Here is a 222507-nt window from a genome sequence, read left to right as displayed (position 1 = left end):
GTCAGCGCCGCACGGGTCCGCGAATTCAGATCCTTCGCCAGATCATTCGTCCCCAGCACAAAGCCCGCCATCCGTGGATGCTTGGCAATGCTTGCAGCATTCAAGACGCCCTCGGGCGTTTCCATCATCGCCCAGATCGTCAGGTCAGGCACCAGCGCCGCCAGCGCGTCGACATCAGCAGGACCGTTCACCTTGGGCAGCAGGATCGCGTCACAATCCATCGCCGCAACCGCAGCAGCATCGGCCGCACCCCATTCCGTATCGAGCCCGTTGATCCGCACGATTTTCAAACGCGGACCATAGCCGCCATCCGCAAGGGCAGCGTAAAGCGTATCCCGCGCCGCGACCTTGGCATCAGGCGAGACCGCGTCTTCCAGATCAAACAGGATCACATCCACCGGCAACCCCCGCGCCTTCTCCAGGGCCCGATCCTTGGATCCGGGGATATAGAGGGCGGAGCGGTAAGGGCGGCTATGCATCGAATCTTCCTCGCAATAATGTTGCGCGGAAAAGGCCAGAAACTAACTAATCATTCAAGTCTAAATTGCCGCAACGCAGCGACCGGCCCCATCGTTACGGTGTGTTAACCAATTCTGCGCATGCTCCCCTGACACTTGGTCCTATGACGGATCACCGTGATCCGCTTTGCACAAGGGGAACCAAATGAAACCGATCTTATTCCTGATGTCCTTCGGGATCGCGGCCATGATGCTGGCGGCACAACAGGCCCATGCCCAAGGCAACTGCGCCGACCATGCCACGGTCGTCGAACGCTTGGGCGAACGCTATGGCGAAAGCCGCCAATCCATCGGGCTCACCAGCGATAATTCCGTGGTGGAAGTCTTTGCATCCATGGACACAGGCTCTTGGACCATCACTATCACCCGCCCAGGCGGGCTGACATGTCTCGCCGCCGCAGGACAGGCCTACCAATACGTGAACGAACCTCTGGCGAATTTCGACAGCCAAAGCTGAGAACCAGTGGTCCGGCTTAGCTCAAAGCAATCCAGATAAGCCGGACACCTGTCAAAAGCAGCAAGACATACGTCAGCCCAAAGAACAAACGCTCCGGTATCCAGTAGTGGGCCTTTACGCCCAGCCACGCACCAATCAGGGCGAATGGTGCCAGCAAAAGGCTTCCCATCATGGTGTCCCAGCTGAAGATGCCCAGAAACGCATAGGGCACCGCCTTCATCCAGTTCACCGCCCAAAAGACAACCACCGTGGTCGCTTGAAACGTGGTCTTGCTCAGGCCCTGTGACAGCAAAAACACCGCAGACGGCGGGCCACCCGCATGGCTGATAAAGCTGGTGAACCCGCTGACCATGCCCGCGATCCATGCAAAAGGCGCAGAAAACGGCATGATCGGGATCTTGAGCCACCCCAAGGCCCGCGCCCATTGAAAGGCAACAAACGCCAGACAGATCGCCCCGATCAACAACCGGAACACATCCGCATCCACCGAGGCATAAAGCCATGCCGCGATGATGCACCCCGGCACCGCCCCGATCATCAATCCCTTGGCGGACGGCCAATGCCACTTGCCCCAATAGGGTTTGAGCGTCGCGGCATCCACGAGCATAAAGAGCGGCAAAACAATCCCCAACGCAGCCCCCGGCGGGACCACGAGCGCCAGAATCGCACCGCCCACAAAGGCCGCACCCGACCCAAAACCGGCCTTGGACATGCCGCCAAAGATGATTGCGGGGATGCCCACCACAAAAAATTGCCATCCGAATTCAATCACGTAAGCAGTCCAAAATATCCATCATTCCAGCATCGTTAGCGCCAACCAAACCGCTTGGCTACTGTGCTGAGGGTGATGCCGCGATGCAGCACTCTTGCGCGCGCGGCTGCAAAGCCTTACCCAAAGCGCCGAAAGCCAAATCACCAAAGGACTTGTTTCAATGGCCAGACCCAAGATTGCCCTCATCGGCGCCGGACAGATCGGCGGCACGCTCGCGCACCTCGCAGCTGTCAAAGAACTCGGCGATGTTGTTCTCTTCGATATCGCAGAGGGCATCCCTCAAGGTAAGGCGCTTGATATCGCCGAGAGCGGCCCTGCCGCGAAATTCGACGGCAGCTTCAAAGGCGCTAACAGCTATGAAGACATCGCAGGCGCAGACGTTTGCATCGTCACCGCAGGTGTCGCCCGCAAGCCAGGCATGTCCCGCGATGACCTGCTGGGCATCAACCTCAAAGTCATGAAATCCGTGGGCGAAGGCATCGCTGCCCACGCGCCGAACGCCTTCGTCATCTGCATCACAAACCCGCTGGACGCGATGGTCTGGGCACTGCGCGAATTCTCCGGCCTGCCCCACCACATGGTCTGCGGCATGGCTGGTGTGCTTGATAGCGCCCGTTTCCGTCACTTCCTTGCCGAGGAATTCAACGTCTCGATGCGCGACGTGACAGCCTTCGTTCTGGGCGGACATGGCGACACGATGGTGCCGCTGACACGCTATTCCACAGTTGCCGGCATCCCTCTGCCCGATCTGGTCGACATGGGCTGGACAACACAAGACAAACTCGACGCGATCGTGCAGCGCACACGCGACGGCGGTGCCGAAATCGTTGGCCTGCTGAAAACCGGCTCTGCCTTCTACGCGCCCGCCACCTCCGCAATCGAAATGGCCGAGGCCTTCCTGAAAGACCAAAAGCGTCTGCTGCCATGTGCCGCCCATGTTGATGGCGCATACGGCCTGAACGGGTTCTACGTTGGTGTCCCCACCATCATCGGTGCAGGCGGCATCGAGCGCGTGGTTGAGATCAAGATGAACAAGGAAGAGCAGGCGATGTTCGACAAATCCGTCGACGCCGTCAAAGGCCTTGTCGAAGCCTGCATCGGGATCGACGACAGCCTCGCATAAGCGCGCTGCACATCAGCAATGCAAAGGGCTGCCCCACGGGGCGGCCCTTTTTATTTCTGCAGATAGTCGGTCACATGGGTCTTGTTGGTCGCCAGCCAGTCATCAATGGCCTGCGGGCTTGCATCTGCCACCTGTCCTGCAAAATACCTTGCCACCACAGGCGCCGGATCAAAGGCGCGGTCGTCCCAAAGCCCGCGCTCGACCAATGCCTTGATGGTTGGTGCATCAACAGATTTCAGACGGTGATAAAGACCGTCTGCCAACTCCGGTGCCGCCATCAACGCCTCTGCCTGCCGCCGCCGGTGAGCTGACGGTGGCATCCCGTCATCTTCGTTCAGCGCCTGTATCATCCGCGACAGTTTGTAGAACCAGTAGTGTGGCGTCAGCCCTTCGAAATGCAAAAGCTCCAGTACCTCGTTAGTCGCGCGCGTACTGACAACCTCTTGGCCTGCCTTGGGCCGTCTTGGACGGTGGATCGACATATGCAGCCCCCGCCCCGTCCGCACAAAAGCCTTGCCCTGCGCATGCCCCGTCAGCCCCCGGTTGGTCATCGTGAAATCCGCACCAAAGATCGCAGCCCCCCGCTTGGCGGGTCCCTGAAACGGACGCCGGAACGCACCATCAAAGATGCCCGCACCGATCTTGCCCATCGGGTGGACACGTTCTGCGACGCCCAGAATGAAACATTCGGTCTCGGCCTCAATTCCGGCCAGGATATCCGCCACAGGCATGGCCGCGCGCAGATACTCATCCGCGTCACAATGCAAAATCCAATCCGCCGCTGTGCGCTGATAGGCATCCTGCGCATTGCGCACCTGCCGGATCTCATGGCGATGCGGGCGCGGCTTTCCAAAGCGCTGCCAATGCGCTGCATCACATGCCACGACCGTCACCTGCGGCAAATGGGTTAAATCAACCGATCCCGCCGCAGACGGGCGGTCAAGATACAAAAACACCTGCGCCGCCCCAAGCGACAGGTGCCAGGCCACAAAGGCCTGCAACAACGCAGGAGGTTCATCAACGGTCGCAACGACGGCCCATGAGGGTGTTTCTGTCAACATCGGCACTTTGCTATCATAGTCACGAATCTTTCAAAACGGATTAAACGGACACAATCTGAGCGTGACTTGCCTTTTGTGATCACAGATTTTTTTACTGTGATCACAAATGTTCGATTTTCCCCTGGTTTCGGATTTTTCGCTTATATAGCGCGGTTTTTCCATGTTTAGGTGCCGCAACCGAAGCCAAATTGGAATTGTCTTATGAACATTCACGAATACCAGGCCAAAGCCTTGCTGCGCAGCTATGGCGCGCCCGTCTCTGATGGCCGCCCCGTCACCCGCGCCGAGGACGCCAAAACCGCAGCAGGCGAACTTGATGGCCCTCTGTGGGTTGTCAAAGCCCAGATCCACGCCGGTGGCCGCGGCAAAGGCAAATTCAAAGAGGCTGATGCCGGCGAGGCCGGCGGCGTGCGTCTGGCCAAATCGGTCGAAGAGGCCGCACAGGAAGCCAAGAAGATGCTGGGCCGCACCTTGGTCACGCACCAGACCGGCCCTGCAGGCAAGCAGGTCAACCGCATCTACATCGAAGACGGCTCCGGCATCGAGACAGAAATGTACCTCGCCCTGCTGGTCGACCGCGCGACAAGCCGCATCGGCTTTGTCGTGTCGACCGAGGGCGGCATGGACATCGAAGAAGTGGCCGAAAACACGCCCGAGAAAATCCTCAACTTCACCGTTGATCCGGCCACCGGCTACCAGCCGTTCCACGGCCGCCGCGTTGCTTTCGCACTGGGGCTGAAAGGCAACCAGATCAAGCAGTGCGTCGCGCTGATGGGCAACCTCTACCGCGCCTTCACCGAAAAAGACATGGAGATGCTGGAAATCAACCCGCTGATCGTCACAGACGGCGGTGATCTCAAGGTGCTCGACGCCAAGGTCGCTTTCGACGGCAACGCCATTTACCGCCACGCCGATATCGCCGCCCTGCGCGACGAAACCGAAGAAGACCCCAAGGAACTGGCAGCCTCGAAATTCGACCTGAACTATATCGCCCTCGACGGCGAAATCGGCTGCATGGTCAACGGTGCAGGTCTTGCCATGGCGACAATGGACATCATCAAACTCTACGGTGCCGAACCTGCCAACTTCCTCGACGTAGGCGGCGGCGCAACGAAAGAGAAGGTGACCGAGGCCTTCAAGATCATCACCTCCGACCCCAACGTCAAAGGGATTCTTGTGAACATCTTCGGCGGCATCATGCGCTGTGATGTCATCGCAGAGGGCGTGATCGCGGCTGTGAAAGAGGTTGGCCTGCAGGTGCCGCTTGTTGTGCGCCTTGAGGGGACGAATGTGGAAAAAGGCAAAGAGATCATCCAGAACTCCGGCCTTGATGTGATCGCAGCAGACGACCTGAAAGATGGCGCGCAGAAGATCGTGAAAGCCGTCAAAGGGTAATCCCGCAGGGTGGGTGCAACCCACGCGATGCAAAGATTTTAAGGAGCCACCAACATGGCCATTCTCGTAAACGAAAACACCAAAGTGATCTGTCAGGGCCTTACCGGTTCACAGGGCACATTCCACTCCGAGCAAGCGATTGCCTACGGCACCAAAATGGTCGGCGGCGTGACCCCCGGCAAAGGCGGTCAGACGCACCTCGACCTGCCGATCTTCAACTCGGTGCACGAAGCCAAACATGTGACCGAGGCCAATGCCTCTGTCATCTACGTGCCGCCGCCTTTCGCAGCGGACTCAATCCTTGAGGCCATCGACGCCGAAATGGAACTGATCATCTGCATCACCGAAGGCATCCCTGTCCTCGACATGATGCGCGTCAAGCGCGCGCTCGAAGGCTCCAAATCCCGCCTGATCGGGCCAAACTGCCCGGGCGTCATCACGCCAGATGCCTGCAAGATCGGCATCATGCCCGGCCACATCCACAAGCGCGGCTCGGTCGGCGTTGTCTCCCGTTCCGGTACCCTGACATATGAGGCTGTGAAACAGACATCCGACAGCGGTCTGGGCCAGTCCACCGCCGTGGGTATCGGCGGCGACCCGATCAAAGGGACCGAGCACATCGACGTGCTGGATATGTTCCTTGATGACGATGAGACACATTCGATCATCATGATCGGCGAAATCGGCGGGTCCGCCGAGGAAGAGGCCGCCGAATTCCTGACCCAGCAGAAGAAAAAGGGCCGCTGGAAGCCAACAGCCGGTTTCATCGCAGGCCGCACCGCCCCTCCGGGCCGCCGCATGGGCCACGCCGGTGCGATTGTCGCAGGCGGCAAAGGTGACGCGGAAAGCAAGATCGAAGCGATGAAGTCCGCAGGTATCATCGTAGCCGACAGCCCAGCGACACTGGGTGAAGCTGTGCTGGAAGCGATCGGCAAATAAAACGCGAGGTCCCGGATCAGGTCCGGGACCTCAGCCCATATCCAACGTAGTCCCGGACCCGATCCGGGACCTCATCATCGGCAACCCACTGAGGTCAACTTATGAACGACCAATCCCCCAACGACGTTTTCCACGCTTCTTCATTCCTGCAAGGCCATAACGCAGAGTATGTCGAACAGCTTTACGCCCGCTACGCCGACAATCCCGGTGCTGTCGATGAAAGCTGGCAGGCGTTCTTCCGGTCCTTGGGTGACACCCCTGCCGATGCCAAAGCAGAGGCGGCAGGCCCCTCTTGGGCGCGTACTGACTGGCCACCTGTGCCTTCCGATGACCTGACCGCAGCCCTCGATGGGCAGTGGCCAGCTGAGCCCGAAGCGGCGGGCAAGAAAATCAAGGAAAAAGCCGCTGAAAAAGGCGTGACGCTGGACGAAAATCAGGTCCGCAACGCGGTGCTTGATAGTATCCGCGCGCTGATGATCATCCGCGCCTACCGAATTCGCGGCCACCTGATTGCAGACCTCGATCCACTGGGCATGCGCGAGAATATTCCGCACCCCGAGCTGGACCCGAAATCCTACGGCTTTACCGCCGCCGACATGGACCGCCCGATCTTTATCGACAACGTGCTTGGCCTCGAAGTCGCGACCATGAATGAGATCATGGCGATCGTGCAGCGCACCTATTGCGGCACATTCGCGCTGCAATACATGCACATCTCCAACCCCGAAGAGGCCGGTTGGCTCAAAGAGCGGATTGAAGGCTACGGCAAGGAAATCGCCTTCACAAAGGAAGGGCGCAAAGCGATCCTGAACAGCCTTGTGCAGGCCGAGGGTTTCGAAAAATTCCTCCACGTCAAATACATGGGCACCAAGCGTTTCGGCCTTGATGGCGGCGAAAGCCTGATCCCTGCGATGGAGCAGATCATCAAACGCGGTGGTCAGTTGGGTCTTGAGGATATCGTCATCGGGATGCCGCACCGTGGCCGTTTGTCGGTGCTCGCCAACGTGATGCAAAAACCCTACCGCGCGATCTTCAACGAATTTCAGGGCGGGTCGTTCAAGCCCGAAGACGTGGACGGCTCGGGCGACGTGAAATACCACCTTGGTGCCTCATCCGACCGCGCCTTTGATGATAACTCAGTCCACCTGTCGCTGACGGCCAACCCCTCGCACCTTGAGGCGGTGAACCCTGTTGTTCTGGGCAAGGTCCGCGCCAAGCAGGATCAGAAAAACGACAAGAACCGTACCAAGGTTATGGCTGTGTTGTTGCACGGCGATGCTGCCTTTGCGGGCCAAGGCGTTGTGGCCGAAGGCTTTGGCCTGTCCGGTCTCAAAGGTCACAGGACCGGCGGCACCATGCATATCGTGGTGAACAACCAGATCGGCTTTACCACAGCACCACATTTCAGCCGCTCCTCCCCTTACCCGACCGATATTGCACTGATGGTTGAGGCGCCTATCTTCCACGTCAACGGCGACGACCCCGAGGCTGTGGTCCACGCAGCCCGCGTCGCGACCGAATTCCGCCAGAAGTTCCACAAGGACGTGGTGCTGGATATTATCTGCTACCGCCGCTTTGGTCACAACGAAGGCGACGAGCCGATGTTCACCAATCCGGTGATGTACAAAAAGATCAAAAAGCAAAAGACCACACTGACGCTCTACACCGAGCGTCTGGTGCGCGACGGGCTAATCCCCGAAGGCGAAATCGAGGATATGAAGGCGGCGTTCCAGGCCTATCTGAACGAGGAATTCGAAGCCGGCAAAACCTACAAACCCAACAAGGCCGACTGGCTGGACGGCAAGTGGTCACATCTGGACCGCAACAAGGACGACTATCAGCGCGGTGCAACCGCCATCGAGGAAAAGACCTTCGCGGATATCGGCAAAGCGCTGACCAAAGCGCCCGCGAATTTCCCGTTGCACAAAACTGTTGCGCGCCTGCTCGAGGCCAAGGCTACCATGTTCGAAACCGGCGAGGGCATCGACTGGGCAACCGGCGAGGCACTGGCTTTTGGGTCGCTCCTGACCGAAGGCTATCCTGTGCGCCTTTCGGGGCAGGACAGTACACGCGGGACATTCAGCCAGCGGCATTCCGGCCTGATCAATCAGGACAACGAAGAGCGCTACTACCCGCTCAACCATATCCGCGAGGGCCAGGCCAATTACGAAGTCATCGATTCGATGCTGTCGGAATATGCGGTTCTGGGTTTCGAGTACGGCTATTCGCTGGCGGAGCCCAATGCGCTGACCTTGTGGGAAGCACAGTTCGGCGATTTCGCCAATGGCGCGCAGATCATGTTCGACCAGTTCATCAGCTCGGGCGAAAGCAAATGGCTGCGCATGTCGGGCCTCGTCTGTCTGCTGCCACACGGGTACGAAGGGCAAGGGCCGGAACACTCCAGCGCGCGTCTGGAACGGTTCCTGACCATGTGTGGCGGCGACAACTGGATCGTGGCCAACTGCACGACACCTGCGAACTACTTCCACCTGCTGCGCCGGCAGTTGCACCGCACCTACCGCAAACCGCTCATTCTGATGACACCCAAGTCGCTTTTGCGGCACAAACTGGCCGTGTCCAAGAAAGAGGAGTTCACGACAGGGTCCAGCTTCCACCGCGTGCTCTGGGATGATGCCCAGCAGGGGAATTCCGACACCAAACTGGTGGCGGATGACAAGATCAAACGGGTCGTGATGTGTTCGGGCAAGGTCTATTACGACCTGCTGGAAGAGCGTGACGCGCGCGGGATCGACGATATTTATATCCTGCGGTTCGAGCAATTCTATCCGTTCCCTGCGCAATCGGCGATGAAGGAACTCGAACGGTTCAAGAATGCCGAAATGGTCTGGTGTCAGGAAGAACCGCGCAATCAGGGCGCATGGGCGTTCATGGAACCCAATATCGAATGGGTGCTGACACGGTCCAAAGCGAAACACACACGGCCTGTCTATGTCGGGCGCGCCGCCGCCGCCTCGCCTGCAACAGGTCTGGCCAGCAAACACAAAGCAGAACAAACAGCGCTCGTGAATGATGCGTTGACCATCGAAGGAACAAAGTAATGAGCACCGAAGTCCGCGTCCCTACCCTTGGCGAATCCGTGACAGAGGCCACCGTCGCCACATGGTTCAAGCAGCCCGGTGATGCCGTGGCCGTTGACGAAATGCTCTGCGAGCTGGAAACCGATAAGGTGACCGTCGAGGTGCCTAGCCCTGTCGCTGGCACCCTGTCCGAGATCGTCGCCGCCGAAGGCGAGACTGTCGGCGTTGACGCGCTGCTGGCGCAGATCAGCGAAGGCGACGCTGCGCCGGCCCCGAAAGCCGCCAAAAGCGAAGAGGCCCCCAAGGCCGAAGAGCAGCCCGCCCCTGCGGCAGCAAAAGACGTTGAGGATGCGCCATCGGCCAAAAAGCTGATGGCCGAGAATAACCTCTCTGACGTGCAAGGCACCGGCAAGGACGGCCGCGTAATGAAAGAGGACGTGCTCAACGCGCTCTCATCCGCCGCGCCCGCGCCGTCTTCGAGCCCGGCGCCGCGCGCGCCTGTCGCTGCCGCACAGGCCGACCGCGAAGAGCGGGTGAAAATGACCCGTCTGCGCCAGACCATCGCCAAGCGTCTGAAAGACAGCCAGAACACCGCTGCCATGCTGACCACCTACAACGAGGTCGACATGACCGAGGTGATGGCGCTCCGGAACGAATACAAAGACCTTTTCCTGAAAAAGCACGGCGTGAAACTGGGCTTCATGTCCTTCTTCACCAAGGCCTGTGTGCACGCTTTGCGCGAAGTGCCCGAAGTGAACGCCGAAATCGACGGCACCGACATCGTCTACAAAAACTACGTCAACATGGGCATCGCCGCGGGCACACCTACGGGCCTTGTCGTGCCGGTGATCAACGACGCCGACCAGATGTCCTTTGCCGCCATCGAGAAAGCGATTGCCGAAATGGGCGCCAAAGCCCGCGACGGCAAGTTGAGCATGGCTGAAATGCAGGGCGGCACCTTCACCATCTCCAACGGCGGCGTCTACGGCTCGCTGATGTCCTCGCCCATCCTGAACCCCCCGCAGTCCGGTATCCTCGGAATGCACAAAATCCAGGACCGCCCGATGGCGATTGGCGGGCAGGTCGTAATCCGTCCGATGATGTATCTGGCATTGTCCTATGACCACCGGATTGTTGACGGCAAAGGCGCTGTGACCTTCCTTGTGCGGGTGAAAGAGGCGCTCGAGGATCCGCGTCGGTTGTTGATGGATTTGTGATGGTTCGCGTGGGTTTCACCCACCCTACGTGGGGTAGGTGAAACCCATGCACCAAAAATGCGAAAGGAAACCCCATGACACCTGAACTGCAATACCTCGTCTACGGCGTCATTCTCCTCGTTGTGCATGTCCTCGTGCAGGCCACGTTCAGCGACCTGAGCAAAGGGATCGGTTGGGCGCTGGGACCGCAGGACGAAAACCGCGACCAGAGTGTTGTGGCCGCCCGCATCCAGCGCGCCTTGCGCAACTATCTGGAAACCTTGCCGGCCTTCATCGCACTGGCACTGACGCTCGCCGTGACCGAGATGGGCACCGCCACCTCCGCCCTTGGTGCCGCAATCTGGTTCTGGGCGCGTGTCGCCTATATTCCTGCATATGCCTCAGGCATTCCGCTGGTGCGTTCGGTCGCCTTTTTTGCATCACTTGCAGGATTGGCCATGATGATCCTGCCGCTGTTCTGACGCAATGAACCGCAGCCAGAGGAACGCAGCCCCGGACCTGATCCGGGGCCTCCCCCGCAAAACAAACCAGAGGTCCCGGGTCACGCCCGGGACGGCGTGACACCATGACCCCCGAACTCACCGTTCTCGCGCTCGCAGCCCTCCTGCAAGGTGTGCAGTTCGCGCTGATGGCGATCCCTGCCAATCTCGAACTTGGCCCCGGCAAAACCATGTCACCACGGGATGCGAGCCGCCTGGGCAAACCCCTGGTCGAACAGGTGAGCGATAAGACCGCACGCCTGTTCCGTGCCCTCAATAACCACTTCGAAGGTCTGATCCTGTTCACGATCGCCGTCGTCGTAATCACCCTTGGCGACAAAGGCACCGGATTTTCCGCCATTTGTGCATGGACCTACCTCGCGGCACGCGTCCTCTATGTCCCCGCCTATTACTTCGGCCTGACACCGTGGCGGTCAATAATTTGGTTTGTGGGGTTCACCTCAACCATGCTGATGATAGTGTCAGCCCTGATATGACAATTTGTATGTACAGGTTGTGTACGCGGTGTGTACGCCCTGTGACACCCTAAAGGAGACCCCATGTCCAGCTATGACGTCATCGTAATCGGCGCCGGTCCCGGCGGCTATGTTTGTGCAATTCGCTGCGCCCAACTGGGTATGAAAGTGGCCTGTGTCGAGGGCCGCGAAACGCTGGGCGGGACTTGCCTGAACGTGGGCTGCATTCCCTCCAAGGCCATGCTGCACGCGACGCATATGCTGCATGAAGCCGAGCATAATTTCGCGACCATGGGCCTGAAAGGCAAAGCGCCTTCGGTCGATTGGAAACAGATGCTGTCCTATAAGGCCGACACGATTGCACAAAACACCGGCGGCATCGAATTTCTGTTCAAAAAGAACAAGGTAGACTGGCTCAAAGGCTGGGGCACAATCCCAGAAGCGGGCAAAGTCAAAGTGGGTGACGAGGTTTACGAGGCCAAACATATTGTCATCGCCTCCGGCTCCGAGGCCGCATCGCTGCCGGGCGTTGAGGTTGATGAAAAGACCGTCGTGACCTCCACCGGTGCGCTGGAACTGGGCAAGATCCCGAAGAAACTGGTCGTGATCGGCGCCGGTGTGATCGGGCTTGAGCTCGGGTCTGTTTATGCCCGTTTGGGCGCCGAGGTCGAGGTGATCGAATTCCTCGATGCCATCACCCCCGGCATGGACAAGGAAATCGCACGCCAGTTCCAGAAAATGCTTACGAAACAGGGGCTTAAATTCACCCTTGGTGCGGCTGTGCAAGGTGTCGAAGTCAAGAACAACAAGGCCACCGTCACCTATAAACTGCGCAAGGACGACAGCGAACACACGCTTTCCGCCGATACGGTGCTGGTCGCCACAGGCCGCAAACCCTACACCAAGGGGCTGGGTCTGGAAGAGCTGGGCGTTGAGATGTCCGAGCGCGGCCAGATCAAGACCGACGGCAAATATGCGACCAATGTCGCGGGCATTTATGCCATCGGCGATACCATCGCAGGGCCGATGCTGGCCCATAAAGCCGAAGACGAAGGCATGGCCGTCGCCGAAGGTATCGCCGGTCAGCATCCGCATGTGAACTACGGCGTGATCCCCGGCGTGATCTACACCCACCCCGAGGTGGCAAATGTGGGCGAGACCGAAGAAACCCTGAAAGAACAAGGGCGTAAATACAAGGTCGGCAAGTTCCCCTTCATGGGCAACGCCCGCGCCAAGGCAAATTTCGCAGGCGACGGTTTTGTCAAAATCCTCGTGGATGCAACGACCGACCGCGTGCTTGGCGCGCATATTATCGGTCCGATGGCGGGTGACCTGATCCACGAAATCTGCGTTGCCATGGAATTCGGTGCCGCCGCCGAGGATCTCGCGCGGACCTGCCATGCCCACCCCACCTACTCCGAGGCCGTCCGCGAAGCCGCCCTCGCATGCGGCGACGGCGCGATACACGCGTAGATTTTTCAGGCTGGACCGGCCATTGTCGCCGGTCCATGCCACGTCTTGTCCGAATTCAGGGCGGTTTTTATACAAGCAATTTCAGCGGCACCAAGGGAACACTTGCTGCAAAAACAGCACATTGGGCGCTCAATTACTTGCTTTCTAGGGTCTTTCAGGCAGATAACCGAGACAACAGCGGCCGCCCTCTGCCTTTATTGCGGCGACGTTTATAGTGAGTCCGAGATATTTGCATGATGCGTTTCATAGTTGCCATCTTCTTGAGTTTGCTGGTCGCTGGGCCAGCGCAGGCTTGGACAGCCAACTCTGGGTTTTTCTCGGGTTTGGAATATGTTGCGGACACGGAGATTGACGCTCCCAATGGCACATCCCTGTCGCTCTGCTATGAAACCAAAGATATCCGGATTTTGGGCTACACGGTTTCCAGCAATATCCTTGGATATGTTCTGTCCAGAGACCGCTGCACAGGACAGATCGAACGGCCCTTCAGCCCGCAGCAAATGGAAACCGCGCAGTCATTGAACCTGATTGACGCCGGCCTGCCTTCTGTGGCGCGCAACAGCCTACAACGGACCATTCAGAACTATGGTCTCTGGGTTGCAATCAGCCTTGCCCTCATTGCTGTCATCTGGCGGCGCATGAAATCACTGCTCGGTCTCGACCCTACCGCACCGATGCGCAAAAAAGCGACACAGCGCATCCTGACGGCAATGTGCTATGTCGGCAAATGCGACGGGATTGTTGCATCGAATGAAATTGCGCTGATCACCAAAGCAGCAAGCCGTCTGACACGGACCAATATTCCGTCCACAGAGGTTATTCGCATCACCGACCATATTGACCTGAACCTCACACCGCAGGACTTCATCGACTTCGGGAAGGGTCTGCGCGATTCAGAGAAAGACGTCATGATGCGCGGTGCGTTCTTTGTGGCGCTTTCAAGCGGGCGGATCATTCCAAGCGAATACGCATTTATCACCAATCTGTCCTATGGGATCGGCATGCCCGGCGAGGATTTCCGGCGGGTGATGAACCTCGCGCTTGAAGATCTCGATATCTACGGGACCTAACCCTTCAGCATCCGCAAACCTTGGGTCGAATCGGCGCGCACAGCCAAGCGCAAACCCGGCTCGTCACCGGCCTTCAGGGCTGCAAGGATCAGTTTGTGATGTGCAGGAGGATCGGTGCGGTTCAGCCGCCCGTAAAGCGACCGCATGGTTGGTCCTAATTGCAGCCAAACAGTCTCTGTCATCGCCAACATCGCAGGCGCCTGGGCGCGCAGATAAAGCGTGCGGTGGAATTCGAGGTTCAGGCGGATATAGCCCGTCGCATCATGGCGTGCGATTATCTGGTGAAAGCCCTGATTGATAGTCTCAAGCCGTTCGATCAGCGCAAAATGCGCCCGCGGCAAAGCGCGCGACGCAAGCTCAGCTTCAAGCAAGGCGCGCAAGGTGGCCAGCTCTTCAATCCGCTCGTTCGAAAGCTCCGGTGTCGAGACACGGCCCGACGACGACAGGAACAACGCACCTTCGGCAACCAAGCGGCGCACGGCCTCGCGCGCAGGTGTCATAGAAACATCATAGCTTTTGCCGATACCCCGCAGCGTCAGGGCCTCACCCGGTGCAATTTCTCCGTGCATGATCCGCGCCCGCAACGCGCGATACACCCGTTCATGTGCGGCGGTTGTATTATCCTGGGGGCGTGGCTGGATCATCATGGGCCTTTTGTGATCACGAAAGGCAGATTGGTCAATCGTCGAAAACAATGCGGTGCAGCTTGTCACCCTCATCACGCAGCCACTGGCGATGTTGAGCATAATCAGGGCAGAGCTGTACGACAACAGACCAGAACGCCGGTTGATGGTTCATTTCAACCAGATGGGCGACCTCATGCGCCACCACATAATCAAGCACAGCAGGCGGCGCCATTATCAGCCGCCACGAATACATCAATGCCCCTGTGCTTGAACAAGACCCCCAGCGTGACCGTGTGTCGCGGATCGACAGCCGCGTATAGGATTTACCCACTTGCTGCGCATAGCGGTCCGAGGCATGCGCAAGCGCATCGCGCGCGGCATGGCGCAACAGGGCCTTGGTCTGCGCCGCAGCAGATGCGCTTGTTGTGACCTCGATGCGATCCTCAAGGATACGCGCGCGCTTGCCGGCACTCACAATAATGGGCATTGCCACCCCGCGGAAAGGCACAGTCTGGCCAACTTGGGCCGCCATCGCGGGGCGCATATCCGCAAGGTGTCCGCGCAGCCAGGGTTCTTTGGCGCGCAAGAAAGCGATTCCCTCACGCTCGGGCGCAAAACGTGGCAACGTCAGCGTCACACGGCCATCCAGACGCGAAACACGCAACGACAGGCGCTTGGCGCGTACAGAACGGCGCAAAACCACCTCGATCGGGGGGTTGCCTTTCAGGGTGTGACGGCCCATATCCACCTTCTTGGTTTTCAAGTGCCAAAGGCTTTGACACAGCCCCTCGCTTATGGCAGTTGGCACCGATCACCCGCAAGGGAAGACAGAGATTTTTGAAGGGATAGCCTATGCCTAAGGAAGAGTGGGGCACAAAGCGCCTTTGCCCCGAAACCGGCAAACGCTTTTACGACCTGAACGCGACGCCAATCATCAGCCCCTATACGGGCAATGAAGTGACGATCGACACGTCCAAGACCCGTACAATGGTCGCGGATGCAGAGGACGCACAAACCGCCAAGATGAAGGACATCGAAGAAGACGATGATCTGGTTCTTGATGACGACGATGATGAAGACGTCGATCTCGGTGACGATGTTCTGGAAGACGATGATGACGACGATACCGTCTCTCTCGACGAACTCGCCGACGTCACAACGAACGACGACGATTAAAATGACTGAACCGGGCGCGATTTTCTCTTGATCTCGCCCGGATCGCTGCATAGACAGCGGCAATCAGCGCAAGCTGATAAGTTGGGGCCTTAGCTCAGTTGGGAGAGCGCTTGCATGGCATGCAAGAGGTCAGGGGTTCGACTCCCCTAGGCTCCACCAAATTTCCTGATATCGCATATTCCGGCGGCGCCAAGCGACGAGCCATCAAGGCGTGCATGCTTAGCAGGAAGCCTAGCGTGGACGTTCGCGATTCCTGCAGCTTGCCTTACGAAGCTGGCTTGGGCTGCGGGGCGTGATCTTGCACGGTTGTGCCGCGCCCTCTGGCTGCACATCTGGGGCGTTCTTGCTGACCACGGCCGCGATGAAAGCCGCTACATCGAATTCGGTTTCCTGTGCCGCGCGTGCGAGCGCCTTTTTCAGAGCGCGATTTGACAATGCAGCCGTCAGTTGCGCTGCCAGCGCCCGTCGCAAGACCTTGTCGCAAGGTGCTTCTGCGTCCTCGACCTGCGGCACTTCGGCATCTGAGAGTTCGAATCCGGCCTCTTCAAGGAAAAGCCGCACAATCGGCGGCGCAGATGTCACAGCATCTGTTGTCGTTGGATCCCGGAAAAAAGCGACGACTTTGTTTGAACGCGCGTGGCCCTGGCTTGTAATGCCTTTTCCGCCGCCTGCCTGCACGGATACACTATCCGCAGAGTACATCTGGAAATCATAACGCAACACGGTTTTCACCAACAACACTTAACAACTCGGGAAAGAGTATCAAATCCAATGTTCTTGGGCAAAGTAATTGTCCGCCTACGACGATTTTCTTGTCTAAAATTGTCGGTATTGCCGTCATTGTTGCGGGATCGCATGACAATTCGGGGCAGCTCGTCAAAATCCAAGCAACAATCTCCGCCTATTGCTTAAAGCGGGCCGAGCGTATCCCGAAAAACCAGCCGGGTCTGAAGCTCAATCGGTGTCAAAGCGATGCCATCCCGCAGGTGGTTTACCAGAACCTCCCCTGCCTTTCGGCCCATTTCACGGTGCGGCACATGCACCGTTGTCAGTGCCGGATAAACCACCTGGGCCAGTTCGATATCATCGAACCCGATGATCGAGACATCACCCGGAACCGCAATCCCGCGCTCTCTTGCCCGTCTGAGCGCACCGACAGCCAAAACATCGTTTCCGCAAAAAACCGCAGTCGGCCTTGGCTCGTGGGCCATAAGCTGATCAAAGGCTGCTGCACCTTCGTTGATCCCATATTTCGTTTCCACGAAACAAAGGGTGTCACTGTCCAGTCCGGCCGCGGTCATCGCCTGTCTGATCCCGTCGCATCGTGCTGCCGCCCTGTCATTCTGCGCCGTTTCTGCCGAAATCAGCGCCAGCCGCCGGTGCCCCATCCCGATCACTTTTTCGGCCATCGCCTGCATTGCCGCGCTGTTGTTAAAGCCCACCGAAGGCCGTGTCGCTTGGGGGTCAAATGCCCATGTCAAAAGGACCGGCACGTCCTGCGCATCCAAAAATTCGTAGATTGCCGGATCTCGGTGATATCCGATCAGCAAGAGCGCATCAGCCCCCCGCGCGACAAGTGACCTGATCTGCTCTTCCTCGGTATCCGGCTGATAGGCCGTGCTGGCAACCAGCATCGTAAATCCGTTGCGACGCAATTCTTCCTGAAAGGCCTGAAGCCCGCGCGCGAAGATCGCGTTTTCCATTGTCGGAATAATGGCACCGATTGTATTGGTGCGCCTTGCTGCCATCGCGCGCGCACCGAAATTGGGTGAATAGCCCAATTCTGCAATTGCGACGTTCACTTTGTCACGCGTTACCTCGGCCACCTGATCGGGGAAATTGATTGCCCGCGAGACTGTGGCAGTCGACACACCCGCACGGCTGGCCACGTCCTGCAAAGTGGGTATTGGTCGTTGGGATGTCATGCGCGCTCCGGTTGGGTCTGGCGTTCAACATAGCGTCAAACCCGGCGCCGACATAGGGGACTTTTGCGAAAAATGTAAGGGCTTGCATTAAGGTGATGTAAGCGCTTACACTAACCCAGAATCAAGTAGCCGTCTTGGGAGGGTACGGCTTTGAAGACTGCAGCGACCGACCGGTGTCCGCGACAGATCACAACACATCTCCCTTCGATCAAGACCACGATGCTTTCTGACAGCATGAAATAAGGTAACGAAACATGGCACGCGAATATCTCAAAAAAGCGACGCTGACCGCGCAGTCCGGCGCGTCTGATGTCCACGACATTGTTCAGGGCATCCTGTCCGACATCGAGACAGGTGGCGACGCCAAGGCGATGGAATACGCGGCAAAATTCGACAAATATGACGGCAACGTCATGATCACCGCAGAAGAGATCGCGGCAGCGACCGCACTGGTACCCGAGAAGCTGAAAGAAGACATCCAGTTCGCCCATGACAACGTCAAACGCTTTGCGGAAGCGCAGAAAGCCACCGTCAGCAACATCGAATACGAGATCGTTCCGGGCCTGATCGCTGGTCAAAAGGCAATCCCGGTTGATGCGGCAGGTTGCTATGTGCCCGGCGGACGCTACAGCCACATCGCCTCTGCGATCATGACTGTGACAACGGCCAAAGTTGCCGGTTGCAACCATATCGCCGTTGCCTCGCCCCCGCGGCCCGGCGTGGGCGTCGCCCCTGCCATCATCTATGCGGCCCACATTTGCGGTGCTGATAAAATCATGGCCATGGGCGGTGTGCAGGGCGTTGCCGCCATGACCTTTGGCCTCTTTGGCCTACCCAAGGCAAACATCCTTGTCGGCCCCGGCAACCAGTTCGTCGCTGAAGCCAAGCGCATTCTTTTCGGCCGTGTCGGAATCGACATGATCGCAGGCCCGACCGATAGCCTGATCCTCGCCGACAAGACCGCCGATCCGCGTATCGTTGCAACCGACCTCGTGAGCCAGGCCGAGCATGGCTACAACTCGCCTGTTTGGCTGGTCACAGATGACCGCGCGCTGGCCGAAGACGTGATGAACCGCGTCCCTGATCTGATCGCCGATCTGCCGGAAGTGAACCGTGACAACGCCGCAGCAGCATGGCGCGACTATGCCGAAGTGATCCTTTGTGCAGACCGCGAAGAAATGGCCGCCTGTTCCGATGATTACGCGCCCGAGCACCTGACCGTGCAGGCCGAAGATCTGGATTGGTGGCTGGATCGTCTTTCCTGCTATGGCTCGCTTTTCCTTGGCGAAGAAACGACCGTGTCCTATGGCGACAAAGCCTCTGGCACGAACCACGTTCTACCGACGTCGGGCGCTGCGTCCTATACCGGTGGTCTGTCGGTCCATAAATACATGAAGATCGTGACATGGCAGAAGGCCACACGCGAAGGGTCCAAGCGCGTGGCCGAAGCGACAGCACGGATTTCCCGCCTTGAAGGGATGGAAGGCCACGCCCGTGCAGCGGACGTACGTCTGGCCAAATACTTCCCCGGCGAAAACTTTGACCTGACGCCAGATGAGTGATCCCCGTGATCTCTTTGACCTGACCGGTCGCGTTGCTTGCGTCACCGGCGCAAGCGCGGGTCTTGGCCAACGCGCCGCGATTGCACTGGCTGCGGCCGGTGCAAAGGTTGTCGGCGTGGCCCGCCGCGCGGATGCGCTGAACGGCTGGGCGGCTGAGACGGGGGCAAATGCCGCAGTCGTAGCCGCCGATCTGTCAAAACGGGACCAGATTGCCGATATCGCAGCGCAGGTCGCTGCACCCTTTGGCGCGCCTGACATCGTTGTCCATGCTGCAGGCATCAACACCCGCGAGGCTGCGGATGATGTGACGGACGCGGGCTGGGACGTGACGATGAACCTCAATCTGGCCGCACCCTTCTTTCTTTCTCAGGCCCTCGTCCCTGCGATGAAGGCCAAAGGCTGGGGCCGGATCGTGAATTTCGCCTCTCTCCAGACAACACGCGCCTTTCCGGGCGGGATTGCCTATGGCGCGTCGAAGGCAGGCATTGGCCAGTTGACCCGCGCGATGGCCGAGGCCTGGTCCAAAGACGGGATCACCGCCAACGCCATCGGGCCGGGTTTCTTTCCAACCGAGTTAACCGGCCCCGTCTTTGCCGACCCCGAACGCGCCGCCCGCAACGCGGCGCAGACATGTGTGGGCCGCAACGGCGCCCTGTCGGACATCGACGGCCCACTTCTTTTTCTTTGCTCGAACGCGTCGTCCTATGTGACGGGGCAGGTCCTGATGGTTGACGGAGGTTTCACAGCGAAATGAAAGCGCTTGTCTATGATGCTGTGGAGACGCTCGTTTACCGCGTGATGCCTGATCCCACGCCCGGTGCAGGCCAAAGCCTGATAAAGGTCGAGGCCTCTGGCATTTGCGGGTCCGACATGCACGCCTTTCTGGGCCATGATGAACGCCGCCCAGCTCCGCTGATCCTTGGCCATGAAGCTGCGGGCGTTGTCATGGGCGGCGCGCTGGATGGCTCACGCGTGACGATCAATCCGCTGGCAACCTGTGGCATCTGCCGTGCCTGCAAGGCAGGCCGCGATAACCTCTGTCCGGACCGCATGATTATTTCGATGCCCCCGCGCGAGGGTGCATTCAGCGACTATGTCGTGATGGCCAATAGAAACCTTGTGACGGTGCCAGATGACGTGCCGCTCACCAAGGCAGCTTTGGCCGAACCACTGGCTTGCGGCTGGCATGCGGTCCGGCTGGGGGCTGCGGCGCTGGACATGCCGCTAGCAGATGCACAATGCGTTGTTGTCGGCGGGGGCGCGATCGGTGTGGGCGCTGCTTTGTGTCTGCGGGCATTCGGGGCGACCGATATCAAAGTCATCGAACCAAACACCCTGCGCCGTGCAACGCTTGACCTGATCGACGGCTTTGAAGCCGTCGCACCCGGTACGATAGAACAGGCTGATCTCGTGATCGACGGGGTAGGCTATGCCGCGACGCGCGCGGATGCCACGGCCATCACACGCCCCGGAGGCGTGATCATGCATATCGGCCTCGGCGAAGCGACGGGCGGTCTTGATATCCGCCGCATGACCTTGCAGGAAATCACCTTCATCGGCACCTACACCTATACCGCCGAAGATTTCCGCCAGACTGCTGCAGCCATCTTTGACGGGCGCCTTGGCCCGCTCGACTGGACAGAAGAACGCCCCCTCGCTGACGGGCAGCAGGCCTTTGCGGATATCCGGGCTGGCGTTGTTGCCGCACCCAAGATCATTTTACGTCCCTGAGACCGAAAAACCGAAGGAGTTTTGGCATGTACAAGAACATTCTGGTCCCAATGGCCCTTGATCACGGCGTTGGCGAAAACAGCGTCGCAATCGCCCGCCGCCTGTTGTCGGAAGGCGGCAAGATCACAGCGCTGCACGTCTATGAAGCGCCGGAAGGCTCGGTCGGGGCCTATATCGACGACAGTGTGGTCCAAAGCGCCTTTGATCGGGCCAAGGCGCGCCTTGAGGAACGTGTCGCGGCGATGCCCGGCGTGTCATCCATGATCGTCAAGGGCCACAGCGGGCGCACCATCATTGATACTGCCACCGAAATGAAAGCGGACTGTATTGTGCTCGGGTCTCACAAACCCGGACTGATTGACTATTTCCTCGGGTCGACCGCGGCGCGCGTCGTGCAACATGCCCCCTGCGCAGTTCACGTGGCACGCGACACCAAATGATCCACCCCCATCACCCAACGCCCCTAATCGGGGCGCAAACAGGAGACGTAAGACCTTGAGTATCAGCAAGAAGATCGTGGATGACTTTGTCGCCAACGATGTATCCTTCATCACCACTGTGCCGTGCAAGCAGTTGGCCGGTGTGATCGACGAAGTCGAAGCACGCCCGGAAATTTTCCACATTCCGTCCAACAAAGAGGACGAAGGCATGGGCCTGTGCGCTGGTGCCTTCATGGGCGGCAAGCGCCCTGCAATCATCATGCAGAACACAGCGATCGGTGTGACCATCAACACGCTGGCGACCCTGATCCAGTATTACCGCATGCCTTTGCCGATGCTGATCAGCTATCGCGGCGAGCTGCGTGAACCGGTGGCCTGTCAGGTGGAAATGGCTGTGCACACCAAGGCACTGCTGAACCAGATGAACATCCCGACATACCACTTCCACAAGGAAAGCGACGCAGACGAACTCGACGCGATCCTGAAATACACCTTCATGTGCAACAAACCTGTGGCGATCCTCACGGATGCGTCCTTCTGGGGAGGCTACGGCGACCAATGATCCGTTCAGAAATCCTGCGCGATATCGCGCCCATCCTTCACGACCAGCTGGTTGTCTGTAACATCGGTCTGCCCAGCCAAGAGCTGCATATGATCGACGACAACGCCAAGAATTTCTACATGCTTGGCACCATGGGCCTGTCTTCTTCTATCGGTCTGGGCCTGGCCCTGGCGCAAGACAAGACCGTGATCGCGATCGACGGTGACGGCTCTGTTCTGACCAACCTCGGGACATTGCCTACAATCGCCAACAACGTGGCCGACAACTTCATTCTGTTGATCATCGACAATGGCTCTTACGGCTCCACCGGCGACCAGCCGACCTATGCGGGTAAGAAGACCAAGCTTGAGAATGTTGCCAAAGCCTGTGGCTGTGAGAACGTGGTCGTGTGTCAGGACGTGGACACCGGCAAGACATTGCAGGCGGCCATCGACAGCAAGAAGATGACCATCATCGTCAGCAAATGTGACAGCGGCAACATCAAGCTGCCTGTCATCACCATGGACCCCGTCGTGATCCGTGACCGCTTCATGAAGGCTGTGGCCAGCTAAATGGCACCAAAGATCCATTCCAGCGAAGACGCCCGCCGCCGTGCGCGCAAGCGGCTTCCCTGGATGGTTTTTGACTATATCGACGGTGCCGCGGGCACCGAGACAGGGGCCGCGCGCAACCGTGCGGCCTTTGACAATCTGGAACTGCGCCCGCGCATCCTGCGCGATGTAAGTGACCGTTCGCTATCAGTGCCTTTGTGGGACAAACCGACCAAAGCCCCCTTCGGTATCAGCCCGATGGGCATGTGCAATCTGTCTGGCCCCGGTGCCGACATGATGCTGGCGCGATTGGCCGCCCGCGAAAACGTGCCTTTGGGGGTGTCGACCGTGGCCTCGACCGCGATGGAGCCCCTGATTGAGGCCGCTGAAGGCAACGCATGGTTCCAGCTTTACTTTAGCGGCGACGGCACAGGCACCTTCAAACTGGTCGAACGGGCCAAGGCTGCGGGCTATGAGACCATCGTGCTCACGGTCGACGTGGCCGAGGTGGGCCGCCGCCCGCGCGAGCTGCGCCATGGCTTTACCATGCCATTCAAGATAGGGCCAAAACAGTTCATCGACTTTGCCCTGCACCCGCGCTGGTCGCTGACCTCGCTTGTCGCAGGCAAGCCGCAGATGGCCAACTTCTTGATGGATGGCTACGACTTCGACCGCACTGAAAGCCGCGCCCGCGCCGATTGGGACACGCTGACCCGTTTGCGGGACATGTGGCCGGGCAAGCTGGTGGTGAAAGGTGTGTTGGATGCAGAGGATGCGATGGCGCTCAAAGCGGCGGGCGTCGATGCGATCCAAGTGTCCAGTCACGGCTCACGCCAGCTCGACAGCGCGCCACCACCGATCCTCGAACTAGCAAAAATCCGCGACGCACTCGGCCCCGATTACCCGCTGTTTTACGACACCGGCCTGCGCAGCGGCGAAGACGTGGTCAAAGCCTACGCCCAAGGTGCAAACTTCACCTTCTTCGGACGCGTCCTGCAATTTGCTATTGCCGCAGGTGGGGAGGACGGCTTGCGTGAACTCTGGAACGTTCTGAAAAACGAAACCAGCATCACACTTGCACAGATCGGCAAGCGGTCCCTGATCGCAGAGACCGCCGCCGAAGGCTGACTAGGCCGCAAGTGCGCCTTCGGTTGCAACCCCGTCAAATGCCACCCATTTGAGATCACCGTCATAGTGCTGCGACATGGCGCCGTTCTGGTCAAGCGTGAACAAATGCAGCCAGCTGTTGTCAAAAAGCGCGCGCACATTGGGGTGCTTCTCCAAAATCGCGGTGATCGCCTCGGCAGGCGCTTCGACGCAGACAGACAACCGCAGTGGATCGTGGGCATAGCCCGCACCGTCATGCACCGACTGCCAAGGCAAGCCGCCGCGCAAGATGCCACCGTTGCCTTCAACCACACCGACGCCGCCGGTGACATTGTGCAATAGCTTGTTGCCCGCCCCAAAGACGTCAGGTGCCACGACGGAGCCGTAATATTGCAGGCTGATCCAGCTTGCGACGACGACGGGGGCGGTCAGGACCAACTCAAGAACACCGAAGCCCTCGTCCTTTTGCCAGTCATAGTCATGCAGGAACGCGCGCCCCGCCAGCCCTTTGCCTTTGGTCCGCGACCGCGGTGCCGCGATGAAGGCCTTGCACCCCGCCAGCGCCCATTCGGGCCGTGTTTCCGACCAGTCACGGCTCCGCTTGGCCACGTCGTCGCCATTGGCGGCACGCGGCAGGCGCAAAGCACGTTCTGTCCGCGCAAGCTTGCCCGCCGAGGCCAGCCAGTCACGGGCCTTTGCAAGGTGGCTCTGGTGCCCGTGCCCCGCAAAATCACCGTCATAGATCGTGACATCATCTGTCGTCGTGTCGTGCAGCCCGCCGACAAAAAGCGTGTCCGCGGGGATCACGATTCCATTCTTGGCCAGCCCTGCCCGCACGTCCTTGTCGTTCAGGATGCCCGCCAAAAGCCGCGCGTTCACTTCACCCGAATACCCGCCACAGGCACCGCAATGCAGCGCGCTGGCATGCGGGTTGTTCACAACATTCGCGCCATGCCCGAAGAGCAAGACAAGCGGCGCAAAGTTGCCTGTCAGGGACATTGCGCCAAGGATCGCTGTGGCTGCCCCGATCCTGTCTTCGAGACCAAAGCTTTCGTCCAGCACGGGGATGTGGCTGTCAGGCCCTTTGGCCGCATCCATGCCCAGCGCGTCCCGCAGCAATTTGCCGACATAGATCGGGCCGGAGGCCTCGACAAATGCAAAGGACGATACCGCCGCCAGCTTGAACCGCCCCCATGCACGTTTGGCGCGGGCGCTGAACCGTGCGGTTTGATCCGCCGTTGCATCCGCGCTGGCATGGCTGGTCACACCGTGGTTCAACAAAACAGGCAGTCGCTGTTCGGCTACATCGGAGGCAAAGCTCTGGTGCGATGCGGTCAGACCAAAGAAACCCGCAAACCCCAGCGTCTGAATTGCGGGATCAACGCTTTCCAACGCCCGCCGGAAGACCTCGGAGCGCACATCGATGCAGAATGCGGCCTGTAGCGCGGGCCGGCCTTCGGCCGTTGGCACAGACGTGCTGGCCAGTGTTTCGGACAGCGCGCGCTGTCCGGCAAACTCTGCTGCCGCCTGCAAGGTTGCATCAATCAGGTGATCGGATGATGGCGTCGCAGGTGTGGCGTGCGCTTTCGCAATCTCCGCCCACTTCTTTTCGATCTCTTTGGCGTATTTCCGATAGAGCGCCTGTTCCCAGATCAGACGGATCGTCAGTAAATCGGTCGTCGTTAGATCGGTTCCGCCTGCAAGCTCTGCCTGCCACAACCGATAGCGCGCCACCTGCGACCAGCCGCCAAGCCCCAGCAGCAACTGGTGAAAATATGTCTCCGTTGCCTCGGCCGACAACCCAAGCACATCAACCGCTGCGACAAGTGCCGTGCGCGTCCGTGCAGGTGTATTCGCAACCAGCTCTCCAAAACCACCAAGACCTGCAATTTCGGGCGTCAGATCACGGCTGGCAAAGTCCCGCCACGCATCAAAGGCACGCCGTCCGGGCTTGTTCTGCCACAGCGCCTGACCTGCATCAAAGTAACCTGCAGCCCAGCTTCCGAAACGGTCATTCACGATGCCGGGCCAGTCGATCCCTGACACCTCAAATGCAAGGTCCGCAATAGTCGGGAGCGCATGGGGTGACGGTGCAGGCTGGCCTGCTGCAGCCTTGAGTGCCGCAATATCCTTGGCTGCCTCCGGGAACTTTGCCAGCGCTGCGGTCAGATCGGCGTCGTTGATTGTCCCGTCTTCGACTTTCGTCCGGTACCAGTCGCGTGGCATAGTCACCGCTGTTCCGGCGACCCTGTCCAACAGCGCCGCGACCTGCGGTAAACTGTTCTCAGTTTGGCCGAGAAACGGGTTCACCGCGACAGAAGATGACAGCGGCCAGAGCGGTGGAATAGCGCGGCCTGCGGCCTCGGCCTTGGCGATCACTTCCAGATGCGCACCGGAATAGCCTGCGTATGTTTCCGCTTTCATTGTTCTGCTCCTTTGCTGGATGGTGTCTGCTTCCAACCGCCGATCATCCGGTCAGAGATTGCGTTGATGTAAAGCCCGTTGGACAAGTGCACCCGAAGGCCCTGCGCGGCGGGATGGTAAGACCACAGCGGCAATGTTGCCTGCGCAAGGGCCACCAGACCAAAGCTGACCATTGCCAGCAGGATCAGCGCCCATTCCAGTGCGCTCGCCGGCGGTGTTGCAGGAAGCGTCCCAGCCGTGAGCCATTCAGAGACGCGCTGCAAGACAAGGTAGCTGACAGTCACAGCCGCCGCATAAACCGCTGTCCGTTGTGTGAGCGCGCGCGGTGCCTCATCCGCAAAACCCTGGGCCAGAAGATAGGCGACACCGAAAATCAGGATCGCACCAAGGGCGATGGCCTGCGGTGACTTCCCGCCAAAGTCAAAGCCCAACCCGAGGATCGCATAGACCACGCCATAAATGGCCAAGGCCACCACGAACGCGCGTGCCACCGCACCAAGATCAGGCACCGCGACGGGCCCCGGCTTGCGGATGGCCGCAACATTCTGCACGGCGTTACCAGCGGACAAAAAGGCATGCGCCTTGTAAAGCGAGTGCGCCACGATGTGCAGCAGGGCCAGCGGGAAGAGCGCCAGACCGCATTGCAGGATCATAAAGCCCATCTGTGCAATCGTAGACCACGCAAGAGAGGTTTTGACGGTCGACTGCGTGAGCATCACCAAGCCGCCAAAGAGCGCTGTAAAACCGCCGATCAATACCAGAATGGCCAGCACCAGAGGTGACAGAAGCATCACATCGGCAAAGCGGATCAGAAGAAAACCACCCGCATTGACCACGCCCGCATGCAGCAAGGCAGAGACAGGCGTCGGTGCCTCCATGACTTCGGTCAACCAGCCATGGGTCGGGAACTGCGCCGATTTCAGGATGGCCGCAAGCCCCAGCAGTGCAGCCGCCGCCAGTGCCAGCCCGCCACCCGTTCCTTCTGCAGCCGCGCTCAGGATCACCGAGATTTGCGTTGTGCCATACGTGCTGACAAGCATGAGCATCGCACCAAGCACCGCAGCATCCCCGATCCGTGCCATAATGTATTTCTTCCGCGCCGCTCTCTGGGCCGCCACGCGCTCTGGATAAAAGAGCAATAGCTTGTGCAGGAATGCGCTCGTTGCGACCCATGCTGCGAAGAACTGGAACAGATTGCCCGCCTGAATGAGAAAGAGAACCGCGGCAAGCGTCGCCAAGAGCCAGAATGTGAAAACATCCTGCCGTGCTTCGCCGTCCAGATAGGTGCGCGCATAGCGCACGACCACCCAGCCGATGAACGTGACCAGCAACAGCATCACGATGCTCACAATGTCCAGCCGGACCGAGAGCCCGATTTCCAAGAAGCCGATCAAGATACTGTCACCGCTGCCATTGCTGGCCAGCACGACCGCCGACAGAACCGCGATCATAATCGCGCCTAGGCTCGCGTATTCTGCGATCCGTGCACCTTTTTGCGCAGATACATCTTTCAGGACGCGCGGCGCAAAGGCAGCCGCGATCAAGATCAGAGGGGCCAGTAACGGTAATGCGCTCAGCAGCATGTCGGTCTCCATCGTGTGAATTGATTTCACGACGGGATAGAGCATCGCATTTCTGATAAAAAATACATTGTTTGCGATTTATCGTTCTATTATATAGAATATATGTCTGACATGAACTATAATCACCTGCGCTACTTCTGGGCGGTCGCCCATGAAGGAAACCTGACGCGAACGGCAGAAAAGCTGAACCTGTCGCAATCCGCGCTCTCGGTGCAGATCCGCAAGCTGGAGGACCGGTTGGGCCACGCGCTGTTCGAGCGGCGCGGGCGGCAGTTGCACCTGACCGAGGCGGGACGGATCACGCTGGATTACGCGGATACGATTTTTGATGCGGGCAAGGACCTTCTGGGAACCCTCAGCCAACAAGGACGGCCACGTCAGGTGCTGCGGGTTGGCGCGCTGGCAACACTGTCACGCAATTTTCAGATTGAATTTCTGCGTCCCTTGCTTGGCCTTGCCGATGTGGAATTGGTGCTGCGCTCGGGCACCTTGGTGGAATTGCTGCAAAGCCTTGAAACGCTGAATCTTGACGTCGTACTGACCAACCGCGCACCGGCGCATGATGCGATGTCGAAATTCACTTCGCAGCCGATTTCGGAGCAATCGGTGAGTTTGATCGGCACGCCGGAACGCCTGCGCGCTGACCTGCCTCTGGCAAACCTTCTGCGCGACAACCCGATCATCGTGCCAACCGAAGAAAGCCCTGTAAGGTCCGGATTTGACCGGCTTTGCGCGCGCGAAGGAATTACCCCGACACTCGCTGCCGAAGTTGATGATATGGCGCTGATGCGCCTGCTCACGCGTGAGGATATCGGGCTTGGGGTGTTGCCGCCGATTGCCGTGCAGAACGAATTGCGCAACGGCATGTTGATTGAGTCCCCCCACCAAATGGGCCTGACCGAGAGTTTCCATGCGGTCACGGTGCCGCGAAAATTCCCGAATCCTTTGCTGGAAACGCTGCTGCACAGCGCAGTTTAGCCCGCCAGATCCTGCCCGATCTGTTGGACGATATTGGCAATCTGTCGCAATTGTCCGGCAAGCGGATTCGTCTTGCGCCAGATCATGCCCACTGTGCGCTTCGGTTCCGGCTCTGCAAAACGGCTGATCACGACAGGGGCCGAACGGGTTTCGACCGGCACCGCCATCTGCGGGATCAGCGTCACCCCGATCCCTGCCCCCACCATTTGCACCAGCGTGGACAGCGAACTGCCGTCCAGACCTTCGCGTGCGGCGGCACTTTGCAGGTTGCAAAACGACAGGGCCTGATCACGAAAACAATGCCCCTCTTCCAGCATCAAAAGACGCATCTGGCGCAGATCCTCGGGGCTGGGGACTGGGCGCTCCGCATCCTTGATCGGGCGCACCAACATCAGGCTTTCGTCAAAGAGCGCCACCTCTTCAAATCCAGGTTCAAAGACTGGCAGCGCGACAATCGCTGTATCAATCTGCCCGTTGGTCAATTCTTCAATCAGGCGCGGCGTGACGGTTTCGCGGATATGCACATCAAGGTCGGCATGCACACCGGCCAGATGTCCGATTAGGCCGGGCAGCAGATACGGGGCAATCGTGGGAATCACCCCGATCCGTAAACGCCCCACCAACCCCGCCTGCGCCGCACGGGCCATGTCGCCCAATTCGTCCACAGCGCGCAAAATATCGCGCACGCGCAGCGCCCACTCCTCTCCAAAGGCGGTCAGGCGCACCTTGCGCGGGCCCCTTTCAAACAGAGGTGTGCCAAGGCTTTGCTCCAGCTCCTTGATTTGCACGGACAAGGCTGGCTGTGAAATAGCACAGACATCGGCCGCACGGCCAAAATGACCATGACGGGAAAGGGCCTCGAAATAACGCAGCTGTTTCAATGTGAGGTTTTTCATAACTTGAAGTTATGAGTGCAATCAAAAATTGCAACTTAAAATAATTCTAAATCACTGATATTCGTCATATTGGGACCGCCGTATCTCTGCTATCTCGGCGGCATTTCGCAACCAACATCGGAGAAAAGACAATGGACGGTAACAACGCCGGAAAATGCCCAGTGATGCACGGGACCGCAATTCAGAGCACCCACAGTGTACGCGGCAACAAGGACTGGTGGCCAAATCAGTTGAACCTGAAAATCCTGCACCAGAACGCCCCTGCCTCCAATCCGATGGGCGCAGATTTCAACTATGCCGAAGAATTCAAGAAACTGGACCTGCAAGCGCTGAAAAAAGACCTGCATGCGTTGATGACCGACAGCCAGGATTGGTGGCCTGCCGATTATGGCCACTACGGTGGTCTGTTCATCCGTCTGGCATGGCACGCGGCAGGCACCTATCGCACCGCCGACGGTCGCGGTGGTGCTGGTGGCGGCCAACAGCGTTTTGCCCCGCTTAACAGCTGGCCCGACAACGGCAACCTTGATAAGGGCCGCCGCCTGCTTTGGCCGATCAAGCAGAAATATGGCAACCAGATTTCCTGGGCCGACCTTTTCGTGCTCTGCGGCAACGTCGCAATGGAATCGATGGGTCTGAAGATGTTCGGCTTTGGCGGCGGTCGTGCCGACACTTGGGAACCCGAGGAAGACGTTTACTGGGGCCGCGAAGACGAATGGCTGGCCACCAGCGACCACGAACTCGCCCGCTATTCTAACGACCGCGATCTGGAAAACCCGCTGGCGGCTGTTCAGATGGGTCTGATCTACGTCAACCCCGAAGGCCCCGATGGCAACCCTGATCCGCTGGCCTCGGCCCGCGATATCCGCGAAACCTTCGCACGGATGGCGATGAACGACTACGAAACTGTCGCCCTGACCGCAGGTGGCCACACCTTCGGCAAGACCCACGGCGCAGGCCCGGTTGAGCACGTCGGCCCCGAGCCGGAAGGCGCACCGATCGAGAACATGGGCTTTGGCTGGATGTCCACCTACAAATCCGGCAAAGGCCGTGATGCGATCACATCCGGCCTTGAAGGCGCATGGACACCCAACCCGACACAATGGGACATGGGCTACTTTGACGTGCTGTTCAAATACGACTGGGAGCTGACAGAAAGCCCCGCCGGTGCAAAGCAGTGGACACCCAAGGACCTTCAGGAAGAGGACATGGCCCCCGATCCCGAGGACCCGTCCAAGAAGGTGCCGATCATCATGTCCACAGCGGATATGGCGATGAAGATGGATCCCGCCTATGCGAAAATCTCCAAGCACTTCCACGAGAACCCCGAAGAGTTCGCCGACGCCTATGCGCGCGCATGGTTCAAACTGACCCACCGCGATATGGGGCCAAAGGTGCTGTATCTGGGTAACGAAGTGCCGGACGAGGATCTGATCTGGCAAGACCCGATCCCTGCCCTCAATCACCCGCTGGTGGATGACGCGGATATCGCGGACCTGAAGGCGAAGATCCTCGCATCCGGTCTGTCGTTGTCCGAACTGGTCGCGACTGCCTGGGCCTCTGCCTCAACCTTCCGTGGTTCGGACAAGCGCGGTGGTGCCAATGGTGCGCGCATCCGTCTTGCCCCGCAAAAGGACTGGGCGGCAAATGATCCTGCGCAATTGTCCAAAGTGCTGACAGCACTGGAAGGCATTCAGGCCGACTTCAACGGCGCGGCATCGGGCGGCAAGAAAGTCTCTCTCGCCGATCTGATCGTGCTGGGTGGCTGTGCAGCGGTGGAAAAGGCCGCCAAGAATGGCGGTCACGACATCGCTGTGCCCTTCACACCGGGCCGCATGGATGCCACGGAAGAGCAGACAGACGCCGCCAGCTTTGAGCCGCTTGAGCCCGAAGCCGACGGTTTCCGCAACTTCCTGAAGGCCGATTATACCGTGCCTGCCGAAGCCATGCTGGTGGACCGCGCACAACTGCTGACCCTCTCTGCGCCGGAAATGACGGTGCTGGTGGGTGGTCTGCGTGTGCTGGGCGCCAACACAGGCGGCAGCAAGCACGGTGTCTTCACCGACAAGACGGATGCGCTGACCAATGACTTCTTTGTCAACATCACCGACATGGCGACGACATGGCAGAAGGGCAGTGATGAGGGCACCTACGAAGGCCTCGACCGCGCCACGGGCGAAGTCAAATGGACCGGCACACGTGTCGATCTGGTCTTCGGGTCGAACTCGCAACTGCGCGCCCTGTCCGAGCTTTACGCCCAAAGCGACGCCGGTGAGAAGTTCGCCAAAGACTTCGTTGCGGCATGGTCCAAGGTCATGGACCTTGACCGCTTCGACGTAAAATAATCCTGATGGGCGCGGCCTTTCATCGGCCGCGCCCACCCTTTATGGCGGACTGAAACCACAGGCAGAGGTCGCCACATGCACACCCCCACATTGATCATCGGCGGCGGGCTTTCGGGTCTGTCACTGGCCTATGCGCTGGAACGCGCAGGCCACGCCTATACGCTGGTTGAGGCCCGCGGGCGCTTAGGTGGGCGCATCAAATCGCTACGGGTCGAAGCGGCATTGTTCGACCTTGGCCCCTCATGGGTCTGGCCCGGACAGACCCGCGTGGCCGCGCTTGCAGGCGAACTCGATCTGCAACTCTTTGAGCAATGGTCCAACGGCGCGCAACTCTTTGAACAAGCCAGCGGCGAGGTGGTGCAGGACATGGGCTTTATGTCGATGGCAGGCAGCTTGCGGATCGCGGGCGGGACCAGTGTACTGACCGATGCACTGGCTGCGCGTCTGAACCCTGCGCATATCTTGCTGGATTGCGCAGTCTCCGCGATTGACGACAGCCCCGCAGCACAGCTCACAGATGGCGAAACCATCACCGCAGACCGGATCGTCCTTTGCATCCCTCCGCGCCTTGCCGCTGAACTGCGCTTTACCCCCGCCCTGCAGGATGGCGCGATGGCCGCCCTGCGCGCGATCCCCACGTGGATGGGCGCACATGCGAAATTCGTAGCGGTTTATCCCACACCCTTCTGGCGCAAAGACGGCCTCTCAGGTGACGCCAGCAGCAGGCGCGGGCCCTTGGCCGAAATCCATGACGCAAGTCCGGCAGACGGCAGCCTTGGCGCGCTCTTCGGGTTTGTGGGCCTGCCCGCCGACATCCGCGCGCAGGCGGGTGACGCGGTGCAAGCGGCCTCGCTTGCGCAGCTGGAAAACCTCTTTGGCGCACAGGCGGGCGCACCGATTGCAGCAACACTGATAGATTGGTCACAAGACCCCTTCACCGCCACAGCAGCCGACGCGACACCGCCGCCGGGCCACCCGCCCTATACAATGCCCGCGCCGCTGCGTTGCATCTGGGACGATAAGCTGATCTTCGCGGTCACCGAAATGGCCCCCGACAATGGCGGGTTAATCGAAGGGGCGCTGGCCGCCGCCGAAGCGGCAGCACGGAAGATCATCGGCTAGTTACTCGGCCGGGGCCAGCGCAGGATCGCGCGTTTCAAACCGTTTCTCGCGACGCTCGCCCAACATCAGCATCGCAGGCGTCAACAACAGCGTCAGGATTGTCGCAAAGACCAACCCACCCGCAATGGCGCTGGACAATTCGGTCCACCACTGTGTGGACGGCGCCCCATAGACGATTTCGCGTGTAAAGAAGTTGATGTTCAACCCGATGACCATCGGCATCAGCCCCAGCGCTGTCGTGGCCGAGGTCAGCACCACAGGGCGCAGACGCTGGGCACCTGTCCGCAAAGCAGCCTCAAGCGAAGAGAACCCTTGGGCTTTCAACTCGTTGAACGTGTCGATCAGAACAATATTGTTGTTCACCACAATCCCCGCCAGCGCGATCACACCGATCCCGCCCATGACAACGCCAAAGGGACGGCCAGTGATCATCAGACCCAACAGCACACCCGCAACCGAGAACACAATTGCAGACATCACGATCCCTGCCTGCCAGAAGCTGTTGAACTGGGTCAGCAGGATCACGAACATCAAGCCGATTGCCGACAAGAACGCCCCGATCAGGAAGGTCATCGATTCCGCCTGATCCTCGGCCTCGCCACCGAATTCCACCCGCACGCCCGCAGGCAGATCAAGAGTTTCAATCGCGGCCTGCAGTGCCACGGTCTGGTCATTGGCCAAGACACCCTCTGCGACATCCGCAGAGATTGTCAGCACCCGCTCCTGATCGATCCGTGTAATCACACCGCTGCGCGGGGCGGGATTGAACGACACGAAATTCGAGATCGGCACGAGGCCCGCATCCGTGGGCACCCGCAGCGCTTCAAGTTCGGCCAGGGTGCGATCACCCGCAGGAAAGCGCACTACGATATCAACCTCGCCGTCGCCATCTTCGGGGCGGTAATCAGCCACCACAATACCACGTGTCAGCAATTGCACCGCCTGACCCAAGACGGCCACATTGGCACCACTGCGCGCGGCCTCTGAGCGGTCCACAGCAATCTGCCATTCCACACCGGGGCTTGGGCGCGAATCGACCACATCAATAAAGCCGCCCATGCGCTCCATCTGTGCAAGAATAGCCTCGACTGCTGCTTCCTGATCAGCCTGCGCATTGCCGATTATCTCTAGATTGATCGGCTTGCCGCCGCCGGGGCCGCCGCTATCGGTCAGAACCTGCACATCAATCCCGGGTATTTCCGCCATATCGACGCGGATATCTTCGGCAATCTGCACAACGGGCCGCCGCGTATCCCATTCGGCCAGTTCCAGCTGCAGCGTGCCGATCATATCACCGCCGTCCGTAGTACCGCCCGAGCGGGAATAGACGCTGGCGATTTCGTCGTAGCCGGCCAAGCGCGCCTCGACCTGACGCACCAGAGCATCCTGTTCGTAAACCGAGAAATTGTCTTTGGCGCGCACTTCGACCTGCGCATAATCCGGCTCGACACTTGGAAAGAAAGTCAGACCGTTGCCAAAGCTGCCGTAAGCCACAAAAGACGCAACCAGCGCGATCATCGCAAAGCTGAGTGTCGTCCATGGCCGCAAGATCGACCATTCCAGAACGCGCACATAACCGCCCATGAAACCCGTCATCTTGCGCGGATCACCGTGTTCGGCGGCATAAAGCTGGGCCTTGGCCTTGGCTGTTTGCGATTGGCGTTTGCCGATCAGCCCCCCCATGACAGGGATAAAGATCAGTGCCATGACCAGCGATGCCGCAAGGGTAAAGATCACTGTGATCGGCAGAAACTTCATGAATTCGCCGACAACACCCGACCAGAACAACAGCGGGAAGAACACACAAAGCGTGGTCGCGGTCGAGGCGATAATCGGCCACGCCATACGCTTGGCGGCACGGGCGTAGGCCTCTTTGGGGGATTGGCCTTCGTGCAGATAGCGGTCCGCCAGTTCAACCGTCACAATGGCCCCGTCCACCAGCATGCCGACCACAAGGATCAGCGAGAAGAGGACCACGATATTCATGGTGAAGCCGATGAAATATAACCCCGCAACGCCCGTCAGAAACGCACCCGGAATGGCGAGACCGACCAGCAACGAGGATCGCAATCCCAGCGCATAGACCACCACGATCATCACAAGGATGATCGCTGCGATCACATTCGCCTCAAGATCAGAAAGCATTGTTTTGACAGTTTCGCTTTCATCCAGCGTATAGCGCACCTGTACGCTGTCGGGCCATTCGGCCTGTGCCGTCTCCACGACGCTGCGGACCTCGGCGACGGTTTCGATGATATTGGCGCCCACCCGTTTCTTGATCTCAAGCGCGAGGGCAGGCTGGCCATCAATGCGTGCAAACCCTGTTGGGTCCTCAAACGTGCGACGCACGGTCGCCACATCGGCGAAGGTCACAACTGTCTGGCCGCGCACAAGGATGGGCAGTTCCATAACATCTTCGATGTCTTCAATCAGTCCCGGCACCTTGAGCACAAGGCGTCCTGCCTCGCTTTCAATCGCACCTGCGGCAATCAACTGGTTGTTGTTGGTGATCGAGCTGATGAGTTCATTGAACGAGATATTATAGGTCTCGAACACCGTCGGGTCGATCAGCACTTCCATCAGTTCGGTCCGCTTCCCACCGAAATCCACCTCAAGCACACCGCTGAGCGCTTCGATGTCGTCTTGCAGATCTTCAGCCAGTGCATTCAGCGTGCGTTCCGGCACTGGACCGGACAGGATGACCGTCAGGATCGGGAACAGCGCGGTGTTGATCTCGGTCACAATCACGGTGGCATCCGAGGGCAGTTCGCTTTCGACGGTATCAGCACCTTCACGCACCTGATCAAGTGCCTCAGCTGCATCAAAGCCCGGCTCAAAATCAAGCTGGACTGCGCCGCGCCCCTCACTGGCCGTCGCGGTCATGGATTTGAGCCCCGTCAGCGAGGCGAACTCGGTTTCCAGAGGCCCGACAAGCACATCTTCGGCGTCTTCCGGCGAGATGCCGTCCACCGAGGCCGACACAAAGATGATCGGGATCGGGATTTCGGGATTACTCTCTTTCGGGATCGCGGTGTACGACAAAGAACCGACAGCCAGCAATAACGCGAGGATCAGCAGGACAACCTTGCTGCGCTTGAAGGCCGCATCAATCAACGTGTTCATTGCGCAATTTCCGCAGTCTGGTCCGCAGCAATCGGGCGCGGATCAACCAGATCACCCGCATTCACAAAGCCCTGCCCCACAGTGATGATCCGGGCATTTTCGGGCAAGCCTGTCACCCATACGCCGTCCGTCTGGGCGCGCGCGATCGCGACAGGCCTGAAGGACACGGTGTTGTCATCTTCGACAATCTTTATGCCCAACTCACCGTTGGTGCCCAATGACAGGATGGCTGGCGAAATGAAGTGTCCACGCGCCTCACCCGTAGGCAGCGCGATCCGCGCACTCAGACCGGCGGGCATCACGCTATCGGGGTTATCAACGGTCACCTCGACGCGGAAAGTCCTGGTCTGCTGGTCGGCGTTGGCGCCGATGAAGCTCACAACACCGGAACGCTGTTCACCCGTGATGAAATCCACAGTTGCTGTTTGACCGGTCTGAATGCGCGACAACGCCTGCTGTGGCACCTGAATGACCACCGTTAACGGGTCATTGTCGATCACCTCTGCCACGAAACTGCCATTGCTGACGAACTCGCCCTCATCGAGGGTCAGATCGTTCAAACGGCCCGCAAAAGGGGCACGAATGATAGTATTCGCCAGCTGCTCTTCGGCGGCAGCAACAGCCGCATCCGCTGCCGCCTTGGCAGCGCGGGCACTGCTGACGCGGTCTTCAGTGGCCACGCCGCGCTCTTGCAAGGCCAGCGCGTTGTTCAAATCGCGTGTTGCCTGCGCTTGCTGGGTCTGTGCCTGCAAAAGCTGTGCTTCGATGGTCGCGGCATCCAGCCTGCCGATTTCCTGACCCGCACCGACCAGATCACCACGCGCGGCAGAGACCGAGATCACTTGTCCTTCGGTTTCGGCCTGAACAGCTGTCGCACGATCAGGTTCCGATTGGCCCTCGGCCGAGAGAACCAACTGCACATCCTGCGCCTGAGAGTCCATCACCGCCACAGTAATCGCACGTTTAGCGGGGGCTGTTGCAGTCTCGTTCTCGGGGCCTTGTGAGGGCAGAACATAGCCACTCCCCATCCAGCCGATCAAAAGCAGGGCCAGAAAAACGGCAACCCACTTGGACCGCCCAGCGCCTTTATCCCCGTCAAATGTCAGTTTTCCGGCCAAATCCGGTTGCATGTCGTGTGCCATAGGGCAGTCCTTAAATGTATTTTCGCACGCGCAGCGGCGCTTGACGCGATATTGGGCCTAAATAGGCCTCTCTTGCCACAGTTACTAGGGATAGCTGACCAAGCCTGATCGTCACGATAGTGTTAGCGCCTATAACACGGGCGGTTTGGGCTTCGTCAAGTGCACGATAGGGACCACAAATGCGCAGAATCGCGCGCAGTTTCACGTCGACTATCGGCAGGTAGGGGCTATGTTTGGCGGGGCACGGTTTTGAAAGGCAAATACATGACACGCACCGTCGATCTCAATTCCGACATGGGCGAAGGCTTTGGCGATTGGCGCATGGGCGATGATGCAGCCCTGCTGGATATCGTGTCATCGGCCAATATCGCCTGCGGGTTTCATGCAGGCGATCCAGACGTGATGGACAGGACCATGCGCCTCGCGGTGGCCAATGGTGTTGGCATCGGCGCCCATCCGGGCTTTGCCGACCTCAAAGGCTTCGGGCGACGCAAACTGCCGCTGCCGCATGGCGAGATTGCAAATGCGGTGGCCTATCAACTGGGTGCGGCCCAAGCCATGGCGCGGCGCGCCGGTGGTAAAGTGCGCCATCTGAAACTGCACGGGGCGCTGTCCAATATGGCCTCTGTTGATCCTGCATTGGCCAAGGCCTGCTACACCGCTGCCCTCGATGTGGACCCCGATATCGTCATCATGGTGCTGGCCGCCACCGCGATGGAGGACGTCGTGCGCGATCTGGGCTGCAACTGGGCCGGTGAAATTTTCGCCGACCGCGCCTATAACGACGACGCGACATTGGTCGACCGCAGCCTGCCCGGTGCTGTCCTGCATGACGCCGCCTCTGCCGCACCGCGTATCCTCAAAATGCTTGAGGCAGGTGCGATCATCGCCGAGAGCGGCAAACACATCCCCTGCCAGATCGACACGATCTGCCTGCACGGTGACACGCCGGGCGCCGTCGAGATGGCACGCGGCATCCGCCAGCACCTGACCGACGCCGGCATCACCATAACCCCATTGTAAGGAACCCCCATGGAACTCAACGCTGATTTCACCAAGCGCGTCTTGCTGCACACCCAGGATATCCCTTGGAAAGCATCCCCCATGCCGGGCGTTGACCGCCGCATGCTTGACCGGATCGGGGATGAGGTCGCGCGCGCGACCTCGATTGTGCGCTATGCACCGCAGAGCAAGTTTTCCGCCCATACCCACACCGGCGGCGAAGAGTTCATCGTGCTGGACGGCGTATTTCAGGACGAACACGGCGATTATCCCGCAGGGACCTACGTGCGCAACCCACCGACGACATCGCACACACCAGGGGCAGAGGAAGGCTGCACGATCTTCGTCAAGCTTTGGCAATTCGACCTCGATGACCGCACCCAGTTCCGCAAGGAAATGGAGGCGGAACTGGCCGATCTGGGCGGCGGCGTAAGTGCGCAGGTCCTTCACGAGGACTCGCAGGAAACCGTCCGTTTCATCACACTGGCCCCGGAAGCGGTCTTTGCAGAAACGCCCGAAGGTGGTGCCGAACTTCTGATGATCGACGGCAACGCGACCGAAGGCTCGGACACCCTCACCAAAGGGGCATGGCTACGCATCCCTGACGGGGAGGCGATGCAGGTCACTGGCGGCAAAGACGGTGCGGAATTCTGGATCAAGACAGGCCATCTGCCCTTCGCCAAAGCGCCCGCTGTCTAGGCACGAAAACCGTCGGGGATCTGGTCATTCCCGTCCAGTATCAGATCGGCCATCACGGCGCCCACCTTGGGGGCCATGCCGAAGCCGATCTTGAAACCGCCGTTGGCGATGAATTCTCCAGTCCGCTCAGGATGCACGCCCAAAACGGGCGCGCGGCTTTTGCTGCGCGGACGCACGCCCGCCCAGCGTACCAGCACCGGTGCACTCTCTAGCACCGGAAAGGCCGCATGGGCGCGCGCCAGCACATCCTCAAGCGCATTATCCGTGCTGTAGGGATCATCGAATTCCCGCTCGGACGTGGAGCCGATCGCCACGGTCCCATCGCCATGCGGGATGATGTGCAGGGCATCGGCAAAAAGCTGCGGCTGGCCTGCCGCGTTGAAATCCAGCAGCGCCGCCTGCCCTTTCACACCGTTACCGCCAATCTCTTGCATGCCATGCCAGCCGGTGGCCCAGACCACCTTGCCCTCAACGCGCCCGTCGGCCAGAACCTCGCCGCCCAGCGCCACCACAGCATCAGCTAAAGCGCGGGTCGCACGGCGCGGATGGATCAGCGCTGATAACGTATCATGCACCACCATGCCGCTTGGTGATGGCGGCATCCACGGCGCATCTGTGACTGGGATCACATCCCAGCGCGCCTTGCCCTGCCAGAGCGTCGCTGCACTTTCCGCACGCTCCTGTGCCAGATCGACCGCACGCGCGTCCGCCAAAGGTTGCAGACGACCCGACCGCGCATAGCCAACGTCCTGGCCTGTCAGCGCCGCAACATCACCCCAAAAGCCTTTGGCCATGATCAGGCTTTCGAACTGAAACGCCTTTTTGGCATTCCAGTTTTCCGGCACATGCGGCGCCAGGGCCCCGACCAATCCGCCACTTGCACCCGCCGCCACGCCATGCGGATCAATCACGCGCACGACCGCGCCGCGCCGCGCGCAGGCATAGGCGACGGACAGTCCGAAAACACCCGCTCCCATAACCGTGATATCAGCCGTTGCCATTCGTTGTCCTTCCGCTCAAAGATGTGTGCAGTGGTAAGGCAAGGGCCGATGACAGACCAGAGAGCACGGATAGAATGGCGGGATGGCGTGCCCATCGCGCAGGCCTTCGATGACCCCTATTATTCCCTCGACAATGGCGTGGCGGAGACCCAGCATGTCTTTCTGGCTGGCAACGACCTGCCCGCGCGTTTCGGTGGAAACTTTCAGATTGCCGAATTGGGGTTTGGCACCGGCCTGAACCTGCTGGTGACGTGGGCGGCATGGGACAAGGCCGGACAACCCGGCACGCTGTCTTTTACGTCGTTCGAGGCCTTTCCCATGGCTGCGGACGATATGGCAGCGGCGCTCGGACATTTCGCGGAACTGGCGCCTTATGCAAAGGCGCTCCTAGCGGCATGGAAACCGCAGAGCGGTGCAATTCAACTGCCCAACGGCCCGATGCTCGAGGTTATCACCGGCGACGCACGCGAAACGCTTCCTGCATGGGACAAACAGGCGAATGCATGGTTTCTTGACGGATTTTCACCTGCCAAGAACCCCGAACTCTGGGAACCCACGTTGCTGGCAGCCGTCGGCACCCACACCAAAAGAGGCGGCACGGCGGCGACCTATTCTGCGGCGGGCGCTGTGCGGCAGGCCTTGTCCGGCGCGGGCTTTGAGGTCACCCGCGTTGCGGGTTTCGGGCGCAAACGGCATATGACCCGCGCAAGGATGCCTGATGCAAAATAACCCCCGCCTTGGCATCATGTTGATGATTGCCACAACCTTTGTCTTTGCCGTGCAGGACGGAATTTCACGGCATCTGGCAGGGGAATACAACGTCATGATGATCGTAATGATCCGTTACTGGTTCTTTGCGGCCTTCGTGATCAGCATCGCAACCAGGCAATCAGGGTCCATCCGTGCGGCCGCTGCAACGAAGCAACCGATCCTGCAAATCACACGCGGCACGTTGCTGGCGCTTGAAATCTGCGTGATGGTCAGCGGCTTTGTTCTGCTCGGCCTTGTCGAAAGCCACGCTGTCTTTGCCTGTTATCCCCTGCTGATCGCAGCCCTTTCAGGTCCGGTACTGGGGGAACAGGTGGGCTGGCGCCGCTGGACCGCCATTGGCATCGGTTTCGTCGGTGTCCTCGTTATCCTCCAACCCGGCTATGCAGTTTTCGCCCCTGCCGCCGTGATCCCGTTGGCGGCGGCTTTCATGTTTGCGCTCTACGGTCTGCTGACCCGCTTTGCGGCCCGCAAAGACACAACGGCCACGTCTTTCTTCTGGACCGGCACCGCCGGTGCCGTGGTCATGACCGTAGCAGGGGTCTGGTTCTGGGAACCCATGAGTGCTGCAGACTGGCGCTGGATGGCAGCGCTTTGTGTTACGGGCGCGGGCGGTCATTGGCTCTTGATCAAAACCTACGAGGTCGCCGAGGCCAGCGAGGTCCAGCCCTTCGCCTATCTGCAACTGGTTTTCGCCAGCGCGATCGGGATCTTCCTTTTGGGCGAAACCCTGCGGCCCAACGTGGCGATCGGTGCGGCGATAGTCGTCGCTGCAGGGCTCTTCACGCTCTGGCGGGCGAAAAAGGTCGCTTAGGGTCGCGCAACAGGGCGGACGGTATCAGAGGCCGCGTCGCTGGCAACAGGTTCTGGCCGCGCGCGCGGGCGCAGGAGCGGCTTTTTCCCGATGAGCAGTTCGGTGAAACGCACGGGGCCGGTCTGACCCGTCAGACGGGCCTGATAGACCGGGATGCTTTCGGTCACGCGCATCACATAGTTGCGGGTTTCCCGAAAAGGAATGTGCTCGATCCAGTCGACGACATCCATCTCAAGCAGACGCGGATCGCCGCGTTCGTCAATCCACTGGCGCGGACGGCTGGGGCCGGCATTATAACCTGCCGCAATCATGACAGGGCTGGGCCCGAACTCTTCTTCCAGATAGGCTAGGTAATGCGTCCCTAAGGTCGCATTATACTGCCAGTCATTCGTGAGCCGCCCGCGCGAATAGGGTATCCCGAGGTTGCCCGACACCTCTTCTGCCGTGGCAGGCATGACCTGCATCAGACCCAAAGCGCCGACGGGACTGCCGATGGTTTCGTTGAACTCGCTCTCGCGCCGCGCGATTGACAAGGCCAAGGCAGGCTCTGCCGGAAGGTCCAGCGCAGCCATGTCATGTATGGGGTAATAGACCGACGGGATCAGAATGCCCCGCTCGACGGCGGCTTTGCCCAGCAGCAGCGTGTAGAAAGGCTCGTCAATCTCGGTCAGATAAGCGCCCAAAGTCGCGATTTCGGACGCGCTGAGCGTCCTGCCAAGCTCGGCAAAAAAGGTGAAAGCCGCGCCACGTTCACCGCCCGCAAGCAGGATCAACGCCGCCTGGACGATGTCATCATCAAAGACAGGCGCATTGCGCCAGTCGACTTGCGCTCCGGCAAGGGACGGATCGAGCGCACGCCCCACCTTTTCAGACGCCAACAAACCATAAAAGCTCGTCTGATGGGCAGCACCCGCGCTATAGGCGTCGGCTGCCAGATCCACATTGCCTTTCACGACATGGGTGCGCCCGATCCAGTAATGCATCCGCCCCAGCGAAATCGGGCTGCTTGAGGCACGCAAGCCGTTCTGGAAATGTGTCAACGCCCGCGCCGGATCGCCCAGATAGGTGAGCGACAGATACCCTGCCAGCCACTCCAGATCGGCGTAGGATTCGCCCTCGGTCAGGTAATGGCGCGAAGCGAGCTGATAGGCCTGTTCGGCACGTCCTTCGCGCATTTCCCAGCGCGCCAGCACACGGCGCCAGCCCGACCAGCGAAACGGCTCGCCCAGGGCGGCGGCACTGGTGGAACGTTCCAACAGCATCTGGACGGCATCGGTCCGTTCACCGCGACCGGCAAGCCAGGAATAGCGGTCGTAAGCAAGGCCCGGATCCTGCCGCAAAGCTGCGGGAACGGCGGCCACACGCGCAGCCAGATCGTCGGCGCGCGTAATATAGCCGATGCGCGCCGCTGCAAGTGCGGCTTGATCTGCAGGCAAAAGTGGCAACATGCGCGTGGCATCCTCGGCACGCGACCGCCACAAAAGGGCATCGACACGGGCCGCATGGAAGGGGCTGAGTTCTTCGGCAAACGCGGCAAGCATGACGGCCTGCCCGTCTTCGGTCAGACGCTGTGTAATCCACGTATCGCGCAGGACATCGCGCGCAGCCTCGGTCTGCCCCAGCGCCAGATGGGCCTGCGCCAGACGCACCGCACCTTCGCCGGTTTGCGGCACCTCTCCTGCGAACCAGGCAATGACCTGTGCAGGCGCAATGCTCTCGTCGATCATCAGCTCTGCTTCGGCGCGCAAACGATCCAGCCCCGGCCAGTCTGCGCGGCGGTTCAAGAAATCCCGGTAGATGGCAAAGGGTGCATCCCCTGTCCGCAGGCGCAGCCACATCAGTGTGTCCTGCGTGACGGGTCCAACGCCTTGCGCGATCTGCGCAGCCACGTCCCAATCGCTTTGCGCGGTATCAATCGCCGCAATGCTTCGGGCATCAATCGACTGCGCCTGCACGGGACCGGAGATAACCGTGCAAACAAGGCCTAGAATGATGAATTTGTGGAAGTTCACTGCGTACCCCTTTTGATGGGAAAGTAGCCTGTGATGCAGCAATAACAACTCACAAACGCGGCAATGGGCGCAAATCCCCACGGGCTATGCGCCGAAACGAAGGGCTTGTAGGATTGTCCTTCTGCGCCTAGTGTCCGCGCGATTTTACCGCAGTCAATGTTGGCTGCCAGCAAGAAGGAAGCGTGCCATGTTCAAGGGATCACTCCCCGCCCTCGTCACGCCGTTTACAAACGGCAAAGTCGACGTGGATACGCTGAAAAAACTTGTGAACTGGCATGTTGATCAGGGCAGCCATGGCTTGGTTCCGGTGGGGACCACAGGCGAGAGCCCGACGCTGACCCATGCAGAACATGATATGGTCGTGGAGATAGTGATTGCCGAGGCCGCCGGACGTATCCCCGTGATCGCCGGCGCAGGGTCAAACAACACGATTGAGACGGTCCGTCTGGTGCAAGCCGCGAAAAAGGCGGGCGCAGATGCGGCGCTTGTTGTGACGCCTTATTACAACAAGCCCACCCAAGCCGGTCTGATCGCACATTTCGAGGCCGCCGCCGACTGCGGTTTGCCGATCGTGATCTACAATATTCCCGGGCGCTCCGTGGTCGATATGACTCCCGCAACGATGGGTGCGCTGGCAAAGCATGAAATGATCATCGGCGTCAAAGACGCAACCGGTGATCTTTCGCGTGTGCCCAAGCAACGGATGACCTGTGGACCGGATTTCGTGCAGCTTTCGGGTGAGGACGCGACAGCGCTCGGGTTCAACGCCCATGGCGGAGTCGGGTGCATTTCGGTGACAGCGAACGTGGCACCTGCGCTCTGTGCAGCGTTTCAGGAAAGCACGCTCGCGGGCGATTATGCCAAGGCGCTGACACAGTTGGACAGACTCATGCCTCTGCACGAAGCCATTTTCACCGAACCGGGTGTGGCGGGTGCAAAATACGGGATGTCCTTACTGGGCATGTGCAGTGACGAGGTGCGTTTGCCGCTGGTTGGGTTGACGGATGCGACCAAGGCGAAAATGCGTGCGGCGATGGAACATGCGGGGTTGCTGTAAGGTGGGTTTTACCCACCCTACTGCGTGCTGGCAGGTGACAGCGGCTTGAACCACGCATTGTTCAACCGCCACAGGCCAAAGGCCAAGGGGATCGCGGCCAGCCCGCCGATCACATAGGCCAATGGTTCGTCATAGAAGCTTTCAAACATCTGCGTATAGGCGTGGATGCCTGCAAAGGTCATGGCTGCGTTGAACATCCCCCGACGGTTGGACATTGCAGCCCAGATAATGAGTGTGCCAAGCAACAGTGCCCAGACGATCGCATAAACGCTTTCACTGATCTCGAACGCCTGCGCAAGGTAGGCATCGCGTGCAGCGTCATAGGCCTGCCAATCGCCAGCAAAGTCACTGTAAACCGGCCCCCAAAGGCTTTCACCCACAACATCGCCCCAGATGCTGCCGACCAGAAAACACAGGTTGGCCACGATGAACGCCATGATCATCAAGACCCCCGCTTGCCGCCCCATCTTTGCATCGCCGCGACTGATGGCCCATAAACAGGTCCCGATCAGCAGGCCCATTTGCAAAATGCTGAGCGTCGTTTCCGGCGAATAAAACACGTAGGCTGCCGTGAAATAGTAGGTTCCGGTGTCCAACATTTGTCCAAAAGGAATGATCGCCAGCGCGGTGATAAAACGTATGTCCAGTGTCAGGCCCAGCGCCGCGATGGCCGCAAAGACGTAAAAATGGATCAGCGGCATCGGCCAGCCTGCAAGATCAAATTGATCTGCTGCACCGTAGACACCGACCAAATGCAATGCGGCGGCCATCACCAGCACGGCGCCATAGGCAAAGCGCAACTGGACCAACCCTGCCCTGAAGCGCCAGAAGAACAGCCCCGCCAGCACGGCCCCGATGAGTGCAAGCAGGATGCCCGCACGGTCCGGTATCTTGTCGAGCAATTCGATGGCGGTACCAGAAATCAACATACCCGCCCCGATGAGCGCACTCGCATTGCCGAACATCCGGTAAAGAGCCGCACCTTTACGCAGGATCAACAAACCGGCGCCCAGAAAGAGACCGCCGCAGACAGCCACGCTCGCAGCACTTGCCAAGAGAAACACCAATCCCAGCGTCGCCGCCAGAATACCCGCGATCAGCAGGCTGTTAACGCAAAGCGCGATCATCGCGGACCGCGCCCGCGATTTGATCTCATCTGCCTGCGCGGGGTTGATGACACCGTCGGCGACCAGTTGGTCTGTTTGGGCAACGTAATACATGACGTCTCCTGACTATGCTTCGCAATCGGGATACACTATTTGTGAACGTTGTTCAATAATCTAATTTGTCCGCATCCAATCCTCTGCAAAGGCAGTATCGTCACAGCCCCCAAAGACCGCAGCACGGTCCAGCTCTTTGCGCAGCGCCGCAATGCGCCCCGCGCCCATACGGACGCCCGGCTCGGGCCAGAACGCCCGGACGGCCAGAACACTGCCTTCCCGTTTCATATCAATGCGGCCAATGATGCGGTCGCCCTCGATTACCGGAAAGACGTAGTAGCCATACTTGCGCTGCGGGGCGGGTACGAAGATCTCGATCCGGTAGAAAAACCCGAAAAGCCGCTCTGCCCTTTTGCGGTCTCGCAGTGCCGGATCGAAGGGTGACAGAACACGCACCCGCGGGACCGGTGCTGACGGCAGGCTTTCCATCACATCGGGCCACGCAAAGGACCGGCGCAATTTGCCATCCACGCTTTCCACATCAATCTCGATCACGCGGCCCTCGGCCAAAGCGGTCGCACACCAAACCTTTGCCTCGCCGGGGCTCACGTGATCCCAGAACGCGGCCAATTCGCCACTGGTGGCAAAACCGAGCCGGTCGAGTGCGCCGGAACAGCACCAGTCGATGGTCTCGTCCGGATGATGGCGGCAGTTGAGGTGTTCGGCCGGAATCACCCGTTCGGTCAGATCATAGACCTTGGTGAACCCGTCGCGGCGCAGCACGGAAATCTGGCCCGAGCGCCACAGATATTCAAGTGCCGTCTTGGAGGGATGCCAGTCCCACCAGCCGCCTGAACCACGGCTTTCGCCCTCGCCCACCTGACCCGAGGTGCAGGCCCCGTGATCGGATATCCGGCGCAGGACCGCGTCGATCTTGCTGTGAAAATCATCGCGGCGCTGGTCTTGCCATCGGCTGGCCAGACGCGCCTCATCACGGGCAAAGCGCAGACGCCAATGGGCAAAGCTTTCAATCGGAATGATGGCGGCATCATGGGTCCAATGCTCGAACATCTGCCTGTCTCGGTGCAGCAGATGTTGCAGCGCGCGGGGACGGTATTGCTGACGGCGCGACCACAGGATGAGGTCATGGGCACGGGCGAATGTGTTGACGCTATCGAGCTGCACAAAGCCAAGGTGGTTGATCACCCCCTTGAGATCGGCCCCTTTCCCCGCACCCGAAGGCCGGCCCTGCAAGCCGTGCCGCGCCAGAAAAAGATGGCGGGCGGCGGGATTGCGCAACACCGGAACCGTCATGTGTCACGATCCTGTATCGCGATTTGTTGCAGGCGCAGCTGGCGCAACGTCTCGACCATCGCCGCAGTCACTAGTCCGATGTTCAGCAGGCCGTTTAACGCAGCCATACCGCCGAGCAAGCGCCATTCAACCGGCAAGAGGATGTCACCGAACCCCAGAGTCGTGAAAGCGACCAGCGCGAAATAGACCGAGGTTTCCAGCGCGTCAAAAACGCCCAAGGCCATGAACGTAAAGGCCCAAGTCCAGACTGCGATCGTCATCTGCAACAGCACCCAGAGCGCCGTCACACACAGAACAAGCATCAGTTTTGGTGCATGGGGTGCCCTGACCAGCCAGGGCCGCAAACGGCCCAGCCGTCTTTCCAGCACCCAAAAAGTGATTGCTGCTGTCATGATCGAAAACACAAGCAGCGTGCTTCCAATGGCGATCTGAACAAACATCTTCACTCTCCTGCGGGGGCAGACCATCGGCACACCTTGTGCCACAGCGCGCTATCGCCTATTTGTGCCCAACTATGGCCAAGAAACCCGAAAACAAAAACTACAAAGTCATCGCCGACAACAGGCGTGCGCGCTATGACTATGCCATCGAGGATGATCTCGAGGTCGGGATTATCCTGACCGGTTCCGAGGTGAAATCCCTGCGCACAGGCCAGTCCAATATCGCCGACAGCTATGCCAGCGTCGATGATGGCGAACTTTGGCTGACCAACGCCTATATTGCCCCCTACGAGCGCGCGATGTTTACCCATGAGGAACGGCGCAAACGCAAGCTATTGGTCAGCAAGCGTGAATTGGCCCGCCTTTGGAACGCGACCAAGCGCGAAGGCATGACGCTTGTGCCGCTGGTGATGTATTTCAACGATCGCGGTCTGGTGAAACTCAAGATCGCAACCGCCAAGGGTAAGAAGAACCACGACAAGCGCCAAACCGAGGCCAAGCGCGACTGGGGCCGTCAGAAGCAGCGGCTGTTGCGCCACGGTGGTTGATTCCCGAGGTGCTGGATTGCACCGGCAGGATGCCTCCGGCGGGGATATTTTCGGGCCAATAATAACATGGGTGGTGCCTATCTGGTGGCTTGTCTTGCGCGGCGCTGCGCGGTAGGCCCTTTATGACTTGTGAATAAGGGGTGCGCGATGACATCGGCCATTACTGACGATCCCAAAACGCTTGTCAGCACCGGATGGCTGGCGGCGCATATCAAGGATCCTGATCTGCGGATTCTTGATGCCTCATGGTATCTGCCCGATGCCGGACGCGACCCAAAGGCCGAGTATGCGGCCGGACATATCCCTGGCGCGCGTTTCTTTGATATTGATGAGATCAGCGACGCCCGCTCGGAGCTGCCACACATGGCCCCGCCTGTCGAGAAGTTCATGTCGCGGATGCGGGCGATGGGCGTGGGTGATGGCCATCAGGTGGTTGTCTATGACGGGATGGGCGTGTTTTCTGCCGCACGCGTCTGGTGGTTGTTCCGCCTGATGGGCCAAAAGAACATTGCCGTTCTGGACGGCGGTTTGCCCAAATGGATTGCGGATGGCCATAGGACCACAACAGCCGCGCCCACGATCCGCGACCGGCATATGACCGTGAAGTACGAAGGGTTCCGCGTCCGCGATGTGACCGAGGTTGCGCGGGCTGCCAAGCTTGGTGATCACAGCATCATCGACGCCCGCCCCCCCGGACGGTTTCAGGGCACACAGCCCGAACCGCGCGAAGGGATGCGCTCGGGGCATATTCCGGGCTCGCAGAATGTCTTTTATCAGGACCTACTTAACGCAGATGGCACGATGAAACCGCCCGCAGCCCTGCGCGCCGTTTTCGAAGCCGCTGGCGTGGACCTGGCCAAACCTGCAATCACGACCTGTGGGTCAGGCGTAACCGCAGCGATCCTTTCACTTGCGCTTGAACGGATCGGCAAAACCGATCATGCGCTTTACGACGGGTCATGGTCCGAATGGGGCATGTACGCCGACCTTCCAATTGCGACCGGAGCAAACTGATGCTGGAAAACCTTTCCGCCCAACCCGCTGACAAAATTCTGGCCCTGATGGCCACCTACAAAGCAGACCCACGCGCCGACAAGGTCGATCTTGGCGTCGGCGTCTACAAGGACGCGACAGGCAACACCCCTGTCATGCGTGCCGTGAAAGAGGCCGAGCGGCGCATTATCGCGGATCAGATCACCAAAGCCTATACGGGGCTCGCCGGCGATCCGGAATTCAGCGCAGTGATGAAGGATCTGGTGCTGGGCGATAGTGTACCGAACGAACGCGTTGCGGCCATTGCAACCCCCGGCGGCACCGGTGCTATTCGTCAGGCGCTTGAACTGATCCGCCTTGCCGCGCCCAAGGCCACGGTCTGGCTGTCCAACCCCACGTGGCCGAACCACCCGTCGATTATCAAATACCTTGGCATGAAAATGGCCGAGTACCGCTATTTCGACAATGACACGCGTGGTGTCGATTTCGACGGCATGATCGCGGACCTTGAGAAGGTGGCAGAAGGTGACGTCGTGCTTTTGCACGGCTGCTGTCACAACCCCACAGGCGCGAACCTCACCTATGGCCAGATGGAGCAAGTCATCGGCCTGATGCGCAAGAAAGGTGCCGTGCCTTTCGTCGACATTGCCTATCAGGGTTTCGGCGACGGGCTTGCCGATGATGCAAAGGCCACGCGCCAGATTGCCAGCAGCTTTGAGAACTGCCTGATTGCGGCAAGTTGTTCAAAGAATTTCGGCATCTACCGCGAAAGGACAGGCATTTTGATGGCGGTCACCAAAGACGCCGATCAGCAGGCCCTGACGCAGCAGAACCTGTCCTTCCTGAACCGCCAGAACTATTCCTTTCCGCCCGATCATGGCGCCCGGGTGGTTACGACGATCCTGAAAGACCCTGCGCTGCGCGCTGAATGGGAAGCTGAACTGGAAGAGACCCGCAACGGGATGCTCGCCCTGCGTCAGCAGTTGGCCGATGAACTCAAGCGCCTGACAAACAGCGACCGTTTTGATTTCCTCGCGCACCACCGCGGCATGTTCAGCCGTCTTGGCACGACACCCGAAGTGGTCGAGAAACTGCGCGCGGATCACGGCATCTACATGGTCAGTGACAGCCGCATGAATATCGCCGGTCTGAACGCTGAGACCGTGCCTGTGCTGGCACGCGCAATTGTGGCGGCTGGCGTCTAGACACTGTTCGGAATTTTGCGAGCGCAGCATCATTTGCTGCGCTTGCAAATTGCCCTTGTGAGCCCATGCGCAATAATATACCGAACGGAGAAACCTTTAGGTAATATTCATTCGCCAAGGAGCCGCCATGTCATTCCGTCTGCAACCCACACCCCCCGCACGTCCGAACCGCTGCCAGTTGTTTGGCCCCGGCTCGAACACCAAGCTTTTCGAAAAGATGGCGGCAAGTGCGGCGGATGTGATCAACCTTGACCTTGAGGACAGCGTGTCGCCCTCGGACAAGGACGCAGCGCGGGCCAATGTGATCAAGGCCATCAACGAGGTCGACTGGAACACAAAATACCTCTCCGTGCGGATCAATGGCCTTGATACGCCTTACTGGTACAAAGACGTCGTCGATGTGCTGGAACAGGCGGGCGACCGGCTTGACCAGATCATGATCCCGAAGGTCGGCTGTGCTGCTGATGTTTACGCTGTCGATGCGCTGGTCAGCGCAATCGAGGCAGCAAAGGGGCGCGCCAAGCGGATCAGCTTTGAGGTGATCATCGAATCTGCCGCAGGCATCGCCCATGTCGAAGAGATTGCCGCCAGTTCCCCGCGCATGGCGGCAATGAGCCTTGGTGCAGCGGACTTTGCGGCCTCCATGGGCATGCAGACAACCGGCATCGGCGGGACGCAGGAAAACTACTACATGCTGCATGGCGACACGCGGCATTATTCCGACCCGTGGCACTGGGCGCAGACGGCCATTGTTGCGGCATGCCGCACACATGGTGTGTTGCCCGTCGATGGACCATTCGGGGATTTCAGCGATGACGAAGGCTACCGCGCGCAGGCGCGGCGGTCGGCAACGCTTGGCATGGTCGGCAAATGGGCGATCCACCCCAAACAGATCGCATTGGCCAATGAGGTGTTTACGCCGTCGGACGAAGCCGTAGCCGAGGCCCGCGAGATCCTTGCCGCGATGGAAGACGCCAAAGCACGCGGTGAAGGCGCGACCGTCTATAAAGGCCGCTTGGTCGATATCGCGTCGATCAAACAGGCCGAGGTGATCGTGCGCCAGTCCGAGATGATCGCGGGCTAGCACGACAACACACCAAGGTCGCCGCCCCCGCACCACTGCCGTTGCACTCGGTCCACCCATGCGCCATATAACTATGACCGCATGCAAAAGGCTTGGATTTCATGACGCAATACCTCGATTTTGAAAAACCCCTCGCAGAGATTGAAGGCAAAGCCGAAGAGCTGCGCGCGATGGCCCGCGAAAATCCCGAGATGGACATTCAGAAAGAGGCCTCTGCGCTTGATAAAAAAGCCAGTGACCTGCTGAAATCCCTGTACGCGGACCTGACACCATGGCGGAAATGTCAGGTCGCGCGTCACCCCGAACGGCCGCATTGCAAAGACTATATCGAGGCGCTTTTCACCGAATACACCCCGCTGGCCGGTGACCGCAATTTTGCCGACGACCTGTCCGTGATGGGCGGTCTGGCGCGTCTCAACGGCATTCCTGTCATGGTGATCGGCCATGAAAAAGGCAACGACACCAAATCACGTATTGAACGCAATTTCGGCATGGCCCGCCCCGAAGGATACCGCAAGGCGATCCGTCTGATGTCCTTGGCAGACCGTTTCGGCCTGCCTGTCATTACACTGGTTGATACCCCCGGCGCCTATCCCGGCAAAGGGGCCGAAGAGCGCGGCCAGTCCGAGGCGATTGCACGCTCAACCGAGAAATGTCTGGAACTGAAAGTTCCGCTGATCAGCGTCGTGATTGGCGAAGGCGGCTCTGGCGGTGCGGTCGCATTTGCCTCGGCCAACCGTGTCGCGATGTTGCAGCATTCGATCTACTCGGTCATCAGCCCCGAAGGCTGTGCGTCAATCCTCTGGAAAGATGCCGAAAAAATGCGTGAAGCGGCCGAGGCGCTGCGCCTGACGTCCGAAGACCTGCACGAGTTGGGCGTCTGCGACCGGATCATCCCCGAACCTTCGGGCGGCGCGCATCGCCACCGTGATGAGGCGATTGCGGCTGTAGGCGAGGCGCTTGTCTCCATGCTCAACGAATTGCGTGGTCTGTCGGGCGATAAACTCCGCGCAGATCGCCGCAACAAATACCTCGCCTTGGGTGCAAAGGGTCTTGCTGCATAAGTGGCTTTGCTGCGCGGACATTGGCAGCTTCTGGCGCTGACCGCTGCGGTCTTTGCGCTGTGGCAAACGCCGGCTGTGGTCCCTCTGAAAGTGCTGATCGTCTTTTTTCACGAGGCATCACACGCGATTGCAACACTCCTGACAGGCGGCGATGTTGTCAGCCTTTCGGTGTCGCCTGACCAGGGCGGTCTGGTAATCAGCAGAGGCGGCAACCGGTTCATCACGTTATCGGCGGGATATCTGGGGTCATTGATCATTGGCGTCGCCCTTTTGCTGGCAGCAACGCGCACAGTGGCGGACCGGAAGGTAATGGCGCTTTGCGGTGTGGTCACGCTGGTCATCGCAGGCCTTTATGTCCGCGACGTGTTCGCGCTGGCGTTCTGTGTCGGTATGGGGGCTGTCATGCTGCTGATGGCGCGGTTTATGGGCCACAACGCCAATGATCTGGCGCTACGTATCATCGGTCTGACCAGCATGATCTACGTGCCCTATGACATTTTCAGCGATACGATTGCCCGCGCAAGCCTGCGCTCTGATGCGCGGATGCTGGCAGAGGAATTCGGCGGCACCACGATGATGTGGGGCGGCCTTTGGTTGATCGTCAGTCTTGCGGTGATCGCCTGGTGCCTGCGCAGAGGCTTGGGCCGCAACAGCAATCTTAGATTGCGCTGACTACCACATGGTATCCGCGGCACGTGCGGACCAGCCGGCATCATAATCCGCACCGTCAAAACCGGCTTCCTGCTCGGCCAGAAGATCGCCGACGCTTGGTAAACCCGCACTCTCATCATCCGCCATCCACAGACGCGCACGCATCAAAGCGCGGGCGCATTGGCTATAGACCTCGGCCACAGTGATCACGATCACACTGCGCGGCTGGCGACCCTTTCCAGCAAACCGGCCGATCAACGCCGGATCAACCGACACGATCGCGGTGCCATTCACGCGGATCACATTGTTTGAACCGGGAACCATGAACAACAGACTGATCCGCCCGTCCGCCACGATATTGCGGAGCGTATCTATCCGGTTGTTGCCGCGCCAGTCGGGCAACAGTAGCGTCCTTGCGTCCAACTCCTGCACGACCGGGCCATCATCGCCACGGGGGCTGCCGTCCGTGCCCTCCGGCCCGACAGTTGAAACAATGCACAAACGCGATGCCATGATCCACTTGCGATAAAGCGGGGTCAGCTTTGGGGCGACCTTGATCAGTGAGGCCTTGCCGGGTGTGCCATAGAGCGCCTCAAGTGCGGCCACATCCGCAACGACATGATCAGCCATCAAATCCGGCTTCTTTATTCAGCCGGTCCGAGGCTGTCTCGATCTCGTCCTCAAGGCGGCGCATGAATTCCGCCACCTCCAACCCCGGCTCAATGCGCGGCAGGAATTCAAAGACCGCCGTCCCCTGTTTGCGCATGACCCCACGCTTGGGCCAGAACACGCCGACGTTGGTCGCGACTGGCACCACTGGTTGGCCCAGTTCACGGTAGAGCGCACCGGTTCCGATTTTATATGGTGCTTTCACCCCCGGGGCGATACGCGTCCCTTGGGGATAGATAATCAACTGACCGGCGCGCGCGCGACCGGCCTGCACGTCGGCGACCATCTGCTTGATCGCCACACCACGTTTGCCGCGGTCAACAGGAATACACCCGATCCGCAGACCGAATTGGCCGATGATCGGCGCATATTTCAGGATGGCCTTGAAGATAAATTTGCCACGCGGCATCGCGCCATAAATCATCAATACATCCAGAAAAGACTGGTGCTTGGGGGCAACCATGACCTCATCGCTCGGCGGCTCACCCCTGATCTCGCATTTCAGGCCGATCATCCAGCCCGCGCTCCAGCGAATATAGCGACAATAGGCATGACAGGCGGCAACGGCCCCGTCCGCTGACATGATGGCGGCAGGCGTATAGATGATCCCAATCACCAGCATGGCAACATACATCTGGATATTGAAGATCAGCGAGCGGACCCATTGGACGGCATTGCTCATGTTTGCTCCCTCAATCTGCGGAACGCCGCTGCACGGGTCGCGAAGAAGGCAACGATTGCGGCCATAACCGGGATCAGCAAGGGCCAAACCCATTCACCACCTTCAAAGCCGACACCCAACAAAAGGCTGCTGGTTGCATCCCCTTGCGGCATCAGGGACACAACGCCCAACCCGATCAGCGTTCCCACCAGCGCGCCCCCGGCGGCCCGTAGCGTGAACCGGCGGACAAAGGCGCGGGCGATATAGGCATCCTTGGCACCCACCAACCGCAAAACCGCGATGATCCGCGCATTGGCTGCCAGTGCGGCTTGCGCAGCCAGCGTAATCATCGCCGCGACAGTCGCCCCGATCAGCACGATCACCGACCAACCGATCAGCCGCACACGCGCTGCCGCATCCAGCAGCGGCGCACGCCAGGCGGTATGGTCATCAAGGATCGCGCCAGGCACCTGTGCGGACAAGCGCGCGCGCAAACCTTCAACATCAAAGTCGTCACCATCAGTCACGATCTCGATCAACTGTGGCACAGGCAGCGCATCAAGCGGCAGATCCGGCCCGAACCAAGGTTCCAGCAGGGCCTGTTGCTCATCTTGCGACAGGGCCCGCACACGGGTAACACCCGGCGTTGTTTCCAGCACATCAAGCGCCGACAGCAAAAGCGCATCTGCTGTGGCGGGGTCAGCGGGCAAACGCAACGTTGCCGACTGGGCCAGATCAGCGGCCCAGAGGCTTGCCACGCGATTGGTGGTCAACGATACAGCAAGCGTGATCACCGCAAGAAAGGCCATCACTGCGGCCACAAAAACGGTCAACCGCACAGTCATGCCGGTTTGCGGCACCGCGCGGTCGGCCTGCGGATCGCCCAACATCAATTCCAGCAGGGCCTTCATAGCTCGGCGCCCGCCTGAACAAGCTGGCCATCCTTCAGACGCAGCACCCGTGCGCTGACATCGGACTTGGTCGCGCGGATCATCGCCAGATCATGGGTCGCAATCAGGATTGTCTTTCCCATCTTGTTCAGCTCGATCAGCAGGCTCAGCAAGCGCTGCGACATCTCCCAATCGACGTTGCCTGTCGGCTCATCCGCGATAATCACATCGGGCGACACAATCACCGCCCGCGCAAGTGCCGCACGCTGGCGTTCTCCGCCCGAGAGCTCGGGTGGCCGCTGGTTGGCCTGCGGCCCCAACCCCACCCAATTCAATAGCTCCGGCAGGTTCTGTGCGGCCTCATGGGCGCGTCCGGAGACAGTCAGCGGTAGTGCGATATTCTCGGCAATGCTCAGATGATCCAGAAACTGGCAGTCCTGATGCACAACGCCGATGCGCCGGCGGGACATTGCCACCTCATCGCGGTTCAGGGCACCGGCATCTTGGCCGAAAATGCGGACTTTGCCTTTGTTCGCTCGCAAATCCGCGTAGCAAAGACGCAGCAAGGTGGTCTTTCCCGCACCAGACGGTCCTGTCAAAAAATGGAATGAACCAGGCGCAAGTGTCAGGGATATATGGGAAAAAAGCGTCTGACCACCATATCCGTATGAGACGTTCTCTAATTCGATCACGGTTCTTCCTCTGGCACCACACCGCTCTTCTGCCCAAATCTGCAACAGGTTTCAATGACTGCGCACACCTGCATGCGCAAAACCTTTGCGTTTGGCGCAGTGGTTGCTAAATTACCGACGGTGACAACAATAAGCTCTTTAAACCACCGGGCAGGCATAAGGAATTTAACATGAGGCTCATTTGCCCCAATTGCGAAGCGCAGTACGAGGTATCGGATGATGCGATTCCTCCGGGCGGGCGCGATGTTCAGTGTTCGAATTGCCAACTGTCCTGGTTCCAGACCGAAAAACCAACGGTGCCGGGGCGCACGCCACTGAGGCTGAGCAACCAGGAAGAGCCTGAGGCCGACGCACCCACATCGATCGCAGAAGAAGCGCCTGAGCGCGAAGCTGCTGCGGAAACGCCTGAAGAATCCGCGCAAAGCTTTGTTACTGAAGTTGCTTCGGAATTCCCGCCGACCGCACAAACGCCAGAGCCCGCCACCAAAACATCGACCGCGCCGCCGGAGCCAATGCGCCGTCAGCTTGATAATGCTGTCGCAAATATCCTGCGCGAAGAGGCGGCCCTTGGAACAGCCGCAGTTGCCGCAGCCGCAAAGCCTCCCAGCCCCGTCGCCAAGCCGCCCGCAACCGAAACGCCAAAACCGGCGGCACCTGTCGCAGCAGACGAGACCCGCCAGCGTATTGCCATGATGACCGCCGAAGAAGGTGGTACCCGCAGCGGAACAAAAACCAGCGCTGCAGCGGCCGACACAGCGAATGCCGACGAGGCGCACCTGCGGACGGTCCCTTCGATCAACGAGATCAACGCCACTCTGCGCGCCCGTGCACAGGCAAATGATGCGTCAGGGCTGACCGAGGCAGAGAAGATCGAAGCCGTAGAGCGTAAAGGCTTCCGGCGCGGGTTCTTCTGGGTGCTGCTCTTGATGATCCTCGCGATCCTGCCTTACGTCTTTGCGGATCAAATCACCGAGAACCTGCCGCAGACAACCGAATTTATGGCATCATATGTGATGACCGTCGACCAACTGCGCCTGTCACTCAGCGAAATGGTGGAAGGGTTTATGGCAGAGTAATCTGCCTCGCCACGCCTTTTATTCAGATGAATGCCGGTCGCTGGTCTAGAACTGATCCAGCAAACGCCGCAGGTAGTCCCGTTCAATTTCGGGTCTGTCCTGTTCGGCCGAGCGGCGACGGATTTCGCCCAGCAACTCTTCGGCGCGGCGATTGATGTCACCGTTACCCAAAAGCTCCTGATCGGTGCCAAGCTGACCGGTGTTGCCCATTTCACGCCCCAAAGGATCGCGCTGTCCCGGCGCCGGACGGCCATTCGCCTCGCCCTGTTCTGCACCCTGCCCGGGCTCGGCATTCTGGTTTTCGGCCATTGCCTGACCCAGTTCACGCATCCCGTTGCGCAATGCATCCATCGCTTCGGCCTGCTGGTCGATGGCCTCTGCCAAATCACCATCGCGCAGAGCCTCTTCGGCGCCTTCCATCGCACCCTCTGCGCGCTCTAGGGACCGGCGGGCCTGCTCTCCCGCGTCACCACCTAGGTTCGGAAGGCCTTCACGCTGGCGCTGTAATTCTTCGCGCAGCGCACGCTGACGCTCGGCAAGGCTACGCTGGTCACCTTCACCACCGGCACCGCTGCCACTTTGTTCGCCGCTTTCACTATTCTCGCCGACGCCCTGACCTTCCCCTTGCTGGCCGCCCTGGCTGGGCTCCGTGCCCTGATCGCCTTGCTGCCCGGGCTGCGCCCCAGGTTCCTGACCGTCCAGGCCCTGCTGGCCCTGTTGGCCTTGCTGCCCCTGTTGACCCTGATCGCCCGGGTTAAACTGGTCCTGCAGATCGCTGAAACTATCATCCGAGAGTTCCTCCTGCTCGCGCAGCGTATCAGACAGGTCTTGCATAGATTGCTCGCCCGGGCTTGGCGGGCCATCGCCACCCTCACCTTGGGTCACACGCATGTTTTCCATCATCTGGTTGAGCTGTTCCATCAGCTCTTGCGCCTCGGCCATGCGTCCCTCTTGCATCAGTTCTTCGATGCGGTCCATCAGGGCCTGCAACTCATCCATGCCCATTTGCTGGCCCTGCTGGCCACTGTCCGCTTGATCAGTGCCATCAGAAGGCTCTGATTCTTCGGCCAGCATGCGCAGATAATCATTCGTTGCCTCGCGCAACTCCTGCATCAGTTCGGCGATTTCCTCGTCCGAGGCACCATTACGCATTGCCTCGGCCAGCCGTTCTTGCGCACGGCGCAGACGTTCGCGGGCATCGGCCAGACGGCCATCCTCCAACTGGATCGCCAGATCCCACAATGCTTCGACAATCTCTGCCTGGCCTTCGTCAGTCAGACCGGTTTCAGCAAAACCATCCAATCTGCGGATGATGGCCCGCAGGCGCAAATAGGTTGTCTCGTTCGAGAAAAGCCCCTCGGGGCGATGCGATACAGCGCGCAAGATCTGGTTCACGCGGCGCGCATTGGCCTTGGACCACATCAGGTCGCGGCGCTGTTCAATCACGGCACGGGCAAAAGGCTGAAAGAACCGCCGCCCGGGCATGATCATGGGTTCCGGCGGGGTTGTTCCGGTCTGTTCTGCGGCGTCGGTCACCTCAAGCGTGAGGGTGACCGGCAGATTTGCCAAAGGATGCTCGCTCAGGTTATCGACCAGAAATTCGTCAAAGTCCGACCGGTCGCCGGTGAAAGGCATCGGCAAGTCCAAAACCAAAGGATCAATGGGGTCAGGATCAATTGTCAGACCGTGCTGGCGCTCGACCGCCGACAGATCCAGAGTGAAGGTGGCTGTGCCAAACTCGACGCCATAGTCATCCACCGCACTGAACGGCTGTGACAGTTCGCCCATCGCATCCACTTCGATCGGTCCTGTCAGATCCACGACCGGCGGTGCATCTTCAATGGCAATAATTTCCCATGTTGTGTCCCTGCCGCCAAGGATCGAAAGCGTGCCGGACTGGGCAACGGTGAACTGCTGCTGCGCCTCAGCCGCCGAGCCAAGGTCATCAACCCGCCCCGAGACCGTCTCGGCAACCGTCAGCGCGCCAACTTCACCGTAAAGCCGCAGCGTGACCTGACTGCCCACTGCCACCCGCAACGGACCGGCAGGCACATCGTTCAGATAGATTGACGGTTTGCCGGTATAGGCGGGCGCTTCGACCCAACCCTCCCAGACCGGACCGGTCGCCAAACTCTGCTCGCCGCGCGTGACCATATCCCCCACCGTACCGACACGGAGGAATGAGCCGAACAGCAAAGCCGCAACAAAGAACAACAGCGCAATGAACCGCAACCCATACGGATCACGATCCGAGATACGCAAATCGGGCTCTACGGCCCGCGCCTCTTTGGTACGCGCGGCCATGCGTGCCATATGTGCACGCCAGACGGCCTCTGATGCAGCATCACCGCTGCCAATCGCCTGTGTATCCGCGATCGCGGCAATCGGCCTGCCGGGCATGGATGCATCGACACGGCGCAGCGCCTCTGCCGCTGATGGCATGCGGAAACGCCAGATGCCCCAAACCAATGTTGCAACAAACGCGATAACGGCAACAACGGCACCGCCCCAGATCACCTCAAGCGGCAGCACATCCTGCCAGCCCATCATCAAGGGCGCGAGAATCAGAAAGACAGCAGTCCAGAACGGCCAGAACGCACGCACAACCTGTTCGGCCACCATACCCAGCCGGGTGGCGGCAACCGGAAAGCGCAGGTGGCGCATCGGGTCGTTGTGATCTTTCAGCGGGCCTCTCCCTTTCTCGTGACGCGCGGCGGGAGGCTCTGATTCATTCAAGCCATGCCGGAACGTTATCGCGTGCAATCATTTCTTCATAGGTAGGGCGCGGACGGATAACTGCAAATTGATCGCCATCCACAAGAACTTCGGGGATCAACGGACGGGAATTGTACTCGGACGCCATTACCGCACCATAAGCGCCGGCCGAGCGGAAAGCGACCAGATCATCGGCTTTTACGGGGGGCATCTCACGGCCTTTTGCAAAGGTATCACCGCTTTCACAGACCGGCCCCACGATATCATATTTTGCAAGGGGTGTGCCCGCAGGTGCTTCATTTACAGGGATAATGTCGTGCCAAGCATCATACATTGCCGGACGGATCAGGTCGTTCATCGCACCGTCAAGGATCAGGAAATCGCGATCCTCACCGGATTTCACATAAATCACCTTGGACACCATCAAGCCTGCGTTGCCCGAAATCAGACGCCCCGGTTCGATCTCGATCTCACAGCCCAGATGGCCGACGGTGCGCTGAATGAGCGCACCATAATCTGTCGGCAAAGGCGGCGCTTCGTTCGACCGCACATAGGGAATGCCGAGGCCACCACCCAGATCAAGGCGGGTGATCTCATGGCCGTCTGCCCGCAGCTGTTCGGTCAGTTCGGCCACTTTGTTATAGGCGGCCTCGAACGGCGCCAGTTCGGTCAGCTGTGATCCGATATGCACGTCGATCCCGATCACCTTCAGGCCCGGCATTTTGGCGGCCATCGCGTAAACCTCGCGGGCGCGGCTGATCGGGATGCCGAATTTGTTCTCTGACTTGCCTGTCGCGATCTTGGCGTGGGTCTTGGCGTCAACATCCGGGTTCACGCGGATCGTGATCGGGGCCACGGCACCCAGCGACTGCGCCACCTGATCCAGCACCACCATCTCGGGCTCGCTTTCGACGTTGAACTGGCGGATGCCCCCCTCGAGCGCAAGGCGCATTTCATCAGCCGTCTTGCCCACACCGGAAAATACGATGCGATCCCCAGGCACACCCGCGGCTTTCGCGCGCAGGTATTCCCCGCCCGACACCACATCCATGCCAGCACCTGCATTGCCCAAAAGCTTGATGACAGCCTGATTGGAAAGCGATTTCATCGCAAAGCAGACGAGGTGGTCACCCCAGGCCAAGGCCTCATCAAAAAGCTGGAAATGCCGTTTCAGCGTGGCTGTTGAATACACGTAGAACGGCGTACCAACAGCCGCCGCGATTTCCGAAACAGGCACATCTTCTGCATAGAGCGTGCCATCACGATAAAGAAAATGATCCAAGCCCGAGATCCTTGTCCAAAACTAGGCTTCGGACATAGCAGATCACAGGCAAAGACCAACCCTGATTTATGCGCCTTAAACGCGAACCTGCTGTCTGTCGCGGCGGTAAACGATCCGGTCCCGCAGATAGAGATAGAGCGGCAAACCACAGCTCACCCCGATGCAATAGGTGGCGGGGATCGCCAGCAGGCTGAGCCAGTTCTTCGTCTTGATCGCCTCGGCGATGATCCAGACCGTCAGCGCAATCGCGGCAATCGTCAAATCCCAGACAAGGCCGCTGGTTGCCGCATTCACATGCCACGCGTCAACCATCGCCATGATACTCCACCCTTCGGCCTGAAACCACGAGATGAAGTAATACATCGGATGGATCGCACCCCAGATCGCAAGCACCAGAAAGACATTCCGCATTAGAAACCAACCCCTACTGAAAACGTGCCGTTTGATGCGCCCACACTTGCACCCGTGCTCACACCATTGCTGCCCACGCTCAGGCCGACATTGGCTGATGGTGTCATCGGTGGCCCATCGGCACCACAGGCCGCCAATGCAACAACGGTCAAAATCAATGCAATACGCTTCATTTCAAAACCTCTTTCCAATACGCCACCTGGGCGCGGACCTGCGAGGGCGCTGTCCCACCAAAACTGGTGCGCGACGCGACCGAGTTTTCAACCCCAAGCACATCAAAGACATCCGCGCGGATACCCGCGTGCACGCCCTGCATGTCAGCCAGCGTCAGATCAGGCAGATCACAGCCTTTTTCTTCCGCCAGCGCCACGAGCGAGCCAGTCACATGATGCGCCTCACGGAAAGGTAACCCAAGTTCGCGCACCAGCCAATCGGCCAGATCGGTCGCGGTCGAAAATCCGCTCGACGCGGCAGCCTTCAAATTGTCCCGTTGCGCGGTCATATCACCAACCATGCCTGTCATCGCGGCCAGCGCCAGCATCAGGTTATCGGCGGCATCAAAGGTCTGTTCCTTGTCTTCCTGCATGTCCTTGGAATAGGCTAGCGGCAGTCCCTTCATCACCGTCATAAGCGCAACATTTGCACCAAAAATCCGGCCAATCTTGGCGCGGATCAGCTCCGCCGCATCAGGGTTGCGCTTTTGTGGCATGATGGATGATCCGGTGGACCATTTGTCCGACATCTTCACAAAACGGAACTGGGCCGAGGACCAGATCACAAGTTCTTCAGCCAGACGGCTCAGGTGCATCGCACAAATGCTAGAGGCTGCAAGAAACTCCAACGCGAAATCACGGTCTGATACCGCATCAAGCGAATTGGCCATGGGGCGATCAAAGCCCAGCGCCTTTGCCGTCATCTCGCGATCAATCGGGAAGGATGTCCCGGCAAGGGCGGCAGCCCCCAAAGGCGAGGTATTCATTCGCTTGCGCGCATCGGCAAAGCGCGACCGATCCCGCGCGAACATTTCCACATAGGCCAGCATATGATGGCCCCATGTGACAGGCTGGGCTGTCTGCAGATGGGTGAAGCCGGGCATGACCCAATCGGCCCCCGCCTCTGCCTGCCCCAAGAGCGCTGCTTGCAATGCGGCTAAAGCCTCATCCACCTGATCGCATTGATCACGGACCCAGAGGCGGAAATCGACGGCCACCTGATCATTGCGCGACCGCGCTGTGTGCAAACGTCCTGCGGCCTCGCCAATGGTATCGCGCAAACGTGCCTCGACATTCATGTGAATGTCTTCCAATGCGGCTGAAAACGGAAAATCACCCGTTTCAATCTCTGACAAAACGGTGAGCAGGCCTTCCCGTATCGCCTCGGCATCGGTATCTGTAATGATGCCTGTGGCGGCCAACATGGCGGCATGGGCGCGTGAACCTGCGATGTCTTGCGGCGCAAGTCGGCGGTCATACCCGATTGAGGCATTGATCGCCTCCATAATCGCGTCTGGTCCGGCGGCGAAACGTCCGCCCCACATTGTGTTTGCAGATTTGGTCATAAAGGAAGTCGCCCGTGCGCAAGTTGATATCAGCCCTGCTTTATACGGCCCTTATGGGTCTTGCAAACACTGGCCACGCCGATGTGGCCACGGCAGAGGCCTTGCGGGAAGGCGATATGCGCAAACTCAACTTTCACAGCACCCCTGTTGCAGCGTCAGATGTGCCGTTTACGGGCGCCAATGGCAGTGAAATGACACTGGCAGATTTCGGCGGCAAATACGTGGTCCTCAACTTCTGGGCCACATGGTGCGCGCCGTGCCGCGTAGAGATGCCCCATCTGTCGGCGCTGCAAACCGCGATGGGCGGTGACCAGATGGAAGTCGTCACCATCGCCACAGGCCGCAATCCGCTGCCTGTCATGCAGCGGTTCTTTGAGGAGATAGAAGTCGACAATCTGCCACTTCATACCGATCCGCGCCAAAGCCTTGCCCGCGGGATGGGCGTTCTGGGGTTGCCCGTCACCGTAATCCTTGATCCTGACGGCTATGAAGTCGCACGGATGCAAGGAGAAGCGGACTGGTCCAGCGAAAACGCAATGGCGATCATGCAGGCCTTGATCGGGCCGGAGAGCTGAACAGAGCTACATCCATCCGGTCGCGCTAGGCCCGTCCGGCTGTCGCGGACAGCAAAAGCGGGTCAATCCCCAAGAGCTTGAGTGCGGCGGACCATTTGCCCGCATTGTCCGCGCCGAACAGGATTTCGTCGTTAGGCGCACAAGTCAGCCAGCCATTCTGGCGGATTTCGTATTCCAACTGCCCCGGTCCCCAACCGGCATAGCCCAGCGCCATCATCGCGACATCGGGGCCCTCACCTTTTGCCAGATCCTCCAGCACCTCAAGGGTCGCTGTCATGCGGTAATTTTCGTCCACATCCAGCGTGCCGTCTTCCGATGCGTAATCGCTGGAATGCAGTACGAACCCGCGCTGATAATCCACAGGCCCGCCATAATGCACCCGCAAATCTCGCGCATTGGGGGACACAGGAATTTCCATCTGCTCAAGGAGTTTGGAGAAACGGATGCCTTTCTCGGGCTTGTTGACGATCAACCCCATGCCGCCCTCGTCGGAATGGGCGCACATATAGACCACAGTCTTTGCAAAGCGCGGGTCCGACATATCGGGCATCGCGATCAAAAGCTTTCCGACAAGTGACGAATCTCGGTGGGTCATGGCCTTAAGATGTGAAACGATACCCTGTGACGCAAGCGCCATCATTGCAAAGCCTGATGCAATCGTGACTTCCCATTGCAGCCGTGATGCATAAATAGGAATGTATGTGCAAAAACCTGCTTACTGCCGTCGTCCTTGCCACCTTGCCGGCCCTCGCGGTCGCCGAGGACTACAGCGATATGGCCAGCATCGAGATCCTGCCGGGCTGGCGTACGGCCTCGGGCGATCATGTTGCAGGTATCAAGATCACGCTTGAACCCGGATGGATCACCTATTGGCGCGCGCCCGGCGAGGCCGGCATTCCACCGTATTTCCGCTTTACCAGCCACAGTACAATCAACAGCATCACACAGCATTGGCCGGTTCCAGAGGTCTTTGATGACGCGGGGCTTTTGTCGATCGGATATCATGACAGTGTGATCTTTCCTCTGACCATCTCCGCCCCACAGGCGGCAGGTGAAATGGCCGTGTCCGGCGAACTGACGATTGGTGTCTGCGAGGAAATCTGCATCCCCGTTACTTTCACATTCGACACGCTCTTGCCTGAAGTCGGCGCCCGTGACGAAAGCATCGTCGCCGCCATGGCCGACGCCCCCCTCAATGCCGAGGCGGCAAATGTCGGGTCTGTGACCTGCACGATTGACCCAATTCCGGACGGTCTGCGCATGACGTCAAAGATCAATGTGGCCCAAGTCAGCGGGTCAGAGTTTGTCGTGGTCGAACCAAGCGATCCGCAAATCTGGGTCTCTCAGGCAGAGGTCAGCCGCACGGGGGATACGCTGAGCGCGACCGTCGAAATGGTTCACCCCAGCGGCCAGCCCTTTGCGTTTGACCGTTCTGCTGTGCGGATCACCATCTTGGGCGACAATGGGCAGGCTATTGATCTGCGTGGCTGCACCGGCGGTTAACGCCGCGCGCTGCGCCATCCCTGACCGAACACTGCGGCGACATAGATCGTCAAGAACAGCACCATCAAACCCACGACATAGAGGCCCATTGCAGCCCCGACACCGCCGTTCAAGATCGGCAGGATTACCGCCATCGCAGGTAAAGGCGCCCCTGTGAGCAGGACGGGTGCCACGATCAACGCAAACAGCCCCACCGCCAAAACGGCCCCCAGACCCGCGGGGACAAGCATTGCCGCCTTCCGCCCGCGCAGGGCGCGTTTCGCAGATTGTATCTGCCGCTGCACATCGGCCTGCATCGCCATCACCGACGGCACAACCAACAGCACAAGCACCATGCCAAAGGCCAAGCCGAAAACGAGCGTCACGACGGTTGGTTTCAGGAACTCGGCCTGATTGGACCCTTCATAAAGAAGCGGGGCGAGACCCAGTACTGTCGTCAAAGTCGTCAACATAACAGGGCGCAAACGGTCCACTGTGCCGTCAATAATTGCCGGCACCAGCCCGCGATCCTGCGCATACTCGTCCACCGTCGTGACCAGAACGATACTGTCGTTGATGATGATCCCCACCATCCCGATCAGGCCCACAACAGTAAACATGCTCATCGGGATATCCCAAACGTGGTGGCCGAAAATCGTCCCCACCAGCGCAAACGGAATGATCGACATCACGACAACAGGCCGCGTCCAACTGCTGAAAATCCACGACAGTGTCAGGTAGATCCCCAGCAAGACCAGAATGAGGCCCGTCCTTGCATCGCTCAGGAAACGGTCTTCCTGCTCGCTCTGCCCCGAAAGCTGTGTCTCGATCCCGAAATCACTCTCGATTCGAGGCAGGATATCCTCGTCGATGATCTGCTGGATTTCGGTCGCCCGCGCCGCGTCCTCGCCATCCAGATCTCCGATTACCGAGATCAACTGGATGCCGTTTTCACGGCGCACAGTGGAAAACCCGGTCCGGCTCTGCACTGTCACAACATCCGCCAGCGGCAGATAGAAGCCCTCCGCAGTCCTGATCTGTGTCCGGTCAAGGAAGTCTGATGATAACTCATTGGGCGGCAATTCCACGCGGATCGTCGCAGACCGCGCCCCGTCAGGAAAACTCGCAGCCTCAATCCCGCCCAGACGGTTGCGCAGCACACGTCCCAGACCATCAATGCTGAGGCCCAGCGCCTCACCCTGCGGGGTCAATTCAAGGATCAGTTCTTCCTTGTCATAGGCCAGTGTATCTTCAAGACCCGAGATTTCGGGAAACCGCGCCAGTTCGGTTTTCAAGGCCTCGGCCGCGGCCTTGAGCGTGTCACTGTCCGCCCCGAACATCTGCACATCCAGACTATCCCCGCCAGGGCCAGAGCCCCACCGGCGGAAGCTGACGGTTTCGGCCATCGGGTGCTGCACGATGGCGTCTTGCAGGGCACTCACAAAGGCAAAGCTGGTATAGGGGCGGCTGTCGGCGTCAATGAGTTCAATGGTGATCGCGCCTAACTGGTCCGCGTCCTTGGTATCCGATCCGGCAATCGCACGGCCCGAATTTCCGCCAATCTCGGCCACCACATAGCTCAGCGGGTTCACGCCATATTCGGCCTCGTATTGCGCACCCAGCGCCTCTGTTGCGCGCTGCATTTCGCGCATCATCTCGAGCGTGTCGTCACGCGTGGCCCCCGGCAACATAGCGAAATTTCCGGTCACCTGGCTTTGCTCTGGCGAGTTGAAGAAACGCCAGCTCACTTCGCCTTTGATGAAAAGCGCAATCTGGCTGGCCAGCAGGACCAGTGCCATCGCAAAGACCGGATAGCGCGCCTTGATTACCAATCCCATGAAAGGCCGGAACAGTGTTTCCTTGAACCAGTCAAAGCCGCGGTTCACCGTGCGTGACGGCCAGTCATACCAATGATCCTTGGCCGAATGCGCAATGGCATGGGACAGGTGGTTCGGCAGGATCAGGAAACATTCCACCAGACTGGCCGCAAGCACAACGATCACCGTGAACGGAATATCCGAGATCAGATCGCCGAAACGCCCGCCGATAATGACCAGCCCGAAGAACGCGATGATCGTCGTCAGCGTTGCCGAAAACACCGGACTGAACATCCGCTTCGCCGCCCGCTCTGCGGCAACTGTGGGGTCCTCGCCCAGATGCCTGACGCGGTAATCGGCATGTTCGCCCACCACAATCGCATCATCCACAACGATCCCGAGCGTGATGATCAGCGCAAAAAGCGAGATCATATTGATGGTGATCCCGACCGCATACATCAGGGCAATCGCGGCCAGCATCGCCACCGGAATGCCGAAAGCGACCCAGAACGCCGTCCGCGCATTCAGGAACAGGAACAACAGTGCAACGACAAGCATGAGCCCCGTCAGACCATTATCAAGCAGGATATCCAAACGGGCCTGGATCAACTCGGCCCGCCCGTTCGTCAGCGAAATCGACACACCTGCGGGCAAAGACGCGGTCAGCTCTTGTGCCACCTCTTCCACTGTTGCCTGCATGCCGATTGCATCACCTGTAGCCGACCGTGCGACACGTACCTTAATCGCCGGATCGTCGCCTACGAAATAGGCGCGTTCACGGTCAGCGCCTTCAACCCGCACCGTCGCCACATCCGCAATCGTCAACTGCGATCCGTCGGGGTTGGAACGCAGGACAATCGCGCCGATTTCTTCGGCGCTGCGTTTGGCCACACCGGTGCGCACCCGCGCATTGGCCGAGACCTCGCCCGCGGGATCAGCGGCAGCTTCTTCGGCGATGCGCGCAGAGATATCGGCAAGGCCGATGTCATACTGCACCAATGAAATCGACGGCACCTCGACAATCGTCGAAGGTGCCGCAACACCTTGCACGGTCACGCTCGTGACACCCTGCGCGAAAAGCCGCGTTGAGAATTCATCCGCAAAGCGGCCCAACTGATCCACGCCCACAGGGCCAGTGATGATCACATCGGTGACACGATCCGACCAGCCGCCACGCCGCACGTTGGGCTCTTCTGCATCCTCGGGCAAGCTGTTGACGCCATCCACGGCCAGTTGCACATCTTCGGTGCCTCGTTCGATATCATAGCCGGGCTCGAATTCGATGCGGATCGAGGCACTTCCCTCACGGGATGTTGAAGACGACGAGGTGACGCCTTCAACCCCGAGTAAAACGGGCTCCAACACCTGCACGATGGCGGCGTCCACATCTTCGGCGCCAGCCCCCTGCCATGCGACAGAGACGGTCAGATCATCGACCACAACATCAGGGAAAAACTGCGCCCGCATATTGGGAAACGCGAGCAGGCCCGCCGTTAGCATCAGCACCAAAAGCAGGTTCGCGGCGGTGCGGTGGCGCGTGAAATAGGACAGGATGCCGCCCGCGCCTGCGTTCAGCCTTTCGCCACCCGTGACCATCAGCTGCCCATCCGTGCTTCAAGCCGTGTCACGGTTTCGGACGATACTTCATCCGCCTCAAGCTGGCTGATAATCCGCGCCTTCACGTCCTCCGGCATTCTGCCTTCGGTGACGAATGCGATCAGTTTCGCGCGGCGGTCCTCATCCAGTGTGATCATCTCCGGCGCTGCGGCCTGTTCAACGCCGCCCGGCATGATCGGGCGCACCTTGATACCGGCACCCAGCAAAGGTGAGCGTTCAGCAACAATCACCGCCCCTACGTTGTCACCCACATCAATAATCACATCATCGCCCTGACGACGCAGCAGGGAAACTTGTGCGACGCGCAAACGCTCTTCTTCACCCACAACCAGTACGGTCTGGTCCGGCGCGACAGCCGTCGCTGGCACCAGTGCCACATTGTTCAACGCTGGTTCATCGATCCGCACAGTCACGAAATCACCGGGGCGAAATCCGGCAGAGGCGTCCAGTTCTGCAAAGAGCAAGCGCCCTGTCTGGCCTGCGCCAACGGCAGCACCTTCACGCATGATCCGGCCCGTCGCGCGCAGGTTCACGCCGGACACGTCCAGCGTCACGGCCAAAGGTGCTTTGATAAGCACACCGTTTTCGTCCAAAAGCCGCGCGTATTGCGAGGTCGAGACACGGAAGGACACCTCTAGCCGGGTCGGATCAATCAGTTGCGCAAAGCGTTCGTTGGCGGTGACACGCCCGCCGGGGGTGATTGTCACTTCCGTCAAAGTGCCGTCAAAAGCGGCCACAACTTCCGTATCGACGACCGCCCGCTGCGCCTCGGCGAGGTTGATCTGCTGGCGCGCCAACCGTGTCGTCGCCTGATCAATCCGTGCCTGCGCCGCGGCCACTGCCTGCCTGCGCGTCAACACTGATGCCTGCGCCGCAGACGCCGCCAGTTCCGCTGTTTCCACCGCTGCGGCCGTGCCCACTCCGCGCGTCGCCAGATCGCGCGCACGCGCAAGTGCCTGATCGCGCAGGGCTTCCTGGGCGCGCGCGGCACTCAACTCATCCTCGGCCAGAACCAGGGCACGTTCCGCGTCGCGCAGTTCTGCCTGCGCATCCTGCAAATCGGCACGCACGCGGGCCAGTGCCGCCTCCGCCTCGACCGGATCAATGCGCAGCAACAGATCGCCTTGCCGGACCGTGCCGCCTTCGACCAAAGCATCGCTGGCGGACAAGACGGTGCCGCCAATCGCACTGCGTAAATCCAGCGTGCGCTGGCTGCGTAATTCGCCAAACACCGTCAGTTCGGGAACAATGGTCTGCGGTTCCAGCGTCAACACATTCACCGCCAAGATGCGTTCACGCTGCGGGAAACTCCGCGGCTCTTCGTTCATGCGCGCAACAACTGCCCCGCGCACCAACTCACCCGCCCACGCGAGGAGCGCCAGCGTCACCGCCAGCAAGAACACACCTGTCAGGCTTCGGCGTAGAAACCGCATATTAGATATCCTCAATCTACCCTAGGAAGGTAGCTGGAAAAGCATCCCTTTCCAGTGAAACGCACAAAGCCGTTACTTCCGTCGCAGATGTTCATCCAGACGCGGCATGATTTCAACAAAATTGCAGGGGCGGTGCCGGTAGTCGAGCTGCTTGAGCAGGATTTCATCCCAGGCGTCCTTGCACGCACCCGGTGATCCGGGCAGCGCAAAGAGATACGTGCCCTGGGCCACACCTGCCGTGGCACGGCTTTGCACCGCACTCGTTCCGATTTTTTGCATGCTAACAATCGTGAAAATAGTGCCGAAGGCATCAATCTCTTTTTCATAGACGTCGCGGTGCGCTTCTACCGTGACATCCCGCCCCGTCAGGCCCGTCCCGCCGGTGGAGATGATGACATCCACCGCCTCGTCTGCGCACCAATCGCGCAACTGTTGCGCAATCTGATCACGTTCATCCGCCACAATTTTCCGATCCGCCAGCACATGCCCCGCCTCGGCAATCCGGTCCACCAAGGTCTGACCGGATTTATCGTCCGCCATCTGGCGCGTATCACTCACGGTCAGCACCGCAATACGGACCGGCACAAAATCCTTGCTCTCATCAATTCGGCTCATGGCTTCTCACTTCTTTGGAATTACCCGCGCAAACGCGCCTTCAGGGATAAAAGATCGGCCCAAGCTTCGCGTTTCGCAATTGGATTGCGCAACAAATAGGCCGGGTGGAACATCGGCAGGCAGGGTTTGCCCAATACGTCCACCCACTCTCCGCGCATGCGGGTGATGCCCGTGCGCCCCAGAAGCGCCTGACAGGGGGTGTTGCCCATCAAAACAACGATTTCCGGATCAGCAAGCGCGATATGGCGTTCCAGAAACGGCAGCATCATCGCGATTTCACTGGCATCAGGCGTGCGGTTCGAGGGCGGGCGCCATGGCAGCACGTTAGTGATATAGACTGCTTGGGCCGCATTGTCGGCAGCGCGGCCCATCTGGATCGCCTCAAGCATCCGGTCCAAAAGCTGGCCCGCGCGGCCCACGAATGGCCGCCCTGCGCGGTCCTCTTCACGGCCTGGTGCTTCACCCACGATCATCACACGGGCGGCAGGGTTGCCATCGCTGAACACAAAACTGCGCGCGCCCTTTTTCAGCTCGCAATGATCAAACGCCTGCATCGCGCCGCTGAGCGCATCAAGATCAGCCGCCGTTTGCGCTGCAGTGCGCGCAAGCGCCGCCGCATCCACGTCTGGCGCTTTCACGACCTCGGGCGCGACGACAGGCTTCTCAGGCGTTGCCGCGTTCGGCGCAGGCTTCACCGTCTCGAGCGCATAGCGGTCAACGGGCGTGTCCAGAATGGCATCTGTCACACCCAATTCCACCTGCCATTCAAGCAACGCGCGGTCGGTCCAATATGTGTTCTGCGAATCCATCAGCCACAGGATATGCCGGATTGCGCGGCTTGCGTAGTGCTTGCGGCATTGATGCGCACGGCAGGGGTGCCTATAAGACGGGGAACCACTGCTAAGAGGGCCTCATGACATTTCGCGCCAAGCATCTTTTGGGCATCGAACCTCTGCATCCCACCGAAATCACCACTTTGCTGGATTTGGCCGATAGCTATGCCGAGCATAACCGGCGCGGTATCGCGCACCGCGACGTGCTCGCGGGGCTGACACAGATCAACATGTTCTTCGAAAACTCGACCCGGACGCAGGCGAGTTTTGAACTGGCCGGCAAGCGGCTGGGTGCCGACGTGATGAACATGGGCATGCAGGCGTCTTCGGTCAAAAAAGGCGAGACCCTGATTGATACGGCCCTGACGCTGAACGCCATGCGCCCCGATCTTCTGGTTGTGCGGCACCCGCATTCCGGCGCGGTCGATCTCTTGGCGCAAAAGGTCAATTGCGCGGTTCTCAACGCGGGCGACGGCAAGCACGAACACCCCACGCAGGCGCTGCTTGATGCGCTGACCATCCGGCGCGCCAAGGGGCGGCTCCACCGCCTGTCCATCGCGATTTGCGGTGATATCGCCCATAGCCGCGTGGCGCGCTCGAACATTATGCTCTTGGGCAAGATGGAAAACCGCATCCGCCTCATCGCACCGCCCACGCTGATGCCGTCGGGTGTTGCGGATTTCGGGGTCGAGGTGTTCGAGAATATGGAAGAGGGCCTCAAAGACGTCGATGTCGTCATGATGCTCCGGCTGCAAAAGGAACGCATGGATGGCGGATTTATCCCGTCAGAGCGCGAGTATTTCCACCGCTACGGGCTGGACGCGGCCAAGCTGGCGCACGCCAAACCCGACGCTATCGTGATGCACCCCGGCCCGATGAACCGCGGCGTGGAGATTGACGGGAACATCGCAGACGACATCAACCGCTCAGTTATTCAGGAACAGGTCGAAATGGGCGTCGCTGTGCGCATGGCCGCGATGGACCTTTTGGCGCAGAACCTGCGCGCGGCCCGTGGCCCGCAAGAGGTCATGGTATGAGCGAGACCTTTCAAGTCAGCGCGACCGAGCACGGTGTCATCCGCGTCTTCATGGTCAACCTGAGCCCAGAAGAGGCCGCCCGCTTTGCCGAAAACCCTGACGGGGCCACCCCCGCGCCGGTCAACCGCGCCTTGGGTGTGGACGAACTTGACCATGCCTTCGTCGAACTCTTTGCGCTGAATAGCCTCGACGGTGTCGGGCTCGCCGGATATCTGGTTGAGGGGTTGGGCGTGGCCGAGGCCGATGTCGCCCCTTACCGGTCACGGCTGAACGGCATGTCGGGCCATGTGTTGATCGTGCTGTCAAAGGCCTTTGGCGGGCGCGCGGCGACAATTACGCCTGTGGCACCGCTCAAATGGATCGGGACCTATACAGAAGAAGGCGCATCGGTAAAATTCGCGCCTCTCCCGTCCAAAGGGGCCGAGGGCAACGTTGTCAGCGCGCCCACCAAAGCACCGAAATCCGACGCCCGCGTCGGCGGTATGATCGCAATGTATGCGCTGATCGCGATGTTCGCCCTGGTGGGCCTGATGATCTGGGTGGCAGGATAGAAATGACAGAGAACACAATGACCGCCACGTTTTTTGCAAACGCCCGCCTGATTGATCCGGTGGCCCTGACCGACACACCTGGCGCGATCCTGGTTGAAGACGGTGTGATCAAGGCGGTCTATGACAGCCCCATCGCCGCGCCCAAATCTGCCAATGTCGTGGATTGCGGCGGCATGTGCCTTGCCCCCGGGATCATTGATATCGGTGTCAAAGTGTCCGAACCCGGTGAACGGCACAAGGAAAGCTTCCGCTCTGCGGGGCGCGCGGCAGCCGCAGGCGGGGTGACCACGATCGTCACACGCCCTGACACCAGCCCCGCGATCGACACGCCGGAAACGCTCGAATTCGTGGAACGGCGCGCACAACAGGACGCGCCTGTGCATGTCCTGCCAATGGCAGCCCTGACCAAAGGCCGCGAAGGGCGCGAGATGACCGAGATCGGCTTTTTGCAGGATGCAGGCGCCGTGGCCTTTACCGATTGCGACCGTGTCGTGACCAGCACCAAGGTTTTCAGCCGCGCACTTACCTATGCACGCTCGCTGGACGCGCTTGTGATCGGGCACATCCAAGACCCCGGATTGTCGGAAGGGGCCGCTGTCACATCCGGTAAATTCGCCTCGCTCCGCGGCTTGCCAGGGGTGAGCCCGATGGCCGAACGCATGGCGCTGGATCGTGACATCAGCCTGCTGGAAATGACCGGCGCGCGCTATCACGTAGACCAGATCACAACCGCTCGCGCCCTGCCCGCGCTGGAACGGGCCAAGCGCAACGGTCTGAAAATCACCGCCGGTATCGGGGTGCATCACCTGACGCTGAACGAACTGGATGTCGCGGACTACCGCACGTTCTTTAAGCTCAAACCGCCGCTGCGCAGTGAAGAAGACCGCATTGCTGTCGTCCAAGCCGTATCAGAGGGGCTGATCGATATCATCTGTTCGATGCACACCCCGCAGGACGAAGAAAGCAAACGTCTGCCCTTTGAAGAGGCCGCAAGCGGTGCCGTGGGCCTCGAGACACTTCTGCCCGCAGCCTTGCGCCTTTATCATGCGGAAATGATCACGCTGCCTAAGCTCTTCCGTGCGATGGCGCTGAACCCCGCCCGCCTTTTGGGACTGCCCGCAGGCAGGCTGATCGCCGATGCCCCTGCCGATCTGATCCTCTTTGATCCGGATGCACCATTCCAGCTTGACCGTGCCACCTTGTTGTCAAAATCCAAGAATACACCCTTTGACGGCGCACGTCTGCAAGGCCGCGTGCTGGGCACATGGGTCAGCGGCCACCGCATCTGGGAGAAATCGTAATGCCAACAATCGAAAGCGCTTATGTCGTTCTCTTGCTCTGGGCTGTCATCGGCTACCTTCTGGGATCAATCCCGGGGGGTATGATCTTTGCCAGGCTGATGAACCTCGGCAACCTGCGCGACATCGGGTCGGGCAATATCGGGGCCACGAATGTGCTGCGCACCGGCAACAAGAAAGCCGCCGCCCTGACATTGATCTTCGACGCCGCCAAGGGCGCGATCGTCGTGCTGGCCGCCCGCCAACTGGCCGGTGAGGACGCGGCCCAGCTTGGCGCGCTGATGGCTTTTCTCGGGCATTGCTTTCCGGTGTGGCTGCGTTTCAAGGGGGGCAAAGGTGTCGCCACCTATTTCGGTATTCTGCTGGCAGTTGACTGGCAGATCGGCCTGATCGCCTGCGTAATCTGGCTCGTTGTGGCGGCCTTGTCGCGCTATTCCTCGCTCGCTGCTTTGGTCACTGCGGGCTGGATCCCGCTTGTTGTCGGTTTCACCACCCCGGGCGAGATGTTCTTTCTCGCAGCGACCTTGTGTTTTCTGATCTACATCCGCCACTGGGGTAACATCCAGCGGCTGCGCAAAGGCACAGAGACAAAGATCGGGAAGAAGGCGCAAGCCTGACTGCCTGCGTGATATGTCACGCGATAATGGTGGTTATGACGTGAGCCTTGGCCGCAAAGGAGACTTTGCGGACAAGCAGGGACAGCGGTGGGCTTGTGGGCATAGCTGGGCATAGCTGCATTCGTTTCACACAAAAGCACCCCCACGGCATAATCGACCGTCAAAACGATCAGACAGCCAGCACTGTCTAATAGCTATACTCGGCGTAAATCCGTTTCAGATCACCGTTCCAATCGCCGTTGTAATGCGCCAAGAGCTCATCGGCGGGTGTCATGCCGCTTTCGACGCTTTCGTGCAGCGCATTCAGGAAATGGGTTTCATCGGCAATAAGGCCACCGGCGCCCGGTTTCGCGCGGGCCTTCAGACCTGCGTGCGAAATCGCAACAACCTCGCGCGCCAGATCATGCATATTGATCCCTTCAACCTGCGCCTGCAAACCGTCGACCGAGGCCGCCACACGCAGCGCTTCGCGTTGTTCGGCGGTCCAGTTCTTGCACAGATCCCACGCCGCATCCAAAGCGGTCTGGTCGTACATCAACCCGGTCCAGAACGCGGGCAAAGCACATAACCGCCGCCAGGGGCCCCCATCCGCGCCCCGCATTTCGATATACTGCTTTACGCGGGCCTCGGGGAACACGGTGGTCAGGTGATCCGCCCAGTCAGACAAGAGCGGCTTTTCACCCGGCAGCGCAGGCAACTCACCTTTCAGGAAATCGCGGAAAGACATGCCCAGCGCGTCGATATATTTGCCATCGCGATAGACAAAATACATCGGCACATCGAGAACCCACTGCACCCAAGCCTCAAAGCCGAAACCCTCTTCGAACACAAATGGCAACATGCCGGTGCGTGCCGCATCCAGATCGCGCCAGATGCGTGAACGCCATGATTTATGGCCATTAACCTTGCCCTCAAAGAACGGGGAGTTGGCAAAAAGGGCGCAGGCCACGGGCTGCAATGCCAAGGCCACGCGCATCTTTTGCACCATGTCGGCCTCGGAGCCGAAATCGAGGTTGACCTGCACGGTGCAGGTCCGACGCATCATCGCCGTCCCCATGGTGCCGACTTTTTCCATGTAATTGTTCATCAGCTTGTAGCGGCCCTTGGGCATCAGCGGCATCTGCTCATGCGTCCATTCAGGGGCGGCCCCAAGGCCGATAAACTTTACGCCAATCTCATCCGAGACGGATTTGACCTCGGCCAGATGGACATTCACCTCATCGCAGGTCTGGTGGATGGTTTCGAGCGGTGCACCGGACAATTCCAAGGCACCACCGGGCTCAAGGCTCACGTTGGCGCCATCTTTGGTCAGGCCGATGATCTTGCCATCTTCCTCGACACGGTCCCAGCCGAAACGGCCCTCAAGCCCCTCAAGCACCGCTTTGATCGACCGCTCACCCTCATAGGGCAGCGGAAGCAATGAATCCTGACAGAAGCCGAATTTCTCGTGCTCGGTGCCGATCCGCCAATCCTCTTTAGGTTTACACCCTTTGGACAGCACTTCGGCCAGTTGATCGTGATTCTCGATGGGGCCGCCGCCGGACTGAGGAATGGACATGAGGCAACGCTCCGCTGTTGATCAAGTGTTATCGGTGACCTGCACCAAGCTCGGTGTCAATGCAAGAGCGGCTTGACACGGCTCCATACCGTCACCCGCGCATCAGGTGTGTGTGAGAGCACATCCAGCACAGTGTTGGTTTTGATGTCGGGCAAGGCGGCAAAGACATCGAACAAACCTTCGGCCCCTGCCGCATTGACGGGAATGGCAAGCACCTGCCCGTCAATGCCCGTCAATATCCAGCTTGGGTCAGGGTGGCTTGTGGGGTCTATCTCGAGCTTGCTCAGATCACCCACATCCATCACGCCGCCATCAAGCGGGCCGAAATAGGCAAGGCGCCGTTCCCTGATCTGCACCACGCCAGCGCCATCCCCGTCCTGGGCAAAGCGCGCCCTTTGCAGGGCCGCGACGGCCCAACCAGCACCAAGAACGATAAAAATGATGCCAAGCCATTGGGTAATCCCGATCCCGGTCAGAGCCCACCAGATACCGAAGACCGCAAAACCAACAGCAAAGAGCACTTCGCGCCAGTGCCGGAAAAAGGCCCGCACTTCAGGGCGAAAGAAATCATCCATAGATCACCTGTGGTTCCTGATAGACCAGAATACGGAAATCGCCGGTGCGGCGAAACCCGATCGCTTCGTAGGCTTTGCATGCCTGCGGTGAGGCGGCAAAAAGACTGGCATTCTTTGTGCCCGAATCCCGCGCCTCGGCCAGATGCAGCGCGACGGCACGGCGCGCATGGCCGCAGGCACGCAGCGCGGGGGGCGTATAGACGCCGCCGATCTGTACCGCCTCGGGCAGGACTGCGTTGAACCCTGCCATCGCGACGGGGGTGTCGCCTTTATACAGCACACGGTGGGTATCCGCTTCGAGATAACCGACAATATCTTTGACGGCGGTCATGGCATTATCCTCACCCGGCATCGGCAGCACCTCTTCCAGATAGGCACGCCGCCAGCCAACCACCAGCGCGCGCGGCGCGTCTTTCAGGGGGACCAGACGAAATCCGGTGACATCGGGGATGACCAGATCATCCAGCGACAAAGCATAGAGCGGCTCAGCCTTATCCAGCCCCGGATCACCCGACAGTCCCAAGACTGTGCGCAGGTCAGCCACCTGTGGCGCGTCACCCAAAATCCCCTTCACACTATGCCCCAGCAAGACCACCTTCACATCCCCCCAAGGGCCGGTAGGGCATTGCGGGAACACCATGCCTTCTTCGGACATGCAGAGCACATCTACCAAAGCACCGGCCTGCCAGCGCAACCAGAACCGCATGGCACGCGGATGGCCGCCTGCCATGCCATAGCGGCGCAGGTTCGACAGCGGAAACATGGATGTCGTGATGTGCCGGGTCAGGAAAGCCTCAATTGCCGGACGGTCCGCGTCAACCGCAGGGATCATTGCCAGTCGCCCAGGGCCTGTTGCCAGACGGTCAACGCCGCCACCGCCGCCGTATCCGCACGCAGAATGCGCGGGCCGAGGCTGACAGGATGCGCAAAGGGCAAGGCACGCAGGCGGTCACGCTCGGCAGGGGAAAACCCGCCTTCGGGTCCGATCAGGATCGCCCAAGGGCCATGCATGTCAGGGAGCGCCACAGGATCGCCGATCAAGACTTCGTCACAAAACATCAACTGCCGCTCTGGCGGCCAGTCTTTGAGAATACGGTCCAGCTTTGCCAGGTCATCCACGGGCGGCACAAAAGTACCGCCACATTGCTCGGCGGCCTCAACGGCATGGGCCTGCAATTTATCCTGCCGGATACGATTGGCGCTTTGGGTGAAATCGGTTTGCACCGGACAAATCCGCGCAGCGCCCATCTCCACGGCTTTCTCAACGATAAAGGCTGTACGTTCCTTGCGGATCGGCGCAAACAGGAACCACAAATCAGGCGGATTTTGCTGTGGCTTCGTCTGGGCCGAACACAGAAGTATCCCACCCTTCTTGCCCGCCTTCACCACCTGCGCATCCCACTCGCCATCGGCCCCGTTGATCAATGACAGCACAGCACCCTCCTCCAGCCGCATCACCCCGAACAGGTAATGCGCCTGCTCGCGCGTCAGCGGAACCGTTTGCTCTTCCCCCAGAGCCTGATCTACATAAAGCCGAACCTTGGATGCCATGAGCGGACCATATGACCGAAAATTCCCAGATGCCAGAGCCGACCGGCATCGTTGCCGACGCCGTCAAAGACAATTGGGTGGACCGCCTAGCACCGCGCTTTAGCCGGCCCTACCTCCGGCTTAGCCGCGCTGACCGCCCGATCGGCACATGGTTGCTTTATCTGCCATGCCTTTGGGGTCTGTCGCTCGCGGTATTGGCGACGGACAGCTATGGCAGCCATGATCTTTGGACAATTGTCGGCTGCGGGATCGGGGCGTTTTTGATGCGCGGCGCGGGCTGCACGTGGAACGACATCACAGACCGCGATATTGACGGATCGGTTGCGCGCACACGGTCGCGGCCTATTCCTTCGGGTCAAGTGACAGTGCGCGGTGCGCTGATGTGGATGGTCGCACAGGCGTTGGTCGCCTTCCTGATCCTGATCACGTTTTACCCGACCGCAATCATTCTCGGCATACTCGCATTGGCACCGGTGGCGATCTATCCTTTCGCAAAGCGTTTCACATGGTGGCCGCAGGTCTTTCTTGGCATCGCGTTCAACTGGGGGGCCTTGCTGGCATGGGCCGCACATACCAATAGCATTGGCCCTGTCCCCATCGTGCTCTACTTCGCAGGTATCGCATGGACGCTGTTTTACGACACCATCTATGCCTTTCAGGACGCCGAAGATGACGCGCTCATCGGGGTGAAATCCACAGCGCGGCTATTCGGTGAAAACGCTCGCAAATGGCTGCGTTTCTTTCTGACCGTCACAATCGTGCTCTTTGGTCTGGCCGTCCTGCTTGCGGCTTCGGAACGGTCGGTCCTGTCGCTTGTTATCGCGATTGGCGGGCCTTGGGCGCTGGGATGGCACCTGACATGGCAACTCAGCCGCTTTGACCCTGATGACAACGACGGACTACTGCGGCTCTTCCGTTCAAACAGGAACGCCGGACTGATCCCTCTGCCGTTTTTCGCCATAGCCCTCCTGGTGTGATTGAACACCGCGGCGGCTGGGCCTATGCAGAGACCAAACGAGTAGTGGACCCAGATGCGCCTATCCGCCATTTTCATACGCCTGATTGTTTTCGCCGCCGCAGCCTTTCTGTCGGTCGCCGCCGCCCGCACAACGGTGTCGGTCGTCGAAGAGCGCTCTGTGCTGGCGGTGCAGGAAACCCTTGTAGATCAGGGCTACGAATGGGCTTCGGTGCTTGGTGACGGGCTACAGGTCATACTCGAGGGCGAGGCGCCGACAGAGGCCGTACGCTTTCGCGCCATCTCGGCGGCCGGCGGCATGGTCGATGCAAGCCGCGTCATCGACAACCTTTCGGTCGCCGATTCGGCGGTCATCCAACCACCGCAATTCGCAATTGAGATCTTGCGCAACAATGCCGGCGTATCACTGATCGGACTGATCCCTGCCACAACCGACCGCGAAGCGCTGGCCGAACGCATCACCGATATCGCCGATGGGCTGCCGGTCACGGATCTTCTTGAGGTCGCCGATTATCCAACGCCGCCGAACTGGCGCGCCGCAGTGAACTATGCCCTGCGGTCGCTCGAGATTCTGAACAAATCAAAGATATCCGTGAACGCGAACCGCGTGATCGTAAATGCGATCTCTGACAGCCCCGAAGAAAAGCGCCGCTTTGAAGTCGCACTGGCGCGCAACATGCCCGACGGGGTCCGCGTCTCGGTCGAGATCAGTGCGCCGCGGCCGGTCATTTCGCCTTTCACAACACGGTTTATCCTTGATGAGGAAGGCGCACGTTTTGATGCCTGTGCCGTTGACACCGAAGAGGCGCTGAGCCAGATCATGACCGCCGCGACCGCGGCCGGTTTTGCCGGGCAAGCGAACTGTGTTTTCGCACTCGGCGCTCCGTCACGCACATGGGGCGAGGCCGTCGCACAGTCTATAACTGCGGTAAAGAACATGGGCGGCGGCACGATCACTGTCTCTGACACGGACGTCACGCTCATCGCACCCGCAGGCACCGGACAAGCCACCTTTGACAATATTGTAGGCCGGCTGGAAAATTCGCTCCCGGATGCATTCGCCTTGACGGCTGAACTGCCTGATCTGCCCAGCGATGCGGTCGAGGAACTGCCCCAGTTCACGGCCACCCTCAGCCCCGAGGGTGAAGTGCAGCTGCGCGGGCGCGTGCCCGATGACATCACCAATACAGTTGTCGAGAATTTCGCCAGCGCCCGCTTTGCCCAGCGCAATATCACGATGGGAACACGGGTAGCCGAGGGCCTGCCTGCCGGCTGGTCGGTCCGCGTTCTTGCAGGGATCGAGGCGCTCTCGGAGCTTTCCAATGGCGCGGTGATCGTGGAGCCGGAAAATTTGACGGTCCGCGGCAATACCGGCAACGAGAATGCCAGCGCCGCAGTGTCGCGGCTGCTCATCGAAAAGCTCGGGCAGACCGCTGATTTCGATATCGACATCACCTATGTCAAAGAGCTTGACCCAATCGCGGGCCTGCCCACACCGGAAGAATGTATCGCGCAGATTATTGCTGTGACGGAGGGGCGCAAAATCACCTTTGACCCCGGTTCAGCCGACCTCACAGCCGATACGCAGCCTGTCGTGGACGATATTGCCGACATCCTGAAGAAATGCGGCGATCTGCGGATCAGGGTGTCCGGCTTTACTGACAGTCAGGGGCGCGAAGTGATGAACCAGCAGTTGTCCCAAGACCGCGCCGATGCGGTCCTGACAGCTTTGCGCGCACGTCGGGTGCCAGTCTCCACTTTCGAATCCATCGGTTTCGGCGAAGAAAACCCGATCGCCGATAACGATACCGAAGAAGGCCGCGAGGCAAACAGGCGTATCGAGTTCAGCCTGATCCTGCCTGAACCCCCCGCCGAAGACGTGTCGGTCCTGGATGAACTCGCAGAGGAATTGACCGGTGATGCCCCCGACGAAGAGGCGGCGACAGATACGGATGACAGCGCAGCAGAAAGCGAATAGACGAAGCCAATGAACAGAACAGAATTCATCATCGCAACGGCCGTCATTCTTTTTGTGGCCTTCGTTCTGGGGTGGTTTGCAAGCTGGCTGGTGAACCGCTTTACGCGCGTGACCAAGGCGGAAATCGGCGAATTGGACAAGATGGCGCAAGCGCTGCACGAAGCCGAGGAAACCCGCGATCAGGCGATCACCTATCTGCAACAGCGCGAAGCCGAGATCACCAACCAGCTCAGCCAGACCGAAGCCGAATTGCGCGCGGCTATGGACGGTTTGCGTGAAGCACGCCAGGAAGCCGAAGAACTGCGCGGCTATATTGAACGCAAAGAAGGCTAAAGACCGCTAGCGCGGGGCAGCGGCGCGTTTCAGGCGATCGTTGATCGCCTGCCCTAACCCATGATCCGGAATAGGTGAGACGGCAATCTTTTCTGCCCCCATTGCATCAAGTTGATGCAGACAGGCAAAAAGGCGCGCCGCCGCCTCGGTCAGATCGCCCGCAGCAGACAGGTTCAGATCCGCATCCACCGGACCAAACCCCAGCAGGACTTCGCCCTCTTCGGCGTAAGGTGCGTTTAAACGCACCTTACCGCGCGGCGCGTAATGTGATTCCAGTTGTCCGGGTGAGGTCGGCATGGCCGGATCAGCCGGACGCGCCAGAGGACGCCCCAAACAGGCCTCGAGCGCCTCGAGCGGAATGCCACCCGCTCGCAACAAAGCAGGTTCACCCACACAATTCACGATGGTTGATTCCACGCCGACCGGACAGGCGCCCCCATCCACGATGGCATCGATCCTGCCCCCCAGGCCAGCCGCAACATGGGCGGCAGTCGTCGGGCTGACACGCCCCGAGGGATTGGCCGATGGTGCGGCCACAGGGCCACCGAAACGCGCCAGCAACCCAAGCGCCACAGGATGGTCCGGAACCCTGACCCCCAAAGTCCCGAGCCCCGCTGTCACCAGTTGCGACACGCCCGCATCGGCGCGCAGTGGCAACACCAGCGTCAGCGCACCGGGCCAGAAGGCCTGTGCGAGCGCATAAGCTGTGTCGTTGAAAACGCAGTATTTCTCTGCGCCGGCAATATCTGCCACATGCACGATCAGCGGGTTAAAGCTCGGGCGGCCTTTGGCGGCAAAGATCTTCGCGACGGCCGTATTATTACGCGCATCGGCACCCAGTCCGTAGACCGTTTCGGTCGGAAAAGATACCAATCCCCCGCCCGCCAGCAGTGCCGCGGCTCTTTCCAATCCGGCAACATCCGGTTGGAGCATCAGGGATTGTTCATCGGTCATGACGTGGCGTTTTGGTTGATGGGTGGCCGCACTGCGATAGGGTAGCCGCATGCTTGATGCTTAGCCTGCACCCCGGCTTTTGCCAAGCGGCTGCATAATTTGGAGATGAAGCAATGCCTTATCGCGCACCTGTCAGCGATTTCCGTTTCTTGATGGATCATGTGGTCGGCTTTGATCAGGTTGCGGCAACAGATCACTTTGCCGAAGCCACCCCTGACATGACCCAAGCGATTCTCACCGAAGCCGCCAAGATGTCCGAAGATATTCTCGCTCCGCTCAACCGCGCAGGCGATCTGCACCCCGCCCGCCTCGAGAACGGTATCGTCCGCACGAGCCCCGGTTTTGCGGAAGGGTACGACGCAATCGCGACCGGTGGCTGGATCGGCATGTCCGCCAGCCAGGAGAATGGCGGCCTTGGCCTGCCCATGACCCTGACGACCACAGTCAATGAAATGCTTGCAGGCGCCTGCCTTGCCCTGCAACTCAGCCCGCTGATGACCCAGGGCCAGATCGAGGCGCTGGAACACCACGCCTCGGATGCGATCAAGGCCCTCTACATCCCCAAGCTGGTCTCGGGCGAATGGAACGGCACGATGAACCTGACGGAACCGCAGGCTGGGTCTGATGTGGGCGCGTTGCGGACCAAGGCCGAACCCAATGGTGACGGGACCTATGCGATCACCGGTCAGAAGATCTACATCAGCTGGGCCGACAATGATTTCACGCAGAACGTCTGCCACCTAGTGCTGGCACGCCTGCCCGATGGTGTGGCGGGCACCAAAGGCATCAGCTTGTTCATGGTTCCGAAACTGATCCCTGATGCAGATGGAAACCCCGGCACACCGAATGATCTGCGCGTGGTCAGCCTTGAACACAAAATGGGCCTGCACGGCTCGCCCACCGCGGTGATGGAATATTCCGGCGCCACGGGCTGGCTAGTGGGCGAAGAACACGGCGGCATGGCCGCGATGTTTACGATGATGAACAATGCGCGGCTGGGCGTCGCAACCCAAGGCGTCGGCATCGCCGAGGCGGCACTGCAACACGCCCTTGCCTATGCCCAAGACCGCAAACAGGGCAAAGCGCCCGGAAGCGGGGCGATCCTTGAGCACGCCGACGTGCGGCGCATGCTGACCACTATGAAGGCCGACACCTACGCCGCCCGCGCGATCACCTTGATGAACGCCGTGGCGATCGATATGGCACATGCCATCGGCAGCGCCGAATGGCAGGCGCGTGCTGCCTTCCTGACACCCATCAGCAAAGCATTCTGCACCGATGTGGGCTGCGAAGTTGCCGCGACCGGTATCCAAGTCCACGGCGGCATGGGCTTTATCGAGGAAACCGGCGCCGCCCAATACGCGCGCGACGTACGCGTTGCCACGATTTACGAGGGCACCAACGGCATTCAGGCCATGGACCTTGTGGCGCGCAAACTGATGGACGGGGGTGAGGCCGCATTCCGTATCCTCGAAGAAATCGAACAGGGGGCCGAAGCTGCCAAAGCGACCCATCCGCAACTGGCCGAAGCGGTCTGGCAAGCAGCAGAGAGCCTGCGAGAAACAACCGAATGGCTGGCCGCACAGGACGATCTGAACGCCCGCTTTGCAGGCGCCGTCCCCTATCTGCGTGCCTTTGCGCGGGTTCTTGGCGGACATGTGCATCTGGCAAGCGCAGTCGAAGGCGACGCCAGCCGCGCCCGCCTTGCAACCTTCTACATTAAACGTATGCTCCCCGAACACACAGGCCTTTTGGCACACACACGTGAAGGGGCAACCGATCTCATGGCCATCACCGCAGACGATCTTGCCGCATAATGCCTGACGACCAACGCGGCATCCGGTATCCCTTTCAGGATCCGCCCGCAGAGGGTGAGGCGATGACAGTCGCACCCGGTGTACTCTGGATGCGCCTGCCCCTGCCCATGAAACTGGATCACGTCAATGTCTACGCGCTGGACGACGGCGATAGCTGGACAGTGATCGACACGGGCTTTGCGTCCAAACGCGGGCGGGCAATCTGGGGCACATTGCTGGAAGGGCCGCTGGCTGGCAAACCTGTGGGACGCGTTGTTGTCACCCACCATCACCCCGATCACGTCGGGCTGGCGGCGTGGTTCATGGACCAAGGTGCAAGTCTCGCCATGCCGCGCACCGGATGGCTGATGGCGCGGATGCTGACGCTGGATGTGCAAGACGTGCCAAACGCGCAAGCGCTGCATTTTTACACCCGTGCAGGCATGGACCCCGCGGTGCTGGAAACCCGCAAAACCGAACGCCCCTTCAATTTTGCCGATTGCGTCGCTCCGCTACCCCTGGGCTACACCCGTCTTGTGGATGGCGACACAATCACAATGGGCGGGCGTACATGGGATATCCGCATGGGCGACGGCCACGCCCCCGAACATGCAACCTTCTGGAGCCGCGACGACAATCTGGTCATTGCAGGCGACCAGCTCCTGCCGTCAATCAGCCCGAACCTTGGTGTCTATCCCACAGAACCCGAGGCCGATCCCGTCACCGACTGGCTGACCTCCTGCGAGAAATTCCAGAGCGTGGCACAGACCGGTCACCTCGTGCTTGGTGGCCATAAACTGCCTTTCACGGGTCTGCCGACGCGGCTGGCGCAACTGATCGACAATCACCACGGCGCGCTAAAACGCCTGATGGAGCACCTGACAGAACCCCATAGCGCTGGCGAGTGTTTCATCCCGCTCTTCAAGCGCAACATCGGCGGGGGCGAATACGGTCTGGCCCTGGTCGAGGCGGTCGCCCACCTCAATCACCTGCACCAGGCGGGCCTTGTTACACGGCAACTGCGCGACGATGGCGCATGGGCATATCAGGCGGCCTAGGCCGCGACCAATCCGTCCAGCGTTTTTACCCCTGCGACCGTCATCGCACAGATCGTGTCGGTCGGAATGGCACTCCACCGTGCAGCAGTGCCACACAACGGCTCGGACGCGAGCGAACGTCCGCCATTATCCAATACACCCGAGGCATAAAGCGACGGTGCGTTGCCCGCAGTCGCATGACGAAACGCAAAAAGCGTTTCACCATCGGAGAAAACACACGTGATCTTGATAGGGCCATCATCACCCGCAGGTCCGATTTGCGCGAGCGTCGCGCGCATCGCTGCAGCCGGATCAGCCTCGAGCCCGTTTGCCAGCAGAGTGAAGAAAATCATCTCGCTGTCAGTTGTACCCTGCATCGCCTCAAACAGATGATCGGGGAGTGCCGCCAGCATTCGGCGCCGGATGGTTCTGAAATGCGGGATCTGGCCGTTGTGGCAGAAGGACCATTTACCGAACTTGAACGGATGGCAGTTCGCACGGCTGGTCTCGCCCACAGTGGACGCACGGATATGCGCGATAAAGAGGCGCGAATGCACCATGCGGCACAGGTTTGTCAGGTTCTCATCCGCCCACGCCGGCAGGACATCACGGTAAAGACCGGGAGCAGTGTCCGCGCCATACCAGCTGATCCCGAAGCCGTCACCGTTCACTGTCAGCTTGGCTTCATTCGCATGCTGGCTTTGCGCCAGCAACGAATGGGCAGGACGCACAATGATGTTTTCAAGCGGAATTTCAGGGCCGGTATAGGCCGCGATACGGCACATATCAGTGGCGGCTTTCAATCCGGGCGTGAAGGCGCTTGAGAATGCGGCTTGCGGTGGTCTCACACAGCGCAGGCACAATCGCATGGACCAAAGCGGCAAGCGCTGCGGTACCCAACCAGAACGCAAAGCCGAAAGCAAAACGCATGTGCTGGAAATAGGTCTCATCCACGGTGGCAGGGTGGTCCAAGAAAAGGGCGGCGAGCGGGTTCTTGCGGGATGTGCTGTGCGATGCGTCAGACATGAGAGCGGGTTCCTTCTTTGCTTTATGGCAAATTATCGAAGTCCTGCTGCACATTGATCCCAAACGTGATTGCCAATTATATCAATATTGGGATAAAATCCCAATTATGGGCCATTCACTAGACACTATAGACCGCGCAATTCTGCGGATCATTCAAACTGATGCAACGTTATCGGTCGATGACGTCAGCGATGCTGTGAACCTGTCGCGCAACGCCTGTTGGCGGCGGATCAAAGCGCTCGAGCAGTCGGGTGTTATCAAAGGCCGTGTTGCATTGGTCAATCCCGCCAGCGTGGGGGTGCCACTCACCGCAATGGTCCTGATCCGCACGAACGCCCATGATGCGGATTGGATGAAGCGCTTTCAAGTGACGCTACATAGCTTTCCGGAAGTCGTCGGCGCCTACCGGATGACGGGCGATCTTGATTATGTCTTGCGTGTCCGCGTCGCCGACGTCCCGGCCTATGACGCCTTCTACAAACGGCTGACCTCGCGGATTTCTGTCTCGGATATCTCGGCCAGTTTCGTTATGGAGGAGATCAAGGAAACAACCGCGGTGCCACTATGACCAAGACTACCATGGAAATTGAAACCTCGGCTGAAATGCTGGAAGATGACATTCTGCCAAAATGCCGCGAAATCCACACCAACCCTGACGCCAGACCAGTGACCGGGGACAACGCGCCCAAAGCACTCAAAACCCCCAATGCCCCCAAAAGCGCGGCACAATGGGCTTATGAGCGCATCATTATGTATATCCAGAACTTTGAAGCGCAACTGGACAACGATCACGAGGTCGGACTGGGCCTTGCGGGCGGCAACACCGGTGTGATCAAGATCGAGGGCTTGGGGTATTATGACCCCGATATCGTGACTTACTACGGCATCGACAACAGTGGCGCACGCACCCAGTTGATCCAACATGTCAGCCAGCTGAATGTGACCTTGGTAGCCAGCCCGAAACACAGTGACCAGCCCGAACCCACACGGATCGGGTTTCAACTGGCCACAGCTTTGGATAACGACGCGGATGTGACGACCTGACCGCGTGACAGCGCGAAATGAATCGGCTATGCGAATGACAAATCAAAGTTTGAAGGAACCGGACCATGGCTGAACACAAGCACGGCGAAATGGATATCACTACTCAGGAAAAAACCTTTGAAGGTTTCATGAGCATGACAACCAAGGCGACGATCGGCATTATCGTTTTCCTGATCTTCCTCGCGCTCATCGCGGTCTAATCTGCCGTGAACCGGCGCGGCTTTCTAATCGGCCTGCCACTGGCGCTTTCAGCCTGCACCGCGCAAGAGGTGTGGGCCCCTGATGATGTTGTGACGCGGGCCATCCACCGCAAGCCCGGCAGTAAATATCTGACCCTTTACACAATGAAGAACGTGGGCTCCGACAACGGCGCCCATAGCGCGTTGCTCATAAACGCAAGCCAGCGCGTGCTCTTCGACCCTGCGGGATCGTTCAAGCAAGACGTGATGCCCGAACGCAATGACGTCCTTTTCGGCGTTACCCCGCGGCTGGAAAAATTCTATGTCAGCTTCCACGCGCGTGAGACTTACTATGTCGTCGGGCAAACGGTGAATGTTGCACCAGAGGTGGCAGAACAGGCCCTGAACCTCGCGCTTGTCTCCGGCCCTGTCCCGCAAGCAAACTGCGCCCGTGTTACCTCGCGGATACTGCGGCAGCTTCCGGGCTTCGAAGGGATCCGCCAGACTTGGGGGCCAAACCGGATCGAGGAAGACTTCGCAAAACTTCCCGGTGTCACCACGCTCGAATATCGCGAAAACGACGCTGACGACAAAACACTTGCTTTGGAAGAGATCACAGCCATCCTCAGAGGACAGCAGTAATCCCCATCGCAGCGTAAAGCGTCAAAGCGCCAGCGAAGATGGCCCATAGCACGTTGCGTGACCAAAGCCCGACCGCAACAGTCGCCATCGCCGCCAGCATCCGCACCGGATCAAATTGCCCGTCAGTCGCCGTCGGCCACAGCACCAAAGGCGCCACCATCGCGGGCAGAACCGCAACAGGCGTATACCGCAGCAGGCGCAGCACAAACTGCGGCATCGGACGGTCACCGATCAGACCCAGGAATGAAAACCGGATCAGAAAGGTGCCGATCCCCATAACCCCGATAATTGTCCAGATTTCAGCCGCTGAATAATTCATTGCGCACGCTTCTCTAGCCAAACTTCGACCAATGCGCCCGTCAGCATCGCCGCCCCCGCCGCGATCAACAGGCCTGTGCCGGAAGGCAACCCCACCAGTAACAACCCCACTGACACCGATACCGCCGCTGCCGCAGCATGCGCCAGCGATTTCACCATGGGTGCAACCAACGCCAAGAACATGATGGGCATAATGAAATCAAGCGCCCAAGCATCCGAGATCGACTTGCCGGCCACAACGCCGACATATGTCATCAAGAACCACAGCGGCGTGATCGGCGTGGCCGCCCCGATAAAATAGGCGAACCGTTCGGGCACAGTCATTGCAGGGCGCGCCTCATAGCGCGAGATCGATAAAAGATAGGGCTGATCGAAGTTCAGATAGGCGACACAGGCCCGCTGCCACAAAGGGGCCGCCCCCAGATGGGGCACCAGTGATGCCGAATACATCGCCATCCGCAGGTTCACCGCCAGCGCCGCCAGCAAAACAAAGGCAATGCTCGCGTTTTCAACCATCATCTGCAGGGCCGCAAACTGCGACGCCCCTGCAATGACCAGCACAGAAAAACCCATGACCTGTGCCAGGGTCAGGCCCGCATCAGTGGCAACAACTCCAAACACCATGGCAAAAGGTGCGGCGACCAGAATGAATGGCGCACCATCGCGCAGCCCGGCCCAATAGGCCGAAGTTGCAGGTGTTTTCATGGTAGAAGTCGTCATGGCTTTGCCCTAGCCTCACGCGGGTTACATCTGCCTTTACCCATGCGCACAGGAAATGACAATTGGCACAGAACCGCGATACCTCTGGCTACCTGATTGCCCCTGATCCGGGTGCTGCGCGCCTGACGCGCGCTGTCACCGGCACGGATCAGACAGGGGCAACCGTTGCACTGAACGTGGTTGAGGAACGCCCGCTGACGATCTTTCTCAATTCCCGGGAAATTGTCACCGCCATGACGATCGGTGACTATCCCGCCTATCTGGCACTTGGTTTTCTACGCAATCAGGGCATGCTGCGCGCGGATGATGTGATTACCGGTGTGGACTACGACGAAGAGCTTGAAACCGTCGTGGTCCGTACCGAGGCGCAAACCAGCTTTGAAGACAAACTCAAGAAAAAGACCCGCACCAGCGGTTGCGCTGTCGGCACGGTCTTCGGTGACATGATGGAAGGGATTGAAGGTGTCACGCTGCCACCTGTCCAGATCCGCACATCCGATCTTTACGCGCTTGCCGCACAGATCAACCGCACCCCCTCACTCTATCTCGAAGCAGGCGCAATCCACGGCACGATCCTGTGTCAGGACAACCGCCCGCTGGTCTATATGGAGGATGTGGGCCGCCACAACGCCGTCGATAAAATCGCAGGCTGGATGCTCTCCGAAGGGGTCAGCGCTGCTGACAAAATCCTCTACACCACAGGCCGGCTGACATCCGAGATGGTGATCAAAACCGCGATGATGGGTATTCCTGTCCTCGCCTCCCGCTCCGGTTTCACCGCGTGGGGGGTTGAGATCGCCAACCAGATCGGCCTGACGCTGATCGGGCGCATGAAAGGGCAACGTTTTGTCTGCCTCTCGGGCGAAGAGCGCCTGATCCGTGACGCAGACCCCGCCCTTATCGCCGACGAACCCCGCAAAATGGGACGCAAGGCAAGCACATGACCCCTGCATCAACTTGCCAAATACACTCCCGCCGGAGGCTTCAACAGACAACCTATACGCAGGTTTCCCGATGAAGCACCCCCTCGGCGTCATTCTCGCAGGCGGCCAGGCCACACGCATGGGTGGGGGCGACAAGGGGCTGCTGCCTTTGGGCAGCGGGACGATCCTGTCGCATGTGATCGACCGACTGGAACCGCAGGTCGCAGGCCTCGCCCTGAACGCCAACGGCGATCCCGCACGCTTTGCCCACCTAAACCTGCCGGTGATCGCTGACAGCATCGACGGGTTCGCAGGCCCCCTCTCGGGAGTGCTCGCGGGGCTGGACTGGGCCGCCGCGCAAGGGGCCAGCCATATCGTGACCGCCGCGGCTGACACACCTTTCTTTCCGTGCGATCTGGTGCCGCGCCTGTTGCAAGCCGCCGAAGATGCAGGCACGCAAATCGCCCTGTCCCGCACGCCGGATGGCCGCCACCCGACCTTCGGGCTCTGGCCCACCGCTCTGCGCGATGACCTGCGCGCGGCCCTCAATGACGGGTTGCGCAAGGTCGTGTTGTGGACAGATCAACACGGCTGCGCGACCGCCGCATTCCCCGACGATGCTGCCTTTTTTAACGTCAATACCCCTCAGGACCTCGTAAAAGCGGAACATATGCTATGAAAATCTACGGCGTCACGGGCTATAAGAACGCAGGAAAAACCGGCCTTATGGAACGACTGGTGACCGAAATCACAAGCCGCGGCTTCACCGTCTCGACCCTGAAACATGCGCACCACAGCTTTGATGTCGATCACCCCGGCAAAGACAGCTTTCGCCACCGCCATGCAGGTGCGCATCAAGTGCTTCTTTCATCAGCAACCCGCTGGGCCCTTATGACGGAATTGCGCGACAATGACGAAGTCCCGCTTGCTGATCTTCTGGCAAAACTCGACCCTGTCGATCTGATTTTGGTCGAAGGTTACAAACGCGACTCCCACCCCAAAATCGAGGCCTACCGCGCCGAGAACAAGCACCCCGTTCTTGCCCAAGATGACCCCACCGTCCGCGCAGTCGCGAGCGATTGCGCACTCGACGTGACGCAACCACGCTTTGATCTGAACGATACCAAAGCCATCGCCGATTTCATCCTCTCCGAGGTCGGCCTGTGATCTTCGACACCTTCCTTATGGTCGACTGGTCTGGCGGCAATGACCGCGGGGCGACCCCGAAGAAAGACGCCATCTGGGTCTGTGCTGCGCGCGACGGCATGGCCGAGCCCCCCCTTTACATGCGCAACCGCCACGTTGCCGAAGAATGGATCACCGATTTTCTGAAAGCTGAAACAAAGGCTGGCCGCCGCGTCTTTGCCGGTTTTGACTTTGCCTTTGGCTATCCTTCAGGTTTCGGCAGAACCCTGATCGGCACCGATGATCCTTTCGCAATTTGGGACTGGTTCGCCGCGCGCGTGCAGGACGACCCCAAATCCAACAACCGCTTTGATCTGGCCGGGGAAATCAACGCGCAATTCCCCGGCACGGGCCCCTTCTGGGGCAATGGGTTGCAACGCGATATTCCGCATCTGCCGCGTAAAGGATTGGCACGCGACAGCCACGGTATGCCTGAGAAACGCAAAGCCGAGGAGCAGGCCAAAGGCGCATTCCCCGTCTGGCAGCTTTCAGGTGCGGGGGCGGTAGGCAGTCAGGTGATCATGGGATTGCCCATGCTCGCCCGCCTGCGCAAAACCTTTGACGATGCGCTCACCACTTGGCCGTTCGAACCGCTCTCGACACCCATCGCGCTGGTCGAAATCTGGCCATCGCTGATCGCAAAAAACATCGCCGCAACCCAGCCCGAGGGCCAGATCAAGGACGCCCGCCAAGTGCAGGTCATGGCAGAAACGCTCTCGGCGATGCCCGCCGAAAACCTTGCCCAGTTGCTTGATGTCCCCACCAACACAGAAGGCTGGATTCTCGGTCTGGGCCATGAAGCGCTGCTGACACAGGGGCCTCTTCCACCCCCGCTGAAGAACGACTGCTTTGCGATGCCGCAAGGCGCGCATTGGACACCTGTCGAAACGGCCCTCGACCATTTGCGCCATGAGCTGTCCTGCGTCACAGGCACACGGAACATCCCCCTCAAAGACGCGGCCAACTGCATTCTGGCGGCGGACGTCACCGCCGCGCGCGCGCATCCGCCCGCCCCAAATGCCGCCGTTGACGGCTATGGTTTTGCTGGCCCCGCGCCCGAAGGCATCAACCGTCTACCCTTAGTGCAGGGCCGCGCTGCCGCAGGCGCGCCATTTGCCGGAAACGTCCCCGCAGATCACGCGATCCGTATTCTGACAGGGGCGAACCTGCCGCAAGGCGTCGACACCGTGGTGCTGCAAGAAGACGTCAGCGCGACCACCTCACATGTCAGCTTTCACGGCCCAATCAAACAGGGCGCGAATGCGCGCAAAGCAGGTGAGGATATGCAGGCGGGGCAGGTCATTCTGCATGCAGGACGCAAGCTGACCGCAGCAGACCTTGGCACGATGGCCGCTGCTGGTGTGGACAAGCTCCGCGTCTATCAGAAACTGCGGGTCGGTATCCTCTCGACCGGTGACGAGTTACGCAATCCCGGCGACGCGGTGACGGACGGGCAGATCTTCGATGCAAACCGCCCCATGCTTTCGGCTTTGGTCGGTCAATGGGGCTACGATGTTATCGACCTTGGCCGCGCCCCCGACAACCGCGACCGCCTGCGCGTTATCCTCGATGATGCCGCCAGGCGCTGCGATGTGATCGTGTCATCCGGCGGCGCATCGGCGGGGGATGAAGACCATATGTCTGCCCTTCTCAAAGACACAGGGTCCTTCGCGCTTTGGCGGATCGCTATGAAACCCGGACGCCCGCTTGCGATGGGACAATGGCAGAGCAAGCCCGTCTTCGGCCTGCCCGGTAATCCGGTCGCGGCAATGGTTTGCGCGCTGGTCTTTGTCGCGCCTGCTCTGCGGGTTCTGGCAGGTGGCACATGGCAAACCCCCGCGCGCTATATGGTGCCCGCCGGTTTCACCAAATCCAAAAAGGAAGGCCGTCGTGAATACCTGCGCGCGCGGATCGAAAACGGCGCCGCTGTGGTTTTTCCCTCCGAAGGATCAGGCCGCGTATCCGGGCTAAGCTGGGCAACAGGGCTTGTGGAACTTGACGATCCGGCGCAAAAGGTCGCACCCGGTGATCCGGTCGCCTTTCTTCCATTCCATAGTTTTGATGCATGAAAATTACTGTCGGCATACCGGAAAAAGACCGCGAGGAAGCGGCTTCCCTCTACTGGGATGCTTTTGGTGAAAAACTGGGTTTTACAATGGGACCCAAGTATCAGGCCTTGATATTTGTGCGCGCGGTTCTGCGGCCGGATCATGGCATCTGCGCCCATGACGACAACGGACGGCTGTTGGGCATTGCGGGGTTCAAAACCGCGCAAGGGGCTTTGGTCGGTGGTGATTTCAGCGACCTGCGCAGGGTCTATGGCTGGGTCAGTGCCGCTATTCGCTGCTCACTCCTGTCCCTGCTGGAACGCGACACCGAGAACGAACGCTTCTTGATGGACGGCCTTTTTGTCGCCCCCGAAGCGCGTGGGATGGGTGTGGGCACCGCGCTGCTTGATGCAATCGTGGATGAGGCTAGGCGCCGCGGTTTTGATCAGGTCAGACTGGATGTGGTCGACACCAATCCGCGCGCCAAGGCGCTTTACCGGCACGTGGGGTTCAAAGAGGTCAAGACCGTGAGGATCGGCCTATTGCGGCATATCTTTGGCTTCAGCGCCTCAACGACGATGGTCCGCGACGTCTAGCCCGCACCAATCAAAGCACCGGCCCCAAAGACCAGGGCACCACCCAGAACCACCTGAAAAATGGCCTTCAGCCAAGGTGTCTGCATATAGCGGTTCTGGATCCAGGCAATCGCCCAAAGCTCGACAAAAACAACCATCAAGGCAATGATCGTGGCGGTCCAGAAATCGGTGATGAGGTAGGGCAAAGCATGGCCCAGACCACCGATAGTGGTCATCACACCTGCCGCCAGACCGCGCTTATAGGGCGATCCGCGGCCCGAAATCTGGCCGTCATCCGAAGCGGCTTCCGTAAATCCCATCGAGATGCCGGCACCCACCGATGCCGCCAGACCGACAAGGAAGGTGGTCCATGTGTCTTGGGTCGCGAAAGCCACCGCAAAGATCGGCGCAAGGGTCGATACCGAGCCATCCATCAAACCGGCAAGCCCCGGCTGCACCCACGTCAGCACGAACTGCCTGTGGGCCGCCGTTTCTTCCTCTGACTTGGTGTCGCCTGCAAGATGCGCCTCCGCCAACTCCTGGGCTTTGTCCGAATGGCCTGCTTCCGCCGCCGCGAGATCACCCAAGAGTTTACGCGTCGCCGCATCGGTTGTCGCAGCAGCAGCCGCCAGATAGAACCGCTCCGCGTCACGCTCCATCTGGGCGGCTTCATCGCGGATGCGTTCAAGCCCGAGGTTTTCGACCAGCCAGACCGGACGGCGGGCATAGAACCCCGAAACATGTTCGCGGCGGATCAGCGGGATCACTTCGCCAAAACGGCTGCGGTGCAAATCAATCAGCCGCTGGCGATGGCCATCCTCTTCTTTGGCCATACCGTCAAAGATGGCCGCTGAGGCGGGGTATTCCGCACGAAGCCGTTCAGCATAGCCACGATAGATACGGGCATCATCTTCTTCCGATGAAATCGCCAGCGCCAGAACCTCTTGCTCTGACAGTTCGCTAAAGCGGCGGCGGTAACCGAATGCCTGCAGCATGAGTCTGATCCTTTCTTAGAATAATTCTAAGTTATGATCTCTAGCGGAAATCTCAAGCAAAAAAATAAACTAAATCGTTCAGCTTACACCTTGCAATCTGAACTGATCGGTTTAGATAAGTGTCACGAACAGAAACAAGCAGGACCCAGCCATGTCTCGTCTCTTCTTTATCCTGATCGCCGCAGGCATCGCTGTTGCTGCGGGCGCCGTGTCTGCCCAGTCGACGCAGACGGATACATCGACGCAAACCCAAACGTCTCAACCCTCACCTGAGACGACCAAAGGCTGTGCCAACCTTGGCACGCTTTCCAGCGAAACTTGCACCCTGCTGGGCAAGTAGCGCTGTAGCAGCGATGGGGTTTTATTCTCCTGGCGCCCCGTCGCTGCTATGTCCTTGCCGCAAGTGAACTGATCGTTCTATGATGCAGACCTGTAAGGAGCCCAAGATGCCCGACGGCACGCCACAACCCAAAAAAGGACGGAAGTTTGATCAGGTGCTTGAAGGCGCCCGACAAGTCTTTTTGTCTGACGGTTTCGAAGGGGCCTCGGTTGATGACATCGCCAAGGCGGCGGGTGTGTCTAAGGCAACGCTCTATAGCTATTTTCCCGACAAGCGCTTTTTGTTCATGCAAGTGGCCAAGACCGAATGCGCTCGTCAGGCCGAACATGCGATCGAAACGATCAATATGGATGCGCCTGTCCGGCAAGTGCTCAATGCGATTGCTGTCGAGATGGTGGATTTCATCACCTCGCAATTCGGCAAACGCATTTTCCGGATTTGTGTAGGCGAAAGCGACCGTTTCCCGGAACTCGGACGTGAATTCTACGAAAGCGGCCCGCTTTTGATCCGTGGCCGTTTGGTAGATTTCTTCCACAAAGCTGTGGAAAAAAACGAACTGGCGATCACCGATTTCGAACTGGCGGCGGAACAATTCCATGAACTCTGCAAAGCCGACCTGTTTCCGCGTATGGTGTTCAACATGGATGATGAATTCACGCCGGCCGAGAAACAGCGCGTGATCGACGGTGCAGTCGATATGTTCATGGCGCGCTACGGGGTTTAATCCAGCCGCCGCACCTCAACATTGCGCCCTTGGGCTTTTTTGATCTCGAACCGCCCAGTCTTTTCCAGCAAATCGCTCAGTTTCGGGCTACCATAGGTGCGCGGATCAAAGTCTGGACTGGCACGGGTAATATACTGACCAAGCTGGCCCAGCGAAAACCACTCGCCCTCGGGATCAATACTATTCATTGCCTTGATCACCAGCGGGATCGCTTCGGATGGCGGGTGACGGTCATTTGTTGTCTGCTGCTCCGGTTTCCCAGCCTTCTGCGGCTTCTCGGCTTCCTTGTCGGCGCTGACAATGTTCTCGATCAGGATAAAGCGATTGCAGACATTGCGCAGACTGACCGGCGCTTTGCTTTCGCCGATACCAATCACTTCGACCCCGTTTTCGCGCATGCGGTTGGCAAGGGCGGTGAAATCACTGTCCGAAGACACCAGCACAAAGCCGTCAAAGCGTCCCGTGTGCAAAATATCCATAGCGTCAATCACCAGTCCGATATCACTGGCGTTCTTACCTTTGGTATTGGCGGTTTCCTGATTGGCGACCATGCCCAACTCCATGACCACCTTTTTCCAATTGCCCAGCGCGGGACTGGACCAGTCACCATACACACGCCGCAGCGCAGGTTCACCGTAGGTCGTGATCTCGCGCATGATATCGGCGGCATATTTTGCGGGAATATTATCGGCATCAATCAAGACGGCCAACAGCATACGGTCTTTGGACACGGGCGAGGTTCCTTGACTTGGGGTGATTTGGAATAACGGTGGCTACATCACAACGCTAACGCGTCTGGAGTAAAGATAAAACCACGTTTCCCATTTTACGAAAAAGGCCCGATCAATGACCGGGCCTTTGGGTTTCACTCGGGAAAGCTCCTAAAACTCAACCACAGCCCGGATGGATTTGCCCTCATGCATCAGATCAAAGCCCTTGTTGATGTCATCAAGGCTCAGCTTGTGGGTGATCATCGGGTCGATCTCGATCTTGCCCTGCATGTACCAGTCCACGATCTTGGGCACATCGGTCCGGCCACGCGCACCACCAAAGGCGGTTCCGCGCCAGCTGCGGCCCGTCACCAACTGGAACGGCCGCGTCGATATTTCTGCTCCTGCTGGGGCGACACCGATGATGATGCTTTCGCCCCAGCCCTTATGCGCCGCTTCGAGTGCTGTGCGCATCACACCCACATTGCCGGTTGCGTCAAAGGTATAGTCCGCACCACCGCCTGTCAGCGCAACCAGATGCGCCACCAGATCACCGTCAACTTCGCTGGGGTTCACAAAATCGGTCATGCCGAAACGTGTGGCCATCTCGACCTTGCCGGGGTTCAGATCAACGCCCACAATCTGATCCGCACCTGCCAGTCGCAGGCCCTGGATCACGTTCAGGCCGATCCCACCCAAACCAAAGACAATCGCGGTAGAGCCAATCTCGACCTTGGCCGTGTTAATCACCGCGCCAATGCCCGTCGTGACACCGCACCCGATATAGCAAATCTTGTCGAACGGCGCGTCTTCACGCACCTTCGCCAAGGCGATCTCGGGCAGCACAGTGTGGTTCGCAAAGGTCGAACAGCCCATGTAATGCAGGATCGGCGTGCCATCGAGCATGGAAAAACGCGAGGTGCCATCCGGCATCACGCCCGCACCTTGGGTCGTGCGGATCTTCTGGCACAGGTTGGTTTTCGGGTTCAGACAATACTCGCACTCGCGGCATTCGGGTGTGTAAAGCGGGATGACGTGATCGCCGGGCTTCAGCGTGGTCACACCGGGGCCGACCTCGAGCACAACGCCCGCACCTTCATGCCCAAGGATCGCGGGAAACGCGCCCTCGGGATCAGCGCCCGAGCGTGTGAATTCATCAGTATGGCATAGACCAGTCGCCTTGATTTCAACCAGCACCTCACCGGCTTTTGGGCCTTCGAGGTTCACTTCCATCACTTCCAGCGGTTTGCCCGCTTCTAGTGCCACGGCTGCACGGGTGCGCATATCGGGTATCTCCTTATTGATTGCTTAGACGATCAGTCAAACAGGACAAAAGTTCAACCACTCTGTGCGCTATGCCTTGTGTTTGAGACCAAACACCCGAAAATGGCAGGATGAAACACTATCTCGCATTGATCGTTCTTGCCGGTTGCACCGCAACCCAAGCCCCGCTGCCTCCGCAAAGCGAAGACACCTGTGGTGCCTCGGAATTCGCGGGGCTGATCGGGCAACAGGCAACGGCCCTTGAACGGATATTACTGCTTGGCCCTGTCCGCGTGATCAGGCCCGGCGATGCTGTAACGATGGATTTCCGGACCGATCGGGTGAATTTCCGCATCGGTGAAGACGAAACAATCCAGCGTATCGACTGCGGCTAAAGCTGTTGGGGAAACAAAGTTCCCCGATGTCACGAACTGGGTGGGGGCTATTGGCCGCAACATCGGGGTAGCATTTCGCTATACCCGAATGTTCGCAATCAGTTGTGTTCCCAGTTGGCAGGCGTTGTGACGCTACGTCGTTCATTTCATGGCAGAACGATGGCAATGAAAGATGGACCCTTGATTTTGCAGGGGTTTGGCGCAAGTCTGAGACATGACCTTTGAGCTTCCATCGCAGTTTCACGCACCCGAGCAGGTCGCGTTCCACAGGACAGAACTGAATGTGATTCTCGGCCTCTACGGCCGCATGGTCGCCGCGGGCGAGTGGCGCGACTATGGCATGTCGCATCTCCGCGATGTTGCCGTATTCTCGGTATTCCGCCGCACCGCCGAACACCCGCTCTACCGCATCGAAAAGCGACCCAAACTGCGGCTGCGGCAAGGGCAATACGCCGTTATTGGAATGGACGGACAAATCCTCAAGCGCGGCAATGACCTGCGTCAGGTCCTGCGCGTGCTTGAGCGCAAACTGATCCGTGCGGTCGACTAGAGCCGTTTGCGCGCCACAACAGGCCCGTCACCCTGCGCTTCGATCCGCAAGATTGCCCGCTCAACCGGTTCATAGGCGGTCGCCATGTGATGGGCATTCGCGTGGATCAGCGTGGTGTCATCCACCATCATCCCCACATGCCCTTTCCAGAACAAAAGATCGCCGCGCTGATAGGCGCCCTCAAATGGTGCGCCCAGATCGGCCTGCTGCATATCGCTGTCGGCGGGACAGGGGATCGCACAGGCCAGCAAAGCCGCCGCGACCAACCCCGAACAATCAATTCCACGGGTAGAATTCCCACCCCAAAGATAAGGCGCACCGAAATGCAACTGCGCGACGGTTGCCGGATCGGTAAAGGGCCTGTCCAATGCGCGCAGGTGGCTTTTGGGAACAAACCCGACATTCGTTTCAAAGAACTTGCGTCGTTCATCCAGCACCTTCACCCGCGCCCCGAATGGCAGACCATGCAGATCGGGGGATTTGAAGTCTTCTTCCGCATAAGCATGTGTCGCGGCGGTCGCGACAAAATGCGATGGTGGCGTCACTGTGGCCAAACGGTCTGACTGCACATAGCCCACATAACCGTCGCCCCCCTGAACAAAGGACCAACCGTGCAGATCCTCAAACACGGTAACGATCGCCCCCAGCAGCAGTTGCCGGTCACGCGGTCCATCAGGTGCAGCGCGCAAGTCCACAACTGGCGCAGCAACCATGGCGGGCCAGCCTTCAAGATAGCGTTCAGCATCAACCTGCCCCGCAAGATGCATCGCAGCGACACGGCCATTCGCGGGGGTCAGGCGCCTGTCAGTCACAACTTCAGCATCTCTGGCAGGGCCTCGAGCACTGCGCGCGCGCCCATGCCGACACCGCCACGCGGACGGGACGGCGCCGCCGTTGGCTGCCAGCCGTAAATGTCGAAATGCATATAGGGGCTTTCCACAAAACGGCGCAGGAACAAGGCTGCCGTGATGGACCCGGCAAAACCACCCTTGGGCGCGTTATCCAGATCCGCCACCCCGGGCTCGATCATGGTCTCATAGGGTTCGTAGAACGGCATCCGCCAGACCGGATCAGCAACCTTGCGCGCCGCCTTCGCAAGCGCATCGGCGTGGTCATCATTGTCGGTGTAGAACGGCGAGATATCAGCCCCCACCGCCACACGCGCAGCACCCGTCAGCGTTGCCATCGAAATCACAAGCGCCGGATCATCCTCATCCGACAGCGTCAGCGCATCAGCCAGCACCAAGCGCCCTTCGGCATCGGTATTGTTGATCTCGACCGTCAACCCCTTGCGCGACATCAGAATATCCTGCGGCCGGAAAGCACTTCCATCAATGCTGTTTTCCACCGCAGGGATCAACACACGCAGGCGTAAAGGCAGCTCCAATGCCATGATCATATGCGCAAGGCCCAGCACCGTGGCTGCACCGCCCATGTCTTTTTTCATCAACCCCATTGAACTGGCAGGTTTGATATTCAGGCCACCGGTGTCAAAACACACGCCCTTGCCCACAAGTGTCAGCTGCGGGCCAGTGTCACCCCAACGCATGTCAATCAAACGCGGCGCGCGCGATGACGCACGCCCCACCGTATGGATCATCGGAAAATTGCTGGTGATCAGGTCATCACCCGTAATCACATTGATGCTGGCCTCATGTTCTGACGCGAGGGCGCGCGCGGCGTCTTCCAACTCATCCGGCCCCATATCTGATGGCGGCGTGTTGATCAGTTCGCGCGTCAGCGCCTCGCCATTTGCAATGATCGCGATCCGTCCGGCGTCCACCTCATCAGGTGCAACGAGGCGCGCGGCAGGTTTGGACGGTTTCGTGTAGCGGTCGTAGCTGTACCCGGCCAACAGCCATGCAAGTGCGGCTTCCTCCAGTGCATCGTCGCGCAGCCCGCTTGCAATCTCATATGTCCCTGCTGGCAGCTTTTCCGCTGCAGCCCCGATATGGAACCTGTCGCGCGCACGGCGTGCCGCTGTGCTATAGCCCACCAGTACCCGCGCAATGCCGCCCTTTGCATCCGGCAGACACAGCACCTGACCCAAAGATCCGTTAAATTCCTGCGCTTTGGCCCAAGCCCGGGCTTCGGCAGAAAGGCCCTCAAGCACTGCATCGACATTATCACTTTCGATGACATCAACAGGGATTGCGGCATCAGTCGGATCTGCAAAGGCGAGTGGCATGACGGTTCCTTTTGAAAATGGTCACGCCCAACCCTAGCTTCCTGCCCGGAGGCTGCAAGCGCGGATCACACCGGCACTATAAATCCCGGAAATTCCACACCTCGCTTACGGCCATATCAAAGCCCCGCTCAAGCCGTGCCATGGTGGCATCCAGCGCGATCCAGTCCTTTTGCCCGATACAGGCGCAGACGTGACCCGCCGCGACAGAGACCTCTGTAAGGCCGATATGATCGGCGACCACACCAATACGCACCGCAGGGCGCTGCATCTTGGCGAATGCGTCAGCAGCACGGGCACGCTGCAACATGTCCAGTCGCAATGCGATATCTTCCAACATCCGGCAGACAATCGTTTCGGCGTCATCGGAATCCTTTTCGGCAAACAGCCGGATAAGGGGCGAAGGATCAAAGAACATCCGATGCTGGCAATTGAGAACAACCACATCAGGAGATGGGCCAGAAACATGCGCGGGGAAGGGTGTTATATTTTCCATGTCCGTGGTTTTACGCAGACAAGGTTCCCAGAAGGTTGAGACAAGAGTGAAAAATCACTCGAAATTCATGAAAATGCCACGTATCCCTGCGGAAGTAACGAAAGAAGCGCCTATGGAACATGCCCGCCCCCTTCCGGCCTATCTGGTCAACCGCTATCACGGTTGGAAGGCAACGATTTATACGGAAAACCGTGGCTGGTACCGGCGTCTGGCCGAAGACGGACAGCACCCGCGCTCGATGGTGATTTCATGCTGCGACAGCCGTGTGCATGTCACCTCGATCTTCGGCGCGGATCAGGGCGAGTTCTTTATTCACCGCAACATTGCCAATCTGGTACCGCCGTTTAATCCTGACGGCCACCATCACGGCACCTCTGCGGCCGTGGAATATGCGATTTCAGGTCTGAAAGTGGCACATCTGATCGTGCTGGGTCACTCGGGCTGCGGCGGGGTTGAAGGCTGCTACAACATGTGTTCTGGCAAAGCGCCCGAGTTGGAAGAGTCCAGCAGCTTTGTGGGCCGCTGGATGGAAATTCTCCGCCCCGGCTATGAAGCTCTCGAGCCCGGCGAAGACGCGGCGCGCAAGACCGCGCTCGAAAAGGCATCTGTCGTGATCTCTTTGAAAAACCTGATGACGTTCCCCTTCGTAAAATCAGCGGTCGAAAGTGAACGGCTGTCGATCCACGGCCTGTGGAATGATATCGGCGAGGGAGGGCTTGAAGCCTATGATCCCAAAAAAGAGTTGTTCTACCCCATTTAGACCCAATCATTTCCCGCGGCATCGGTTGCCCGAAATCACGCATATCCAAGGACTGAGACGAAATGCAGGAAATCCTATCACTGGCCGGGGCCAACCTCATTTCACCGATCATCCTCAGCTTTGCCTTGGGCCTTGCGGCGGCTTTGGCGCGCTCCGACCTGACCATTCCCGAGGCAGTGGCCAAAGGCATGTCGATCTATCTTTTGTTTGCAATCGGCTTCAAGGGTGGCGTCGCGGTCAGCACGCATGGCATTGACCAAACGCTGATCCTGTCCCTGATTGCGGGCCTGATCCTGTCTTTCGGACTGCCACTGATTGCTTTTGCGCTGCTACGTGTCATGACGGGCCTGTCCAACATCGACGCTGCTGCCGTGGCCGCGCATTATGGCTCGATCAGCATCGTGACCTTCGTGGCCGCAACCTCAGTATTGCAGGGACGCATGATCGACAGCGAAGGCTATATGGTCGCCGTCGCCGCTGTCATGGAAGCCCCCGCGATCCTGTCCGCCCTCTGGCTTGTCGCCCGCAGCGGTGGCGGTGGCAAAATGGAGCCGGGCTTGATGCGCGAACTGCTGCTGAACGGGTCAATTGTCCTGCTGGTCGGCGCGTTCTTTATCGGCGCAATCACCGGCGAACAGGGCCTTGCAGAGATCAGCCCCTTTATCGTGGCCCCCTTCAAAGGCGTGCTCTGCCTTTTCCTTCTCGACATGGGCCTTATCGCAGGGCGTGGCCTTAGGCAGTCGCGCGGGGTGGTCGGCATAGGGGCCGTCGGCTTTGCGATCCTGATGCCACTTGTCGGCGCGATGATCGGGCTGGGTGCCGGTCTGCTTGTCGGCCTTTCGCTCGGCGGCGTGGTGCTGATGATGGTGCTTAGCGCCTCGGCCAGCTATATCGCCGTGCCCGCCGCGATGCGCGTGGCCCTGCCCGAGGCAAACCCTTCGGTCTATCTGACCCTGTCACTCGGGGTCACCTTTCCCTTCAACCTCACGCTTGGCATTCCGCTCTATTTGGCCGTAGCGCAAATCATTGTCGGAGGCTGACATGCAAACCCACACAGCAAAACGGGTCGAAATCGTGATCGAGGCCCCTTTGGAAAACCGCCTGACCAAGGCTCTGACAGATGCGGGGGTGACTGGCTTTACGATCCTGCCCGTACTGGGCGGTTCTGGACGGTCAGGGGTTTGGACCCGCGAAGGTCAGGTAGGCCGCGCCGGCATGGTATCGGTCGTCTGCCTGATCAAGCCAGAGCGGCTTGACGGATTGCTGGATGCCGCATTTAGCGTGGTGGAAAAACACATCGGCGTGGTGAGTATCACGGACGCGCAGGTACTGCGCGCGGAGCGTTTCTGAGCACCCCATTCTGCGATTGCATCTGCTGCACGCAAACGGTCACATGCGGGAGGCTGTTCATTCACGGTCCATTAATCAGCGCAGCGTGACGTCCTTTGAAACAGAATGGGGCGCGTCGGAAGCGATCCAGAGCAAGCCCCGACCAATTCACAACAACAACCAGCAAGATGTGCGCAGGGTCACAGAGCCGCGGTGAGCGCTGCTCTACTGTGCTCCATATTCTACGACGTATTTTTAAATGAATTGGAGTAAACAAATGGCGAATGAAGAACTTTATGTCGGACAAAGACTCACGGCTGTGTTGGAGGATGTCGAAACCAGCACCGCGCTCGCAACATGGGAATATGAAATCCTTGCGGTGACGGACAAGCTTGATGCGTCGAAGGGGCTTGAGACCAAGCTGATTTCGGAGAAATGGATCAGCCCCGAAGCACAAGCAATCCACACGATGGATGAAAGCGCCGCTGGCGCAGCGCTTGAAGGCAGCGCCGACACCGCGCTTGAAGTCACCAAATTTGCGTGGGATTTCATCAAGGATAACAAGGCCGTCAGCAATGCCAAGGACACCACAACATCGGTGATCCTCAAGGGTACGGATCCGCTGGATTACCAAAATGCAAAGGAAGGCAAAACCGGCGACATCCGGTTCTATGTCCACGATTCAATCATCAAGGACTGGATTTTGGTGGATGTCACCTCGCGCTTGCAAGGCACCTATCAAGCAACCCCAAGCAAGCCGGAGATGGCCTTCGGCCACTACTTGCCGTCGGTACATTTCAATGTGGTCAAGATATTCGTCGGCTTTTCCTTCCGGCTTGATGCCCATGCCGAAGTGACCGCGCCTTCCAACCTTGGCCCGAAAGATGATGTGCAGCCACAGGTCGGCATCTACGCAAAATTCAAGGTCAGCTGGCTGAGCAGCCACACATATACCGCATCATTCGGTGCCAATGGCCTCAGGGGTTTCAGCTTCAAAGGCTGGAACTAGACCAAAGGGCGGGGTGCGGCGGCTGACGCCCTACCCCGCCCAATCCGCCGACTGCATCTCGCGCAAACGACTGGCGGTACGTTCGAACTCGAATGTGCCAGTGCCTTCAACATAGAGCATTTCAGGCACGGCTGCGGCTGAACAAATCAGCTGCACCTTCGCCTCGTACAATGCGTCGATCAATGTGACGAAACGCTTGGCCTCATTGAAATTATGGCGCGACAGGATCGGGATGTCCTCGAGGATCAGCACCCGCACCGCATCAGCCAGCGCCAAATAATCCCCCGCGCCCAATGGCCGGCCACACAGATCAAAGAATTTCGCACGCGCGACCCCGTTGTGAAACTGTGGCAAGGTGACTTCGCGCCCTTTGACATGGAGCACCAGCGCTTCCGACACCCCGTTGCTCAGGTGATCCCAGATCTTGGCGATGGCTTGGTGCGCGGCCGCGTCATTGGGTGTGAAATAGCTCGGGCTGCCTGCCAGCCGGTCCTGACGGTAATCCGTCGCGCTGACCAATTCATGCACAACCATCCGCTCTTTCAGCAAGGCAATGAACGGCGTGAAAAGCTGACGGTTCAAGCCGTCCTTGTAGAGATCATCCGGCGGGCGGTTCGATGTCGTGACAATGACTACACCGCGCGCAAACAGGGCTTCAAAGAGGCGCCCCACAAGCATCGCGTCGGTGATGTCGGAAATCTGCATCTCGTCGAACGCCAGAAAGCGCACCTCATCGGCCAGCTTTGCGGCCACCGGGGCCAATGCATCATCCACGCCGGTTTTGCGCGCCGCCGTCATCTCGCTGTGGACCCATTGCATGAATGCATGGAAATGGCGGCGCTGTTTCGGAACCGTGACCAGATCATAAAGCAGGTCCATCAGCATCGACTTGCCACGCCCGACCCCACCCCACATGTAAAGACCGGCAACAGGCGGTGGCGCTTTGCGGAAGAGACCACGCTTCACGGGCGCATCAAGGGCAGTGCGCACGCGTTCCAACTCGGGCAGAACCCCGATCTGGGCATCATCCGCATGCAGCCTGCCTGCGGCAACGGCCGCGTGATATGCCTCTTGTACTGTCATCGCGTTTGGATAGCGCGCAGCCCTGCCGATGAAAAGCGTGTCATATGTGCGAGGTTGCAGAATATCGGTGCAAGGGCGCTGCGACCAACCTAGCGCCTGCGCCGCAGGTAGATCTCGACACCGATAAGATATGGCAAAAAGAACGCGAAATTCTGCACCAGATCAAAGCCGCCCGTGAACTGCGGATTCGACCAGAGCCCATCGGTCGCCAGATACCAAAGGCCGTAGTGGACACGGTAAAACCAGGACCCCAAAGCCAGCCAGAAGAACCGCAAAGCCCAAGCATTATGTTGCGCGAAACGCCCAGCCCGCGCATGGCGGATCGTTTGCAGCGCAGTCCCCAGCAGCAACACCCCGCAAAGCGAAAACCCGATATCCATCGGCGTCCCGCCAATTGTGCCGCGCAGCGCAATATAGACCAGCCCGCCCACCGCGGTTGCGACGCCGGCTACGATAATCAACCGCCCCGACCAGCGGTGCAACGCAGGCCACCGCCGCCGGATTGCGGGGATCAGTTGGAAAGGGACCAATGCGGTGATTGCCGCCCCCGTCGCCATGTGGAGGAAAACCGAGACATTCGCGACAGCAATGTCGGATTGTAGGTAGTGCGGCTCTGGCAGGGCATCCCTGAGGCCCGATTGCCCGAAATCAATCGCGTAAAGTGCAAAAGGTACTATGAGCAGCGCCAAAAGCACCAGCGATGATGTTTGAAGAAAGGGTCTCATAGACGAACCAGATAACGCATTTCAAACCCTGCGCCAGTTTTGAGTGTGGCATGAAAGCAGCGCACCGAAGCAAAAGGCGCGCCAGCCTGACGCCTTGAATCTGTCAATCCCGCAGCGTGGCGCGCAAAGCGGCTGCCAGTTCGGCCTTGTGCGTGTAAGGCAGCGCATGATCAGCCCCTTCAACGACCTCTTGCCGTGCATCCCTGTTCCATAATCCCAAAAGACCCACAGCGCGGATCGAGATCACCGGATCTTCCCGCGCCCAGATTGCCGCAACAGAAATGCCCTGACGATGCAGCTTGCGGTGGTCGTCTTCCTGGTTCTCATTGAGCATTCCACGCCGCGACAACAGCTGCGCAGGCAGATAGCCGCGCCGCTTCAACTCCTTGCGTTGCGCGCTCAGGACCTGCTCGATATCGGGTGTTTCGCCCCGTGCAGGGATCGCTTTGCGCATGCGCTCATGACCGAAGGCGGCATGCACCCAATCCCCCAGCAGCGGGACACGCCGACAAAACCGCGAAAAACGATCTTCATTCGTCGCAATGCCCGAACTCGCGATCAGGATCACCTGCTTCACGCTGTGGGGGTATTCACTGGCAAATGCTGTCGCAATGGCCCCACCCATGGAAAAACCCGCAATCGTGATTTCTTCTGTAATGCCCTGATCGGCGCAAAGATCGGCCAACTGCCGCACAAAAAACGCACGGTCCTGTTTGCCAGCAGGGGCATCCGACAAACCACGCCCGTAAAGGTCGTACATCAAAACACGATATCCCAAACGGCCCAAGCCCTCGGCAACCCCTTCCATCGCAATCATCGGCGTTGAGATGCCATGGACGACAACGGCAACCGGACCGCGCGCAGACCCTGCCCAGCGGAAATGGGTGACACCTTGCGACAGCGTGACAAACTCACCGTGCGCGCTCTGGCGTTCTGCATCACTGATCACAGGGCGCCGGCGTTCAACCAAAAACGGTTGCGCGGCAACATAGGCACCTAACGTGACGACCAGAACAAAAAGCACCCAAACCACGACCGCTGTCCCTTTCCAAGACCTTCAGGGGCTCTTAACCCTCTGCCGACCAGGCTTCCAGTATGTATCGGCTCGTCATCAGATCCAGATGCGCACCGCCGCCGTTCTTAAACAGGGTAATCTCGTCGTTATTATGGCGCTTGAACCGGTCAAGCTCGTAATAATCGGCGACCACATCTGACGCATCAAATGCGCCAGAAGCGATCGGGATTTTCAACTCGCCGATATGCCCGATTGTTGTCTCGCGACTATCGACAAAGACCCGCGCCCTTTGCAGCGCCGCATCATCCACCTCGCGCATATCGGGGCGGTAGGCGCCAATCAGGTCTACATGCTGGCCAGGTTGCAGCCACGCCCCTTTGATCACGGGATCGGTCGACATCGTGGCCGACGTTATCACGTCGGCACCGCGCACCGCCTGCTCCAGATTATCCGCAATCGCCACATCCGGATGCTGCGCCTGAAAGGCCTTGGCACCCTCGGGGGAGCGGTTCCAGATTGTAAACGCCGCATCGGGGAAGGCCGCGCCATAGGCTTCATAAAGCGAATGCCCCACAGTGCCCGCACCCACGATCAGGATATTCCGGCTGTCCGGTCGTGCCAGCCGCCGCGCCGCCAAAAGGCTGTCGCCTGCGGTTTTCCACTTGGTCACCAGCGCAAAATCAAGGATTGCCTCAAGTGCACCATCCTGACCGGAGAAGAGATTTACAGCCCCGCCAATCGCAGGTTTGCCTGCGGCTTTGTTGCCCGGAAAGATCGTGGCGCATTTGACGGCCAGACCAAGGCCCGCAATCCACGCCGAACGGTTCAGCAGTGTGTTGTTGCCTTCATAAAGAAACACATCTGCCACGTCCGCCTTCGGCCCATCGTGACCCGCAGCCAACGCATCGGTCAGCGCCAGCCAATCCAGTTTCTTCTGACCTTCCTCGAAAGGGATCATCACGGTCATTGCGCCGCCTCCTCACTTAAGACACCTTCGGCAACCAATCGATCAGCCCAGCCTTGGGGGTGTTCGAATAGATGCGTCTGCCACCCGCGTGACGCAGCGGCGTTGATATTGTCGATCCGGTCGTCGGTGAACAGCAGGCCATCGGGCGGCACACCACAATCCGCCTCGACCTGCGCATAAATCTCTGCATCGGGTTTGATCACGCCCATATGGCCCGAGATGTAGCGGCGGTCGAATTCACCCAGAAAGGGATAGACAGGTTCCGCAATCTCGAAGGTCTGGATGCCGAAATTCGTCAGCGCAAAAACAGGTACATCCGCCGCCCGCAAAGCCCGCAAAAGGCGGACCGAATGATCAATCGCGGGGGCCGCCATATCGATCCAGCGATCGTGCCACATCATCACTTCGTCATGCCATTCGGGGTTGGCCTTGGCCGCCGCCGTAATCGTGGCGTGAAAATTGCCGCCACGGTCGACCTCATCATTGATCCCGTGCAGATCAATCGCGGCAAACATTGCGCGGCGGCGTTCTTCGCCGATCATACAGTCGAAAAACCGCTCGGGCTGCCATTCGATCAGAACGTTTCCAATATCAAAAACAACCGCCTGAACGCCTGCCATTGAGCGACTCCTTCTTGCAATTCACGCCAGCCTAACGCCGCAAGGGACGCTGTAAAGCAACCGGTTTGGCCCGCGCCTCGCGCCAGACCATAAAAAGACCCGCGCCGAGGATCAAAGCCATTCCAACAAAATCCCAGAGGTCAGGAAATTCGTCAAAAACCACGATCCCCCAGACCACGGCCATGGGCAGCGCAAGGTATTCAAACGGCGCCACATAAGACGCCTCGGCGACGCGGTAGGCCTGAGAGATCAGATACCCGGCAACCGCAGTTCCCGCACCGATCAGCAGAAAAATCGGATAGTCCGCAACAGCAGGCCAGCTCCATGCGCGGAACAGGAAGGCCAATGAGAGGTCACTTTGATCGCCAAAACGCCCGTCGCCTGCGATCAGACCAAAGGATACCCCGACAAAGAGAAAGACGACCTGAATATAGAACGCCATCGTTGCCGCACTCTCGGTACCCCCGATCCGGCGGGTCAGGATATGGAGCCCCGCATAGCATACCGCCGCTGCCAGCGGCAAAAGCGATGCAACCTGAAACGCAGCCGTCCCGGGGCGCATCATCACCAGCACACCGATTAATCCCACAGCAATGGCTGCCCAGCGCCGCGGGCCGACCACTTCGCCCAGAAAGACCACCGAGAACAGGGTGATGACCAAAGGGCTGACAAAGAAGATCGCAACTGCATCCGCCAGTGGCATGGCCGCCAGCCCAAGGAAGAACGTCATATTGGCAAAGACCACGCAAAGGCCGCGCAGGATGTGCATTTTCAACCGCTTGGTGCGCGCGATCGCCCAGCCCGAAGTGAAGGGTACGATCACCGCCATGATGATGAACAGCCCGATCACCGAGCGGATCAGCACCACCTGATGCAGCGCATAACCGCCACTGAGAAACTTGATGGCCACGTCATTGATCGAGAAGAACAGCACCGACACCGTCGCACAAATTGCGCCAAGCTTGGCCCCTGACATCTGCGTCACAGCTTTGCCGCCGCGCGTACAGCCCGTTCCAGCCCGTCCAGAAACCGCGCTCTGTCCGCCTTGCTGAACGGCTTGCCGCCACCTTGGCGAAACGGATCAGCCGCGCGCATGTCGGCCATCAAATCGCGGGTTGCCAGCACGTTGCCGATATTGGCCTGTGTCAGTGCTTCGCCATTGTGTTTCAGCACCAGCGCACCGTTCTCGATACAGCGCGCCGCCAGAGGAATATCGCCCGTAATCACCACATCGCCCTTGGTCGCGCGATCAGCAATCCACATATCGGCCACATCGGGGCCGTCAGGCACCACCACAGTTTCCACCAACGGGTTCTGCGACGGCCGGATACCCCCGTTCGAAACAACAAACATCTTCAGCTTATGCCGCGTGCCGACACGTTCGACCTCGGCCTTCACCGGGCAGGCATCGGCGTCGACGTAAATCATTTGCGCACCTGCGTTGCGACTATCACGAATAAAGCGCCTCGGCATGGAAGGCGACGTGATCCTCCATGAAGGTCGAGATGAAGAAGTAAGAGTGGTCATAGCCCTTCTGCAGCCTGATCTGTCCTTCTTGGCGCTTGGCCGCCATGGCTTGGGCGAAATGTTCGGTTCCCAGCAGATCACCGAATTGGTCATCGGTGCCAGTATCAATCAAGACCGGCCCGTCAAAGCCAGCTTTCTGCATCAACAGCGTCGCGTCATGTGCGGCACCTGCGGCGACATCCCCGAAGTAGGCGGTAAACTGTTTACGGCCCCAGTCGCTGGCGGTCGGATGGCAGATCGGCGCAAAGGCCGACACGGACCGGAACCGCCCCGGCAGAGACATTGCCAGCGTCAGCGCACCATGCCCGCCCATGGAGTGGCCGGTAATCGACTGGCGCGACATATCCAGCGGGAATTTCTCGGCCAACAAGGCTGGCAATTCCTCACTCACATAGGTCCACATCTGGAAATGCTTGTCCCAAGGGGCCTCGGTCGCGTTCACATAAAAGCCCGCCCCTTGACCCAGATCATAGGCTTCATCGTTGGGCACATCGTCACCGCGCGGCGATGTATCGGGATAGACCAGAGCAATCCCCTGCTCGGCGGCCCAGGCCTGCGCGCCCGCCTTGGTCATGGCGTTTTCATGGGTGCAGGTCAGACCCGACAGGAACCACAGCACCGGCACAGGGCCATCGGCGGCCTCGGCAGGTAGAAAGACCGCAAAAGTCATATTACAAGAACAGGCCGCCGAGGCGTGCTTGTATACCCCTTGCGTGCCACCAAAGGCGCGGTTTTCCGAGATCGTTTCCATGTGCTTCCCTTTCGTTTGTCCAAGGGCTAGCGCAGGTTCAGAAGCTTGTCACCCATGCAATGACCAAGGACACCGTCACAACGCTTGCCGCCGTCGAAATCAGAATCGCGGCGGACACGCGTGTCGGGGCGACGCCATAGTGCTGTGCCAGAATATAGACATTGCCCGCAACCGGCAGCGCAGCAGCGGCAATCATTACGCCCGCAGTATAGGGATCAACGTCAAAGAGCATCAGCGCGGCAAATGCCACCGCCGCCGGATGCAGGATCAGTTTGCAGAATGATAGCCAGCCTGCAACAGCCACGCGCTCGGCCGATTTGGTGGCCAGAGACGCGCCAATCGCAAACAGCGCACCGGGTGTTGCGGCGGCCCCCAGCAAGCTCAGAAACTCGTTTACCGGCACAGGCACAGGAATATTGTTGGCCGACACCAGCAGACCCAACGAGATCGAGACAATCATAGGGTTCTTGATTAATCCAACCGTGACTGTCCACAAGACACGCGGCGACATCCGCCCGTCACGCGAGCCTGTGATCAGGATCACGATCAGACTGCCAAAGACGATCAGATCAACCGCCAGCACCATCATGACGGGGCCAACGGCAGCCTCGCCCAAAAGCAGCACCAACATCGGGATGCCCAAGAATCCGACGTTGCCGATCACGGCACATTGGCCCTCAACCGCCGCTTCGGTCATCGGCAGACCGCGCCTGCGCGCAACAGCGACAGCCAGCAGATAGATCACCGTTGTGGCGCTCAGGTAGGCCAGCACGAATTGCCAATCGAGGATCTCTGCCAGAGACAGGTTGGCCGAAAAGCGAAATAGCATCGCCGAGAGCGCAAAATAGAAAACGAACTTGGTCAGATAGGCCGTGGCCTCGGGCGTGAAGAACTTGGTAAGACCCGACCCATAGCCCAAACCGATGAGCATGAAGAAAGGCAAAGTCTGAAGAAAAATGTCCCACATGCGGGTTAATCAAACGTCCCTGTGGTGCGGGCCAGCAGCATGAAGGCGCGCGATGTGCGGGTTTCGGCAAGGGCCAGTAAATCCGTATCGGTGGCGTCTTCCGCGAAGGTGACAAGGAACTGATCATAGCAGCGCAGAAAATGGTGCACTGCGTCGCGGAAAATCGCGTCTTCGCGGGTCCGTCTGCTAATCAGGGACAGATAGGCCTGATCACGGATCCCGCCCAACTGCTCAACCGGCCTTCCCCGCTCGCCATTGGCAAACCGGCGCCAAAGATCGGCGCTGACAGGAGCGGGACGCAGATCATCCATATAGATGCCTTCCTGCGACAAAAGCGTCAGCACATCCTGACTGGCCTGCACCAGTTTGCGCGCATCGCGGTCACGCAGGGCGCGGCGCAGGGCCGCAAAACCGTCCGTATCGTTTTCATCATTCGGAAAGTGCAGCGCCTTGACCAGATCAGGGCGCGCGATCGGCGGGCGGGCCTCCTCGGACGGGGTATCAAACGCCAAGGCCGGTTGATCAGCGGGCATCTGCGGCGCAGCGCGCGGGACAATCAGGCGGGACACCTCGCGGCGCGAGGCGAACTGCGACACAGGCGCGTCTTGCTGAGCTTCCACAAGCGGCGGAGTCGGCGGCGCGGGCGCAGGTTCCGGCGGCGGAGGGGCTTTGGGGACGACAGCTCGAGGGGCGGCGGGCTCTTTCGCTGCGGTTTTGCTGGCCAGCATGTCGGACAGCCGGTCAATGCTGGTCTGTGTCTGAAACAACTCGTGGCGCAGGTTGCGCACAGCCCGCGCCGAGGCGACCGCCACCCAGATCAACGTCGCGGGCAAGATAATCGCGAGCGCAACAAGAACGAACCACGCCGTGGCAAACCCGTCAGCTGGTGCCGGGTCTGGCCACGTCAGCCAGAACAGAAAGGTCGCAACAATGACCCATGCGACAGACGCCGCAATTGCCAAAGGCTCGACCTGGCCAGGACCTGCGTCCAAACCGGCACGATCAGTGTTGGATTTCTGCGCCATTTTTTGCGCACTTCCTATTTGAAGGCGATCGACAAGATCTCATAGCTGCGCACACCACCGGGCGTGCGGACCTCAACGCTGTCACCTTCGTCCTTGCCGATCAAGGCCCGTGACAAGGGCGACTTCATATTCAGCTTCCCGCTTTCAATATCAGCCTCATACTCGCCCACGATCTGATAGGTCTTTTCCTCATCAGTATCCTCGTCGACCAGCGTCACGGTCGCACCGAATTTGACCGTACCGGACAGTTTGGAAGGATCAATCACATCCGCCAGCGAAATCACGCCTTCAAGCTCTTTCACGCGCCCTTCGATGAAGGACTGCTTTTCCTTGGCCGAGTGATATTCCGCGTTCTCGGACAAATCGCCATGCTCACGCGCTTCCGAGATCGCACGGATAATCGCAGGGCGTTCCACGGATTTCAGGTGCTTGAGTTCGGCATCCAGCTTGTCAAAGCCGGCGCGGGTCAAAGGTATCTTATCCATCGTTACTCCCCTCCCGGGGGAAAATCATTCGTCCAGCGTTCATAGTCTATTAGGCAGAGGCCAAGTCAAGGCTTAGCCGCGATTAGATGTCGCGTGCGCCAATTTTGACGTCGTGTCTTGATTGCCCCTTAATCCGTCATCAGGTAACCCTTGCTACGACTGAATAAAAGGGGGCAAGCGCCCCGTATTTTGAAGGATTTGCCGATGGCCGAGATTGAACGCGAAGCAATGGAATATGATGTCGTGATCGTGGGTGCAGGCCCTGCCGGTCTCTCTGCGGCAATCCGGCTCAGGCAACTTGATGCTGAACTGAGCGTGGTTGTGCTGGAAAAAGGTTCGGAAGTGGGCGCGCATATCCTGTCGGGCGCGGTGCTTGATCCGGTTGGCCTGAACAAGCTGATCCCCGATTGGAAAGAAAAAGGCGCGCCGCTGAACGTGCCCGTCAAGGAAGACAACTTCTACATGCTGGGTGAGGCCGGACAGCTGCGGATCCCCAACATCCTGATGCCACCGTTCATGAGCAACCACGGCAACTACATCGTGTCGATGGGCAATGTCTGCCGCTGGATGGCCGAACAGGCCGAGGAAATGGGTGTCGAGATTTTCCCCGGCATGTCCTGCTCGGAACTGGTTTATGGCGAAAACGGCGAAGTCAAAGGCGTGGTCGCGGGTGAATTCGGTAAGAATGCAGACGGCACCCCCGGACCGTCCTATGAACCCGGCATGGAACTGCACGGGAAATACGTGTTCCTTGGCGAAGGCGTACGCGGATCGCTGTCGAAACAGGTGATCGCAAAATACGACCTTGATGCAAAATCCGATGTCCAGAAATACGGGTTGGGCATGAAGGAAATCTGGGAAATCGACCCCGAAAAGCACCGTGAAGGCACTGTGACACACACCATGGGCTGGCCTTTGAACGGGAATGCGGGCGGCGGGTCTTTCATTTACCACCTTGAGAACAATCAGGTTTACGTGGGCTTCGTGGTTCACCTGAACTACAAGAACCCGCATCTGTTCCCGTACATGGAATTCCAGCGGTTCAAGCACCACCCGCAGGTGGCCGAATTGCTCAAAGGCGGCAAGCGCGTGGCCTACGGTGCGCGCGCCATTTCCGAGGGCGGTTTCCAGTCCATGCCGCAGCTTGAATTCCCCGGTGGCGCGCTCTTGGGCTGTGCGGCTGGCATGGTCAACGTACCGCGCATTAAGGGCAACCATAACGCCATGCTGTCAGGTATCGCTGCGGCCGAGGCCGCCATGGACGCAATCAAGGCAGGGCGCAGCGGCGATCTGCTGGAAGGTTACGACGCCGCCGTGCGCAAAGGCGAGATTGGCAAAGACCTCAAGAAAGTGCGCAACGTTAAACCGCTCTGGTCCAAATATGGCCTGCTGGGGTCACTGACCATCGGCGGGATGGACATGTGGATGAACACTTTCGGCAACGGTTTCCTTGGCACGCTGTCTCACGGCAAATCCGACGCCGAAGCGACCGAACCCGCCAGCAAGCACAAAGAGATCACCTACCCCAAACCCGATGGCACGCTGTCGTTTGACCGTCTGACGAACGTATCGTTCAGCTTTACCAACCACGAGGAAAGCCAGCCTGCACACCTGCACCTGACTGACCCGGACGTGCCGGTCAAAGTGAACCTTGCCAAATACGCCGGTCCCTCGGCGCGCTATTGTCCGGCCGGTGTCTATGAATTCGTCGGCGAAGGGGCGGACACCAAGTTCCAGATCAACTTCCAGAACTGCGTGCACTGCAAAACCTGCGATATCAAGGACCCGAGCCAGAACATCACATGGACGGTGCCACAAGGTGGTGACGGGCCGAATTATCCGAACATGTAAACGATCAGGGGCCCCTCGCGGGGCCCTTTTTTCAGACGTAGAAATCGGAATTAAGCGATTTTCTTGCGTGAAAGAAAACCCAAGCCCGCAAGCCCCGCTAGTAGAAGCAATGCTGAGGCAGGCAGAGGTACAGGCGCGAGCGATATGTTGGTCAGCTTATCGCTACCCCCATCAGTCAGACCGCGAAAACGCACAGCCGCATTTTCAGCAAGCGCCAAAAATGACGCCTCCAATGCTGCTGCGGTCTGATTGGTTGCGAGCGTAAAGATATACGTCGCCGTCTGGGCGATACCGATCGCGCTCTGAGGACTTCCGCCGCCTTCGTAATCGCCGCCAGTGCCTACGCCGACATTCAACTCGAGACCACCGAAGCTGGCCAATGTCTGCGTGCCGCTAAATTCCTGCAGGGAAAAGGCCGTGTCGATCAACACACCTGTTACGCTGGTGACGTCTGGAAGAACAAACCCAAATGCCGTCAGGAAACCACCAGTGGTCGCGTCAGAGGTGTTTGTCGCCAGAACGGTCAGATTTACAAGATCTTGGCCAACATCAGCGAATGTCAAATCCAATACAGCCGAGGTCCCGAGATCAGCATCGTTCGTCGATGCAGAGCCGCCACCATAATCAAAATCCAATGTCGCCGCTGAGCTTGCTGTGGCGAAGGTAACAGCGGCGATGGCCGCCATGAGAGTTTTAGTAAAGATACTGCACCTCTTACTAACTGCGACAATCCGTACCATAATTTCGCGCGTAGGAATAGCAGTATTTAGGGCGAAAACATGGCCAAAACCCAGTGAAAGGCGTAGATAGACGGATCAAAGGCACCCAAAATCTACCATTGTTTATGCTTTCGAAACAAATGTGTTGCATGAGTCAGCTTGGAAGCTGCCGCCAATCAACCCTGCCAGCCCCACTCTTGCGCGGAGGGGAACGATCCATTTTGATGATCGCTGCGGTGCCAATGAGCGATAAGGTTCGCTGCGACAGCTGTTCTAAAGTTAAGCCTTGTCGCAGCGATGCGGCCAGCGGGCGACCCAGCCCTCCACCTACCGCAGCACATACCCGTTCGGCCATGTCAGCGTATAGTCCAGCGTCACCGCTTGCTTCGCACCTGCTGCAAGCGCGAGGTCCCATTCCAAGATACCGCGCAGCCCTTCAGGATCACGCCGCGTGACGGCGGGGCTTGCGCTGAACTCCACCTCCAGATCATCCTGCTCGGAATAGGGGATCGCGTCGCGCAGTTTCACGTCCCACGCCTGACCTGTTAGGTTTTCCACCGTCATCACCGCCTGTTCGGTCAGCTGGTTTGCGCTGGTAAAGACCCCGACATCGCCTTCGGATTTATTCGGCACAGCACGGGTCAGGCGCAAACCATCCAGCGGCCCGAACCCCATTTCCGTATCCGCCCCTGCCGCAAGCAAAGGCAACTGGTCGAACCCGATCATCGTACCGTCCGCATAAAGGAGCGCCTGACCGGGCAACATGACTTCACCGGTGTCATTGGTAAATTCCGCCATACGATAGGCGATCTGGTCACGGCTGGGCACCGCTTCGGCCCAGACGTCAGCGGCGAAATTCAGGGTGTCCAGTGGCAGGCGCAGATCCTCGACACCGTTGCGGATATCAACCCGGCCGGGATAGATGTAAGTGACGGTCGCGCCGCTGAAATCAGCCTTGGCCGTCACGGCCATCGGCGCCGCCGCGACCTCGGCCAAAGCCCCCGAACGCGACAGGGATTGTACGCTATCGGCCATCATCATGACACCATCCTCTCGGCCCAGATCATCCTCCGGAATGATCCGCCGCAAGGGTGCCCAAATACCGCTTGGTCCGGTCTGTTCGCCAGGGCGCGCCGTCGACAGGACCAACTGCACATTATTCCAGTCCTGCCCCGTTTGCTGACTGATCACGACAGAACGCTCGACCGCCAAAGCCGCCTCCGCGCCAGTGGTCAGGCGCATGTCATAGACGGGTGACCAATTGGCAAACCCCTCGACCGAGCTGACATCGACCGTCACCTCACCTGCCTCTTCAACGGCCAAGGTAAAGGTCAGCACAGCACCCTGCTGTTCCGGTGCCAATAGCGCCGCCAAGGTCTGGCGGGCATTTTCCAAAGCCTCCACGTCATCTTTGCGCGCCAGTTCCGCCGCCTGCGCCTCTTGCTCGGCGGCAAATGCGGCTTCGCGCACAGCCAAAGTCTCGGAGCCCACCATCTGTGCGAGGGCCTGAATATCGGCCGCATTCATCGCTTCGCCCGCGCTGGCCTGTGACAGGCTTTGCAAAAAGGAAACCTGTTCTTCGGCGGCCTGCACCCGCAGGCGGATTTGCGCAATTGCGGCGTCACGCGCGCGCAAGACACCTTCCAGCCGCTCCACCTCATCGCGGGCGGCAACAATCTCGGGCGCGCTTTGGTCGGGTGTCACCGGCAAGCGATCAAAGGCAAGGTTCACCGCCCCCAACTGTGCCCCGTCAGAGGCTGCCAAACGCAGCCCTGCGGTGGACAGGCCCTCTGGCATATCCGGCACAATAATCTCGTGTTGGCCCGCTGGCAGATCAAGGCTGATCTGCCGCGTGACAGTCGCGAGCCCGGGATAGATCGTGACCGTATCCACCCTTGCCTCGGCGGTGAAAGTGTCGGCGAGTGAAGGGACAGCCAGTGTAATCAGGCTTGTCGTCAAAAGAAGGCGCAACATGGAAAATCTCCTGCAGATATTATGCGTCATAATACAGGCTTTGACGGATCGCAGGACAGGATCCTTGGCGAAGACTGCAAAAAATCTGCGCACGGCACGAAAAAGGGCGCCCCGCAGGACGCCCTTTCCAAAAACATCTGTGAACTGTTAGCCCTTTTTCAGGCACTCGCGCCCCAAGAGTTCCGCGATCTGCACCGCGTTCAACGCCGCACCCTTGCGCAGGTTGTCGGACACGCACCACATGTTCAGACCGTTATCAATCGTGCTGTCCTGACGGATGCGGCTGATGAAAGTGGCAAAGTCGCCGACACATTCGATCGGGGTGACATAGCCACCGTCTTCACGCTTATCGATCACCATGACACCAGGGCTCTCGCGTAGGATGTCGCGGGCTTCGTCCTCGTCCAGATACTCTTCAAACTCGATGTTGATTGCTTCGGAGTGGCCGACAAAGACAGGCACGCGCACACACGTGGCCGTGACCTTGATCTTGGGATCAACTATCTTCTTGGTCTCGGCGACCATCTTCCATTCTTCTTTGGTCTCACCGCTGTCCATGAACACATCAATATGCGGGATCACGTTGAAGGCGATCTGCTTGGTGAACTGCTTGGGCGGCTTGCTGTCAGTGGGGTTGTAGATTGATTTGGTCTGGTCCCACAGCTCATCAATGCCGCCCTTACCGGCGCCCGACACGGACTGATAGGTGCTCACAACAACGCGCTTGATCGTTGCGCGGTCATGCAGCGGCTTGAGCGCCACAACCATCTGGGCTGTCGAACAGTTCGGGTTCGCGATGATGTTTTTCTTGGAATAGCCGTGCACGGCCTGCGGGTTCACCTCGGGCACGATCAGCGGCACATCGGCGTCATAGCGGTAAAGCGACGAGTTATCGATGACCACACAACCGGCTTTGGCGGCCTTGGGTGCGTAAATCCTGGTTGCCTCGGAGCCGACCGCAAAAAGCGCCATGTCCCAGCCGGTGAAATCAAAGGTATCAAGGTCCTTGGTCTTCAGGGTTTTATCGCCAAAGCTGACTTCAGTGCCCAGCGATTTACGGCTGGCAAGTACGGCAATCTCGTCCACGGGAAAGGCCCGTTCGGCGAGGATGTTCAGCATTTCGCGGCCCACGTTACCTGTGGCACCGACAACGGCGATTCGATAGCCCATTTGGCTGGCTCCTTGTTACAGATGCGCCCCTTTAACGCGTGGGGGGGCCAAGGGAAAGGGGGCGGGCAAAGAAGTACCTCTGCAACGGTCGGGGCCAAGCTTGTAAATCAAACTAGACTCGCGGATTTGCACCCCTACAGTGCGCGCATGACGACGTTCCAAACACCCCAGCTCTCCGATCCCGCACCCCGTGGCCTTTGCACCGATTGCGGTGTGTCACGGATGGCCGACCCAAGCGCCTGCGGCAAAGCCTGCCAGTTTATCAAACCGGACTATCCGAGGCACGAGGCCTATATTCACGGCCGCACCGCCAACGACGTTGGCGACGAGCGTTTCTTCGGGGTGTCGCGCGCGATGTATCGCGCCGCGCTGAGCCCCCCCCGTGAAGGCGCGCAATGGACCGGCCTGACCACACGCTTTGCCGAGCGCCTGCTGGAAACCGGCGCGGTGGATGCCGTGCTGACGATGGTGCCAGATACAGAGGACAAATGGCGTCCACGTCCCGCGATCATCACCGACCCAGCGGAAATGAGGCACGCACGCGGCATGCGTATGGGCTATGCCCCGCTCTTGGCCTTGCTTGAACCTGCCTTGGCGGCTGGCCACCAAAAAATCGCGGTTATCGGCATTCCCTGCCAGATCTACGCCCTGCGCGCGATCGAGGCAGAACTTGGGTTCGAACGCATTTATGTGATCGGCACCCCCTGCTCGGACAACACCACGACCGAGAACTTCCACAGTTTTCTTGCACGGCTGACCGACGCGCCCGACACCGTGACCTATCTGGAATTCCGCGCCGACTATCATGTCGAGTTGCGGTTCACTGATGGCAGCAAACGGCTGATCCCGTTTCTCAAACTTCCGCTTTCGGACCTGCCGCCTGATTTCTTCCCCACCACCTGCCGCACCTGCGTGGATTATACCAACCGGCTGGCCGATATCACTGTGGGCTATATGGCGGGCGAAGGGGAACAATGGCTGATCGTGCGCAACCAGCGCGGCAAAGAGATTTTGGACGCCCTTGGCGATGAAGTCTCTCTTGCCGCACCGGGATCACGCGGTCAGCGCCAAAGCTCGGTCAAAGGGTTCGTTGAAAACACGCGCCTTGCCGCAGGCGGTCTTCCGTTGCGGCGGATGCCCAACTGGCTGCGCGGGATCATGGCATGGGTGATGCCAAGGGTCGGGCCGCGCGGTCTGGAATTTGCCCGTGCGCGGGTTGAAATGAAGGCCGCTGAAACCGTCCTGCATCTGCGCCGCGAAGAGCCTGCCAAGATCAAGAATATGGTGCCCGCCCACGTCTGGAACCTGGCAAAACCCTACGGGATTGCACCGGAAGAGAACGAGCGAACCGATCCTTAAACCGGCATTGCAGTTGTCTGACGCACGGTGCGCAACGCAAAGGACGATTGCATCTGCGCCACCCCTGGCAGTGTCGCCAGATAACGTCGGTGAATCCGGGCGAAATCCTCGGTATCGCCCGCGACGACCTTCAGCAGATAATCCGCCGTGCCCGCCATCAAGTGACACTCAAGTACATCCGGCACGCGGGCCACAGCACGTTCAAACGCATCAAGCACCTCATCGGCCTGCCCGCTGAGCGTGATCTCGACAAACACCGTCGTCGGACGGCCCACTTTGCGGGGGTCAAGCAGTGCCACGTAATCACGGATATAGCCGTCCTTTTCCAATCTTTGCACACGCCGGTGACAGGCCGAGGCAGACAGATTCGCCTTCTCCGACAATTCGGCGTTCGAGATGCGGCCTTTCTTCTGCAAAACCTCGAGGATTCGGCGATCAATACTATCCAGTTCCATTCTACGCACGATCCTTCGAATAAATGCTGCTTTCGCACACAGTCCTACCGCAAATACCCAGAACATCCAAGGACACTCCGATGAAATTGCACCGAAGCGGCGTGATACTTCCACCAGACACAGGAGGAACCGGTCATGCATATTGGATGCCCAACAGAGATCAAACCACAGGAATTTCGCGTCGGCCTCACACCGAACGCGGCCTTTGAAGCCGTCAACCACGGTCACACCGTGACAATCCAGTCCGGCGCCGGCAATGGCGCGGGGTTTACCGATGCCGATTACACTGAAGCCGGGGCCGCAATTGTAGGCACCGCTGCAGAAGTGTTCGAAAAAGCCGATATGGTTGTAAAAGTGAAAGAACCACAACCGAAAGAACGCAAAATGCTCCGTGAAGGTCAGATTTTGTTTACTTATCTGCACCTTGCGCCGGACCCTGAACAAACCAAAGACCTGATGGAGTCCGGTGCAACCTGCATTGCCTACGAAACAGTGACCGATGATCGCGGCGGGCTGCCGCTCTTGGCGCCCATGTCAGAGGTCGCAGGGCGTCTGGCACCGCAGGTCGGCGCATGGACGCTGCAAAAGGCCAACGGCGGGCGCGGTGTTCTTATGGGTGGCGTACCGGGTGTTGGCCCTGCCCGCGTGCTGGTTATCGGCGGCGGTGTTGTCGGCACCCATGCGGCGCGCATCGCGGCGGGCATGGGCGCTGATGTCACCGTGCTGGACCGGTCCCTGCCGCGTCTGCGCTATCTGGATGACACTTTCGGCGGCGTCTTCAAAAACGGCTACGCCAATGCGGGCAACACAATTGAGCTGGCACGTCAGGCCGACATGATCATCGGCGCGGTCCTGATCCCGGGTGCGGCGGCACCCAAGCTGATCTCGCGCGCGCAACTCTCCGAGCTGAAACCGGGTGCGGCACTTGTTGACGTGGCGATTGACCAAGGCGGTTGTTTCGAAACGTCCAAGGCCACAACCCACGAAGACCCTGTCTATGATGTCGACGGGATCATGCACTACTGCGTAGCCAACATGCCGGGTGCTGTGGCGCGCACGTCCACCATCGCACTTGGGAATGCCACCATGCCGTTCATGCTCGCGCTGGCCGACAAAGGCTGGCGGCAGGCCTGCGAAGATGACCCGCATCTGCTGAACGGTCTGAACGTCCATGCAGGCAACCTGACCTACTATGCCGTCGGAAAAGCCTTGGGGATCGACGTCTTGTCGCCGTCATTGGCGCTCAAGGCGTAAACATGAGAAAAGGGCCCGCTTGGGAAAGCGGGCCCTTTATTCATACAGCGGACAGGATCAGGCGTTCGCTTTCAGCGCATCGCGGATTTCTGCCAGCAGCTCTTCGGCAGTTGGACCCTTCGGGGCTTCCGGTGCAGCCTCTTCCTCTTTCATCGCAGCGTCTTTGACCTTGTTGACCATTTTCACCAGCATGAAGACAACAAAGGCGATGATCAGAAAATTGATCACGGCCATGATAAACGCGCCATAAGCAAAGATCGACGCACCAGCCTCACGTGCGGCATCCAATGATGCGCCTGCAGGTACCTCGCCGGCAAGTACGGCGTAATTGTTCGTGAAATCAACGCCGCCGGACAAAAGGCCGATGATAGGGTTGATCAAATCGCCAACAAGCGATGTGACGATGGCCGTAAATGCGGCACCGATAATGATACCAACGGCCATGTCCATGACATTCCCCTTGGCAATAAACGTCTTGAATTCATTAAGCATTCTTTGTCCCCATTTCTTGTTTTTCAGCGCGCGGATTTTTCCCTTCTGCGGCTGTGCGCACAGTATTAGCCATATTTTTGAACAGAGGAACGGGTTTTTGTTCAAGGGTTTTCCCCCTAGCTTGGGTGGATTGCAAATCGAGATAGAAGGACCACGACACATGGCCGATTTAACGGATTTTCCGATCACGCAACGCTGGCCCGCCAGGGACCCGTCCGTGATCCAGCTATATTCGTTCCCCACACCCAACGGCGTCAAAGTCTCCATCGCACTTGAGGAAATGGAACTGGCCTATGAACCGCACCTTGTCACACTCAGCGACGCAGACGTGAAAAGCGATGCCTTTCTGTCGCTGAACCCGAACAACAAAATTCCCGCGATCATTGATCCGAATGGGCCTGACGGGGCGATTGGACTGTTCGAAAGCGGTGCGATCCTACTCTATCTGGCCGAGAAATCCGGCAAATTCATCGGCGCGACAACGGCAGACAAGCACAAAATCACCCAGTGGCTGATGTTTCAGATGGGTGGACTCGGGCCGATGTTTGGCCAGATGGGGTTCTTTTACAAATTCGCAGGCGCACAGATTGAAGACCCGCGCCCGCGCGAGCGCTACCGCGATGAAGCCATCCGTCTGTTGGCCGTCCTCGACAAGGAACTGGCAGGCAAAGACTGGATCGCGGGCGATTATTCCATCGCGGATATGGCGATTGCACCTTGGGTCAATGCGCTGGGGTTTTACGGCACCAAAGACGAGGTCGGCTATGACGATCTGAAAAACGTGCCGGCCTATGTTGCGCGGTTTTTCGAACGGCCTGCGGTGGAGAAGGCGATGAACATACCGCCCCGCCCGTAAGGTGGATTGAAATCCACCTTACCCCGGCAATGTCCCGTTCAAAACGTAGGCGAGGATATCCACCACCTGCTGCGGCTCTTCCACAACGGCAAGGGCCGCGGCGTCGACTTCCTTCAGCGGGTGCTGGTGCTCTGGCCCGTGCATCACGATCAGCGACTTGCCAAGGGCCGCCGCATAGCCTGCATCAAAGGCTGCGTTCCACTGTTTGTATTTCTCGCCAAAGCGCACAACCACGATATCGGCATTCTGAAGCCCGTGCCGCGTGCGGATCGCATTGAGGTTGGCACCCTTGTTGTCGTGCCAGAACTTTTTCTCTTCCGCACCCATGATTGCGACACCGCAATCATCCGATGCATCATGGTCCGTCACCGGCCCGTCAAACGCCACATCAAGCCCCGCTGCACCGGTGATGATCTGCTCGCGCCAGTCGGTGTGGATTTCGCCGGATAGATAAATCTTCAGGGTCATATTGGGGCTCCTTCGTTTCGTTTCTTACAGGCCGTGGGCGCGGCGCAGAATCATCCGCGCAGGACACCTCCTGTGGCTTTCGTCACTTTCTCGACGATCTTGGCGCTGACCGCCTCGATATCGGCGTCCTTCAACGTCGCTTCGGTCGGCTGCAAACGCACGGTCACAGCCAAGGATTTCTTGCCCTCACCCAGCGACCCGCCAATGAATTCGTCAAACACGCGCACATCGGTGATCAGGGTCTTGTCCGCACCCGCAGCGGCGTTGACCAGCGTCAGCGCCTCGACCTGCGCATCTACCACAAAGGCAAAGTCGCGCTCAACCGCCTGCAAATCCGTCGCCACCAAAGCTGCGCGCGTGGCGGTCTTGTTCTTGGGCACCGGCACTTCGTCCGGCCAAATGGTGAAGGCCACTGCCGGCCCTTTGATATCCATCTCGCGCAGCACACGCGGGTGCAGTTCGCCAAAGATACCCAGCACCTTCTTCGGACCGAGGCAAATCTTGCCATGCCGTCCGGGGTGCCACCAATCGGGCGCACCGCGCAGGATCTGCACCTTCGCAGGCGCGCCGATTGCCGCAAGGATCGCCTCGGCATCGGCCTTGGCATCATAGACATCAACAGGCCGCGACGTGCCATGCACATCCTTGGGCCCTGTCCGCCCGATCAGGACACCCGAGACCAACATATGCTGCTCACCCGGCTCGCCGCCGTGGAAACCTGCACCGACCTCGAATAGGGCCATGTCCATGAACCCCCTTGCCTGATTGCGCGCTGCGGCACGCAAAAGCCCGGGCAGCAACGCGGGCCGCATATGCGACATCTCGGAACTGATCGGGTTCTCCAGCATGGTCGCGTCATCACCGCCGCCAAAGAGCTTGGCCGCCTCGGCATCAATAAAGCTGTAGGTCACACATTCGTTGTACCCCAGCGCTGCCGCGGTCCGGCGTGCCGCCTGCTGGCGCATCTGACCGGCTGTCAGGATCGGCTTGGGTACGCCCGCGTCAATGCGCGGCAAAGGCTTGCCTTTGAGTTTCGTCAAGGACGCAATCCGCGCAACCTCTTCGACCAGATCCGCCTCGCCCTGCACATCGGGACGCCACGAGGGCACATGGGCCATATTGCCGTCCATGACAAAACCAAGGTCGGTCAAAGTGCAGCGCTGGGTGGATTCCGAAATATCCATGCCCACCAGCGAGATCACGCGCTTGGCGTCAAGCTTGTAGGCGCGCGACGTATCGGGCACAGCACCTGCCTGGATCACTTCGGACACCTCGCCACCCGCATGGTCGACGATCATCCGCACCGCGTGTTCAAGACCCTCTGGCGTGAACGCAGGGTCAACACCACGTTCAAACCGATACCGCGCGTCCGAGTTGATCTTGAGCGCACGACCCGTGTAGGCAATCTGGACGGGATCCCAATAGGCGCTTTCGACGAAGACGTTTACAGTGTCTTCCGTGCAGCCTGTTTCGAGCCCGCCCATGATCCCCGCGATGCTTTCGGGGCCGTTGTCATCGGAAATCACCATCTGGCCTGCCTGCAGTGTGTATTCCTTGTCATCAAGTGCTGTTAGCGTCTCGCCCCCTTTGGCGCGATGGACGCGCAGGTTGCCCTGCACCTTGTCGGCGTCAAAGACGTGCAGCGGGCGGTTCAGGTCGTAGGTGAACCAGTTGGTTACATCGACAAGGAAACTGATGGGGCGCAGACCGATGGCGCGCAGTTGCGCTTGCAGCCAGTCTGGGCTGGGGCCGTTCTTGACACCTTTGATCAGGCGGCCACAGAAGACGGGGCAGCCATCCGATGTATCCTCGGCAATACTCACGCCAAGATCGGCCTTGAAGGACGCGGGCACAGGATCAACCGATAGGGGAAGCAGTTTGCCGATGCCGCGCGCCGCCAGATCGCGGGCGATGCCACGGACGCCAAGGGCATCAGGGCGGTTTGGCGTGATCGCGATTTCAATCACAGGGTCGACTTTTTCAGGACTGTTCTCGGCCAGCCAGTCGGTGAACCGCTGACCCACCTCGCCCGAGGGCAGTTCGATGATACCGTCATGTTCTTCGGAGAGTTCCATCTCGCGCTCGGAACACATCATGCCATGGCTTTCGATCCCGCGGATTTTGCCCACGCCGATCGTCGTGTCGATGCCGGGGACATAGGTGCCGGGGCTGGCGATCACGACGGTGATGCCTGCGCGTGCGTTGGGTGCGCCACAAATGATCTGGGTCGGGCCATCTGCCGTTTCGACCTGACAAACCTGAAGTTTGTCGGCATCGGGGTGCTTTTCCGCCGAAACCACCTTGCCGATGGTGAAATCCGCCAGCTTGTCGATGGGGTTTTCGATGCCTTCCACCTCAAGCCCCAGATCGGTCAGCGCATAGGCGATGTCCGCAACAGAGGCGTCGGTTTCAAGGTGGTGTTTCAGCCAGGAAAGCGTGAATTTCATGGGTCCGTCCTGCGGGTTAAATCTGTTGCGACGGGATTAGCGGATTACGCCGCAATGGGAAAGGGGGCGATACGCAGCGGTGAGGTCCCGGATCAGGTCCGGGACTGCGGACCGCTGCGACGCTGATGTGCCGCAGCCCATTTGGACACCAGCCATGCAGGGATCAGGATCACGCCCCAGCCAGCCGCGTTGATCAGCGTCAACCGCAGCGCCAGATCGCGCGGCATGTCCGAGGTCCACATCGCGATGTGGCCGCCGATGATCAGCGTGATCAAGAAGATGACGTAGAGCCGCATCTACAATTCGCGCCCTGCGAGGTCCTCGACCAGTTCGAAATGCTCGAACACCAGCATCATTTCGGGGTCAAACCCGCCGTTACGCTTGAAATAGGCTTTGTGATCCTTGCGCCAGCCCAGCAGCGTGTCGTTCTCGCCCTCTGCCAGCGCCATCTCTTCGGTCACGTCGCAATAGCGGATTTCTTCGACTTTCGTGGTGCGGATGACCAATGCGGGCGTGCCGTCCCAGTTCGCGGCGATATCGCAGCGGCCGACGACGGGCATCGCCTCGGGCTCACCGTCGAAATCGGCCAAAGCGCCGCAGGTGGCGGTCTTCTTACCTTGGCGGACAAGGGCGATGAGGTGCTGGCACAAGGCCGCGCTATCGCCGAATTTGAAGGTGCCTGCGCCGGGGTATGTGTCTTGGAGGTCTTCGGTGTCGTTGGTCATGGGGTGCCTTTGTGCGCGTGGGTTTCACCCACCCTACATTGGTTTGACGCGGAACGTTAGGGGAGTGTCCGGACCTCGGGGGTTTGAACCGTCTTGGAAAATGTCCAGTGGACCTTTTTAGGTTCAAACGGGCGGCGCCCCGGCTCGGGCGCTGCCCGGCGAACCGAGCGCAATCATGTAATGCTCGTTAGAAGAACACGGCTTCGGAGTGTCGCAACTCTATTGGTTGTATTCCCTGAACATCGCGTCAATCGCATGAACGTTGTCTGATGATTTGCCATAGATTTCATTTCTCATGGCGATCAGTAGTTCCCTCTGCGTCCTGTCAGATTCGGAATCTAAATTACCCATTTCTTCCTTGGAGAAGTCCTCTTTCTTGTGAATTGCTCTCGCGTGTTCCAAATTTGCTTTAGCATGGAGGAACGCCCTCTCTAGCACCTCCGGTGATCCAACTATGGCCAGTTTGTTGTGATCTTCAAAGAAGCGCTGCCTTTGCGAACAGGCCATGTCGCCGTTTGCACAAATATAGTCAAAATAACTTGCCAGCGAAGAAACAAAGTCCGAGTAGCACTTGGTCTTGTTCGCATAGATTTGTAGACGCCGTTCATTCTTCCACGCGCTCAGTTGGACAAATGCAACCCAAGTAGCTAAGCCCAAGACTATGGTACTGCCCAACTGAGAAACTGCCGTAATACCTTCAAAGATATCACTGGAAGTCACCGACTCAACCCACCATGCAACGTCGGCACATCCAGCGCGCTGAACCCGTAGTGCCGCAGCCACCGCAGATCGCTGTCAAAGAACGCCCGCAGATCGGGGATGCCGTATTTCAGCATCGCGATCCGGTCGATGCCCATGCCGAAGGCAAAGCCTTGCCATTCGGCCGGATCAATCCCGCCAGCCTCAAGCACCTTGGGATGGACCATGCCGGAGCCCAGAATCTCCAGCCAATCGTCGCCCTCGCCCACCTTGAGCGTGCCGCCTTCCCATGAACAGCGGATATCGACCTCGGCCGATGGCTCGGTGAAGGGGAAGTGGGACGCGCGGAAGCGGATGTCGACGTGGTCGACCTCGAAATAAGCCTTCACGAACTCCTCAAGCACCCATTTCAGGTTCGCCATCGAGATGTCTTTGTCGATCGCCAGCCCTTCGACCTGATGGAACATCGGGGTGTGTGTCTGGTCGTAATCGGCGCGGTACACGCGACCGGGGCAGATGATGCGGGTCGGCGCGCCTGTGGCCTCCATCGAGCGGATTTGCACAGGGCTGGTGTGCGTGCGCAGCACATGCGGCGGGCGGTTATCGCCCGGCGCGCGATGGGTATAAAACGTGTCCATCTCGGCGCGTGCGGGGTGGTGGCCGGGGATGTTGAGGGCGTCGAAGTTGTACCAGTCGCTTTCGATCTGCGGGCCTTCGGCGACGCGGAACCCCATATCTGCGAAGATCGCAGTCACTTCTTCGGTCACCTGGCTGATGGGGTGGATGGTGCCTTGGCGCGTCTGACGCGCAGGCAGGGTCACATCCAGCCATTCGTCGCGCAGGCGGGCATCAAGGGCGGCATCGGCCAGCGCCATTTTCTTGGCCGCCAGTGCGGAATTGATCTCATCCTTTAGCGCATTGAGCGCGGGGCCTGCGGTCTGGCGTTCCTCGGGCGTCATTTTGCCCAGCTCACGCATCTGCAAACTGATCTCGCCCTTTTTGCCCACGGCCTGCACGCGCAGGTCTTCGATGGCGGCCTCATCGGCGGCATCGGCAATCAAGCTAAGGTATTTTTGTTTCAGATCGTCCATGCCGCACCTCTTGCAATCGTCACCGCGGAGTTAGCGAAATGGCGCCATGGTTGCAAGAAGCGTTCAGCCTTGGCGCGGCAGTCCTGCCAACGGAACGGGCAATGAAGTGCGCGCCATCACGTCACCGGTTACCTCTGCCGTTGCCGTTGCCGTTGCCGTTGCTATTGCTATTGCTATTGCTATTCCCAGAGCTGGTATTGTTGCCGCCACCATTATTGCCATTGCCGGTGTTGTTGCTACCGCCATTATTGCCGTTGCCGTTGCCGTTGCCGTTGTTACCGTTGCCGTTACCGTGGTTGCTGTTACCGCTATTGCCGTTGTTGCCGTTGCCATTATTGCCGGAACCGCCGTTGCCAGTGCTACCGCTGCCGCTGCCAGTATTGCCGCTGCTGCCAGTGTTGCCGTTGCCGCCAGTGTTGCCGTTGCCGCCGCTGCCAGTGTTGCCGCTGCTGCCAGTGTTGCCGCTGCTATCACCGCCTCCGGTGTTGCCATTGCTGCCACTGTCGCCGGTGCTCCCGCCGCTACCACCTATAGCAGGTGGTTGTGTATCACCCAGAGCCGCCACAACATCCATCGCAAACTCTCTGGTCCCGTTCCAGACAGCCTGAGACGCACCGATCCCGAGAATAGCTGCGATCGCTGTGATGACCACAAAATCCACAGTAACCGTACCATTCTCATCTTGCCGGAATTTCTTGAAAATTGTGCGAGCACCGGTCGGTCTTTGGGTTTGGGCGCACTGCGACAGAAAATTCTTACCCCCGAATATATCAAACACTGCATCATTCCTTCTAAACACGCACGAGATACGCAAACGGCGCGGCACACGGCTTTTCAATTTGTTCGCTAATCACCTCAGGCTTTGTTCCAATTAAGACAGAATATTGAAAATTTGCCTCTAATTGTGACCTTGCAAACAGAAGCAAGACCGGTTGAGGGCAGCGATTGGGCGGCCTCCCGTGACGCGGCACCTAAGCTCCTCTTAACTTTGCTGTCGTAAGACGCGTGCATGTTTATTCACTCCGCAGCCCCCGTCATTGTCGCAGAAAGCCTCTATGCGGCAGCATGTCCGCACCTGTCACCGCGCGCCTTGCGACTGGGTTCGCTACTTGGTGCGATGAGCTATGCGCTGGATATGACGGAAGGTCAGCCGCCGGGGCACTGTATTCGCTGTTGCTGGATCGGGACGCGCATTGGCAATGCCCTCGGGATGACCGGGCAAGCCTATGAGGACCTGTATTTCACCCTTTTGTTGAAAGATCTTGGGTGCAGCAGCAACGCGGCACGGATTTGTGAACTCTACGTTGCAGATGACATCACCTTCAAACGTGATTTCAAGATGATTGACGGCAGCCTGACTGCCGCATTGCGCTTTGTTTTCACCAAGACAGGGCTTGGCGCCGGCCTAAGTGAAAGGCTACGCGCAACCGTCAATATCCTGCGCAATGGTGGCGAAATCAGCCGTGAACTGATTGAAACGCGTTGCAACCGTGGTGCTGATATTGCCGCAAAGATGCGGTTTTCGGATGCCGTCCAAGAGGGCATCCGATCACTTGACGAGCATTGGGGTGGCGGCGGCAAACCACTGGGCCTCTCGGGCGATGATTTACCGCGTATTTCAAACATTGCTTTGATGGCGCAGGTCGTCGACATTTTCCATTCGGCGCAGGGACCAGAAGCCGCAATGGCCGAAATCGAAGGACGCGCCGGCGGCTGGTTTGATCCGGCTTTGGTCGCAGCCTTCAAAGAGGCGAGTGCAGCACCTGACTTTTGGAGCCGCTTGAATGATCCGTGTCTGGAGGAACTTGTTTTCTCACTCGACCCAAGCGAAACGGCCCAAGCTGTCGACGAGGATTATCTCGACGACATCGCCTCGGCCTTTTCCGACGTCGTCGATGCCAAATCGCCCTTTACGGCCGACCATTCCAACCGGGTCACCCTCTATACCGACATGATCGCCGAAGAACTCGGGCTTTCGGCGGATCACCGGCGCTGGCTGCGGCGTGCGGCGCTTTTGCATGATCTTGGAAAACTGGCTGTCAGTAATCAGATCCTCGACAAACCGGGGCGTCCGGATGCCGCCGAATGGGCGACCATCCGGCAGCATCCGAAGTATAGTCAGACAATCCTCGAAAAGGTCGAGGCCTTTCGCGATATTGCACCTGTTGCCGGAGCCCACCATGAACGTATGGATGGGAAAGGTTATCCTGAGGGACTAGGGGGTAAAGATCTTTGTCTTGAGGCCCGCATACTCGCCGTTGCGGATGTTTTTGATGCGCTCACTGCGGACAGGCCCTACAGGGCCGCAATGCCGATCGCGAAAGCGCTGGAAATCATGGCCGCTGATGTTGAATCTGCCTTTGACCCGGCCTGCTTTGCTGCACTGCATGCTGGGCTAGCTAAGCTGGCAAGTCCCGATGGAGTTTGAGAGTTTCTGACAAACGGCCTGCGGATCGGTGACAGGTCGGCTCGCGCCGCAAGCAGACAATTGGGTGGCCTGAACTTGGGCAGCCTGCGCGCCCGTGGTATTGCAGACACATTCACATGATCCGCCAACCTCCCAAACGCAAAAGGCCGCCCAGTTTCCTGTGCGGCCTTTCTTTTCATGTCAGGTGCGGGGCTTAAGCAGCCAGCGCATCCTTGGCTTTGCCAACAACAGCGGCAAATGCCTCAGGCTCGTTCACGGCCAGATCAGCAAGAACCTTACGGTCCACTTCGATGCCAGCCAGTGTCAGGCCGTTGATGAACTTGGAATAGTTCAGTGTCTCGTCAACCGAGCGCACACCTGCGTTGATCCGCTGGATCCACAAAGCGCGGAAGTTGCGCTTGCGGTTGTGACGGTCACGGGTTGCATATTGGTTGGCTTTGTCGACCGCTTGTGCCGCGACCTTGAAGGTCTTGGAGCGGCGATCATAATAACCTTTGGCAGCGTCGAGTACTTTTTTGTGACGACGGTGCGTGACGGTTCCACCTTTAACGCGCATATCTCAATTCCCTCTAATTAACGTGCGTAAGGCATCATCGGCTTGATGATACCCTCGTCTTGCTTGCTCAATGTGGTTGTCCCACGAGCGTTGCGGAGGAATTTGTTCGTGCGCTTGATCATGCCGTGGCGCTTGCCAGCCTGGCCCGCCACAACACGGCCAGAAGCCGTAACTTTGAACCGCTTTTTGCAGCTCGATTTCGTTTTCATCTTCGGCATTTCCGTCTCCTTCAAAGGTTCGGTCTAATCGCGCGACTCGGCATGCCATCTTGGCCGGACGCGCGGGCTCAGGCGCGGCTGATACGACAGGGGTCGGGTTATTGCAAGAGGTGTTTCGCGTTTTGGCCTGTGGTGCAAGGCAAAGCGTGGCTTTAGCTGCCGATCACCGACGCCACGACACGGACGATCACATCGTCAATAGTATCCAGTGCATAGGCGCCGGGGTTTTCCTGGGCAGCATAAGCCATGCTTCCCGCCCCGATCACCAGCAAGGCAAGGGCCGTTTTGGGCCAGCGCCAATCGGAATAGGCGCTGACAGCCGAGGGGATTGCAAAGGCGACCATCGTCAAACCGATCACAAAGATAAGATCATAATCCATGGTGCCCTGCCGATATTGATACGCAATGTTACTCTTGTTCTACTGCGTAAATCAAACGCTCAGCACAAGGGGCAACGCGCAGGATATTTGTAGACCCAGGGGTATTGAAGGGCACACCTGCGGTGACGACGATCATATCGTCCTCACCCGCAAGGTTCTGGGCCTTTGCGGCACGGACCGCGGCAATCACCGCGTCCTTAAACCGGTCCACATGGCCGGAGAGCACACAGTTCGTGCCCCACGACAAGCAAAGCCGCCGCGCGGTTGTGATGTGATTGGTCAGCGCAATGATGGGCACACGCGGGCGTTCGCGCGACACCAGAAGCGCTGTGCGCCCTGATTGCGAGAAACAGCAGATCGCTTTGACATCGGTTGTCTCAGCAATCTCTCGGGCCGCGGACACGATCCCGTCAGCCACTGTCTTGCCTTCGGATTTGCGCGACGCCTCAATGATTTCGGTGTAGGTCGGGTCAGCTTCGACCTCGGCTGCGACGTTGCTCATCGTGGTGACGGCTTCGATCGGGTAAGAACCCGCAGCGGATTCCGCCGACAACATGATCGCGTCCGCGCCTTCATAGATCGCGGTAGCCACGTCAGACACCTCTGCGCGGGTCGGCATCGGGCTGTCGATCATGGATTCGAGCATCTGCGTCGCCACGATGACGGGCTTGGCAGCCGCACGGCATTTGCGCACCAGCTGCTTCTGGATCGGTGGCACGTTCTGCACCGGCAGTTCAACACCCAGATCGCCACGTGCGACCATGATCCCGTCAGAGACCGCCAGAATGCTGTCAAAAACCTTCACCGCGTTGGGCTTTTCGATTTTCGACAGGATCGCCGCACGGCCTTTGGCCAGCTCGCGCGCCTCTTCCACGTCTGCGGGGCGCTGAACGAACGAGAGTGCCAGCCAGTCCACGCCAAGCTCACACACGAATTCCAGATCTTTGCGGTCTTTTTCCGACAGCGCTGCCAGCGGCAGAATCACGTCAGGCACGTTCACGCCTTTGCGGTTGGAAATGGTGCCACCCACGATCACTTCGCAATTGGCGAAAGTGGCGCCGCAATCCTTGACCCGCAGTTTGATCTTACCGTCGTTGACCAGCAGATGCGCGCCCGGTTCAAGCGCGTCGAAAATCTCTTTGTGGGGCAGCTTGACCCGCGTTGCATCACCTTCGGCATCATCCAGATCAAGGCGGAAACCCGCACCCGGCACCAGTTCTTCTTCGCCATTGGCGAACACACCAACCCGCAGTTTCGGCCCCTGCAAATCCGCAAGAATTGAAATCGGGCTGTCGAGGTCCTTTTCCACCTGCCGGATAATCGCGTGGCGTGCTCTGATCTCTTCATGATCCCCGTGTGACATATTCAGGCGGAACACATCGGCACCGGCCTCGTGCAGGGCGCGGATCATCTCGTAATCATTGGAAGCGGGGCCAAGTGTTGCGACGATTTTCACATTGCGGTGGCGTCTCATAGTCATTCCTTCGTACATCGCTACCGTTAGCGGTAACAGATTGGGTTGCGCCCTTATTGCGCAATTCCATTCCTGCTTCAACTAGCCTAAATCCTGTGTCAAAGGAATGACACCGCTATGACACATGACCCTTACGAAATCATTGGTGAGAACCGCCCCGGGCGCTGGCTAATTGCCTGCGATCACGCCACAAATACCCTCCCCGATTGGGTGCATGGTGGCGATCTGGGCCTGCCTGAGGCAGATATGCAGCGCCATATCGCCTATGATATCGGCGCGGCAGGTGTGACACGCAAATTGGCTGAAGCTTTGGACAGCCCCGCCATTCTGTCACGCTTTTCGCGACTGGTCTGTGACCCGAACCGCGGCGAGGACGATCCCACGATCATGATGCGCCTCTATGATGGCACGATTATTCCGGGCAACCGCAACGCCGATGACGCCGAAAAAGAAGAACGCCTGCAGCGGCTCTATCGGCCTTATCATGCCGCCTATGCGGACTTGGCCAACAAGATGGATAATCCGGTGATCTGTGCCGTACATAGTTTCACGCCGCGCTTGCAAGGGCGGCATCCGCGCCCTTGGGAGATTGGCGTGCTTTATGCCGATGACGCACGGCTTGCGACGCCCTTCATGGCTGCCTGCCGCGCGGCAGGGTGGTGTACTGGCGACAACCAACCCTATGCTGGCCACCTGCCCGGAGATGCCGTAGACAGGCATGCCTTGCAGCATGGCCGCCCGAATGTGTTGATTGAGCTACGTCAGGACCTGATCGCGGATGAAGCGGGACAAACCCTTTGGGCAAACCGGCTGGCCCCTATATTAACACAAGTATTGGCTCAATCAGGCCTGTGAGAGGACAAGACCATGGACGACCAGACCCGTATCGAGATCGAAGCTGCCGCCTTTCGCAGGTTGCAAAAGCACCTGATGGAAGACCGCACCGACGCGCAAAACATCGACATGATGAATTTGGCAGGTTTCTGCAGGAATTGTCTGGCGCGCTGGTATCAGGAAGCCGCCAACGAACGCGGAATCCCCATGACCAAGGACGAAGGCCGCGAAGCATTCTACGGGATGACGATGGCCGAGTGGAAAGCAAACTATCAGACCGAAGCAAGCGCCGAGGCCAAAGAAGCCTTCAAGGACAGCCACGGATAGGAGCCCATCATGCTTGAACGCCTCACCGCATTCTTTGGCAATCCCACCGGCTATCACACGCCGTTGCCCGAGGCCGACGCAAGCCACGCTATGGGCGCGTTACTGGTGCGTGCGGCAAAGGCAGATCACACCTATCTGGTCGAAGAAATCGCGATGATCGACAAGATTCTGGCCCAGCGTCACGGCATCAATCCGGTCGCCGCCGCCAAAATGCGTGCGGAATGCGAACTTTTGGAACGCAAAATCCCACAGACCACGGATATTGCTGCAATCCTAGAGACCGCTATCGGTACCACGGAAAAGGAAGCGACGCTGCTGGCGCTTTGGCAGGTTGTCTATGCTGACGGGATCATGCACGCAGAAGAAGACGAGGTGCTGCACCAGATCGAAGCCGTGTTTGGCGTAGGCCCCGAGCGCGCGAAAGAGTTGCAGGCACAAGCGCAGGCAGGGGCGTAGGCCGCGCCCTGCCTGTGACGCGCTTCTTTTTTAGCCATGCCATTTGTGGCATGTTCATGCCCGGCGAGACCACACAGAAAGAAGCAGGCACATGCAAGAGATAGATATGCCAAAGCACAAACAGACATCCGGCAACGTGCAAGGATTCGAACTCCCGCGCGGGTGCCTGATGACTTCCGGACTGATCCTTTTGCCGATCATGACCCTGGCGATTTTATTCGTTGCAAAGATGCTTTAGGCAGTGGCCCGCATTCGGCCCCGATCTGGCCGGAACTACACAGCCACCTTACGGCTTTCCTCAAGATAAATCTCGCGCAACCGCGTCGCCACAGGTCCCGGTGTACCGGACCCGACGGGTACGCCATCCACCTCGACCACAGGCATCACAAAGGTGCTGGCGGATGTGATAAACGCCTCATCCGCGTCCTGCGCTTCGGCAATCGTAAAGCTGCGTTCCTCGACCTTCATCTGTGCCTCACGCGCAAAGCGTAGCACGGCAGCACGCGTGATCCCGTGCAGGATTTCATTGCCCAGATGCCGGGTGATGATCGTGTTGTTCTTGATGATATAGGCGTTATTCGAGGTACCTTCGGTCACGGCCCCGTCCTCGACCATCCACGCATCATCGACACCGGCGGCCTTGGCCATCATCTTGCCCATCGACGGGAACAGCAGTTGCACGGTTTTGATGTCGCGGCGTGCCCAGCGCTGGTCTTCGATCGAGATGACCTTGATGCCTTTTTTCGCCGCAGGGCTATTGGCCAGACCGGGTTTGTTCTGGGTGAACAGCACCACCGTTGGCTTTGTAGTCTCCGGATCGGGGAAGACAAAATCGCGGTCTTCAGGGGCACCACGGGTGATCTGCAGATAAATCATACCCTCTTCAATGCCGTTCAGGCGCACCAACTCGCGGTGGACCTCCAGAAGATGCGGCAGAACCTCGGGGTGCGGCATATCTAGCTCGTTCAGTGACCGTTCCAGCCGCTTGGCATGGCCTGCGAAATCGATCAGCTTGCCGTCCAGCACCGAGGTGACTTCATACACCCCGTCCGCCATCAGAAATCCGCGATCAAAGATCGAGACTTTCGCTTCGTTTTCCGGCAGATACGTGCCGTTGACATAGACTGTCCGCATGGTCATCCCCAAAGTGCTGTGGCGGGCGGGTGCACGCCCAAGTGATCGAATTTCAAAGGTTCATCACGGTCTTCGGCCAATAACAGCGGCCCGTCAAGGTCGGTGAATGCCACACCCTGCGCAAGGATCGTGGCGGGCGCCATCGCAAGTGACGATCCGACCATGCAGCCAACCATCACCTCATAGCCCTCGGCCTGTGCCTGGCGTTTCAGCGCCAGCGCCTCGGTCAGGCCTCCGGTTTTATCCAGCTTGATATTCACCATGTCGTATTTGCCCCGCAGCGCAGGCAGGCTGGCACGGTCATGGCAGCTTTCATCGGCGCAAACGGGCAAGGGGCGTGCGATTTCAGCCAACATGTCATCCGCCCCTGCAGGCAACGGTTGTTCCACCATTTTCACGCCAAGGCGGATCAGATGCGGCGCGAGATCGGCATAGACCTCCGCCGTCCAGCCCTCGTTCGCGTCAACGATAATATCCGCATCCGGCGCCCCCCGGCGGACCGCTTCAAGACGCGCCATATCGTCCGGCGTGCCAAGCTTGATTTTAAGCAAGGGGCGGGCCGCGTGTTTGGCAGCTTGCCGTTCCATCGCCTCGGGCGTGTCAAGCGAAAGGGTATAGGCCGTTATCTCCGGGCTTGGCACGGGCACACCCAACAGGTCCCAGACCCGCTTGCCCGCACGCTTTGCCGCATGATCCCAGAACGCGCAATCAAGCGCGTTGCGCGCAGCCCCCGCAGGCAAGGCATCAGGCAAATCGGGCCAAGCACCCGTGAAACCCTCAATCTGTGCGGTCACACTTTCCAGCGTTTCGCCATAGCGCGCATAAGGAACGCATTCACCCATGCCGCGCGCGCCATCACCTTCAACCGAAACCGTCAGGACCTGTGCCTCGGTCCGTGACCCACGACTGATCGTAAAGACCTCCGCCAGTTGGAACACATCGCGCGTCACACTGACTTTCATGATACCCTCATCATCTTGCCCAAAATACTCCCGCCGGAGGCATCAAAGTTCTGCCAGCGCATCCACCAAGCGGGCAGCCCCCTGCCGGTAGGTGTCAACGGTCGGCAGACCCATGCGCTTTTCGACCTCGGCCATGTAGGAAAGCGCCTCATCCTCGGACAGGTGCTGGGTGTTAATCGACACGCCCACAATCTGACAGGCGGGGTTTGCCACGCGCGCGATGGGCAGCGCGGTGTCGCGTAGGGTTTCAAGGCTGGGCAAGGCGTAATCCGGCAACCCGCGCATGTGGGTGCGGGTGGGCTCATGGGCAAGCACCAGGGCATCGGGCTGGCCGCCGTGGATCAGGGCCATTGTCACACCTGAGTATGAGACATGGAACAGGCTGCCCTGCCCTTCAATGTGGTCCCAATGATCGGGATCATTGTCAGGGGTCAGATATTCCACAGCACCCGCCATGAAATCCGCAATCACAGCATCCAGCGGCACGCCCCCGCCGGTAATCAGGATGCCCGTCTGCCCTGTAGGGCGGAAGGTGGATTTCATGCCACGCTTTTGCATCTCGGCATCCATCGCAAGGCCGGTATACATTTTGCCGACCGAACAATCCGTGCCAATCGCAAGGCAGCGCTTGCCGGTACGTTTCTTGCCGTTCGCAATCGGATAGGCGACGGACGGAATACGCACATCAAAGAGCGTCCGGCCGCTCACACGGGCCGCAGCCATCAACTCGTCCTCATCCCGCAGCAGGTTATGCAGGCCCGACGCAATATCAAACCCCATGCGCAGTGCGGTCACCAAAACCTCTTTCCAGGCCTTGGAGATATAGCCACCACGGTTGGCCACGCCGATCACCAAGGTTTTGACACCGGCCGCCTGAGCTTCCTCCAAAGTCATATCGGGGATCCCGAGATCCGCCCCGCAACCGGGCATCCGGAGTTGGCCAAGGGCGTTCTCGGGACGCCAGTCCTTGATCCCTTGGGCCACTTTCGCGGCCAATTGATCTGGGGCATCGCCGAGGAACAAAAGATAGGGGGTCTGGATCATGGAAAGGCTCCGGATAACTGGGGTTTCGTGTTGTGTGGAAGATATCGCGCATCACAGCGCAATTGCATCGCTGAATAGGACGTCTAGAACGGCAATCATGGCAATTTCTTGCGTAAAATATACCTTTCTTCGAAGAAATGACGGATCAGTTCCGTAAGGTGGATAGGATATCCACCGCCCCAACAAAAAAGCCCGGGCGCGAACGCCCGGGCTCTGGAAAGCTAATGGGAGGGCATTAGCCTTTCGAGAAGTCAGGATAGGCTTCCATACCCAGCTCAGCCATGTCCAACCCGTTGATCTCGGCCTCTTCGGTGACACGGATACCCATGACCCCTTTGAGGATTGTCCATACGACCAGCGAGATGACGAAGGTGAAGACACCGTAGGCGATGATACCTGTGATCTGCGCACCCCAGTTACCTGTGTAGAAGGCAACAGCCAGCGTACCCCAGATACCTGCGAAGAGGTGGACAGGGATCGCACCGACAACGTCATCGATCTTGAACTTGTCGAGCATTGGCACAGTGAAGACCACAATCACACCACCAACAGCACCGGTCAGCAAAGCACCGAAGAGCGATGGTGCCAGAGGCTCGGCTGTGATGGAGACCAGACCGGCAAGCGCGCCGTTCAGAACCATCGTGAGGTCGACCTTCTTGTACAGGATCTGCGTCAGGATCAGCGCAGTCACCGCACCGGCGGAAGCCGCCATGTTGGTGTTCGCAAAGATGCGGCCAACGTCTGTGATGTCGCCAACAGTACCCGCAGCCAACTGCGAACCACCGTTAAAGCCGAACCAGCCCAGCCATAGGATGAATGTACCCAGTGTCGCAAGAGCGAGGTTGGAACCCGGCATTGGCACGGTTTTGCCGTCCTTGTACTTGCCCAGACGCGGGCCAAGGATCAATGCACCGGCCAGAGCAGCCCAGCCACCGACAGAGTGTACGATTGTGGAACCGGCGAAGTCGGAGAAGCCCAGTTCGGACAACCAGCCGCCGCCCCACTGCCAGGAACCTGAAATCGGGTACATCAGACCTGTCAGGATCACGACGAAGATCAGGAACGGCCACAGCTTGATACGCTCGGCCAATGCACCCGATACGATCGACGCGGTCGCCGCAACGAACATCAACTGGAAGAAGAAGTCTGAAGCAACGGATGCGTAATCCAAAGCGGCGTCAGACGCGGAAAGGCCCACCGGCTCAAGCACGGTTGGTACAAAGTTCAGCGCGAAGTAGCCGTTGAAATCACCCGGATACATCAGATTGAAGCCCACCAGCCAGTACATGATGGCTGCGATCGAGAAGAGCGCGATGTTCTTGGTCAGCTGCATCGCGACGTTCTTGGAACGCACGAGGCCAGCCTCCAGCATGGCAAAGCCTGCCGCCATCCAGAACACCAGAAAGCCGCCCACAAGGAACAGCAATGTGGTCATGATGTACGGGCCGATCTCATCAAAGCTCGGCGCGGCATCCTGCGCCAGCGCGAAAGTCGGAAGCAGCGTCAAGGCTGCGCCAACTGAAAGATATTTCGTCAGTTTCATAGTTTTGTCCCTCGTTCCGCGATTAAAGCGCGTCATCATTGGTCTCGCCGGTCCGCACGCGCAGCGCACTTTCAACGTCGAGTACGAAGATCTTGCCGTCGCCGATCTTCTCGGTCTTGGCGGTGGTTGCGATGGTGGACACGACCTGCTCGGCCATGCTGTCCTGCACGACGATCTCGAGCTTGACCTTTGGCACGAAGTTCACCGCATATTCTGCGCCGCGGTAGATCTCAGTGTGACCGGATTGTGAGCCGAAGCCCTTGATTTCAGACACCATCATGCCGCGCACGCCAACGGTGGTCAGCGCCTCGCGGACCTCCTCGAGCTTGAACGGTTTGATTGTTGCAATGATGAGTTTCACGTTCTTCCCCTTGCAAATACTACTGCAGGCCCAATTTCGGCAGCGCCCGCTTGCAGGGAGACAAAGAGCCCGCCATCACCCCGGCGACAAGATTTCGCGCACTGCTGAACAGGGGGTTAACGCACCACTTTGCACATTTTTTGCACAAATTGGGCGCTTAGCCTAAATTTTAGGCGGCATAAAAAGGCTCATGCGCCGACTCATCCGCGCTCTACATTCTCAGGCGGGCGGGCTATAGTGCGCAAAAATCAGACCCCAAAGCAGTCAATCGAGCGGATCATGAGTGGAAACGGCAGAAAGCGGCCCCCTTTGGTGGCCGACAAACGCTATACAGCAAAACCTGCGGCCAAGAAGGCCACGGGACAGAGCAAGAAGCCCGCAAAACCGGCGGCCCGGCGCAAGGCAGTGCCCAAGCGAGCCAAGCCGCGCGGCGTGATCGGCTGGATCCTCGCACCGTTTCGCTGGATGATCCGCCTGATCTGGGCCCTGTCTTGGCGGGTGGGTCTTGTCACGGGTCTGATCATCGGGGGCTTTTCGCTTTATTTCGCGTCGCAACTGCCGGATGTTTCAGAGCTGATCGACGGTCGCACACGCGGATCTGTCACGATGACAGATGTGTCGGGCAGTGTTTTCGCGTGGCGCGGCGACCAGTTTGGCGGGATGGTCACAGCTGAAACCGTGTCGCCCTATTTGCACAATGCTGTTGTCGCGACCGAAGACAAACGATTCTACCGCCACTTCGGGATTTCGCCCCGTGGTATCGCCTCGGCCGTGCGGATCAACCTGCGCGAAGGGCGCGGCCCGCTTTCCGGCAACGGGGGGTCCACGATCACACAGCAAACTGCCAAACTGTTGTGTCTCGGCGTACCGTTTGACCCAGCGGTCTGGGAGAGCGAGCGCGCCTATGAGGCCGATTGCCGCCAGTCATCGCTTTGGCGCAAGGCGCGCGAGGCGGTGTTCTCGGTCGGGATGGAAATCAAATACACCAAGGAAGAAATCCTCACGATCTATCTGAACCGCGCCTATCTGGGTGCGGGCAGCCGCGGGTTTGAGGCCGCAGCCCAGCGCTATTTCGGGATTTCCGCAGCCGAGGTAAACCCCGCACAGGCCGCGATGCTGGCCGGATTGCTGACAGCGCCTTCAGCCAATGCCCCCACCCGCAACCTGCAACGTGCCCAAGATCGCGCATCGGTCGTGATCGGCCTGATGGAAGATCAGGACTATCTGACGGCGGAACAGGCGCGCAATGCCCGCCTGAACCCTGCGACACTTTCTGATGCAGCCCGCGCCAGCTCTGGCGGGTTCTTTGCCGATTGGGTGATGGATAGCGGACCGGAGTTCTTTACCCGCAACACGACAGAGGATGTGATCATCCGCACGACACTTGACCAGCGCATTCAGACCGCCGCTGAAGAGGCGCTGTTGCAGGTGTTTGAAAACGAGGTGCGCGAAGGGTCCGAGGCGCAGGCTGCAATTGTCGTGATGTCGGCCGATGGCGCCGTTCGCGCCATGGTGGGCGGTCGCAACATCAGTGCAACAGGCGCGTTCAACCGCGCAACACAAGCTCTGCGGCAAACCGGCTCGGCCTTTAAGCCCTTCATCTATGCTGCCGCGCTTGATCTGGGCATGTCGCCCTATGACATGATCGACGATGCGCCGACGTGCTGGCAGCGGCGCGGCTCGCCCAACTGGTGCCCCGAAAACTATGATCGTGAATTCTTGGGGCCGGTCACGATGGTGGACGCGCTGGCTACCAGCCGCAACATTCCTGCGATCGTGCTGTCCGAAGAAGTCGGCCGCGAACTGGTGCGCAATGTTGCCGCCGGTTTCGGGATCGAGGGCGATCTGGCTGCGGGTCCCGCCTTGGCGCTTGGCGTTTCGGAAAGCACGCTGCTGGATATGACAGGTGCGTTTGCGGGTATTCTCAATGGTGGGTCCGCGGTGACACCTTATGGCCTGACAGAGTTGCGCTTCATGGGCGATGATACCCCGCTTATGGACGCGCAGGACGCAGGCATCGGCGAAAGGATCATCCGCCAAGAGGCCGCGCGCCAACTGACATGGATGATGACAAAGGTTGTCGAGGAAGGCACCGGAACGCGTGCGCGCATTGACGGCTGGCAGATCGCAGCCAAGACCGGCACGACCCAAGGATCACGTGACGCATGGTTTATCGGTTTTACCGGCGATTACGTCACCGGCGTCTGGATGGGTTACGATGACAACCGGCGTCTGACCGGCGTAACGGGCGGCGGCCTGCCTGCCACGATATGGCGCGAAACGATGCAGCGCGTCCTGAGCGGCCAGCAACCCACGCCCCTGCCGATGAGTATTCCGCAACGGCCCTTTGCAACAGGTGTACTTGAAAGCCAGGGCGGCGAAGCACCGGCGCAGGATATCCTGAACCTGCTCGACAGTATCCTGACCGGAACGAACTAGCGGACGGGGGCCTCACACCGGTCATAGCGGAACGCATAGCCGCTCCAGATCATGTAGAGTCCGGTGCCTTGCGCATCGGGCATCAACATCGCGCGCTCGGTCCATGCCTCGCCCTCGCCCGAGCATTGCATCTCGTAGATCGTGGCGTTCATATCCTCGACCTCGACAGGGTTGATCATATGACACTCGACCTCGACGCCGTAGAAGATATTTTCTTCGATCTTGAGCGATCCGCCATCCACACCGACCAGCGCACATTCCGCATTCGCCGTCTGCTTGTAGACGCCATCATAGGGGCTGGCCCAAAGGGCAGCAGGCAGAAAAGCCAGCCCAAAAGAGATATCGGTCAAACTCAATCGCATCAGAGTTGCATCATTGCGCAATTCCGGCCGCTGTTTCAATCTTCGATCTTGCCCAAAGGGCAACAGGACGCACCACCCTGTGCAAAAGGGCGACACTTCGGTTTCCCCAAAACAGCTCAGAGTGACGATTGCGCCCTGCCGGTTTGCTCGCTAGCGTGCGCGCAAATGACAGGAGAACGACCATGAGTGTAATCGAATCCAAACTGGCCGAATTGGGCGTAACATTGCCTGACGCCCCAGCCCCCGCTGCCAACTATGTTCCCTATGTTGTCGCTGGCGACATCGTATATGTCTCAGGCCAGATTTCGGCCAATGCCGATCGGATGATCAAAGGCAAACTTGGCGCCGATATGGAGGCAGAGGCCGGCGCCGATGCGGCCAGAACCTGCGCGATCAGCCTTCTGGCACAACTCAAGGCCGCCTGTGGCGGCGATATCGACCGGTTGGTCCGTGTCGTGAAACTGACAGGTTTCGTGAATTCGACCGCGGATTTCGGCGACCAACCCAAAGTGATCAATGGCGCGTCCGACTTTTTGGTCGCCGCCTTGGGCGACAAGGGCCGTCATGCGCGATCAGCGGTCAGTGCGGCTAGCCTGCCCTTCGGCGTCGCGGTCGAAATCGAAGCGATCTTCCAGATCAAATGACACTGCCTGCGTCCTTCTTTGCCCGCCCCATCACCCACCGCGCCTTGCATGACCGCAAGGCGGGGCGGGTCGAGAACAGCCTCAAATCCATTCAGGCCGCTCTTGATGCCGGATACGGGATCGAAATGGATGTGCAGCTGACCAGCGACGGTCATGCAATGGTATTCCATGACGATACCCTGGATAGATTGACAGCAGAATCGGGGCCAGTGCGTGATCGAACGCGTGCTGCGTTAGAGGAAATCCCACTCACAGATGACGGCGGCACCATTCCGTCGCTGGAGGCCGTGCTGGACTTGGTGGGTGGAAAAGTGCCGCTGCTGATCGAGATCAAGGATCAGGACGGCGCGATGGGCCCCGGTGTGGGGCCGCTCGAAAAGGCCGTGTGTGACGCACTTGCCGACTACACCGGTGATGTGGCGCTCATGTCTTTCAACCCTCATTCTGTGGCCGCTTGCGCGCAATATGCGCCCCACATCCCGCGCGGAATAACGACGTCCAGCTATGAGGCGGTCTTCTGGCCCGAAGTCCCCGAGGCCGTTCGCGACGTCCTGCGCGAAATCCCCGACTACGACCGCGTGGGCGCTTGTTTTATCAGCCACGAATCCACCGATCTTGACCGCCCGCGCGTGGCCGACCTCAAAGCACAAGGGGCGCATATCTTTACATGGACAATCCGCTCTTTTGAGGCTGAAGCAAAGGCACGGCAGATCGTGGATAATGTGACATTCGAGGGCTACTTGGCTTGACGCCGCACCCGATGCACACAAGTTGCAAGGTATGAGCGACGCACCCATCGAAATCACCGCGCACCCGACCATCAACGCGATTGACGCGGCAGAATGGGATGCATGCGCATGTCCCGAGGCAGCAGATGGCCGCCCCGATGATCCGTTTACAACACATCGCTTTCTGAAGGCGTTGGAGGACAGCAGATCGGTTGGCCCCGGCACGGGCTGGCAGCCGCGCTATCTGACCGCGAAACAGGATGACGTCATGATCGCCGTCGCCCCGCTTTATGCCAAAGGGCATAGCCAGGGCGAATATATCTTCGATCACAACTGGGCCCATGCCTATGAAAATGCAGGTGGGCGGTATTACCCGAAACTGCAAATCGCGGTGCCGTTCACCCCGGCCACGGGGCGGCGGTTTCTGACCAAACCGGGGTTTGAGGCGGCGGGCATGTCGGCACTGATCCAAGGGGCGGTGCAGATTGCCGCCGATAACCAACTATCGTCCGTTCATGCCACGTTTTGCACCGAGGCCGAGGCGCTTGCTGGCGCAGAAATGGGCCTGCTGGCCCGCATCGGGCAACAGTTTCACTGGGTAAACGATGGCTACGCCGACTTCGACGCCTTCCTCGGCTCGCTTTCCAGTCGCAAACGCAAGAACATGCGCAAGGAACGCAAAACGGCGAATGATTTCGGCGGCGAGATCGTCTCGCTGACGGGCGACCAGATCAAGCCTGAACATTGGGATGCGTTCTGGGTGTTCTATCAGGACACCGGCAACCGCAAATGGGGCACGCCTTATCTGACGCGGGCGTTTTTCGATTACGCGCAGGAAACGCTCCGCGATGATATGCTGATGGTGCTGGCCCTGCGCGACGGACGGCCCGTGGCAGGGGCACTGAATTTCATCGGGCGCGATACGCTTTACGGGCGCTACTGGGGCTGTATCGAGCACCACGATTGCCTGCATTTCGAGGTCTGTTACTATCGTGCGATCGACTATGCGATCCAACACGGACTGGGCAAGGTCGAGGCCGGTGCGCAGGGCGAACATAAACTCGCACGCGGGTATCTGCCCGTCGCCACCCATTCGCTGCACTGGTTCGGCGACGCAGGATTCAAAGACGCCGTCGCCCGCTACCTTGAGGCCGAGCGCGAAGCGATTGATCACGAAATCGAGGTGCTGACGAGCTATGGCCCGTTCCGCAAATCCAATATGGAGGACCACCAATGACCGACAAACTGACCGCTGCCGAGCACAAAGAACTGATCGAACCACTGCTCGCAAATGGCTGGACGCTCGCCGAGGGCGGTGAGGCGATCCATAAGGAATTCGTCTTTGCCAACTTTGTCGAGGCGTTCGGTTTCATGACACGCGCCGCGATCTGGGCGGAAAAGCTGAACCACCACCCCGAGTGGTTCAATGTCTACAAAACCGTGAAGGTGACCTTGACGACACATGACGCAGATGGCCTAAGCGCGCTGGACGCCAAACTGGGCGCGAAAATGGACCAACTCGCCGGAGGCTAATGTGGAGCAGCTACTCAATACCGTGATCTGGAACGGCAATACGATCGGTGATCTGCTGACGATCCAGTTCCTTGCATCCGCCGTCGGCAGTGTGTTGGCCGTTGTCGCGATCCTGTTCGTGGGCTTTCTGCTGGGCGGCTGGGTGCGCAAGCGCCTGATCGGGCTGGGGCAGTCCTATGCGCATCTGGATATCACGCTGTTCAACTTTCTGGGGAACGTGGCGCGCTATATTGTTATCGGCTTTGCGTTCCTCTTCGTACTCAACACCTTTGGTGTACAGACAACATCGGTTGTCGCGGTCATCGGTGCCGCCGGTCTTGCGATTGGTCTGGCCCTGCAGGGCACGCTGTCGAATGTCGCAGCCGGTGTCATGATTGTGTTCTTCCGCCCCATCAAAATCGGCGATTTCGTCGAGGTGAACGGACAGATGGGCACGGTGAAAGAGATCACGCTGAACTACACAGAACTGGCAGCGGTGAGCAACGTGCAGATCATCATCCCCAACAGTCAGGTCTGGGGCAACACCATCGTGAACTACTCCAGTTATGACACCCGCCGTGCGGAGTGGATTTTTGGTGTAGCCTACGGGGCTGATCTGAAGCTGGCCGAAGAGACAATCCGCGAAACCATCATGTCCGACCCGCGTTCAAAGACCGACCCTGCGCCGTTCATTCAGGTGAACAATCTGGGCGATTTCTCGGTCGATTTTCTGGTGCGCGTGTGGTGTGCAAGCGGCGATTACTTTGCCTATCAGGCCGACATGAAGCGCAAGGTAAAAGAGGCGCTGGACGCAGGCGGCATCGAGATTCCGTTCCCGACACGGACTGTGATGCAAGTGAACGGATAAGAGGCCAAGAGCCGCCGTGCGATTACCGTACACTACGTGCGGTCATCGCGCGCGTTAATGCTCTCTTCTGGTTCGTTGTAGCCGCTGGGATCAAAATCACTCGGATCGTACCCCTCGTCATCCTCGGCGATACCGGTGACATGCGTCGTGCCGGTTTCTTCGTCGTAGACAAGCCCGTATTTCGCGCGGCCCTCTGACTTGTAACGCCGGTACTCATGAATACCTGCATAGATAAACACCAGAATAAAAGGCACAATAAGCGCGATTGCGATCAGTTGGGGTTCCATCAGGATCGGCCTTGCATGCGGAGTGTCATGGTAACGGGCTGCACCGATACGCAGAATGACACTGCCCGCCGATACGGGCAGTGTCGGTGTCGCTTAGTCCAATTGCGCCAGGAGCGTCTCGCCAGCAGAGATTTCACAAACGCCGGGGCCCTCTTCCTCGTTGAGGATTTTCACAACGCCGTCTTCAACCAGCATCGCATAGCGCTTGGAGCGGTCGACAAACCCGACGGGGCCTGCGCTGAAGTTCATGCCGATGGCTTTGGTAAATGCACTTTCCGCGTCAGCCAGCATCGTAATACCGGTCTCGATCGCACGGGTGCTGTCGCCCCATGCTTTCATCACAAACGGATCGTTTACGGACACGCAGATGATTTCATCCACTCCCTTTTCCATGAACGCATCATAGGTCACCATAAAGCTGGGCACGTGCGCGGTTGTGCATGTGCCTGTATAGGCCCCGGGCAAACCAAAGATCACAACTTTGCGCCCTTTTACCTTGTCAGAAAGCTGTACCTGCTGTGGGCCTTCATCGCCCATTACCAGCAATGTTGCATCTGGCAGCGTATCACCTGTCTTGATTGTCATAAATCTCGCCTTTGTTCCGAATTGTCTCTCCGTCGCATTCTCATATAGAGTGCAAAAAGCCAACAGCCAGTCACATAAAGAGGTGAACCCCCATGACGCACGTTGTTATCGTCGGAGCAGGACAGGCAGGTGCATCACTGGCTGCGAAACTGCGCACCGTTGGGTTTGAGGGGGACATCACTCTGATCGGTGCGGAAAAGGTACCGCCCTATCAGCGCCCGCCGCTGTCCAAAGCCTATTTGCTCGGCGAAATGGCCGAAGAACGGCTCTATTTGCGGCCTGCGGCCTTTTATGACGAGCACAGGATCAACTTGCGTCTCGATACCCGCGTGACGGAGATAGATCGCGCGGCGAAAACGATCCGGCTCAGCGACTATACACATCTGTCCTACGATGAGCTTGCCCTGACCACGGGTGCCCATCCGCGCACCCTGCCCGCATCCATTGGCGGCATGCTGGACGGCGTTTTTGCCGTCCGCGATCTGAGCGATGCAGATGCGATGGCCCCTGCGTTCACCGCAGGTAAGCGGGTGCTGATCATCGGCGGCGGGTATATCGGGCTTGAAGCGGCGGCGGTGGCGTCGAAATTGGGGCTACAGGTAACGCTGGTGGAAATGGCGGACCGGATCTTGCAGCGGGTCGCGGCCCCGGCAACGTCCGACTACTTTCGCGCCCTGCACCAAAGCCAGGGGGTTGATATTCGCGAAGGTGTCGGGCTTGAGCGGCTATTGGGCGAAGATCACGTCACCGGTGCGTTGCTGACCGATGGCGCAACGCTGGAGATTGATTTTGCGGTCGTTGGTGTCGGAATTAACCCTGCGAGTATTCTGGCGGAAAGTGCAGGGCTTGACGTGAGCAACGGCATCACGACTGACAGTCACGGGCGCACGTCCGATCCGCATATCTGGGCTGCCGGTGACTGTGCCTCATGCCTGTTTCACGGCCAGACCATCCGGCTTGAAAGCGTCGGCAATGCGATTGATCAGGCCGAAGCAGTAGCGGTGAATATCGCGGGCGGCGATGAACCTTATGTGCCAAAGCCATGGTTCTGGTCTGATCAATATGACTGCAAACTGCAGATCGCAGGGCTGAATTTGGGCTATACGGATGTTTATGTCCGCAAGGGCGACGCGCCCGGTGTGCAATCGCACTGGTATTACAACGGCGACACCCTGCTGGCCGTCGATGCCATGAATGATCCGCGCAACTATATGATCGGCAAGCGTTTGATCGAAGCAGGGCGCAGCCCTGATCCAGCACTAATCACTGATCCCGCAACCGACATGAAAGCCTTGCTGAAACCGTGAGGATCATCGGCGGCACTCATCGCGGCACGGGCTTGGCCTCTGTCGGCCATGGCGATGCGGCCGCGCATTTGCGCCCCACCACGGACCGCGTCCGCGAAAGCCTGTTCAACGTGCTGCAAGGCGGGCGTTTCGGCGATCCGATCAACGGCGCACAGGTGCTTGATCTGTTCGCAGGTACCGGAGCGCTGGGGCTTGAGGCGCTGTCACGCGGAGCGGCACATGTCACATTTGTCGATAACGGGCGCGTGGCGCAGAAACTGATCCGCGAGAATATTGCCAAACTGCGCAGGCAGGACGATACGACGGTTCTCAGCACAGATACCGCGAAGCTGCCACAGGGCACGCCCTGTGCGCTGGTCTTTCTTGATCCGCCCTATGATCAGAACCTTGGCGGCAAGGCGCTGGCCGCGGCAAAGGCCGCAGGGTGGCTTGCCCCTGACGCCCTGATCGTCTGGGAGGAAAGCCGCGCGCAGATTGCACCGCAGGGGTTCACCACATTGGATCAGCGACGCTATGGCGACACATGGGTCACGTTCCTACGTCATAACGCCTGACACAAAACGCTTTGCCTGCCTAAAGCACCTCGGCTGGCGCCACCCACCAATCCATTTTGGCGACCTGAACGATGCGCGCCACCTGACGCGCGGTGGCCATATCTTTGACCAGTCCAAAACACGTAGCCCCTGACCCCGACATGCCCGCGACTGATACCGCAGGCAGGGACCGGAGCTTGGCAATCGCCTCGGTGATCTGGGGGGCGATGGTTTCGGCGGGGGCTTGCAGGTCGTTTCGCTGCGCCAAGAGCCAGCGGACAAAACCGTCATAGTCGAGTGAGGCGGGCAGTGGCATCATCGGGCTGCCTTGTTTCGTGGCAAGGCCCTGAAACACCGGACCCGTCGGCACCTCGACAGAAGGGCGTACCAAGACCAGCGCACAGGATGGCAATTGCGCGACCGGCGACAGCACATCACCGATCCCTGACATGCGCAGTGGGCGCGGTGATGACACGCAGACAGGCACATCCGCGCCAAGCGCCACGACCTCGGGCATCATGGCGGGAAGCGGCGCGACGTCCCAAAGCTCTGCCAACATCGCGAGCGTCGTCGCGGCATCCGATGACCCGCTGCCGATGCCTGCCGCGTGGGGCAGATGCTTTTCCAACGTCAGAGAGGCCCCTTTTGTGACACCCCGTGCTGCGCGCAGCACCTCTGCGGCACGCAGCATCAGATTTGTATGGTCTGTGGGCACGCCGGTCGAAAAAGGACCGCTCACAGAGATCCGCAAATCCGAAGCAATCGTCGCGCTAAGCTGATCTGCTACACCCGCGAAGACCACCAGACTATCCAGCAGATGATAGCCATCGTCCCGCTGTCCGGTGACATGCAGGGTCAGGTTGACCTTGGCGGGGGCGCTGGCCCTAATCGTCGCCACTGGCAACCCGAATGGGGGCGCGCCCCTCATCGACCAAAACCAGATCTAACCCACGCTTCAACTTGTCACGGATACGCAAGGCCTCGTCAGCCTCGGGATCGAACGAAAGGGCGCGATGCCACTGGAACCGCGCTTCGGTCTCGCGGCCAACCGCCCAGAATGCGTCTCCCAGATGATCATTGATCACAGGATCCACCGGTTCGAGCGAGGCGGCCCGTTCGAGATGGAAAACCGCCTCTTCATACCGGCCCAGTTGGAAATAGACCCACCCCAGACTATCCACTATAGCGCCGTTATCAGGCCGCTCTGCAGCCGCTGTTTCAATCATCTCCAGCGCTTCATCCAGCTTTTCGCCACGTTCCACCAGCGAATACCCAAGATAGTTCAGAACCTGCGGGTGATCGGGGCGCAACGCCAGTGCCGCACGGAAATCTGCCTCGGCATCTGGCCATTCATCCATGCGGTGATAGGAAATGCCCCTTGTATAATACACGAACCAGCGCGGATTCTGGCCTTCGTCATAGAGATCCAGTGCGGTGGAGTACGCGGCGATTGCCTCGTCATAGCGCTCCGCCTGCCGCAAGGTATCGCCTTTGGTGGCATAGACTTCAGGCAATTCGGGGTGACTACGCGTCAGAGCCTCAAGCACTTCGATCGCCGCATCCTGCCTGCCAGCGGCACGCAGCACTTCGGCCCGGCCCAGTTCAGCGGCCGAAAAAGAGGGATCGTCGCGCGCCACAGATGCAAAAGCGGTATTGGCAAGATCATGCTGTTCAAGTTCTTCAAGCAAACGCGCTGTCATAAGAACCGCAGCGGTATTTTCAGGCCAAAGGTAACTTGCCGCACGGGCGTACATCAGCGTGAATGGTGCCGGTGCGTCTTCCTGCACGATCCCCGCAATAACATGGCAGAGATCGCCGAGCCCTTGCGCAGGTGTGCGCACGGCGGTGTAGGCCACAGCTTCCTCCGCGGCGATCCTGGCGCGTAAATCGGCAATGCCGGGATCAAGCTGATCGCCAAAGACACCGTCGATGATCGCGAGCGCATCGTCATTGCGTTCAAGCTGGCTCAGGATTTGTGCGTGGGCGATGGCACTTTGGCGGCTGTAACGCATTCCCCCCGGGACCTGGCCCGAGAAAATGGCATCGGCGCCTTCGAAATCGCCCACAGAGGCCAGCGCATAGGCCTTGTGTGTCAGCCCATAAATCATCATGCCCTCTGCGGCAATCACCGCATCAAAGCTCTCGGTGGCGCGGGTCATGTCGCCCTCGCCCAGATAGGCCCAAGCCTTGGCCAGACCATCCACCAACGGTCCGACAGAGCGGCCCGCTTCAAGCGTGTCGAGAACACCCTGCCAGTTGCCCGCTTTGGCGCTGGATATCATCAAAGTCAGGTTGGCGACCTGGCTTTCGTACCCGCGTGCCGCGATATTTTCCGCAATCGGCAGCGCCCGTTCGATATCGCCCAAGGCGATAAAGGCGGTCATTGTATTTTCAAGCAGTGCCGGTTCAGCAGGATCAGAAATCAAAGCGCGAGACAAACGCCGCGACGCTTCGGCAAAGTCATTCGCCTGCAGGGCCTGCCGCGCCGCAAGGTAAGATCCTGCATCGGGATCTGCGAAACCCGGACCGCAGCCCAAAATGGCGACGGCCGTAATCGCGCCGAAAAATGATCTTTTCACTACAGTCAAACCTGAACCTCTATTGCTGTTATCGCACCCTAAGCAGGGAAAGGCTTGCATGCAAACGGCACAAAGTAAGGGTGGCAAATTGTTGCGGGTCAGTCGGGGAGAACCGGAAGGTACAAAATGTCGGGAAACAAGAAGACAGGCCATTACGGCCCGCCTGCTCGCCCTGCCAAGACTGCTCGCACACGCCTATTAAATATAGCGCTTCACGTTAGCAGTGACACTAAGGATAAGGTGATTCGCAGTCAAGTAACTGATTCGCGAATCGATCAACTTGTCGGAGCGTAAACCCGGCAGAGCGGATCGACGGGGACAGGGCTGACCAGAAATGGTGTTTCCGGCGGCATGCCGCTTTCTTCAACCCACCGCCCGTTGAGGCAAAAATCCTGCGCGTAGTTGCCAAGGTTGAACCCGAAACCGGGGTTGCCACAGTCCGTCGCCGTGCCGTCGGCGTTCCATGCCTGAGACACACCAAGACCCATTTCACCCGGCGTCAGAAAAACGCTGCGCGCGGTATCATAGTTAAGAAACCAGCTCGCACCCTCTCGCATTGTGTCGATGTCCCATTTGCCCAAAAGCCGCTGGTCCTGGTATCCGGCAATCCGGAACAGGGTGACATCATCTTGCGTGATCAGGGGTTTGTTCAGTGCGGCCGGCGTGATCGACATCTGTCCGGTCATTGTGTAGCCGTTCGCCCCTTGCCAGCAGAAATAGAAATCTGCCGCCTTGGCAGAATTCGCCAACAATGAAAGCGCAACAGCAACACCTCTGATCAACCGCTATTCTCCCGCATGACATGCCCCGCCAGATAGAGCGATCCGCAGATCAGGATCCGTGCGTCGGGCGCATCCTGCTTGATCGCGACGATTGCCTCTTGAACACTGTCGGCAATGCGGGCAGGTAGTCCAACCTTTTCCGCCTCTGCAGCGGTTGTCGCCGCAGGCAATGTGGCTTTCTCGCCGGGAATTGACAGGGCGGTCAGCGATGTCGCGACACCGGCCAAAGGGCGTAGGTAGCCGCCAATATCCTTGGTGTTCAGCATCCCGCAGATCAGATGCGTCGGACGCGACGGCTGGGCCCGCAGGGTCTCGGCCAGCGCCTGCCCTGCCGCGGGGTTGTGCCCACCATCAAGCCAAAGCTCGGCGGGTGCCGCCAGAGCGACCAAGGGCCCTTCTGTCAGCTTCTCCATCCGCGCAGGCCAATACGCGCGGGTCACTGCCGCCTCGCATGCGGTTTCGTCTTTGCCCAGTGCGCGCAATGCGGCAATTGCCGCCCCTGCGTTCATGACCTGATGCGGGCCGGGCAGGTTTGGCAACGGCAGGTCCAACAGGCCACGCTCATCCTGATAGATCAGCCGGTCGCGCTCGACACTCACATGCCAGTGCTGGCCATAGGCGAGAAGCGGCGCGCCGAGCGCTGCCGCCTTTGCTTCGATCACATCCATGCTTTCGTCATGCTGCGGACCAACGACACAAGGCACGCCACGCTTGATGATGCCCGCCTTTTCGCCCGCAATCGCGGCCAGCGTATCACCCAGATATTGCTGGTGGTCCAAATCGACCGGCGTGATAATCGTGATAGCTGGGTCTGCGATCACATTGGTCGCATCCAGACGACCGCCAAGACCGACTTCAAGCAATATGTAATCCGCAGGCGTTTCCGCGAAAGCAAGAAGCGCTGCAACTGTTGTGATCTCGAAATAGGTGATCGGATCGGGGCCGTTCGCTACATAGCAACGGTCCAGCACCTCCGTGAGCACCTCTTCCGTGATCAGCGTTCCTGCAAGCCGGATCCGTTCGTGAAAGCGCGCCAGATGCGGAGACGTATAGGCATGCACGGTTGAACCGCCCGCCTCCAATCCTGCACGGATCATGGCCTGGGTCGATCCTTTGCCATTCGTACCCGCCACGTGGATCACGGGGGGCAAACGGTCTTGGGGGTTGCCCACGGCCGCCAGCAGGCGCCACACACGATCCAGGGTCAGATCGATGACCTTGGGGTGCAAGGCCATCATCCGTTCAAGGATCGCGTCCGAGGTCCGGCTCACTTGGCCTCTTCTTCCGCCGCAGCGGTTTCCTCGGTGGCTTCCGGCTTGATCTCTGGTGCGGGCAGATCACCCTTCACCGGTGGGTCCTGCCGCATCAACAGGCGCACGATGGTTACCAGCTCATCCTTCAGTTCGGTCCGCTTTGTCACGCGGTCCAACATGCCGTGATCCAGCAGATATTCCGCACGCTGGAAACCTTCGGGCAGTTTTTCACCGATGGTTTGCTCGATCACCCGCGCACCGGCAAAGCCGATCAACGCATTCGGTTCGGCAATCTGCACATCACCCAGCATCGCGTAGGATGCGGTCACGCCGCCCGTCGTCGGGTGCGTCAGGACCACGATATAAGGCAGCCCGGCCTCTTTGAGCATCTGCACAGCGATAGTGGTGCGAGGCATTTGCATCAGGCCAAGGATACCCTCCTGCATACGCGCACCGCCCGCAGCAGAAAACAGGATCAACGGGCATTTCAGCGCAATGGCGCGTTCTGCGGCAGCAACAATCGCGTTGCCGACATACATCGACATTGATCCGCCCATGAAGGAAAAGTCCTGCACCGCAACAACAACCTGCGTGCGGCCCATTTCGCCTTCGGCGACCAGCATCGCATCTTTCTCGCCGGTTTTCTTGCGGGCTTCCTTGATGCGGTCGGTATAGCGTTTCTGGTCGCGAAAATGCAGCGGGTCTGCTGTGGGTTCAGGCACCGCAACCTCGACAAAGACGCCGCCATCAAAGATGGACCGCAAGCGGTCACGTGCGCCAATCGCCATATGATGATCGCAGTTGGTGCAGACATTCAGGTTATCCGCCAACTCGCGGTGAAAGAGCATCGTGCCGCAGTCATCACATTTCGTCCACAGATTGTCCGGCACCTCGCGGCGTGAAAACAGCGAGTTGATCGTGGGGCGAACGTAGTTGGTAATCCAGTTCATAAGTGCGGCCTTTAAGGTCTGTTCACGGTCTGAAATATGACGCCACGTCGCGAAATGCAATCAGCGCCGGAGCGCAATTCGTGCCGCAAGCCACATGATCAGGACCGAGGTCAGCATTGTCAGCAACTGAAACACGATCCACGGCGACAAGAGTGCCTCTATGCCATAAGCATAAAGTGCCGGGTCCTCATAGGGATAAAGGAAAAGCGCCAGCCCGGATGAGGGCCAGCCCTGCACCCCGACGACAAGCAGTGCAAAGACATTGTTCGCCATGTGCAGACCAATCGCAGCCCCCAGGTTACCGGTGCGCGCGGTCAGATCGGCACAAGCGATGCCCAGCGCAGTGGCCCAGATCGCCCAGAGCACCCCTTCGGCAGCCCCGTTGCCATTCCAGAAATGCAATGCCCCGAACATCACGGACGGCAGGACCATCCACGCCCATGGGCTATTCGAGATGCAGGCGCATTGTTGTTGCAGGTAGCCGCGAAAGAACATCTCTTCAGTGCCGACCTGTATCAGCACCGCCACCAAAGCGAGCGGGATGAGTGACGCCCAGACCCCGAAATCGCGTACCTCGGCCAGATCGGCGGGGTTGATCCATGGCGGCAGAAACTCGAACACAAAGAGCCAGATCGCCACCGCCCTGCCAACGCGGATCAGATCGCGCCTGGCCGCGTGCGCTGGTCCGATCAACGACCAGAACCCGCGGCCGTGCAACAGCCGGAGCAGCACCAGAAATCCGATGGCAGAAATTCCGAAGGACGCAAACTGCGCCAGCGTGCCAAAAGCTGTCGTGCCCTCATAGAACGCATCGACTGCCGCGTCGCTGGGTAGAAATGCCGTAAAGATCGTCGGTGACACCGCGAAAACAATCTCGAAACAGACGATCATCACAAGGATGCGCCACGTCTCGCGCGCGGCCCAAGCGGGTCTGATAAAACTGCGGTGGGCTTCGTAGGGATGGCGCATGGCGTGACCCTAGCGCAGTTACCAACCGCCGCAACCAGCTTTGGAGGGCTTGCGCCGGACCTGCCCTCTATTTAGACCGTTTCCAAAGCGTTTGTGAGGAGATTGAAATGCCCAAGGATCAAGTCGACAAGACACACCTGCCCAGCCGCCACGTGACCGAAGGCCCGTCACGCGCGCCACACCGGTCCTATTTCTATGCGATGGGGCTTGATGAAGAGGCAATCAAGCAGCCTTGGGTCGGTGTCGCGACCTGCTGGAACGAAGCAGCCCCTTGCAACATCTCTCTGAACCGTCAGGCGCAGGCTGTGAAACTGGGCGTGAAAAAAGGTTACGGTACACCCCGCGAGTTCACCACGATCACCGTCACTGATGGTATCGCGATGGGCCATGAAGGTATGCGCTCCTCCCTCGCATCACGCGAAGCGATTGCGGACACCGTTGAACTGACCATGCGCGGTCACTGCTATGACGCGATTGTTGGTCTCGCGGGCTGTGACAAGTCCTTGCCGGGCATGATGATGGCGATGGTGCGTTTGAACACGCCGTCCGTGTTTATCTACGGTGGTTCCATCCTGCCGGGCCGCCTGGACGGCAAGGACGTGACCGTACAGGACGTTTTTGAGGCCGTGGGCAAACACCAGGCGGGCAACATGTCCGATGCCGAGCTCGAAGTGCTGGAACGCGTGGCCTGCCCATCGGCGGGTGCCTGCGGTGGCCAGTTTACCGCCAACACCATGGCCTGTGTGTCCGAGGCGATTGGCCTTGCGCTGATGAACTCCTCCGGTGCCCCTGCCCCCTACGAATCCCGCGATCAATACGGCGTAGCGTCCGGCGAGGCGGTGATGAACCTGATCGCGAAAAACATCCGCGCACGTGACATCGTCACACGCAAGTCGCTGGAAAATGCAGCGCGCGTCGTCGCCTGTACCGGTGGTTCGACCAACGCCGGTCTGCACCTGCCAGCGATCGCCCATGAGGCCGGTATTGATTTCGACCTGATGGATGTCTGCGACATTTTCCGCGACACGCCTTACTTCGTAAATCTTAAGCCCGGTGGCGATTATGTCGCCAAGGACCTCTACGAAGCCGGCGGCGTACCCGTTGTCCTGAAAGAACTGCGCAAAGCGGGTCTGATCCATGAAGACTGCATGACCGCCACAGGCCGCACGATGGGTGAAGAACTTGATATGATCAAAGGCGATGCAGATGGCACCGTGATCTATCCGGTCGAAAACCCGATCACCCCGACAGGCGGTGTTGTGGGTCTGCAAGGCAACCTTGCCCCTGAAGGTGCGATTGTAAAAGTGGCGGGCATGGCCAGCGACGAGCAGGTCTTTACCGGTCCTGCACGTGTCTTCGAGAGTGAAGAAGAGGCGTTTGCCGCTGTCAAAGCCCGCGAATACGAGGAAGGCGAAGTCATTGTCATCCGCAATGAAGGCCCCGCAGGTGGCCCCGGTATGCGCGAGATGCTGGCAACGACTGCTGCACTGTCAGGTCAAGGCATGGGCAAGAAGGTGGCACTGATCACCGACGGCCGTTTCTCGGGCGCGACACGCGGGTTCTGTGTAGGTCACGTAGGACCAGAGGCCGCACATGGCGGGCCGATCGGTTTGCTGGTCAATGGCGATGTGATCACCATCAATGCCGTCACAGGGGAGTTGAGCGTTGATCTGACCGACGAAGAGCTCGCAACGCGCAAGGCCAACTGGAAGGGCCCCAAAGAGACCATCTATGCTTCGGGCGCGCTGTGGAAATATGCGCAACTTGTCGGTGGCGCACGGCTCGGGGCGGTGACGCATCCCGGTGCGAAAGCCGAAAAACACATCTACATGGATCTGTAACGGCATGATCCGTGCCAACGCTGTCGTTTTCGGGGTGCTAGCCATGACGGCCTGCACCCCGATTGATCAGGTGACACAGTCTGTTTCGCTTGGTCAGGGCGCTGTTATTGCCACAGCGCCCGCTGGCTATTGTGTTGATCCTCGATCAAGCCAACTTGCAAAGGATTTTGCGATGTTGGCGTCCTGCGCCACATTGGGCCACAGCACCGCCGCGCCCGAAATCGTGGGTATCGCAACCATACAGGTGGGCCCCCCCGACAGCGGGCGCATTGCCACGGACGAAATCGGCCTGCGGGATTTTCTCATCACGGATGACGGTGTCCGCCTGCTGACGAAAGCGAACAATCCCGATGCTGTGAATGTCCTGTCCACGCAGGCCTTCAATGATCAGGTCATGATCCATTTCACCGATCAGGGGCCACCACCGCTGGACGGTCTGCAACGGGAAGAATGGCGCGCCTTTGCCAATGTGAACGGCCGACTGGTTACTATCGGTGTGCGCGGTTTGGCGGCATCGCCACTTCAGGACGGACCGGGGGCGACCTTGCTCAAACAGATCCTTGCGGGTGTACAGGCGCCACCCGCCGCGGCGACAGACAGCCCAGCCGAAATCTGAGCAGTTTTCATCGCGCGTTTTGTTTGGCAAACTTGCCCTTTTGATAGAAGAAGACCGCTTATATGCCATTACCACTGCAAGGCCACATCACGAGGTTCCTGCAACGCCGCAGCATTGCGCGGTGGCGAAAGGCGACGAAAGCCGTCGGAGCGACCGACCTTGCATCACTGGATCAGGCGAACGAAGCAGCCAAGAAACTGCTGCGCCACATTCAGGCCTTCCGCTTTGCCGCTGACAGCAGGCTTGCACTGCCACGGATCGGCTCTGACATTTTTCCCCAACCGCCCGGCACGGACTGGGGGTGGCGGCCAAAACCTTGGCGGGCTGCTGCGGACCTACCGGCGCATGCACCTGCTCTGTCCAAGATGGAAATCACCAATGAGTTGGTGATCTTTCACGACTGCCCTCGCGGCGAAATCATTCTCCGACAGATCCGCAATACTCAGGACACCGATCTTGCACCTTTCGGGATCGTGCTTGAGACCTTCGACTTTGCTGGCAGCTATCTGTCACTTGTGATCGAAGTTCCCGAAGAGTCCTGTGAAGGGCTGCGCAAGCGCCACCTGATCCGGTTGGCGGCGCTGATCACGCGTGAAAGACCGACAGCCATCTACGCGCGGCTGAACGTCAAGAACGGCCCGAACACCGAACAGGTGCTGCTGACCTTGCCGGATGATACTGCGGAAACGATGGTCGAGTTCGATCTCGCCTATAGCGGCCTGAATGAACGGCGCGCCGAGCGGATGTGGATTGATCTGATGATCGAACGCCCCGCGATGAACAAACTGACTATCCGTGATCTGACACTCAGCCGCTATCCGCGTGCTGATATCTGAGGAAACGACCCTATGGCCACTGCGCATTTCATCAACACACGGATCAAAGCAGGCGTTTGGCACGGCGACCTGACGGGTGCCGGACAAGAACAACCCCTTTTGCAGGTCACCCATCTTGGCCAGCCCTTGCCACAAGTGAATTGCACCTATGATGCGGCACATGATGTCTGGCAAGTTGCCGTGCCGATCCCTGCGGCAATGATCGCGGATGGGGTGCACAGCTTTCTGATCACCGACCAAAGCGGCGTTACATTGGACCGTTTCACCCTGATCGCCGGCGCACCGGTTGCAGAAGACTTGCGCACGGAAATTTCGGCATTGCGTGGAGAACTGGAGGTTCTCAAGAAGGCATTTCGCGCACATTGCGCCGAAAGCTGACCTCGCCTTACGTAATGCAGCGCGCATCGGATCAAAACAATACAGCGGATAAACTCATTGTCAGAATGACAACCAGAGCACCTCTCCCCCCGTAACAAGTGCGTTAACAGGGAACGAAAGGAACACCCAATGAACCGTCGCTTTGCAATCAAATCTACCATTCTCGCCGCTGGCGTTGCTGTTGCAGCTGCTTGTGCACCCATGATGGAGAGCGAGCCTGATATCGTCGATATCGCGGCTTCCAACGGCAACTTCAACACACTGGTCGCCGCTGTCACCGCTGCCGGTCTGGTAGACACATTGAAGAGCGAAGGTCCATTCACTGTCTTCGCACCAACAGATGCAGCTTTCGCCGCACTGCCAGCAGGTACCGTTGAAACACTACTGATGCCAGAAAACATCGACCAACTGACAGCGATCCTCACATATCACGTGGTACCCGGTGCAGTCACATCCGATCAACTGGCAGGTCAGCGCCTCAGCGTTGCCACCGTCAACGGTGAAGAAGTCCACATCGACGGCCGCAACGGCGTGACCGTTGAGAACGCGACAGTGACAACAGCGGACATCATCGCGTCTAACGGCGTGATTCACGTGATTGACGCTGTTCTGTTGCCATAAGCCAGGCCACTCACCCGACCGCATCTTCTCCCCGGGAGTTGCGCTCGGTTTGCCCATAACGGCACCACACGACCCCATCGCTTGATAGCGGTGGGGTCTTTTGGTTCGAGGCAGAAATTGTCGCGGGTTGGGTTTTCCGGCAAGAAACCGAAACGTGGCTGCTGTCTATGGTAATTGCTTCACAAGTCATGCAAATCCCAATACAGGCGCCAACCACCGGGCTTGCGTGCCTGGCACAGTCCTGCAAACTTGCCGCCATGGGCACGTAGCCCAATAAACGACCAGATGCTGAGAGTGCTACATGCCCGAGACCCCCAATGAAACGGACGCAAAGCGCTGGACGCAATTACACAAGATGCTTGCGCCTGAACGCCCGACCGCAATTATTGATATTGGCGCCAATCCTGTTGAACCGTCGCCATATGACTTGTTGCTGACGCAGGGCCTCGCACAAGTCTATTGCTTCGAGCCCCAGCCTTCGGCCTATGAGGCCTTGTTGGCCGAAAATCGTCCAAATCGCATCGTGCTGCCCTATGCTGTCGGAGATGGAACAGAAAGCACACTGCATATCTGTCGCCATAGTGGATTCACATCATTACTGCCCCCCAACCCTGCTGCAATTGCTTATCTGGAGAAATGGGCGGGCATGATGACAGTGACGGAACAAGTACAGGTGCAAACCGTTCGGCTTGATGACATCGCCGAAATTCCACATGCCGACCTCATAAAGATCGACATTCAGGGCGGCGAGGCGGCCGTGTTCAGGAACGGCCCCGACAAATTACATGATGCGCTTATGGTGTTCACCGAAGTGGCGGCGATCCCCCTTTATGTCGGTCAGCCGTTGATGCATGAGCAAATGCGTTTACTCTCAGATGCGGGCTTTTATCTGCACAAGTTCGATACCTTGAAGGCAGTTAATGTGGCGCGCCGGTTTTCGCCTTTCCTGCAGGCCAAATATCATCAGAACCAGCTTGTCGACGGAGACGCGATTTTCATTCGAAGCTTGCTCGACCTTCAAAGCCTCACTGTTGAACAGCTCAAGCATCTGGCGATTTTGTCTGATGCTGTGATACAGAGCTACGACTTGGCGCTTGCGGTGCTGGATCTTCTGATAACCAAAGATTGCATCGGATCAGAGGCTGACGTGATGGAATACTGTGCCATGCTTCCCGCCAATCGCCCAAGGCGATTGCGGCAAGCCCAAGCGAGCGAAGGCGCTAAAACGCTGCTCTGAGGCGTTCGGGTATCCGATAAGTCGTCATTCGATGCACGCGTGCGTGTTTCCAAAACCCGCCGCGCCCTTCTTCCCATTCGCGATACATTCGTTTGCGAAGCGGCCCAAATCCAAAATTCGTCTCGACTGGCTGGCCATGTGTTACAAAGCTATGCAGAAAGTCGCTGATTTGGTTCGCCTCCTGTTGCCAGCCTACACCGGCCACATCCTTTACAAGCGCGCCATCCGCATCTGATACATGCGCCTTGCGTAGGTTTTGGCGCCGCATGAGCATGTCATGATCAACATAGCGCAAGTGAAAGAGAAACAGCTTCTGCGACAAATGCAGTTCGGGATGGGTCGAGAAATGCTGCCCAAGGCTCCACTGGATGGGGACGCGGATAATGCAGGGCTTCGAATACCACATATTGATCCGGCCAAAAGCCCTTTGCGCCAGTACCGGACGGCTTTGATCGAGAGGGGCTTCCACGTCGACGCGGTGCACCAGTTCGATGGCAAAGGGTGAGATGACCGGAGCTGTTGTCTCCGCAAGAATATGCGCGAATGGATCATCTCCAAACTGCGGCTCAAGGACAATCAATTCGTCCACATCACCGCCGACGACAAGATCAAATCGTGCTGTCAGCGCACTGGCGAAATGCGAAAGAAACTCCCAGCGTTTCTTGTCCCAGCCAGGACCAACTTTCCCTTTTGGGAAAGTGATGATCTGGCAACCTTCCAGCCCGTCCGGCAATATGCTGTCTGCGCCGTCGACAAGAATGAACATGTTCTCGCGGGGTATAAATTGCCCGTAATAGCTGACCCATAGTTTAAGAAAGTAGTCTTCGTTGCGGATCATGGTCCAGACGGCGACGTTGCTATTCATAAGTGATCCTTAGAAATGACAGCACGTCTGCCTCTAGATGCGCAGACCCCCAATGTCTACACGTGCGAAACTGGATAAGGCTGTTTGTCCGGGTACTGATGGGCATATTGGCGTCATGTTCTCTGTCACGCCCGTTCCCTAGCCGTCCCCGCCCAGTTCATCCCAGATCTCGCGCACCCAGGCCATAATCACCTGCGCCTCTTCCCAGCGGTTCGACATCTCTCGGCCGTCCGGTCCGGTCATCGCGTATTCCGGTGGTCCCAGTTCGCAGACAAAGATGCAGTCGCCCGACGCGTTGCGCACGCGCCAGTCGGCAAGGCCCTCGCGCCACCAGCCTTTGAAAAGTTCCACCCACTTCTGATGCTGCGGGAAATCCAGTTGCAACTGGATCTGCTGGCGCGAGGCCACGCGACCTTGGAAGCTGTCTGACCTTTTCAGGATGCGGCTCATCAGGCCAAGATCGTGATCGGACAGAGGAAACCAGAATTCGCGATCCACCACGTAATGCGACAGGTCCGCGCAAATCCTCATATCGGGGATACGGTCAAGCAGCTGCAGCGTTGTATAAAGGTCGTTGGTGATGCAGTTGCGATGCGTCTCGAACTGCACGGGCACCCCGATCCGGTCGGCCATGCCCATCCATGTCTCGATCACTGGCACCATATCGTCGAGGGCGATGGGCATCACCTGTCCGATCACGTCAACAAAGGGCGCGCCGAAATCAGCGGCCATATGCAGCGTGTCTTCAAGGCTTTCAATCGTCTTGGGAAATGCCACGATCAGCGGGGTCAGGCCGTTCGCGTCCATATGCGGACGTACGGCATGGGCCACGGCCACGTCGGAGGCCCCCAGATCAATCGCCATACCGTCAAATCCGGCTACGGCCACCATTTCGCACACCTGATCATAAGGCAGCTTTACGCCGCTCTGGTCGTGCGGCTGCATCGCCCAAAGCGAGGTGTAAACCTTCAGTTGCCGCATATCGCCACGCAGTCCCGGACCCGATCCGGGACCCCTATCGCGACCTCAGCCAAGAGCCGCCGGGTCAAACCCGGGGCTGCGTCACGCCGCCTCATTCCGCTGGCATCCGCGTCACGCGGCCACCGCTTCGCGGGATGATCCAGACTTCATCCATCGGATACTGGCTTTCGTCTTTGGCCATCAGTTTGCCGATCACCTCGATCTGGAATTCCAGCCAGCCCATCCGGTGGACCTCGCCTGCCTTTTCCTCGATCCGGTCGTTCAATGTCCGCAGCTTCCAGAAGGGGACGACGGGAAAGGTATGGTGTGCCGTATGATAGGGCATCTGCCAGCACAGCCAGCGTTGCAGCGCATTTGCGCGGGTCGAGCGGGTGTTTTCCATGATGTCGGGCTCATGGCTCAGCCCCAGATGTTCGATGGTGTTCTGCAACTGGTGAACGGGCTTGGTCAGCACCATCGGGATAATCCAGAAGGTCAGCGCGGCCCAAGACCCCACAGCAACAGAAGCGAGCGCGATGAGACCGTAACCTGCCAGATGCAGGCGGCTTTCACGGATCACTTTGGCCTCTTCCTCGGCGCGGATATAGGGTTCAATAATGATCCCGCGCGCGCGGCGCACGATGCCAAAGACACGGTTGCGCCAGTAGGTGATACCGCTGAGCCAAAGCAGATATGTGGTCAGCGTGTAGGGTTCGCGCACCAGTTCGCCGTCACGCTCCCAGTCCTGGGTGTGTTGGTGATGGGCAAAATGCATGATCTGGTCAAAGTCGCGGGGGAACAACTGTACAAAGCCGATGATGCGGCCAAAGACCTCATTCAGTTTGCGGGTCTTGAACACGGTGGCATGGGACAGTTCGTGCTGGGCGGCATAGAGGAAATTCAACAGAACACCCAAAGCAAACCCCGTCACCCAAACCCATGCGGTGCCCATCGCCTGCGCATGCAGCAGCGCGACAACCACGATGGCCCCGACGTGGCTTGCCATTTGCAACCCGCCTTGAAGGTCGGACCGTTCGGACAATTGCCGCAGTTCGTCTGGCGTCAACAGTTTCCGGCGGGAAAAGCTGGCTTCCATCGTAAACCCCTTTCGTCATTCAGGCACAGAGTAGCGGAATGGGCGCGAAGCGCAAAACCTTTCCGGTCTTGCTGTAAGTGATCCATTTTACGCCACGTTGAGGGTGACGACCGCCACGACTTTCGCCATGATCGCCCAAAGCGGAGGCACTTTCATGACCCAATATCCCCATCTTTTGTCCCCCCTCGATCTGGGGTTCACGACGCTCAAGAATCGCGTGCTCATGGGCTCGATGCACACAGGGCTTGAGGAAACGAAAGACTGGAACCGTGTGGCCGAATTCTATGCCGAGCGCGCGCGGGGCGAAGTGGCGTTGATGGTCACGGGCGGCATGGCCCCGAACGAAGAGGGTGGCGTGTTTCCGGGGGCTGCGGGCCTCTTTACGCCCGAGGATATCATCAACCACCGCATCGTGACCGACCGCGTCCATGATGCAGGTGGCAAGATCGCCATGCAGATCCTTCATGCAGGGCGTTACGCCTATTCGCCAAAATGCGTGGCCCCCTCGGCCGTGAAATCACCGATTTCGCCGTTTCCGCCCACAGAACTGGATGAAGACGGGATCGAAAAACAGATCGCAGATATCGTAACCGCCGCCGCCCGCGCGCGCGAAGCAGGCTATGACGGTGTCGAGGTCATGGGCTCTGAGGGGTATTTCATCAATCAGTTCCTTGTGACCCACACCAACAAGCGCACCGACCGCTGGGGCGGATCATATGAAAACCGCATGCGCCTGCCGGTCGAGATCGTGCGCCGTGTCCGCGAAGCGGTGGGCGCTGATTTCATCGTGATCTACCGTTTGTCGATGATCGATCTGGTGCCTAACGGATCAACTTGGGAAGAGGTCGTCCAGCTTGCCAAAGCGGTTGAAGCCGCAGGCGCCACGATCCTGAACACCGGCATCGGCTGGCATGAGGCGCGCATTCCGACCATTGCAACATCAGTGCCGCGCCGCGCCTTCACGTGGGTCACCAAAAAGCTGATGGGCGAGGTCAATATCCCCATCATCACGTCAAACCGCATCAATATGCCCGAAGTGGGTGAGGCCGTACTGGCGGACGGCTGTGCCGATATGGTCAGCATGGCGCGCCCTTTCCTTGCGGACGCGTATTTCGTGGCAAAGGCGGCGGCAGGCAAGGCTGCGGAAATTGCACCCTGTATTGCCTGCAATCAGGCCTGTCTGGACCATACCTTCAGCGGCAAACTGTCGTCCTGTCTCGTCAATCCGCGCGCCTGTCACGAAACAGAGTTGACGATCACGCCAGCAGAAACGCCCAGAAACATCGCCGTCGTCGGCGCAGGTCCGGCAGGGCTTTCGGCCGCGCTCACTGCCGCAGAACGCGGGCATCATGTGACTATCTTTGACGCCTCCGACGAAATTGGCGGCCAGTTGAACATGGCCAAACAGGTGCCGGGCAAAGAGGAATTCTGGGGGCTGGTCGACTACTATCGCACGATGGTGGCGAAGGCCGGGATTACACAGCGCTTGGGCAAAACGGCGACACCCGACGACCTTGCGGAATTCGATGAAATCATCATCGCCACAGGTGTCGCCCCGCGCGACCCTGAAATCCCCGGTCAGGACGGGCCGAACGTGCTGTCCTATATCGACGTGCTGCGCGGCAAGGCGCAGGTCGGCAAGACCGTTGCGATTGTCGGGGCCGGCGGCATCGGTTTTGATGTGGCTGAATTTCTGGTGACAGGGGACAGCCCGACCGAAGACCTGGATGAATGGCTGCAGGAATGGGGTGTGGGTGATCCTGCGCAGACACGTGGTGGATTGCGCGCGGAGGGTCCTCAGCCCGAGGCACCGGTGCGGCAGGTCACGCTCTTGCAACGCAAGGCCGAGAAACTGGGCAAGCGGCTGGGCAAGACCACGGGCTGGATCCATCGTGCGGGGCTTCAAATGAAGAATGTGCAGATGATTGGTGGCGTGAACTACGAAAGGATTGACGCGGACGGCCTGCATATCAGCACAGGTGAAGCGCGCGAAAACCCCAGAATCATCCCAGCCGAGACAATTGTCCTCTGCGCGGGCCAAGTGCCGCAGCGCAGTCTCGCCGATGCATTGGTCGCCAAAGGGCGCCGCGTTCACGTGATCGGCGGGGCAGATGTGGCGGCGGAACTGGACGCTAAACGCGCGATCAATCAAGGCACACGCCTTGCTGCCGGGTTATGACCGGACCACGCAAGGCATGGGTGACGACACGTCTGATCCCATAATTTACAGGGTATTTCGCTGAAAACCGCTGTTTCCGCGTTGTCACCAAAGCGGATTCATACCCCCGTATTGTCAGGCATTTGTCCTAATCCTGCCCGATTTCACTGCCACGTTGGGCGGAACGGTATCAAATAGCAGCGTCAGGAAGTTTCATGGATCGTCTAACCGAAATGGAGGCCTTCGCCACAGTTGTGGATCAGGGCGGCTTTACGGACGCTGCCAAGAAAATGGGAATTTCCAAATCTGCGGTCTCCAAACACGTCTCATCGCTTGAGGCCCGTCTGGGGGCACGTTTGCTGAACCGCACCACCCGCCGCGTCAGCCCGACCGAGATCGGGCTTGCCTATTACGACCGCGCCCGCCGTGTTCTGAATGACGCAGGCGAAGCCGATGCTTTGGTCACTTCGATGCAATCCGCGCCTTCCGGCCTGCTGCGTATCAGCGTGGCGACAGATTTCGGGGTGAACCACCTGTCGCCTGTTCTGGGCGAATTCCTGTCCGAGTTCCCCGACATCACTGTGAACATGGCGTTGAACAACCGCTATGTTGAATTGATTTCCGAAGGCTTTGATATGGCTGTCCGCATTGGCGAGCTGGAAGACAGCACCCTGCGCGCCCGTAAGCTGACCGAAACAACAAAGCGCATGATCGCGAGCCCTGCTTATTTCAAGCAATATGGCCGCCCCGAAAAGATTGACGACCTGAACGAGCACAAGCTGCTGCATTATTCAAACCAAGCGAACTCCGCGGTCTGGAAATTAACCGCACCGTCGGGCGAAAAACGGCAGGTGCGCACGGCGGGCTGGCTGACCGTGAATGATGGTCAATCGCTCTTGAACGCCTGTATCGGCGGGCTTGGAATTGCTTATTTGCCAAGTTTTCTTTATGCGGATGCAATGAGTAAAGGGTTGGTCGAAGTCGCGATTCCCGATTTGCCGGTTGAGACACAAGGCATCTATGCGGTGTATCCACCAGGTCGCTTTACGCAGCCCAAGGTGCGCGCATTCATAGATTTTCTGGCCCACGCCTTTGCCGACAAGGGCCCCGAGATCTGGTAGTTTCCCAAGGTGTCTATTCAAAGACTTGCGCGACCGTGTTGTTGGTCGCGCTTTTTTTCGTCTTAAACCAATCGTAACGCATGTGCCCTATCCGGTGTCCTAAGGACGACGGAGAATGAATCTGATGGACCAGATCATGCGCTTACTGGCACCGCAAAGCACGCTTGGTTTTATCGTGCGCCTTGGGGTGTGGCTGGGGTTTGTCACAGTTGCGAATATCGCTTTCGCAACGTTCTTTGGTGGTGGCGCATACTACTCTTTGTGGTTCTACCTTGCTCATTCAATCGTGGTCGGTGGCCCGATTATCACGTTCTTCTTTATCATCACGATGTTCCAGTTACGCCTGCAGCGAAAGCTATGGCATCTGTCACGCATGGACGGGCTGACCGGACTGAACAACCGCAACACATTTTTTGATCTGGCCGCAAAGGCACGGACCCGCGAAAACACCGGTGTCCTTATGATGCTGGATGCCGACAGGTTCAAAGCCATCAATGACACCTACGGGCACCAAGCCGGGGACAAATGTTTGCAGGCCATCGCCGCCAAGCTGCGTGAAAATATCCGTCAGGATGATGTGTTGGGCCGCCTTGGAGGCGAGGAATTTGCGATCTATCTCAGGGACGCAGCCCCGGAAACTGCGCAGTCTATCGGCACGCGCCTGACGCAACCGATCAAAGTTATGACCGAGGCCCATGGCGAACTGACAGTGACGCTCTCGATCGGTGCGGTAATGGCGCAACCGGCGATCCCAATTGATACCTTACTTGGGCGGGCGGATGCCGCACTTTACTATGCAAAACAAAACGGTCGGGCGCTTTTTGTAAACTGGACGCCGTCGTTGCAGAAGAAAGCACTCCGGGCACATGCCTAGGGTCAGGACCCCAAGACAATCATTCCTCAGTAGATGTCACGATCACTTCGACGCGGCGATTGGCGGTCCGGCCCGCTTCGGTCAGATTTGAGGCAAGCGGCGAAAGATAGCCCATGCCCTCGGCCTCAAGCTGTGCACGGTCTGCACCATAGTCGCTGACAAGCCGTTCCAAAACAGAGGCTGCGCGACGTTTGGACAAGGCGATATTTGTGTCGAGTGCCCCCGATGAATCCGTATGTCCCACCAGTGCAACCGTCCGCGACGGCCTATCTGCAAGATAATCTGCCAAAGCGCGCAACGACGGGTAATCCCCTTGGGCAAGCTGGGCAGAACCCGTCTCAAAGTTCAGATCGGCAAGGACCGCGCGCCCGGCCTGATCAAGTTGCTCGGACAGTGTGGCGTCGGATACCGCGCCAAATGCACGCAAGGGTGACGCAGCAGCCTGCGCAATCGGCGGTGCGGTCTCACTTTCAGGACCGACATGCGTGATTTGGACAAAGCCTGCTTCCGCTGTTCGGCTGATGAACAAAGTCAGATACTCGGGCCCATCCTGTCCGACCCGTTCAGCCGCAAGAAACCGGAAATCACCAATGTTGATCCTCATGTCCGGCGGTGGCAGCGTTTCGACCGCAAAACGGAAATCAAAGCCGCCACAGGCCTCGGTCTGGCACTCAAAGATGATCTGATAGCGGTCGTTGCGCAACTGTTCGCGCAACGGGCGCACCAGTTGTAATGTCGTGAGCGCAGGCGCCGCGATCCGCCAGGCTTGCTGGATCACGCGGCCTTCGACAGTTTGCGCAGGCATCGCGCCCTGATCCCAAATGCCCAGCGGCAAAAGGTAACTATCGGCAGGGCGGATCACCTCTTCCTGCAAGCTCGCGTTGCTTGGAAAATCGAGCGTTTGGCCCTGCGCCATGCCCGCAGCAATGCCCAAACATGCGGCAATTATGCGGATCATCGGGCTTGCGCGTGATATTCGTCATTGGGCCGCATATCGGTGGCCGAAGCGATGCGGTTGCTCATGTTATAAAAGCCAGCCGTCGCGGCAATATCCCAGATGTCACGGTCAGAAAATCCGACCCTGCGCAATGCGTCACGGTCTTTCTCTTCGATCTTGGCGCTCGCCACGGTCATCAGCTCCGCAAACTCGAGCATCGCCTTCTGGCGCGCATCCAGAGGGGCGACGCGCCAGTTCATCACCAGCATCTCGCCAAGTTGCGGATCACCCGACAACTGCCGCACGGCGGCACCATGGGCAGTCAGGCAGTAGTAGCATTTGTTAATGGACGACACCGCGACCGCGATCATTTCGCGCTCGAGTTTGGACAGGCCAGAGGCGGACAGCATGATGTCATTATAAAGCGCCGTAAAGGCGTTCAGCTTGTCGATGTCAAAGGCATAGGCCTGCAGCACATTGGGCACCATCCCAAGCTTTTCGCGACAGATATCAAAGTACTTCTGCGTGGCCTCCGGCAACGGGTCGGCCATGGGCAAATCAAGGGCGGTGGGTTGGTTAGTCAAAGGTTCACTCCGGGCATCGTCGATAGTGGTACTGTCCCACATGCGTCATGCCGAGGGAAGTGTAGAGCGCGTTGGCCGCATCGTTCACCTGCGTTGTCACCAGCGTCAGGTAATCCGCGCCATTGTCCTGCGCCCAACAGGCTGCCGCACGCGTCAGGTATTGCGCAAGCCCCTGACGGCGATGGGCAGTCGCAATCTCCAGCGCATGGATCATGGCGCATCGGGCGGCGATGCCCACATAAACCGTGCCTGCAGGCTGGTCATCCAATCGCCCCAGCAAGGTTGTCTTTGGTCCCACGGCGCGTGCCATGATCGCCAAACGCCCTTGGCCGATCCCGCCCGCGGCCCAGATTTCTTCTTGTGCGGCCAGCGGCGGCCAGACCTCAAAGCTGGTAACGGGCGGCGGACGTTCGGTTGCGACGGTCGCGACAGGTGCTGCGTAAAGGTTGGTGACGTCTTTAATCACATAACCGCGTGCGGCCAGCATGTCGTCCAAGTCGCCCTCGCCCGCCCGCACCATGAAGAGCGGCGTTTGCCCTGCCCCGCGCATCGCGGCTTCAGCCAACGGAATGTCGGTGTCGGTGACAGGCCCCTGCGCTGTTGCCGCACTGACGCGGCTGCTGCCGCTCTTATCAAGCCGTATTTTCCAAGGACCCACCTCGCGGCTTTCGGCGGGCGGCCATGTGCCTTCGATCACGGAATAGAGTGTTTCAAGCGACGGAAGTGTCGTCATGCAAATTTCGCCTCAAGTGCTTTCATCGCCAGATCGAGCGCAACGGCGTCACTGCCGCGCACCACGATGTTCGACCCGTAAACCCCATCTTTCTGGAAAGGGTAAGACCCGACGCTCAGATCGGGGTAATCTTGCGCAAACGCGCCCAATGGTCCCGCCAGATCGCCCTCACCCTTGAAGAGTTGCAGTGTACGCGACAACAGCGGCGCGCCGCCTGTCAGTGTCGGCAGGATGCTCGCGACCATGGCTTTGAACACCGAAGGAACCCCCGCCATGACATGGACATTCCCGAGGCTGAACCCCGGCGCCGTGCTAACCGGATTGTCGATGAGCGTCGCCCCGTCTGGAATGCGTGCCATGCGCAGACGTGCCGCGTTCAATTCCTGTCCGGAACGGTCGTAATGCGCCTGCAACAGCGCGCGCGCATCGGCACGCACGTCGATATGCGCACCAAAGGCAGCGGCGATACAATCGGCGGTGATGTCATCATGGGTCGGCCCGATGCCACCACTGGTGAAGACATGGGCGTAATTTTCTGACAACGCCTTAACCGCTGCGATAATCGCATCCTTATCGTCACTTACCACCCGCACCTCTTTGAGGTCGATGCCCCGCTCGGTCAATTGCCCCGCAAGATAGTGCATGTTCGCATCGCGGGTGCGCCCCGAAAGAATTTCATCGCCGATCACAAGCATGGCAGCGGTGGGGTTTGGCATCTGGTGGTTCTCCTGTCTTGTCAGAGTTGTTATAGGGCGCGTATGGAATTTGCCACGCCTCTTGTCCCTGCCCGCCTGATCAAACGCTACAAACGGTTTCTGGCCGATGTACGGCTGGAAGACGGGCGCGAAGTCACCGCGCATTGCGCCAATCCCGGATCAATGATGGGGCTGGCCGAACCGGGCATGAAGGTCTGGCTTGAGCCGAATGACGATCCCAGGAAAAAGCTGAAATTCGGCTGGCGTCTGGTTGAACATGACAACGGGCATTTTACCGGTGTTGATACCTCGGTGCCGAACCGCGCGCTCAAGGCGGCTTTGATGGCGCATGAGGTGCCGGGTCTGCCGCCTTATGATCTGGTGCGGCCCGAGGTGAAGTATGGTGAAAACAGCCGGATTGATTTTCTGCTGAGCGGTGACGGGCCAGATACATATGTCGAGGTCAAGAGCGTGACCTTGTCCCGCCAGTCAGGCTTGGCAGAGTTTCCCGATAGCGTGACGGCGCGCGGGGCCAAGCATCTGGCGGAACTGGCGCAGATGGTGCGGCAGGGGCATCGTGCGGTGATGTTCTATCTGGTGCAGCGCACGGATTGTACGGCGGTCACTTTGGCGGGTGACATTGATCCGGCTTACAAGGCCGCATTCGATCACGCGGCGGACGCCGGTGTTATCGTGTTGGCGCATGCATGCAGAATTGACCCCACGGGGATCACGCTGGGCGATCCAATCCCGTTCCGGCCCTAGAACTTCGTCGAAAATTCGCCTATGTGCGGCATAAGACACAAAGGAACGCGACCCGTGGAAACGAACAAAACGCATCTGACCAAAGACGGCATTCGCCTGTATCAGCCCGACGACTTTGCCGGCATGGCAAAAGCGGGGGCACTGGCGGCCAAACTTTTGGACGACATTGCGCCCTATGTGACCGTGGGCCAAACCACCGGTGAACTGGATCGTTTGATCACCCAATGGGTGGATGAGGCGGGCGCAGTCTCGGCGACGATCGGCTACAAAGGCTATCAGCACGCAAGCTGCATTTCCGTCAACCATGTGGTCTGCCACGGCATTCCCGGCGCGCCGATTCCGAAATCCGCCAGTGAGACTGTGTCGCGCAACCACGAAAAGCGGCGCGATGATGATGCGCTCAAGGACGGGGATATCCTGAATATCGACGTCACCGTCATAGTGGATGGTTGGTATGGCGACACCAGCCGCATGTATGTGGCTGGCACGCCTTCCAAGAAGGCCGAACGCTTGATTGAGGTTACCCACGACGCCCTGATGAAAGGGATCGAGGCCGCGAAGCCTGGCAATACCTTTGGCGATATCGGCCACGCGATCCAGCTTTATGCAGAAAGCCACCGCATGTCCGTGGTCCGCGATTTCTGCGGGCACGGGCTGGGCCGTGTATTCCATGCACCGCCCAATGTGCTGCACTACGGGCGCGAAGGCACCGGTGCTGTGCTTGAGGAAGGGATGTTCTTTACCATCGAGCCGATGATCAATCTGGGGCGTCCAGATACCAAGGTGCTGGCCGATGACTGGACTGCTGTCACCTATGACAGATCGCTGTCCGCGCAATTCGAGCATTCAATCGGCATCACCGCAGACGGGTGCGAGATTTTCACGCGCTCACCAAGCGGCAGGTTTCACCCGACCTACGGCGGATAATACCAGAGGGGAAAACAATCGGTGATTTCCCCTCTTGCGAATAACTTGCAACTGGGGCGCGGTGGCCCTATATCCCTCGTGTCGCTAGCGGTGACACCTTTCCCCTGAAAACCTGATGAAAAGGATGCACGCTATGCACCTGATGAAATCTGCCGCTTTGATGGCCGCACTTGGCCTGTCTGCAACATCCGCAATCGCACAAGAGGTGACGCTGCGCTTTCAGCACTTTGTCTCGCCCGCCAGTGCGAACCCCACCTATTTCATGCAGCCCTGGGCCGACGCGATCGAGGAACAGTCAAATGGCCGCATCAAGGTAGAACTCTACCCCTTCATGCAACTCGGCGGGTCTGCACCAAGCCAGTACGACCTGATCCGCGATGGCGCGATTGATGGTGGCTGGGTCATTCCCGGCTATCAGCCGAACCGTTTTCCCGAAGCCGAGGCGATGGAACTGCCCTTCATGACAAGCAAGTCTGGCGAAGAGGCAAGTGCCGCAGCGTGGGAGTTCACGCAGGAATACCTGATGGATGACTTCGCCGATGTGCATCTGATTGCCGCACACATGCATGGCCCCGGTATTGTGCACAAACGTGGTGCGCCCGTCGAAACGGTCGAGGATTTTGAAGGGTTGAAACTGCGTGGACCGTCGCGCGCTGCAACACTTCTGCTCGAAGAGCTTGGCGCAACCCCCATTGGCATGCCTGTACCGCAATTTCCCGAAGCATTGTCGCGCGGCGTTGTCGATGGCGGTGTGATTACGTGGGAAATGTCGCCGTCGCTGAAGCTGGACGAGTTGACCGACAGCCATACGGATGTGGCAGGTGATCAGGCGCTGTATAACCTCTATTTCATCTGGGCGATGAACAAGGATGTCTATGAAGGGATGCCCGACGATCTGCGCGCGATCATTGATGCCAATTCCGGCATGATGGCAAGCCGCTGGGCAGGCCGCGCGCATGATACCGGAGATGTCGTCGGCCGTGATGTGATGGCCGCTGATGGCAACGAGATTGCGCAACTGTCCGAGGTCGAGACAGACCGGATCAAAGCGCTGGGCGCGGAAGTGACGGCAACCTGGATCGCCGAGATGGACGCGAAAGGCTATGACGGTGCCGCCTTGGTTGCCAGCGCGCAAGCGGCTGTCGCAGCCAACCGCGCGGCAGAGTAACTGCTCCCCCTTAGCAACCCTTTCGCCAAAGATCGAAAAGGGTTGCTCGCATATATGCTGATTGCGTTGCGCAAGGGCCGCGCTGTCAGTTCTGCCAAGGTTGATTTATCGACCTTGGCTTTTGATTTATGATGACGACACTGGCGCTCCGCCCACATCGACCGCGATAGACAACCACTTTGGGGGACGCCACCAGATCGTCGTGGCCTGATTATCTGGATAGGGCACGCCTTCGGGCTTTATGGCAGAGCTCAGGTGATCCGCGCGACGACGTAGTCCGCCAGATCAACCAGCATCTTTTTCAGGGGATGGTCTGGCACTGCATCCAGCGCCGTTTTCGCCTTCTCGGCCCATGCCAGCGCATCCTGTCGCGTGGCTTCCATCGTGCCGTGCTTTGCAAGCAGGGCAATCGCCTGATCAAGATCGCCTGCTTCCTGTCTGCCCTTTCCGATTGTCCGTTCCCAAAAGGCGCGTTCTTCCGCATCAGCGGCGGCGATGGCGCGAATCACGGGCAGGGTAAGCTTGCGCTCGCGGAAATCATCGCCCACGTTCTTGCCAATGGCTTTGGTGCCGCCATAGTCGAGAAGATCGTCGACGATCTGGAAGGAAATACCCAGCGCATCGCCATAATCAAAGAGCGCCTGTTTGGTCGCAGCGTCTTGCCCCGCGATCTCGCCGCCGACTTCCATCGCGGCAGAAAAGAGCGCAGCGGTTTTCCCGCGCACGACCTGCAGATAGATCGCTTCGGTTGTTGCCAGATCACTGGCGGCGGTCAGTTGCAGCACCTCGCCTTCGGCGATCGTAGCGGACGCATTCGCCAGAATATCCAGCACGCGCAGCGATCCTGTTTCAACCATCAACTGGAACGACCGCGCAAAGAGATAATCGCCGACAAGTACGCTTGATGTATTGTCCCACAACAGGTTTGCCGTGGGGCGGCCCCGCCGTTGCTTGCTTTCATCAACAACGTCATCATGCAGCAAAGTCGCCGTGTGAATAAACTCAACCGTGGCCGCCAGATGGATATGGTAAGGCCCCGTATAGCCACACATCCGCGCCGCGGCGAGTGTAAGCATCGGACGCAAACGCTTGCCACCTGCCTCAACCAGATGCGCGGTCACTTCGGGGATACGCGGGGCATGTTCCGACGCCATACGCTCGCGGATCAGCGCATTCACAGCCGTCAGATCATCGGCCAGCGCCTCGGCGAGTTGTTCGTGCGGTTTGGTGGCAGCGGTATCAAGGCTCATCGCAATTTCCGTCATGTGAATAGACAACGGCTGCACCGCGCCTTAGGTCTTTGGTTATGAAAGAGCTTCTACGCACCAATGACCCGACCGTCATCGCATTTGCAACCGCCCTTCTGGACAGCGAGGGTATAGACTGGTTCACCTTCGACGTAAATATGAGCGTCCTTGAAGGCAGCATTGGCATAATGCCGCGCCGCCTGATGGTGCTGGACCGCGATTTGTTCATGGCCGAGGCGGTGATGCGCGACGGAGAGATCGACCTTGGGCGCGACTGAGGACCTGACCAAAGACGATTTTCTGGGTGGCAAAATCGCAATCTGGCAGCCCAAACGCGGATATCGCGCGGGCGTTGATCCGGTCATTTTGGCGGCTTCGGTTGCGGCGAAATCGGGGCAGTCAGTACTGGAACTGGGGTGCGGTGTTGGAACCGCGTCGCTTTGTCTGGCCGCCCGCGTACCTGATTTGCAGATAACGGGAGTTGAAGTGCAGCCGGAATATGCCGCACTCGCCCAGCGCAATGCTGAAGAAAACGCGCTGCCGCTGACGGTGGTGAGCGCTGACTTGCGCACGTTACCAGCGGACCTGCGGCAAAAGCGGTTTGATCATGTCATCATGAACCCGCCCTATTTTGATCGCACTGCAAGCACGGCATCGGATGACACAGGCAAGGATATAGCCTTTGCAGGTGACACGCCGTTGCAGACTTGGCTGGACGTCGGGGCAAGACGGGTCGGGCCGCGCGGATACTTGACGCTGATCCAACGTATGGAACGGCTGCCGGAGGTCCTCGATTCGCTTGCGGGGCGGCTCGGTGCCATCATCGTGCGGCCCATTGCAGGACGCGCGCACCGCGCGCCAGAACTCTTCCTGTTGCAAGCGCGACAAGAAGGGAAAACGCCGTTTCGCATGGCGCCGACGCTGGTCATGCATGCAGGCGAGGTGCATCAGGGCGATCAGGAAAGCTATACCCGAGAGGTCGGGCGCGTTTTGCGGAACGGCGCGGATTTACCCATTTGGCATTAACGAATTCGCAACACACGGCTGCCACGGTGGAAAGACGCCCAGTTTCTGCCTTGCAGCGTGACAGACGACATCGAATGTGCTGCAATCGGAATACCCAAACCTAGAGGAGATCGACTATGAGCTTGAGTTCGCATGTACAGGAACTGAAGAAGAAGCATAAAAACCTCTCGGAGCATGTCGAGGCAATGCAGCGAAGCCCATCTGCCGATGACATCGAAATTGCAAAACTCAAGAAACAGAAATTGATTCTCAAGGAAGAAATTTCGCGCCTCAGCGCGCACTAGCGATTTCTAACGCCGAAAAGAAAAGGCCACGTCCCGTTGACGTGGCCTTTGTGATTTTCAGGATGTGCCAGCGCTTAGGCCATATACTGGCCACCGTTGGCCGACAGGGTTGAGCCGGTCACGAAACCCGCATCATCAGACACAAGGAAGCAGACCGCGCGCGCAATTTCCGAGGCCTCACCAAGGCGGCCAACAGGGATCTGCGGCAGAATGACTTCGTTCATCACTTTCTCGGGGATCGTGCTCATCATTTCGGTGTTAATATAACCGGGTGCCACGATATTCACCGTGATGCCGGCGCGCGCGCCCTCTTGGGCCAATGATTTGGTGAAACCGATGTCGCCTGCCTTGGTCGCGGCATAGTTTGCCTGCGCAAACTGGCCTTTCTGACCATTGATCGAAGAGATGGTCACGATGCGGCCGAACTTGCGCTCGCGCATACCGCCCCAGACATTGTGCGTCATGTTGAACACGCCGTTCAGGTTGGTGTCGATGCATTCATGCCACTGCTGCGGTGTCATCTTGTGGAAAGGCGCGTCACGGGTGATGCCCGCGTTGTTCACCAAAATCTCAACCGGACCAAGATCAGCTTCGACCTGGGCGACGCCTGCCTGACAGGCCTCGTAATTCGCGACATCCCATTTGTAGGTCTTGATGCCGGTTTCAGCCGTAAAGGCAGCAGCCTTTTCATCGTTGCCCGCGTAAGTCGCGGCAACCTGATAGCCTGCATCTTTCAATGCTTTCGAAATAGCTGCGCCGATACCGCGCGAGCCGCCTGTTACAAGTGCAACACGGGACATAAATTTCTCCTCCCAGAGCTTTGGTTAGGTAATCTTGTTATCGCTGCGCCACCTTGGGCGCAACATTATTTCTCAAAAATCACGGACGCTCAACGCACATTGCAACGCCCATTCCGCCGCCGATACACAGCGTAGCCAGGCCTTTCTTCGCACCACGGCGTTTCATTTCGAACAGCAATGTATTCAAAACGCGGCAGCCAGAGGCGCCGATCGGGTGACCGATTGCGATGGCCCCGCCGTTCACGTTCACGATCGCCGGATCCCAGCCCATCTCTTTGTTGACGGCACATGCCTGGGCAGCGAAAGCTTCGTTCGCTTCGACAAGATCGAGATCGTCAACGCTCCAACCGGCCTTCGCCAGTGCTTTTTGCGATGCATAGATCGGTCCGACACCCATGATGGTCGGGTCAAGCCCGGCTGTGGCGTAAGAGACAATGCGCGCGAGCGGTTCGATGCCACGCTTTTCGGCCTCATCCGCAGACATCAGCAAGGTCGCCGCGGCACCATCGTTCAGCCCCGAGGCGTTCGCCGCCGTCACAGATCCGTCCTTGGTAAAAGCAGGGCGCAGTTTTTGCATAGCTTCGATGGTTGCGCCGTGACGGATGTATTCGTCTTTATCAACGACAATATCGCCCTTGCGGGTTTTCACAGTGAAGGCTGTGATTTCATCGTCAAAGCGGCCTTCCTTCTGGGCCGCTTCCGCCTTGTTCTGCGATGCGACAGCGAATGCGTCCTGCATCTCGCGTGTGATCTGGTATTTCTCGGCCACGTTTTCGGCTGTTTGACCCATGTGGTAGTTGTTGAACGCGTCCCACAGACCGTCACGGATCATGGTGTCGATATAGGTCATATCGCCCATTTTGTGACCGGCGCGCAGGTTCGCGGCATGTGTCGAAAGTGACATGTTTTCCTGTCCACCGGCGGCGACAATAGACGCATCACCCAGCTGGATATGCTGTGCGCCCAGCGCAACCGCGCGCAGACCGGACCCGCACACCTGGTTGATGCCCCAAGCAGCGGATTCTTTCGGCAGACCCGCATTGATATGTGCCTGACGCGCGGGGTTCTGCCCTTGGGCGGCTGTCAGAACCTGGCCGAGGATCGTTTCGCTGACTTCAGATTTATCGATACCGGCACGCGCGACGACGGCTTCCAGAACGGTGGCCCCCAGATCATGTGCGGGTGTGTTTGCGAATGATCCGCCGAAACTGCCAACGGCGGTGCGTGCTGCGGATGCGATAACGACGTTCGTCATGGATGGTTCCCTTCAGGTTTTGGTCCAGCAAAAAGGTGCCAGTTCCACCCGACAGGTGCAAGCCAAACACCTTAGCCCATTGCCTCTTTGGGTATGCGCAATTGTGCTGAAAAGCAAATCAAAGCATCCGGATACTTGGTAGATTTCTGCTAGAGCGCGGGTTTTGGCACGCCAAAGTAATACCCTTGCAAGCAATCCACACCGAGGCCTTCTAGAAATTCAGCCTCTGCAGCCGTTTCCACCCCGTCGGCAACGGCAAACATTTCGAACTGATGCGCGACTGTAATCAGCGCCTCTGCCAAAACCTGATTGTCGGAATCACGCTCAATGCCACGGATAAAGCTTTTGTCGATCTTCACCAGATCGAAGAAAAAGGATTTCAGATGTCGAAACGCGATAAGGCCCGCACCGAAGCCATCCAAAGCAAAGCCAACACCCTTTGGTTGCATTTCGGCCATAAAGCGGATCACGTTTTCATGCAGCAACATGGCCGAGGTTTCGCTGATCTCAAAGATCAATCGGTCCCCCAGATTGTTGCGGTCCAGAAGCCCGCGATCCAAGGTGCGCCGCCATTCACCATCGCCAATGGAACGCGCCGAAAGGTTGACCGACAGGCGCAGGTCCGGGTTCTGACGCAGTTTGCGCAGCGCCAGTTCCAGCGACAGACAATCAATCTGACGGCCCAGATCCGTGTCTTCGACCTGCGGCATAAAGTGGGCCGCAGGCAGCACCCGCCCGCTTTCATCGGACAAACGCATCAGGCCCTCATAGAAGGCGACTTGGTGCTGCGCGTCGGATGTCACAACAGGCTGGAACGCCAATTGCCCACGCCCCGCAGTCAGTGCATCGCGCACCAGATACAGCACATCTGCATCACGGCTTGCCATTGCGTATCCGAATGGATCATCCAGCACTTGCTTATCAACCTGCGCAAGGCTGAGCGTGGTGTTTTGCATCTGCGCACTCCATACTAAACTTGCGCAAGATGCCCCAGTTTGGGCTAACAACCGGTTAAGGGAACCCAAATGAATGAGCGTTGCGGCTGGGCCGGACCCGAGCAGATTTACATTGATTACCATGACACCGAATGGGGCGTGCCCGAGTATGACAGCCGCACACTTTGGGAAAAGCTGATCCTTGACGGGTTTCAGGCAGGGCTGTCGTGGATCACGATCCTGAAGAAGCGTGAAAACTTTCGGGGCGCCTTTGCGGGGTTTGAGCCTGATGTGATCGCCGAATGGGGCGAGGCCGATGTGGCCCGCCTGCTGGGTGACGCCGGTATCATCCGCCATCGTGGCAAGATCGAAGCAACCATCGGCAATGCCCGCGCATGGCAAGAGATCGAAGCACGACAAGGCTTTGACCGGTTCTTGTGGGACTATGTGGACGGGGTGCCGCTGCGCACCACCATTTCAGACCGTGCAGATATGCCGACGCAATCGCCGCTCTCGACACAGATTTCAAAGGATTTGAAAAAGGCGGGCTTCCGGTTTTGCGGCCCGACAATTGTCTATGCTTTCATGGAAGCAACAGGGCTGATCAACAATCACCTGACTACCTGTCCGCGCCACGCCCCTTGTGCGGCAATGGCGCGCGATCCGGCCGATGTCTGGCCTACCAGCGTCTAAGCGCGTCCTCGTCAGCGTCTTTGGCATCAACCCATGAGGCGCCCTGCGCGGTCACTTCTTTCTTCCAGAACGGCGCGCGGGATTTCAGGTAATCCATCAGAAAGTCTGCCGCCTCAAAGGCCGCAGCGCGATGGGCGGACGCGGTGGCCACCATCATAATCGGTTCACCGGGTTTGAGCGGCCCATAGCGGTGGATCACCAACACATCCGCCAGCGCCCAGCGCGCGACAGCCTCATCCGCGATCGTAGCAATCGCGCGTGTCGTCATGCCGGGGTAGTGTTCGATCAGCATTTCTTGCAGGTCGCCTTGGGTGTCGCGGACAACGCCGGTAAAGCTGACAACAGCGCCAATATCGGTGCGCCCTTGCGCAAAGGCATTCAGCTCTGCGCCCGCGTCAAAAGGTTCTGCCTGCACACGAACCGTCATCAGCCGCCCGTCATCGGAGGGAAGAAGGCAACCTCGCGGACACCATCAAGGGGCGCGTCGAAATCCGAGAGTTCCTGATCAAGTGCGACGCGCAGTGCGCTGATATCGGCAAAGGCAGCGGCATAGCGCTCTTCGCGCGCGCTCAGTTCGGCAATCAGGTCTTTGACCGTTGCAGCACCTGTTTCTACCGTTTCTTGCGGCAGACCGATGCGTTCACGCACCCATGCAAAATAGACTACATTCATATTTCACCATCCCGCAAAAAAGGCCGCGATTTGTTGAAGTAATCCCAGCCTGTCACCAGTGTCAAAACCGCGGCGGCCCAGAGCATTACGATACCGCCCCACCAGCTAATGATCATGCCTTGGTATTTCCACCACAGACCCAACTCATCGGGGCCATTGCCAAAGATCGCGTCCTCGACCATCTCTTGTGTCATCGCGAGCGATTGCATCGCAAAATAATGCTCAAACGCGCCAGTCGCGAAAAGCATGGAAATTGCGACCATCTGGGCGGTTGTTTTCCATTTCGCAAGGTTCGTGACTTTCAGCGTACCAGCGGTATCGCCCAAAAACTCGCGCAGGCCAGAGACAAACACCTCGCGAAAAATGATCACCGTGGCAGGCAGCAAAATCCACGGGTTCATGCCGGAAAAGCCCGTGATCACGACCAGCGCAATGATCACCATCGCCTTGTCGGCAATCGGGTCCAGCATCGCGCCAAGCTTGCTCTCCTGCTTCCAGGCACGCGCCAGATAGCCGTCGAGAAAATCGGTCAACGCCGCGACGATAAACAGCACGAGCGCGAACCAATCCGCCCAAGGCCGCGCGAAATAAAGAAACATCACCACAACACCGGGCGCTGCGGCCAGTCGCAGGATCGTGAGGATATTTGGCAGGTTCAATGTCATAGATGAGTGGTAGCGCGGCGCGGCGTCCGATACCAGTAGGCGTGTCGAGAATCTGGCCCAATCCGGCGGGAATGGATTTGACCCTCTGGGACGTTCAAGACACAATGCGTCTGACGCGGTGCGCGTGCGCCGCAAATCCTACCGATATATGGGGATACCCAATGAGATACGTTAAGCCCGAGAGTTTTGAGGCGGCTGCAACCCTATTGCGTGACGAAACCGGCATTTCCCGCATTTTGGCGGGCGGCACCGATGTGCTTGTGCAGTTGAAGGCAGAGATGGTCGAGCCTGATCTGATGGTCGACCTCAAGCACCTGCCCGGCATGCGTGAAATCGTCGCTGAAGACGGTGGATTTCGCATTGGGGCTGCGGTGTCAGGCGCCGAACTGGGTGAACATGACGCGGTAAAGGCAATGTGGCCCGGCGTGGTGGAAGGGGTCGAGTTGATCGGCTCTTCCCAGGTCCAAAGCCGTGCGACGATGGCAGGCAACCTTTGCACTGGCTCGCCTGCGGGCGATGCGGTGCCCGCGATGGTCACAGCAGAAGCGGTGGCTCGGGTGCACGGCCCTGACGGGGTCCGCGATGTGCCTGTTGTGGATATCCCGACAGGCCCCGGCAAGAATTCCCTGAGCAAAGGGGAATTCATCACTTCGATCTATCTGCCTGCCCGCCCTGCGCATGCAGGTGACGCCTATTTGCGCTTTATTCCCCGCACCGAAATGGACATCGCGGTGTCATCGGCGGCTGTGAGCCTTGCGCTCGATGAGGATGGCACAGTCACATCCGCGCGCGTCGCGGTTGGTGCAGTGGCCCCGACGGTGCGCTTGGTGAAAGACGCAGGGGCGGCGCTTGTCGGCTCAAAGCTGGATGACGCAGCCATCGCTGCAATGGTGCACGCGGTTGAAGCGGCCTGTTCGCCGATCACAGACAAACGCGGAACCATCGAATTCCGCACGAAAACAGCAGGGGTTCTCGCGAAACGCGCAGCCCTTATCGCCTATGGGCGCGCAGGAGGTCAGCTATGAAGACGATACCCGTTGCAACAACCATCAACGGTGACGAGACAGAATTCCTCTGCCACACCGATGAAAGCCTTTTGGATGTGCTGCGCGACCGGCTTGGTCTGACAGGCGCAAAGGAAGGCTGCGGCACAGGCGATTGCGGTGCCTGCAGTGTCATGATGAACGGGCGTTTGGTCTGCTCCTGTCTGGTGCTGGGCGTCGAAACCGAAGGTGCCGAGATTGAAACCATCGAAGGCATGGCGAAGGGCGATACCCTGCATCCCTTGCAACGTGTCTTTCTCGAAGAAGCCGCCTTGCAGTGCGGCATCTGCACGCCCGGTATTCTGGTGGCGGCCAAGGCGCTGTTGGAAAAGAACCCCGATCCAACAGACACTGAGGTACGCTATTGGCTGGCGGGCAATCTTTGCCGCTGTACCGGCTATGACAAAATCATCAAGGCGGTCCAGAAGGCCGCTGCAGAAATGAGGGCCGCATAACATGGCATTCGATGATCAGGTAAAGCGCAGGTTCAATGTTGTCGGCACCCGGGTGACCCGCCCGGACGGGATCGACAAGGTCACGGGCAAGGCCGCCTATGGCGCGGATATCTCTGCACCCGGTATGTTGCATGGCCGCATTCTGCGCAGCCCGCATGCCCATGCGCGGATCGTGTCGATTGATACATCCGAGGCAGAGGCGCTGGCAGGGGTGAAGGCCGTTGTCACAGGTGCTGACCTTGCGATGCCAGAGGACGCGGACTTTGCCGATGTGGCAATCAACTGTCTGGCGCGCGACAAGGCGCTTTACGATGGGCACGCGGTTGCCGCCGTGGCTGCCACCAGCAAGGCGATTGCAAAACAGGCGATCCGGCTGATCAAGGTGGAATACGAGGTTCTGCCCCATGTCACCGATGTGGACGCCGCGATGAAACCGGATGCACCCGTGGTGCAGGAAGGCCGCGCGCTTGAAAACGTGCCGGCAGGTAAGTCGCAGAACGTGACCACCTACTGCAAATTCGGGCATGGTGATCTGGACGCGGGCTTTGCCAAGGCGGACAAGATCATCGAACGCAGCTTCAAAACCGCCGCGACCCACCAAGGCTATATCGAACCGCAGGCCTGCATGGCGAGCCTTGGCAATGATGGCCGTGGCGAAGTCTGGTGCTGCACCCAAGGTCAGTACATGGTGCGCGCGAATTGTGCCGCTGTTCTGGGCGTGGAAGAAAGCCAGCTGCGCATCACTGCATCCGAAATCGGCGGTGGTTTTGGCGGCAAGACATCGACCTTCATTGAACCTGTGGCGCTCGCGCTGTCACGCAAGTCGGGCAAACCCGTCAAGATCGTGATGACCCGCGATGAAGTACTGAAGGCGACTGGGCCGACGATTTCGTCGTCTATGGATATCAAGATCGGCATGACCAAAGACGGCCGCATTACCGCCGCGCGGGGCGAGTTGCGTTATTCGGGCGGGGCCTATCCCAACTTCACCGTTGAAATGGGCGCACAGGCAGCCTTTGCCGCCTACGATCTGGAAGCGGTCGAAACGATCGGCTGGAACGCCATGACCAACCGCCCCAAGGAAATCCCCTACCGCGCCCCCGGTGCGCCCACAGCCATCTATGCGGTGGAAAGCGTGGTGGACGAGCTTTGTCAGGAACTGGGCCTTGATCCGCTGGATGTGCGCCTGATGAATGCGGCACGAAAGGGCACGCTGTCGTCCTACGGGCCGACCTTCAACGAAATCGGGCTGGTCGCCACGCTGGAGGCCGCGAAAGCGCACCCGCATTACACTGCCCCCCTCGGCCCGAACCAGGGGCGCGGGCTGTCCTGTGGGTTCTGGTTCAACTTTGGTGGCAACACCTGTGTGTCGCTGAACATCAATGACGACGGCACCGTGGGTGTGGTCGAAGGCAACCCCGATATCGGCGGCTCGCGCGCGTCGATTTCGATGATGGCAGCCGAAGAACTGGGCGTGCCCTATGACAAGGTCCGCACAGTGATCGCTGACACCTCGTCTTTGGGCTTCAACGATATCACCGACGGCAGCCGCGTGACCTTTGCGGTCGGCCTTGCCACGATTGAAGCCGCGCGCGCCGCGATCAAAGAGATGTGCCGCCGTGTGGCGAAAATCTGGGATATCGACGAAGACGCGGTGATCTGGGAAGACGGCGCTGCCAAACCTGCTGGCCCCAACGCAGGCACGCATCCACCCATGACACTGGCCGAGATTGCCGCCATTGCAGGCAACACGGGCGGCCCGATTGCAGGCCACCATGAGGTCAACGCTGATGGTGCCGGCGTCAGCTTTGGTGTGCACCTCTGCGATACCGAGGTCGATCCCGAAACAGGCGCTGTCAAAATCCTGCGCTACACGGTGTTTCAGGATGCCGGCAAAGCGGTGCATCCAGATTACGTCGAAGGACAGATGCAGGGCGGGGCCGTGCAAGGGATCGGTTGGGCGTTGAACGAGGAATACATCTATGGCGAGGATGGGCGTTTGCAGAACCCTGCTTTCCTTGACTACCGCATTCCCGTGGCTTCGGACCTGCCACCAATCGAAACGGTAATCCTTGAAATCCCCAACCCCGGCCATCCCTACGGTGTGCGCGGCGTGGGCGAGACGCCGATCGTACCCCCCTTGGCGGCCATCGCGAACGCTGTGTCACGCGCGGCAAACGTGCGGTTGACGGAATTGCCGATGTCGCCGCCACGTGTGTTGAAGGCAATCACGGGCTAGGGGCGATGGTCCGCGTCAAACTCTGGGGATCGCTGCGCGCCTTCGCCGATGGAGAAGAATGGGTCGAGGTGGAGGCCAGCAATTTCAAGGAGTTGCTGGACGCCTTGGTCGAAAAACACCCCGGCCTCGCCCCGCAAGTCAAACGGGGGGTGTCGCTGGCGCTGGACGGAGTGATCTACCGCGAGGCGTGGTTCACGAAGATCGGGCCGGAGAATGAGGTGATTTTGATGCCCTATATGGTGGGGGGATGACTGCGAAATGCATGCGCTGTTTTTCGAGGTGCGCCCGAAACCCGGGCATCTGGCGCATTATTTTGAACATGTCGCGCTGTTGCGTCCGGTGCTGGCGAAACATACCGGCCTCGCGTTTCTGGATCGTTACGCCTCTCTGACTGATGCGGATGTGATCCTCTCGCACCAGCTTTGGGAAAGTGAAGAGGCTATTGTTGCTTGGCGCCAGGATGCAACGCACCGGCGGTCGCAAACCGCAGGGCGGCAGGTGCATTTCACCAACTACCGTATCCGTGTGGGCGCGCGGGTTTTGCATTGGACGGGTGGCGAGGTAACACCTTTAGGGGCGTCTGATACCTCACATGTCGTCGCACTTTATGGAACGGCACCTGTGACGAACCCCGCCTTTAGCGGCTTCGAAAGCGTCAACCACAAGGGCCAGTTTATTGCATTGGCTACAGTCGATGGCGCTGCGGCCGCGCAGGCGTTGCTGGATCAACACCTTGGCACGTCCGGTCTGGAAGAGGCTGCAATCTACAGTATCCGCCGCGACTACGGGCAGCATGACCGGACGCAAGCGCCGAATTAACCATTCTCATGGAAGTAGTCATAGACTGTCTGCGCCAGTTTTGCTGACACACCGTCCACTGCTTTCAAATCCGCCAGATTCGCACGCGCGACAGCCTTGGCCGACCCGAAATGCGCCAGCAGTGCGCGTTTGCGGGTGGCCCCAACGCCGGGCACATCATCCAGCGGCGTGGCCCCAATCGCCTTGGACCTTTTCGCACGGTGGGTACCGATGGCAAAGCGGTGCACCTCGTCCCGCATCCGTTGGATGAAATACAGCACAGGGTCATTATGGCGGAGCGCCATGACCGGTTTGCCGGTGCGGTGGAATTCCTCTTTGCCCGCATCGCGGTCTTCGCCCTTCGCCACGCCCACCATCGGAATATCGCTGACGCCCAGCGCATCCATGATCTCGCGCACAGCACTGACCTGCCCCTGCCCGCCGTCGATCAGCAAAAGATCAGGCCACGTCCCTTGCGTCCGTTCGGGGTCTTCTTTCAAAAGGCGCTGGAAGCGGCGGGTCAGCACCTCTTTCATCATGCCGAAGTCATCGCCCGGTGTCAGGCTATCGCCCTTGATGTTGAACTTGCGGTACTGGTTTTTGTCAAAACCATCCGGCCCCGCCACGACCATCGCCCCCACAGCATGGGCGCCTTGGATATGAGAGTTGTCGTAGACCTCGATCCGCTGGGGCACCTTTTCCAGATCAAAGGCCTCAGCCACGCCTTTTAGCAAACGCGCTTGCGTGGCGGTTTCGGACATCTTGCGTGCAAGGCTCTCGCGGGCATTGCGCAGCGCGTTTTGCACCAGCTCCGCCTTTTCGCCGCGCTGGGGCACTATGATTTCGACCTTGCGTTCGGCTTTCTCGGCCAAGGCGGCGGCCATCAGATCGTCGTTGTCCAGACCGTGTGACAGGATCAAAAGGCGGGCTGGTTCGCGGTTGGAATAAAACTGCCCGACAAAGGCCTCCATCACCTCGGACATATCCTCATCCCCGCTGATGCGCGGATAGTAATCGTGATTGCCCCAGTTCTGGTTCGCACGAACAAAGAACACCTGCACGCAAGCCTGTCCGCCGTCCGTATGGAGCGCGATCACATCAGCCTCGGCGGTGTTCTGCGGGTTGATACCTTGGGCAGATTGCACTTGGGTCAGCGCCTTGATCCGGTCACGCAGCGCAGCAGCGCGTTCGAATTCCATCGCCTCGGACGCGTCTTGCATCTGTTTGGCAAGCGTTTCCTGAATACCTTTGGTGCGGCCTTGCAGGAATTTCTCGGCATCGCGGACCGAACCGGCGTAATCTTCTTCGGAAATCAGGCCACAACACGGACCAGAGCAGCGTTTGATCTGATATTGCAGGCAGGGCCGCGTGCGCGTTTCAAAATCACTGTCCGAACAATTCCGCAGAAGGAACACACGCTGCAACTGGTTCAGCGTGCGGTTCACTGCACCGGCACCCGCAAAGGGACCGTAGTAGTTCCCTTTCTGGTTCTTAGCACCCCGATGCTTTTTGATCATCGGAAAATCATGGTCTTTCGTGACCAGAATATTGGGAAAGGATTTGTCATCGCGCAGCAGCACATTGTAGCGCGGTTTCAACTGCTTGATCAGGTTCTGCTCAAGCAACAAGGCTTCGGTCTCTGTCCGCGTCGTCAGGAACATCATCGTCGCGGTTTCGCGGATCATCCGCGTAATGCGGGGCGAGTGATTGCCGGGGCGGGAATAATTCGACACCCGCGCCTTGAGGTTCCGCGCCTTGCCGACGTAGAGCACACGGCTGTCCGCATCGAGCATCCGGTATACCCCGGGCGAACTGTCCAGCGTCCGCAAATACGCATGGATCACGTCATATCCGGTGGGGATTGGCTTGCTTGGCTGCTCTGTCATCTGTCTGGTCTGTGATTCTGGTCTGTCTGCAATGGTAACGCGCCAAGGACAAGTGAAAAGGCATCCACTGTTTCTGTGGATAACTCCGTGGGTTATTCTTGGGCAGGTGGAAATTTCTGTTGTATTTAGCAGGGTTCGGCTATTTGCGCAAAAAATAGGCACTTTCCCAAGGCATTGAAAAAGAACACTATTTTTATTGCAAATTCGTTAACACCTTGAAAAATAGGCGGTTTGTGACGTTTTTGTGAAGACGCGCGCGCGCGGTGCACAACTTTCCGTAGGTGTTATTCCAAACCCAACACGTCAGGCGTCTCCCACGCGAGGTGCTGCCCCCCGTCCACAGCCAGCATTTGCCCCGTCACAGCAGGCGCATCGAGAAAATATCCAAGGGCGGCAGTGATGTCTGCAGGGTTTGCCCCCCGCTTCAGGATCGTCGCGGCGCGCTGCCTCGAGAAGTGCTCTTTGCTCTGCCTGTGACCCTGCAATGTCGGCCCCGGGCCGATCCCGTTGACCCGCACGCGGGGGGCCAATGCCTGCGCCGTCGTACGCGTCATCGCCCAAAGACCCATCTTGGCGATTGTGTAGCTCATGAACTCGGGCGTGAGTTTATGGATGCGTTGATCGAGCATATTGACCACAAGGCCCTGGGCAATCGGTTCGCCCTCAGCGTCAGGCTTGGGTTCAGGCACTTGCGCTGCGAAATGCTGCGTCAGCACGAAGGGTGCACGCAGGTTGGATTCAATATGCCTGTCCCAGCTTTCGCGGGTGGCGGAGGTGACGCTGTCATGCTCAAAAATCGAGGCGTTGTTCACAAGGCAGGTAAGCGGACCGCCCAGCGCCTCTGTCGCGCGACCGACCAACGCCTGCGTCGCATCTTCGTCCAAGAGGTCCGCCTGTACTGCAACGCCCTGACGCCCCAGCGCTGCGAGCCCGGCCACGGTTTCGCGCGCACCGGCCTCTGATCCGGCATAATGCACGGCCACATCAAAGCCGCGCTGCCCCAGATAAAGCGCCATCGCCTGACCCAAACGCGCCCCGGCGCCTGTGACCAGCGCCCTCATTTCAGCTTCTTCTCGCACTGACACGGGCCTTTACCAATCCGGTACCGCAGGCATTTCGGGCATTTTGCCTGCGCCAGACGCGCCTGACCCGGGAAACGCCATTTGCCGAACATCGCCAACACCAGCATGAAGGCCAGAAAGATAAAGATCGCTTTCAGGATCACAGGCCAAACCTCGCGAAAGCGGCGCGCTCTTCAATGCCTGCGACCGCATCGTCGACAATCCGCGCGCCAAAGCGGGCAAAGAGCGGTTTTTTCTGATCATAGCGTTTGAAGGTAACCTTGTCGCCAAAGCGTTCTTTCATCACGGGCACCAGATGGCCGATCCCGTCGACCAAACCCTCATCAACACCTTTCTGGCCAATGTAGACTTCGCCGGTGAAGAGATCTGGATTATCCGACAGCTTGGTCCCGCGCCGCGATTTCACGTAGTCGATGAAGGTCGCGTGCAGGTCTTCCAGCCAACCCTTGAGCTTTTTCACATCAGCGGGTTTTTCGGGCTTGAACGGGTCCATCATGGATTTGGATTTGCCGGCGGTATGTACGCGGCGTTCAATACCGATTTTTCCGATTGCATCAGTCGCACCGAAACCTGCGCTGATCACGCCGATGGATCCGGTGATCGAGCAGGGATCGACAAAAATTTCGTCCGCAGCACAAGCGAGCCAGTAGCCACCGGAGGCCGCCACATCCTCGACAAAAGCAAAGACGGGGACTTTCTTTTCGTCTGCCAGGCGCCGGATGCGTGATGCGATCAGGGAAGACTGCACAGGTGATCCGCCCGGGCAGTTGATTTCCAGCGCGACGGCCGCAGGCTTGCCTTTGCCAAAGGCCTTTTCAATGACAGGCGCAAGGCCGGGGTTATCAAGCCCCCGACCAGAATTGACGATCGCGCCCTGCAGCCGGATGACGGCGACAAAGGGCTCGGACTTCATGAATGGAATAAAACGTTTCATGCCAACTTACTTAGCCCTTCCCAAGCAGGGCGCAAGGGTTACTGCCTGATCCGCCATCCCGTGCGGAAAATCCACCAGATGACCATCAGACAGATTGCAGTAAAGAGTGCGATGGCAAAGAGCGAGGCACCGATCCCGACATCCGCCTGCCCGAAGAAGGACCAACGGAAACCGCTGATCAGATAGACGACCGGATTAAACAGGGTGATGGTCTGCCAAACGGGCGGCAACATCGTGATCGAATAGAAAGACCCGCCAAGGAAAACCAGTGGCGTAATCACTAGCAGCGGGATCAGTTGCAGTTGCTCGAAATTGCCCGCCCAGATCCCGATGATAAAACCCAAAAGCGCAAAACTGACGCAGGTGAGGATAAGGAAGGCTATCATCGCCAAGGGGTGCGCAATCTGGATCTCGACGAAGAAGAACGACGTCACAAGAATCACAACACCGATGAACAGCGCCTTGGTCGCAGCAGCACCCACATAGCCTGCCACAACTTCAAGAAAACTGATCGGCGCGGAGAGAAGCTCATAGATTGTCCCGATGAATTTCGGGAAATAGATGCCGAAACTGGCGTTGGTGGTCGCCTGGGTCATGACCGACAGCATGATGAGACCGGGCACGATAAATGCGCCGTAGCTTACGCCCTCAACCTCATCAATGCGGCTGCCAATGGCCGCGCCGAAGACGACGAAATAGAGTGCGGTGGACAGCACCGGCGAAATAAAGCTCTGCGTGATCGTCCGGAAGAACCGGCGCATTTCAAAGACGTAGATTGTCCAAATCGCGTTCAGGCTCATGTGGTTTCCTTTACGAGGCCGACGAAGATGTCTTCGAGGCTGCTTTGTTGTGTTTGCAGGTCTTTCATCTGCAAACCGGCCTTCTGCAGGTCGGCCAGAAGGGTGGTGATGCCCGTACGCTCGCCTTTGGTATCATAGTGATAAAGCAGCGACAGGCCATCCTCGGCGCGGGTCAGGTGATAGTCTGCAAGTGCCGCCGGGACCTGATCAACAGGCGCAGCCAATTCGATTTTCAACTGCTTGCGCCCCATCTGTGACATCAGATCGGCCTTGTCCTGCACCAGCAGGATTTCACCTTTGTTGATTACACCGACTCGGTCGGCAATCGCTTCGGCCTCTTCGATGTAGTGGGTGGTCAGGATGATCGTCACACCCGAGGCTTTGAGGTCCGCCACAACCTCCCACATGTCTTTGCGCAGTTCCACATCAACGCCTGCTGTGGGTTCATCCAGAAACAACACGCGGGGTTCGTGGCTCAGCGCCTTGGCGATCAGCACACGGCGCTTCATGCCGCCCGAGAGCGTCATGACCTTGTTGTCCTTCTTGTCGTAAAGCGACAGTTGCTTGAGGATATCCTCAAGATAGGCATCGTTGCGGGGCTTCCCGAAAAGGCCACGCGAAAAGCGCACGGTATTCATGACCGTTTCAAAGGGCTCAAGATTGATTTCCTGCGGGACAAGGCCGATGAGGGCACGCGCGGCACGGAATGCTTTTTGCGTATCATGCCCGCCTACAGTGACGGTGCCCGAGGTTGGCACAGTGATCCCGCAGATCGTGGAAATCAGCGTCGTTTTGCCTGCGCCATTGGGACCAAGCAAAGCGAGGATTTCGCCCTCCTCGATGTCGAGGTTCACGGATTTGAGCGCCTCAAACCCGCCAGCATAGGCTTTGCGCAGATTTTGGACGGAAACGATTGCGGACATATTGGTGCCTTTGTGTTGGTCGCTGCTACCTAGCGCACCCAGCGCAAAAGAAAAACGCGCCACGGGGTGTGCGCAGACGCACAGTGATCACACCATCCGCGTCGCCACATCCAGCATCCGGCACGAAAAGCCCCATTCGTTGTCGTACCAGCCAAAGACCCGCAAGAGCCCGCCTTGGGTAACGCGGGTTTCAGGTAGCGACACCACAAGGCTTTCGGGCCGCGCGCGCAGATCGGTTGAGACAAGCGGTTTGTCAGTCCAGCCGATAATGCCGGATTGGGCCCGCAAGACGGCATGGACGTCTGCGCGGGTCATTTGGCTGTCCAGCGTGACGGACAGGTCGACGGCAGACACAGAGGCGACGGGAACGCGCACCGCTGCGGCCTCGATCCGGCCCGCAATATCGGGCAGCACTTCGTTCAGAAGCCGCTGGGCCGAGGTTGTGGTCGGTACCATTGACAAGGCAGCGGCACGGCTGCGCAGTGCGTCGTCGCGTGGCGCATCAATGCTGGGCTGGCTGCCGGTATAGCAATGGATCGTTGTCATCCAGCCGGTTCGCAAGCCCCAAGTATCATCAATGAGTTTCACCAAAGGGGCCAGCGCGTTGGTCGTGCAAGAGGCATTCGACACAATGGGCTGATCATTGAGATTGGCTTCATTCGCCCCCAAGACCACGGTCAGGTCTGCTGCAGAGGACGGCCCCGAAATCAGCACACGCCGCGCGCCTGCGTGCAAACCGCGTTCTGCAACAGCGCGGCTTTCCGCCTTGCCGGTACATTCAAGCACGATGTCGACGCCCGACAAATCCAGCGTCGAGATGTCGGAGGTCCGCGTGAGAGGGATCGCCTTTTCGTCAACGACGAGCGCACCGTCCGCATAGGTTACATCGCCCGCAAAGGGCCCGAAAACGCTGTCGTACTCAAACAGATGCGCGCAGAGAGCGGGATCAGCAATATCGTTGATCCCGACAATCTCAATATCAGGCCAAGCACCTGTCGCATGGGCCCGCAGCATTGTCCGGCCAATTCTGCCGAACCCGTTAATGAATACACGCACCATCTGAACGTCCTTACTATGTTATCGCGGATGCTGCACCTTTCGCGCAGGCACCACAAGCGAGGCTTGTTCGTAAAGACGTATGCAAAGGCATCAGAGAATCGCGCCGATTCCCACCGCAATCGCGGACAGAATCAGGAAAAAACCTCGTTTCGACCCCTGCCGAGCAACAAAGGCATTCTGCAAAATACCAAAAACGCGGGTATTCTCCCTTGGCGAAAGCCCATCTTGAAGTGGATCGCTGCAGGAACCTCAAAGCTTTGAGTTTTCAGTTAAAACAAAGGCAAATAGGCGATTTCCCGCCGGTCACTGTTTCTCCTGTCTGATCTAATAGTGCAGAGTACAAAAGATTAAGAACCACTAAACAACAAGTTAGTGTCACTTTTTGGCCTAATTTGAATGAGACCAACATGATCGAAGACGAATGACCGTCGTGTGAGTGATGTTTGAAAGCTGGGTAGACAGATGGCTAAGGCGCAAGTGAAAGAAGATACGACTGAAAAGGATAGCTTCGTTGATGAGCTGAAGCCGGGCACAAAGCTGATGCACGGCCAGTATACAATCGAGAGCTTTCTGAATGCTGGCGGTTTCGGCATTACGTATTTGGCCAAGGATAGCCTCGATCGTAAAGTCGTTATCAAGGAGTGCTTCCCCGGGGCCTTCTGCCGTCGCAGCCGCTACGTGGTGCAGGCGCGTTCGCGCGCTCACCAGAACGAGTTAAAATCAATTGTCCGCCTCTTCGTTCAGGAGGCCCGCAGCCTCGCGAAGCTGAACCATCCGAACATCGTCGGCGTGCATCAGGTTTTCGAAGACAACGAGACCGCCTACATGGCTTTGGACTTTGTGACGGGTCGCGATCTTCTTGATACCATCGAAGACCCAAACCACGGCCTGAACGCGACACAGATCAAGTCGATCCTGAAAGAAGTGTTGGGCGCGGTTGGGTTCATCCATGACCAAGGTATCCTTCACCGCGATATCTCGCCCGACAACATCCTGATTAATAAGGATTTCCATCCTGTCCTGATCGACTTTGGTGCCGCCCGCGAGGAAGCAACAAAGCAAAGCCGCGTGCTGTCGGCCTTGCGTGTCGTGAAAGATGGCTACTCTCCGCAAGAATTCTACATCGCAGGTTCCGAACAAAGCCCGAGCAGCGACCTCTATGCCTTGGGTGCGTCGTTCTACCACCTTATCAACGGCGATGTACCACCAAACTCACAGGCCCGCCTGGCCGCTATCGCGTCCGGCGAAACAGACCCCTATGAGCCGCTTGCAGGTCGTTTTAGCGAGTATGAACCGTCTTTCCTTGCGGCGATCGACAAAGCGCTTGCGGTCCTTCCAAAGGACCGCGTCCAGTCCGCTAAGGAGTGGATGGAGATCATGGAAGGCGGGCAAAGCAATGTAACGCCCCTTAAAGTTGGTGCGGCAGTTGCAGCCGAGCCACAAAAGTCTGCAAAAAGCGCCCCCGTTGCCGCTGCACCAGCGAAGAAATCCAACATGCCAGTTTTGCTGGGCTCTGCGGCTGCAGTCGCCCTGCTGGTTGGTGTCGGCGTTATGACAATGACCGGCGGCGAGGATGCCCCGGTTGCAGCGCAAGAACCTGTCGCAGCCGCAGCGCCTGCTGCAGTTGAAGCAACGGTTGTTGCTGAAGCACCTGCCGAGCCAGTCTTCACACCGGCACCAGCACCAGCACCAGCGGCTACCCCAGAAGCAGCCGCAGATCCTGTCGTGGCCGACGTGCCAGCCTTTCTTGCGCCACGCGAAGAGGCCCCTGCACCTTCTGTTGCCGAGGAACTGGCCGCGTCAGTTGCCGCAGAACAGACCCCTGCAATCACACAAGAGCCAGCGCCAGAAGAGACCGCCATTGTCCCGCCTGCTGTCATCGAACCACCTGTCGCGGCCGTAGCGCCGACACCAACGGTGCGTCCGGCTGCACGGCCCGAGAGCGTCGAAATCGCGGCTTTGCCTGAGCCTGAGCCGCTGCCGGAGCCAGTTGCGACACCGCAGCCTGCGGCTGATCAGCCTGTTTCCGGTGACGTTTTGACCACTGCAAACCGTCCGGTAGAAGCATCCGAAATTGCGCCGGTTGCGCTGCCAACCACACCTGAAAATGTCGAAAGCGTCGGTGCAGGACCAGCAGTCGAGATCTCGGCAGTAACACCCGGAAATGAACTGCCACCTGCAGCCGCCCCTGTCACCGGGTCCTGGACTGTGCAACTGCCTTTCACCGCTGCCGGCGAGCAATCGAATATTGTAGCCGAAGCCGGACCGATCTCGCCCGTCTGGGTTGAGCCTGGCCTTGTGATCGTGGCTGTGAATGGCATTGGTATCGATGCAATTTCTGATATTCCAGAAGCGCTGCGTCAGCAAATCGGTGACGGCGAAGTCGCACCGACAATTCCGGTCGCTTTCAACACAATCAAGCCATCAACCGGCGATTTCGTCCAGTATAACTGGGTTGTTCCGGTCGTACAGAATGTCACATTGGTCGATGGGACGGCGTTCCAGACAGCGTTCTCTGGCACTGGCTGGACCACAACAGTCGTGGCGCTTGATCAAGTCGAACAGGGCGGTCTGGAAGTAGGCGATGTGATCACCTCTTATATTTCGACAGGTGAAACGATTGATCAACGCGACTCGATTATGAACATTTTTGAGCGTGAGCTCGCGGACGGAACGGAACAATTCAGTTTCGCAGTGCAGCGCGATGGCGGCCTTTGGGTGGCTTCGCACACGGTATCCGGCGCGGCAGAGTAAAATATGTCACAGCGGTCCAGCAGGACCGCCCGACATCAGTAAATTGGAGGGTAGCAAGATGAAATTCATTCGTGATCTACTTGGAAAGAAACGCAGCGATACAAATACGCGGCGCGCGAGTTCCGTGGAATCTCTGGAGCAATCCTATCGTGATACGATCGGATCAATAGTGGACGAGGCTGCGCCTTTGAGCAAACCTGCAGTCGCTACTCCCCTTCAGACGAACGCCGCAACCGATGTGCGGGTTGTCAGCGCAGAGCAGGCACCGGCAGCGCCAACAGCACCCGCTGCACCTGCAGCACCTGCGGCAGTGAATATCTGGGATCTAGAGGATGACGGGACATCAACCGCCCTTCCGGAACCGACAGCACCGATTGCACCGGTGCGTCCCGTTGCGGCACCTGTTGCAGAGCAGGCAGTCGCTTCTGCAGCGGCAGCACGGTCACCCGCGCGGTCGCGTCGCACAAAGACACGCCTGATTGGCTTTGACAAATCCGATGGTGATGTTGTTGACCTGTTCAACGACGCCCAAAAGGCGGCACCCACCAAGAGCGTGCGCTTCCCTGTTGGCTGGATTGTTGTTGCCGAAGGACCGGGACGTGGCGAAAGCTTCTCTCTCATGGCGGGTATGTCACAGATCGGCCGTGGCGAGGACCAGGCGATCCAGCTCGATTTTGGTGACAACTCGATCTCGCGTTCGAACCACGCCGCAATTGTTTATGACCCCGACACCAAGGAATTTTTGCTTGGGCATGGCGGCAAGTCAAATATTGTACGCCTGAACGACAAGCCTTTGATCAGCAACGAAACGCTGAAAACCGGCGACGTCATCCGTATCGGCGAGACTGTGCTGCGGTTTGTTGCGCTTTGCGACAAATCTTTCAACTGGTCGGATGGTGCGACCGAGGAGGACGAAGATGTGGCGATCGCCTGAACCACGTTTTGACGTCGCATCTGCGATCTGTCAGGGCGGGCGTGACTATCAAGAAGACGCAATCGTCACTGATTTCCCTTTCGGGGCGGATAGTGGTGTGGTTGTGCTTGCCGACGGCATGGGCGGCCATGCGGCCGGTGATGTTGCCAGCAAGATTGTCGTCACCGAAGTCTTTAGCGAGCTCAAGTTTGAAAGCGCGAATTTTGCCGATTTCGAAGGTGAAATTCCACGCTTCCTGACCGAAGCTGCGGCGAACGCCAACGGCTATGTCCGTGAACATGTGCAGGCACATCCCGAAACACGCGGCATGGGGGCGACACTTGTTTCTGTCGTTCTGGTCGAGAACCGGATGTACTGGATGTCGATTGGCGACAGCCCGTTGTACCATTATCGCAATGGCACGATGAAGCAGCTGAATGAAGATCATTCGATGGCGCCGCAGATCGACTTTATGGTCCAGCAAGGTTTGCTGGATGAAGAAGCCGGCAAGAACCATCCTGACAGGAACTGTCTGACGTCGGTGATATTGGGTGATCGCGTGACGAAATCGGATTGCCCGAAAACGCCTTTCGAATTGCAGGTCGGTGATATCGTTGTCGTCTCAAGCGACGGTCTGCAGTATCTGGAAGATGCAAAGATCCAGAAAATCCTGCACCGCTATCGCCGCAAGAAGGCGGCCGAGATTGCGGGCTATCTGCTGGAGGCAATCGAGGCGCTGGCTGACCCCGATCAGGACAACTGCACGTTCTCGGTGATCAAACTGAACCACAACAAGCCTGTCATCCGCGCAATCCGCGCCAAGCCTGTTGGCCATGTCGATCATCAGACCTCGACTGTCACACGTGTTGTTGAATTGGACGACATTGAAAAGGTTGCGGCAAAGACGAAAAAGCCGAAGGAAGTCGCTGCAAATAGCGCGCCAACAGTGATCAAGGAAGTCAGACCCCTCAAAAAGGTCGAGCTGAATGATGAAACCGATTTGACACAGGAGGTTGATGCGGCTGAGCCGCCGGCTAAGATAGCCGCCGGAGGCAAGTAATGTCGAATCAATCACTGGGAAACCGGGTCCAAACAGAATTGAAGCAGGCCGTGCTAAGTGGCCTGCTTCCTGATTCTGACCATGAAAAAGCGGAACTGCTGCTTGAGCGCCTGCAAAAGCCGGTACGTCTGGCCATCCTCGGCATGCCTGAATCCGGAAAATCGAGATTGCTGAATTTGCTTGTGGGCGCAGATGTCATCCCTGAGGGGGTGCATTTGCCAACGATGCAACTGGTTTATGGCGAAAGTGAAAAATCGGTCTGCACCCTGGCTGACGGGTCCAAAGAAGAGTTCAATGCCGTCGATTCCGATATGATCGCAGGCCTGTCCCCGGTCTTTGTGGAAATGCAGATGCCTCTGCCGGCCCTGAACAAGATTTCGGTTCTCGAAGTCGTCGCCCCTAATGACACGAACGCCGTGCACCGTGCATCGCAGTGGGCCTCCAAGCGCACGGACGTCGCACTTTGGTGCACACGCGGTTTCACCGAACCTGAGCAACGCATTTGGGCCACCATGCCTGACCTGATCAAGGATCACGCGTTCTGCATGGTCACCCATGCCGATTTTCTAAAGGCGCAAGGGCTTTATGAGGCCGCAGTCGGCGCAATCTCTGCGGCTGCAGGGGATGAATTCAATGCGGTTCTGGCGATTGCCACGAACCAGGCACTTTCAGCGCGGCTTGCAGATGGCACTGTCGACAAGGACGTCATGCGCGAGAGCGGCGGATCCGCGCTGATCTCGGCGGTTCTCAAACAGGTCGAGCGCGGCCGTCAGTCTGCGGTGGATCAGGCTGATGTTCTGCTGCATCAGTATGCCGATCTGTTGGCCCCCTTAAAGGATGCCCCTGTTGCGCCAGAGGTAAGCACACCGCCAGAGCCTGCGCCAACACCAGAACCGGTGGTCGCCAAAGGTCCTGCCGCGCCTGTTGCTGCTCCCGAGAATGCACAAGCAGAGGCGCCGAAACCGGCAGCTAGCCCTGCTGAAACAAAGCCCGCGACACGCGACGCCATTTCGCGCCTGCGCGAGATCGCCGCCCGCAAGAATGTGTCCCGGGACCTCGCGTTCGAGGAAGCGGCGAAACCTGCGAAGACGCCTGCACCAGAACCGCAGGCAAAGGCTGAAGCGGAGGAACCAGCCGCGGTTGCCGCGGAACCGCTGCAGGCTGCCACACGCGACGCCTATGAGCATGTTATCGCCTACCTTGAAGAGCACGGTGCAGAGCTTGCATCCGTGCTTGAGAAACAAGGTGAAGATGGCCCTGCCGAGGTCATGGCAATGGCTGTGGATCATATACAGTGGCTGTGTGATTATCTGAACGAAAACGGTGATGCCGCAGATACTTCATTGCAACGCACCCGCGATACCGCTTTTGACGCCGCAGACATGGTGCAATTGATGCAGATGGAAAAACAAGGCAGCGCAGCCCTTGAAGCCGTCAGCCTCATGCTACAGATTAAACGAGAACTGCAGGCTGACTTGGCTGCGTAACCCACGTTGTCGCTTGTGAAATTTTTAAGCTAAGCGCCATACTTTTGCCGTGCGGATCTGTTTCCATTATGGCAATAAAGACGGTGCTTTTCTTGCTATTTAGCGACGAGCGGGACCGCGCAAAGCTGTGGTACGATCAATTTGTTAAGGACGGACAAGGATGAAGATGGAAGAGGTCGCAAATGGGGATGGTCTAGCAATCCCGCCGGAGCAGCTCCCCTTCATGCGCCTTGGGCTGGAGAAGATGGACCGCTTCCACGATGAGGTTGTCGACCTCGAAGCGACGCTTGCGGATGTCGTAAAGCTTGGCGGCCAGGACGCTGAAAAGAAAGCTTCTAAACTTATCAAACAGTTACGCGCTTTTGAACCAAGCATTACCATGATCGGCCAAATCAAGTCGGGTAAGACGTCTTTGGTGAATGCCATGGTTGGCCGGCCCGATCTGTTGCCTGCGGATGTGAACCCATGGACGTCTGTTGTGACTTCGCTTCACCTCAACACGCCCTTGCCGGATGATGCGCCAACGGCAACCTTTCAGTTCTTCAGCCAAGGTGAATGGGATCACCTTGTCGAGAACGGCGGCCGAATCGGCGAATTGTCTGAACGTGCCGGTGCTGACGAAGAGCTTGAGAAAGTGCGTCAACAAATTGCCGAAATGCGTGAAAAGACAAGGCAGCGCCTTGGTCGCAAGTTCGAACTTTTGTTGGGACAAAAACACAGCTACGCCGAGTTGAGCGACGAATTGGTGCAGCGCTATGTCTGCATGGGCGACGATTTCGAGGATCTCGAAGAAGAAGACCAGCAGGGCCGCTTTGCCGATATTACAAAATCCGCTGACCTGTATCTGAACGCGGACTCGATCCCGATGTCGATCTGTCTGCGCGATACGCCGGGCGTGAATGATACATTCATGATGCGGGAACAGATTACCATCAATGCCCTGCGCGATAGCCGTATCTGCGTTGTTGTCCTGTCCGCCCATCAGGCGCTTAGTTCGATGGATATGGGGCTGATCCGTCTGATCTCGAACGTGAAGGCGCGCGAGGTCGTCATCTTTGTAAACCGGATCGACGAACTGTCTGATCCCGGCGCACAGGTTCCGGAAATACGCGACAGCATTTTGCAGACGCTGGCCGACAATAACGGACCAGAGAACCCCGAGGTTATTTTCGGTAGCGCCTATTGGGCCAATATGGCCTTGTCCGAAGACCTTGATGATATTGTTGCCGACAGCGCCGAGGCCATGTTCAACTGGGCCGAAGCCGCGCTGAGTGCGGAAACCGCCAGCATGGAAACCAAAGAGCTTGTCTGGCATCTTTCCGGTATCCCCGAACTTTATCGCGCGCTGTCCGAACGTATTTCGGAAGGCCCCGGTGCTGAAATCCTGTCCGCATCACGCAAGCGCGCGCTGAACCTCGTGGGCGGTGTGCGCGCGTCCAACGCAGTCGTATCGATGCGTCTGGATGGTGACACCGTCGAAGTCATGTCGAGCGAAAGGCTTTCGGCCCACCTTGATACGTTGGAAGCCGCAAGCATGAAGGCCCTCGATGAGCGGCTGGACATTGCGTTTTCGCAGTTCGGATCACGCGTTGACCAATCGCACAAACGCTTTCTGGATCGCGCGCTGGAATCTTTGCTGCAGCATCTGGAAACCAAGGGTGAGGAAGAGATCTGGCAATATAGCCCTGATGGCCTGCGCATGTTGCTGCGCACCAGCTATCAGGTGATGCGGCGCAATGTGACCGCCAGTTGCCAAGACGTCTATGCCGCCGCTGCCGGTGATCTTGCAGATACGTATCGGTCTGCATTCGGTGTCGATGTCGAGAACTTCACGATTACACCGCCTGCCCCGCCCGAGATCCCTGCCCCCGTGTCTCTTGGCCAGACCATTGCATTGGACTTGCAAACATCATGGTGGAAGGGGTGGTGGAAACGCCGCAAGGGATACCGCGCTTTTGCAAGCGGGTTCTACGACCTGATCGAAGCGGAAACAGCCCCGATCGTTGATGAGCTGAAAGTTCGGCAAGCCGATGATATCCGTGCGCGCGCGCAGTCTGAACTACGAGAGTTCCACGCCGAACAGCGCGCCATTCTTGAAGACATCAGTAGCAAATCCGAGATCGCAATTGACGATTTGGAAGACATTTTCGGTATTACTGCCCAGCAGGAACGCGATGAGCTTTTCGACTACATCTTCGAAGAGCTGAGCGAAACAAAACCTCTGCTCGCAGTGGGAGTTGATAAATGAGTGTTGGTGAAACAAATTCCGGCGGTCGCCGCAAACCACGCATCGCTTTGATGGGTGAGTTCAGCGCCGGCAAAAGTACGCTCTCGAACCTGCTGATGGGCCAGCGTCCGTTACCTGAGAAAGTAACCGCGACACGCTTGTCCCCTGTCTGGATTTCTTATGGCACGCGCGCGCCCTACCGCATTGATGTTGATGGATCGAAAGAACCTGTCACCCTCGCAGAGCTTGAAAACATCCCTGTCGAGCAAACCCGCAGCATCCGCCTGTTTCTGGAAGCCGACATTCTTGAAGTCTGTGACCTGATCGACTTTCCGGGCATTTCGGACCCCAACATGTCATCCTCTGTCTGGGAGCGGATGCTGCCCGAAGTGGACGCCGTGATCTGGTGCACCCATGCGACCCAAGCTTGGCGCCAATCCGAGGCAGCCGTTTGGGAAGACATGCCGCAAGCTGTCCGCGAAAACTCGATCCTGCTGATCACGCGGTTTGACAAGCTGAACACCGAAAAAGACCGTAGTCGCGTGGTCAAACGCGTGACCCGTGAAACCCAAGGACAGTTTGGTGCGATTTTCCCTGTCTCGCTCTTGCACGCCATTCAAGCAGGTGAAGACTATGACCGGTGGGATGCCAGTGGCGCAGGCCCCTTTACCGCCCATCTGATTGATGTGATCGAGCGGCTGACAGCGCTTACTGCACGCACCGAGTTGCCGCTCTATAACATGGACAGCCTGAGTGACATACCTGCGCCCGTCGTTGCGCCGGTGATGCCGCGCCGGGTGCAGCGCGCACCGGACAGTGTCCGTTCATCACGGGAACGTGCACCCGCAGAGACCACAGCGGAAGACCCTTTATCCTCTGTCGACCGGATCCTGCGTTCATCCTGATGCAGCACGGTTTTTTGCAGCCCTTCCACAATCGTCACATTTGCCGTACTCATAGCCATGCGTAGTTAGGAAGCGAGCTGCAGATGGTTGTTGATGAGTTGGATGCTTTGCGTGAGAAATTTGAAGGCTGCACTGCGGTTGCCTTCGCAGATCTCTCGACGAAAATGATCCTCGTAACAGACTCAAGTTCAAATTTGCGGCGTGAGGCGCTGGATGCTCTTTGTGAAGAGGCTGCATTATTGTTGGGAGCAAATGGCAAGCCGGCATTGGCGGACAAGCCAAGCGGGATGGCCTCTGTTGCGAGTACGTCGCAGTTGCGCGTCTTTTTGCGTGCAGAAAATGAACCGAATGATGTTCTTTGTTGTATCTGCGGCCCAAAGATGGATGCAGATAGGTTTGTTGCTGATGCTTGTGCATGCCTTGACCGCATCAGTAGCGGTGAATGAAAACACATAACCGAGAGCTGGAAACTGGCTTATGAGCGAATTGAACGCTTTGGCACAAAAACTCGCTGTTTTGTCTGCGCGGGAAGTCATGGATGAAACAGGCGCGCGCATGATTTCGGAGGGCGGATCGCCGTCCCCGGTGGCCGCGATCCTGCGCGAGGTCGATGATACCGTGCTTGAGCGCTGCCTTGCTTTTCGCTGTGGCGGCAAATCCATCCGGATTATAGCGGCAGGTCGTCGTATGCGCGGTATCCTGAGTGTTTCGCCAAAATCCGATGCGGATGTCATCGGTCAGGTCTTGTCACGCGAAGATCCCGATGTTGTTCAGGCTGCGCATGACCTTCTGGAAGAACTCTGCGGCAAAGCGGAAAACATGACAGTCCGCAGCCTGCCTTCCGAACCCTTTGGAAACAGCGGCGAACGCGGCGTTTCCGCCCTTGGTTTGGCCGAACTTTGGGACGTCGCACTGGCCGAAATGGACAGCACTCCCAAGCCACCCATGGAACAGTTCCTGACGGTGAACGCCCCCGCGTTTTCATCCGTACTCCACATCTGCGACGGCGAGATCGTTGCAAAAGAGGGGGATTTCGCAGCGCTACAGGCCATCTGGAGCACGCAGGTCGAAGCATTCCGCGAAGCGCACAAGAAAACGCTGCGTGGTGAGGAAGCCGCCCAGTTGATTTGTCTGGATGGTGCCTTTGATGATGGCAATTCCGCAGCGCTGGCTCTTTATGATGGTCATGTCGCATTGATCGCTTATGAAGCGGAACGCTTTGGGGCGATGCAGGCATCCTGGCAACGGATATTTGCGTAATGCACCCTGCAGCCGCAGCAGCCCCCGCCGCGCCGCATTTCTTCGACGGGTTTGAAGAGCATAATCTGGCCACCCCCGAAGGCGATATCTTTTACCGCATCGCTGGCAACGGCCCCCCGCTGGTGCTGCTGCATGGCTATCCCCAGACCTCTGCCATGTGGCACGCGATAGCGCCTGTTCTGGCGGAGACCTATCAGGTCATATGCCCTGACCTGCGGGGCTATGGCCGGTCGGTAAAACCGACAACAGACGCGAAGCACAGCCCTTACGCCAAACGCGCGATGGCGGGCGATGTCTTGGCGCTGATGGACCATTTGGGTCATGATCGCTTTCTGATCGGCGCGCATGATCGCGGAGGCCGTGTGGCTCATCGTCTGGCAGCGGACCATCCCGAACGGGTGGTCGCGCTCTCTGTGCTGGACATCGCGCCCACGCGCGAGATGTACCGCGACGCAAGCAGCGCCTTTGCGCATACCTATTGGCATTGGTACTGGCTGACCCTGCCACATCCGTTTCCGGAAAATCTGATCGGTGCTGACCCTGCCTTTTTCTGGCTCAAGAAATGCGGTGCGGGTTCTGCGGGACTGTCGCCTTTCGTACAGCAGGCGCTGGATGAATACCTGACCTGTTTCTCCAAACCCGAGGCGATCCACGGAGCCTGCGAGGATTACCGTGCCGCGGCAACCATCGACATCGCGCATGATGATGCCGACCCGACAAAGCTGCAAATGCCGCTGTTGGCGCTATGGGGTAAGGACGGCGCAATCGAGGCACATTTTGACTGTCTCGCCCTTTGGCAAGAGCGGGCCGCCAACGTGCGCGGATGGGCCCTGCCCGGCGGTCATTATCTGGCCGAACAACACCCCGACAAAGTGCTTGAGGCGTGGCTGCCTTTCTTTGCCGAGGCCAGCGCCTAGGTCAGCCGCGCCGGAAACCCATCAGCCCGCAAATCGGTATCGAGCAGGTCTTCCAGCAGCTTCACGATCATCGGCGATTGGGCGTCTCCGCCATAGGCCGCGCGGGCTGCCACATAGGTTTGTTCGGTCGCTGCCGCCAGTTCAAGCGGCACTTCGAATTCGCGGCCAAAGCCCATGGCGAACCCCAGATCCTTCAGCGCCAGATCAATATTGAAGGCCACGTCATAAGATCCGTTCAGGACAAGCGCTCCTTCGGTTTCATGCACGAACGACGTGCCGGACGACGCCTTGATCGCATGCCACGCCTGCCCCAGATCAAGCCCGCCACGCTTGGCCAGCATCAGCGCCTCACCGCAGGCTTTGAGGTGGATAAAGGCCAGCATATTGGTGATCACCTTGATGATCGACGCCGACCCGAGCGGGCCCATGTGGAACACCTGATTACCCATCGCCTTGAGCGCAGGCAGATGGGTTTCGAACATATCCTTGTCGCCACCGGCCAGCATGGTGATGTTGCCCTGCGCGGCCAGATGCACACCGCCAGTAACAGGCAGTTCCATCATCCGCACATCATGTGCTGCCGCTTTCGCCGCAAAGGCCAGCACTTCGTCACGGCCCAAGGTCGACATTTCGATCCAATGCGCGCCCTCTTTCATCACGGGTAGCATCTGGGCCGCGACCGCCTCGGATACGGCAGGCGATGGCAGGCAGGTGATGACGTGATCAACCGAGCCTGCAAGTTCTGCGGGGCTGCCGGCCCATTTGGCACCCAAGGCAATGGCGGGTTCTGCCGCGGCGCGATTGATGTCCGTGACGGTCACATCCATGCCCCCGCGCAGCAAACAAGCCGCGCAATTTGCCCCAAGATTGCCTTGGCCGATATATCCGTAGTGCATATGCGCCCCTTATTTGAAGTAGATATTATAGTCAGCACGGATCGCCGCATCGACCGCAGGGTCAATCTGGATTTGCGCTTTGCTAAGGATGTCATTCTTGCGGGCTATCGCCTGATCCAGCAACATAGGGCGGTTGGCTTCGTTCCATTCCTTCGGGCTCATCCGGTTGCCCAAGGTGGGATAGATGTATTCCGTCTGCATCAAAGCGAGCGTTTGGTCAGAGCCAAGATAATGGCCCGGACCGCCCAGACAGACGGCCTTCATCGCCTCGATTGACGTGCTGTCTTCGGTCACGTCAATGCCACGGACAGTGCGCAGAACCTGCCCCAGCACATCATCGCCAAGCACCAGCGATTCCAGACAGAACCCCAGCAATGAGGCATGCATGCCAACGGCCTCATAGACCATGTTCAGGCCCGAAAGACCGGCCAGCACGTTGGTGATACCTGTCTCCCATCCGGCCTGCATATCAGGGAGTTTCGAATCCGATATGCCCGCCGCCGCCCCCCCGGGGATGTCATAGAACCGGTGCATTTGGGCGCATCCTGCGGTCAGCAGGGCCTGCTCTGCCGAACCACCCGACATCGCCCCCGTGCGCAGGTCAGAGACAAATGGCCACGTGCCAAAGACCGCCGGATGACCGGGTGCCATCGCGTTTACATAGACGACGCCAGCAAGACATTCGGCAACCGCCTGAACAATCGCAAGGGCGATCGGCGCAGGCGCTGTTGCGCCCGCTTGCCCCGCGGACAGCAAGAGCACCGGCATGCCCGCGCGAATGCAGGCCTCCATGGAACGGCAGCTTTCTTCGGCGAATTTCATCGGCGGGACGACAAAACAGTTCGAGTTCGAAACAAAGGGGCGCGCACGCCATGCTTCTTCGCCGCCTGCGATCCGGTGCAAGAGTTCGATTGACGGTGCAACATGGCTTGGATCATCAAAAGATGTGCCGACATGTTTGGTCGTGCCTGAACAGCAGGCATAGATCGTGTTCAGATCCATTTCGAGATTGTCAGAGATATCCCGCGCCACCATCGCGCGCTGGAAGAAATGCACGTTGTCCAACGCATGGGTGATCTTGGCCGCATCGTGCAGGTCTTGTGCGGTACTGTCGCGATAGGTGTTGGTTGCAAGGTCCACCACATGCACCGCAGCACCTGCCGTGCCAAAATGAACATTCGTGCCCGTCAGGTGCAGGTCGTATTGTGGGTCACGACCATGCAAGGTGATATTCCGCGCAGCTTTGGCCAGCATGTCCTCGACCAATGCGCGTGGAAAACGGATGCGTCCGTCATCGCCCAGGATCGCGCCCGCTTTTGTAAGGATTTCGACACCGGAGGGCGGGGCCTGTGACAGACCGATCTGCTCCAAAGCATCAAGCGCCGCATGGTGGATACGCAGAACCTCTGCATCCGTCAGAGGCTTATATTGTCCGCCCGGAAGGCCTGCGCGGACAGGCCGCAAATTCTCGGCCAAAGGGGCGCTGCGCAGGGCAACGCGTGCTGCACGCCCACCGGTGCGCCCTTTTCTTTTCTCTATGTCCAACATGCTCACGCCTCCCTGGAACTGGATCGAGTATTCTCCCAGTTCACAAATCGCGCAATCTGCCTATCCGGTTATTATTGATCGGATTAACCGATTAGGGCAGGATGTAAAAGATGCAGATAGAATTGATCGATACCTTCCTGGATCTTTGCGAGACAAAGAGTTTCAACCGCACCGCAGAGCGTTTGGGTGTGACGCAGTCAACCGTTTCAGGGCGGGTGCGTTCGCTTGAGGCATCTGTAGGGGTGAAACTGTTTCAGCGCTCTCGCTCGGGCACGGCTTTGACGACCCAAGGTCTGCGATTTGAACCGCACGCCCGCAGTCTCCGCCACGATTGGGTGACGGCCAAAAATGCCGCGCAAGATACCGCGCTTGCAGGTGTCACGATGCGGATCGGGCTCCAGCACGATCTGGTAGGAATCGAAATCAAGAGGCTGATCGGACGTCTTCGCGAGATCCTGCCCCAGACCGCCTTTTTGCTAGAGGCGGATTATTCCAGTCAAATGTGTTCTGATTTGATCATTGGGCGTCAGGATATAGCAATATTATATTCACCTCAGATTCAGCCCGACCTGTACTTCGAGACACTCGGAGAAGTGCGTTACATCATGGTCTCGACCCAAGGCGATACTTTGGCCCGCGTCGACAAGGAAAACTACATTCTGGCAAACTACTCGGCAACCTTTGCAAATGCGCATGCCGCACTCTTGCCGGACCTGACGCATGTCTCGCTGTCGATCGGCCAGAATGCCGCGATGGTTGACCTTTTGACGTCACTGTCGGGATCAGCCTATGTGCTGGAACATTCGGCCAAAGCGTTGATTGCATCAGGCATCTGCCAGAGAGTTGTCGATGCGCCAAGCATAGATCAATCGGTATTTGTCGGTGTAAACGTGCGCAACAGGCACCGTGCGACATACCGGAAATTGATCAGGGCGCTGCATGAACAGTATCCATCACAGCATGCAAATGGTCGGACGCGCTCCGAGAGGTCCGCCACGGGCGAAGTAAGCGCCATATCGCCCGCCAAGCGTTGAGAACAGACATTCCGACTGGACAAGTAATAGCGGCCAAGAGCTATTACCCTCGGCCGCTGCAGTGTTTCTATTTCAAAATGGTGCCTTAAAGACCGAGAAGGCGCCACAGCTCTGCCAAGGCGGCTTCTGAGAGCTCACGACCATCTGTCAGAACGGCGAGGCTGTCACCGGCGGCCTCCTGCGCATCTAATGCATCAAGCCTCGCCATTTCATAGTCAGTTGCGGCCGCTGTCACAGCTTCTTCATACCCGCCTTCCGGAAATGCGGCTTCAATTTCTTCTTCCGACAGTCCAATCAGGGCTTGATACGTGTCAAATTTTTCATCTTGGATCGCAACAACCGCCGCAAAATCCTCTTGCGCCATTTTATAGATGTAGAGCTTGCCAGGCATGCTGTCTGGCGATGCATTGGCAAGCGCATTCGGGTTGGCATGTGCGGCATTCAGGTTGCCAAGTTCACGGGCAAGGTGGCCCCGACCATTGTTACCGGACGCCGGCCGTTCACTGGCGCCATTGCCTCTTTCGCTTTGATTGCCGCGCGCTTCGCTGGAGCGGCCATTGCCCTGCCCGTTCCCTCCACGCTCAGCAAAGGCCGGGGTAGCTGATGTTGTAAAAACCGTCGCACTCGTCATGCACAACATGGCTGCAATGCAAAGAACCTTCGTCTTCACGTGTGTCTTGCGCATCATTTGCTTTTCCTTTCTGCATGATTCGCCTGAGTTGGTAAGCGAAGCAAAATGAACGGTCGCTGAATGGGTCGTTTGTCTGGGTTCATGTGATCCTGTCAGAATAGGGGCAAGCACATATCTGCGCCTGTTTGGCGGCAATGGTGTCAAAATCAAACGGCGCATTTTTCGTGAGACGCCGTCACGCAAGCAGGTTTCAGGAACCTGACAACATGAACCGCACGTGAATACGTGGTTTTGAAAAGGTTCATAGCGGCCATGTAAAATTTTACGCTGTACGAGTTATTTGTTTACCGATTCCAATTCACTGCAGTGATGAAAGTTAAAGACATGTCTGAGACAAATATCTTGATTTTGCGCGGCCATATGACTGAAGAACTCCACGAGAAAGATAAGATCGTGTCTGAGTCAGCACCGAAAGCCCGCAAGCTGCCTTTCCCCAGTGTTGAAAGTGTCATACGAGATCTGGATGATCGCACGAATGCCCGTATGGTGTGTGCGCGCGGTTAGTTTTGGATACTGGACGAAAGCCTTTGCTGGAAATTCCGATCACCTTGAGATCAGCGATATTCGCGTCGATCCTCGCGTTAGTGCCATTTGGCGCTGCAGCTGAAGTGACGGAACTATCGCAGGGGCAATTGCGCCAACTGGTCCAGCAGGAACAAATTCTACGTGCCGAAACGATCGCATTAACCGCGGTTTCGGATTTTGGCGGTGTCGTTATCGATATTCGCGGTTTTCTTTCCAACGGCCGCATGACCTATCGTTTGCTTGTGCAGCGTGATGACGGTTCAGTTATTGAACTGCTCTACAACGGCGTTCAGGGGGAACGTATTTCGCATAGAAGCGAGATGGGTCAGGCCGTTGCAGCCGCGGCAAAGTCAACAGGCGGCGGATCAAGTCTGCCATCCAGCGCAAATGCAAACGCACAGGCGAACGCAAACGCAAACGCGGGCAATCGCGGGAATTCCGGCAACCGCGGCAATTCCGGTGATCGCGGGAATTCCGGTGGCGGTGGTGGCAATTCAGGTGATCGGGGCAATGGACGCGAAAGATAACCTGTTTATCTGCAGTCCAATTTTTGCCATTATCGCGACCTAAGGATTTCCCATGCGCATATTGGTTGCAGAAGACGATATCGAGCTGTCCGAACAGATCAAACATGCTCTTTCGAACGAAGGGCATGCGATCGATTTGGCGTCGGATGGCGAAGAAGCCAAGTTTCTGGGTGAGACAGAACCCTATGACCTGATTGTGCTTGATCTTGGGCTGCCGGTCCAGGACGGCATTACCATCCTTAAGGCGTGGCGCGACGATGGCAGCAACATTCCAGTTCTTATTCTCACAGCACGTGACGGCTGGGCAGACCGCGTTGACGGGCTTGACGCCGGTGCCGATGACTATCTGACCAAACCATTCCATATACCTGAATTCATCGCTCGCACGCGCGCGCTCTTGCGCAGGAATTCCGTTCAGCGAAATCCCGTGTTCCAGAAAAACGGAGTCAGGTTTGACAGCAGAAGCGGCAGGGTAAGCCTCAACGGCATGCCCGTCACGCTGACAGCCCCTGAAGCAGCGGTTCTGTCCTACCTGTTTCACAACGCGAACCGCCCTGTCTCAATGACCGAACTGTCAGAGCATATTTACGAATACGGCGATGACCGCGATTCCAACACAATTGCTGTTTTTGTGACCCGCCTTCGCAAGAAGCTGGGGAATGACCTTATCGAAACAGAACGTGGTCGCGGGTATTCGATCCAGCTGGTCGCGTGAGATCACTTCGCCAACGGGCTGTCGCCGGCGGCGCGATTTGGGCAACTGTTGTTGTGCTGGCAGGCACTAATGCAGTCGGAAACTACCTCGAAGATCTTACTTTATCGCGCTTTGATGAACAGCTTGCGGCACGGCACACGCAAGCTGTCGTTGCGCTGGCCAACACTGGCGGTGCGAGCGAAGCGATGCTCGATCAGCTAGACGACCCTGTCTATCAGCGGCCATTCTCGGGGAACTATTGGCAAGCCATCAATGAGGATGGTGGCATCGTGGTATCCCGCTCGCTCGCGGACTCCTTGCTGCCTGTCAGCACATCACCTGCGATCAATCCGGTTATCACTGGTGTCGAAGGGCCAGCGGGGCAGAACTTGCGTGCCTTGTCACGCCAGATGACCCTTGATGATGGCGCGGTTTGGTTGGTCACTGTTGCCTCGTCCACCGAAGCACTGGAGGCTGATCAGGCAGGCCTGCGTCAGCGTTTGAATGTATCGTTTGCACTGGTCGGCCTTCTGGCCGTTGCGGGCGCTTTTTTGCTTGTGATATTTACGCTCAGACCTCTGTCTCAGTTGCGCAAGGATGTCATCGCACGCAAGGACCATGAAGGACAATTGCCCGTCGAAAGCTATCCGCAGGAAGTACAAGCGCTCGTCACTGACATCAACACGCTACTGGATCGCAACAGAGAGATCGTCAGCCGGTCCCGACGCCAGACGGTGGATCTGGCGCACGCGCTGAAAACGCCTTCGGCGGTCTTGCGCAACGAGCTTTTTGAAATGCAGCAAGCAGGCCTACAGGTGCAAAAGGGCATCAATGCGCTTGATCGACTTGATGCGCAACTTAAACGGTCATTTGCCCGCATGAAGGCGACGCAAGATAGTGCACTCGAAGGGTCATCAACTGATCTGAATGTGAGCCTGTCAAGGCTGGGGCGTGCCTTTAGCGCACTCGCAAAACGCACGGGACGCGAAGTGATCACAGATGTTCCTCCTGATCTTCACGCCAAAATCAACCAGATCGACTTTGAAGAGATCATCGGAAATCTGCTCGATAATGCGCTGAAATGGTCAGAGACTGTGATCCAACTCACTGCCGACGCAACACCAGACCAGATTCGTATCATCGTCGAGGACGATGGCCCAGGCATGGCGGAAGGCGGTGGGGATCTGGCATTTGTCAGTGGGCAAAGACTTGATGAATCAAAGCCCGGAACAGGTCTTGGCTTGGCGATCGCATCTGATCTGGTGATTGCTTATCAGGGGGGCATAGAAGTCCGACGATCCGTACAGCTTGGCGGTGCAAGATTTGTGGTGACATTGCGCAGGCACGCAGGGTCGGATTGAATTTGTTACCTTTCGCAAATTGGTCGTCCCGCTTGCAGGCTTCATCAACCTAATGCAAAGCACCGCGTATATGCCATGTCATTGACATGAATGAACGCAAACGACCCATTCAAGAGCCATTCACGTACAAGGATTTATACTTTCTTCATTATTGTTTCGAAAGTGGGCCCGCTCAAACGCCACTCACGGGATTTGCATATGTTGCCGATCAGAGTGCTGCCCATGATTTCGAGAGAGTGCCGTGATAAAGGAACTTTGCGCCTTGACGTCATGATCATAGACCTTGTGGGCCCGGCCGGATGCCGAGGCAATTACAGATATGATTACTGAGATTTGGTTGCGGGAGTAGGATTTGAACCTACGACCTTCAGGTTATGAGCTAAAACTCAATGGTTTCAATAACTTATTAAAATCAACACCTTAGAAGGCAAGCCTTTGAAAGCAAAAACTTATCCGCCGCTTCTCACCGGATTTCACCGTTTTGGCACGGATCCGAGTGTAGCCCAAATAGCATTCACGGGTTGACCAGACGTTGACCAGCATTCTCCGATGATCACTAAGAAGAGCCATCAAAATAGGTCCAGTGCACCGACGACGTTGAACGAAGCAAGAAGATTTAACCCCCAATACTGTCGGCATCCACATCGACGGTATCGGCCTTTACCGGACATTCATAGGTGATTGCAACGCGGCGGTACACCTTCCCCCAAAGCAGACATTGGCAGTGGAACGCAGCATTTCGGCTGAGCCGATGTCTGCTAGGCGGGACGAAGCAGACCTCGGCTGGAGACAATCAAATGCCCGCTTCAAGGCCAAATGCGCGCCCCGTAGGACGGTTGCCATCATGCTTACCACGAACTGCTTCTACGCTTTATAGAGTGGTTACCTGCAAGACTGAGGACTGCGACACAGTACGCGCCACAGCCCAGAACTGAGTTGGCCTAGGCCGCAGCATTGTGTAGGCGCTGAGTAAACACACCACGTTCCGTCAAAGAACGTAGGCCTTTGGCTCCCGCAAGCGCGGCGAGGTCGGCCACAGGCTCGATCAAGATCACCAGCAGATAGGCGACGCCAAAGCTAGTCACGGCTGAGATATTTTCAGCACCAACGCCTTGGCCGTAGATAGCCCAGAATGCCACCCATGCCACCACGCCTCCTTGATAAACTGCCGACATCTTCAATACGTCTGAATAACGCAGATCGACATATGCAGTTGTCTGTGGGATGACCTTTTTGGCCAGCGCGTCCACTGCAAACAGGGGGAACAGCAGCGTCGAGACGTTGACAAAGTACATCGGCACATCAGAGGGCGCGAACAAGAAGCCTTGGATTGCTAGACCGCCTGCAAGACCAACCGCAGCCGGGCCAGACCCAAGTAGCAGAAATAGGGTCGTTCCCAGAATTATATGAACTTCAGATATGCCAACCGCGAAGTGTGGGAATACTTCGAAGAAGATGAACACTCCAACAGCGGCAATGATTGCGCGCAGGCCAAATGATACGGCAGAGTGGGTCTTGAGATCATCATTGATTAATTTCATGGAATAGCCAGCAGCCGCAGCCGCAGTACCATAAGCGAGGAGCATTTTCGCGCCATCTACGACGCCCGGTTCGATATGCATAATATAGTTCCTTTGCGTCCACCCGACGCAGTTAATTTGCCGGAGGGTCCGGCGGTTACGTTACGATGGCAGGTGTCTTGACTTACAACTTCAAGGCTTCTGCCTCAGGCTGTTCACAGTTGCGGGGGCAGTCCGAGTTTCTCACACGGTTCCCAATTAAGAACTTCTTTCGAAGATCACCATCATTTTCACCTGATGCTTTCGTGGGAAACTAGCAAGGTCTGACTGCGACATGAGAGAAAGCATAAACGCTGCGGTAGGCGGCCATTGAGTGCCCCGCAGAATTGGCTACTACGCGCTTATTTTGTTGAAAACCTCTTTCTTGATCGAGAGCTGAACTGCTGATTCAATTCCTGTAATCGAGGGGAGTATCGGCGATGATGGGACCGAGGCAGGAAGCGCAACCGGCGTTATTTTACGAGTTCTCGCTCGAGGATCACATCCCCATGGATCATTTGCTGCGATCCATCAACCGGTTCGTCGACCTGGGCAGTATCTGTGCCCACCTTGCTGATTTCTACAGTCACACGGGCCGTCCCTCCGTCGATCCCGAGCTGCTGATCCGGATGCTGCTGGTCGGGTATTGCTTTGGTATCCGGTCAGAGCGGCGGCTCTGCGAGGAGGTGCATCTGAACCTCGCGTATCGCTGGTTTTGCGACAGACGCCGCCGCCTGCGCCCGGAATTCTCCCGTGCTTCTTCACGTTATCCGATCCGGTTGCGCTGGGCGGCACGACTAACATATTGACATCGCTATGCGGAATTCCTGTCAGGCGCCAATTCCACCTTCCGCCTATTTTCCGCCCCTGCCCCCGTGCTCTGACTTGATAGAGGCGTCGATCTACGCCTGTGTCGATCACGAAAGGAGGGCCAGGTGAATGGTCAAACGATTGAAGCTAAGTGAGAAAGTGCTGCGCGATGCAGAGCCGCTGGAGGGGAATAGTTACCAGATCTTCGATACCGACATACGCGGACTAGCGGCGCGCATACAACCATCCGGCAATCGCGCCTTTACGTTGGATTACCGTTTCGCCGGACGCCAGAGGCGGATGTCGATCGGGCGCTGGCCTGAATGGAGCGTTACGGCCGCGCGCGAACGCGCCAAAGAGCTAAGGCGGATGATCGATGAAGGTCAGGACCCTTTGGCAGCCAAGGAAGAGCTGCGCACGGCGCCACGCATCTCCGACATGATTGACCGTTACATCCGCGAGCACTTGCCCAAACTGTCTCCCACCAACGCCGGCGATCAAATATCGATGCTCAAGAAGATGCTCGACCCGGCATGGGGCAACCGCCTTGTCCCCGACATCACCAAATCAGATGTGGCCACGTTTCTGGATTTTGTAGCGGAAGGCCGCCCCCGCCCGTGCAAGCTCAAACCGAATAATCGTGCCCGTAAGCTGCAAGGGCACAAACCAACGCCAATCCGCGCCAATCGTATGGGCGAGGTGTTGCGCAAGATGTTCACGCTCGCCATGGAATGGGAATGGCGCGCGGACAATCCGGCACAGGGCTTCCACCGGCGTATCGAAAATGCCCGCGAGCGGTTTCTGAGCCCTGAAGAGCTGGTCCGGCTTGCCGCCACACTCGATGCGGCCACGGATCAGCGTGCCGCCTCGATCATTCGCATGTGCATGCTGACGGGTGCGCGGGTGGGTGAGGTCCGCACTGCGCGGTTCGAGCAATTCAATCTGGATTACGCCATCTGGTCCAAACCCGCCGCGACCACCAAACAACGCAAGATCCACCGCGTGCCGATCTCACAAGACGTGGCCGCTATCGTGCGTCAGCGCCAACTGGTGGTGCCCGACGGCAATCCCTGGCTCTTCCCAGGCGATACTGTCGGACAACCCGTCAAAGAAATTCGCCGCTTTTGGGTGAAGGTGCAGCATGAGGCAGATCTGCATGATGTTCGCATCCATGACCTGCGTCACACGTTTGCGTCCCTGCTGGTCAGTGGCGGTGCATCTCTGGAAATTATTGGCCGCCTATTGGGACACACCCAGATGCAAACCACGCAGCGATACGCGCATCTGATGGACTCGCCCCTGCGTGCAGGCGTGGACAGCGTGGCCAGTATCTTCCGCCCACGCCCCCGGGTTGTGCATGATGCTGAACCGGATCAACGCTCCGCATAATTGCGGGGCGTCACTTGTCGCCCCGCAGAATGCGCCAGACCAATATGATGCGCTTCCGGATCGTGCTGTCCTCGGGAACCTTGCCAGATTTCGAACTGCGGATGAACCATTCCTGTATTTCGCCTACCAGTGCCGCCTGACTTTCAGGCAATCCCTCTTCATTGATCCGCTTGAAGAGCCAGGCATACATGGCGTCCCAATCATAGCGCGGCGCAGCACCAGCGGAATGCATGCTCCGACGCAAGATATCGCGCTCGTCCTCATAACACTGTACATCCTGACCAGGCACCAGAAGATCAATGCTGCGGATGACCAGCCCCTCCGCAGGTTCGGTGATGTAGATCCACTCACCACCCTCATATGGCGCGATACGGCGCAGCGTGGTGGCTTCATCGCTGGGACCCGTCCGGCGGAACATCGGCAACATATCCCCGACATTCACCTGCACAAGACCACCGATGCGTTGATGACCACAGGTAACCGGCGAGATACCAATAAACACACGCAGCTGCCCGAGAATGGCCGCATCTACAACCTTGTGCAGAGGACATTGCCAGCGGATCGCCAGCTCCGCCATCGAAAAGAAAGCGCTTGGTGAGGCAGTCATATTCATTCTCCTTTATCCTTGCCACCATTTGGCCAGCCACACATGCCCCGGCATTCCCCACGTTTTGCGCGGGCAATGCGCCTCCAGTCACGCGCCGATACGGCGCGCGTTGGTGGTTTGCGCAAGCGATGTGCAAGAGGGGAATAAGAATCGCCTCAACCGACTTGGGCAGCTTGCGCGAAGCTGTACAAAATGCACTATTGAGGGTGGCAAATTATGGCACCCCACTCAAATGTCCTATGTTCCATTCTCGAAAACGCTGGAGCTCATGCAACTGGCGGACATGGCTGCTTTGCGCCCCAAGGGGGTATGCCTGACAGACATTCAGAACGCCTTCAAAGTGAACCACCGCAGCGCTCAGCGCATGGCACGCGCACTGGAAAAGGTATTTCCGACCGTCGACGTGAACATCGACCCGGATGATCGCCGCAAGTGGTGGTCATTCTCGGGACAAGAACGCCTGTTGCGCCTGCAAGGCATACAGGACGATGAGCTATCAGCTTTGGAGATGGGTATTCGCCGTGCAACCCGCGACGGTGCTGTAACCGAGGTGCGCGCGCTGGAAACCTTACGTTCCCGGATCATCGCCCTGCATCCAACAGGCGAGGTTCTGCGCGCAGAAACGGATGCTGAGGCAACGCTGCAAGCGCGAGGCCACGCCTGCCGCCCCGGTCCACGTACCTCCTACGATCCGGAAATCCTCGCTGTGATCGACCTCGCACTCAAAGGCCCATTCACGCTGGATGTCGACTATATCGGAGAGCGGGATGATGCCCCCCGCACACGGCGGGTCGAACCTTACGGCGTGTTATTCGGTCTACGTTGTTATTTGATTTGCCGCGAACCGGAGCGGGATACTCGTATCAGGCATTTCCGGCTCGACCGCTTGCACGGAGCCCGGCTTGTCAAAGACACATTCCTGCGTGATCCCGGATTTGACATTGCGGGGCATGCGGCCCGGTCTTTCGAGTGCTTTCATTCCGAAACGGAGTTTGGCACCGTCATCTGGCACTTCAACAAGCGTGCTGCGCCGGTGGCTCGCAACTATGTGTTTCACCCCAACCAGATCATGCAGAATGATAAGGAGGGCGGGCTGATCGTCAGCTTCGAGGCCGGTGGCTGGCTGGAAATGGCCTGGCACCTTTACAAATGGGGCGACACCGTCGAGGTTATCGCCCCAGACGAATTGCGCGAACTGGTTGCCGACTACCGGCGGCCTGATTTCCCCTCACTGCCGTAGTCGCCCGCGCTCATCCGACGGGTTTCGCCTGCAGCCGTATGCGTCGCGCTAAAATCTGCCTGACGCACTGCGAACCTGCGCGTTCACAAATCAAACAGCAGCCGTGCCGCCACACCGCTTTTGGCAGGGGTGGAATTGCATCAGAAAATTCCGGATTTAAGCCTCAGAAAAGGCGCGCGGACATGCCGCAAAATCATAAAACTCAATAAAACATGGGGTGGAATTCACCTCTCTTCCCAATTCCACCTTCCGCCTCGTTTCCACCCCTCGACCTCTGCTTCGATCACCTGAGCCCGAACAGTCGGGCCCGAAACAAGGAGATCACCCATGTCGCAGATGATGATACCTGAACCGGCCACGGAGCCGTCGAACCTACTGGCCGACTGGATCAGCAGGGAACAGCTGGCCAAGGACCTGACAATCAAACCCGATACATTGTCGCGGTGGGAAGCGCGGCGCGAAGGGCCGCCCTGCATGCGCATTGGCCGTAAGGTCTTTTATCGCCGCAGCAGTGTTGAGGCGTGGCTCCTGAGCCGCGAGCAAAGTCATCCTAACCGCAAACGGAGGGCTGGACGATGAGCATCCCCCTGCCCTTCCGGCAACGGAGCCGACGCGCTGAACGTGATGAGGCGCGCGCGGACTGGATTGACGAGCGGCGGCGCGAGGCCCGCATCGTCGTGGCCGACGTCATTCACCATTCCGACCACATGCTGCGCCTCGCCTGCAATGTGCTGGTCCGCCATGGCGAGACACCTGAGGAACGTGAGGACGCGCGGATCTTGCTGGTCGTGCTGGAGGCCAAGACCCCGGGGCGCGGCAATCATCACAACCAGGATCCGGAGGTGGAGCGATGAAGCGGCGTGGAACACCCGAGGCAGATCTGCAGCGCGCTGTTGTGGTCGCTCTGCGCTTTGCCCTGCCCAAGGGGGCGATCGTGCATCACTGCGCCAATGAAGTTACCGAGGCCGGGCCCTGCGGTGCGCGGCGTCAGGCGATCCTGGTTGGCATGGGGGTGAACCCCGGCTTTGCCGATCTCATTGTGCTCTGCGATGGGCGCGTGCTGTTTTTGGAGCTGAAGTCTCTGAAGGGTCGTCTCAGCCCTGAGCAGGAGGCGTTTCGCGATGCCATCTTGGCGCAAGGCTTTGGCTGGGCGCTGGTGCGCAGCCTCGATGATGCGCTGGGCGCGCTGGCGGATCACGGATTCACAACGCGGATCGTGCAAACCAGTACACCGGACGCCCCGCGCGATGCAAGGGCACGCCACGATGGTACCGGTCCTTCGGCGCGGAGGGTCACCTCATGAGCCATGCTGCCACCAACTGGGCCATCCAGCGCCGTGGGCTCAAGCCCACCACCAAGATTGTGCTCTGGCATCTGTGTGATCGCTTCAATCCCGACTACGGCTGTTTCCCCTCCCAAGCGCGGCTGGCGCATGATTGCGAGATCAGTCGCTCGACCTTGAATGATCATCTTGGTCAGCTGGAAGCGGCGGGTTTATTGCGCCGTGTGCCGCGCATTCACCCCGTGACCAAACGGCAGATGCCCACGCGCTACATCTTGGGGTTCGAGCCCGGCTTTACCCCGCATGATCCTAACCCGTGTCCAGAAACCGGACACGGCACATTGCTATTGGGTGGGACAGTGCCAGGGGACCAAGGTTCCTGCGAAGAAATGGCCAATGAGCAGGACCCGTGTCCGAAAACGGGACACGGGATTGATGCGCGACCCGTGTCCGATTTTGACCCCGACCCGTGTCCGGAAAATGACCAAAGCCGTGTCCGAAATCCGGACACTAACCTTGTAAGAGAACCTTTAAGTAAACCAGTAAAGGAGGAGGAGGAGGATGCGCGCGGGCGCGAAATCGGTTTTGACGATTTCTTTGGTGACCTGCTGCGAGCGCTTGGCTTCGATGCCTACGGCGCACTGCCCGCTTGGTGGCAGGGCTTGCCAGCACGGCAGCACGTCCAGCGCTGGATCGATGATCTGGGCATGTCGCAGGATCGGATCCTTGCGGTAGCCCGCGAGAGCCGCGAGGCTCACCCTGCCCCGCCAGATGGCCCCAAGGCGCTCGATCGGGCCATGGAACGGGTTGCACGGCGTGACGCCGAGGCCGGTGCCAAGGCCAGGACTACAGCAGCAGGCAGTGGTCGAACAGCCAAGGGGCGGCGCAAGCAAGCGACGGGTCCCCGTCCCAGTGATGATCAGCTGGCCGCGTTCTACGCCGGGATGGTCAATTCCGACGCCTTCCTGCCAGCCAATGCCATCAGCAGCGCCATGTGCGAATTGATGCTGGCACGCCAACTGGTCACGCCAGACAAGCTGCGTCAGCGGGGTGTGCTATGAGCAAGTTTGATCGCAGATTGCCCCGCATGCGCGCACAGCCCAGCGCAGGTGGCAAACCCAAACGCGCGCTGGGCGTGCAGGCAGCCCTTGAATGGACCTTCCGGGTCGAGAAAGCCCAGCTTGAACTGCCACCGAGACAGGACGCCGAGGAGGAAAGTCGTGGCTTCGGGTTGGAATATGTTCTGATGCAGCGCGGCGTACTGGGTTGCAAGGTCGATGGCGGACAGTACAAGATGGGCAGCTACACCCATCCGGACGCCGAGGTGATTGCAGCGACCGTGGCTGGACTGCCCGACAGCCTTGGCGGGATCCGCATGGCCCTGCGCGTCGCAGAGCTGGCACGGGCGGGGATGACACCCGACTGGATGCCGGGTGCGGTGCCGCGTTGTGTGCCGCGGGAGACGCGCGAGAACCAGCATGGGGTTCGGGCCGTCACCCAGGTGATCGGGACGGAGCGCGTCCTCTCGCGGGGCAAATGGCGGACCATTGATGTTTTGATCTGTCCAGTAACTTGGCGACCCCACCCAGAGCAGATCACAGCAGCGCAGCGAGGGTATCAGGATTGGTGGGAGGCGCTCGGCTGGGTGCGCGATGGGTTGGTCACTGGCGGGATGTTGAGGGAGGTGGAGGTGGCGGGGGTGATGCCGCAGGTGCAGCCTTGGAAAAGCGAGTAATAACGTCGGTGTTGGCCCAAACCGGCACTTGAATAGCTGACCAACATTCTGCGGCCGCAGCCCGCTTACTGGCAATTCGTGCATCATGCAGCATCTCTGGCTATCAGAGGTCCGGTATGCGGACAGGGACAAAACCGCTCTCGCGGTATTGGCGTTTTTGGCGTGTGTTTCGCATAGGTTGGAGCGAGGTGACTTTGCAAACTGACGAACCTCTTGGACGATTGAAACCGTCTCAATTTGACCAAGAGGAGATTTTTATGACCGATAAATATGTACCTGCGCTACGTCAGCAATTTCTCGAAGATATGCAAATCAAAGGGCTGCGGCCCAAGACTCAGACGATGTATCTGCGCTGGATTCGGTATTTCACGCGGTTTATGGTGCGTTCTCCAGATACTGCGACGCCGGAGGATTTACAGGCGTTTCAGCTGGATATGAGTAAGCGGCGGCCCCGCCCCATTGATTTGGCCTGTTCCTGACGCGTGAGGTGCCTGCGAGAAGGTCTGCGTTAGCAGATGGAGGTTGCGTATGGC

At 58.7% G+C, this 222507-nt stretch carries 232 protein-coding genes, 1 tRNA gene, 2 pseudogenes and 1 riboswitch (1 of these 236 only partly in view); of the genes and pseudogenes, 122 read left to right on the top strand and 113 right to left on the bottom strand.

Going from position 1 to position 222507, the window contains the following annotated elements; genetic code table 11:
* Nucleotides 1-479: the 5' portion of an HpcH/HpaI aldolase/citrate lyase family protein gene (locus C7964_RS10820; protein WP_110279685.1), read on the bottom strand. 364 nt of this gene lie to the left of the window's left edge; 479 of the gene's 843 nt are visible here — the first part of the coding sequence; it begins with the start codon at nucleotides 477-479; its stop codon lies off the left edge, out of view.
* Nucleotides 480-663: 184 nt separating this feature from the next.
* Here C7964_RS10820 and C7964_RS10815 point away from each other — a divergent pair, with 184 nt between their 5' ends.
* Nucleotides 664-975: a hypothetical protein gene (locus tag C7964_RS10815; RefSeq protein WP_055293776.1), complete on the top strand. Its 312-nt coding sequence runs from the start codon at nucleotides 664-666 to the stop codon at nucleotides 973-975.
* Between the two features lie 16 nt (nucleotides 976-991).
* Here C7964_RS10815 and C7964_RS10810 read toward each other — a convergent pair whose 3' ends face one another.
* Nucleotides 992-1747, bottom strand: a complete 756-nt coding sequence (locus C7964_RS10810) for a sulfite exporter TauE/SafE family protein (protein WP_110279684.1) — start codon at nucleotides 1745-1747, stop codon at nucleotides 992-994.
* A gap of 160 nt (nucleotides 1748-1907) precedes the next feature.
* Between C7964_RS10810 and mdh the strand changes: the two genes are divergently transcribed.
* Nucleotides 1908-2870 (top strand): malate dehydrogenase, encoded by a 963-nt coding sequence (gene mdh, locus C7964_RS10805; RefSeq protein WP_110279683.1) that lies wholly within the window; start codon nucleotides 1908-1910, stop codon nucleotides 2868-2870.
* Between the two features lie 50 nt (nucleotides 2871-2920).
* Here mdh and C7964_RS10800 read toward each other — a convergent pair whose 3' ends face one another.
* Nucleotides 2921-3928 carry a glycosyltransferase family protein gene (locus C7964_RS10800; protein ID WP_220000173.1) on the bottom strand — a complete coding sequence of 336 codons (1008 nt, stop codon included), beginning with the start codon at nucleotides 3926-3928 and terminating at the stop codon, nucleotides 2921-2923.
* A gap of 204 nt (nucleotides 3929-4132) precedes the next feature.
* On the opposite strand from C7964_RS10800, the gene sucC reads away from it, so the two are divergent.
* The 8 genes from sucC to C7964_RS10760 all read left to right on the top strand — a co-directional run bounded on the left by sucC (nucleotide 4133) and on the right by C7964_RS10760 (nucleotide 14018).
* The gene (gene sucC, locus C7964_RS10795) at nucleotides 4133-5326 is read left to right on the top strand and encodes an ADP-forming succinate--CoA ligase subunit beta (RefSeq protein WP_110279681.1); all 1194 of its coding nucleotides are present in this window, start codon (nucleotides 4133-4135) and stop codon (nucleotides 5324-5326) included.
* Nucleotides 5327-5380: 54 nt separating this feature from the next.
* Nucleotides 5381-6265 (top strand): succinate--CoA ligase subunit alpha, encoded by an 885-nt coding sequence (gene sucD, locus C7964_RS10790; RefSeq protein WP_110279680.1) that lies wholly within the window; start codon nucleotides 5381-5383, stop codon nucleotides 6263-6265.
* Between the two features lie 101 nt (nucleotides 6266-6366).
* Nucleotides 6367-9324, top strand: a complete 2958-nt coding sequence (locus C7964_RS10785) for a 2-oxoglutarate dehydrogenase E1 component (protein WP_110279679.1) — start codon at nucleotides 6367-6369, stop codon at nucleotides 9322-9324.
* On the top strand, nucleotides 9324-10520 hold the full coding sequence (gene odhB / locus C7964_RS10780; protein WP_110279678.1) for a 2-oxoglutarate dehydrogenase complex dihydrolipoyllysine-residue succinyltransferase: 1197 nt from the start codon (nucleotides 9324-9326) through the stop codon (nucleotides 10518-10520). Before C7964_RS10785 ends, odhB begins: the two co-directional genes overlap by 1 nt.
* Before the next feature lie 74 nt (nucleotides 10521-10594).
* Complete coding sequence (locus C7964_RS10775; RefSeq protein ID WP_110279677.1) at nucleotides 10595-10981, top strand: MAPEG family protein; 387 nt, start codon at nucleotides 10595-10597, stop codon at nucleotides 10979-10981.
* A gap of 104 nt (nucleotides 10982-11085) precedes the next feature.
* Nucleotides 11086-11496: an MAPEG family protein gene (locus tag C7964_RS10770; RefSeq protein WP_110279676.1), complete on the top strand. Its 411-nt coding sequence runs from the start codon at nucleotides 11086-11088 to the stop codon at nucleotides 11494-11496.
* Between the two features lie 63 nt (nucleotides 11497-11559).
* Complete coding sequence (gene lpdA, locus C7964_RS10765; protein ID WP_110279675.1) at nucleotides 11560-12948, top strand: dihydrolipoyl dehydrogenase; 1389 nt, start codon at nucleotides 11560-11562, stop codon at nucleotides 12946-12948.
* 233 nt (nucleotides 12949-13181) lie between these two features.
* Nucleotides 13182-14018 carry a tellurite resistance TerB family protein gene (locus tag C7964_RS10760; RefSeq protein ID WP_110279674.1) on the top strand — a complete coding sequence of 279 codons (837 nt, stop codon included), beginning with the start codon at nucleotides 13182-13184 and terminating at the stop codon, nucleotides 14016-14018.
* Here the strand turns inward: C7964_RS10760 and C7964_RS10755 are convergent.
* Together C7964_RS10755 and C7964_RS10750 are read right to left on the bottom strand one after the other, a co-directional pair.
* A complete protein-coding gene (locus tag C7964_RS10755; protein WP_110279673.1) occupies nucleotides 14015-14665 on the bottom strand; it encodes a GntR family transcriptional regulator in 651 nt (216 codons plus the stop codon). The two genes, C7964_RS10760 and C7964_RS10755, sit on opposite strands and share 4 nt — an antisense overlap.
* A gap of 31 nt (nucleotides 14666-14696) precedes the next feature.
* A complete protein-coding gene (locus tag C7964_RS10750) occupies nucleotides 14697-15386 on the bottom strand; it encodes a M48 family metallopeptidase (protein WP_110280233.1) in 690 nt (229 codons plus the stop codon).
* Nucleotides 15387-15496: 110 nt separating this feature from the next.
* On the opposite strand from C7964_RS10750, the gene C7964_RS10745 reads away from it, so the two are divergent.
* Together C7964_RS10745 and C7964_RS10740 are read left to right on the top strand one after the other, a co-directional pair.
* Nucleotides 15497-15820 (top strand): TIGR02300 family protein, encoded by a 324-nt coding sequence (locus tag C7964_RS10745; protein ID WP_110279672.1) that lies wholly within the window; start codon nucleotides 15497-15499, stop codon nucleotides 15818-15820.
* Nucleotides 15821-15903: 83 nt separating this feature from the next.
* Nucleotides 15904-15979: transfer RNA gene (locus C7964_RS10740), tRNA-Ala, on the top strand.
* Between the two features lie 72 nt (nucleotides 15980-16051).
* On the opposite strand, the gene C7964_RS10735 is transcribed toward C7964_RS10740, so the two are convergent.
* Both C7964_RS10735 and C7964_RS10730 read right to left on the bottom strand, forming a co-directional pair.
* Complete coding sequence (locus C7964_RS10735) at nucleotides 16052-16552, bottom strand: hypothetical protein (protein WP_146214851.1); 501 nt, start codon at nucleotides 16550-16552, stop codon at nucleotides 16052-16054.
* Nucleotides 16553-16728: 176 nt separating this feature from the next.
* A complete protein-coding gene (locus C7964_RS10730) occupies nucleotides 16729-17745 on the bottom strand; it encodes a LacI family DNA-binding transcriptional regulator (protein WP_110279670.1) in 1017 nt (338 codons plus the stop codon).
* 254 nt (nucleotides 17746-17999) lie between these two features.
* On the opposite strand from C7964_RS10730, the gene hisD reads away from it, so the two are divergent.
* Genes hisD through C7964_RS10695 form a run of 7 tightly spaced genes read left to right on the top strand, consistent with a single transcriptional unit; the run spans nucleotide 18000 to nucleotide 23698 of the window.
* Nucleotides 18000-19307, top strand: a complete 1308-nt coding sequence (gene hisD / locus C7964_RS10725) for a histidinol dehydrogenase (RefSeq protein ID WP_110279669.1) — start codon at nucleotides 18000-18002, stop codon at nucleotides 19305-19307.
* The gene (locus C7964_RS10720) at nucleotides 19300-20061 is read left to right on the top strand and encodes an SDR family NAD(P)-dependent oxidoreductase (RefSeq protein ID WP_110279668.1); all 762 of its coding nucleotides are present in this window, start codon (nucleotides 19300-19302) and stop codon (nucleotides 20059-20061) included. The genes hisD and C7964_RS10720 overlap by 8 nt, the downstream gene beginning before the upstream one ends.
* Complete coding sequence (locus tag C7964_RS10715) at nucleotides 20058-21038, top strand: alcohol dehydrogenase catalytic domain-containing protein (RefSeq protein WP_110279667.1); 981 nt, start codon at nucleotides 20058-20060, stop codon at nucleotides 21036-21038. The genes C7964_RS10720 and C7964_RS10715 overlap by 4 nt, the downstream gene beginning before the upstream one ends.
* A gap of 26 nt (nucleotides 21039-21064) precedes the next feature.
* The gene (locus C7964_RS10710; RefSeq protein ID WP_110279666.1) at nucleotides 21065-21478 is read left to right on the top strand and encodes a universal stress protein; all 414 of its coding nucleotides are present in this window, start codon (nucleotides 21065-21067) and stop codon (nucleotides 21476-21478) included.
* A 55-nt stretch (nucleotides 21479-21533) separates the two neighbouring features.
* Nucleotides 21534-22040 (top strand): decarboxylase, encoded by a 507-nt coding sequence (locus C7964_RS10705; RefSeq protein WP_055293711.1) that lies wholly within the window; start codon nucleotides 21534-21536, stop codon nucleotides 22038-22040.
* Nucleotides 22037-22591 (top strand): sulfopyruvate decarboxylase subunit beta, encoded by a 555-nt coding sequence (gene comE / locus C7964_RS10700; RefSeq protein WP_110279665.1) that lies wholly within the window; start codon nucleotides 22037-22039, stop codon nucleotides 22589-22591. The genes C7964_RS10705 and comE overlap by 4 nt, the downstream gene beginning before the upstream one ends.
* On the top strand, nucleotides 22592-23698 hold the full coding sequence (locus C7964_RS10695) for an alpha-hydroxy acid oxidase (RefSeq protein WP_110279664.1): 1107 nt from the start codon (nucleotides 22592-22594) through the stop codon (nucleotides 23696-23698).
* Here C7964_RS10695 and C7964_RS10690 read toward each other — a convergent pair whose 3' ends face one another.
* Both C7964_RS10690 and C7964_RS10685 read right to left on the bottom strand, forming a co-directional pair.
* Nucleotides 23699-26101 carry a YbcC family protein gene (locus C7964_RS10690; protein WP_110279663.1) on the bottom strand — a complete coding sequence of 801 codons (2403 nt, stop codon included), beginning with the start codon at nucleotides 26099-26101 and terminating at the stop codon, nucleotides 23699-23701. It lies immediately after the preceding gene.
* Nucleotides 26098-27684, bottom strand: coding sequence for an NADH-quinone oxidoreductase subunit L (locus C7964_RS10685; RefSeq protein WP_110280232.1), 1587 nt, complete (start codon nucleotides 27682-27684; stop codon nucleotides 26098-26100). The genes C7964_RS10690 and C7964_RS10685 overlap by 4 nt, the downstream gene beginning before the upstream one ends.
* A 102-nt stretch (nucleotides 27685-27786) precedes the next feature.
* Between C7964_RS10685 and C7964_RS10680 the strand changes: the two genes are divergently transcribed.
* Entirely contained in the window at nucleotides 27787-28662 is an 876-nt protein-coding gene (locus tag C7964_RS10680) for a LysR family transcriptional regulator (protein WP_110279662.1), read from the top strand.
* Here C7964_RS10680 and C7964_RS10675 read toward each other — a convergent pair.
* Complete coding sequence (locus C7964_RS10675; protein ID WP_110279661.1) at nucleotides 28659-29558, bottom strand: hydrogen peroxide-inducible genes activator; 900 nt, start codon at nucleotides 29556-29558, stop codon at nucleotides 28659-28661. The two genes, C7964_RS10680 and C7964_RS10675, sit on opposite strands and share 4 nt — an antisense overlap.
* A gap of 131 nt (nucleotides 29559-29689) precedes the next feature.
* Between C7964_RS10675 and katG the strand changes: the two genes are divergently transcribed.
* Together katG and C7964_RS10665 are read left to right on the top strand one after the other, a co-directional pair.
* Nucleotides 29690-31903, top strand: coding sequence for a catalase/peroxidase HPI (gene katG, locus C7964_RS10670; RefSeq protein WP_110279660.1), 2214 nt, complete (start codon nucleotides 29690-29692; stop codon nucleotides 31901-31903).
* Nucleotides 31904-31978: 75 nt separating this feature from the next.
* Nucleotides 31979-33025 carry a flavin monoamine oxidase family protein gene (locus C7964_RS10665; RefSeq protein ID WP_110279659.1) on the top strand — a complete coding sequence of 349 codons (1047 nt, stop codon included), beginning with the start codon at nucleotides 31979-31981 and terminating at the stop codon, nucleotides 33023-33025.
* Here the strand turns inward: C7964_RS10665 and C7964_RS10660 are convergent, their stop codons facing one another.
* On the bottom strand, nucleotides 33026-36148 hold the full coding sequence (locus C7964_RS10660) for an efflux RND transporter permease subunit (protein ID WP_110279658.1): 3123 nt from the start codon (nucleotides 36146-36148) through the stop codon (nucleotides 33026-33028). It lies immediately after the preceding gene.
* The gene (locus tag C7964_RS10655; protein ID WP_110279657.1) at nucleotides 36145-37290 is read right to left on the bottom strand and encodes an efflux RND transporter periplasmic adaptor subunit; all 1146 of its coding nucleotides are present in this window, start codon (nucleotides 37288-37290) and stop codon (nucleotides 36145-36147) included. The genes C7964_RS10660 and C7964_RS10655 overlap by 4 nt, the downstream gene beginning before the upstream one ends.
* 264 nt (nucleotides 37291-37554) lie before the next feature.
* On the opposite strand from C7964_RS10655, the gene C7964_RS10650 reads away from it, so the two are divergent.
* Entirely contained in the window at nucleotides 37555-38313 is a 759-nt protein-coding gene (locus tag C7964_RS10650) for a LamB/YcsF family protein (RefSeq protein ID WP_110279656.1), read from the top strand.
* Nucleotides 38314-38322: 9 nt separating this feature from the next.
* A complete protein-coding gene (locus tag C7964_RS10645) occupies nucleotides 38323-38991 on the top strand; it encodes a cupin domain-containing protein (protein ID WP_110279655.1) in 669 nt (222 codons plus the stop codon).
* Here the strand turns inward: C7964_RS10645 and C7964_RS10640 are convergent.
* Nucleotides 38988-39992 carry an NAD(P)/FAD-dependent oxidoreductase gene (locus tag C7964_RS10640; RefSeq protein ID WP_110279654.1) on the bottom strand — a complete coding sequence of 335 codons (1005 nt, stop codon included), beginning with the start codon at nucleotides 39990-39992 and terminating at the stop codon, nucleotides 38988-38990. The genes C7964_RS10645 and C7964_RS10640 overlap by 4 nt on opposite strands.
* Nucleotides 39993-40040: 48 nt before the next feature.
* Between C7964_RS10640 and mnmC2 the strand changes: the two genes are divergently transcribed.
* Both mnmC2 and C7964_RS10630 read left to right on the top strand, forming a co-directional pair.
* Nucleotides 40041-40721 carry a tRNA (5-methylaminomethyl-2-thiouridine)(34)-methyltransferase MnmC2 gene (mnmC2, locus tag C7964_RS10635; RefSeq protein WP_110279653.1) on the top strand — a complete coding sequence of 227 codons (681 nt, stop codon included), beginning with the start codon at nucleotides 40041-40043 and terminating at the stop codon, nucleotides 40719-40721.
* The gene (locus tag C7964_RS10630; protein WP_110279652.1) at nucleotides 40711-41574 is read left to right on the top strand and encodes a DMT family transporter; all 864 of its coding nucleotides are present in this window, start codon (nucleotides 40711-40713) and stop codon (nucleotides 41572-41574) included. The genes mnmC2 and C7964_RS10630 overlap by 11 nt, the downstream gene beginning before the upstream one ends.
* Here C7964_RS10630 and C7964_RS10625 read toward each other — a convergent pair.
* The gene (locus C7964_RS10625) at nucleotides 41571-43586 is read right to left on the bottom strand and encodes a lytic transglycosylase domain-containing protein (RefSeq protein ID WP_286163897.1); all 2016 of its coding nucleotides are present in this window, start codon (nucleotides 43584-43586) and stop codon (nucleotides 41571-41573) included. The genes C7964_RS10630 and C7964_RS10625 overlap by 4 nt on opposite strands.
* A 187-nt stretch (nucleotides 43587-43773) precedes the next feature.
* On the opposite strand from C7964_RS10625, the gene dapA reads away from it, so the two are divergent.
* Complete coding sequence (dapA, locus tag C7964_RS10620; protein WP_110279651.1) at nucleotides 43774-44643, top strand: 4-hydroxy-tetrahydrodipicolinate synthase; 870 nt, start codon at nucleotides 43774-43776, stop codon at nucleotides 44641-44643.
* Nucleotides 44644-44660: 17 nt separating this feature from the next.
* Here dapA and C7964_RS10615 read toward each other — a convergent pair whose 3' ends face one another.
* The 3 genes from C7964_RS10615 to C7964_RS10605 are packed head-to-tail and all read right to left on the bottom strand — an operon-like array spanning nucleotide 44661 to nucleotide 47557.
* The gene (locus tag C7964_RS10615; RefSeq protein ID WP_110279650.1) at nucleotides 44661-45863 is read right to left on the bottom strand and encodes a hypothetical protein; all 1203 of its coding nucleotides are present in this window, start codon (nucleotides 45861-45863) and stop codon (nucleotides 44661-44663) included.
* A gap of 60 nt (nucleotides 45864-45923) precedes the next feature.
* On the bottom strand, nucleotides 45924-47117 hold the full coding sequence (locus C7964_RS10610) for a winged helix-turn-helix domain-containing protein (protein WP_110279649.1): 1194 nt from the start codon (nucleotides 47115-47117) through the stop codon (nucleotides 45924-45926).
* A complete protein-coding gene (locus tag C7964_RS10605; RefSeq protein WP_076659471.1) occupies nucleotides 47114-47557 on the bottom strand; it encodes an ion channel in 444 nt (147 codons plus the stop codon). Before C7964_RS10605 ends, C7964_RS10610 begins: the two co-directional genes overlap by 4 nt.
* A gap of 74 nt (nucleotides 47558-47631) precedes the next feature.
* On the opposite strand from C7964_RS10605, the gene smpB reads away from it, so the two are divergent.
* The 6 genes from smpB to C7964_RS10575 all read left to right on the top strand — a co-directional run bounded on the left by smpB (nucleotide 47632) and on the right by C7964_RS10575 (nucleotide 53123).
* On the top strand, nucleotides 47632-48105 hold the full coding sequence (gene smpB, locus C7964_RS10600) for an SsrA-binding protein SmpB (protein WP_110279648.1): 474 nt from the start codon (nucleotides 47632-47634) through the stop codon (nucleotides 48103-48105).
* Nucleotides 48106-48252: 147 nt separating this feature from the next.
* On the top strand, nucleotides 48253-49119 hold the full coding sequence (gene sseA, locus C7964_RS10595; RefSeq protein WP_181417156.1) for a 3-mercaptopyruvate sulfurtransferase: 867 nt from the start codon (nucleotides 48253-48255) through the stop codon (nucleotides 49117-49119).
* On the top strand, nucleotides 49119-50303 hold the full coding sequence (locus C7964_RS10590; protein WP_110279647.1) for an amino acid aminotransferase: 1185 nt from the start codon (nucleotides 49119-49121) through the stop codon (nucleotides 50301-50303). The genes sseA and C7964_RS10590 overlap by 1 nt, the downstream gene beginning before the upstream one ends.
* 127 nt (nucleotides 50304-50430) lie before the next feature.
* Nucleotides 50431-51387, top strand: a complete 957-nt coding sequence (locus C7964_RS10585) for an L-malyl-CoA/beta-methylmalyl-CoA lyase (RefSeq protein WP_110279646.1) — start codon at nucleotides 50431-50433, stop codon at nucleotides 51385-51387.
* Nucleotides 51388-51488: 101 nt separating this feature from the next.
* A complete protein-coding gene (locus C7964_RS10580) occupies nucleotides 51489-52451 on the top strand; it encodes an acetyl-CoA carboxylase carboxyltransferase subunit alpha (RefSeq protein ID WP_110279645.1) in 963 nt (320 codons plus the stop codon).
* Nucleotides 52452-53123, top strand: a complete 672-nt coding sequence (locus C7964_RS10575) for a M50 family metallopeptidase (RefSeq protein ID WP_110279644.1) — start codon at nucleotides 52452-52454, stop codon at nucleotides 53121-53123.
* Here the strand turns inward: C7964_RS10575 and C7964_RS10570 are convergent, their stop codons facing one another.
* Genes C7964_RS10570 through C7964_RS10555 form a run of 4 tightly spaced genes read right to left on the bottom strand, consistent with a single transcriptional unit; the run spans nucleotide 53124 to nucleotide 56014 of the window.
* Complete coding sequence (locus tag C7964_RS10570; protein ID WP_110279643.1) at nucleotides 53124-53732, bottom strand: pyridoxamine 5'-phosphate oxidase family protein; 609 nt, start codon at nucleotides 53730-53732, stop codon at nucleotides 53124-53126.
* Nucleotides 53725-54453, bottom strand: coding sequence for a lysophospholipid acyltransferase family protein (locus C7964_RS10565; RefSeq protein WP_110279642.1), 729 nt, complete (start codon nucleotides 54451-54453; stop codon nucleotides 53725-53727). Before C7964_RS10565 ends, C7964_RS10570 begins: the two co-directional genes overlap by 8 nt.
* Nucleotides 54450-55343, bottom strand: a complete 894-nt coding sequence (locus C7964_RS10560; protein ID WP_110279641.1) for a cell division protein FtsX — start codon at nucleotides 55341-55343, stop codon at nucleotides 54450-54452. The genes C7964_RS10565 and C7964_RS10560 overlap by 4 nt, the downstream gene beginning before the upstream one ends.
* A complete protein-coding gene (locus tag C7964_RS10555; protein WP_110279640.1) occupies nucleotides 55340-56014 on the bottom strand; it encodes a cell division ATP-binding protein FtsE in 675 nt (224 codons plus the stop codon). Before C7964_RS10555 ends, C7964_RS10560 begins: the two co-directional genes overlap by 4 nt.
* A gap of 170 nt (nucleotides 56015-56184) precedes the next feature.
* On the opposite strand from C7964_RS10555, the gene C7964_RS10550 reads away from it, so the two are divergent.
* A complete protein-coding gene (locus tag C7964_RS10550; protein ID WP_110279639.1) occupies nucleotides 56185-57090 on the top strand; it encodes a zinc-ribbon domain-containing protein in 906 nt (301 codons plus the stop codon).
* 45 nt (nucleotides 57091-57135) lie between these two features.
* On the opposite strand, the gene C7964_RS10545 is transcribed toward C7964_RS10550, so the two are convergent.
* The 5 genes from C7964_RS10545 to argH form a co-directional block, all read right to left on the bottom strand.
* Nucleotides 57136-59754: a TIGR02302 family protein gene (locus C7964_RS10545; RefSeq protein ID WP_110279638.1), complete on the bottom strand. Its 2619-nt coding sequence runs from the start codon at nucleotides 59752-59754 to the stop codon at nucleotides 57136-57138.
* A gap of 64 nt (nucleotides 59755-59818) precedes the next feature.
* Nucleotides 59819-61087 carry a diaminopimelate decarboxylase gene (lysA, locus tag C7964_RS10540; protein WP_110279637.1) on the bottom strand — a complete coding sequence of 423 codons (1269 nt, stop codon included), beginning with the start codon at nucleotides 61085-61087 and terminating at the stop codon, nucleotides 59819-59821.
* A gap of 75 nt (nucleotides 61088-61162) precedes the next feature.
* On the bottom strand, nucleotides 61163-61498 hold the full coding sequence (locus C7964_RS10535) for a DUF2834 domain-containing protein (protein WP_110279636.1): 336 nt from the start codon (nucleotides 61496-61498) through the stop codon (nucleotides 61163-61165).
* A complete protein-coding gene (locus tag C7964_RS19965; RefSeq protein WP_181417155.1) occupies nucleotides 61498-61671 on the bottom strand; it encodes a hypothetical protein in 174 nt (57 codons plus the stop codon). The genes C7964_RS10535 and C7964_RS19965 overlap by 1 nt, the downstream gene beginning before the upstream one ends.
* The gene (gene argH, locus C7964_RS10530) at nucleotides 61668-63056 is read right to left on the bottom strand and encodes an argininosuccinate lyase (protein WP_110279635.1); all 1389 of its coding nucleotides are present in this window, start codon (nucleotides 63054-63056) and stop codon (nucleotides 61668-61670) included. Before argH ends, C7964_RS19965 begins: the two co-directional genes overlap by 4 nt.
* 14 nt (nucleotides 63057-63070) lie before the next feature.
* On the opposite strand from argH, the gene C7964_RS10525 reads away from it, so the two are divergent.
* Nucleotides 63071-63631, top strand: a complete 561-nt coding sequence (locus C7964_RS10525) for a TlpA family protein disulfide reductase (RefSeq protein WP_110279634.1) — start codon at nucleotides 63071-63073, stop codon at nucleotides 63629-63631.
* Nucleotides 63632-63656: 25 nt separating this feature from the next.
* Here C7964_RS10525 and C7964_RS10520 read toward each other — a convergent pair whose 3' ends face one another.
* The gene (locus tag C7964_RS10520; RefSeq protein ID WP_110280229.1) at nucleotides 63657-64226 is read right to left on the bottom strand and encodes a YqgE/AlgH family protein; all 570 of its coding nucleotides are present in this window, start codon (nucleotides 64224-64226) and stop codon (nucleotides 63657-63659) included.
* Nucleotides 64227-64330: 104 nt separating this feature from the next.
* On the opposite strand from C7964_RS10520, the gene C7964_RS10515 reads away from it, so the two are divergent.
* The gene (locus tag C7964_RS10515; protein ID WP_110279633.1) at nucleotides 64331-65134 is read left to right on the top strand and encodes a protein-disulfide reductase DsbD domain-containing protein; all 804 of its coding nucleotides are present in this window, start codon (nucleotides 64331-64333) and stop codon (nucleotides 65132-65134) included.
* On the opposite strand, the gene C7964_RS10510 is transcribed toward C7964_RS10515, so the two are convergent.
* The 4 genes from C7964_RS10510 to C7964_RS10495 all read right to left on the bottom strand — a co-directional run bounded on the left by C7964_RS10510 (nucleotide 65131) and on the right by C7964_RS10495 (nucleotide 71404).
* Nucleotides 65131-68526 carry an efflux RND transporter permease subunit gene (locus tag C7964_RS10510; RefSeq protein ID WP_110279632.1) on the bottom strand — a complete coding sequence of 1132 codons (3396 nt, stop codon included), beginning with the start codon at nucleotides 68524-68526 and terminating at the stop codon, nucleotides 65131-65133. The genes C7964_RS10515 and C7964_RS10510 overlap by 4 nt on opposite strands.
* Nucleotides 68526-69980: an efflux RND transporter periplasmic adaptor subunit gene (locus tag C7964_RS10505; RefSeq protein WP_110279631.1), complete on the bottom strand. Its 1455-nt coding sequence runs from the start codon at nucleotides 69978-69980 to the stop codon at nucleotides 68526-68528. Before C7964_RS10505 ends, C7964_RS10510 begins: the two co-directional genes overlap by 1 nt.
* A gap of 72 nt (nucleotides 69981-70052) precedes the next feature.
* Nucleotides 70053-70595: a molybdenum cofactor biosynthesis protein B gene (gene moaB / locus C7964_RS10500; protein ID WP_110279630.1), complete on the bottom strand. Its 543-nt coding sequence runs from the start codon at nucleotides 70593-70595 to the stop codon at nucleotides 70053-70055.
* Between the two features lie 20 nt (nucleotides 70596-70615).
* The gene (locus tag C7964_RS10495; protein WP_110279629.1) at nucleotides 70616-71404 is read right to left on the bottom strand and encodes a uracil-DNA glycosylase; all 789 of its coding nucleotides are present in this window, start codon (nucleotides 71402-71404) and stop codon (nucleotides 70616-70618) included.
* A 104-nt stretch (nucleotides 71405-71508) separates the two neighbouring features.
* On the opposite strand from C7964_RS10495, the gene C7964_RS10490 reads away from it, so the two are divergent.
* From C7964_RS10490 to plsY, 4 genes are read left to right on the top strand one after another with little or no spacing between them, the layout of a single operon-like run.
* A complete protein-coding gene (locus C7964_RS10490; RefSeq protein ID WP_055293629.1) occupies nucleotides 71509-72465 on the top strand; it encodes an aspartate carbamoyltransferase catalytic subunit in 957 nt (318 codons plus the stop codon).
* Nucleotides 72462-73016: a hypothetical protein gene (locus tag C7964_RS10485; RefSeq protein ID WP_110279628.1), complete on the top strand. Its 555-nt coding sequence runs from the start codon at nucleotides 72462-72464 to the stop codon at nucleotides 73014-73016. Before C7964_RS10490 ends, C7964_RS10485 begins: the two co-directional genes overlap by 4 nt.
* A 17-nt stretch (nucleotides 73017-73033) precedes the next feature.
* On the top strand, nucleotides 73034-74317 hold the full coding sequence (gene pyrC / locus C7964_RS10480; RefSeq protein WP_110280228.1) for a dihydroorotase: 1284 nt from the start codon (nucleotides 73034-73036) through the stop codon (nucleotides 74315-74317).
* Nucleotides 74317-74931, top strand: a complete 615-nt coding sequence (gene plsY / locus C7964_RS10475; protein ID WP_110279627.1) for a glycerol-3-phosphate 1-O-acyltransferase PlsY — start codon at nucleotides 74317-74319, stop codon at nucleotides 74929-74931. The genes pyrC and plsY overlap by 1 nt, the downstream gene beginning before the upstream one ends.
* A 187-nt stretch (nucleotides 74932-75118) precedes the next feature.
* On the opposite strand, the gene C7964_RS10470 is transcribed toward plsY, so the two are convergent.
* Genes C7964_RS10470 through C7964_RS10455 form a run of 4 tightly spaced genes read right to left on the bottom strand, consistent with a single transcriptional unit; the run spans nucleotide 75119 to nucleotide 78615 of the window.
* Nucleotides 75119-76489: a glutamate--cysteine ligase gene (locus C7964_RS10470; RefSeq protein ID WP_110279626.1), complete on the bottom strand. Its 1371-nt coding sequence runs from the start codon at nucleotides 76487-76489 to the stop codon at nucleotides 75119-75121.
* Nucleotides 76490-76545: 56 nt separating this feature from the next.
* Nucleotides 76546-77064, bottom strand: coding sequence for a hypothetical protein (locus C7964_RS10465; protein WP_110279625.1), 519 nt, complete (start codon nucleotides 77062-77064; stop codon nucleotides 76546-76548).
* A complete protein-coding gene (locus C7964_RS10460; RefSeq protein ID WP_110279624.1) occupies nucleotides 77057-77896 on the bottom strand; it encodes a GNAT family N-acetyltransferase in 840 nt (279 codons plus the stop codon). The genes C7964_RS10465 and C7964_RS10460 overlap by 8 nt, the downstream gene beginning before the upstream one ends.
* Nucleotides 77893-78615, bottom strand: coding sequence for a 16S rRNA (uracil(1498)-N(3))-methyltransferase (locus C7964_RS10455; RefSeq protein WP_110279623.1), 723 nt, complete (start codon nucleotides 78613-78615; stop codon nucleotides 77893-77895). The genes C7964_RS10460 and C7964_RS10455 overlap by 4 nt, the downstream gene beginning before the upstream one ends.
* 11 nt (nucleotides 78616-78626) lie before the next feature.
* Here C7964_RS10455 and ubiA point away from each other — a divergent pair, with 11 nt between their 5' ends.
* From ubiA to C7964_RS10440, 3 genes are read left to right on the top strand one after another with little or no spacing between them, the layout of a single operon-like run.
* A complete protein-coding gene (ubiA, locus tag C7964_RS10450) occupies nucleotides 78627-79592 on the top strand; it encodes a 4-hydroxybenzoate octaprenyltransferase (RefSeq protein WP_110279622.1) in 966 nt (321 codons plus the stop codon).
* Between the two features lie 54 nt (nucleotides 79593-79646).
* Nucleotides 79647-81569 carry an OmpA family protein gene (locus tag C7964_RS10445; protein ID WP_110279621.1) on the top strand — a complete coding sequence of 641 codons (1923 nt, stop codon included), beginning with the start codon at nucleotides 79647-79649 and terminating at the stop codon, nucleotides 81567-81569.
* Between the two features lie 9 nt (nucleotides 81570-81578).
* Nucleotides 81579-81902, top strand: a complete 324-nt coding sequence (locus tag C7964_RS10440; RefSeq protein WP_055293595.1) for a hypothetical protein — start codon at nucleotides 81579-81581, stop codon at nucleotides 81900-81902.
* Nucleotides 81903-81908: 6 nt separating this feature from the next.
* Here C7964_RS10440 and C7964_RS10435 read toward each other — a convergent pair whose 3' ends face one another.
* Nucleotides 81909-82856 carry an L-threonylcarbamoyladenylate synthase gene (locus C7964_RS10435; RefSeq protein ID WP_110279620.1) on the bottom strand — a complete coding sequence of 316 codons (948 nt, stop codon included), beginning with the start codon at nucleotides 82854-82856 and terminating at the stop codon, nucleotides 81909-81911.
* A 113-nt stretch (nucleotides 82857-82969) separates the two neighbouring features.
* On the opposite strand from C7964_RS10435, the gene C7964_RS10430 reads away from it, so the two are divergent.
* Together C7964_RS10430 and C7964_RS10425 are read left to right on the top strand one after the other, a co-directional pair.
* Entirely contained in the window at nucleotides 82970-84673 is a 1704-nt protein-coding gene (locus C7964_RS10430; RefSeq protein ID WP_110279619.1) for an acyl-CoA dehydrogenase, read from the top strand.
* The gene (locus C7964_RS10425) at nucleotides 84673-85710 is read left to right on the top strand and encodes an MBL fold metallo-hydrolase (RefSeq protein ID WP_110279618.1); all 1038 of its coding nucleotides are present in this window, start codon (nucleotides 84673-84675) and stop codon (nucleotides 85708-85710) included. Before C7964_RS10430 ends, C7964_RS10425 begins: the two co-directional genes overlap by 1 nt.
* On the opposite strand, the gene C7964_RS10420 is transcribed toward C7964_RS10425, so the two are convergent.
* Both C7964_RS10420 and C7964_RS10415 read right to left on the bottom strand, forming a co-directional pair.
* The gene (locus C7964_RS10420) at nucleotides 85707-86474 is read right to left on the bottom strand and encodes a class II glutamine amidotransferase (RefSeq protein WP_110279617.1); all 768 of its coding nucleotides are present in this window, start codon (nucleotides 86472-86474) and stop codon (nucleotides 85707-85709) included. The two genes, C7964_RS10425 and C7964_RS10420, sit on opposite strands and share 4 nt — an antisense overlap.
* A gap of 1 nt (nucleotide 86475) precedes the next feature.
* Entirely contained in the window at nucleotides 86476-86715 is a 240-nt protein-coding gene (locus C7964_RS10415; protein ID WP_110279616.1) for a DUF6356 family protein, read from the bottom strand.
* Between the two features lie 106 nt (nucleotides 86716-86821).
* On the opposite strand from C7964_RS10415, the gene C7964_RS10410 reads away from it, so the two are divergent.
* The 4 genes from C7964_RS10410 to C7964_RS10395 all read left to right on the top strand — a co-directional run bounded on the left by C7964_RS10410 (nucleotide 86822) and on the right by C7964_RS10395 (nucleotide 88580).
* The gene (locus C7964_RS10410; RefSeq protein WP_110280227.1) at nucleotides 86822-87283 is read left to right on the top strand and encodes an Lrp/AsnC family transcriptional regulator; all 462 of its coding nucleotides are present in this window, start codon (nucleotides 86822-86824) and stop codon (nucleotides 87281-87283) included.
* The gene (locus C7964_RS10405) at nucleotides 87280-87759 is read left to right on the top strand and encodes a DUF6173 family protein (protein ID WP_110279615.1); all 480 of its coding nucleotides are present in this window, start codon (nucleotides 87280-87282) and stop codon (nucleotides 87757-87759) included. The genes C7964_RS10410 and C7964_RS10405 overlap by 4 nt, the downstream gene beginning before the upstream one ends.
* Nucleotides 87760-87824: 65 nt before the next feature.
* Nucleotides 87825-87959, top strand: a complete 135-nt coding sequence (locus C7964_RS10400; RefSeq protein WP_110279614.1) for an aa3-type cytochrome c oxidase subunit IV — start codon at nucleotides 87825-87827, stop codon at nucleotides 87957-87959.
* A gap of 6 nt (nucleotides 87960-87965) precedes the next feature.
* The gene (locus C7964_RS10395; protein ID WP_110279613.1) at nucleotides 87966-88580 is read left to right on the top strand and encodes a hypothetical protein; all 615 of its coding nucleotides are present in this window, start codon (nucleotides 87966-87968) and stop codon (nucleotides 88578-88580) included.
* On the opposite strand, the gene C7964_RS10390 is transcribed toward C7964_RS10395, so the two are convergent.
* Complete coding sequence (locus tag C7964_RS10390; protein ID WP_110279612.1) at nucleotides 88564-88899, bottom strand: AzlD domain-containing protein; 336 nt, start codon at nucleotides 88897-88899, stop codon at nucleotides 88564-88566. The two genes, C7964_RS10395 and C7964_RS10390, sit on opposite strands and share 17 nt — an antisense overlap.
* Complete coding sequence (locus tag C7964_RS10385) at nucleotides 88896-89618, bottom strand: AzlC family ABC transporter permease (protein WP_110279611.1); 723 nt, start codon at nucleotides 89616-89618, stop codon at nucleotides 88896-88898. Before C7964_RS10385 ends, C7964_RS10390 begins: the two co-directional genes overlap by 4 nt.
* A 62-nt stretch (nucleotides 89619-89680) precedes the next feature.
* Here C7964_RS10385 and C7964_RS10380 point away from each other — a divergent pair, with 62 nt between their 5' ends.
* The 5 genes from C7964_RS10380 to C7964_RS10360 all read left to right on the top strand — a co-directional run bounded on the left by C7964_RS10380 (nucleotide 89681) and on the right by C7964_RS10360 (nucleotide 94370).
* The gene (locus C7964_RS10380; protein ID WP_110279610.1) at nucleotides 89681-90562 is read left to right on the top strand and encodes a formate dehydrogenase accessory sulfurtransferase FdhD; all 882 of its coding nucleotides are present in this window, start codon (nucleotides 89681-89683) and stop codon (nucleotides 90560-90562) included.
* A gap of 70 nt (nucleotides 90563-90632) precedes the next feature.
* On the top strand, nucleotides 90633-91220 hold the full coding sequence (gene mobA, locus C7964_RS10375; protein ID WP_110279609.1) for a molybdenum cofactor guanylyltransferase MobA: 588 nt from the start codon (nucleotides 90633-90635) through the stop codon (nucleotides 91218-91220).
* Nucleotides 91217-91708, top strand: coding sequence for a molybdopterin-guanine dinucleotide biosynthesis protein B (gene mobB / locus C7964_RS10370; protein ID WP_110279608.1), 492 nt, complete (start codon nucleotides 91217-91219; stop codon nucleotides 91706-91708). Before mobA ends, mobB begins: the two co-directional genes overlap by 4 nt.
* A gap of 17 nt (nucleotides 91709-91725) precedes the next feature.
* Nucleotides 91726-93795 carry a molybdenum cofactor synthesis domain-containing protein gene (locus tag C7964_RS10365; RefSeq protein ID WP_181417185.1) on the top strand — a complete coding sequence of 690 codons (2070 nt, stop codon included), beginning with the start codon at nucleotides 91726-91728 and terminating at the stop codon, nucleotides 93793-93795.
* Nucleotides 93792-94370 (top strand): GNAT family N-acetyltransferase, encoded by a 579-nt coding sequence (locus C7964_RS10360; RefSeq protein ID WP_110279606.1) that lies wholly within the window; start codon nucleotides 93792-93794, stop codon nucleotides 94368-94370. Before C7964_RS10365 ends, C7964_RS10360 begins: the two co-directional genes overlap by 4 nt.
* Here the strand turns inward: C7964_RS10360 and mbfA are convergent.
* A complete protein-coding gene (mbfA, locus tag C7964_RS10355) occupies nucleotides 94367-95344 on the bottom strand; it encodes an iron exporter MbfA (protein ID WP_110279605.1) in 978 nt (325 codons plus the stop codon). The genes C7964_RS10360 and mbfA overlap by 4 nt on opposite strands.
* Before the next feature lie 151 nt (nucleotides 95345-95495).
* Here mbfA and C7964_RS10350 point away from each other — a divergent pair, with 151 nt between their 5' ends.
* Nucleotides 95496-95684, top strand: a complete 189-nt coding sequence (locus C7964_RS10350; protein WP_055293561.1) for a hypothetical protein — start codon at nucleotides 95496-95498, stop codon at nucleotides 95682-95684.
* A 106-nt stretch (nucleotides 95685-95790) separates the two neighbouring features.
* On the top strand, nucleotides 95791-96408 hold the full coding sequence (locus C7964_RS10345) for a TetR/AcrR family transcriptional regulator (protein WP_110279604.1): 618 nt from the start codon (nucleotides 95791-95793) through the stop codon (nucleotides 96406-96408).
* Here the strand turns inward: C7964_RS10345 and C7964_RS10340 are convergent.
* Together C7964_RS10340 and C7964_RS10335 are read right to left on the bottom strand one after the other, a co-directional pair.
* The gene (locus C7964_RS10340; RefSeq protein WP_110279603.1) at nucleotides 96405-97139 is read right to left on the bottom strand and encodes an NYN domain-containing protein; all 735 of its coding nucleotides are present in this window, start codon (nucleotides 97137-97139) and stop codon (nucleotides 96405-96407) included. The two genes, C7964_RS10345 and C7964_RS10340, sit on opposite strands and share 4 nt — an antisense overlap.
* 150 nt (nucleotides 97140-97289) lie before the next feature.
* Nucleotides 97290-98402 carry an S-(hydroxymethyl)glutathione dehydrogenase/class III alcohol dehydrogenase gene (locus C7964_RS10335; protein WP_110279602.1) on the bottom strand — a complete coding sequence of 371 codons (1113 nt, stop codon included), beginning with the start codon at nucleotides 98400-98402 and terminating at the stop codon, nucleotides 97290-97292.
* 110 nt (nucleotides 98403-98512) lie between these two features.
* Here C7964_RS10335 and C7964_RS10330 point away from each other — a divergent pair, with 110 nt between their 5' ends.
* Together C7964_RS10330 and C7964_RS10325 are read left to right on the top strand one after the other, a co-directional pair.
* A complete protein-coding gene (locus C7964_RS10330; RefSeq protein ID WP_110279601.1) occupies nucleotides 98513-98776 on the top strand; it encodes an I78 family peptidase inhibitor in 264 nt (87 codons plus the stop codon).
* Between the two features lie 214 nt (nucleotides 98777-98990).
* A complete protein-coding gene (locus tag C7964_RS10325) occupies nucleotides 98991-99326 on the top strand; it encodes a DUF2794 domain-containing protein (RefSeq protein ID WP_110279600.1) in 336 nt (111 codons plus the stop codon).
* Here C7964_RS10325 and C7964_RS10320 read toward each other — a convergent pair.
* The 3 genes from C7964_RS10320 to C7964_RS10310 form a co-directional block, all read right to left on the bottom strand.
* Nucleotides 99323-100138, bottom strand: coding sequence for a C40 family peptidase (locus C7964_RS10320; protein ID WP_110279599.1), 816 nt, complete (start codon nucleotides 100136-100138; stop codon nucleotides 99323-99325). The two genes, C7964_RS10325 and C7964_RS10320, sit on opposite strands and share 4 nt — an antisense overlap.
* Entirely contained in the window at nucleotides 100135-101514 is a 1380-nt protein-coding gene (locus C7964_RS10315) for a leucyl aminopeptidase family protein (protein ID WP_110279598.1), read from the bottom strand. The genes C7964_RS10320 and C7964_RS10315 overlap by 4 nt, the downstream gene beginning before the upstream one ends.
* Nucleotides 101515-101590: 76 nt before the next feature.
* Nucleotides 101591-102007, bottom strand: coding sequence for a hypothetical protein (locus tag C7964_RS10310; RefSeq protein WP_146214850.1), 417 nt, complete (start codon nucleotides 102005-102007; stop codon nucleotides 101591-101593).
* 112 nt (nucleotides 102008-102119) lie between these two features.
* On the opposite strand from C7964_RS10310, the gene C7964_RS10305 reads away from it, so the two are divergent.
* The 4 genes from C7964_RS10305 to C7964_RS10290 all read left to right on the top strand — a co-directional run bounded on the left by C7964_RS10305 (nucleotide 102120) and on the right by C7964_RS10290 (nucleotide 105105).
* Nucleotides 102120-102767 carry a carbonic anhydrase gene (locus C7964_RS10305; RefSeq protein WP_110279596.1) on the top strand — a complete coding sequence of 216 codons (648 nt, stop codon included), beginning with the start codon at nucleotides 102120-102122 and terminating at the stop codon, nucleotides 102765-102767.
* A 62-nt stretch (nucleotides 102768-102829) separates the two neighbouring features.
* The gene (locus tag C7964_RS10300) at nucleotides 102830-103807 is read left to right on the top strand and encodes a sodium-dependent bicarbonate transport family permease (RefSeq protein WP_110279595.1); all 978 of its coding nucleotides are present in this window, start codon (nucleotides 102830-102832) and stop codon (nucleotides 103805-103807) included.
* A 1-nt stretch (nucleotide 103808) separates the two neighbouring features.
* Complete coding sequence (locus C7964_RS10295) at nucleotides 103809-104117, top strand: P-II family nitrogen regulator (protein WP_110279594.1); 309 nt, start codon at nucleotides 103809-103811, stop codon at nucleotides 104115-104117.
* 256 nt (nucleotides 104118-104373) lie between these two features.
* Nucleotides 104374-105105 carry a hypothetical protein gene (locus tag C7964_RS10290; protein WP_110279593.1) on the top strand — a complete coding sequence of 244 codons (732 nt, stop codon included), beginning with the start codon at nucleotides 104374-104376 and terminating at the stop codon, nucleotides 105103-105105.
* Between the two features lie 30 nt (nucleotides 105106-105135).
* On the opposite strand, the gene zapE is transcribed toward C7964_RS10290, so the two are convergent.
* From zapE to greA, 11 genes are all read right to left on the bottom strand, one after another.
* On the bottom strand, nucleotides 105136-106188 hold the full coding sequence (gene zapE / locus C7964_RS10285; protein WP_110279592.1) for a cell division protein ZapE: 1053 nt from the start codon (nucleotides 106186-106188) through the stop codon (nucleotides 105136-105138).
* An 89-nt stretch (nucleotides 106189-106277) separates the two neighbouring features.
* A complete protein-coding gene (locus C7964_RS10280; protein WP_110279591.1) occupies nucleotides 106278-106913 on the bottom strand; it encodes a DUF2306 domain-containing protein in 636 nt (211 codons plus the stop codon).
* Between the two features lie 103 nt (nucleotides 106914-107016).
* Complete coding sequence (locus C7964_RS10275; RefSeq protein ID WP_110279590.1) at nucleotides 107017-107946, bottom strand: alpha/beta fold hydrolase; 930 nt, start codon at nucleotides 107944-107946, stop codon at nucleotides 107017-107019.
* A gap of 34 nt (nucleotides 107947-107980) precedes the next feature.
* Entirely contained in the window at nucleotides 107981-108895 is a 915-nt protein-coding gene (locus C7964_RS10270; RefSeq protein ID WP_110279589.1) for an ornithine cyclodeaminase family protein, read from the bottom strand.
* Complete coding sequence (locus tag C7964_RS10265; protein WP_110279588.1) at nucleotides 108892-109515, bottom strand: HAD family hydrolase; 624 nt, start codon at nucleotides 109513-109515, stop codon at nucleotides 108892-108894. The genes C7964_RS10270 and C7964_RS10265 overlap by 4 nt, the downstream gene beginning before the upstream one ends.
* A 31-nt stretch (nucleotides 109516-109546) precedes the next feature.
* Nucleotides 109547-110491 carry a DMT family transporter gene (locus tag C7964_RS10260; protein WP_110279587.1) on the bottom strand — a complete coding sequence of 315 codons (945 nt, stop codon included), beginning with the start codon at nucleotides 110489-110491 and terminating at the stop codon, nucleotides 109547-109549.
* 5 nt (nucleotides 110492-110496) lie between these two features.
* Entirely contained in the window at nucleotides 110497-110943 is a 447-nt protein-coding gene (locus tag C7964_RS10255; protein ID WP_110279586.1) for a YaiI/YqxD family protein, read from the bottom strand.
* 22 nt (nucleotides 110944-110965) lie between these two features.
* On the bottom strand, nucleotides 110966-111793 hold the full coding sequence (gene fghA / locus C7964_RS10250; protein WP_110279585.1) for an S-formylglutathione hydrolase: 828 nt from the start codon (nucleotides 111791-111793) through the stop codon (nucleotides 110966-110968).
* A gap of 37 nt (nucleotides 111794-111830) precedes the next feature.
* The gene (locus C7964_RS10245) at nucleotides 111831-112760 is read right to left on the bottom strand and encodes an AEC family transporter (RefSeq protein WP_110279584.1); all 930 of its coding nucleotides are present in this window, start codon (nucleotides 112758-112760) and stop codon (nucleotides 111831-111833) included.
* 5 nt (nucleotides 112761-112765) lie between these two features.
* A complete protein-coding gene (locus tag C7964_RS10240; protein WP_110279583.1) occupies nucleotides 112766-113785 on the bottom strand; it encodes a hypothetical protein in 1020 nt (339 codons plus the stop codon).
* Between the two features lie 14 nt (nucleotides 113786-113799).
* Nucleotides 113800-114270, bottom strand: a complete 471-nt coding sequence (gene greA, locus C7964_RS10235) for a transcription elongation factor GreA (protein WP_110279582.1) — start codon at nucleotides 114268-114270, stop codon at nucleotides 113800-113802.
* Between the two features lie 204 nt (nucleotides 114271-114474).
* On the opposite strand from greA, the gene C7964_RS10230 reads away from it, so the two are divergent.
* Nucleotides 114475-116121, top strand: coding sequence for an electron transfer flavoprotein-ubiquinone oxidoreductase (locus C7964_RS10230; RefSeq protein ID WP_110279581.1), 1647 nt, complete (start codon nucleotides 114475-114477; stop codon nucleotides 116119-116121).
* 50 nt (nucleotides 116122-116171) lie between these two features.
* Here the strand turns inward: C7964_RS10230 and C7964_RS10225 are convergent, their stop codons facing one another.
* From C7964_RS10225 to C7964_RS10215, 3 genes are all read right to left on the bottom strand, one after another.
* On the bottom strand, nucleotides 116172-116861 hold the full coding sequence (locus tag C7964_RS10225; protein WP_110279580.1) for a VPLPA-CTERM sorting domain-containing protein: 690 nt from the start codon (nucleotides 116859-116861) through the stop codon (nucleotides 116172-116174).
* 306 nt (nucleotides 116862-117167) lie between these two features.
* The gene (locus C7964_RS10220) at nucleotides 117168-118814 is read right to left on the bottom strand and encodes a DUF4139 domain-containing protein (RefSeq protein ID WP_110279579.1); all 1647 of its coding nucleotides are present in this window, start codon (nucleotides 118812-118814) and stop codon (nucleotides 117168-117170) included.
* A gap of 147 nt (nucleotides 118815-118961) precedes the next feature.
* Entirely contained in the window at nucleotides 118962-119984 is a 1023-nt protein-coding gene (locus C7964_RS10215) for an aspartate-semialdehyde dehydrogenase (protein ID WP_110279578.1), read from the bottom strand.
* 147 nt (nucleotides 119985-120131) lie between these two features.
* On the opposite strand from C7964_RS10215, the gene C7964_RS10210 reads away from it, so the two are divergent.
* Nucleotides 120132-121343 (top strand): Coenzyme F420 hydrogenase/dehydrogenase, beta subunit C-terminal domain, encoded by a 1212-nt coding sequence (locus C7964_RS10210; protein WP_110279577.1) that lies wholly within the window; start codon nucleotides 120132-120134, stop codon nucleotides 121341-121343.
* Here C7964_RS10210 and C7964_RS10205 read toward each other — a convergent pair.
* On the bottom strand, nucleotides 121340-121798 hold the full coding sequence (locus C7964_RS10205; protein ID WP_110279576.1) for an Lrp/AsnC family transcriptional regulator: 459 nt from the start codon (nucleotides 121796-121798) through the stop codon (nucleotides 121340-121342). The two genes, C7964_RS10210 and C7964_RS10205, sit on opposite strands and share 4 nt — an antisense overlap.
* Nucleotides 121799-121933: 135 nt before the next feature.
* Between C7964_RS10205 and ald the strand changes: the two genes are divergently transcribed.
* The gene (gene ald, locus C7964_RS10200) at nucleotides 121934-123052 is read left to right on the top strand and encodes an alanine dehydrogenase (RefSeq protein WP_110279575.1); all 1119 of its coding nucleotides are present in this window, start codon (nucleotides 121934-121936) and stop codon (nucleotides 123050-123052) included.
* A gap of 57 nt (nucleotides 123053-123109) precedes the next feature.
* Here the strand turns inward: ald and mscL are convergent, their stop codons facing one another.
* Nucleotides 123110-123544 (bottom strand): large conductance mechanosensitive channel protein MscL, encoded by a 435-nt coding sequence (gene mscL / locus C7964_RS10195; RefSeq protein ID WP_110279574.1) that lies wholly within the window; start codon nucleotides 123542-123544, stop codon nucleotides 123110-123112.
* A 160-nt stretch (nucleotides 123545-123704) separates the two neighbouring features.
* Between mscL and C7964_RS10190 the strand changes: the two genes are divergently transcribed.
* The gene (locus tag C7964_RS10190; RefSeq protein WP_110279573.1) at nucleotides 123705-124400 is read left to right on the top strand and encodes a glutathione S-transferase family protein; all 696 of its coding nucleotides are present in this window, start codon (nucleotides 123705-123707) and stop codon (nucleotides 124398-124400) included.
* An 18-nt stretch (nucleotides 124401-124418) separates the two neighbouring features.
* Here the strand turns inward: C7964_RS10190 and C7964_RS10185 are convergent, their stop codons facing one another.
* From C7964_RS10185 to pheS, 6 genes are all read right to left on the bottom strand, one after another.
* Nucleotides 124419-124868, bottom strand: a complete 450-nt coding sequence (locus C7964_RS10185; protein ID WP_110279572.1) for a YtoQ family protein — start codon at nucleotides 124866-124868, stop codon at nucleotides 124419-124421.
* Between the two features lie 50 nt (nucleotides 124869-124918).
* Nucleotides 124919-127315, bottom strand: a complete 2397-nt coding sequence (gene pheT / locus C7964_RS10180) for a phenylalanine--tRNA ligase subunit beta (RefSeq protein ID WP_110279571.1) — start codon at nucleotides 127313-127315, stop codon at nucleotides 124919-124921.
* Between the two features lie 92 nt (nucleotides 127316-127407).
* A complete protein-coding gene (locus tag C7964_RS10175; protein ID WP_110279570.1) occupies nucleotides 127408-127611 on the bottom strand; it encodes a phenylalanyl-tRNA synthetase subunit beta in 204 nt (67 codons plus the stop codon).
* Nucleotides 127612-128040 carry an ASCH domain-containing protein gene (locus tag C7964_RS10170; RefSeq protein WP_110279569.1) on the bottom strand — a complete coding sequence of 143 codons (429 nt, stop codon included), beginning with the start codon at nucleotides 128038-128040 and terminating at the stop codon, nucleotides 127612-127614. It abuts the gene before it with no gap.
* A 219-nt stretch (nucleotides 128041-128259) separates the two neighbouring features.
* Nucleotides 128260-128760, bottom strand: a complete 501-nt coding sequence (locus C7964_RS10165; protein WP_110279568.1) for a hypothetical protein — start codon at nucleotides 128758-128760, stop codon at nucleotides 128260-128262.
* Nucleotides 128757-129830, bottom strand: a complete 1074-nt coding sequence (pheS, locus tag C7964_RS10160; RefSeq protein WP_110279567.1) for a phenylalanine--tRNA ligase subunit alpha — start codon at nucleotides 129828-129830, stop codon at nucleotides 128757-128759. The genes C7964_RS10165 and pheS overlap by 4 nt, the downstream gene beginning before the upstream one ends.
* Before the next feature lie 46 nt (nucleotides 129831-129876).
* Between pheS and C7964_RS19960 the strand changes: the two genes are divergently transcribed.
* Both C7964_RS19960 and C7964_RS10150 read left to right on the top strand, forming a co-directional pair.
* A complete protein-coding gene (locus C7964_RS19960; RefSeq protein ID WP_181417154.1) occupies nucleotides 129877-130680 on the top strand; it encodes a hypothetical protein in 804 nt (267 codons plus the stop codon).
* Between the two features lie 159 nt (nucleotides 130681-130839).
* Complete coding sequence (locus C7964_RS10150) at nucleotides 130840-132258, top strand: HD-GYP domain-containing protein (RefSeq protein WP_220000172.1); 1419 nt, start codon at nucleotides 130840-130842, stop codon at nucleotides 132256-132258.
* Between the two features lie 193 nt (nucleotides 132259-132451).
* Here C7964_RS10150 and rplT read toward each other — a convergent pair whose 3' ends face one another.
* The 4 genes from rplT to pyk all read right to left on the bottom strand — a co-directional run bounded on the left by rplT (nucleotide 132452) and on the right by pyk (nucleotide 134886).
* On the bottom strand, nucleotides 132452-132814 hold the full coding sequence (rplT, locus tag C7964_RS10145) for a 50S ribosomal protein L20 (protein ID WP_055297200.1): 363 nt from the start codon (nucleotides 132812-132814) through the stop codon (nucleotides 132452-132454).
* A gap of 17 nt (nucleotides 132815-132831) precedes the next feature.
* Nucleotides 132832-133032: a 50S ribosomal protein L35 gene (gene rpmI / locus C7964_RS10140; protein WP_055297198.1), complete on the bottom strand. Its 201-nt coding sequence runs from the start codon at nucleotides 133030-133032 to the stop codon at nucleotides 132832-132834.
* 152 nt (nucleotides 133033-133184) lie between these two features.
* Nucleotides 133185-133412, bottom strand: coding sequence for a hypothetical protein (locus C7964_RS10135; protein ID WP_110279565.1), 228 nt, complete (start codon nucleotides 133410-133412; stop codon nucleotides 133185-133187).
* A gap of 28 nt (nucleotides 133413-133440) precedes the next feature.
* Nucleotides 133441-134886, bottom strand: coding sequence for a pyruvate kinase (gene pyk, locus C7964_RS10130; RefSeq protein WP_110279564.1), 1446 nt, complete (start codon nucleotides 134884-134886; stop codon nucleotides 133441-133443).
* Between the two features lie 117 nt (nucleotides 134887-135003).
* On the opposite strand from pyk, the gene C7964_RS10125 reads away from it, so the two are divergent.
* From C7964_RS10125 to C7964_RS10115, 3 genes are read left to right on the top strand one after another with little or no spacing between them, the layout of a single operon-like run.
* Nucleotides 135004-135741: an N-formylglutamate amidohydrolase gene (locus C7964_RS10125; protein ID WP_110279563.1), complete on the top strand. Its 738-nt coding sequence runs from the start codon at nucleotides 135004-135006 to the stop codon at nucleotides 135739-135741.
* Nucleotides 135742-135753: 12 nt separating this feature from the next.
* Nucleotides 135754-136047 (top strand): DUF1244 domain-containing protein, encoded by a 294-nt coding sequence (locus C7964_RS10120; protein WP_110279562.1) that lies wholly within the window; start codon nucleotides 135754-135756, stop codon nucleotides 136045-136047.
* 9 nt (nucleotides 136048-136056) lie between these two features.
* Entirely contained in the window at nucleotides 136057-136503 is a 447-nt protein-coding gene (locus C7964_RS10115) for a tellurite resistance TerB family protein (protein WP_110279561.1), read from the top strand.
* Between the two features lie 273 nt (nucleotides 136504-136776).
* Here C7964_RS10115 and C7964_RS10110 read toward each other — a convergent pair whose 3' ends face one another.
* The 5 genes from C7964_RS10110 to C7964_RS10090 all read right to left on the bottom strand — a co-directional run bounded on the left by C7964_RS10110 (nucleotide 136777) and on the right by C7964_RS10090 (nucleotide 141547).
* A complete protein-coding gene (locus C7964_RS10110) occupies nucleotides 136777-137643 on the bottom strand; it encodes a D-amino-acid transaminase (protein WP_110279560.1) in 867 nt (288 codons plus the stop codon).
* Entirely contained in the window at nucleotides 137640-138599 is a 960-nt protein-coding gene (gene dgcA / locus C7964_RS10105; RefSeq protein ID WP_110279559.1) for an N-acetyl-D-Glu racemase DgcA, read from the bottom strand. Before dgcA ends, C7964_RS10110 begins: the two co-directional genes overlap by 4 nt.
* A gap of 42 nt (nucleotides 138600-138641) precedes the next feature.
* Nucleotides 138642-139643: an N-acetyltransferase DgcN gene (dgcN, locus tag C7964_RS10100; protein ID WP_110279558.1), complete on the bottom strand. Its 1002-nt coding sequence runs from the start codon at nucleotides 139641-139643 to the stop codon at nucleotides 138642-138644.
* A 235-nt stretch (nucleotides 139644-139878) separates the two neighbouring features.
* Nucleotides 139879-141186, bottom strand: a complete 1308-nt coding sequence (locus tag C7964_RS10095) for an ammonium transporter AmtB (RefSeq protein ID WP_110279557.1) — start codon at nucleotides 141184-141186, stop codon at nucleotides 139879-139881.
* 22 nt (nucleotides 141187-141208) lie between these two features.
* Nucleotides 141209-141547: a P-II family nitrogen regulator gene (locus C7964_RS10090; RefSeq protein ID WP_055297178.1), complete on the bottom strand. Its 339-nt coding sequence runs from the start codon at nucleotides 141545-141547 to the stop codon at nucleotides 141209-141211.
* A 279-nt stretch (nucleotides 141548-141826) separates the two neighbouring features.
* Here C7964_RS10090 and C7964_RS10085 point away from each other — a divergent pair, with 279 nt between their 5' ends.
* Nucleotides 141827-143986 (top strand): transglycosylase domain-containing protein, encoded by a 2160-nt coding sequence (locus C7964_RS10085; protein ID WP_110279556.1) that lies wholly within the window; start codon nucleotides 141827-141829, stop codon nucleotides 143984-143986.
* Here C7964_RS10085 and C7964_RS10080 read toward each other — a convergent pair.
* On the bottom strand, nucleotides 143983-144387 hold the full coding sequence (locus tag C7964_RS10080) for a hypothetical protein (RefSeq protein ID WP_286163889.1): 405 nt from the start codon (nucleotides 144385-144387) through the stop codon (nucleotides 143983-143985). The two genes, C7964_RS10085 and C7964_RS10080, sit on opposite strands and share 4 nt — an antisense overlap.
* Before the next feature lie 143 nt (nucleotides 144388-144530).
* On the opposite strand from C7964_RS10080, the gene C7964_RS10075 reads away from it, so the two are divergent.
* The 5 genes from C7964_RS10075 to C7964_RS10055 are packed head-to-tail and all read left to right on the top strand — an operon-like array spanning nucleotide 144531 to nucleotide 148100.
* Nucleotides 144531-144992: a RidA family protein gene (locus tag C7964_RS10075; protein WP_110279555.1), complete on the top strand. Its 462-nt coding sequence runs from the start codon at nucleotides 144531-144533 to the stop codon at nucleotides 144990-144992.
* Entirely contained in the window at nucleotides 144989-145741 is a 753-nt protein-coding gene (locus C7964_RS10070; protein ID WP_110279554.1) for a glycerophosphodiester phosphodiesterase family protein, read from the top strand. The genes C7964_RS10075 and C7964_RS10070 overlap by 4 nt, the downstream gene beginning before the upstream one ends.
* Before the next feature lie 31 nt (nucleotides 145742-145772).
* A complete protein-coding gene (locus tag C7964_RS10065; protein WP_110279553.1) occupies nucleotides 145773-146957 on the top strand; it encodes a GNAT family N-acetyltransferase in 1185 nt (394 codons plus the stop codon).
* Entirely contained in the window at nucleotides 146954-147253 is a 300-nt protein-coding gene (locus C7964_RS10060) for a 4a-hydroxytetrahydrobiopterin dehydratase (RefSeq protein WP_110279552.1), read from the top strand. The genes C7964_RS10065 and C7964_RS10060 overlap by 4 nt, the downstream gene beginning before the upstream one ends.
* Nucleotide 147254: 1 nt before the next feature.
* On the top strand, nucleotides 147255-148100 hold the full coding sequence (locus tag C7964_RS10055) for a mechanosensitive ion channel family protein (protein ID WP_110279551.1): 846 nt from the start codon (nucleotides 147255-147257) through the stop codon (nucleotides 148098-148100).
* Nucleotides 148101-148132: 32 nt separating this feature from the next.
* Here C7964_RS10055 and C7964_RS10050 read toward each other — a convergent pair whose 3' ends face one another.
* Nucleotides 148133-148387, bottom strand: coding sequence for a hypothetical protein (locus C7964_RS10050; RefSeq protein WP_110279550.1), 255 nt, complete (start codon nucleotides 148385-148387; stop codon nucleotides 148133-148135).
* Nucleotides 148388-148480: 93 nt separating this feature from the next.
* Nucleotides 148481-148972, bottom strand: coding sequence for a peroxiredoxin (locus tag C7964_RS10045; RefSeq protein WP_110279549.1), 492 nt, complete (start codon nucleotides 148970-148972; stop codon nucleotides 148481-148483).
* Between the two features lie 92 nt (nucleotides 148973-149064).
* Between C7964_RS10045 and C7964_RS10040 the strand changes: the two genes are divergently transcribed.
* Both C7964_RS10040 and rsmD read left to right on the top strand, forming a co-directional pair.
* On the top strand, nucleotides 149065-150279 hold the full coding sequence (locus C7964_RS10040) for an NAD(P)/FAD-dependent oxidoreductase (RefSeq protein ID WP_110279548.1): 1215 nt from the start codon (nucleotides 149065-149067) through the stop codon (nucleotides 150277-150279).
* Complete coding sequence (rsmD, locus tag C7964_RS10035; protein ID WP_110279547.1) at nucleotides 150276-150833, top strand: 16S rRNA (guanine(966)-N(2))-methyltransferase RsmD; 558 nt, start codon at nucleotides 150276-150278, stop codon at nucleotides 150831-150833. Before C7964_RS10040 ends, rsmD begins: the two co-directional genes overlap by 4 nt.
* Nucleotides 150834-150852: 19 nt before the next feature.
* On the opposite strand, the gene C7964_RS10030 is transcribed toward rsmD, so the two are convergent.
* From C7964_RS10030 to C7964_RS10005, 6 genes are all read right to left on the bottom strand, one after another.
* Entirely contained in the window at nucleotides 150853-151710 is an 858-nt protein-coding gene (locus tag C7964_RS10030; RefSeq protein ID WP_110279546.1) for a 4-(cytidine 5'-diphospho)-2-C-methyl-D-erythritol kinase, read from the bottom strand.
* Nucleotides 151697-153391 (bottom strand): tetratricopeptide repeat protein, encoded by a 1695-nt coding sequence (locus C7964_RS10025; protein WP_286163887.1) that lies wholly within the window; start codon nucleotides 153389-153391, stop codon nucleotides 151697-151699. Before C7964_RS10025 ends, C7964_RS10030 begins: the two co-directional genes overlap by 14 nt.
* A gap of 275 nt (nucleotides 153392-153666) precedes the next feature.
* Nucleotides 153667-154173, bottom strand: a complete 507-nt coding sequence (locus C7964_RS10020; protein WP_110279544.1) for a hypothetical protein — start codon at nucleotides 154171-154173, stop codon at nucleotides 153667-153669.
* Nucleotides 154170-155411 carry a bifunctional folylpolyglutamate synthase/dihydrofolate synthase gene (locus tag C7964_RS10015; protein ID WP_110280224.1) on the bottom strand — a complete coding sequence of 414 codons (1242 nt, stop codon included), beginning with the start codon at nucleotides 155409-155411 and terminating at the stop codon, nucleotides 154170-154172. The genes C7964_RS10020 and C7964_RS10015 overlap by 4 nt, the downstream gene beginning before the upstream one ends.
* A gap of 29 nt (nucleotides 155412-155440) precedes the next feature.
* Nucleotides 155441-156376: an acetyl-CoA carboxylase, carboxyltransferase subunit beta gene (accD, locus tag C7964_RS10010; protein WP_110279543.1), complete on the bottom strand. Its 936-nt coding sequence runs from the start codon at nucleotides 156374-156376 to the stop codon at nucleotides 155441-155443.
* 60 nt (nucleotides 156377-156436) lie between these two features.
* Nucleotides 156437-157345 carry a CPBP family intramembrane glutamic endopeptidase gene (locus C7964_RS10005; RefSeq protein ID WP_110279542.1) on the bottom strand — a complete coding sequence of 303 codons (909 nt, stop codon included), beginning with the start codon at nucleotides 157343-157345 and terminating at the stop codon, nucleotides 156437-156439.
* A 107-nt stretch (nucleotides 157346-157452) separates the two neighbouring features.
* Here C7964_RS10005 and ilvD point away from each other — a divergent pair, with 107 nt between their 5' ends.
* The 6 genes from ilvD to C7964_RS09975 all read left to right on the top strand — a co-directional run bounded on the left by ilvD (nucleotide 157453) and on the right by C7964_RS09975 (nucleotide 162874).
* Nucleotides 157453-159186 (top strand): dihydroxy-acid dehydratase, encoded by a 1734-nt coding sequence (gene ilvD / locus C7964_RS10000; RefSeq protein WP_110279541.1) that lies wholly within the window; start codon nucleotides 157453-157455, stop codon nucleotides 159184-159186.
* A gap of 4 nt (nucleotides 159187-159190) precedes the next feature.
* Entirely contained in the window at nucleotides 159191-159802 is a 612-nt protein-coding gene (locus C7964_RS09995) for a dihydroxy-acid dehydratase (protein WP_110279540.1), read from the top strand.
* Nucleotides 159803-159864: 62 nt separating this feature from the next.
* Nucleotides 159865-160638, top strand: a complete 774-nt coding sequence (locus C7964_RS09990; protein ID WP_110279539.1) for a DUF6478 family protein — start codon at nucleotides 159865-159867, stop codon at nucleotides 160636-160638.
* Between the two features lie 12 nt (nucleotides 160639-160650).
* Complete coding sequence (locus tag C7964_RS09985; protein WP_110279538.1) at nucleotides 160651-161016, top strand: hypothetical protein; 366 nt, start codon at nucleotides 160651-160653, stop codon at nucleotides 161014-161016.
* A gap of 129 nt (nucleotides 161017-161145) precedes the next feature.
* Nucleotides 161146-161637: a fasciclin domain-containing protein gene (locus tag C7964_RS09980; protein ID WP_110279537.1), complete on the top strand. Its 492-nt coding sequence runs from the start codon at nucleotides 161146-161148 to the stop codon at nucleotides 161635-161637.
* Nucleotides 161638-161938: 301 nt separating this feature from the next.
* Complete coding sequence (locus C7964_RS09975) at nucleotides 161939-162874, top strand: FkbM family methyltransferase (RefSeq protein ID WP_110279536.1); 936 nt, start codon at nucleotides 161939-161941, stop codon at nucleotides 162872-162874.
* Here the strand turns inward: C7964_RS09975 and C7964_RS09970 are convergent.
* The 3 genes from C7964_RS09970 to C7964_RS09960 all read right to left on the bottom strand — a co-directional run bounded on the left by C7964_RS09970 (nucleotide 162858) and on the right by C7964_RS09960 (nucleotide 165795).
* Nucleotides 162858-163739 (bottom strand): hypothetical protein, encoded by an 882-nt coding sequence (locus tag C7964_RS09970; RefSeq protein ID WP_110279535.1) that lies wholly within the window; start codon nucleotides 163737-163739, stop codon nucleotides 162858-162860. The genes C7964_RS09975 and C7964_RS09970 overlap by 17 nt on opposite strands.
* A 138-nt stretch (nucleotides 163740-163877) precedes the next feature.
* A complete protein-coding gene (locus tag C7964_RS09965; protein WP_181417153.1) occupies nucleotides 163878-164720 on the bottom strand; it encodes a sugar phosphate isomerase/epimerase family protein in 843 nt (280 codons plus the stop codon).
* Between the two features lie 91 nt (nucleotides 164721-164811).
* Nucleotides 164812-165795 (bottom strand): fatty acid desaturase, encoded by a 984-nt coding sequence (locus C7964_RS09960; RefSeq protein WP_110279534.1) that lies wholly within the window; start codon nucleotides 165793-165795, stop codon nucleotides 164812-164814.
* A gap of 154 nt (nucleotides 165796-165949) precedes the next feature.
* Here C7964_RS09960 and C7964_RS09955 point away from each other — a divergent pair, with 154 nt between their 5' ends.
* From C7964_RS09955 to C7964_RS09945, 3 genes and pseudogenes are all read left to right on the top strand, one after another.
* Nucleotides 165950-167974 (top strand): NADPH-dependent 2,4-dienoyl-CoA reductase, encoded by a 2025-nt coding sequence (locus C7964_RS09955; protein WP_110280222.1) that lies wholly within the window; start codon nucleotides 165950-165952, stop codon nucleotides 167972-167974.
* A 194-nt stretch (nucleotides 167975-168168) separates the two neighbouring features.
* Entirely contained in the window at nucleotides 168169-169074 is a 906-nt protein-coding gene (locus C7964_RS09950) for a LysR family transcriptional regulator (protein ID WP_110279533.1), read from the top strand.
* Between the two features lie 115 nt (nucleotides 169075-169189).
* Nucleotides 169190-169882 (top strand): annotated as a pseudogene (locus tag C7964_RS09945) (GGDEF domain-containing protein); the annotation flags it as partial.
* Here C7964_RS09945 and C7964_RS20390 read toward each other — a convergent pair.
* From C7964_RS20390 to C7964_RS09925, 5 genes are read right to left on the bottom strand one after another with little or no spacing between them, the layout of a single operon-like run.
* Nucleotides 169838-169942, bottom strand: a complete 105-nt coding sequence (locus C7964_RS20390; RefSeq protein ID WP_502693568.1) for a zinc-finger domain-containing protein — start codon at nucleotides 169940-169942, stop codon at nucleotides 169838-169840. The pseudogene C7964_RS09945 and the gene C7964_RS20390 overlap by 45 nt on opposite strands.
* Before the next feature lie 25 nt (nucleotides 169943-169967).
* A complete protein-coding gene (locus tag C7964_RS09940) occupies nucleotides 169968-170906 on the bottom strand; it encodes an OmpA family protein (protein WP_110279532.1) in 939 nt (312 codons plus the stop codon).
* Nucleotides 170903-171469 (bottom strand): peroxidase-related enzyme, encoded by a 567-nt coding sequence (locus C7964_RS09935; RefSeq protein WP_286163885.1) that lies wholly within the window; start codon nucleotides 171467-171469, stop codon nucleotides 170903-170905. The genes C7964_RS09940 and C7964_RS09935 overlap by 4 nt, the downstream gene beginning before the upstream one ends.
* 4 nt (nucleotides 171470-171473) lie before the next feature.
* Nucleotides 171474-172202, bottom strand: a complete 729-nt coding sequence (locus tag C7964_RS09930; RefSeq protein ID WP_110279531.1) for a GNAT family N-acetyltransferase — start codon at nucleotides 172200-172202, stop codon at nucleotides 171474-171476.
* On the bottom strand, nucleotides 172199-172918 hold the full coding sequence (locus tag C7964_RS09925) for a competence/damage-inducible protein A (RefSeq protein ID WP_110279530.1): 720 nt from the start codon (nucleotides 172916-172918) through the stop codon (nucleotides 172199-172201). The genes C7964_RS09930 and C7964_RS09925 overlap by 4 nt, the downstream gene beginning before the upstream one ends.
* A gap of 42 nt (nucleotides 172919-172960) precedes the next feature.
* Here C7964_RS09925 and sfsA point away from each other — a divergent pair, with 42 nt between their 5' ends.
* The 3 genes from sfsA to C7964_RS09910 all read left to right on the top strand — a co-directional run bounded on the left by sfsA (nucleotide 172961) and on the right by C7964_RS09910 (nucleotide 175757).
* Nucleotides 172961-173662, top strand: a complete 702-nt coding sequence (gene sfsA / locus C7964_RS09920) for a DNA/RNA nuclease SfsA (protein WP_110279529.1) — start codon at nucleotides 172961-172963, stop codon at nucleotides 173660-173662.
* 21 nt (nucleotides 173663-173683) lie between these two features.
* Nucleotides 173684-174589 carry a type I methionyl aminopeptidase gene (map, locus tag C7964_RS09915; protein ID WP_110279528.1) on the top strand — a complete coding sequence of 302 codons (906 nt, stop codon included), beginning with the start codon at nucleotides 173684-173686 and terminating at the stop codon, nucleotides 174587-174589.
* A gap of 124 nt (nucleotides 174590-174713) precedes the next feature.
* Nucleotides 174714-175757 carry a TRAP transporter substrate-binding protein gene (locus C7964_RS09910; protein ID WP_110279527.1) on the top strand — a complete coding sequence of 348 codons (1044 nt, stop codon included), beginning with the start codon at nucleotides 174714-174716 and terminating at the stop codon, nucleotides 175755-175757.
* Between the two features lie 251 nt (nucleotides 175758-176008).
* On the opposite strand, the gene C7964_RS09905 is transcribed toward C7964_RS09910, so the two are convergent.
* Nucleotides 176009-177007 (bottom strand): polyprenyl synthetase family protein, encoded by a 999-nt coding sequence (locus tag C7964_RS09905; RefSeq protein ID WP_110280219.1) that lies wholly within the window; start codon nucleotides 177005-177007, stop codon nucleotides 176009-176011.
* 56 nt (nucleotides 177008-177063) lie between these two features.
* Here C7964_RS09905 and C7964_RS09900 point away from each other — a divergent pair, with 56 nt between their 5' ends.
* From C7964_RS09900 to C7964_RS09890, 3 genes are all read left to right on the top strand, one after another.
* Nucleotides 177064-177282: a putative signal transducing protein gene (locus C7964_RS09900; protein ID WP_055297113.1), complete on the top strand. Its 219-nt coding sequence runs from the start codon at nucleotides 177064-177066 to the stop codon at nucleotides 177280-177282.
* Nucleotides 177269-178030, top strand: a complete 762-nt coding sequence (locus C7964_RS09895) for a tRNA1(Val) (adenine(37)-N6)-methyltransferase (protein WP_110279526.1) — start codon at nucleotides 177269-177271, stop codon at nucleotides 178028-178030. Before C7964_RS09900 ends, C7964_RS09895 begins: the two co-directional genes overlap by 14 nt.
* A 116-nt stretch (nucleotides 178031-178146) precedes the next feature.
* Entirely contained in the window at nucleotides 178147-178314 is a 168-nt protein-coding gene (locus C7964_RS09890) for a YdcH family protein (RefSeq protein WP_076659647.1), read from the top strand.
* A 74-nt stretch (nucleotides 178315-178388) separates the two neighbouring features.
* On the opposite strand, the gene phbB is transcribed toward C7964_RS09890, so the two are convergent.
* The 3 genes from phbB to C7964_RS09875 all read right to left on the bottom strand — a co-directional run bounded on the left by phbB (nucleotide 178389) and on the right by C7964_RS09875 (nucleotide 181325).
* A complete protein-coding gene (gene phbB, locus C7964_RS09885) occupies nucleotides 178389-179114 on the bottom strand; it encodes an acetoacetyl-CoA reductase (protein WP_110279525.1) in 726 nt (241 codons plus the stop codon).
* Between the two features lie 79 nt (nucleotides 179115-179193).
* Entirely contained in the window at nucleotides 179194-180369 is a 1176-nt protein-coding gene (locus C7964_RS09880; RefSeq protein WP_110279524.1) for an acetyl-CoA C-acetyltransferase, read from the bottom strand.
* Nucleotides 180370-180518: 149 nt separating this feature from the next.
* A complete protein-coding gene (locus C7964_RS09875) occupies nucleotides 180519-181325 on the bottom strand; it encodes an EAL domain-containing protein (protein WP_110279523.1) in 807 nt (268 codons plus the stop codon).
* Between the two features lie 69 nt (nucleotides 181326-181394).
* Between C7964_RS09875 and C7964_RS09870 the strand changes: the two genes are divergently transcribed.
* Entirely contained in the window at nucleotides 181395-181997 is a 603-nt protein-coding gene (locus tag C7964_RS09870) for a DNA-3-methyladenine glycosylase I (RefSeq protein WP_110279522.1), read from the top strand.
* On the opposite strand, the gene C7964_RS09865 is transcribed toward C7964_RS09870, so the two are convergent.
* Genes C7964_RS09865 through pgsA form a run of 3 tightly spaced genes read right to left on the bottom strand, consistent with a single transcriptional unit; the run spans nucleotide 181984 to nucleotide 183334 of the window.
* Nucleotides 181984-182424 (bottom strand): molybdenum cofactor biosynthesis protein MoaE, encoded by a 441-nt coding sequence (locus tag C7964_RS09865; protein ID WP_110279521.1) that lies wholly within the window; start codon nucleotides 182422-182424, stop codon nucleotides 181984-181986. The two genes, C7964_RS09870 and C7964_RS09865, sit on opposite strands and share 14 nt — an antisense overlap.
* Nucleotides 182424-182669 (bottom strand): molybdopterin converting factor subunit 1, encoded by a 246-nt coding sequence (moaD, locus tag C7964_RS09860; RefSeq protein ID WP_110279520.1) that lies wholly within the window; start codon nucleotides 182667-182669, stop codon nucleotides 182424-182426. The genes C7964_RS09865 and moaD overlap by 1 nt, the downstream gene beginning before the upstream one ends.
* Complete coding sequence (pgsA, locus tag C7964_RS09855; RefSeq protein ID WP_110279519.1) at nucleotides 182666-183334, bottom strand: CDP-diacylglycerol--glycerol-3-phosphate 3-phosphatidyltransferase; 669 nt, start codon at nucleotides 183332-183334, stop codon at nucleotides 182666-182668. The genes moaD and pgsA overlap by 4 nt, the downstream gene beginning before the upstream one ends.
* A gap of 161 nt (nucleotides 183335-183495) precedes the next feature.
* Between pgsA and C7964_RS09850 the strand changes: the two genes are divergently transcribed.
* The 5 genes from C7964_RS09850 to C7964_RS09830 are packed head-to-tail and all read left to right on the top strand — an operon-like array spanning nucleotide 183496 to nucleotide 187890.
* Nucleotides 183496-184359, top strand: coding sequence for an FAD binding domain-containing protein (locus C7964_RS09850; RefSeq protein WP_110279518.1), 864 nt, complete (start codon nucleotides 183496-183498; stop codon nucleotides 184357-184359).
* Complete coding sequence (locus tag C7964_RS09845) at nucleotides 184356-184832, top strand: (2Fe-2S)-binding protein (protein ID WP_110279517.1); 477 nt, start codon at nucleotides 184356-184358, stop codon at nucleotides 184830-184832. Before C7964_RS09850 ends, C7964_RS09845 begins: the two co-directional genes overlap by 4 nt.
* 1 nt (nucleotide 184833) lies before the next feature.
* Nucleotides 184834-187071 (top strand): xanthine dehydrogenase family protein molybdopterin-binding subunit, encoded by a 2238-nt coding sequence (locus tag C7964_RS09840; protein WP_110279516.1) that lies wholly within the window; start codon nucleotides 184834-184836, stop codon nucleotides 187069-187071.
* Between the two features lie 5 nt (nucleotides 187072-187076).
* The gene (locus tag C7964_RS09835) at nucleotides 187077-187322 is read left to right on the top strand and encodes a MoaD/ThiS family protein (RefSeq protein WP_110279515.1); all 246 of its coding nucleotides are present in this window, start codon (nucleotides 187077-187079) and stop codon (nucleotides 187320-187322) included.
* A gap of 7 nt (nucleotides 187323-187329) precedes the next feature.
* Complete coding sequence (locus C7964_RS09830) at nucleotides 187330-187890, top strand: antibiotic biosynthesis monooxygenase family protein (protein ID WP_110279514.1); 561 nt, start codon at nucleotides 187330-187332, stop codon at nucleotides 187888-187890.
* Here the strand turns inward: C7964_RS09830 and uvrC are convergent.
* From uvrC to C7964_RS09800, 7 genes are all read right to left on the bottom strand, one after another.
* A complete protein-coding gene (uvrC, locus tag C7964_RS09825; RefSeq protein ID WP_110279513.1) occupies nucleotides 187887-189755 on the bottom strand; it encodes an excinuclease ABC subunit UvrC in 1869 nt (622 codons plus the stop codon). The genes C7964_RS09830 and uvrC overlap by 4 nt on opposite strands.
* Nucleotides 189756-190039: 284 nt before the next feature.
* Nucleotides 190040-190816 carry an SDR family oxidoreductase gene (locus tag C7964_RS09820; protein WP_110279512.1) on the bottom strand — a complete coding sequence of 259 codons (777 nt, stop codon included), beginning with the start codon at nucleotides 190814-190816 and terminating at the stop codon, nucleotides 190040-190042.
* Nucleotides 190813-190980, bottom strand: a complete 168-nt coding sequence (locus C7964_RS19955) for a hypothetical protein (RefSeq protein WP_181417152.1) — start codon at nucleotides 190978-190980, stop codon at nucleotides 190813-190815. Before C7964_RS19955 ends, C7964_RS09820 begins: the two co-directional genes overlap by 4 nt.
* The gene (locus C7964_RS09815) at nucleotides 190977-191771 is read right to left on the bottom strand and encodes a S49 family peptidase (protein WP_110279511.1); all 795 of its coding nucleotides are present in this window, start codon (nucleotides 191769-191771) and stop codon (nucleotides 190977-190979) included. Before C7964_RS09815 ends, C7964_RS19955 begins: the two co-directional genes overlap by 4 nt.
* Nucleotides 191772-191809: 38 nt before the next feature.
* Entirely contained in the window at nucleotides 191810-192571 is a 762-nt protein-coding gene (locus C7964_RS09810) for an ABC transporter permease (RefSeq protein ID WP_110279510.1), read from the bottom strand.
* Nucleotides 192568-193494: an ABC transporter ATP-binding protein gene (locus C7964_RS09805; protein ID WP_110279509.1), complete on the bottom strand. Its 927-nt coding sequence runs from the start codon at nucleotides 193492-193494 to the stop codon at nucleotides 192568-192570. Before C7964_RS09805 ends, C7964_RS09810 begins: the two co-directional genes overlap by 4 nt.
* 87 nt (nucleotides 193495-193581) lie before the next feature.
* Nucleotides 193582-194553 (bottom strand): type I glyceraldehyde-3-phosphate dehydrogenase, encoded by a 972-nt coding sequence (locus C7964_RS09800; protein WP_110279508.1) that lies wholly within the window; start codon nucleotides 194551-194553, stop codon nucleotides 193582-193584.
* Nucleotides 194554-195015: 462 nt separating this feature from the next.
* Here C7964_RS09800 and C7964_RS09795 point away from each other — a divergent pair, with 462 nt between their 5' ends.
* The 9 genes from C7964_RS09795 to C7964_RS09755 all read left to right on the top strand — a co-directional run bounded on the left by C7964_RS09795 (nucleotide 195016) and on the right by C7964_RS09755 (nucleotide 206076).
* Nucleotides 195016-197307 carry a serine/threonine-protein kinase gene (locus C7964_RS09795; protein WP_110279507.1) on the top strand — a complete coding sequence of 764 codons (2292 nt, stop codon included), beginning with the start codon at nucleotides 195016-195018 and terminating at the stop codon, nucleotides 197305-197307.
* A gap of 58 nt (nucleotides 197308-197365) precedes the next feature.
* Nucleotides 197366-198241 carry an FHA domain-containing protein gene (locus tag C7964_RS09790; RefSeq protein ID WP_110279506.1) on the top strand — a complete coding sequence of 292 codons (876 nt, stop codon included), beginning with the start codon at nucleotides 197366-197368 and terminating at the stop codon, nucleotides 198239-198241.
* Nucleotides 198225-199280 (top strand): PP2C family protein-serine/threonine phosphatase, encoded by a 1056-nt coding sequence (locus tag C7964_RS09785; protein WP_110279505.1) that lies wholly within the window; start codon nucleotides 198225-198227, stop codon nucleotides 199278-199280. The genes C7964_RS09790 and C7964_RS09785 overlap by 17 nt, the downstream gene beginning before the upstream one ends.
* Nucleotides 199280-200767: a P-loop NTPase family protein gene (locus tag C7964_RS09780; RefSeq protein ID WP_110279504.1), complete on the top strand. Its 1488-nt coding sequence runs from the start codon at nucleotides 199280-199282 to the stop codon at nucleotides 200765-200767. The genes C7964_RS09785 and C7964_RS09780 overlap by 1 nt, the downstream gene beginning before the upstream one ends.
* A 160-nt stretch (nucleotides 200768-200927) precedes the next feature.
* The gene (locus C7964_RS09775) at nucleotides 200928-203015 is read left to right on the top strand and encodes a dynamin family protein (protein WP_110279503.1); all 2088 of its coding nucleotides are present in this window, start codon (nucleotides 200928-200930) and stop codon (nucleotides 203013-203015) included.
* Nucleotides 203012-203899, top strand: coding sequence for a dynamin family protein (locus C7964_RS09770; protein WP_110279502.1), 888 nt, complete (start codon nucleotides 203012-203014; stop codon nucleotides 203897-203899). Before C7964_RS09775 ends, C7964_RS09770 begins: the two co-directional genes overlap by 4 nt.
* Nucleotides 203900-203982: 83 nt before the next feature.
* The gene (locus C7964_RS09765) at nucleotides 203983-204345 is read left to right on the top strand and encodes a hypothetical protein (RefSeq protein WP_110279501.1); all 363 of its coding nucleotides are present in this window, start codon (nucleotides 203983-203985) and stop codon (nucleotides 204343-204345) included.
* 31 nt (nucleotides 204346-204376) lie between these two features.
* A complete protein-coding gene (locus C7964_RS09760) occupies nucleotides 204377-205159 on the top strand; it encodes a hypothetical protein (protein WP_110279500.1) in 783 nt (260 codons plus the stop codon).
* Nucleotides 205159-206076 (top strand): alpha/beta fold hydrolase, encoded by a 918-nt coding sequence (locus C7964_RS09755; RefSeq protein ID WP_110279499.1) that lies wholly within the window; start codon nucleotides 205159-205161, stop codon nucleotides 206074-206076. The genes C7964_RS09760 and C7964_RS09755 overlap by 1 nt, the downstream gene beginning before the upstream one ends.
* Here C7964_RS09755 and C7964_RS09750 read toward each other — a convergent pair.
* Both C7964_RS09750 and C7964_RS09745 read right to left on the bottom strand, forming a co-directional pair.
* On the bottom strand, nucleotides 206073-206972 hold the full coding sequence (locus C7964_RS09750; RefSeq protein WP_110279498.1) for an NAD(P)-dependent oxidoreductase: 900 nt from the start codon (nucleotides 206970-206972) through the stop codon (nucleotides 206073-206075). The genes C7964_RS09755 and C7964_RS09750 overlap by 4 nt on opposite strands.
* A gap of 9 nt (nucleotides 206973-206981) precedes the next feature.
* Nucleotides 206982-208520 (bottom strand): trimethylamine methyltransferase family protein, encoded by a 1539-nt coding sequence (locus C7964_RS09745; protein ID WP_110279497.1) that lies wholly within the window; start codon nucleotides 208518-208520, stop codon nucleotides 206982-206984.
* Nucleotides 208521-208630: 110 nt separating this feature from the next.
* Here C7964_RS09745 and C7964_RS09740 point away from each other — a divergent pair, with 110 nt between their 5' ends.
* Nucleotides 208631-209554, top strand: coding sequence for a LysR family transcriptional regulator (locus tag C7964_RS09740; RefSeq protein ID WP_110279496.1), 924 nt, complete (start codon nucleotides 208631-208633; stop codon nucleotides 209552-209554).
* Between the two features lie 85 nt (nucleotides 209555-209639).
* Here C7964_RS09740 and C7964_RS09735 read toward each other — a convergent pair whose 3' ends face one another.
* Nucleotides 209640-210242, bottom strand: coding sequence for a hypothetical protein (locus tag C7964_RS09735; RefSeq protein ID WP_110279495.1), 603 nt, complete (start codon nucleotides 210240-210242; stop codon nucleotides 209640-209642).
* Nucleotides 210243-210772: 530 nt separating this feature from the next.
* On the opposite strand from C7964_RS09735, the gene C7964_RS09725 reads away from it, so the two are divergent.
* Genes C7964_RS09725 through C7964_RS09715 form a run of 3 tightly spaced genes read left to right on the top strand, consistent with a single transcriptional unit; the run spans nucleotide 210773 to nucleotide 213352 of the window.
* A complete protein-coding gene (locus C7964_RS09725; protein WP_110279493.1) occupies nucleotides 210773-211297 on the top strand; it encodes a hypothetical protein in 525 nt (174 codons plus the stop codon).
* 52 nt (nucleotides 211298-211349) lie between these two features.
* The gene (locus C7964_RS09720; RefSeq protein ID WP_110279492.1) at nucleotides 211350-212012 is read left to right on the top strand and encodes a response regulator transcription factor; all 663 of its coding nucleotides are present in this window, start codon (nucleotides 211350-211352) and stop codon (nucleotides 212010-212012) included.
* The gene (locus tag C7964_RS09715; protein WP_110279491.1) at nucleotides 212009-213352 is read left to right on the top strand and encodes an ATP-binding protein; all 1344 of its coding nucleotides are present in this window, start codon (nucleotides 212009-212011) and stop codon (nucleotides 213350-213352) included. Before C7964_RS09720 ends, C7964_RS09715 begins: the two co-directional genes overlap by 4 nt.
* A 941-nt stretch (nucleotides 213353-214293) precedes the next feature.
* Here C7964_RS09715 and C7964_RS09710 read toward each other — a convergent pair.
* Complete coding sequence (locus C7964_RS09710; protein ID WP_110279490.1) at nucleotides 214294-214974, bottom strand: energy-coupling factor ABC transporter permease; 681 nt, start codon at nucleotides 214972-214974, stop codon at nucleotides 214294-214296.
* 50 nt (nucleotides 214975-215024) lie between these two features.
* Nucleotides 215025-215173, bottom strand: a riboswitch (cobalamin riboswitch).
* Between the two features lie 178 nt (nucleotides 215174-215351).
* On the opposite strand from C7964_RS09710, the pseudogene C7964_RS09705 reads away from it, so the two are divergent.
* Nucleotides 215352-215630, top strand: a pseudogene (locus C7964_RS09705) (transposase); the annotation flags it as partial.
* A 220-nt stretch (nucleotides 215631-215850) separates the two neighbouring features.
* Entirely contained in the window at nucleotides 215851-217110 is a 1260-nt protein-coding gene (locus C7964_RS09700) for a tyrosine-type recombinase/integrase (RefSeq protein WP_110279489.1), read from the top strand.
* A 10-nt stretch (nucleotides 217111-217120) separates the two neighbouring features.
* Here C7964_RS09700 and C7964_RS09695 read toward each other — a convergent pair whose 3' ends face one another.
* Nucleotides 217121-217717, bottom strand: a complete 597-nt coding sequence (locus C7964_RS09695) for a hypothetical protein (RefSeq protein ID WP_110279488.1) — start codon at nucleotides 217715-217717, stop codon at nucleotides 217121-217123.
* 232 nt (nucleotides 217718-217949) lie between these two features.
* Between C7964_RS09695 and C7964_RS09690 the strand changes: the two genes are divergently transcribed.
* The 7 genes from C7964_RS09690 to C7964_RS09660 all read left to right on the top strand — a co-directional run bounded on the left by C7964_RS09690 (nucleotide 217950) and on the right by C7964_RS09660 (nucleotide 222453).
* Entirely contained in the window at nucleotides 217950-218957 is a 1008-nt protein-coding gene (locus C7964_RS09690) for a helix-turn-helix transcriptional regulator (RefSeq protein ID WP_181417150.1), read from the top strand.
* 327 nt (nucleotides 218958-219284) lie between these two features.
* Nucleotides 219285-219536, top strand: coding sequence for a helix-turn-helix transcriptional regulator (locus C7964_RS09685; RefSeq protein ID WP_110279487.1), 252 nt, complete (start codon nucleotides 219285-219287; stop codon nucleotides 219534-219536).
* Nucleotides 219533-219811 carry a hypothetical protein gene (locus C7964_RS09680; protein ID WP_110279486.1) on the top strand — a complete coding sequence of 93 codons (279 nt, stop codon included), beginning with the start codon at nucleotides 219533-219535 and terminating at the stop codon, nucleotides 219809-219811. Before C7964_RS09685 ends, C7964_RS09680 begins: the two co-directional genes overlap by 4 nt.
* Nucleotides 219808-220260 carry a VRR-NUC domain-containing protein gene (locus C7964_RS09675; RefSeq protein WP_110279485.1) on the top strand — a complete coding sequence of 151 codons (453 nt, stop codon included), beginning with the start codon at nucleotides 219808-219810 and terminating at the stop codon, nucleotides 220258-220260. The genes C7964_RS09680 and C7964_RS09675 overlap by 4 nt, the downstream gene beginning before the upstream one ends.
* The gene (locus C7964_RS09670; protein ID WP_110279484.1) at nucleotides 220257-221300 is read left to right on the top strand and encodes a helix-turn-helix domain-containing protein; all 1044 of its coding nucleotides are present in this window, start codon (nucleotides 220257-220259) and stop codon (nucleotides 221298-221300) included. Before C7964_RS09675 ends, C7964_RS09670 begins: the two co-directional genes overlap by 4 nt.
* The gene (locus C7964_RS09665) at nucleotides 221297-221974 is read left to right on the top strand and encodes a hypothetical protein (protein ID WP_181417149.1); all 678 of its coding nucleotides are present in this window, start codon (nucleotides 221297-221299) and stop codon (nucleotides 221972-221974) included. Before C7964_RS09670 ends, C7964_RS09665 begins: the two co-directional genes overlap by 4 nt.
* Before the next feature lie 257 nt (nucleotides 221975-222231).
* The gene (locus tag C7964_RS09660) at nucleotides 222232-222453 is read left to right on the top strand and encodes a phage integrase N-terminal SAM-like domain-containing protein (RefSeq protein ID WP_110279483.1); all 222 of its coding nucleotides are present in this window, start codon (nucleotides 222232-222234) and stop codon (nucleotides 222451-222453) included.
* Nucleotides 222454-222507: the final 54 nt, after the last annotated feature.

The sequence above is a fragment of the Loktanella sp. PT4BL genome, assembly GCF_003201935.1.
Classification (GTDB): domain Bacteria; phylum Pseudomonadota; class Alphaproteobacteria; order Rhodobacterales; family Rhodobacteraceae; genus Yoonia.
The sequence above is the reverse complement of the archived record's forward strand: the minus strand, read 5'-3'. Positions and strand labels throughout refer to the sequence as shown.

What these genes read in the sequence shown, in the direction of transcription:
- C7964_RS10185 (WP_110279572.1), bottom strand. Translation starts at nt 124,868, where the DNA reads ATGACCCTGAAGATTTATCTATCCGGCGAAATCCACACCGACTGGCGC.
- C7964_RS10770 (WP_110279676.1), top strand. Translation starts at nt 11,086, where the DNA reads ATGACCCCCGAACTCACCGTTCTCGCGCTCGCAGCCCTCCTGCAAGGT.
- C7964_RS10005 (WP_110279542.1), bottom strand. Translation starts at nt 157,345, where the DNA reads ATGCGCCATCCCTACGAAGCCCACCGCAGTTTTATCAGACCCGCTTGG.
- C7964_RS10645 (WP_110279655.1), top strand. Translation starts at nt 38,323, where the DNA reads ATGGAACTCAACGCTGATTTCACCAAGCGCGTCTTGCTGCACACCCAG.
- ald (WP_110279575.1), top strand. Translation starts at nt 121,934, where the DNA reads ATGCATATTGGATGCCCAACAGAGATCAAACCACAGGAATTTCGCGTC.
- C7964_RS10290 (WP_110279593.1), top strand. Translation starts at nt 104,374, where the DNA reads ATGGCGAATGAAGAACTTTATGTCGGACAAAGACTCACGGCTGTGTTG.
- C7964_RS10150 (WP_220000172.1), top strand. Translation starts at nt 130,840, where the DNA reads ATGTTTATTCACTCCGCAGCCCCCGTCATTGTCGCAGAAAGCCTCTAT.
- C7964_RS10430 (WP_110279619.1), top strand. Translation starts at nt 82,970, where the DNA reads ATGCCTTATCGCGCACCTGTCAGCGATTTCCGTTTCTTGATGGATCAT.
- C7964_RS10260 (WP_110279587.1), bottom strand. Translation starts at nt 110,491, where the DNA reads ATGTCAGGGGCCAAGCTTGGCGCAATTTGTGCGACGGTGTCGGTGCTG.
- C7964_RS10420 (WP_110279617.1), bottom strand. Translation starts at nt 86,474, where the DNA reads ATGTGCCGTATCGCGGCCTATACCGGCCCTGAAATTCCGCTTGAAAAC.
- C7964_RS10170 (WP_110279569.1), bottom strand. Translation starts at nt 128,040, where the DNA reads ATGACCAACGACACCGAAGACCTCCAAGACACATACCCCGGCGCAGGC.
- pheT (WP_110279571.1), bottom strand. Translation starts at nt 127,315, where the DNA reads ATGAAATTCACGCTTTCCTGGCTGAAACACCACCTTGAAACCGACGCC.
- C7964_RS10040 (WP_110279548.1), top strand. Translation starts at nt 149,065, where the DNA reads ATGACGCACGTTGTTATCGTCGGAGCAGGACAGGCAGGTGCATCACTG.
- C7964_RS10550 (WP_110279639.1), top strand. Translation starts at nt 56,185, where the DNA reads ATGAGGCTCATTTGCCCCAATTGCGAAGCGCAGTACGAGGTATCGGAT.
- sseA (WP_181417156.1), top strand. Translation starts at nt 48,253, where the DNA reads ATGACATCGGCCATTACTGACGATCCCAAAACGCTTGTCAGCACCGGA.
- C7964_RS09970 (WP_110279535.1), bottom strand. Translation starts at nt 163,739, where the DNA reads ATGAATAGCAACGTCGCCGTCTGGACCATGATCCGCAACGAAGACTAC.
- C7964_RS09780 (WP_110279504.1), top strand. Translation starts at nt 199,280, where the DNA reads ATGTCGAATCAATCACTGGGAAACCGGGTCCAAACAGAATTGAAGCAG.
- C7964_RS09700 (WP_110279489.1), top strand. Translation starts at nt 215,851, where the DNA reads ATGGTCAAACGATTGAAGCTAAGTGAGAAAGTGCTGCGCGATGCAGAG.
- C7964_RS09695 (WP_110279488.1), bottom strand. Translation starts at nt 217,717, where the DNA reads ATGACTGCCTCACCAAGCGCTTTCTTTTCGATGGCGGAGCTGGCGATC.
- C7964_RS10255 (WP_110279586.1), bottom strand. Translation starts at nt 110,943, where the DNA reads ATGATTTACGTCGACGCCGATGCCTGCCCGGTGAAGGCCGAGGTCGAA.
- phbB (WP_110279525.1), bottom strand. Translation starts at nt 179,114, where the DNA reads ATGTCCCGTGTTGCACTTGTAACAGGCGGCTCGCGCGGTATCGGCGCA.
- C7964_RS10460 (WP_110279624.1), bottom strand. Translation starts at nt 77,896, where the DNA reads ATGATCCCTGCGGTTGACGCGGACCGTCCGGCAATTGAGGCTTTCCTG.
- C7964_RS10580 (WP_110279645.1), top strand. Translation starts at nt 51,489, where the DNA reads ATGACGCAATACCTCGATTTTGAAAAACCCCTCGCAGAGATTGAAGGC.
- C7964_RS10210 (WP_110279577.1), top strand. Translation starts at nt 120,132, where the DNA reads ATGACGACGTTCCAAACACCCCAGCTCTCCGATCCCGCACCCCGTGGC.
- pyrC (WP_110280228.1), top strand. Translation starts at nt 73,034, where the DNA reads ATGACCGCCACGTTTTTTGCAAACGCCCGCCTGATTGATCCGGTGGCC.
- C7964_RS10435 (WP_110279620.1), bottom strand. Translation starts at nt 82,856, where the DNA reads ATGACCGATGAACAATCCCTGATGCTCCAACCGGATGTTGCCGGATTG.
- map (WP_110279528.1), top strand. Translation starts at nt 173,684, where the DNA reads ATGTGCGGCATAAGACACAAAGGAACGCGACCCGTGGAAACGAACAAA.
- lpdA (WP_110279675.1), top strand. Translation starts at nt 11,560, where the DNA reads ATGTCCAGCTATGACGTCATCGTAATCGGCGCCGGTCCCGGCGGCTAT.
- zapE (WP_110279592.1), bottom strand. Translation starts at nt 106,188, where the DNA reads ATGACAGTACAAGAGGCATATCACGCGGCCGTTGCCGCAGGCAGGCTG.
- C7964_RS10015 (WP_110280224.1), bottom strand. Translation starts at nt 155,411, where the DNA reads ATGATGGCCTTGCACCCCAAGGTCATCGATCTGACCCTGGATCGTGTG.
- ilvD (WP_110279541.1), top strand. Translation starts at nt 157,453, where the DNA reads ATGCCCAAGGATCAAGTCGACAAGACACACCTGCCCAGCCGCCACGTG.
- C7964_RS09980 (WP_110279537.1), top strand. Translation starts at nt 161,146, where the DNA reads ATGAACCGTCGCTTTGCAATCAAATCTACCATTCTCGCCGCTGGCGTT.
- C7964_RS09880 (WP_110279524.1), bottom strand. Translation starts at nt 180,369, where the DNA reads ATGACGAACGTCGTTATCGCATCCGCAGCACGCACCGCCGTTGGCAGT.
- accD (WP_110279543.1), bottom strand. Translation starts at nt 156,376, where the DNA reads ATGAACTGGATTACCAACTACGTTCGCCCCACGATCAACTCGCTGTTT.
- C7964_RS10655 (WP_110279657.1), bottom strand. Translation starts at nt 37,290, where the DNA reads ATGGCACACGACATGCAACCGGATTTGGCCGGAAAACTGACATTTGAC.
- C7964_RS10335 (WP_110279602.1), bottom strand. Translation starts at nt 98,402, where the DNA reads ATGCGCACCCGTGCAGCCGTGGCACTAGAAGCGGGCAAACCGCTGGAA.
- mobB (WP_110279608.1), top strand. Translation starts at nt 91,217, where the DNA reads ATGAAAATCTACGGCGTCACGGGCTATAAGAACGCAGGAAAAACCGGC.
- ubiA (WP_110279622.1), top strand. Translation starts at nt 78,627, where the DNA reads ATGACCGAAAATTCCCAGATGCCAGAGCCGACCGGCATCGTTGCCGAC.
- C7964_RS10390 (WP_110279612.1), bottom strand. Translation starts at nt 88,899, where the DNA reads ATGAATTATTCAGCGGCTGAAATCTGGACAATTATCGGGGTTATGGGG.
- C7964_RS10115 (WP_110279561.1), top strand. Translation starts at nt 136,057, where the DNA reads ATGCTTGAACGCCTCACCGCATTCTTTGGCAATCCCACCGGCTATCAC.
- mdh (WP_110279683.1), top strand. Translation starts at nt 1,908, where the DNA reads ATGGCCAGACCCAAGATTGCCCTCATCGGCGCCGGACAGATCGGCGGC.
- C7964_RS09740 (WP_110279496.1), top strand. Translation starts at nt 208,631, where the DNA reads ATGCAGATAGAATTGATCGATACCTTCCTGGATCTTTGCGAGACAAAG.
- C7964_RS10485 (WP_110279628.1), top strand. Translation starts at nt 72,462, where the DNA reads ATGAGCGAGACCTTTCAAGTCAGCGCGACCGAGCACGGTGTCATCCGC.
- pyk (WP_110279564.1), bottom strand. Translation starts at nt 134,886, where the DNA reads ATGAGACGCCACCGCAATGTGAAAATCGTCGCAACACTTGGCCCCGCT.
- C7964_RS10545 (WP_110279638.1), bottom strand. Translation starts at nt 59,754, where the DNA reads ATGCGCCACCTGCGCTTTCCGGTTGCCGCCACCCGGCTGGGTATGGTG.
- C7964_RS10245 (WP_110279584.1), bottom strand. Translation starts at nt 112,760, where the DNA reads ATGTGGGACATTTTTCTTCAGACTTTGCCTTTCTTCATGCTCATCGGT.
- C7964_RS10360 (WP_110279606.1), top strand. Translation starts at nt 93,792, where the DNA reads ATGAAAATTACTGTCGGCATACCGGAAAAAGACCGCGAGGAAGCGGCT.
- C7964_RS10240 (WP_110279583.1), bottom strand. Translation starts at nt 113,785, where the DNA reads ATGGCGCAGAAATCCAACACTGATCGTGCCGGTTTGGACGCAGGTCCT.
- C7964_RS09905 (WP_110280219.1), bottom strand. Translation starts at nt 177,007, where the DNA reads ATGAGCCTTGATACCGCTGCCACCAAACCGCACGAACAACTCGCCGAG.
- C7964_RS09755 (WP_110279499.1), top strand. Translation starts at nt 205,159, where the DNA reads ATGCACCCTGCAGCCGCAGCAGCCCCCGCCGCGCCGCATTTCTTCGAC.
- C7964_RS10405 (WP_110279615.1), top strand. Translation starts at nt 87,280, where the DNA reads ATGACCAAGACTACCATGGAAATTGAAACCTCGGCTGAAATGCTGGAA.
- C7964_RS09680 (WP_110279486.1), top strand. Translation starts at nt 219,533, where the DNA reads ATGAGCATCCCCCTGCCCTTCCGGCAACGGAGCCGACGCGCTGAACGT.
- C7964_RS10330 (WP_110279601.1), top strand. Translation starts at nt 98,513, where the DNA reads ATGAAACACTATCTCGCATTGATCGTTCTTGCCGGTTGCACCGCAACC.
- C7964_RS10560 (WP_110279641.1), bottom strand. Translation starts at nt 55,343, where the DNA reads ATGAAGGCCCTGCTGGAATTGATGTTGGGCGATCCGCAGGCCGACCGC.
- C7964_RS10680 (WP_110279662.1), top strand. Translation starts at nt 27,787, where the DNA reads ATGTCTGACATGAACTATAATCACCTGCGCTACTTCTGGGCGGTCGCC.
- mnmC2 (WP_110279653.1), top strand. Translation starts at nt 40,041, where the DNA reads ATGACAGACCAGAGAGCACGGATAGAATGGCGGGATGGCGTGCCCATC.
- C7964_RS10220 (WP_110279579.1), bottom strand. Translation starts at nt 118,814, where the DNA reads ATGTTGCGCCTTCTTTTGACGACAAGCCTGATTACACTGGCTGTCCCT.
- C7964_RS09900 (WP_055297113.1), top strand. Translation starts at nt 177,064, where the DNA reads ATGAAAGAGCTTCTACGCACCAATGACCCGACCGTCATCGCATTTGCA.
- C7964_RS10225 (WP_110279580.1), bottom strand. Translation starts at nt 116,861, where the DNA reads ATGGTACGGATTGTCGCAGTTAGTAAGAGGTGCAGTATCTTTACTAAA.
- rpmI (WP_055297198.1), bottom strand. Translation starts at nt 133,032, where the DNA reads ATGCCGAAGATGAAAACGAAATCGAGCTGCAAAAAGCGGTTCAAAGTT.
- C7964_RS10755 (WP_110279673.1), bottom strand. Translation starts at nt 14,665, where the DNA reads ATGATGATCCAGCCACGCCCCCAGGATAATACAACCGCCGCACATGAA.
- C7964_RS10685 (WP_110280232.1), bottom strand. Translation starts at nt 27,684, where the DNA reads ATGCTGCTGAGCGCATTACCGTTACTGGCCCCTCTGATCTTGATCGCG.
- fghA (WP_110279585.1), bottom strand. Translation starts at nt 111,793, where the DNA reads ATGGAAACGATCTCGGAAAACCGCGCCTTTGGTGGCACGCAAGGGGTA.
- C7964_RS10630 (WP_110279652.1), top strand. Translation starts at nt 40,711, where the DNA reads ATGCAAAATAACCCCCGCCTTGGCATCATGTTGATGATTGCCACAACC.
- C7964_RS09990 (WP_110279539.1), top strand. Translation starts at nt 159,865, where the DNA reads ATGCCATTACCACTGCAAGGCCACATCACGAGGTTCCTGCAACGCCGC.
- C7964_RS10120 (WP_110279562.1), top strand. Translation starts at nt 135,754, where the DNA reads ATGGACGACCAGACCCGTATCGAGATCGAAGCTGCCGCCTTTCGCAGG.
- C7964_RS09810 (WP_110279510.1), bottom strand. Translation starts at nt 192,571, where the DNA reads ATGAGCCTGAACGCGATTTGGACAATCTACGTCTTTGAAATGCGCCGG.
- C7964_RS10535 (WP_110279636.1), bottom strand. Translation starts at nt 61,498, where the DNA reads ATGCGGAATGTCTTTCTGGTGCTTGCGATCTGGGGTGCGATCCATCCG.
- pheS (WP_110279567.1), bottom strand. Translation starts at nt 129,830, where the DNA reads ATGGACGATCTGAAACAAAAATACCTTAGCTTGATTGCCGATGCCGCC.
- C7964_RS10610 (WP_110279649.1), bottom strand. Translation starts at nt 47,117, where the DNA reads ATGACGGTTCCGGTGTTGCGCAATCCCGCCGCCCGCCATCTTTTTCTG.
- C7964_RS10490 (WP_055293629.1), top strand. Translation starts at nt 71,509, where the DNA reads ATGACATTTCGCGCCAAGCATCTTTTGGGCATCGAACCTCTGCATCCC.
- C7964_RS09865 (WP_110279521.1), bottom strand. Translation starts at nt 182,424, where the DNA reads ATGACGGTTCGTGTGCAGGCAGAACCTTTTGACGCGGGCGCAGAGCTG.
- C7964_RS10215 (WP_110279578.1), bottom strand. Translation starts at nt 119,984, where the DNA reads ATGGGCTATCGAATCGCCGTTGTCGGTGCCACAGGTAACGTGGGCCGC.
- C7964_RS09925 (WP_110279530.1), bottom strand. Translation starts at nt 172,918, where the DNA reads ATGCCAAACCCCACCGCTGCCATGCTTGTGATCGGCGATGAAATTCTT.
- C7964_RS10295 (WP_110279594.1), top strand. Translation starts at nt 103,809, where the DNA reads ATGCAAACCCACACAGCAAAACGGGTCGAAATCGTGATCGAGGCCCCT.
- C7964_RS09985 (WP_110279538.1), top strand. Translation starts at nt 160,651, where the DNA reads ATGGCCACTGCGCATTTCATCAACACACGGATCAAAGCAGGCGTTTGG.
- sucD (WP_110279680.1), top strand. Translation starts at nt 5,381, where the DNA reads ATGGCCATTCTCGTAAACGAAAACACCAAAGTGATCTGTCAGGGCCTT.
- C7964_RS09720 (WP_110279492.1), top strand. Translation starts at nt 211,350, where the DNA reads ATGCGCATATTGGTTGCAGAAGACGATATCGAGCTGTCCGAACAGATC.
- mbfA (WP_110279605.1), bottom strand. Translation starts at nt 95,344, where the DNA reads ATGCTGCAGGCATTCGGTTACCGCCGCCGCTTTAGCGAACTGTCAGAG.
- C7964_RS09950 (WP_110279533.1), top strand. Translation starts at nt 168,169, where the DNA reads ATGGATCGTCTAACCGAAATGGAGGCCTTCGCCACAGTTGTGGATCAG.
- C7964_RS10650 (WP_110279656.1), top strand. Translation starts at nt 37,555, where the DNA reads ATGACACGCACCGTCGATCTCAATTCCGACATGGGCGAAGGCTTTGGC.
- C7964_RS10175 (WP_110279570.1), bottom strand. Translation starts at nt 127,611, where the DNA reads ATGCGGCTCTACGTCATCTTCTTGATCACGCTGATCATCGGCGGCCAC.
- sfsA (WP_110279529.1), top strand. Translation starts at nt 172,961, where the DNA reads ATGGAATTTGCCACGCCTCTTGTCCCTGCCCGCCTGATCAAACGCTAC.
- katG (WP_110279660.1), top strand. Translation starts at nt 29,690, where the DNA reads ATGGACGGTAACAACGCCGGAAAATGCCCAGTGATGCACGGGACCGCA.
- C7964_RS10425 (WP_110279618.1), top strand. Translation starts at nt 84,673, where the DNA reads ATGCCTGACGACCAACGCGGCATCCGGTATCCCTTTCAGGATCCGCCC.
- C7964_RS10760 (WP_110279674.1), top strand. Translation starts at nt 13,182, where the DNA reads ATGATGCGTTTCATAGTTGCCATCTTCTTGAGTTTGCTGGTCGCTGGG.
- C7964_RS10505 (WP_110279631.1), bottom strand. Translation starts at nt 69,980, where the DNA reads ATGCGGTTTCTACGCCGAAGCCTGACAGGTGTGTTCTTGCTGGCGGTG.
- mobA (WP_110279609.1), top strand. Translation starts at nt 90,633, where the DNA reads ATGAAGCACCCCCTCGGCGTCATTCTCGCAGGCGGCCAGGCCACACGC.
- C7964_RS10135 (WP_110279565.1), bottom strand. Translation starts at nt 133,412, where the DNA reads ATGGATTATGATCTTATCTTTGTGATCGGTTTGACGATGGTCGCCTTT.
- C7964_RS09995 (WP_110279540.1), top strand. Translation starts at nt 159,191, where the DNA reads ATGATCCGTGCCAACGCTGTCGTTTTCGGGGTGCTAGCCATGACGGCC.
- C7964_RS09805 (WP_110279509.1), bottom strand. Translation starts at nt 193,494, where the DNA reads ATGTCCGCAATCGTTTCCGTCCAAAATCTGCGCAAAGCCTATGCTGGC.
- C7964_RS10465 (WP_110279625.1), bottom strand. Translation starts at nt 77,064, where the DNA reads ATGGATGATTTCTTTCGCCCTGAAGTGCGGGCCTTTTTCCGGCACTGG.
- C7964_RS09800 (WP_110279508.1), bottom strand. Translation starts at nt 194,553, where the DNA reads ATGGTGCGTGTATTCATTAACGGGTTCGGCAGAATTGGCCGGACAATG.
- C7964_RS10455 (WP_110279623.1), bottom strand. Translation starts at nt 78,615, where the DNA reads ATGGCATCCAAGGTTCGGCTTTATGTAGATCAGGCTCTGGGGGAAGAG.
- C7964_RS09660 (WP_110279483.1), top strand. Translation starts at nt 222,232, where the DNA reads ATGACCGATAAATATGTACCTGCGCTACGTCAGCAATTTCTCGAAGAT.
- rplT (WP_055297200.1), bottom strand. Translation starts at nt 132,814, where the DNA reads ATGCGCGTTAAAGGTGGAACCGTCACGCACCGTCGTCACAAAAAAGTA.
- C7964_RS10365 (WP_181417185.1), top strand. Translation starts at nt 91,726, where the DNA reads ATGGTCGACTGGTCTGGCGGCAATGACCGCGGGGCGACCCCGAAGAAA.
- comE (WP_110279665.1), top strand. Translation starts at nt 22,037, where the DNA reads ATGATCCGTTCAGAAATCCTGCGCGATATCGCGCCCATCCTTCACGAC.
- dapA (WP_110279651.1), top strand. Translation starts at nt 43,774, where the DNA reads ATGTTCAAGGGATCACTCCCCGCCCTCGTCACGCCGTTTACAAACGGC.
- C7964_RS10385 (WP_110279611.1), bottom strand. Translation starts at nt 89,618, where the DNA reads ATGACGACTTCTACCATGAAAACACCTGCAACTTCGGCCTATTGGGCC.
- C7964_RS10445 (WP_110279621.1), top strand. Translation starts at nt 79,647, where the DNA reads ATGCGCCTATCCGCCATTTTCATACGCCTGATTGTTTTCGCCGCCGCA.
- C7964_RS09685 (WP_110279487.1), top strand. Translation starts at nt 219,285, where the DNA reads ATGTCGCAGATGATGATACCTGAACCGGCCACGGAGCCGTCGAACCTA.
- C7964_RS10345 (WP_110279604.1), top strand. Translation starts at nt 95,791, where the DNA reads ATGCCCGACGGCACGCCACAACCCAAAAAAGGACGGAAGTTTGATCAG.
- C7964_RS10730 (WP_110279670.1), bottom strand. Translation starts at nt 17,745, where the DNA reads ATGACATCCCAACGACCAATACCCACTTTGCAGGACGTGGCCAGCCGT.
- C7964_RS09795 (WP_110279507.1), top strand. Translation starts at nt 195,016, where the DNA reads ATGGCTAAGGCGCAAGTGAAAGAAGATACGACTGAAAAGGATAGCTTC.
- C7964_RS09765 (WP_110279501.1), top strand. Translation starts at nt 203,983, where the DNA reads ATGGTTGTTGATGAGTTGGATGCTTTGCGTGAGAAATTTGAAGGCTGC.
- C7964_RS10565 (WP_110279642.1), bottom strand. Translation starts at nt 54,453, where the DNA reads ATGAGCAATGCCGTCCAATGGGTCCGCTCGCTGATCTTCAATATCCAG.
- C7964_RS09820 (WP_110279512.1), bottom strand. Translation starts at nt 190,816, where the DNA reads ATGAGGGCGCTGGTCACAGGCGCCGGGGCGCGTTTGGGTCAGGCGATG.
- C7964_RS10495 (WP_110279629.1), bottom strand. Translation starts at nt 71,404, where the DNA reads ATGGATTCGCAGAACACATATTGGACCGACCGCGCGTTGCTTGAATGG.
- C7964_RS19960 (WP_181417154.1), top strand. Translation starts at nt 129,877, where the DNA reads ATGGTTGCAAGAAGCGTTCAGCCTTGGCGCGGCAGTCCTGCCAACGGA.
- mscL (WP_110279574.1), bottom strand. Translation starts at nt 123,544, where the DNA reads ATGCTTAATGAATTCAAGACGTTTATTGCCAAGGGGAATGTCATGGAC.
- C7964_RS10675 (WP_110279661.1), bottom strand. Translation starts at nt 29,558, where the DNA reads ATGAAAAACCTCACATTGAAACAGCTGCGTTATTTCGAGGCCCTTTCC.
- C7964_RS09975 (WP_110279536.1), top strand. Translation starts at nt 161,939, where the DNA reads ATGCCCGAGACCCCCAATGAAACGGACGCAAAGCGCTGGACGCAATTA.
- C7964_RS09815 (WP_110279511.1), bottom strand. Translation starts at nt 191,771, where the DNA reads ATGAAACGTTTTATTCCATTCATGAAGTCCGAGCCCTTTGTCGCCGTC.
- C7964_RS19965 (WP_181417155.1), bottom strand. Translation starts at nt 61,671, where the DNA reads ATGAAGCGTATTGCATTGATTTTGACCGTTGTTGCATTGGCGGCCTGT.
- C7964_RS10615 (WP_110279650.1), bottom strand. Translation starts at nt 45,863, where the DNA reads ATGTATTACGTTGCCCAAACAGACCAACTGGTCGCCGACGGTGTCATC.
- C7964_RS10060 (WP_110279552.1), top strand. Translation starts at nt 146,954, where the DNA reads ATGACCGACAAACTGACCGCTGCCGAGCACAAAGAACTGATCGAACCA.
- moaD (WP_110279520.1), bottom strand. Translation starts at nt 182,669, where the DNA reads ATGAATGTAGTCTATTTTGCATGGGTGCGTGAACGCATCGGTCTGCCG.
- C7964_RS10050 (WP_110279550.1), bottom strand. Translation starts at nt 148,387, where the DNA reads ATGGAACCCCAACTGATCGCAATCGCGCTTATTGTGCCTTTTATTCTG.
- C7964_RS10605 (WP_076659471.1), bottom strand. Translation starts at nt 47,557, where the DNA reads ATGTTTGTTCAGATCGCCATTGGAAGCACGCTGCTTGTGTTTTCGATC.
- C7964_RS10720 (WP_110279668.1), top strand. Translation starts at nt 19,300, where the DNA reads ATGAGTGATCCCCGTGATCTCTTTGACCTGACCGGTCGCGTTGCTTGC.
- plsY (WP_110279627.1), top strand. Translation starts at nt 74,317, where the DNA reads ATGCCAACAATCGAAAGCGCTTATGTCGTTCTCTTGCTCTGGGCTGTC.
- C7964_RS09675 (WP_110279485.1), top strand. Translation starts at nt 219,808, where the DNA reads ATGAAGCGGCGTGGAACACCCGAGGCAGATCTGCAGCGCGCTGTTGTG.
- C7964_RS10585 (WP_110279646.1), top strand. Translation starts at nt 50,431, where the DNA reads ATGTCATTCCGTCTGCAACCCACACCCCCCGCACGTCCGAACCGCTGC.
- C7964_RS10715 (WP_110279667.1), top strand. Translation starts at nt 20,058, where the DNA reads ATGAAAGCGCTTGTCTATGATGCTGTGGAGACGCTCGTTTACCGCGTG.
- C7964_RS09835 (WP_110279515.1), top strand. Translation starts at nt 187,077, where the DNA reads ATGGTCCGCGTCAAACTCTGGGGATCGCTGCGCGCCTTCGCCGATGGA.
- C7964_RS09710 (WP_110279490.1), bottom strand. Translation starts at nt 214,974, where the DNA reads ATGCATATCGAACCGGGCGTCGTAGATGGCGCGAAAATGCTCCTCGCT.
- C7964_RS09735 (WP_110279495.1), bottom strand. Translation starts at nt 210,242, where the DNA reads ATGATGCGCAAGACACACGTGAAGACGAAGGTTCTTTGCATTGCAGCC.
- C7964_RS09955 (WP_110280222.1), top strand. Translation starts at nt 165,950, where the DNA reads ATGACCCAATATCCCCATCTTTTGTCCCCCCTCGATCTGGGGTTCACG.
- C7964_RS10095 (WP_110279557.1), bottom strand. Translation starts at nt 141,186, where the DNA reads ATGAAACTGACGAAATATCTTTCAGTTGGCGCAGCCTTGACGCTGCTT.
- C7964_RS09745 (WP_110279497.1), bottom strand. Translation starts at nt 208,520, where the DNA reads ATGTTGGACATAGAGAAAAGAAAAGGGCGCACCGGTGGGCGTGCAGCA.
- C7964_RS10110 (WP_110279560.1), bottom strand. Translation starts at nt 137,643, where the DNA reads ATGACCATGCGGACAGTCTATGTCAACGGCACGTATCTGCCGGAAAAC.
- C7964_RS10510 (WP_110279632.1), bottom strand. Translation starts at nt 68,526, where the DNA reads ATGGTCACGGGTGGCGAAAGGCTGAACGCAGGCGCGGGCGGCATCCTG.
- C7964_RS09940 (WP_110279532.1), bottom strand. Translation starts at nt 170,906, where the DNA reads ATGATCCGCATAATTGCCGCATGTTTGGGCATTGCTGCGGGCATGGCG.
- C7964_RS09870 (WP_110279522.1), top strand. Translation starts at nt 181,395, where the DNA reads ATGAATGAGCGTTGCGGCTGGGCCGGACCCGAGCAGATTTACATTGAT.
- C7964_RS09910 (WP_110279527.1), top strand. Translation starts at nt 174,714, where the DNA reads ATGCACGCTATGCACCTGATGAAATCTGCCGCTTTGATGGCCGCACTT.
- C7964_RS10590 (WP_110279647.1), top strand. Translation starts at nt 49,119, where the DNA reads ATGCTGGAAAACCTTTCCGCCCAACCCGCTGACAAAATTCTGGCCCTG.
- C7964_RS10745 (WP_110279672.1), top strand. Translation starts at nt 15,497, where the DNA reads ATGCCTAAGGAAGAGTGGGGCACAAAGCGCCTTTGCCCCGAAACCGGC.
- C7964_RS10690 (WP_110279663.1), bottom strand. Translation starts at nt 26,101, where the DNA reads ATGAAAGCGGAAACATACGCAGGCTATTCCGGTGCGCATCTGGAAGTG.
- C7964_RS10305 (WP_110279596.1), top strand. Translation starts at nt 102,120, where the DNA reads ATGGAACATGCCCGCCCCCTTCCGGCCTATCTGGTCAACCGCTATCAC.
- C7964_RS09850 (WP_110279518.1), top strand. Translation starts at nt 183,496, where the DNA reads ATGAGATACGTTAAGCCCGAGAGTTTTGAGGCGGCTGCAACCCTATTG.
- C7964_RS10300 (WP_110279595.1), top strand. Translation starts at nt 102,830, where the DNA reads ATGCAGGAAATCCTATCACTGGCCGGGGCCAACCTCATTTCACCGATC.
- C7964_RS09875 (WP_110279523.1), bottom strand. Translation starts at nt 181,325, where the DNA reads ATGCAAAACACCACGCTCAGCCTTGCGCAGGTTGATAAGCAAGTGCTG.
- moaB (WP_110279630.1), bottom strand. Translation starts at nt 70,595, where the DNA reads ATGAGCCGAATTGATGAGAGCAAGGATTTTGTGCCGGTCCGTATTGCG.
- C7964_RS10710 (WP_110279666.1), top strand. Translation starts at nt 21,065, where the DNA reads ATGTACAAGAACATTCTGGTCCCAATGGCCCTTGATCACGGCGTTGGC.
- C7964_RS20390 (WP_502693568.1), bottom strand. Translation starts at nt 169,942, where the DNA reads ATGTGCCCGGAGTGCTTTCTTCTGCAACGACGGCGTCCAGTTTACAAA.
- C7964_RS10265 (WP_110279588.1), bottom strand. Translation starts at nt 109,515, where the DNA reads ATGGCAGGCGTTCAGGCGGTTGTTTTTGATATTGGAAACGTTCTGATC.
- C7964_RS10750 (WP_110280233.1), bottom strand. Translation starts at nt 15,386, where the DNA reads ATGGGCCGTCACACCCTGAAAGGCAACCCCCCGATCGAGGTGGTTTTG.
- C7964_RS10520 (WP_110280229.1), bottom strand. Translation starts at nt 64,226, where the DNA reads ATGACCCACCGAGATTCGTCACTTGTCGGAAAGCTTTTGATCGCGATG.
- C7964_RS10665 (WP_110279659.1), top strand. Translation starts at nt 31,979, where the DNA reads ATGCACACCCCCACATTGATCATCGGCGGCGGGCTTTCGGGTCTGTCA.
- C7964_RS09670 (WP_110279484.1), top strand. Translation starts at nt 220,257, where the DNA reads ATGAGCCATGCTGCCACCAACTGGGCCATCCAGCGCCGTGGGCTCAAG.
- C7964_RS09965 (WP_181417153.1), bottom strand. Translation starts at nt 164,720, where the DNA reads ATGCGGCAACTGAAGGTTTACACCTCGCTTTGGGCGATGCAGCCGCAC.
- C7964_RS10400 (WP_110279614.1), top strand. Translation starts at nt 87,825, where the DNA reads ATGGCTGAACACAAGCACGGCGAAATGGATATCACTACTCAGGAAAAA.
- C7964_RS10205 (WP_110279576.1), bottom strand. Translation starts at nt 121,798, where the DNA reads ATGGAACTGGATAGTATTGATCGCCGAATCCTCGAGGTTTTGCAGAAG.
- C7964_RS09770 (WP_110279502.1), top strand. Translation starts at nt 203,012, where the DNA reads ATGAGTGTTGGTGAAACAAATTCCGGCGGTCGCCGCAAACCACGCATC.
- C7964_RS10695 (WP_110279664.1), top strand. Translation starts at nt 22,592, where the DNA reads ATGGCACCAAAGATCCATTCCAGCGAAGACGCCCGCCGCCGTGCGCGC.
- pgsA (WP_110279519.1), bottom strand. Translation starts at nt 183,334, where the DNA reads ATGACATTGAACCTGCCAAATATCCTCACGATCCTGCGACTGGCCGCA.
- C7964_RS10515 (WP_110279633.1), top strand. Translation starts at nt 64,331, where the DNA reads ATGTGCAAAAACCTGCTTACTGCCGTCGTCCTTGCCACCTTGCCGGCC.
- C7964_RS09665 (WP_181417149.1), top strand. Translation starts at nt 221,297, where the DNA reads ATGAGCAAGTTTGATCGCAGATTGCCCCGCATGCGCGCACAGCCCAGC.
- C7964_RS09930 (WP_110279531.1), bottom strand. Translation starts at nt 172,202, where the DNA reads ATGACGACACTTCCGTCGCTTGAAACACTCTATTCCGTGATCGAAGGC.
- C7964_RS10075 (WP_110279555.1), top strand. Translation starts at nt 144,531, where the DNA reads ATGAGTGTAATCGAATCCAAACTGGCCGAATTGGGCGTAACATTGCCT.
- C7964_RS10280 (WP_110279591.1), bottom strand. Translation starts at nt 106,913, where the DNA reads ATGAGACCCTTTCTTCAAACATCATCGCTGGTGCTTTTGGCGCTGCTC.
- C7964_RS10660 (WP_110279658.1), bottom strand. Translation starts at nt 36,148, where the DNA reads ATGAACACGTTGATTGATGCGGCCTTCAAGCGCAGCAAGGTTGTCCTG.
- C7964_RS09775 (WP_110279503.1), top strand. Translation starts at nt 200,928, where the DNA reads ATGAAGATGGAAGAGGTCGCAAATGGGGATGGTCTAGCAATCCCGCCG.
- hisD (WP_110279669.1), top strand. Translation starts at nt 18,000, where the DNA reads ATGGCACGCGAATATCTCAAAAAAGCGACGCTGACCGCGCAGTCCGGC.
- C7964_RS10315 (WP_110279598.1), bottom strand. Translation starts at nt 101,514, where the DNA reads ATGCCACTCGCCTTTGCAGATCCGACTGATGCCGCAATCCCTGTTGAT.
- C7964_RS10570 (WP_110279643.1), bottom strand. Translation starts at nt 53,732, where the DNA reads ATGGCTGATCATGTCGTTGCGGATGTGGCCGCACTTGAGGCGCTCTAT.
- C7964_RS09760 (WP_110279500.1), top strand. Translation starts at nt 204,377, where the DNA reads ATGAGCGAATTGAACGCTTTGGCACAAAAACTCGCTGTTTTGTCTGCG.
- C7964_RS10350 (WP_055293561.1), top strand. Translation starts at nt 95,496, where the DNA reads ATGTCTCGTCTCTTCTTTATCCTGATCGCCGCAGGCATCGCTGTTGCT.
- C7964_RS09690 (WP_181417150.1), top strand. Translation starts at nt 217,950, where the DNA reads ATGTCCTATGTTCCATTCTCGAAAACGCTGGAGCTCATGCAACTGGCG.
- C7964_RS10415 (WP_110279616.1), bottom strand. Translation starts at nt 86,715, where the DNA reads ATGTCTGACGCATCGCACAGCACATCCCGCAAGAACCCGCTCGCCGCC.
- argH (WP_110279635.1), bottom strand. Translation starts at nt 63,056, where the DNA reads ATGACCAAATCTGCAAACACAATGTGGGGCGGACGTTTCGCCGCCGGA.
- C7964_RS10310 (WP_146214850.1), bottom strand. Translation starts at nt 102,007, where the DNA reads ATGGAAAATATAACACCCTTCCCCGCGCATGTTTCTGGCCCATCTCCT.
- C7964_RS10785 (WP_110279679.1), top strand. Translation starts at nt 6,367, where the DNA reads ATGAACGACCAATCCCCCAACGACGTTTTCCACGCTTCTTCATTCCTG.
- C7964_RS09750 (WP_110279498.1), bottom strand. Translation starts at nt 206,972, where the DNA reads ATGCACTACGGATATATCGGCCAAGGCAATCTTGGGGCAAATTGCGCG.
- C7964_RS09830 (WP_110279514.1), top strand. Translation starts at nt 187,330, where the DNA reads ATGCATGCGCTGTTTTTCGAGGTGCGCCCGAAACCCGGGCATCTGGCG.
- C7964_RS09960 (WP_110279534.1), bottom strand. Translation starts at nt 165,795, where the DNA reads ATGGAAGCCAGCTTTTCCCGCCGGAAACTGTTGACGCCAGACGAACTG.
- C7964_RS10640 (WP_110279654.1), bottom strand. Translation starts at nt 39,992, where the DNA reads ATGGCAACGGCTGATATCACGGTTATGGGAGCGGGTGTTTTCGGACTG.
- C7964_RS09890 (WP_076659647.1), top strand. Translation starts at nt 178,147, where the DNA reads ATGAGCTTGAGTTCGCATGTACAGGAACTGAAGAAGAAGCATAAAAAC.
- C7964_RS10270 (WP_110279589.1), bottom strand. Translation starts at nt 108,895, where the DNA reads ATGACCGTGATGATCCCTTTCGAGGAAGGTCAGAAGAAACTGGATTGG.
- C7964_RS10190 (WP_110279573.1), top strand. Translation starts at nt 123,705, where the DNA reads ATGGCCGATTTAACGGATTTTCCGATCACGCAACGCTGGCCCGCCAGG.
- C7964_RS10070 (WP_110279554.1), top strand. Translation starts at nt 144,989, where the DNA reads ATGACACTGCCTGCGTCCTTCTTTGCCCGCCCCATCACCCACCGCGCC.
- C7964_RS10085 (WP_110279556.1), top strand. Translation starts at nt 141,827, where the DNA reads ATGAGTGGAAACGGCAGAAAGCGGCCCCCTTTGGTGGCCGACAAACGC.
- dgcA (WP_110279559.1), bottom strand. Translation starts at nt 138,599, where the DNA reads ATGAAAGTCAGTGTGACGCGCGATGTGTTCCAACTGGCGGAGGTCTTT.
- C7964_RS10065 (WP_110279553.1), top strand. Translation starts at nt 145,773, where the DNA reads ATGAGCGACGCACCCATCGAAATCACCGCGCACCCGACCATCAACGCG.
- C7964_RS09845 (WP_110279517.1), top strand. Translation starts at nt 184,356, where the DNA reads ATGAAGACGATACCCGTTGCAACAACCATCAACGGTGACGAGACAGAA.
- odhB (WP_110279678.1), top strand. Translation starts at nt 9,324, where the DNA reads ATGAGCACCGAAGTCCGCGTCCCTACCCTTGGCGAATCCGTGACAGAG.
- smpB (WP_110279648.1), top strand. Translation starts at nt 47,632, where the DNA reads ATGGCCAAGAAACCCGAAAACAAAAACTACAAAGTCATCGCCGACAAC.
- C7964_RS10470 (WP_110279626.1), bottom strand. Translation starts at nt 76,489, where the DNA reads ATGTCCATTCCTCAGTCCGGCGGCGGCCCCATCGAGAATCACGATCAA.
- C7964_RS10230 (WP_110279581.1), top strand. Translation starts at nt 114,475, where the DNA reads ATGGCCGAGATTGAACGCGAAGCAATGGAATATGATGTCGTGATCGTG.
- C7964_RS10410 (WP_110280227.1), top strand. Translation starts at nt 86,822, where the DNA reads ATGGGCCATTCACTAGACACTATAGACCGCGCAATTCTGCGGATCATT.
- C7964_RS10125 (WP_110279563.1), top strand. Translation starts at nt 135,004, where the DNA reads ATGACACATGACCCTTACGAAATCATTGGTGAGAACCGCCCCGGGCGC.
- C7964_RS10775 (WP_110279677.1), top strand. Translation starts at nt 10,595, where the DNA reads ATGACACCTGAACTGCAATACCTCGTCTACGGCGTCATTCTCCTCGTT.
- greA (WP_110279582.1), bottom strand. Translation starts at nt 114,270, where the DNA reads ATGGATAAGATACCTTTGACCCGCGCCGGCTTTGACAAGCTGGATGCC.
- C7964_RS09785 (WP_110279505.1), top strand. Translation starts at nt 198,225, where the DNA reads ATGTGGCGATCGCCTGAACCACGTTTTGACGTCGCATCTGCGATCTGT.
- C7964_RS10045 (WP_110279549.1), bottom strand. Translation starts at nt 148,972, where the DNA reads ATGACAATCAAGACAGGTGATACGCTGCCAGATGCAACATTGCTGGTA.
- C7964_RS10325 (WP_110279600.1), top strand. Translation starts at nt 98,991, where the DNA reads ATGACCTTTGAGCTTCCATCGCAGTTTCACGCACCCGAGCAGGTCGCG.
- uvrC (WP_110279513.1), bottom strand. Translation starts at nt 189,755, where the DNA reads ATGACAGAGCAGCCAAGCAAGCCAATCCCCACCGGATATGACGTGATC.
- C7964_RS10440 (WP_055293595.1), top strand. Translation starts at nt 81,579, where the DNA reads ATGAACAGAACAGAATTCATCATCGCAACGGCCGTCATTCTTTTTGTG.
- C7964_RS09840 (WP_110279516.1), top strand. Translation starts at nt 184,834, where the DNA reads ATGGCATTCGATGATCAGGTAAAGCGCAGGTTCAATGTTGTCGGCACC.
- C7964_RS09790 (WP_110279506.1), top strand. Translation starts at nt 197,366, where the DNA reads ATGAAATTCATTCGTGATCTACTTGGAAAGAAACGCAGCGATACAAAT.
- dgcN (WP_110279558.1), bottom strand. Translation starts at nt 139,643, where the DNA reads ATGATCCAGACCCCCTATCTTTTGTTCCTCGGCGATGCCCCAGATCAA.
- C7964_RS10815 (WP_055293776.1), top strand. Translation starts at nt 664, where the DNA reads ATGAAACCGATCTTATTCCTGATGTCCTTCGGGATCGCGGCCATGATG.
- sucC (WP_110279681.1), top strand. Translation starts at nt 4,133, where the DNA reads ATGAACATTCACGAATACCAGGCCAAAGCCTTGCTGCGCAGCTATGGC.